Raw genomic sequence first — 228,029 nt, 5'->3', positions numbered from 1 at the left:
CTTCGCTCTCTGCCAGCAGAATTTGTACGCGCTGCTCGGCCTGCTGCAGCCTGGCCTGTCCCTGACGCGCCAGCTGCACGCCGCGTTCAAACTCGCCGAGCGCTTCTTCTAACGGCAGCGCGCCGCTTTCCAGACGATTGACGATCTGCTCCAGCTCGCTGAGGGCAGTTTCAAAGCTGGCCGGGGCCTCATTTTTCTTTGGCATAGTGAATATAGACTCTTGTTATGTCGCGACAGCAGTATGGTAACGAAGTCACGTGGTTAAGCAAATATGCGCCTTGTCCGGCAAGCAGCCCCGGCCTAAGCCTGATGCGCTCCCGGCGAACGTCTCGCCCCGGCTGCGGCAGATGATTTAGCGTAAAACACGCAATGCCAGGTGAAAAGCGTCCATTAGTGGTATACTTCGCGCCCTGGATGCAGGCACCGCGGTGCGCTGCAGTACATCTTTTGCTTAAAGCCCTGTCGGGCTTGCCAACGAACTATTGTCGCCATGAAGTTTATCATTAAATTGTTCCCGGAAATCACCATCAAAAGCCAATCTGTGCGATTGCGCTTCATTAAAATCTTAACCGGGAACATTCGTAACGTTCTCAAAAACTATGATGAGACGCTCGCCGTTGTTCGTCATTGGGATCATATCGAAGTTCGCGCGAAAGACGAAAATCAGCGTCCGGCTATTCGCGATGCGCTGACCCGAATTCCCGGTATTCACCATATCCTCGAAGTTGAAGACGTCCCTTTCACTTCGCTGCACGATATTTTCGAGCAAACGCTGCCGCTGTGGCGTGAGACGCTGGAAGGCAAAACCTTCTGCGTGCGCGTCAAGCGTCGCGGTAAGCATGAGTTTACCTCTATCGAAGCGGAACGCTACGTCGGCGGCGGTCTGAACCAGCATATCGAAACGGCCCGCGTTAAGCTGACCAACCCGGATATCACCGTCAATCTGGAGATCGAAAACGATCGCCTGCTGCTGGTGAAAGGGCGCTATGAAGGCATCGGCGGTTTCCCCATCGGTACTCAGGAAGACGTGATGTCGCTGATCTCCGGCGGCTTCGATTCCGGTGTCTCCAGCTACATGCTGATGCGTCGCGGCTGCCGCGTACACTACTGCTTCTTTAACCTCGGCGGCGCGGCGCACGAAATCGGCGTTCGTCAGGTCGCGCACTACCTGTGGAACCGCTTCGGCAGCTCCCATCGCGTGCGTTTTGTGGCGATTAACTTCGAGCCGGTGGTCGGTGAGATCCTCGAAAAAGTTGACGATGGCCAGATGGGCGTCGTGCTTAAGCGCATGATGGTTCGCGCGGCCTCTCAGGTAGCCGAGCGCTACGGCGTGCAGGCGCTGGTGACCGGCGAAGCGCTGGGCCAGGTATCGAGCCAGACGCTGACCAACCTGCGGCTGATCGATAACGTCTCCGATACGCTGATCCTGCGTCCGCTGATCTCTCACGATAAAGAGCACATCATCAACCTGGCGCGCGAAATCGGTACCGAAGACTTTGCCCGCACCATGCCGGAATACTGCGGCGTGATCTCGAAGAGCCCGACCGTGAAGGCGGTGAAGGCGAAGATCGAAGCAGAAGAGCAGAACTTCGATTTCAGCATCCTCGATAAGGTGGTTGCGGAAGCCAGTAACGTCGATATTCGCGATATCGCCCAGCAGGCCCAGCAGGACGTGGTTGAGGTTGAAACCGTCAGCGGTTTTGGCCCGAACGACGTGATTCTGGATATTCGCTCGGTTGACGAGCAGGATGACAAACCGCTGAAGGTGGAAGGCGTCGACGTGGTTTCGCTGCCGTTCTACAAGCTGAGCACCCAGTTCGGCAACCTCGACCAGAGCAAAATCTGGCTGCTGTGGTGCGAGCGTGGCGTAATGAGCCGCCTGCAGGCGCTCTATCTCCGCGAGCAGGGCTTTACGAACGTGAAGGTCTATCGCCCGTAAGCGACTGAGAGTGAAAAGACGCCCGGATAGCGGCCCTATGCCGCCTTATCCGGGCGGCTGATTGCGGGTCAGGCTTCGTAGAAGTTATAGATTCCCGCCGCCATTACCAGCTGTGAAGCGACCTCATAGGCCTTCTCACGGCCGACCAGCAGATCGATCATCTTGAGCGCAAAATCAATCGATGTTCCCGGCCCCTGGCTGGTGAGCAGGTTAACCCGCGGATCCCAGACCACGCGCTTATCCTGCCACTGTTCGACGGGAATTTGATCCTTCAGCGCCGGAAAGCCGGTCATGTTGCCGATGGGAAACAGATTATGCGGCACCAGCACCGTGGCGGCAGCGGCGCAGATGGCGGCGACGATCCGTCCGGAGAGATGGAACTGCCGGACCGTTTCTACCAGCAGCGGGCTATCGCGGAAGCATTCCGCTCCCTTGATACCGCCGGGCAGGACGATAATGTCATAATCGCCGTCGGCCACTTCCACCAGCGGCGCATCGGCCAGCAGCTTCACGCCGCGCGAGCAGACAATCGTCAGGCTACCATCGCCGGCGACGCTGGCGGTGGTGACCTGCACCCCGCCGCGCACTAATAAATCGATAGCGGTGACCGCTTCCGTCTCTTCGCTACCAGGGGCGAGGCAAATCAGTGCCGACGCGCTCATATTCATTCTCCTTCCGCTTTACCAGTTCAAACATGCGGGCGTTTTCCGGTACGGCAAGGCCGTGGGCGCGGGCGCGCTTAAGCAGAAAACCGGTGATGTAGTCGATTTCCGTATGACGCTGAGCGCGGATATCCTGCAGCATCGAAGAGATATTTTCTGCCGTACTTTCAATTACCTGATGGACGTAAAATAGCAGGTTTTCCGGCGACGTATGTAATCCTTCGCGCTCCATCACCGCGGCGACCTCCCGGCAGATGGTCTCTACTTCCGCCGCCGCGTCACGTAAATCGCCGTTTTTGCAGTCTCTTAGCGCCGTCAGCGGGTTAATCACGCAGTTGACCGCCAGCTTGCTCCAGAGCGCCGGCTGGATATTATTGTGCCAGGCCACGTCCGGCAGGACGTTTTGCAGCGTATCGGCAAGCGCGCTGTAGTCCTGCGGATAGGCCTTTGCCGGGCCGATATGGGTGGTACCGTTCGCGACGTGGATGATGACGTTGCCGTCGCGCCGCGCGGCCTGGGTGGTTGACGCCAGCAGCAGGGGCTGCCTGACGCCTTTCAGCTCGTCGACGGTGCCCATTCCGTTATGGATAAGCAGTATCGGGGAAGAGGCGGGCAGGCGATCGGCGAGGTTTTTTACCGCCGTAGAGACCTGCCAGGCCTTCAGGGTGACCAGCAGCAGGTCGCTGCTGGCGAGAAAATCGGGATCGTTGGCGGTTAACGACTCGTTGAAAATGCTGCCGTCAGTCGCGATCAGATTGACGCTGCAGAAGGGTTGTGGGACGCGCAGCCACCCCTGGACTTCATGTCCCTGTTTACACAGCGCGGTCAGCCACAGCTGCCCAAGCGCACCGCATCCGAGTACGGTTACCTTCATTCATCCTCCTCACCTGCGACAACCCCAGGCACTCATAGCTAAAGTATATACTCGTTGTCCTTCCGGCTGCAGCCAATGCCGCCGCGGCGGGAAAAACCTGGAGCATAGCGCCGTCAGCTATGCTTGCGGGATAACCAGTTGAGTTATGCCGTGTTGCAGGTATTATGCAACGCAAAAGAAACGAAAGGAGAGAAAAAGATGCCATCTTTCGATATTGTCTCTGAAGTCGATCTTCAGGAAGTTCGAAACGCCGTAGAGAACGCAACCCGTGAAGTTGAATCGCGTTTTGATTTTCGCAACGTGGAAGCCAGCTTTGAGCTGAACGAAAAAAATGAGACCATCAAGGTTCTCAGCGAGTCTGATTTCCAGATTAACCAACTGCTGGATATTCTGCGCGCTAAGCTGCTGAAGCGCGGCATCGAGGGCAGCTCTCTCGAGGTGCCGGAAGAGTTCGTGCACAGCGGGAAAACCTGGTTTGTCGATGCCAAACTGAAGCAGGGCATTGAGAGCACGATGCAGAAAAAAATCGTTAAGCTCATCAAAGACAGCAAGCTGAAGGTGCAGGCGCAGATTCAGGGCGAAGAGATCCGCGTGACCGGCAAGGCGCGTGACGATCTGCAGGCGGTAATGGCGCTGGTGCGCGGCGGCGATTTGGGCCAGCCGTTCCAGTTCAAGAACTTCCGCGACTAATAAAAAAGCGGGTTATCCCCGCTTTTTTTAACTGCCTTTTATCGCCTGCTCAACCTCGAAGCGATTGGTCAGCTTGCTGTCGATTTTGACGTAGACCGAACGCTCTTCGGCCACCACCAGCGCCTGTTTTACCCCGTCGAGGGTTAGCAGACGCGTCTGCAGCGTATCATCCACGCCCACGTCGCCCGGGATTTCAATTCTCAGACTGCTGACGTACGGCGGTTCGCTCATCGTTCCGGCAACCAGCAGCCACAGCATCGCCAGCAGCGCGCCGAGCAGGAATACGGTCTGCGAATCGAAGAAGCCGTCAACCCAGCCGCCGAGCGCGCCGCCAATCGCCACGCCGAGAAACTGGCTGGTGGAGTAGATGCCCATCGCGGTGCCTTTGTATCCGGCCGGCGACTCCTTGCTAATCAACGACGGCAGCAGCGCTTCCAGCAGGTTAAAGGCAAGGAAGAACAGCTGAATCCCTGCCACCAGCTCCCAGAAGTATCCGCCCGCGCCCCACAGAACGATTTCGGCCACCAGCAGCAGCGCGACGCAGAACAGAAAGACGTGCTTCATCTTGCGCTTCACTTCCGCATAGATGATAAACGGCACGACCGAGACAAAAGAGATAAGCATGGTCACCAGATAAATCTTCCAGTGCTCGGCGGCGGGGAAACCCGCGGCCTCCAGCTGGCCGGGAAGGGCGACGAACGTCGACATCAGCATGATGTGCAGGCACATAATGCCGAAATTGAGCTTCAGCAGCTTTGGCTCGGCGAGGACTTTGCGAAAGCAGTCTTTTACCATGCCTGATTCGCGGTTCAGGACGTGATTATGGCTGTTGGGCACCACCCACAGGGTGAGCAGAATGCCGATTGACGCCAGTCCGGCGATCATCCAGAACAGAGCGTGCAGGCCCAGCTGGTGGGTGACTATCGGCCCCAGCACCATGGCGATAGCAAAGGTCACGCCGAAGCTGACGCCAATGAAAGCCATCGCTTTCGTGCGGTTCTGCTCGCGGGTTAAATCGGAAAGGAGCGCCATGACCGCGGCGGCAATCGCCCCGGAGCCCTGCAGCGCCCGGCCAAGAATAATGCCCCAGATGGAGTTGCTGAGCGCGGCGATAACGCTGCCGATAACGAAGATCAGCAGGCCGCCAACGATCAGCGGCTTACGGCCGATACGGTCGGAAAGCAGGCCGAAGGGGATCTGAAACAGGGCCTGGGCCAGTCCATAAATACCAATCGCCAGGCCAATAAGCGCCTCGCTGGCGCCCTGTAATGCCATACCATAGGTGGTTAGAACCGGCAGAACCATAAACATGCCGAGCATACGCAGCGAGAATACGGTCCCTAAACCCCAGGTCGCGCGCAGTTCACCTGGCGTCATTTTGTTATCGTTCATTACCACCTCAATCGAAAAACTGCGCCTAGTGTAGTGGGGGGAGCTGAAAGGGTAAATAAATGTTTGTTTAACAGATATTACCGGTGTGTAGCGCGGTGAGGTAAGTACGGCAGAAATAAAGAAACCGGTGGAGGAAACCCCACCGGGATACTGCATTTATTGTAAATTGAAGTCAACCCACTGGCCGCCGGCGTCGGCGGACTTCACGCACTGTTCAACCCAGTAGACGCCGTGCAGGCCGGCTTCGACGTTTGGGTACCAGAAGTCTGCCAGCAGCTCAGCGTCGCCGCGATCCGTCGCATCCATAGCGATAGCGAAGCGGCGGTAGAGGTTTGCCCAAGCTTCGAACAGCCCCTCCGGATGGCCGCCGCCGATGCGATCGTCCGCCAGCGCCTCGCGGCTGAGATAGGGCATTCCGCGCTCGAGGATCCGCGCCGGTTCGCCCTGCACCTCGTAGCTGAGCTGGTTGGGGCGCTCATCCCACCATTCGATACTCGCCTTTTCACCGACCACGCGCACCTTTTGCGAATGCATGGCGCCGCTGTTGATCGCGCTGGTCCACATCGAAGCGACGGCGCCGTTGTCGTACTCCATCAGCACGAAGGCGTTATCCTCCAGCGGCGCCCGCGACTTGACGAAGCTCTGGCGGGAGCACATCAGGCGCTTAATGTTGAGCTGCGGCACCATGGTTTCGGCGATAAACAGCGGGTGCGTGGCGAGGTCGCCCAGCACGTAGCTTGGGCCCGCGTACTCCGGCGTCACCCGCCAGCGGGTCGATTCCGCCTGCAGCTCGACCGCCTCGTTATGAAAGCCGTGGGCGAACTGCATGGTGATTACCCGGATCTCGCCGAGCAGCCCTTCGGCGATCATCTGCCGCGCCTGCTGGACCATCTGATATCCGGCATAGCCGTAGGTGACGCCGACGATTTTGTTCTGTCGGCGGCTCAGGGCCAGCAGCTCGTTGGCTTCGGCGGCGGTAAAGCACAGCGGCTTTTCGCAGATGACGTGCAGCCCGGCCTCCAGCGCGGCTTTGGCGATCGCGAAGTGGGTATTGTTTGGCGTGGTGACCGACACCGCCTCGACGCCATCCGGGCGCTGCGCCTCCTCGCGAAACAGGGTTTGATAATCGGCGTAGCAGCGCTCCGGCGCGATGCCGAGCTGCTGGCCAAACCGGCGTCCGCGTTCGGCATCGATATCGAGCGCCCCCGCCAGCAGGGTAAAGACGCCGTCGCGCAGCGCCGCAGAGCGGTGGCTGTAGCCAATCTGGCTGGTGCCGCCGCCGCCGATCATCCCCCAGCGCAGGGAACGGGGCAGGGGTTTCATGCCGTTTAACATGGAGCTCTCCTTTCAAAAAACACGGGGTCAGAGGGGACGTTGAGTGGTTCCTGCCGCTTATGCCGTCGACGGGGCATTTTTCGGCATCCACATTATGGAATGGTTTATTTCATTTTATTATTATTTTGAAATTTATTTTTCGTTTGTGCGAGGGCGATCGAAAAATGGCCATAGCCGGAGAGGGGCGGAGAGAAAGAAAAGCGCAGGGGAGGGGAGGTTATTCGCCGGGTAACAGGGCGGCATGCCCGGCGGGCCGGGGGAGCGCAGGCGATGTTGATTCGCTAAGCGAGACAAATAAAAAACCCCGCCGGAGCGGGGTTTGTCAGCGAGCGACAATCTTATCCGACGTAGGCCAGCAGATTGTGCGAATTCGGTACCATAAAGTCGACGGACATCATCACCGACAGCGCGGTAATGGCGACGATGGAAAAGACGAACAGCTTACGCGCCCAGACTTTATCATCGGCCACTTTGTAACCGCGCAGCGCCATACCCAACCACCAGACGCTCACCGCGGCCGCCACCACCAGGTATTTGTACCCGGCATAGCCGCCCAGAGAGAGCATCAGCGTCGCGACGGCGAAGGCAATGATGTAGACGGTGATATGGTTCTTGGCAACCGAGATACCTTTCACTACCGGCAGAACCGGAATGTTCGCCGCCTGATAATCCTTGAAGCGGAAAATCGCGATGGCATAGGAGTGAGGCATCTGCCACAGGCTAAAGATAGCCAGCAGAATGGCAGCACCGCTATCAAAATCACCGGTCACCGCACAGTAGCCAATCACCGGCGGCGCAGCGCCGGAGAGAGAGCCAATCAGCGTGCCGTAGACGGAGTGGCGTTTCATGTACAGGCTGTAGACGCCGACATAAACCACGAACCCCATCACCCCCAGCCAGCAGGCAAGGGGATTAGCGCCAAACCACAGGAGCATGAAGCCAGCAATACCCAGCAAGGTGGCGTATACCAGCGAAGCTCCTGGCGAGATCAGCCCTTTGACCAGCACCCGGTTTTTCGTCCGTTCCATCTTACGATCGATATCACGGTCGATGTAGTTGTTGAATACACAACCCGAGGCGACCACCAGGGACACGCCGAGGAGCGTCCAGGCGAACAGCGGATAGTCGATGTGGCCCTTAGAGGCCAGCAGGAAACCGCCGATCACCGAGATCAGGTTACCGAAAATGATGCCAGGTTTCGTTACTTGCAGGTATTGCTTAAACATACTCGCCGCTCTTAGTGCATCATCATGTTGTAGTTCAGGTTCCACATAATCCAGATGGAGCCGACAACAACGATAGCAATGATGATTACGGTGAAGATAAACGCGGTCAGGTTCCAACCTTCGTCAGATTTGCTGTTCATGTGCAGGAAGTACACCAGGTGTACCACGATCTGCACAACAGCAGTGACCAGGATCGTCCCCAGAATAGCCGCATGCGATGCGGAGCCACTCATAACCATCGCAAACGGAATGACCGTCAGAATGATCGACAGGATAAAACCTGTCATGTAGCTCTTAACGCTGCCGTGAGAAGCGCCGTTATGATCGGTAGAATGACTCATTACATTGCCCCCATCAGATAAACAACAGAGAACACGCAGATCCACACCACGTCCAGGAAGTGCCAGAACAGGCTCAGGCACATGATACGGGTACGGTTAGTTGGGGTCAGGCCGCGACGCGAAACCTGGAACATCAGCACCGCCATCCAGATAAGACCTGAGGTGACGTGCAGACCGTGCGTGCCGACCAGCGCGAAGAACGCTGACAGGAAGCCGCTGCGATCCGGGCCCATACCTTCAACAATCAGATGATGGAATTCATAGAGTTCCATCGCGATGAACCCTGCCCCGAAGAGGAAGGTCAGCGCCAGCCAGGAAACGACCTGACTCTTGTTGTTTTTGTACATGGCGATAGCCGCCATGCCGTAGGTGATGGAGCTGAACAGCAGCAGAGCAGTTTCAACCAGAACGAACGGCAGTTCGAAAATATCTTTACCGGTCGGGCCGCCCGCAGTGCCGTTCACCAGAACGGCATAGGTGGCGAACAGGCTAGCGAAGATAATGCAGTCGCTCATCAGGTAGATCCAGAAGCCGAATACCTTCATCGGCCCTGTATCGTGATGCCCGTGGTCGTGTCCGTGGGCGTTATGCGCAAGAGTATCAGTTGCCATTTTTCAGCCCCGTTTTGTTAATTTCATCGAAATGCTGACCTTCCAGTTTTTCGACTTCTGCAACCGGCACGTAGTAATCCACGTCTTCGTCAAAGCTCTTAATAATCCAGGTCGCAACGATGCCGACAAAGCTAACAATCGCCATCCACCAGATATGCCAGATCATCGCGAAACCAAACACCGTAGCGAAGGCAGCAATAACGATGCCGGCGCCGCTGTTTTTCGGCATATGAATCTCTTCATAGCCAGCAGGTTTCTTGTACGCTTCGCCTTTTTCTTTCATTTCCCAGAACGCATCGCGCTCGTGGATCTGCGGAACGATAGCAAAGTTATAGAACGGCGGAGGTGAAGAGGTTGCCCACTCCAGCGTACGGCCGCCCCACGGGTCACCGGTCAGGTCGCGGTTCTGCTCGCGATCGCGGATGGAGACGTAGAACTGAGTCAGCTGGCAGATGATGCCGCAAGCGATCAGCGCCGCGCCGCAGGCTGCAACAACCAGCATCGGGTGGAACTGCGGATCGATTTGCTGGCTCAGACGACGGGTCATCCCCATGAAGCCCAGCACGTACAGCGGCATAAACGCCACGAAGAAGCCGATGATCCAGAACCAGAACGCGCGTACGCCCCAGGTTTCGTTCAGCGTGAAGCCGAAGGCTTTTGGCCACCAGTAGGTCAGACCTGCGAAGCAGCCGAAGACCACGCCGCCGATAATCACGTTATGGAAGTGGGCAATCAGGAACAGGCTGTTGTGCAGAACGAAGTCCGCGCCCGGTACCGCCAGCAGTACACCGGTCATGCCGCCTACGGAGAAGGTGACGATGAAGCCGATAGTCCACAGCATGGCAGAGTTCAGGACGATACGGCCCTGGTACATGGTGAACAGCCAGTTGAAGATCTTCACCCCGGTCGGGATGGCGATAATCATGGTCGTAATACCGAAGAAGGCGTTGACGTTCGCGCCGGCACCCATAGTGAAGAAGTGGTGCAGCCAAACGATGAACGACAGAACGGTAATACAAATGGTTGCCCATACCAGCGAGGTATAGCCGAACAGACGCTTGCGTGAGAAGGTCGCTGCGATTTCGGAGAACACGCCGAATACCGGCAGAACCAGAATGTACACTTCCGGGTGACCCCAGGCCCAAATCAGGTTGATGTACATCATCATGTTGCCACCCATATCGTTGGTAAAGAAATGGGTGCCCAGGTAGCGGTCCAGGGTCAGCAGCGCGACGGTGACGGTCAGAATTGGGAATGAAGCAATAATCAGGATGTTGGCGCACAGAGATGCCCAGGAGAATACCGGCATCTTGAACATCGTCATGCCAGGGGCACGCATCTTGATTATGGTCACAAAGAAGTTAATACCGGTCAAGGTTGTCCCGATACCGGAGAGCTGAAGCGCCCAGATCCAGTAATCGACCCCAACGCCCGGACTGTATTCGATTCCCGATAGCGGCGGGTAGGCCAGCCAACCGGTCTGCGCGAACTCACCGACGCCCAGAGAGAGGTTAACCAGAATTACGCCCACAACGGTGAACCAGAAGCTCAGGTTGTTAAGGAACGGGAACGCCACGTCGCGCGCGCCGAGCTGCAGCGGAACAACGAGGTTCATCAGACCGATAACAAACGGCATTGCTACGAAGAAGATCATGATAACGCCGTGGGCGGTAAAGATCTGATCATAGTGGTGAGGCGGCAGGAAGCCCGCATCCCCGGCCGAGGCCAGCACCTGCTGGCTACGCATCATGACGGCATCAGCAAAGCCACGCAGCAGCATAACGATTGCTACGATGACGTACATGATACCGAGTCGTTTGTGGTCAACCGAAGTCAGCCACTCTTTCCAAAGGTAGGACCACTTACCGAAGTAAGTGATTGCCGCCAGAAGCGCCAGTCCCCCGATGATGATTGCAGCTACCGTAATCACGATAATAGGTTCGTGATAGGGCACTGCATCCAGTGTTAGTTTTCCGAACATCGTTTTCTTCCTCGGTCCCTTAGTGAGCGGTTTCCGCGTGGCTCATGTCCATGCCTTCCATTCCTTCGTGCGCAGCGTGCTCGCCTTCAGGTTGGGACATGTCCATGCTCTTGCCGTGAGACATGAATTTGCCGATAACGTCTTTAAACAAATCTGGCTTCACGTTAGAGAAGTATTCCACTTTGTTGTATTCGCTAGGCGCAGCCACTTTTTCGAAGGCAGCCATGGAATCCATGGTGTTCGAAGACTGTTTAACTTTCGCTACCCACTGATCGAAAGATGCGCGATCCGGCGTGGCGAAAGCTTTGAACTTCATTCCTGAGAAGCCCGGGCCGCTGTAGCTGGCGGAGATACCGTCATAAGTGCCAGTTTCGTTCGCGATGAGGTGCAGCTGAGTCTGCATCCCGGCCATTGCGTAGATCTGGCTGCCTAAACGTGGGATAAAGAACGAGTTCATCACGGAGTTAGAGGTCACTTTGAAGTGTACCGGTACGTTCGCCGGGAAGGCGATTTCGTTGACGGTAGCAATACCCTGTTCCGGATAGATAAAGAACCATTTCCAGTCCATCGATACAACTTCGATGACGATCGGGTTCTCTTCGTGAGCAAGCGGTTTGCTTGGCTCGAGTGCGTGAGTGGTTTTCCAGGTCAGAACGGCCAGGAACAGAATGATCAGGATAGGAACCGTCCAGACCACAGCTTCAACTTTGTTGGAGTGTGACCAGTTCGGGCTATACTTCGCATCTTTATTGCTCGCGCGATACTTCCAGGCAAATCCTACAGCCATTAAGACGGCGGGAATAACGACAATCATCATCAGGCCAAAGGCCGTCAGTATCAAAGAACGTTGCTCCAGTCCAATCTGTCCTTTTGGGTCAAGGAGCGCAGAATCACAGCCACTGAGTAATACAGTACCTGCGATTAATGACATCCATCCCAAACTTTTATTGTATTTCCTAAGTCTCATTGAACGACCTCAATTCCACGGAATCTGGTGGCGCTTAAAGTGTGCGGGCATTTTACGGGAAGGTTGCATTACTGTAAACATGATTGGAGCTGTGTCAGTTCCGTGTTAGTGGGTTCTGCTTGCTTTGTCACATATGTAACCGAGTGTGACTCTGTCCGCTTGCAAAGCCCGATTTACGCCGGATCTATAACGAAAGGGATAAGAATGAAGTTGCTTATGGAGTAATGGGTATAACCATCGAGAAAATAGCACAACTAATTAACATTTAATTATCAAATAAAAGACATCGCCAAAGTAGCAAAATAAATGGCCTTTGCTGAATCGTTTAAATTATTTAATGAATTGAATAAAAGTTGTCAATAATTTCCCAAAATGTAAAACGCACAAAACAACAAATGAAAAAAGGAAAATATAAAATCGTTAATAAACCGTTATAATTACGTTTGGTGATTAAAACGGTTTATTAACTTTCCGCGAAGACGCCGGACCGCTGGCGCTGCGCGGCTACCCTATACCAGCTCCGTTTTGCGCAGCGCCAGGTAGTCGAGAAGGCTGCCGAGCAAGATGCCGCCGATGGCAGTCAGCGCCGCAATCTCCAGCAGGCCGGATAAGAAAGAGAACGCGGTATAATCAAGGGCGTTCAGCACCAGCAGCAGCAGCCATACCGCCAGCATGAGGCAGCCGATGGTTAATATGAATAGCGCCAGCGAATAGGCCCGCGGATAGCGCGTGCGCGGCATAAACGCCTCCGTGCGCTGGGTATGTTCCAGCGTGCGCCGGCAGATAAGCAGCAGTACGATGCCGGGAACGGCCGCCGCCACCGAGAAGAGATAAAACGTCGGCCAGCCGTGGGCTTCAACAAACCAGCCGGCAATCGGCCCGACGTACACGCGCCCGACGGCGGAGAGCGCCGACAGCAGCGCAAACTGGGTGGCGGAGAATGATTTATTGCACAGCGTCATCAGCAGCGCGACAAACGCCGCGGTGCCCATCCCGCCGCACAGGTTTTCGAAAAATACCGCCGTGGCCATCGAGTAAATATGCTTATCGGTAATCGACAGCAGCCAGTAGCCGGCGTTGGAGACTCCCTGCAGCAGGCCGAAAATCAGCAGGGCGCGGAACAGGGTCAGGCGCTGCATTAACGCACCGCCGTACAGGGCGCCAATAATCGTGGCAAACAGCCCCAGCGTTTTATTCACCATTCCAACTTCACCGGCGTCAAAACCAACGCCGCGGATCAGAAAAGTGGTCGTCAGGCTCATCGCGAAAGCGTCGCCGAGCTTATAAAGGACGATTAACAGCAGGATTAGCCAGGCGTTGTTGCGGCCGAAGAAATCGCGGAGCGGTTCTGCGACGGCCTGCTCAAGGCTTTTCGGTACCGGGATCGCGTCGCTGGGCTCCGGCGCCAGCAGAGTGGCGATGATGCACGGGACCAGCAGCGCGGCCATCAGCCAGTACATGCCCTGCCAGCCCAGCCAGCGGTCGGCCAGCCACAGCGCCAGGCCGCCGGAAACCAGCATGCCCAGGCGGTAGCCCAGCACGCTAACCGCGGCGCCGGCTCCGCGCTCCTCGGCGGCCAGAATGTCGGTTTTCCACGCGTCGAAGACGATGTCCTGCGAGGCGGAACAGAAGGCGATAACTACCGCCAGCGCCGCCATCCAGCGCAGCTGCGTCGACGGCTCAAGGAAGCCCATAGCCGCGATGGCGATAAGCAGCAGAAACTGCGTCGTCAGCAGCCAGCCGCGGCGCCTGCCGAGAAACGGCGGCGTGTAGCGGTCCATCACCGGCGACCACAGGAACTTAAAGACGTAGGCCTGGCCGACGAGCGAAAAGAAACCGATGGTTTTCAGATCGATATTCTCGACGGTCATCCACGCCTGTAGCGTGCCGGAGGTGAGGGCGAGAGGCAAACCGGAAGCAAAGCCGAGGATCAGCAAAATAGCTGATTTAGGCTGCTGAAAAATACGTAAGTAGTGACTGGACATGGGCCTGTAGCACGGACCCGACCGCCGGCCGGGTCCGTGATTTTATTAACGCGCGTTTTGCTTGATGAAGTCGTGGATGCTGGTGTCCTGCGCCATATCGGCGATCGTGTCGGTCAGAACGCTGTTCACCGCATTAGCAATATTCTGGTTGGAGGCCTGGAATGCGCCTTCCACGGAGTAGCTGGCGCGGTAGTTTTTGGTCATCTTCGTGCCGTTCGCCGCGGTGGCGATGATGGCGATATCCGCTTTTGTGGCGATGTTGTAACGCACGTTGCCCTGGGAAACGTCGGCGTACAGCTTATTCACGATGATTTGCAGATCGACGGCGCCGTTCGGCCCAATCATATAGCCACGGGCGGTCATCTGTTTCTCCAGCACTTCCTGCAGCAGGAAGCGGAGATCGCGGGAAGCGGTCAGCGTCACCTGCTGATTATCGCGGGTCACTTTGGCCAGCGCCTGGTCCGGACGCTGATCGGCGCCGTTAATGCTAACGGTAACGCCCATCAGGCTCGGGTCCTGCTGCGGCAGGGACATTTTCGGCGATACGTCAATAGTGGTCGGCGGTGTGGCACATCCTGCCAGCATAAACATTGCGACCAGCGGGAAAAGAATTTTCTTAAACATGTTCAGGGGTCTCAAGGAATGGTGTTGTTATGAGGAAATTGCCGTCATCATAACATCGCCAACGGCGAGGGGAAGTGGCAACGTATGTAAATTCATCGCGCTGTGCGTTTTATGGCCTTCTTCCCATTTTTATGGCGATCCGGACGGACATTACGGCATACAGAGCCAGTAAACTTGATACTTTTGAATGAAAATATAAGAGAAATGCTAATTTTTTGTTGTTTTCCGGTAATGGAAACGGTAAAAGCGGCTAACATTTAAAAGGAATGGCGGCATCCCAGCGTTGTCGGAGGAGAAAATTCATGATGATACGTGAACAGATCGAAGCAAAACTTAGGGCAGCGTTCGACCCCGTGTATCTCGAAGTCGTGGATGAAAGTTATCGCCACAATGTTCCTGCGGGCTCCGAGAGTCATTTTAAAGTGGTGTTGGTGAGCGATCGTTTCTCCGGCGAGCGTTTTCTCAGCCGTCACCGTATGATCTACGGTACGTTGACCGAGGAGCTGTCAGGCCCCGTGCACGCGCTGGCGCTGCATACCTATACGATTAAAGAGTGGGAAGGACTCCAGGACACCGTCTTTGCTTCCCCTGCCTGTCGTGGCGCCGGAAGCATCGCGTAGAAATCCCATTTGCAACCGCTTGAGCTTTTCCAGTATGTTGCGTGAAGATTTATCAGAAAACGGCCTACGGGCCGTTTTATTTTGCCTGGAAAATGTGCGCTTTGGTCACTTTTCCAGATCAATTTGCGCGAGAAATGTGAAAAATGCCGCAGCAGTGGGCGACAACCGTTCTCGACTCACAAAAGTGATGCCGCTATAATGCCGCGTCTTATATGAATGTCTTCGGGATGATTCTGACGACAGGGAATGTGTTTCTGAAGTGAAGAGGGCATCCCGGTTCTGCGAAGCAACCTACACGCGCTTCCAGAGTTGACCGAGCACTGTGATTTTTTTGAGGTAACAAGATGCAAGTTTCAGTTGAAACCACTCAGGGCCTTGGGCGCCGTGTAACGATTACTATCGCTGCTGACAGCATCGAGAATGCTGTCAAAAGTGAGCTGGTCAGCGTAGCGAAAAAAGTTCGCATTGACGGCTTCCGCAAGGGTAAAGTGCCGATGAATGTTGTCGCTCAGCGTTATGGCGCATCCGTTCGCCAGGACGTGCTGGGTGACCTGATGAGCCGTCACTTCGTTGACGCGATCATCAAAGAGAAAATCAATCCGGCTGGCGCGCCGAACTACGTTCCGGGCGAATACAAGCTGGGTGAAGACTTCACCTACGCGGTAGAGTTCGAAGTTTATCCGGAAGTTGAGCTGCAGGGGCTGGACGCGATCGAAGTTGAAAAACCGGTTGTTGAAGTGACCGAAGCTGACGTCGACACCATGCTGGACACCCTGCGTAAGCAGCAGGCGAACTGGAAAGACAAAGACGGCGCTGTTGATGCAGAAGACCGCGTAACCATCGACTTCAGCGGTTCCGTTGACGGCGAAGAGTTCGAAGGCGGCAAAGCCTCTGACTTCGTACTGGCGATGGGCCAGGGTCGTATGATCCCGGGCTTTGAAGACGGTATCAAAGGTCACAAAGCTGGCGAAGAGTTCACTATCGACGTGACCTTCCCGGAAGAGTACCACGCGGAAACTCTGAAAGGTAAAGCGGCTAAGTTCGTTATTAACCTGAAGAAAGTGGAAGAGCGTGAGCTGCCGGAACTGACTGCAGAATTCATCAAACGTTTCGGCGTTGAAGATGGTTCCGTAGAAGGTCTGCGCGCTGAAGTGCGTAAAAACATGGATCGCGAGCTGAAAGGCGCGGTGCGTAACCGCGTGAAGACTCAGGCTATCGAAGGTCTGGTGAAGGCTAACGAAATCGACGTTCCTGCGGCACTGATCGACAGCGAAATCGACGTTCTGCGTCGTCAGGCAGCTCAGCGCTTTGGCGGTAACGAAAAACAGGCTCTGGAACTGCCGCGTGAGCTGTTCGAAGAGCAGGCTAAACGCCGCGTTGTTGTTGGCCTGCTGCTGGGCGAAGTGATTCGTACCAACGAGCTGAAAGCTGAAGAAGACCGCGTGAAGGGCCTGATTGAAGAGATGGCTTCCGCTTACGAAGATCCGAAAGAAGTTGTTGAGTTCTACAGCAAAAACAACGAACTGATGGACAACATGCGTAATGTCGCTCTGGAAGAGCAGGCTGTTGAAGCGGTACTGGCGAAAGCTAAAGTATCCGAGAAAGCCACCTCCTTCAGTGAACTGATGAACCAGCAGGCGTAATTTCGCCCGGCGGTTTAAGGTTCGAGCAAAACCCGTTGCCGAGAGGCTGCGGGTTTTTTTTTAGAACAATGATAGCGTTAGGCCGGATGCGAAAAGCCGATTTCAGTGATAGCGTTACGACAAAAGATTGTTATGCTTGAATTATGGCGACGTCGCCCCCATTACCGGGGAACGTAACTGCACGCGTGAAATCATGCATAATGACGAAGCGTGTCTGGCCGTCATCATTGAGGACGCAGGAATTCAGCTTTAGTAGCGGTAATTCGAACGATGACGGGCAGAAGACTCTGGCTGATAATCCGTCCATAAGGTTACAATCAGTGCAGCAGGTTTATTCAAAATTAATCCAGGAGACGGAAATGTCATACAGTGGCGAACGAGATAACTTTGCACCCCATATGGCCCTGGTGCCGATGGTCATTGAACAGACCTCGCGCGGTGAACGTTCTTTTGATATCTATTCCCGTCTGCTCAAGGAGCGCGTCATTTTTCTGACCGGCCAGGTGGAAGACCACATGGCGAACCTGATCGTGGCGCAGATGCTTTTTCTGGAAGCAGAAAACCCGGAAAAAGACATTTACCTGTACATTAACTCTCCGGGCGGGGTGATTACCGCCGGGATGTCGATTTACGACACCATGCAGTTTATCAAGCCTGACGTGAGCACCATCTGTATGGGTCAGGCGGCGTCAATGGGCGCGTTCCTGCTGACAGCAGGGGCGAAAGGCAAGCGTTTCTGCCTGCCGAACTCCCGCGTGATGATCCACCAGCCGCTGGGCGGCTATCAGGGTCAGGCAACGGATATCGAAATTCACGCCCGTGAAATCCTGAAGGTGAAGGGGCGCATGAATGAACTGATGGCGCACCATACGGGTCAATCCCTTGAGCAGATCGAGCGCGACACCGAGCGTGACCGCTTCCTGTCTGCAGCTGAAGCGGTGGAATACGGCCTGGTCGATTCCATTTTGACCCATCGTAATTGATGCCCGTGGCGCAAGGGTACCGCTATACTTGTCTGAAGTAGGGCGGCACAACGTTTACCAGCGGCTTGCGCCTGAGAATGGCATTTGCGTCGTCGTGTGCGGCACAAAGAACTTAATAAGAGGTTTGGACTCATGACAGATAAACGCAAAGATGGATCGGGCAAATTGTTGTACTGCTCTTTTTGCGGCAAAAGCCAGCATGAAGTGCGTAAGCTGATCGCCGGGCCATCCGTGTATATCTGCGACGAATGCGTTGATTTATGTAACGACATCATTCGCGAAGAGATTAAAGAAGTCGCGCCGCATCGCGAGCGCAGCGCGCTGCCGACTCCACACGAGATTCGCCACCATCTTGACGATTACGTTATCGGCCAGGAGCCGGCGAAAAAAGTGCTGGCAGTGGCGGTATACAACCACTACAAGCGCCTGCGCAATGGCGATACCAGCAACGGCGTGGAGCTGGGGAAAAGCAACATTCTGCTGATTGGGCCAACGGGCTCCGGTAAGACTCTGTTAGCGGAAACGCTGGCTCGCCTGCTGGATGTACCGTTCACCATGGCTGACGCCACCACCCTGACCGAAGCCGGCTACGTGGGTGAGGATGTCGAAAATATCATTCAGAAACTGCTGCAGAAATGCGATTACGACGTGCAGAAAGCGCAGCGCGGCATCGTGTATATCGATGAAATCGACAAAATTTCCCGTAAATCGGATAACCCGTCGATTACTCGTGACGTGTCCGGTGAAGGCGTGCAGCAGGCGCTGCTGAAGCTTATCGAAGGCACCGTAGCCGCCGTTCCGCCTCAGGGCGGGCGCAAGCATCCGCAGCAGGAGTTCTTGCAGGTTGATACCTCCAAGATTCTGTTTATCTGCGGCGGGGCGTTTGCCGGCCTGGATAAGGTGATTTCCCATCGTGTAGAAACCGGATCGGGTATTGGTTTCGGCGCGACGGTAAAAGCGAAATCGGACAAAGCGAGTGAAGGCGAGCTGCTGTCTCAGGTTGAGCCGGAAGATCTGATCAAGTTTGGTCTGATCCCCGAGTTTATCGGCCGTCTGCCGGTGGTCGCAACGCTGAACGAGCTGAGCGAAGAAGCGCTGATTCAGATCCTGAAAGAGCCGAAAAACGCCCTGACCAAGCAGTATCAGGCGCTGTTCAATCTTGAAGGTGCTGAGCTGGAGTTCCGCGACGAAGCGCTGGACGCTATCGCCAAAAAAGCGATGGCGCGTAAAACCGGCGCTCGCGGCCTGCGTTCTATCGTAGAAGCGGCGCTGCTCGATACAATGTACGATCTCCCGTCGATGGAAGATGTCGATAAAGTGGTCATCGACGCCTCGGTTATCGACGGACAAAGCAAGCCGCTGCTGATTTACGGGAAACCGGAAGCGCAGCAGGCATCTGGTGAATAATTAGCCAGCTCGCTCAAGTAGTTAACCAAAAAGGGGGGATTTTATCTCCCCTTTTGTTTTTCCTGCATTCCTGCCGTTGAATGTGTGGATTACATCCCCATATACTGGATTACATATTAACGGCGACGCGATCGAGAGTCGTGCCGCTGGCTACCTGGCGGACTTTAAACTAAGAGAGAGCTCTATGAATCCTGAGCGTTCTGAACGCATTGAAATCCCCGTATTGCCGTTGCGCGATGTGGTGGTTTATCCGCACATGGTCATACCCCTGTTTGTAGGGCGGGAAAAATCTATCCGTTGTCTTGAAGCGGCTATGGACCATGATAAAAAAATCATGCTGGTTGCGCAGAAAGAAGCTTCAACGGATGAGCCGGGTGTAAATGATCTTTTCACCGTCGGGACCGTGGCGTCAATTTTACAGATGCTGAAGCTGCCTGATGGCACGGTAAAAGTGCTGGTTGAAGGCCTGCAGCGGGCGCGTATTTCCGCATTATCCGATGACGGCGAGCATTTTTCAGCGAAAGCGGAGTACCTCGAATCGCCTGCTATTGAAGAGCGCGAGCAGGAAGTGCTGGTTCGCACGGCTATCGGTCAGTTTGAAGGCTACATCAAGCTGAACAAAAAAATCCCCCCGGAAGTGCTGACGTCGCTGAATAGCATCGACGATCCCGCGCGTCTGGCGGATACCATCGCGGCGCACATGCCGCTGAAGCTGGCGGACAAACAGTCCGTGCTGGAGATGTCCGACGTTAACGAACGTCTGGAGTATCTGATGGCGATGATGGAATCCGAAATCGATCTGCTGCAGGTTGAGAAACGCATTCGCAACCGCGTTAAAAAGCAGATGGAAAAGTCCCAGCGTGAGTACTATCTGAATGAGCAGATGAAGGCCATCCAGAAAGAGCTCGGCGAGATGGACGACGCCCCGGACGAAAACGAAGCGTTGAAGCGCAAAATCGACGCGGCGAAAATGCCGAAAGAGGCGAAAGAAAAAACCGAAGCGGAACTGCAAAAGCTGAAGATGATGTCGCCGATGTCGGCGGAAGCCACCGTCGTACGCGGCTACATCGACTGGATGGTGCAGGTGCCGTGGAACGCCCGCAGCAAGGTCAAAAAAGATCTGCGCCAGGCGCAGGAGATCCTCGATACCGACCACTACGGTCTGGAACGCGTGAAGGATCGTATTCTTGAGTATCTCGCGGTGCAGAGCCGCGTGAACAAGCTCAAAGGGCCGATTCTGTGCCTGGTTGGGCCGCCGGGGGTGGGGAAAACTTCTCTCGGTCAATCCATCGCCAAAGCTACCGGACGTAAATACGTGCGTATGGCGCTGGGCGGCGTGCGTGATGAAGCGGAAATCCGCGGTCACCGCCGGACCTACATCGGTTCAATGCCGGGTAAACTGATCCAGAAAATGGCGAAAGTGGGGGTGAAAAACCCGCTGTTCCTGCTCGATGAGATCGACAAAATGTCCTCCGACATGCGCGGCGATCCGGCATCGGCGCTGCTGGAAGTGCTGGATCCTGAACAGAACGTGGCCTTTAACGACCACTATCTGGAAGTGGACTACGATCTGAGCGACGTGATGTTTGTGGCGACCTCTAACTCCATGAATATTCCGGCGCCGCTGCTTGACCGTATGGAGGTGATTCGCCTCTCCGGCTATACCGAAGATGAAAAGCTGAACATCGCTAAACAGCATCTGCTGTCGAAGCAAATCGAGCGTAACGCGTTGAAAAAAGGCGAACTGACCGTTGAAGACAGCGCGATCGTCGGCATCATTCGCTATTACACCCGTGAAGCGGGCGTGCGTGCCCTGGAGCGTGAAATCTCCAAACTGTGCCGCAAGGCGGTTAAACAGCTGCTGCTGGATAAATCGCTCAAGCACATCACCATCAATGGCGATAACCTGCACGATTTCCTTGGCGTTCAGCGCTTTGACTACGGTCGTGCGGATAGCGAAAACCGCGTAGGTCAGGTTACCGGTCTGGCGTGGACGGAAGTGGGCGGCGATCTGCTGACCATCGAAACCGCCTGCGTTCCGGGTAAAGGCAAGCTTACCTATACCGGTTCGCTCGGCGAAGTGATGCAGGAGTCCATTCAGGCGGCGCTGACCGTGGTGCGTTCTCGTGCGGATAAGCTGGGTATTAACTCAGATTTCTACGAAAAACGTGATATCCACGTCCACGTTCCGGAAGGGGCAACGCCAAAAGATGGTCCAAGCGCCGGTATTGCGATGTGTACCGCTCTGGTCTCCTGTCTGACGGGCAATCCGGTTCGCGCCGATGTCGCGATGACCGGGGAAATTACCCTGCGTGGCCAGGTGCTGCCAATCGGTGGTCTAAAGGAAAAGCTGCTGGCGGCGCACCGCGGCGGCATTAAGACTGTTCTGATTCCTGACGAAAACAAACGTGACCTTGAAGAAATTCCAGATAACGTTATCGCCGATTTAGCTATCCATCCGGTGAAACGAATCGAAGAAGTTCTGGCACTTGCGCTGCAGAATGAGCCGTTTGGCATCGAGGTTGTCACGGCGAAATAGTGATGTTGCGCAAATTGCTCTAAGAAAAATAGGGCTGGTAAGCAAATTCGTGCTTGCCAGCCTTTTTTTGTGTAGCTAAGTTAGATCGCTGGCAGGGGGTCATCTACAACTCTGTTGTAAGGGCATGACAGTCCTGATATAACTGCTGCGCGGTCGTACCACGAAGGATTCTGGTGCGATATAAATTATAAAGAGAGGAAGAGAACAGTGAATAAATCTCAACTGATTGACAAAATTGCTGCGGGTGCGGACATTTCTAAAGCTGCAGCCGGACGTGCGTTAGATGCTTTAATTGCTTCTGTTACTGAATCTCTGCAGGCTGGGGATGACGTCGCGCTGGTAGGTTTTGGTACTTTTGCTGTTAAAGAGCGTGCTGCCCGTACCGGTCGCAACCCGCAAACAGGTAAAGAAATTACTATTGCCGCTGCTAAAGTTCCGGGTTTCCGTGCTGGTAAAGCGCTGAAAGACGCGGTCAACTGATCGGCTTCCCGTCAGGGAATTTGACGAAGTACAAGGGCGCATCGCGAGATGTGCCTTTTTTATTTGTCCATAACGCGACTTTATCTGTGTTTGCGGACACTTGTGGGCTGACAATCACCCCATTTTCTTGTCAAAATAGGTCCTCACGCGCGGCGGCCATCACGTGCTATGCTGCGCGAGCTAAAGTCATCTACAGCGGAGCGTTGTTACACCATGATGGACAACCTACGCACGGCCGCCAACAGCGTCGTGCTCAAGATTATTTTCGGTATCATCATTGTCTCGTTCATTTTGACCGGGGTGAGTGGTTACCTGATTGGCGGCAGCAGCAACTATGCCGCGAAAGTTAATGACCAGGAGATTGGTCGCTCACAGTTTGAAAATGCCGTTGCCAGCGAACGTAATCGCATGCAGCAGCAGCTCGGTGACCAGTTCTCTGAACTGGCGGCCAACGAAAACTACATGAAAACCATGCGTCAGCAGGTGCTGAACCGCCTGATCGACGAATCGCTGCTTGACCAATACGCGCGTGAACTCGGCCTGAGCGTCAGCGATGCTCAGGTGAAGCAGGCCATCTTCCAGACCCAGGCCTTCCAGTCTAACGGTAAATTTGATAACGAACGTTTTGGCGGCATCGTTAGTCAGATGGGCATGACCACCGACCAGTACGCCCAGGCCCTGCGCAACCAGCTGACGACTCAGCAGCTGATTAACGCCGTTGCCGGTACCGATTTCATGCTGCCGGGCGAATCCGATCAGCTGGCGGCGCTGGTTTCTCAGCAGCGCGTTGTGCGTGAAGCAACGATTGACGTGAACGCGCTGGCGGCGAAGCAGACGGTGACCGATGCGGAAGTTGAGGCCTACTATCAGCAGAACCAGGCGCGCTTCATGGCGCCGGAGCAGTTCCGCGTGAGCTACATCAAAATGGATGCCGCGAGCATGCAGGAGAACGCTTCTGACGCGGAAATTCAGTCCTGGTACGACCAGCATCAGGATCAGTTCACTCAGCCGCAGCGTAACCGCTACAGCGTCATTCAGACGAAGACCGAAGCGGATGCGCAGGCCGTGCTGGACGAACTGAAAAAAGGCGCCGATTTCGCGACGCTGGCGAAAGAAAAATCTACCGACATTATCTCTGCCCGCAACGGCGGCGATATGGGCTGGCTGGAAGATGCGGCAACGGTTCCCGAGCTGAAAGAGGCCGGGCTGAAAGAAAAAGGTCAGCTCTCCGGCGTGATCAAATCTTCCGTCGGTTTCCTGGTCGTGCGCCTGGTTGACGTTCAGCCTGCGCAGGTTAAACCGCTGGCCGACGTTCGTGCGGATATCGCAGCGAAAGTTAAGCAGGAAAAAGCGCTTGATGCGTACTACGCGCTGCAGCAGAAGGTGAGCGATGCCGCCAGCAACGATAACGAATCTCTGGCCGGCGCAGCGCAGGCCGCAGACGTTAAGGTTGCTGAAACGGGCTGGTTCGGACGTGACAATCTGCCGGAGGAGCTGAACTTTAAGCCGGTCTCCGACGCTATCTTTAACGGCGGTCTGGTGGGCGAAAACGGCGCGCCGGGCAGCAACTCCGATATCATCACCGTTGATGGCGACCGCGCCTTTGTGCTGCGCATCAGCGAGCATAAAGCGGAAGCCGTTAAACCGCTGGCGGATGTCAAAGCGCAGGTTACCGATATCGTTAAGCACACTAAAGCTGAGCAGCAGGCTAAGCTCGATGCGGACAAACTGCTGGCTGCCCTCAAAGACGGCAAAGGCGATGACGCGATGAAGGCGGCGGGCTTAAGCTTCGGCGCGGCGCAGACGCTGGCGCGTACCGGTCAGGATCCGCTGAGCCAGGCCGCGTTTGCTCTGCCGCTGCCGCAGGAAGGTAAAGCAAGCTACGGCGTGGGCAGCGATGCGAGCGGTAACGTGGTTCTGCTGGCTCTGGATGCCGTTAAAGCAGGCGACATGCCGGCTGAGCAGAAACAAGCTATGGTGCAGGGTATTACGCAAAACAATGCCCAGATTGCTTTCGAAGCGCTGATGAGCAGCCTGCGTAAATCAGCGAAAATTAAGCTCGGTGACATCGTCGACCAGCAGCAATAATTTCGCGAACACTCGCAAAAGCAAGTAACGTAATGCAATCCCCAAAGGCCGCTTTCGCGGCCTTTTCCATTTCTGCCATTCGCCTTTTGTGCTTATTTTCTCCGCTCGCTATCGTGGCTCCGCTGTCTACAAAAAAGGAGAACACAGCATGAAACCAAGAGTTAAAGCGTTCGTTGTTGCCGCCGCATTACTTTGCGCTGCGGGAAGTCCGGTAGCGCTGGCGGCGCCTGCCGACGGTAAGGCGTCGGTAGCGACAGGTAAGGAGAGCCTGCGGGCTAAAGCGCCCGACCCGGCCAAAGCGGGGGAGTCGGGGTCGGGAAAGGTCAGCATCAATAGCGCCAGCGCGCAGGACCTGATGGAGGCGCTGAATGGCGTCGGTCTGAAGAAAGCGCAGGGGATTGTGTGATCTGGTCAAGTTAAACAGGACACTTTTTTCTCAGCCATCTGTTCATATCGCACTGGCGATAAATACCCATTCGAAGCATGGTTTCTGTCAAGATTGTAATAACGCATATAGTCTGCAACATCACGTTTCATACCTGCCCGCGTCTGCTGCGGGATCAACAGCACCCATTCATGTTTCAAACTGCCCCAAAAACGCTCCATTACCGCGTTATCCCAGCAGGCGCCAACATCTCCCATGCTGCTTCTGAGTCCGTAACTGGTTAACTGCGTTTGGAAGCGCTTGCTGGTATACTGCGCTCCACGATCGGTATGGACGACCAGCCCTGTCGGTGGATTGCGCAGGTTGTAAGCCTGCATGAGAGCCCGGCAAACCAGCGACGATGTCATTCTCTTGTCAATGTGCCAACCGACGATCCGGCGGGAATATAAATCCATGATCGCAGCCAGGTACAACCAGCCTTCACCCGTTTTCAGATACGTAATATCACTCACCCATATCTGGTCCGGTCCGGGAGGATTGAAGTTCTGATTCAACAGATTTGGTGCAAAATCAGCCCCTTTCTTCGGTTTCGTTGTGACCTTCCAGGCACGGCGTTGCCGGCAGAGAAGTCCCTCTTCGCTCATGATTTTTCTAACGCGCCAACGACTTATGGTGACGCCTTCTTCACGGAGCTTTTTAACCAGCGTTCGGCTCCCGGCACTTTCCCGACTGGCAGAGAATAACGCCTTGAGCATCACCCTGACTGCGGTATCTTTCGACGGGCAGGCTATCGGCTTTTTTCGCCAGGCATACCATGCGGACGGGCTAATGCGCATCACGCGACAAAGCGTCCGTAGCCTGTAATTACCTGCGTTATCGAGGATAAACTGGTATCTCACGACATGTGCTTCGCAAAGAAGGCGCTCGCCTTTTTTAATATTTCCTTCTCAATGCGTAACTCTTTGTTTTCTAGACGTAGCCTTCGGAGTTCAGCTTGTTCATCTTCACTAAGCGGACTTTCATGGCGCTGGCGCGCGGCGGCGACCCAACTGCGCAATGTTTTGGCGCTGATCCCCAAAGAAGTTGCGGCACGCGCAATGGAGTAATTTTGCGTCAGCACCAGGGCCACCGTTTCCTTCTTAAATTCTGGCGTAAACTTTCGCTTCTGATTCACTAAACACCTCCATTTTGGATGTAAGTTTAGTGTCCTGATTATTCGACCACAGCAGTGAGCTATCGCGAAGAGTTCGGGCCGTTTAAGACTATCGACGATCTCAAGCAGGTTCCCGGAATGGGGCACGCGCTGGTAGAGCGTAACCTGGCACATCTCACCCTGTAATTTTGCATCGGGGGTTTGCAGCAGCGTAAATCTTTGCCAGACTAAAGAGGTCATACAAGTGGTGTGACCTCTTACCTCATTAACGATAATAAGACAAAGGCACTTGCGCTATGCAGACACAAATTAAAGTTCGCGGCTATCATCTGGACGTTTACCAGCACGTTAATAATGCCCGCTATCTCGAGTTCCTCGAGGAAGCGCGCTGGGATGGCCTGGAAAACAGCGCGGCGTTCCACTGGCTCACCGCGCGCAATATCGCGTTCGTGGTGGTGAATATCAATATTAACTACCGCCGTCCGGCGGTTCTCGGAGATGTGTTAACCGTCACCAGCCGCCTACAGCAGCTGAACGGCAAAAGCGGCACATTAAGCCAGACGGTAACCCTCAATCCGGAAGGCGAAGTGGTCGCCGATGCGATGATTACCTTTGTCTGTATCGATTTGAAAACTCAGAAGGCGCTGCCGCTGGAAGGTGAGCTGCGCGAGAAGCTCGAGCAGATGGAGCTGTAGCGGAAAGGGCTGACGGCCATATTTTCCGCCACGCCCCACCCATACCAGGACACTTTCCCCGCTACGCGAAGCGCGGACGGGGCAAGCGTCCGGCGATGCTTAGCGTAAGCCCGTTTTTTGCTTCATCTGCGCCATGACGCCGACCCTATCGGCCTGGTACTGATTCAGGCCGTTGGCGCGCAGGTTACAGGAGGCGCACTGCCCGCAGCCGTCACCCTTAATGCCGTTATAGCAGGTCAGGGTTTCGCTACGAATCAGCTCCAGCTGGCCCCAGTAGTCGGCCAGCGCCCAGGTCTCAGCCTTGTTGAGCCACATCAGCGGCGTTTCAAAACGGATATCTTTTGCCATGCCCAGATTAACGGCGTGGTTGAGCGCCTTCACGAACTCGTCCCGGCAGTCGGGATAGCCGGAGAAGTCGGTTTCGCAAACGCCGGTGATGATCGCCTCTGCTTTAACCTGATAGGCGTAGATCGCCGTCAGGGTTAAAAAGAGGATATTGCGCCCGGGAACGAAGGTGTTCGGAATCCCGCTGGCGTCCGGTTCGTAGTCCGGAACCGGGATACTATCGCGGGTCAGGCTGCTGACGGCAAGTTCATTGAGCAGGGTCACATCCAGCACCTTGTGGGCCACGGCGCCCAGCTTTAGCGCCAGCTCGCGAGCGACGTCGATTTCTGCGCGGTGGCGCTGCCCATAGTCAAAAGTGACGCAGTGCACTTCATCATACTGTTTCAGAGCCTGCACCAGACAGGTCGTTGAATCTTGTCCTCCGCTGAAGACAACTACGGCGCGTTTCATGGTCATTCCTGGCTATTAAAATGAAAGCGGTATGGTAGCGCTTGATGAGCGCGGCGACCAGCTTCATCGCGGCGATGAGGCCGGCAGCCAGGCGCTGGCGAAATCGAACCAGCCGCGCGCGTTAAGGCGCAGGCCGTTAACCCCCGGCGGTGCGCTAATGCGATAATTATAATTGAACAGCGGCGTCATGACGGCGTCGTCCATCAACCGGTTGAATACGTTACGCAGGGCATCGTTACGGCTGCCCTCATCCGGCTGCATCTGTACCGCATCAAGCGTTGCCTGCAGATGTGCATACTGCGCCCCGGTCAGCAGGTTGGGCCACATTCTGTCGCAGCGTAGCCACTGCTCAAGGGTATATTCCGGGGCTTCACCGATCAGGCGATCGCCCATGATCAAATCCGCCCGCGCCAGTTGCTGGCAGCCGTCCCAGTTTTTGGCATCGTGAAAAATAAGCGTCAGGTCGCAGCCGAGCTCGCTTAGCCGCCGCCGTAGCTGTTCGGCCATCGTATGCAGCTCAACCGGCAGATGGTAGAGCAGAGTCAGCCGTTCGGGCAGCGCGACCTGGCGGTTTTCAGGCTCCTGTGGAATTGACCATCCGGGCAGCACCTCGTTGCTGGGGGTTATCAGATCTTCGTCCAGCGGCAGCGTTTCCAGCAGCGAGGAGCGATGAATAAGCGCCACCAGCCGCTGGGCCTGGGCTTTGCTCAGACGAGGGCTTTGGCGCAGCGTCAGGTAGCAAAACCCCAGGCTAATGCTGTTGCTGACCTGACGAAGATGGGCCAGCTCATCGGCATCGCCAATCGTTATCTGCACCGGATGACGGCAGCTGGTGCCTAAATCCTGCTCAAAAAGCTGCGGGGTGATCCAGTATTCGACGGCCTGGATTAGCGGATGATTCAGATGATAACGGGGATGATTCTCCAGCCGCACCAGCTCGGGGCTCAACAGCTTGAGGATAAACGGGCCGCTGCCGATTGTCTGGTCGTCGGGATGCGCGAGGACGCTGCAATAGCTGGCAAGGCGAAACGGCAGCCAGTAGTCCGGACGGTACAGCGTAATTGTCAGACGCTGGGCGTGGGTAACATCAATCCGGCTGATGCTGGCGAAGAGCGTACGCAATGCCGGGATCGTGAGCAGCATCAGCAGACGCTGCCGCAGCTGGGGCGTCTCTATCGGGTCGCCGTTATGCCAGAACAGCGTCGAGCGGATGTAAAAATGCCAACGCAATCCGTCCGCCGAGACTTGCCAATGATGAGCCAGGTCCCCCATCGGGCAGGTGCTTTGCGCATCAAAACGCAGCAGGCCGGAAAATATCTGCCCGGCGAGGTGCTGCTCCGCCCGGCCGGGTAAAAAACCGGGCCGCAGCGGTTCGAGCGGCCGATAGTAGGGGATACGCAGGGTCGGCGTATTGTTCTGCCACTGGCCGCCGAGGAACGGCGATAGCAGCGCTTTAAGATCGACCGGCGCCAGCTGGGCCAGCTCCAGCGCGTTTTTCTGCTGCCCGCTATTGAGCGCCAGCTCCATCATCTCGTTACGCAGCATCTCCGGCGAGGTGTGAAAAAGAAGGGTGCCGCGTTTTCCACGCCCGGAGCTGGCCTGCCAGCTCAGCCAGCCGGCCTCCTGCGCCTGGCGCAACAGCGTGCGGATATGGCGTTCGCTGCAAAAACAGCGTTCCGCCAGCTCGCCCACGGTGACCTGCTGCGGGGCGCCGGAAGAGGGCAGCCAGAGGCGCTGGTACTGGTTCAGCCTGTTCAGTAATCTCATATACACTTCATCCTTCAACCTGCCTCTGCGTTGGCTACGCTTGCTCACCCCGGTCACTTACTGGAGTAAGCTCCCGGGGATTCGCGCGCTTGCCGCCTTGATGCAGGTCGAATGATTTTGTGTATATTCACCTCACCTGACAAGGCTACCTCTGTGTTGGTTGTGTTGGCTGTGTTGCTTGTGCTTGTGACTGCTTGTGTTGCTTGCGATTGTTCACTCCGGCCACTTACTGGAGCAAGCTCCCGGGGATTCACGCGCTTGCCGCCTTGATGCAGGTCGAATGATTTTGTGTATATTCACCTCACCTGACAAGGCTACCTCTGTGTTGGTTATGTTGCTTGTGCTTGTGTTGCTTGCTGTTGCTCACCCCGGCCACTTACTGGCGTAAGCTCCCGGGGATTCGCGCGCTTGCCGCCTTGATGCAGGGCGAATGATTTTGTGTATACCTACTTCACCTGACAAGACAATCACTGGCGCTTGTATTGGCTGCATTGCGTCTATTGGGGTCAGCGCAAACGGCGCTAATGATCTTGACCCGCCATCTCCGGACAGCTTTTGTATCTTAAGTTAACGATGCCCGCTGCCGCCGGTACTCTCTCGGAGAGTGATATCCCAGCGCACTGTGCGGGTGATTTTCATTGTAGTGATTGAACGCCGCTGCAAGGTTCTGTAGCGCTGTTCCCACATCTGGTTTTGGCATGAACGCGATGTAATCTTCCTTCATCGTTTTCACGAACCGTTCGGCCATGCCGTTACTTTGTGGGCTGCTCACCGCTGTTGTACACGGCTCCAGATTCAGTTCTCGCGCGAACTTCTTCGTTTCATGCGCGGTGTACGCTGAACCGTTATCTGTCAGCCACTGCACTGGTTTACCCGGCAGCGTGCTACCGAAGCGCCTTTCCACTGACCTCAGCATCACATCCTGTACCGTTGAACTGTCGTAGCCTCCCGTGCTCGCTGCCCAGTCTATGGCCTCCCGGTCGCAACAGTCCAGTGCGAACGTCACCCGAAGCTTCTCGCCGTTGTCACAACCGAACTCGAAGCCGTCTGAACACCAGCGCATATCGCTTTCCGCTACCGCGATTTTGCCTTTATGCTCCCGCTTCGGACGCTCTGGTTTATCACGCAACAACAGCAGGTTATGCTCGCTCATTATCCTGTAAAGCCGTTTGGCGTTCACCGGTGGAAGTCCCTCTACACGGCGTTGCTTACGCAGGATACCCCACACCCGCCGGTAACCGTAGCTGGGCATGTCGCTGATGATGCCGAGGATCTCCGACAGTATCTCTGCATCAGCTTCGTCATTACGCCGGTTGCTGCGCCTGTCCTGCCAGTCGGCAGAGCGGCTCACCCGCAGTGATAACTGCGCACGCGACACGCTCATGGTGCGACTAACCAGAGCTATTCCCCGTCCTTTGGCAACAAGGGCGCGTGCGCTATCCATTTTCGCGACTGGCCGTACTCCACCGCTTCTTTGAGGATCTCAACTTCCATCGTCTTCTTACCCAGGAGACGCTGTAGTTCCCGGACCTGTTTGAGTGCAGTCGCCAGCTCCGAAGCCGGAACCACTTCCTCTCCGGCCGCAACGGCGGTGAGGCTACCTTCCTGATATTGCTTCTTCCATTTAAACAGCAGACTGGGCTGAATACCGTGCAGACGAGCAACGTGGGAGACATTCATACCCGGCTCCATTGTTTGCTGGATGATGGCAATTTTCTCTTGCGGAGTCTTACGCTTACGGGCTTCTTGCCCTAACAGGATCCCGGTCATCTCAAAATTAACATGGTTGTTAGACATATATTTAAGCCTATCTCTTATCTGGAGATACAGCTACTGTCCGGTGTTTCAGGGGGCTACATCAGCGCAAACGGCGCTAATAAACCCGGAACAATAAAAAATATCTATTCACTATTACTTCCGTATATATCAGGCAATACTGGAGCACAAGCAAAACCACCTCACCTCCGGGAGCAAAACATGGCCAGACTCGCTGCATTTGATATGGACGGTACGCTGTTAATGCCGGACCATCGTCTGGGAGAGCGCACGCTTTCGGCCCTCAAACGTCTGCGCGAGCGCGATATAACCCTGACCTTTGCCACCGGGCGCCATGCTCTGGAAATGCGTCACGTAATCGGCGAGTTCGCGCTCGATGCGTTCCTGATTACCGGCAACGGCACGCGCGTTCACTCCCTGGAGGGGGAGGTGCTGCATCAGTGCGATCTTGATCCGGGGGTTGCCGAACTCGTCCTGCACGGCGCCTGGGATACGGCGGCCAGCATGCACGTATTTAACGACGGCGGCTGGTTTACCGGGCAGGCGATCCCCGAGCTGCTGCAGGCGCATATCTTTAGCGGCTTCCGCTACCACATCCGTGATTTAAAACGCATGTCGGCGCATGAGGTCACCAAAGTGTGCTTCTGCGGCGATCATCAGGATCTCCAGCGGCTGAAAATCCAGCTAACTGAAGCCCTGGGCGATCGCGCGCATATATGCTTCTCGGCCGTTGAGTGCCTGGAAGTGCTGCCGAACGGCTGTAATAAGGGCGCGGCGCTGGCTATGCTTAGCCAGCATCTTGGCCTGACGCTGCAGGATTGTATGGCGTTTGGTGACGCGATGAACGACCGCGAGATGCTGGGCAGCGTCGGGCGCGGGGTGATAATGGGCAACGCCATGGCGCAGCTCAAGGCTGAGCTGCCGCATTTACCGGTTATTGGAGACTGCCGTAACCAGGCCGTTTCCCACTTTTTAACGCATTGGCTGGATAATCCCGATCTTCCTTATTCCCCCGAATAATCAGACCATTCCAGCAAGCCAGGCCTGGGCATCGTGATGATGCATTAAGCCTGGCTTTTTTTATTGCGCTGCCACTCTTGCCGCAATTTTCGCCTGCCATGGCGCGATGTCGCCGATATTGGCCGCTACCCACTGCGGATTGTAATAGCTTTCGAGGTAGCGCTCGCCGCTATCGCAGAGCAGGGTCACAATCGAGCCGGTCCGTCCTTCGGCGCGCATGCGTACGGCAAGCTCCAGCACGCCCCACATATTGGTGCCGGTGGAGGCTCCGACCTTACGGCCCAGCAGCGTTTCCAGCCACAGGGCGGTTGCGACGCTGGCGGCGTCCGGCACGCGCAGCATTTCATCAACCACATCCGGGATAAACGACGGTTCGACGCGCGGGCGACCGATGCCTTCTATTTTGCTGCCGATCGGGCTGCGCAGGCTGGCGTCGCGGCTCTGCCAGTAGTCGAGAAACACCGAGTTTTGCGGGTCAACCACCATCAGCTGAGTGTCGTAGCCCTGGCTGCGGATATAGCGGCCGATGGTTGCCGAAGTTCCGCCGGTACCCGCGCTCATCACGATATACGACGGCTGCGGATGCGGCTCATGGGTCATCTGGCGGAAGATGCTGTCGGCAATGTTATTGTTTCCTCGCCAGTCGGTCGCCCGCTCGGCAAAGGTAAACTGGTCCATATAGTGGCCGTTCAGCTCGCGGGCCAGGGTTTCGGACGCGGCATAGATTTCGCAGGCGCTGTTCACGAAATGGCAGCGGCCGCCGTAAAACTCGATCTGTTCGATTTTGCGCTTCGCCGTACAGGAGGGCATCACGGCAATAAACGGCAGGCCCAGCAGGCGGGCGAAGTAGGCTTCGGACACCGCGGTTGAGCCGGAAGAGGACTCGATAATCGTCGTCCCCTCTTTGATCCAGCCGTTGCACAGACCATAAAGGAAGAGCGAGCGCGCGAGGCGGTGCTTCAGGCTGCCGGTGGGATGGGTACTTTCATCCTTCAGATAGATCTGGATCCCCGGGAAGCCGGGCAGCGCAAGGCGAATAAGGTGCGTGTCGGCGGATCGCTGATAGTCGGCGTTGATTTCGCTAATGGCGTGTTTTACCCAGGCGCTGTTCATCTTTATTTCCTGTTTGTCATTTTGTGCCCAGCTTAAAGGAAGTCGAAGGAAAAATTGTTGCTATTTAGCCTTTGAATTACAATGAAAGTAGTAAATTTTTCTCTCGTGGTGAGCTATGTTAGATAAAATTGACCGTAAGCTGCTTTCTTTACTGCAAACGGACTGCACCCTTTCTTTGCAGGCGCTGGCTGATGCCGTTAATCTGACCACCACGCCCTGCTGGAAACGGCTGAAGCGGCTGGAAGATGAAGGTATCCTGCGCGAGCGGGTCGCGCTGCTCGACGCAGAAAAACTCGGTCTCGGCCTGACGGCCTTCGTGCTGATTAAGACCCAGCACCACAGCAGCGACTGGTACTGCCGCTTCGTGAGCGAGGTGACGCAAATGGCGGAAGTTCTCGGCTTCTGGCGCATGGCGGGGGAGTATGATTACCTGCTGCGGGTGCAGGTCGCGGATATGAAACGCTACGACGATTTTTATAAACGACTGGTGAACAGCGTTCCGGGGCTCTCCGATGTGACTTCGAGTTTCGCCATGGAACAGATAAAATACACCACGGCCTTACCGATTGATTAACGGCGTTTGCCGCGACGATTTATACACTCAGGATTTAACTGCTTGCGATTATTTGCTCAACTTAGCTGGTACTTCCGCCGGGAGTGGCGCCGTTATCTCGGCGCTATTGCTCTACTGGCCATTATCGCCGTCCTACAGCTGATCCCGCCTAAGGTGGTGGGGGTTGTGGTTGATGGCGTCACCAAAGAACATTACACCGCGGAAAAGGTGTGGATGTGGATTGGCGTGCTGGTACTGATCGCGATAATGGTTTACCTGCTGCGCTACGTCTGGCGCGTGCTGTTGTTTGGCGCCTCCTATCAGCTGGCCGTCGAGCTGCGGGAAGATTTCTATCGCCAGCTGAGCCGCCAGCATCCGGCCTTCTACCTGCGCCATCGCACCGGCGACCTGATCGCCCGCGCCACCAACGACGTTGACCGGGTGGTCTTCGCGGCCGGGGAGGGCGTGCTGACGCTGGTGGATTCGCTGGTGATGGGCTGCGCGGTGCTGATCGTGATGTCGACGCAAATCAGCTGGCAGCTGACGCTGCTGGCGCTGCTGCCGATGCCGGTGATGGCGCTGGTGATTAAGCGCAACGGCGATGCCCTGCACGAGCGTTTTCGCGTGGCGCAGGCGGCGTTCTCAAGCCTCAACGATCGAACCCAGGAAAGCCTGACCAGCATCCGCATGATTAAAGCCTTTGGCCTGGAAGATCGGCAGTCGGCGCAGTTCGCGGCCGACGCGGAGGATACCGGTAAGAAAAATATGCGCGTGGCGCGTATCGATGCGCGCTTTGATCCGACGATCTATATCGCCATCGGGACCGCCAATCTGCTGGCGATCGGCGGCGGGAGCTGGATGGTGCTGCAGGGCAGCATGACGCTGGGTCAGCTCACCAGCTTTGTGATGTATCTGGGGCTGATGATTTGGCCGATGCTGGCGCTGGCGTGGATGTTTAATATCGTCGAGCGCGGCAGCGCGGCCTATAGCCGAATTCGCACGATGCTGGAGGAAGCGCCGGCAGTCAACGACGGTAGCGAAACGGCGCCGGAAGGGCGCGGAACGCTGAGCGTCGCCGTGCGTGAGTTTATCTATCCGCAGGCCAGCAAAGCGTCGCTGGAAAAGGTCAATTTTGTGCTGCAGCCGGGGCAAATGCTCGGCATCTGCGGGCCAACCGGCTCGGGGAAAAGCACGATTCTGGCGCTGATACAGCGCCACTTCGACGTCACCCAGGGGGATATTCGTTTCCATGATATTCCACTCACCCGGCTACAGCTGGACGGCTGGCGCGGTCGGCTGGCGGTGGTCAATCAGACGCCGTTCCTGTTTTCCGACACCGTGGCAAATAACATCGCGCTCGGCAGGCCCGAGGCGACGGCCGAACAAATTGAGCGAGTGGCGCGCCTTGCCAGCGTTCACGAGGATATTCTGCGCCTGCCTCAGGGCTACGAGACCGAGGTGGGCGAACGCGGCGTGATGCTCTCCGGTGGGCAGAAACAGCGCATTTCCATCGCCCGCGCGCTGCTGCTGGAGGCGGAAATCCTGATTCTTGACGATGCCCTGTCGGCGGTTGATGGCCGTACGGAGCACCAGATACTGTATAACCTGCGGCAGTGGGGAGAGGGCCGGACGGTGATTATCAGCGCCCACCGGCTATCGGCATTGACGGAAGCCAGCGAAATTCTGGTCCTGCAGCACGGCCATATTGCCCAGCGCGGCCGCCATGAGGTGCTGGCAGCGCAGCCGGGCTGGTATCGCGATATGTACCGCTATCAGCAGCTGGAGGCGGCGCTGGATGACGCCCCTCATGAACTTGAGGAGGCTGCCGATGCGTAGTTTTACCGAACTCTGGCCAACCTTAAAACGCCTGTTGACCTACGGCTCGCCGTGGCGCCGACCGCTGCTGATTGCGGTGGGAATGATGTGGGTTGCTGCGGCGGCTGAAGTCAGCGGCCCGCTGTTGATCAGCTATTTCATCGACAATATGGTGGCGAAGAATTCGCTGCCGCTGAAGCTGGTTAGCGGTCTCGCAGTGGCCTATATCGGCCTGCAGATCCTCGCGGCGACGCTGCACTACAACCAGTCGCTGCTGTTTAACCGCGCCGCCGTCGGCGTCGTTCAGCAGCTGCGTAGCGACGTGATGGACGCGGCGCTGCGCCAGCCGCTGAGCGAATTCGATACTCAGCCGGTTGGGCAGCTTATCTCCCGGGTGACTAACGACACCGAGGTGATCCGCGATCTCTACGTCACCGTGGTGGCGACGGTACTGCGCAGCGCGGCGCTGATTGGCGCAATGCTGGTGGCGATGTTCAGCCTCGACTGGCGCATGGCGCTGGTGGCGCTGGCGATTTTCCCGGCGGTGCTAATCGTCATGATGATCTATCAGCGCTACAGCACGCCTATCGTCCGGCGGGTGCGCGCCTGGCTGGCGGACATCAACGACGGCTTTAATGAAGTGATTAACGGCATGGGCGTTATCCAGCAGTTCCGCCAGCAGGCGCGGTTCGGCGAGCGGATGCGCGAGGCCAGCTATGCCCACTATCTGGCGCGCATGCAAACCCTGCGTCTCGACGGCTTCCTGCTGCGCCCGCTGCTCAGCCTCTTCTCGACGCTGGTGCTATGTGGGCTGCTGATGCTCTTTGGCTTCAGCGCCACGGAAACCATTGAGGTTGGGGTGCTGTACGCCTTTATCAGCTATCTCGGTCGGCTGAACGAGCCGCTGATTGAACTGACCACGCAGCAGTCGATGCTGCAGCAGGCGGTGGTGGCCGGCGAGCGGGTCTTCGAGCTGATGGATCGGCCGCGCCAGGCATGGGGACAGGACGATGCGCCGCTGCGCAGCGGGACGGTATCAATTGAGAATCTCTCATTTGCCTACCGCGGCGATCGGCTGGTGCTGCAGGATATCAATCTGGACATTCCGTCCCGCAGCTTTGTGGCGCTGGTGGGCCACACCGGCAGCGGTAAAAGTACGCTCGCCAGCCTGATGATGGGCTACTACCCGCTGAGCAAAGGCGAGATCCGTATTGACGGCCGCCCGCTCTCCTCTTTAAGCCACGGCGCATTACGCCAGGGCGTCGCGATGGTGCAGCAGGATCCGGTGGTGCTGGCCGATACCTTCTACGCCAACGTCACTCTCGGCCGTGATATCAGCGAGGCGCAGGTCTGGGACGCGCTGGAAGCCGTACAGCTGGCGGAGCTGGCGCGCGGCATGGAGGGAGGACTCTATACCCAGCTGGGCGAACAGGGCAACAATCTCTCGGTGGGGCAGAAACAGCTGCTGGCGCTGGCGAGGGTGCTGGTTGATACGCCGCAGATACTGATTCTTGACGAGGCTACGGCGAATATCGACTCCGGCACCGAACAGGCTATCCAGCAGGCGCTGGCGAGGGTTCGTCAGAACACCACGCTGATTGTGATTGCCCACCGCCTGTCGACGATAGTCGAAGCGGATACGATTCTGGTGCTCCATCGCGGCCAGGCCGTTGAGCGTGGAAACCATCAGCAGCTGCTGGCGGAAAAAGGGCGCTACTGGCAGATGTATCAGCTGCAGCTGGCCGGCGAAGAGCTGGCGGCCAGCTCACAGGAAGAGTCTCTTATTGCCTGATGCACTATAAGCAGGCAGCGATCCTGCGGCGATATCGCATGGTGCAAAAATGCAACCTTTTATGCACTGAAATGGTGCGCTTTTAGGCGCCGCCGGGCGCTTTCCTCCTCGCTCCCGGGTCGTTTCTCTCTTTTCCTTATCAAAAGGGCCGCTTTGCGGTCCTTTTTCATTTCTGGCATAGCCTTTGCTTTATTCCCTGAGTGTTAGCTGCTGCCATTACGAATTCTGATCGGAGGGGACTTATGAAGCTGGTTACCGTGGTAATCAAACCGTTTAAACTGGAAGACGTTCGCGAAGCGTTATCTTCCATCGGCATTCAGGGCCTTACGGTCACTGAAGTGAAAGGGTTTGGCCGCCAGAAAGGCCATGCTGAGCTGTACCGTGGCGCCGAATATAGCGTTAACTTTTTGCCGAAGGTAAAAATTGACGTCGCGATTGCCGACGATCAGCTTGATGAGGTCGTCGACGTCATCAGTAAAGCGGCATACACCGGAAAAATTGGCGATGGCAAAATTTTCGTCGCCGAGCTGCAGCGTGTTATTCGCATCCGCACCGGCGAAGCCGACGAAGCGGCACTGTAACGTCCAGACCACACAGTGATGGGGATTGAGAAGATGAAAATAGCAACAACAATGAAAACAGGTCTGGGTGCGCTGGCGCTTCTCCCGGGATTGGCCATGGCCGCACCGGCGGTGGCGGATAAGGCCGATAACGCCTTTATGATGATCTGCACCGCGCTGGTGCTGTTTATGACGATTCCGGGCATCGCGCTGTTTTACGGCGGCCTGATTCGCGGCAAAAACGTGCTCTCCATGCTGACTCAGGTGATTGTCACCTTTGCGCTGGTGTGCATTCTGTGGGTGGTTTACGGCTATACCCTGGCGTTCAGCACCGGCGGCAGCTTCTTCGGTGACTTCAACTGGGTAATGCTGAAAAATATTGAGCTGAAAGCGCTGATGGGCTCCTTCTATCAGTACATCCATGTCGCTTTCCAGGGCTCGTTCGCCTGTATCACCGTGGCGCTGATCGTCGGCGCGCTGGCGGAGCGTATTCGCTTCTCCGCGGTGCTGATTTTTGTGGTGGTATGGATGACGCTCTCCTATGTGCCGATTGCGCATATGGTGTGGGGCGGCGGTCTGCTGGCGACGCACGGCGCGCTGGATTTTGCCGGCGGCACCGTTGTGCACATCAACGCGGCCGTTGCCGGGCTGGTGGGCGCCTATATGATGGGCAAACGCGTCGGCTTTGGCAAAGAAGCGTTCAAACCGCATAACCTGCCGATGGTCTTCACCGGTACCGCGATTCTGTATGTAGGCTGGTTTGGCTTCAACGCCGGCTCTGCGAGCGCGGCAAACGAAATTTCTGCCCTGGCCTTCGTGAACACCGTTGTGGCGACCGCCGCCGCGATCCTGGCCTGGACCTTCGGCGAGTGGACTACCCGCGGTAAACCGTCGCTGTTAGGCGCTTGTTCCGGGGCGATTGCCGGCCTGGTTGGCATTACGCCGGCATGTGGCTACGTCGGGATTGGCGGCGCGCTGATTGTAGGTCTGGCGTCCGGCCTTGCGGGTCTGTGGGGCGTAACGGTACTGAAACGCTGGCTGCGCGTTGACGACCCGTGCGATGTGTTCGGCGTGCATGGCGTCTGCGGCATCATCGGCTGTATTCTGACCGGTATCTTTGCCGCCACCTCGCTGGGCGGCGTCGGTTACGCAGAAGGGGTGACTATGGGCCATCAGCTGCTGGTACAGCTGGAAAGCGTCGCCATCACCATCGTCTGGTCCGGCATCGTCGCCTGGATCGGCTATAAAGTTGCGGATATGACCGTCGGTCTGCGCGTACCGGAAGAGCAGGAGCGCGAAGGTCTGGACGTCAACAGCCACGGCGAAAACGCCTACAACGCCTGATCTTTGTGTTATCTCCAGTAGTAGCAAAGCCTCCCTCGGGAGGCTTTTTTTATGCCGTTACGCTCTATGCATTGCGGTTGCGCATAACGCCTTCCTGCACCGTCGAGGCCACCAGGATGCCGTCCTGGGTGTAGAACTCGCCGCGCACGAATCCCCTGGCGCTGGAGGCTGAGGTGCTCTCAACGCTATACAGCAGCCACTCATTAACGTTGAACGGGCGATGGAACCACATCGAGTGATCGATCGTGGCAACCTGCATTCCGGGCTCAAGGAAGCCCACGCCGTGCGGCTGCAGCGCGACCGGCAGGAAGTTAAAGTCCGAGGCGTAGCCCAGCAGGTATTGGTGGATGCGGATATCCTGCGGAACGGGGCCGTTGGCGCGGATCCATACCTGGCGGGTCGGTTCTGCCGCGTGGCCCTTTAGCGGGTTATGGAATTCAACCGGGCGGATCTCAAGGGGCTTATCGCAGAGGAACTTCTCTTTGACCTGCGGCGGCAGCAGGTGCGCCAGCTTACGAGCAATATCGGTCTCGGAAGGCAGAGAGTCCGGCGCCGGGGCCGCTGGCATCTTTTTTTGGTGCTCGTAGCCCGGCTCCGGGGCCTGGAAAGAGGCGGTCATATAGAAGATGGGCTTGCCGTTTTGAATCGCGGCCACCCGGCGCGCGCTGAAGCTGTTGCCGTCGCGCAGGACTTCGACATCATAAATAATCGGCTTTTGGCTATCGCCAGGGCGCAGGAAGTAGCTGTGGAAAGAGTGGACCAGACGCTCGGCAGGCACGGTTTCTTTCGCCGCGTACAGCGCCTGGCCGACGACCTGGCCGCCAAAAACCTGACGCAGTCCCAGATCTTCGCTCTGCCCGCGGAACAGCCCTTCTTCAATTTTTTCCAGATTTAACAATGCCAGCAGATTGGTTAGTGCCTGACTCATATTAACCCTCAATCGGTGATAGCCGCTTCTCGCGGCACGTATTGAGGCAAAGTATAACCTGGAATCGCAAGTGGTCCGATGGGTGTAATAATCTGAATAACGCTTCGCTTGCAGGAAGAGATCTGAGATCTGTGCCACACTTATGCACGAAACAAATGTTCATGCCAGCCTGTCGGTAGGGCATGCTCCTGCGTATATAGGGATGAAAAGGAGAACAACATGAAATTTGCCTATATGTTAACTGCTTTAGCCGTTGCCACCGCGCTGACCGCATGTGCCAATAATCACAGCGACAGTGCGAAAAATAACGCGGCTGCCGCCGATCCTTACGGCATCGCGTCACTGACGTCGTCGCAGCAACAGCCTAACGTTTCCGGGACAATCTCTATCCGGCAAAAAGTTGCCCTGCCGCCGGATGCGGTACTGACCGTGACCTTGTCTGATGCTTCACTGGCCGACGCGCCGTCGCGCGTGCTGGCGCAGAAAGCCGTACGTACCGAAGGTAAGCAGCCGCCGTATGACTTTGTTCTGCCGTACAACCAGGCGGATATTCAGCCTAACGCGCGTATCCTGCTGAGTTCGGCCATTACGGTAAATGGTCAGCTGATGTTTATCACCGATACGGTCCAGACGGCGGTGAACGGTGGCGGCAATCGTGCCGATCTGCTGCTGGTACCGGTACAGCGAACGGCGGTGCCTGTCTCCAGCGATGGCGGAGCGGCGAACAGCCCGGCCGCCGCGCAATAAGACCTCAGATGCCCCTGTTCAGGGGCATTTTTTTAATAAATCCATCGATAGCGCTGCAGGTCGATATGCCCGCCGCCGGAGACCTGTACTCCCTCCTCCAGCAGCGCCTGACGCTGACGCTGCAGATCCGGTCCGGTTAGAGAAATATCGCCGTGCCGATTAACCACCCGATGCCACGGCAGAGTAGAGCCCTCCGGCAGACGCTTGAGCACGCCGCCGACCTGGCGCGCGGCGCGCGGCGAGCCTGCCAGCAGCGCGACATCGCCGTAGGTGGCGACGCAGCCTTCCGGAATCGAGGCGATAATCTGCCATACCCGCTGAGGAAATGTGTCTTGAGGATCCATGAGGCGTCCTGTTACCGGAAAAGGTTCAGGATAAGCGCTGGATAACGGGCTGTACAGCCCGCCGCTCAGGCCGGGTGGGCGAGGGTAAATTCCAGCGCCAGGCCAAGGGTCTGCATCCCGTGTATGTTGTCATGCGGGGTGATAGCCATCAGGCTTTCGAGAAATTTCAGCCGCCGGGCCTGCGCGTTGATAATCAGCTTTGCGCGTAGGGGAGGGAGCTTTTGCGAGGTGATGGGGTAAACCACGCGCCCACAAACCGCGATGGGCAGCCTGCGTAACTCGACGCTCTGCAGCACGCCTACGGTGGAGTAGAGCAGCGCCACCGGCGTTACCGCCAGCATCGTGCCGCTGCTGATGGAGACAAAATCCAGCACCAGCTCCGGGCGCAGATAGTGCAAGCCCTTAAAGGACACGGTCACGCCGTCGATCGCCGGCATCGCCAGGGTTGACGTCAAACGCGGTGATTCACTCATTGCTGCCCCATCAGGATAAGATGTTGATTAGAAAGAGGGCTTCGATATTCGATAAAGTATGGATGAGCATCAGGCATCGCGCCGCGACGGCGCTCGCAATCCCCCGTATTGCTCTGAAAGGATTGTATCGAAATTTAACAGCCCGGCCCGCGACGGGTTGCAGCCAGCTTATTGGCGGCTTTGCGCAATAAACCAGCATCCGAGCGACGTCGGCTTGCAATTCAGCGCCGCAGTGGGGATAATGCGCCGGCGCGTTGGTTAACAACGCTCTCAATGGGGGCTCTGTTGGTTCTCCCGCAACGCTACTCTGTTTACCAGGTCAGATCCGGAAGGAAGCAGCCAGAGCAGACGACGTGTGTGCCGGGATGTAGCTGGCAGGGCCCCCACCCAATTCTGCGCCAGACAGCTGCAAGCTTATCTTCTCCGTACAAGACCTCTACCTAAGCTCTGGCAAGCCAGCCGTCGCCTGTTCCGCTGAGCCGCTATTTGTCTACGTTTCTGACCATGCAACGGTGGCTAAATGCTAGCAAAATGCTTCATTAGCAAATTCTCGCAGGTTGCCCATAGCGCGGGTGAGCCTCTTTTTATCGTCGGCCCATAACGGGTTAATACCTGTTCAAGCGATACGCCGTTTTCTTGCCAGGTTCCTCCATCGGTAAAGATATTCACCAGCAGGGGCTGAAAGCGGTCGAGGGTCTTAGCAAATTGCGCATCTGCGGTTTCTGCCCGCTCAAATTCCTGCCACAAATTAAGCAGCTCGCCGCTCTGCGGCTGCGGCAGTAAACCAAACAGCCGCGCTGCGGCGGCCGACTCCTCCTGAAACAGATCGCCGGAATAAGAGCCATGGATGGGGTGATCGCCGACGTCTATTTCGACAATGTCATGCAGCAGAAGCATTTTTATCACCCGACAGGGATTCATCGCACCATGGGCATATTCGCTCAGGATTAAGGCGTACATCGCCAGATGCCATGAGTGCTCGGCGGAGTTTTCCTTACGGCTTTTATCAAGCAGCGGTGATTGCCGTATAACCGTTTTAAGTTTGTCGATTTCTCGCAGAAACAGTAATTGTTTTTCCAACGCCGTCATTGCATTTTCCTTCATCTGGATTTCATTAAGAAGAATACGGTAAGACGCCCGCAGCCCCTGCTGGCAGGGCTGCGGGCGACAGGAGAGAGCTGAATCCGGCTCTTAGCCAATACCGATAAAGAAACCGGCGATAGTGGCGCTCATTAGATTCGATAATGTCGCTGCGAGCAGGGCCCGCATGCCCAGGCGGGCGATTTCCGAGGTGCGCTCCGGCGCCACGGCGGAGAAAGCCCCCACCACCACGCCGATGGAGCCGAAATTGGCGAATCCACACAGGGCGAACGACACAATGGCGATAGTTTTACTGTCCAATAGACCGGGATCGTGCAGGTAGGGTGAGAAGCTAAGATAGGCAACAAACTCATTAACCACCAGCTTCTGGCCGATCAGGCTGCCCGCCAGCGCAGCATCGCTCCAGTCAACGCCCATTAGCCATGCCAGCGGCGCCAGCGCTACGCCTAAAATAGCCTGTAGGCTTGCATGACCGTAACCAAACCAGCCGCCGATGCCGGCTAGAATCCCATTGATCAACGCGATGATGCCAACGAATGCCATTACCACCGTTGCCAGCCCGGCGGCGATCTTCAGGCCAATGATGGCGCCGGATGCCGCTGCTTCTATGAAGCTGCGCGCGGGCGTTTCATTGAATGACCGATTATCAAAATCAACCTTCGACTCTTCCGTCGCGGGGCTGAGTAAACGGGCAAACAGGATCCCACCGGGAATAGCCATCAGTGAGGCCGCCAACAGATACTCGATCGGCACGCCGAGCCCCGCGTATCCAATACGACAACTGCTGACAGTGAGTGAGGCTCGCGCCGCGCTAGCCGCCTGAAGGCGGAAGCAGCAAAAGGAGCCAGCCTGCGGGAGGGGAAGCAGGCCGCCCGCGACAGGTATGAAACCAAACTGGATAGCCTGAGAGTGGACCTCGCAGGGGGCGGCAGTCGCCTTCCATCGAGTGAAGCCGTTCCACGCAACGCGGTGGCTGATTATCGGTCAGGATTCGCTCTTTATCTGCTTCTACGCGACCCGAAAAGGCTCGCCGCCCGGCAGCGGAAAATAATTTATTTTGCAGAATAGCGACTCTTCTGCTACGCCGAAAAATGAGCTGTCATAATTTTGAAATAATAATGAAATATATCCGTCATTAAGATGTCATGAATAACTGGCAGATTAGCAATGGGAATTTGTTGCCAGATTACAAGCCGTAAATATATGTCTGGATCAACATGTTAACTTCGTGTATTAATTATGATGAATTTATTGCACGGGAAGCGTGACTATGACCACTGTGGTTTTGAACGTAAAAATTGATGCAGAATTAAAAGAGAAGCTGCGTCACTATGCCGAAGTAAACAACGAAAATCTGGGTACTGCGACGGAGAAACTGCTGCGACTCGCTTTTCAAATAGCGGATTCAGCGGACGAGGCGGGGGTTTCGGAAGAGGATATTGATAGCCAGCATACCGAAGAGGAAGCTACCCCATTAACCCCTAAAGAAATCAAAGCATTAAGAAAGATTCTGAAGAAGAGAAAATGAAACAACAACTCTCTACAGCCAGCAGCTACAGCGAAGCCTGCGACATGTTACGTTCAGGGTATGTGAAGCACGTGCGCCTGAACCGGAATATCGGCAGCGATGAGTTCTTTCGCATTGCTTCCGACTGGTGCGAAACCGGGGCAAAAATAAAAAAAGATGACGATGGCTTTATTATCTCACTAAAAAGTTTTCCCATTCCGCGCCAGCATTAATCAAATGCGGTGAACGTTGTCATTACGCTGACATATTGTGATGACAAGATGAACTGCAATTTTATAAAAACATCTCATATCGGTCATGGATGATGACTTTTGACGGGCTGAACACAGCCCGTCGATATTTTATTATATTATTTTACGCGTCCGCGTATTTTCACTCTGCTGTGCGAGACTGTGCCACAGCGGCTGTAGCGTCGTGAAGGCGCTGCGCAACGCCTCATCCTCCAGCGTAAACGGTAGCCGCAGATAGCGATCAAAAGCTCCTGCGAGGCCAAAGCGCGTCCCGGTACCGATATGAATGCCGCGGCTTTCCGCCCGCGCGGAAAGAAGTGTCGCCAGCATGCCAGGTAGTTCAACCCAAAAAGAGAGCCCGCCCTCCGGCGGTGTAAAATGCCAGTGGGGAAAATACTCAGCCATTAATTTACCGCACATGTCCCGGCGGGCGGTCAGCATCGCCCGGCGTGGCGGGAGCAGCTGCTTTTCATTTTCCAGCAGCCAGCAGCAGGCCAGCTGTTCGAGCAGAGGGGAGCCTAAGTCCAGGGAGTCGCGAGCCTGGACGAGAGAGGCGATGGTACGGGACGACGCGCGGATCCAGCCAATGCGCAGCCCGCCCCAGAAGCTTTTGCCGGCGGAGCCGATGGTGATCACCGGCGCCTCGGGATTGAAGGCCGCCAGCGGCGGCGGCGGCGGGGCGTTGTACCATAAATCAACCATGGTCTCATCGACCACCAGCGTGGTGCGCGTTTGGGCCGCAATATCGGCAACCCGCTGGCGGGTCGCGCTATCCATGCAGCGGCCGGTGGGATTGTGAAAGTCCGGCATCAGCCAGGCCAGGCGCGGGGCGGTTTGCGCAATGGTTGCCGCCAGCCCGTCGCAGTCCCAGCCCTGAGAGGGCAGCGCCACGCCAACCGGTCGACAGGAGGCTCCCTGAATCGCGCTGATGGCCATGGGATAGGTTGGGGCGTCGACCACCACGCGGTCGCCGGGCCCGGTCATTAAGCGCAGAACCAGCGCCAGGCCGCTAAGCGCGCCGTTAACAATCATCACTTCATCAGCCTGGGTCGGTAAACCGCGCTCGCAGTAGCGGCGGGCTATCGCCTCGCGCAGCGCCGGCAGTCCCTGCTGATCGTAGCCGGTGCTGGTCAGATGCTGGGGCATTACACTCAGCGCGTGATGATAGGCCTGATGGATTTCCGGCCCGGCGCTGAGGGCGGCGGTGGCCAGATTCACCGAGGCGGCGCTGATGACCTGTTCCGTGGCTCCGGCCTGGCGCTGGGGCAGGGCGATGCGCGATCCGCTGCCCTGGCGGCTATAAAGATACCCCTCTTCCCGCAGCTGGCCGAGCGCGCTGGCTATGGTCGTGCGGCTAACGCTTAGCGCTGCCGCCAGCTCGCGTTCGCCGGGCAGGCGCGTCTCCAGCGTCAGGCGGCCATCGAGAATCAATAGCCTCAGGGCTTCCGCCAGCTGGCGCCAGAGCGGCGTGCGGGAGGCGGACTCCTGCCAGTTTCCCAGCAGGCGAACCAACGATTGCGTACCAAAGCGACGAGCAGCCATAGCGATCCACTTTTGTAAAACTGGCCATTAATTATCAATCCATTTTTGCCGATGATGGCGAGGTCCGCAATCATCCAGGGGTAAAAAATGTTACGTCGTCTACTGCAGCTCTATATCGGTCTTGTCCTGTACGGCGTGTCGACCGCGCTCTTTGTGCATGCCAATCTTGGCGCCGACCCGTGGGATGTTTTTCATCTCGGCATGGGTAAACAGTTTGCTCTGGATTTTGGCACGGTGATGATCCTGACCGGCGCGGCGGTTCTGCTGCTGTGGATCCCGCTGCGCCAGATGCCCGGGCTGGGCACCATCAGTAATGTGATCGTGCTCGGCCTGGCGGCCAATGCGACCCTGGCGGTTTTGCCGCCGCTTGAATCGCTCGTGGCGCGCAGCCTGATGCTGGTCGGCGCGGTGGTCCTCAATGCCCTGGCGACAGGAATGTATATTGGCGCCGGATTTGGCCCCGGGCCGCGCGACGGACTGATGACCGGGCTTCACGCCCGTACCGGCTGGTCGCTGCGTGGGATCCGCACCGCCATCGAGGTATCGGTGCTGCTCATTGGCTGGATGGCTGGAGGCACCTTTGGCGTCGGCACCGTGCTGTATGCGCTGACCATCGGGCCGCTTATTCAGCTCTGTTTGCCCTGGTTCCGCCAGCCCGTCACGAAGCAGCCCGGGCCGCCGTTGCCAAAGCGTGTAGCTCAATAATTAGCGGATATAAAAATGCCCGAATCGGAAGGGACCGCCGATATCGGGCTAAAATGGACGATCCGCGGCGTTCAGGACGTTAAACGCGCGGAGAAAACGAGGGCTGAAATGCCGTCGGCGCTTGCGTTCAGCATTCAGTCGCAGCTTAACAGCCGATCGTGACAGCGAGATGTTGTCAATAGAGGCTGCTGCCTATCGGCGATATTCCCGGAGACGCAATACGATCCGCCGCCGCGGGTCGCTCCCCCGGTACCTAAATCCCCTTTCTGTTCATGGTTGATCTTTACTCTTAAGCGGCGTAACCTTATTGTTATGTTATAACATCTCTTATGGGGTCATCATGAAAGCGAATATTCATCCGCATTACCGCACCGTTGTGTTTCACGACACCAGCGTTAATGAATATTTTAAAGTGGGTTCGACGATAAAAACCGAGCGTGAGATCGATCTGGAAGGGGTAACCTATCCCTACGTGGCGATTGACGTCTCCTCCAAATCGCACCCGTACTACACCGGTAAGCAGAAAACCTTCTCCAATGAGGGGAGCACCGCTCGTTTCCGCAAGCGTTTCGGCGGCTTTATTGATGCGAAAAGGAGCGAATAATGCAGGTGCTTAATTCATTACGCAGCGCCAAACAGCGCCATCCGGATTGCCAGATAGTCAAACGCAAAGGGCGGCTGTACGTCATCTGCAAAAGCAACCCCCGCTTTAAGGCCGTGCAGGGGCGCAAAAAAAGGCGCTAGTCCGATTGCGGGCGAAGGCTCTCCAGGGTACGGAGCTGCTGGCCATCGGCGCTGAAATTGTCGCTGGCCAGCCATTTCTGCATAGCGCTATCAATCTGCGGCCACTCGCTATCGATAATCGAAAACCAGTCGGTATCCCGGTTGTGGCCCTTTATCACCAGCGCCTGACGAAAGCGTCCCTCATAATGAAAACCTAGCCGCCGCGCCGCCCGACGGGAAGGTTCGTTCAGACTGTTGCATTTCCATTCATAGCGGCGATAGCCAAGGGTATCAAACACGTAGCGCATCAGCAGCCAGTGGGCTTCAGTGGACATTGCCGTTCGGCTAAGCAGCGGCGAAAAATGCACGTGCCCGACCTCAACAACGCCATTATTGGCGTCAATTCTCATCAGCGCCAGCGAGCCGACGGGCCGTCGGGTCTGGCGGTCAATGACTGCAAAATGAAGCGGGTCGCTAAGCTCGGCCAGGCCATCTACCCATGCGCTAAACTCTTCGACGCTGCTATCAGGCTCGCGCAGCAGCCAGGTCCAGCTGCGCGTATCCGGGGCCAGCTGATGGGCCGCGAATAGCGCCTCCGCGTGCTGCCCGGCCAGCGGCTCCAGGTAACAGAGACGGCCTTGCAGGGTTTGCCGCTGCGGGTGGGGGCGCGGCTGCCAGTCGGGCAGGGCATCGCCAACGGGTTGGCCGAAGTGGTTATGCTGATTCATTTCGCTTTCCTTGTATGGATGGATACGGTGAGACTAAGGTCTTGCTGGTTCCATAAAAAGTGCCATTGAATTATATTTTCATGGTGCCACGAGGAGCCGCAATGAATATCCCTGACCACGCCTTTTTCACTTTACTGGAACATGCCCTGCGCGACAGGGGCGATGAGACGCTGCAGCGGACGCTGTACCACGCCCTGCGCGGCGCTATTTTGCAGGGGACTCTGGCAGGAGGCAGCCGTCTGCCGGGTTCACGCGCAATCGCTACGTGGCTCAATCTCTCGCGCAATACGATTAACGCGGCGCTGGAACAGCTGGCGATGGAAGGTTATTTGCTACGCAGCCGCCAGGGGACGCACGTCGCGGCGCTCAAGTCTTCGCCGGAGAGCGAGGTCGCGATACCCGCGATTGCTTTGCCGGAAGGTTTGCTGGCGCTTCCGGCGGGCACCCGGCGCGATTCGCCGGCGCTGGCCTTCACTCCCGGTACGCCGGCGATTAACTACTTCCCTCTCTCCATCTGGCGACGCCTGCTCGATCGCGTCCTGCGCGAGGAGGGCAGCGCGCTGCTGGGCTATGGCGATGCGGCGGGGGATCTGGCGCTGCGGCAGGCTATCGTTCGCCATCTGGCGCTGTCGCGCGGTATTCGCTGCGATGCCCGGCAGATTGTTATTACCGAAGGCGCGCTTGAGGGGGTCAATCTATGTACCCACCTGCTGAGCGTGGCCGGCGATACCGCCTGGGTGGAGGAGCCGGGATATTTAGGCGCAAAAAGCGTGTTTCTCAAGGCCGGGCTGCGGGTGAAGGGGATGGCGGTCGATAGCGAAGGAATGCGTCCGGAGGTTGACGAGGGCGAAACGCCGAGGCTGATTTTCACTTCGCCTTCGCACCAGTATCCGTGCGGAGCGGTGATGAGCGCCGGGCGACGCCTGGCGCTTCTGGAGTATGCGCGCCAGCATAATGCCTGGATCGTGGAAGATGATTACGATAGCGAGTTTCGCTACAGCGGTGAGCCGATCCCGGCGATGCTGGGAATGGTAAAAGACGCGCCGGTAGTCTATCTCGGTACGTTCAGTAAAACGCTGTTTCCGGCGCTGCGCATTGGTTTTGTCGTCATGCCGCCGGCGCTGGCCGCTGTGGCGCAGGGCGCGATTGGCGCGCTGCTGCGGGGCGGCCATCGCGCTGAACAGCGGGCGCTGGCGCTCTTTATCGAAGAGGGCCACTATGCCCGTCATCTGGGCGCAATGCGCCGTTTGTATCGAAAGCGCCGGCTGCAGTTGCGCGAAGCCCTGGCCAGGGAGCTGACTCTGCCTTGCGATATCCTCGGCGGCGAGGGTGGGCTGCATCTGACGGTTGCGATTGAGGGTATTGATGATGCGGCGGTGGTTGAGCAGGCCCGCCGCTATCAGCAGGCCCCGGCGGCATTAAGCCGCTTCTATCTCGATGCACGGCGCGCGCGAAGCGGGCTGGTGCTGGGATATGGCAATACGTCCGCCTCGCATTTTGTTCCTGCGCTGCGGACGTTAAATCGTCTTATCAGGCAGTGCCGACGCGGGTAAGGCTAAAGACATCGTAGAACGACAGCTCGCCTTTGGTCGCAATCATTTTTTGCAGCTGCGTTTTCTGCTCGCCCGCGACGCGCGGCGACTGCAGGATCTTCTCGATCAGTTGAGGCGGTACGAAGCGGGTGTTGTACCATTCACCGTTGTAGCAGACGCGAAAGTCGAGGACGTCGATATCTTCGTAGCGATAGCGTGGATAGACGTCAAAGAAAAAGAAGCCGTTCAGCAGGGCAAACAGCACCACCAGCAGCCATACCGAATCCACCAGCGTCTCTGAAGTGAACATGACGACGAAGGTCGCAGCAAAAGCGGCGTACATCGCGACGAACAGCCACGGATGATTGCGAATAAAACTTATGCTGAAGCGCGGGCGGTTGTCGCGCTTCTCTTTCACATTGAGCTCATCAATAGTGTTGGTCAGCAGTTGCTGTATTTCTGTCATTTTGTCCCCAAATTCTGCTAAGGCCCAGCCTGAAGGCTATTTTAGGTTGCGGGAATCAGATGGAAAAGTAACAGATCAGTTGCGGAAAAGCATAACAGTTACTCTTTTTTAGCTTCCAGCATCCGGATGATTTGCGCGGGATTGCCGCCAACGACCGCATTCGGCGGCACATCTTTTACCACCACGGCCCCGGAGGCAATAACGGCGTTGTCGCCGATCGTCACGCCGGGGTTAATCACCGCGCGGCCGCCAATCCAGACGTTATTACCGATAGTGACCGGCTTGCCGTACTCTCTACCGCTATTGCGCTCGGTCGCATCGAGAGGGTGAGTGGCGGTATAGATATGTACGCCGGGCGCCAACATGCAGTTATCGCCGATCCGTATCGGGCAGACGTCGAGCATGACGCAGTCAAAATTAGCGTAGAAATTACTGCCGAGAAAAATATTGTAACCATAATCACAGCGGAAGGTTGGCTCAATCCAGGCATCGCCCGCCTGACCAAATAATGCGGTCAGACAGTTTTTGCGTAGCTGACGTTCGTCCGGCGCCGAATGGTTGTAACGATGCAGCTCCTGCCTGGCATGCAGGCGGTCCGCGCGTAGCGTCGCGTCTCCGGGCTGATACAGCTCTCCGGCGATCATCTTAAGCTTCTCTTCACTCATGGGGCTTTCCTTAAATTACGGGGTGGGCCACAGTATAAAAAAGAAACCGGTTTCAGATGCGCCGCATGGCTATTTATGCGAGTAATATCACAAATGTAGCCATAGTGAGGGGAGAGGGCCGATTACCGCCTGGCAGTTACCTGAAGTGAATTAGCGAATGAATTTCCATACCGAGGTAGGGATTTTGTCGTACAGCTTATTCATGGTCAATTCAGCAAGACGATGATCGGCCGCTGAGTAAAATACAGCCAGTTCGTTGTCCGGAAGTTCGTATTTATTTTTTTCAATTACGCGTTCCAGCGTATCAATTGTCTGACAGCGGCGTAAGCGCATCAAATAGTCCGTTTTGGTTAATGGTTCACCAGACATAAATTCACCTTTAAATTGTAATAATACTAACAAGAAAGACTGGCCGGATTTTCCCGGCTGGCGTTAACAAAACAACGGAATAACCGATTTCCCGATTTACGCCATTTCTGCAGATCTACGCTGTTAATGCCGTAGCTGCTAAACAACATGAAAGTGTCATCCAGATATTCATCAAGCTGAGCAATCAGTTTATTATCCTCAGCGTACTTAATTTTATAATTAAGTGCGAAGGTCGCAATGTGATCGATCAATTCATTAAGCTGAAGATTGACAGCCGACGTTGGGTCATTAACCCACCCGTGGTTGCTTTCTTCCAGGTTTGCAAGGCAATCATGATACAGGGTTTCGCAGAGAAATCGAAGCTGTGCGATATCATGTCTTTTTGGCGAGTATTCGTCCATAACACATCCCCTTTTGCGTGGTTTAAACGACGACTAACAAGCACCGTTATGGGATGAACACGACTAACAGACCTGGCACATACATTGTAATCCTGTTGATTTAACTATAATCCACTCTTAAACAGATTTCACCGTGCTATTACGAAAAATTACAATTATCAGCCTTAATTTATCTTAAAGCAGCGGACTCTATTATACCGCAACAAATCAAGGTGATGACTATGGTAAAGCACACCTTATGGATCATTGGGTTAGCAGGATATTTTGTTATGCGCCCGCCAGCAGCCACGGGTAATGCTGATATTGAGAATATTCTGAGTGAGGCCGAAGGGTTAAACCGTGAAGAATAATCTGCTAAAAATAGGCTACCTTACTTCTTCGCTGATTATATAGCAGAACATCCGCTAAACAATCGCATTGTGTGCGTTTTCATCGATAAAAAAAGGGCCGCAAATGCGGCCCTGATCTCTGAGATTAATGATGCCCGGTCGGATGACTGTGCTCAATATCTTCCGTTTTTTTGCTGAAACGGCGACGCACGACCACGAAGAATACCGGCACAAAGAAGATTGCCAGAACCGTCGCGGTGACCATCCCGCCCATTACGCCGGTACCTACGGCGTTCTGCGCGCCGGAGCCTGCGCCGGAGCTGATAACCAGCGGCATAACCCCGAGGATAAAGGCCAGCGAGGTCATCAGGATGGGACGCAGACGCATACGTACCGCCTCCAGCGTCGCTTCAATCAGACCTTTGCCTTCTTTATCCATCAGGTCTTTGGCGAATTCGACGATAAGTATCGCGTTCTTCGCCGACAGGCCGATGGTGGTCAGAAGACCCACCTGGAAGTAAACGTCGTTAGTCAGCCCGCGGAAGGTGGCGGCCAGCAGCGCGCCGATAACCCCGAGTGGTACCACCAGCATAACCGAGAACGGAATCGACCAGCTTTCATACAGCGCAGCCAGACAGAGGAATACCACAATCAGCGAGATGGCGTAAAGCGCCGGAGCCTGGTTACCGGACAGACGTTCCTGATAGGACATGCCGGTCCAGTCATAGCCAACGCCAGCCGGCAGCTTGCCCGCCAGTTCTTCCATCAGGTTCATGGCTTCACCGGTACTTCTACCCGGCGTCGCCTGGCCGAGGATTTCCATCGACGGCAGACCGTTATAGCGTTCCAGACGCGGCGAGCCGTACTCCCAGTGCGACGTTGAGAAGGCCGAGAACGGCACCATCTGCCCGTCGCTGCCGCGAACGTACCAGTTGCCAATGTCTTCCGGCAGCATGCGGTATTTCGCTTCGGACATCACGTACACTTTCTTCACGCGACCGCGGTCGATAAAGTCGTTGACGTAGCTACCGCCCCAGGCTGCACCCAGCGTGGTATTGATGTCGCTGATGGATACGCCCAGCGCCTGCGCTTTCTCCTGATCGATATCAACCTTGAACTGCGGCGTATCTTCCAGGCCGTTCGGACGCACGCCGACCAGCAGGTCAGGGTGCTTCGCAATTTCACCAAACAGCTGGTTACGCGCCTGGGTCAGCTTTTCGTGACCTAAGCCGCCCTGGTCGATCAGCTGGAAGTCAAAGCCGGTTGCGGTACCCAGCTCGACGATGGCCGGCAGGTTAAAGGCGAAGACCATCGCATCTTTAATCTGCGAGAAACGCGCCATCGCACGGCCGGTAATCGCTTCAACCTTGTTCTCGCTGCCCGGACGTTCGCTCCAGTCTTTCAGAGAGACGAACGCAATACCGGTGTTCTGGCCACGACCCGCGAAGCCAAAGCCGTTAACCGCGAACACGGATTCAACGTTGGCTTTCTCTTTTGTGAGGTAGTAGTCCGTCATCTCATCCAGCACTTTCTGCGTACGTTCCTGGCTGGCGCCAGCGGGCAACTGAGCCATGCTGAGGAATACGCCCTGGTCTTCATCCGGCAGGAACGAGCTCGGCAGACGAACGAACAGGAATGCCATCCCGACGACGATGATCAGATACAGCACCAGATAACGACCGGTACTGCGCAGGATGTTGCCTACGCTATCGGTGTAGTGGTGGGTGCTCTTATCGAACATGCGGTTAAACCAGCCAAAGAAGCCTTTATGCTCGCCGTGACCGCCTTTAGCGATAGGTTTCAGCATCGTGGCGCACAGCGCCGGCGTCAGGATCAATGCAACCAGTACCGATAGCGCCATCGCCGAAACGATAGTGATGGAGAACTGACGATAAATTGCCCCGGTTGAGCCGCCGAAGAAGGCCATCGGGATGAATACCGCCGACAGCACCATCGCGATACCGACCAGCGCGCCCTGAATCTGGCCCATGGATTTACGGGTTGCTTCCTTCGGCGGAAGCCCCTCCTCGGCCATGACGCGCTCGACGTTTTCTACCACCACGATGGCGTCATCCACCAACAGGCCTATCGCCAGCACCATACCAAACATGGTTAAGGTGTTTATCGAGAAGCCAAAGACGGCGAGGATGGCGAATGTCCCTAAGAGGACCACCGGAACCGCGATGGTTGGAATCAGCGTGGCGCGGAAGTTCTGCAGGAACAGGTACATGACCAGGAAGACCAGAATAATAGCTTCAGCCAGCGTTTTAACCACTTCATGAATGGAGATTTTCACGAACGGCGTGGTGTCATACGGGTAAACAATCTTCAGGCCTGACGGGAAGTACGGCTCCATTTTCGCCAGCTCGGCGCGAATGGCGTTTGCGGTATCCAGCGCGTTAGCACCGGTCGCCAGCTTGATACCGAGGCCGGAAGCCGGCTGGTTGTTATACTTGGCGATGATGTCGTAGTTTTCGCCGCCGAGCTCCACTTTTGCCACATCGCGCAGGCGAACCTGCGAACCGTCCTGGTTCACTTTCAGCAGGATGTTGCTAAATTCGTCCGCGGATTTCAGACGCGTTTGCGCAATGATCGAGGCGTTCAGCTGCTGGCCTTTCACCGGCGGCGTACCGCCTAGCTGACCGGCCGCAACCTGGGCGTTCTGCGCTTTAATGGCGCTAATGACATCCACCGGCGTCAGCTGGAAGTTGTTCAGCTTGTTCGGATCCATCCAGATACGCATCGCGTACTGGGAGCCGAACAGCTGAACGTCGCCCACCCCTGACGTACGGCTGATCGCATCTTTCATGTTGGCGCCAACGTAGTCGGAAATATCCTCCTGCGTCATAGTGCCGTTGGTGTTGATAACGCCGACAACCATCAGGAAGCTGCTGGAGGATTTCTCCACGCTCACGCCCTGTTGCTGTACTTCCTGCGGCAGCAGCGGCATAGCGAGCTGCAGTTTGTTCTGCACCTGCACCTGCGCGATATCCGCGTCGGTACCGGACTGGAAGGTCAGCGTGATCTGAACCGTACCGGTTGAATCACTGTTGGAGGACATATACATCAGGTTATCGATACCGTTCATGTTCTGTTCGATAACCTGGGTGACGGTATCCTGCACCGTTTTCGCATCAGCACCGGGGTAGGTCGCGGAGATCGTCACTGCCGGCGGCGCAATCGTTGGGTATTGCGCGACGGGCAGCTTCAGGATCGCAAGTCCCCCAGCTAGCATGATTATTATGGCGATCACCCATGCGAATATGGGGCGATCGATAAAGAAATTAGGCATGTCTTAACGGCTCCTGTTTAAGTTAAGACCTGGTTTACTCTGACTGAGCTTTGCTTGCGGCTTGCTGCTTATCATCAGAGGCTACTTCCTGCGCTTTCACCTGCTCGCCTGGTTTTACTTTTTGCAGTCCGGCGACGATGACGCGATCGCCCGATTTCACCCCGCTGGTGACCAGCCATTTGTCGCCAATCGCCTGGGTGGCGGTAACCTGACGAACTTCGACCTTATCGCCTTCGCCCACTACCATGACGCTGGCATCACCGCGCGGAGTGCGAGTAACGCCCTGCTGCGGAACCAGCAGCGCGTCAGGATTGGTGCCTTCTTCCAGACGCGCGCGGACGAACATACCTGGCAGAAGGGAGCTGTCCGGGTTCGGGAATATAGCGCGCAAAGTGATAGAACCGGTGGTCTGATCGACGGTCACGTCGGAAAACTCCAGCGTGCCGCCCTGCGGATACTTCAGACCATCGCTGGTGACCAGTTCGACCTTGGCTTTGCCGTTTTCCTGTTTCAGCGTACCGTTTGCCAGCTCCTGTTTCAGACGCAGGAAATCGTTGCTTGACTGGGTAACGTCAACATAGATCGGATCCAGCTGCTGAACGGTTGCCAGCGCGGTGGTTTGCCCGTTCTGCACCAGCGCACCTTCCGTCACCGCCGATTTACCAATACGCCCGCTGATAGGCGAAGTCACTTTGGTGTAGGCCAGGTTAATACGCGCGGTTTCGACGGCAGCTTTTGCCGCTACGACGGCAGCATTGTTCTGCTGAGCGTCGGCAACCGCGGTGTCGTAGTCCTGCTGACTGATGTATTTGGTGCCTAACAGTTTCTGGTAGCGTTTGACCGTCAGCTGGGAGATGTTTGCCGCCGCCTGCGCTTTGGCTAAGTCGCCTTTCGCGCTTTCATAGCTGGCCTGATAGGTAGCTGGATCGATTTGATAAAGGGACACACCTGCCTGGATATCGCTACCTTCAGTGAAGTTACGTTTCAGAATAATGCCACTCACCTGAGGGCGAACTTCTGCAACGCGGTATGCGCTGGTGCGGCCAGGCAGCTCGGTGGTGATTTGTAGCGGTGCGGATTTGAGCGTCACAATGCCGACTTCCGGCATTTGCTGGGCCCCTTGTTGAGCCGGTTTGTCGTCACATCCTGTTAGCGCTAAGCTGCCTGAGAGCATCAGAACGACCGCCAGAGGCGTTAACCCTCTGTTTTTGTTCATATGTAAACCTCGAGTGTCCAATTTCAAATTGTTCAGTGGCTCAAACGACCACAAACCCACTACTGTGTTTCTATTATGGTCATGCTATGGTACATACATTCATAAATGTATGTAAACGCAACCTCTGTAAACTCATCGACCTATGGCACGAAAAACCAAACAACAGGCACTTGAAACCCGGCAACACATTCTGGACGTTGCTCTGCGTTTGTTTTCGCAGCAAGGCGTATCATCTACCTCGTTGGCAGCAATTGCAAAAGCTGCAGGGGTGACGAGGGGGGCTATCTACTGGCATTTCAAGAATAAATCAGATTTATTTAATGAAATATGGGTGCTCTCGGAGGCCAGTATTAGTGACCTCGAAGTTGAGTATCGGGCAAAATTCCCCAACGATCCACTGTCAGTTGTCCGTGAGATCTTAGTCTATATTCTTGAAGCCACGGTGACAGAAGAGCGTCGTCGGCTGATGATGGAAATCATCTTCCATAAATGCGAGTTTGTTGGCGAGATGACGGTGGTTCAGGAGGCGCAGCGCAGCCTGTGTCTCGAAAGCTACGATCGTATTGAACACACCCTTAACGAATGTATTGCGGCGAAGATGCTGCCGGCCAATTTACTAACCCGGCGGGCGGCGATTTTAATGCGCAGCTACCTTTCCGGCCTGATGGAAAACTGGCTATTTGCGCCGGATTCTTTCGATCTGCAAAAAGACGCGCGCGAATTTGTCGAGACGCTGCTGGAAATGTATCAGTTTTGCCCTTCGCTGCGGGCGCCAGCCGAGGCCGCGCTCTGACGCTGAGCCCACATTTCCGCCCTTAAGCAGCGCGAAAAAATGCCGCTATCCGCCGCTATTCGCGCGCGGGTAGAAGTGCTATTCTGCGCGCTGCGACGACCCCCGGTATTCTCCGGCTTTTGCAATCATTCATGTTAATACTATGCTGCATACTATCCGTTGGCGAAACGCCATTTCCGCTTTTGTAATTGTACTGATATTTTTCGTCGGCAGCCTCGGCGCGACCCGGGCCTTCGCGGCGGATTTGCCCGATCGCTCTGAAGTGCAGAGCCAGCTCAATACGCTGAATAAACAGAAAGATCTCTCTCCTCTGGATAAGCTTATTCAGCAGGACCTGACGCAAACTCTCGAAACGCTCGATAAAATTGAACGCATCAAGACGGAGGCAACCCAGCTGCGTCAGCAGGTCGATCAGGCTCCGGCGAAAATGCGCCAGGCGGTCGATGGCCTGAACGCGCTCGGCGATGCGCCTGACGACGAGGCCACGCGTAAAACGCTGGGTTCGCTGTCGCTTCGTCAGCTGGAAGCTCGCGTCACCCAAACCCTTGATGAATTGCAAAATGCCCAGAACGACCTGGCGACGTACAACAGCCAGCTGGTCTCTTTGCAAACCCAGCCGGAACGCGTGCAGAACGCGATGTATTCGGCGTCCCAGCAGCTGCAGCAGCTCCGTAACCGGCTGAACGGCACCTCGGTGGGAGACGAATCCCTGCGCCCAACCCAGCAGGGGCTGCTGCTGGCGCAACAGGCGCTGCTGAACGCGCAGATCGATCAGCAGCGTAAAAGTCTGGAAGGTAACACCGTCCTGCAGGACACCCTGCAGAAGCAGCGGGATTACGTCAGCGCTAACAGCAACCGCCTGGAGCATCAGCTGCAGCTGCTGCAGGAAGCCGTTAACAGCAAGCGGCTGACGCTGACGGAAAAAACCGCCCAGGAAGCGGTGACGCCCGATGAAACCGCACGCATTCAGGCCAATCCGCTGGTGCAGCAGGAGCTGGAGATTAACCACCAGCTTAGCCAGAGGCTGATCTCGGCGACTGAAAACGGCAACCAGCTGGTGCAGCGCAATATTAAAGTCAAAAACTGGCTCGATCGCGCGCTGCAGTCGGAACGCGATATCAAAGAACAGATTTCGGTCCTGAAGGGCAGCCTGCTGCTGTCGCGTATCCTTTACCAGCAGCAGCAGACGCTGCCGTCTGCCGACGAGCTGGAGGATATGACCAACCGCATCGCCGACCTGCGCCTCGAACAATTTGAGGTAAACCAGCAGCGCGACGCCCTGTTCCAGAGCGATGCCTACGTCGCAAAACTGGAAGAGGGGCACAGCAGCGACGTGAATCCGGAAGTGCACGACGCCCTGCTGGACGTCGTGGATATGCGCCGCGAGCTGCTCGATCAGTTCAACAAGCAGCTGGGTAATCAGCTGATGATGGCGATTAACCTGCAGATTAACCAGCAGCAGCTGATGAGCGTCTCCAGCGCCCTGAAGGCCATCCTGACGCAGCAAATTTTCTGGGTTAACAGCAACAAGCCCATGGACTGGGAGTGGATAAAAGCGTTCCCCGAAGCGCTGAAAGGGCAGTTTAAGGCGATGAAAATCACCGTAAACTGGGAGAAGGCCTGGCCCGCGGTGTTCGTGGCCTTCCTCGCCGGCCTGCCGCTGCTGCTGATCGCCGGCCTTATCCGCTGGCGCCTGCAGTGGCTGCGCAGCTACCAGGCAAAGCTGGCGTCGCAGGTCGGCCAGCTGCGCAATGATACCCAGCTGCATACGCCAAAAGCGATTTTCATCGATCTGATCCGAGCTCTGCCGGTGGTGCTGTTGATTCTCGCCGTCGGCCTGATTCTGCTGACCATGCAGCTCAATATCAGCGATCTGCTGTGGGCGTACAGCAAGAAGCTGGCGTTGTTCTGGCTGGTGTTTGGCCTGTGCTGGAAGGTTCTGGAAAAAGACGGCGTGGCGGTGAGCCACTTTAATATGCCGCCGCAGCTGACCAGCCACTGGCGGCGACAGATTGTCCGTGTCAGCCTGGCGCTGCTGCCGCTGAATCTGTGGTCGGTTATCTCCGAGCTCTCTCCGCTGCGTCTGATGGATGACGTGCTGGGGCAGTTCGTTATCTTTATCAACCTGCTGCTGATCGCCGTGCTGATGTGGCCGATGTGCCGCGAAAGCTGGCGCGATAAGGAGTCGCACGGCCTGCGCCTGGTGACCGTCACCGTGCTGTCGATTGTCCCCATCGCGCTGATGGCGCTGACGGCGACCGGCTACTTCTATACCACGCTGCGCCTGGCCGGCCGCTGGATTGAAACCGTCTATCTGGTGATGCTGTGGAACCTGCTCTACCAGACCGTGCTGCGCGGCCTGAGCGTGGCGGCCCGCCGTATCGCCTGGCGCCGCGCGCTGGCCCGTCGCCAGCACCTGGTGAAAGAGGGCGCCGAGGGCGCCGAGCCGCAGGAGGAGCCGACGATTGCCCTGGAGCAGGTCAACCAGCAAACGCTGCGTATCACCATGCTGGTGATGATCGCCCTGTTCGGCATCCTGTTCTGGGCCATTTGGTCGGATTTGATCACCGTATTCGCCTACCTCGATAGCATCACCCTGTGGCACTACAACGGCACCGAAGCGGGCGTCAGCGTGGTCAAAAGCGTCACCATGGGCAGCCTGCTGTTTGCGATAGTCGCCTCGATGGTGGCCTGGGCGCTCATCCGCAACCTGCCGGGTCTGCTGGAGGTGCTGATTCTTTCAAGGCTCAACATGCGCCAGGGGACGTCGTATGCGATAACCTCGATTCTGAACTACGCCATTATCGCCGTTGGCGCGATGACGGTGTTCGGCTCGCTGGGCGTGTCGTGGGACAAACTGCAGTGGCTGGCGGCCGCGCTGTCGGTGGGTCTCGGCTTTGGCCTGCAGGAAATTTTCGGTAACTTCGTCTCCGGCCTGATTATCCTCTTTGAACGTCCGGTACGCATCGGCGATACGGTCACCATCGGGACCTTCTCCGGCACCGTCAGCAAGATCCGCATCCGCGCTACCACGATCACCGATTTCGATCGCAAAGAGGTGATCATTCCGAACAAAGCGTTCGTGACGGAGCGTCTGATCAACTGGTCGCTGTCTGATACCGTTACCCGCGTCGTCATCCGCCTCGGCGTGGCGTACGGCTCGGATCTGGATAAGGTGAAGGAGGTCCTGCTGCAGGCCGCGCATGAGCATCCGAAGGTGATGCCTGAACCTGCGCCGTCGGTATTCTTCACCACCTTTGGCGCCAGCACGCTGGATCACGAACTGCGTCTCTACGTTCGCGAACTGCGCGATCGCAGCTACACGGTGGACGAGCTGAACCGCACCATCGATCGTCTGTGCCGCGAGAACAATATCAACATCGCCTTCAACCAGCTGGAAGTACATCTGCGTAATGAAAAGGGTGATGAAGTCACGGAGCTGAAGCGTGAAGTGAAAGGGGTCGATCCTTCCCCGATGCTCGGCTAACGGCACCTCGGGGCGGCGGATTTGCCGCCCCGTAGCCCGCTATTGTTCCTCGTCCTGCGCCGATTCCGAGGCGTTCTTTAGCTTGTTTTCATAATCACGGCGAATGATTTCCAGCGCGCCGAGTACCGTTTGCGCGGAGACCTGGTTTTCTTCGAGCAGCATGATTAAATCGACGGCCAGTTTGACTTCATCCGGGGCGTTTTCTAGCGACATTCTCATTCCTTCTGTTAGCGCGTCATACGTGCCAGCACGCTTTCTATTTTTTCCAGCGCATCGCGGCAGCGGGCCAGCCGTCCGGCACAGGCATCAACCTCTTTCGCCAGGCGCTGCTGTTCATCCAGCGTCGTTGCCTGCAGCCACTGCCGCTGGCGGTCGTTGCGCATAGCCAGCAGGCGGCGTTCATACTCCTGGTGCTTCAGCCGACGCCGCTGCCAGCGACCCAGCCCGGATGACGCGCTGTCCCAGCTGCGCAGCGGCCAGGTCGCCGTCTCGCGGCTGATTGCGGCAATTTGCGCGCTCAGGCGTTCTGCCAGCCAGACAACCTGCGGCAGCTGCTGGTGCGCAACGGTCTGCTGTAATTTGGCAAAATTGTCCCGGGCTTCATCCAGGTAGGCCTGCATTAGCGTGCTGCGAGTACGGAACAGCTGGCGATCGAAGCGGGCGCTCAGCGTCGCATGGTTGGCCAGCGGCGCAACCTCCGCGGCCAGCCGGGCAAGCTGCTCTTCCAGCGAGTGTAAAAGCCGGGTTGTTTTCAAATAACTCCTCCCTGGTCTGATAAGCAACTGTGCTACAGTAGCCACATCTGCTTGATAACGATTCGCATTATGCCACGTATTATTTTAATCATTATTGGCTGGCTGGCGGTAGTACTGGGAACGCTGGGCGTGTTCCTGCCTTTATTGCCGACAACGCCGTTTATTTTGCTGGCGGCCTGGTGCTTTGCCCGCTCGTCGCCGCGTTTTCATCACTGGCTGCTGTATCGCTCGTGGTTTGGCGGCTACCTGCGCCACTGGCAGCAGTATCGCGCCATGCCGCCCGGCGCCAAGCCGCGGGCGATAGCGATGATCGTACTGACCTTTGCCATTTCCCTGTGGCTGGTTAAGCTTACGTGGGTACGTATTATGCTGCTGGTGATTCTGGCCTGCCTGCTGCTATTTATGTGGCGTATTCCGGTGGTTGATGCAAAGCAACAAAAGCGCTGATGCGCCATAATGCCTGTTGCAATTGTCGCTGACAGCCAGTAAATTCGAGCGTTTTCGAGCGCGGATACGCCTGGTCAAAGGTTAAACAAATGTTTCCCTGGCCCGTTTGGCGCGTCCGTGAGTAACACCGTTTTGATCAGGCATAAACCTATGACCGCAACTGCACAGCAGCTTGAATATCTGAAGAACAGCATCCAAAGCATTCAGGACTATCCGAAACCGGGTATTCTTTTCCGTGATGTCACCAGCCTGCTGGAAGATCCGCAGGCCTATGCCCTGAGCATCGAGCTGCTGACCGAGCGTTACAAAAATGCCGGCATCACCAAGGTGGTGGGCACCGAAGCGCGCGGTTTCCTGTTCGGCGCACCGGTTGCGCTGGCGCTGGGGGTGGGCTTCGTTCCGGTACGTAAACCGGGCAAGCTGCCGCGCGAAACTATCTCCGAGAGCTATGAGCTCGAGTACGGCACCGACAGCCTGGAGATCCACGTTGACGCCATCAAAGCAGGCGATAAGGTGCTGGTGGTTGACGATCTGCTGGCGACCGGCGGCACTATCGATGCGACCGTCAAGCTGATCCGCCGTCTGGGCGGTGAGGTGCAGGATGCCGCTTTTGTCATCAATCTGTTCGATCTGGGCGGCGAGCAGCGTCTGGATAAGCTGGGCATCAGCAGCTATAGCCTGGTTCCGTTCCCGGGTCACTAAGCATTTCCCGATACATGGCCTCGCCGATCCGGCGGGGCTGTGATAGCATGGCCCCTTCGTGATTTCACCTTCCAGCGTTTCAGAGCCAGCCCATGAGTTATCAGGTCTTAGCCCGTAAATGGCGCCCACAAACCTTTGCTGACGTCGTCGGCCAGGAACATGTGCTGACCGCACTGGCGAACGGCTTGTCGTTAGGGCGCATCCATCACGCTTATCTCTTTTCCGGCACCCGCGGAGTAGGTAAAACCTCCATTGCGCGCCTGCTGGCAAAAGGATTGAACTGTGAAACCGGCATTACCGCCACGCCGTGCGGCGTGTGCGACAACTGCCGTGAAATAGAGCAGGGGCGCTTCGTCGATTTGATCGAGATCGATGCCGCCTCGCGGACGAAAGTCGAAGATACCCGCGATCTGCTGGACAACGTTCAGTACGCGCCGGCCCGCGGCCGCTTCAAAGTCTACCTGATCGATGAAGTCCACATGCTGTCGCGCCACAGCTTCAACGCGTTGTTAAAAACGCTGGAGGAGCCGCCCGCGCACGTCAAATTCCTGCTGGCCACCACCGATCCGCAAAAGCTGCCGGTGACGATCCTGTCGCGCTGCCTTCAGTTCCATCTCAAGGCGCTGGACGTCGAGCAGATTCGCCATCAGCTTGAGCATATCCTCGGCGAAGAGCAGATAGCCTTTGAACCCCGCGCGCTGCAGCTGCTGTCGCGTGCGGCGGACGGCAGCCTGCGTGATGCCCTGAGCCTCACCGATCAGGCCATTGCCAGCGGCGACGGTCGCCTGACTACGGAGTCGGTCAGCGCGATGCTCGGCACTCTGGATGATGATCAGGCGCTCTCTTTAATTGAGGCGCTGGTGGCGGCAGACGGCGAGCGGGTGATGGCCGGCGTTAACGAGGCCGCGTCGCGCGGCGTTGAGTGGGAGGCGCTGCTGGTCGAGATGCAGAGCCTGCTGCACCGCATCGCGATGGTACAGCTGTCGCCGTCGGCGCTCGGCGCCGAAATGGCCACGATAGAGCAGCGGATGCGCGAGCTTGCGCGCACCGTGCCGCCTGCCGATGTACAGCTATACTATCAGACGCTGCTGATTGGCCGTAAAGAGCTGCCCTATGCCCCCGACCGGCGCATGGGCGTCGAGATGACCCTGCTGCGCGCGCTCGCTTTCCATCCGCATAAGCCGCTGCCCGAGCCGGAGGTTCGGCCGGTGCCGGCGATAGCCGCCGCGCCGACGCAGGCCGCGGCGCCGGCGCCGGTTCAGCCGCCGCCGCCGAATTTGCCGCAGAACACCAGTCAGGTTCTGGCGGCGCGCAGCCAGCTGCAGCGTAATCAGGGAGCACCCAGCCCAAAAAAGAGTGAGCCGGCAGCCGCATCCCGCGCGCGGCCGGTGAATAACTCTGCGCTGGAGCGTCTGAGTTCGATTACCGAGCGCGTGCAGGCACGTCCTGCTGCAGCGGCGCTGGAGCAGGCCCCGGCCAGGAAAGAAGCCTATCGCTGGAAATCGACGACTATCGTCGAAACGGTGAAGGAAGAAGTCGCCACGCCGAAGGCGCTGAAGAAAGCGCTGGAGCATGAGAAAACCCCGGAGCTGGCGGCAAAACTCGCCGTTGAGGCGGTCGAGCGCGATAGCTGGGCGGCGGAAGTGAACCAGCTTGCGGTGCCGAAACTGGTTGAACAGGTGGCGCTCAACGCGTGGAAAGAGCAGGACGGCAGTCGTATCTGCCTACATCTGCGTCCGAGCCAGCGGCACCTCAACTCCGCGGGCGCGCAGCAAAAGCTGGCGGAGGCGCTCGGCGTTTTATACGGCGCAGCGGTTGAACTGACCATCGTGGAAGACGATAATCCCGCGATGCGCACGCCGCTGGAGTGGCGGCAGGCAATTTATGAAGAGAAGCTCACGCAGGCGCGTGAAGCGATTATTGCGGATAACAACATTCAGACGCTGCGCCGGTTCTTCGATGCAGACCTGGATGAAGAGAGTATTCGCCCCATTTGATGACAAGTTCGACTTGCCATCATCATCCTTAACGATGACCTACTGAGAGAGAAGCCTATGTTTGGTGGTAAAGGCGGCCTGGGTAACCTGATGAAGCAGGCCCAGCAGATGCAGGACAAAATGCAGAAAATGCAGGAAGAGATCGCGCAGCTGGAAGTGACCGGTGAATCCGGCGCGGGGCTGGTTAAGGTCACCATCAACGGCGCGCACAACTGCCGTCGCGTGGAGATCGATCCAAGCCTGCTGGAAGATGACAAAGAGATGCTGGAAGACCTCGTTGCTGCGGCCTTCAACGATGCGGCGCGCCGCATTGAAGAGACCCAGAAAGAGAAGATGGCCTCCGTCTCTTCCGGTATGCAGCTGCCGCCTGGCTTTAAGATGCCGTTCTGATGCAAACCAGCCCGCTGTTAACTCAGCTTATGGAAGCGCTGCGCTGCCTGCCGGGCGTTGGCCCGAAGTCGGCGCAGCGCATGGCGTTTACGCTACTTCAGCGCGATCGCAGCGGCGGGATGCGCCTGGCGCAGGCATTAACGCGCGCGATGTCGGAAATCGGCCACTGCGCCGATTGCCGCACCTTCACCGAGCAGGAGGTGTGCAATATTTGCAGCAATCCGCGCCGCCGGGAGAACGGGCAGATCTGCGTGGTGGAGAGTCCAGCGGACATCTACGCTATTGAGCAGACCGGGCAGTTTTCCGGCCGCTACTTCGTTCTGATGGGCCATCTGTCGCCGCTTGACGGCATCGGTCCGGATGACATCGGGCTTGACCGCCTGGAGCAGCGGCTGCGTGACGAATCGATGCAGGAAGTGATCCTCGCCACCAACCCCACGGTGGAAGGCGAAGCGACCGCCAACTACATTGCCGAACTCTGCGCGCAGTACGGCGTAGAGGCCAGCCGCATCGCCCACGGCGTGCCGGTCGGCGGCGAGCTGGAGATGGTTGACGGCACCACGCTGTCGCACTCCCTTGCCGGACGGCATAAGATTCGGCTGTAGCCCGACCTTCGGGCTGCGCGCGCAGCCCGAATTATTCAGCGTCCGCGCATTTTTCGCGGCCGTTGCTTGAAAAATTTTCCTCCCGTCCCCATCTCACACTCAACGGTTTTTTTACCATTAAACATGGCATTGTTGAGGTTAAGCTAGATGAAAGGACAAGAAACTCGCGGTTTTCAGTCAGAGGTAAAACAGCTTCTGCACCTGATGATCCACTCTCTCTATTCCAATAAAGAAATCTTCCTGCGCGAGCTTATTTCCAACGCCTCCGATGCGGCCGACAAGCTGCGCTTTCGCGCGCTGTCGCAGCCGGATCTCTACGAGGGCGACGGTGAGCTGCGCGTGCGGGTCTCTTTTAACAAAGACGACCGCACTCTGACCATCGCCGACAACGGCATCGGGATGAATCGTGAGGAGGTTATCGATCATCTTGGGACGATTGCCAAATCCGGCACCAAATCGTTCCTCGAATCGATGGGCTCCGATCAGGCCAAAGATAGCCAGCTAATTGGCCAGTTTGGCGTCGGCTTCTACTCCGCGTTTATCGTTGCCGACAAGGTGACGGTACGTACGCGCGCCGCGGGCGATAGCGCCGAAAACGGCGTGTTCTGGGAGTCCGCCGGCGAAGGCGACTACACCGTTGCCGATATCACCAAGGCCGATCGCGGAACCGAGATCACCCTGCATCTGCGCGAAGGCGAGGATGATTTCCTCAACGACTGGCGCGTACGCTCAATCATCGGCAAATACTCCGACCATATCGCGCTGCCGGTAGAGATTGAAAAACAGGAAGAAGTTGACGGCGAAACCGTTATCTCCTGGGAGAAAATCAACAAGGCGCAGGCGCTGTGGACCCGCAATAAGTCAGAAATTAAAGACGACGAATACCACGAGTTCTATAAGCATATTGCCCACGACTATAGCGATCCGCTGACCTGGAGCCACAACCGCGTCGAAGGCAAGCAGGAGTACACCAGCCTGCTATACATCCCGTCCCAGGCGCCGTGGGACATGTGGAACCGCGATCACAAACACGGCCTGAAGCTGTACGTTCAGCGCGTCTTCATCATGGACGACGCCGAGCAGTTCATGCCTAACTACCTGCGCTTCGTCCGCGGCCTCGTTGATTCCAACGACCTGCCGCTGAACGTCTCGCGCGAAATCCTCCAGGACAGCAGCGTCACCCGCAACCTGCGCAGCGCGCTGAGCAAGCGCGTGCTGCAGATGCTGGAAAAGCTGGCGAAAGACGATGGCGAAAAATATCAGACCTTCTGGCAGCAATTCGGCCTGGCGCTGAAAGAGGGCCCGGCGGAAGACGCCGCGAACCAGCAGACCATCGCTAAGCTGCTGCGCTTCGCCAGTACGCATACCGACTCCGCCGCGCAGACCGTGTCGCTGGAAGAGTATGTCTCGCGCATGAAAGAAGGGCAGGAGAAGATTTACTACATCACCGCCGACAGCTATGCCGCCGCGAAGAGCAGCCCGCACCTCGAGCTGCTGCGTAAGAAAGGTATCGAAGTGCTGCTGCTCTCTGACCGCATCGACGAGTGGATGATGAGCTATCTGACCGAGTTCGATGGCAAGGCGTTCCAGTCGGTGGCTAAAACCGACGAGTCGCTGGATAAGCTGGCGGACGAAGTTGATGAAAGCACCAAAGAGGCCGAAAAGGCGCTGGAGCCGTTCGTTGACCGCGTGAAAACTCTGCTGGGCGAGCGGGTGAAAGAGGTCCGTCTGACCCATCGTCTGACCGATACGCCGGCCATCGTCACCACCGATGCGGACGAAATGAGCACCCAGATGGCGAAGCTGTTTGCCGCTGCGGGCCAGTCGGCGCCGGAAGTGAAGTACATTTTTGAGCTGAACCCGGCTCATCAGCTGGTTAAGCGCGCTGCGGATACCCAAGATGATGCCCAGTTTGGCGAATGGGTTGAGCTGCTGCTCGATCAGGCGCTGCTGGCCGAGCGCGGTACGCTGGAAGATCCTAACCAGTTTATCCGTCGCATGAACCAGCTGCTGGCATCGTAATTCCCGCCCTCCATCCTCTCTCCCGAAACGGGGGAGGGGATTTACCCCAACCTTGTGAAATACCCTCTTCAGTCAAAATAAACTGCCCATTAACCGTTTCAGCCGTTCTGCCTTCCTTGAGCCATCTGCGTTCTGGTGGTATGGTTTAGCGTTTTTGAAAAATAGAATCGACTTTTGAGGGGATTTTCGTAATGCGTATTATTCTGCTTGGCGCTCCGGGCGCGGGTAAAGGAACTCAGGCTCAGTTCATCATGGAGAAATACGGTATTCCGCAAATCTCTACCGGTGATATGCTGCGCGCGGCTGTGAAATCTGGCTCTGAGCTGGGTAAGCAAGCTAAAGACATTATGGACGCCGGCAAGCTGGTGACCGATGAGCTGGTGATTGCGCTGGTGAAAGAGCGTATTACTCAGGAAGATTGCCGCAACGGTTTCCTGCTCGACGGCTTCCCGCGCACCATTCCCCAGGCTGATGCCATGAAAGAAGCGGGCATCGCCGTTGACTACGTTCTTGAGTTTGACGTGCCGGACGAACTGATCGTCGATCGCATCATCGGCCGCCGCGTCCACGCCGCTTCCGGCCGCGTTTACCACATCAAATTCAACCCGCCGAAGGTTGAAGGTAAAGACGACGTGACCGGCGAAGAGCTGACTACCCGTAAAGACGATCAGGAAGAGACCGTGCGTAAGCGCCTGGTGGAATACCATCAGATGACCGCGCCGCTGATCGGCTACTACCAGAAAGAAGCGCAGGCGGGCAACACCCAATACGCCAAAGTTGACGGCACCAAAGCCGTGGCTGAAGTTCGCGTTGAGCTGGAAAAAATCCTCGGTTAATTCCGTTCGTTCTCATCCCGTTTTGGCGGGATGAGAACACCTCTCATTCTACCTTTTTCTATGATTGGTTCCGTTTAGCGCCATTTCAGCTACAATTGGCTGCGATTCAAATGGTTAAGAGGCGGTAATGCATCAGACGAAAACAGGTATCTTGCTGGCCAATTTAGGCACTCCCGATGCGCCCACCCCCGACGCGGTGAAGCGCTATCTGCGACAATTTCTGAGCGATAAACGGGTCGTGGATACGCCTCGTCTGCTGTGGTGGCCGCTGCTGCGCGGCGTCATCCTCCCCCTGCGCTCACCAAGGGTGGCGAAGCTTTACCAGTCGGTATGGATGGAAGAGGGGTCGCCGCTGATGGTCTACAGCCGTCAGCAGCAGCAGGCGCTGGCCGCGCGTCTGCCTGAAACGCCGGTGGCGCTGGGGATGAGCTACGGCTCGCCGTCGCTTGAAAGCGCGGTGGATGAGCTGCTGAGCCAGGACGTTGACCATATCGTGGTGCTGTCGCTTTATCCGCAGTACTCCTGCTCCACCGTGGCGGCGGTCTGGGATGAGCTGGCGCGGATCCTCGGCAAAAAGCGTGCGATCCCCGGAATCTCCTTTATCCGCGATTACGCCGACGACGCGGGCTATATTGCCGCGCTCGCCGCCAGCGTTCGCGCGTCGTTTGCCGAACACGGCGAGCCGGACGTGCTGCTGCTCTCTTATCACGGCATTCCGCAGCGCTACGCCCGCGAAGGGGACGACTACCCGCAGCGCTGCCGCGACACCACCCGGGAGCTGGTCTCCGCGCTGGATCTCCCTCCCGAGCGGGTGATGATGACCTACCAGTCGCGCTTTGGCCGCGAGCCGTGGCTGACTCCGTACACCGACGAAACGCTGAAAATGCTGGGCGAGAAGGGCGTGAAGCACGTCCAGGTTCTCTGCCCCGGGTTTTCCGCCGATTGCCTGGAGACGCTGGAAGAAATCGCCGTGCAGAACCGCGAGTTCTTCCTCGAGGCCGGCGGGCAGAAGTATGAGTATATTCCTGCTCTCAACGCCGACGCGGCGCATATTGAGATGATGGTTAACCTGACGGCAGCGTATCGCTAATCGCGCGCGGCGCGGGGAGTATGCTACTATTCCCCGCCTGTTCACTGCCACTAAATCGCCACTATGAAATTTCCCGGTAAACGCAAATCTAAACACTACTTTCCCGTTAATGCCCGCGATCCGCTGCTGCAGCAAATACAGCCGGAAAATGAGTCCAATATTGCGTGGGTGGTCGGCATCGATCAGACGCTGGTGGATATCGAAGCGAAAGTGGATGAGGCGTTTATTGCGCGCTACGGCCTCAGCGCCGGCCATTCGCTGGTGATTGAAGATGATATCGCCGAGGCGCTTTATCAGGATCTGCTGAGTCACGATCTGATCACCCACCAGTTTGCCGGTGGCACTATCGGCAATACCATGCACAACTATTCGGTACTGGCGGACGATCGCTCGGTGCTGCTCGGCGTGATGTGCAGCAATATCGACATCGGCGGCTACGCCTATCGCTATCTTTGTAATACCTCCAGCCGTACCGATCTTAACTACCTTCAGGGCGTGGACGGGGCGATTGGCCGCTGCTTCACCCTGATCGGCGACTCCGGCGAGCGCACCTTCGCCATCAGCCCTGGGCACATGAATAAGCTGCGTCCGGAAAGTATTCCGGAAGAGGTGATTGCCGGCGCTTCAGCGCTGGTCCTGACCTCCTATCTGGTGCGCTGCAAGCCCGGCGAACCGATGCCGGACGCCACGATGAAAGCGATTGAATACGCCAAAAAACACGACGTGCCGGTGGTGCTGACGCTGGGTACCAAATACGTGATTGCCGACAACCCGCAGTGGTGGCAAACCTTCCTGAAGGACAATGTCTCGATCCTGGCGATGAACGAAGAAGAGGCCGAGGCGCTGACCGGGTTTGCCGATCCGCTGCTGGCCTCGGATAAGGCGCTGGAGTGGGTGGATCTGGTGCTATGTACCGCCGGGCCTGCGGGCCTGTATATGGCTGGCTTCACCGAAGACGAGGCGAAACGTAAAACCCAGCATCCGCTGCTGCCGGGGGCTATTGCCGAATTTAATCAGTATGAGTTCAGCCGCGCGATGCGCCATCAGGATTGTCAAAACCCGCTGCGTATCTACTCGCACATTGCCCCATACATGGGCGGGCCGGAGAAAATCATGAATACCAACGGCGCCGGCGACGGCGCGCTGGCGGCGCTGCTGCACGATATTACGGCGAATAACTACCATCGTAACAACGTCCCCAACTCCAGCAAGCACAGGTGTAGGTGGCTGACCTACTCCTCGCTGGCGCAGGTGTGCAAATACGCGAACCGCGTCAGCTATCAGGTGCTGAATCAGCACTCGCCGCGTTTAACCCGCGGGCTGCCGGAACGTGAAGACAGCCTCGAAGAGGCGTACTGGGACCGCTAGGCGCGCTTCCCTCGCCGCAGGGGGGAGGGAAACCGTTTGACAGGAGTCCGCCCTCCGCCGAGGCGAGAGGGCGGCGGAGCTTAGCCGGTGACCACTTCTCCCGCCGGCGGCGTTTCCAGCAGCAGCAGCATGGCGCGGGCGATTTCCCGCTCGCCCATCACCACCTGGTTCGCGCCGCGTTCGATAATATAGTCCACTTCGTCATCGTAGTGCGCGCGGGCGATAATCTCGATATTCGGGCATTTCTCACGCGCCGAGGCGACGATTTCTCCCGCCTCGTAGCCGTTGGGGATGGTCAGCAGCAGCCAGCGGGCGCAGTCCAGATGCGCCAGGTTCATAATCTCTTCGTTTGCCGCGTTGCCCAGCACCGCGCGGATGCCGCGCTCGCGCAGTTCGTCCACGCGGGTGCGCGAGGTTTCGATAACCACCAGCGGAATACCCTGGGCCATCAGCTTCTCGCCGAGCAGGCTGCCGACGCGGCCGAAGCCCACCAGCAGCGCGTGGTTGCAGATATCGACCGGAATTTGCTTCTCTTCTTCCAGCACCTCTTCGAGGGTTTGCTCGTCGAGAGTTTCGGTTTTATCGAGGTATTTTTCCAGCAGCGCGAACAGCACCGGGTTGAGCATAATGGAGATAATCGCCCCGGCCAGCACCAGGTTTTGCCCGGCCTGCGGCAGCAGATCCAGCGCCATGCCGAGCCCGGCGAGGATAAAGGCGAACTCACCGATTTGCGCCAGGCTGGCGGCGATGGTCAGCGCGGTGCGCGGGGAGTGGCCGAACATCCGCACGAGGAAGAAGGCCACCACCGACTTACCGAAGATGATAATCGCCAGCGTTGCCAGCACCGCCAGCGGCTGCTCCAGCAGGATCATCGGGTCGAACAGCATGCCGACGGAAACAAAGAACAGCACCGCGAACGCGTCGCGAAGCGGCAGCGTATCGTGAGCGGCGCGGTGGCTGAGCTCGGATTCGTTCAGCACCATGCCGGCGAAAAATGCGCCGAGGGCGAAGGAGACATCAAACAGCTCAACCGCGCCGAAGGCAATCCCCAGCGCCAGCGCCAGCACCGAAAGCGTGAACAGCTCCCGCGAACCGGTGGCGGCGCTGCGCGACATAATCCACGGCACCAGGCGGCGGCCAACCAGCATCATAATGGCGATAAAGGCGATAACTTTACCGATGGTGATGCCCATATCCACGGCCAGCGACGCCAGGCCGACGTCGCCTCTCTCCGTCATTCCGGCGACGGCGGGCAGCAGCACCAGCGTCAGCACCATCACTAAATCTTCGACGATTAGCCAGCCGATGGCGATTTGCCCTCGCTGACTATCAATAAGCTGGCGTTCCTCCAGCGCGCGCAGCAGCACCACTGTACTGGCGGTAGAGAGACACAGACCAAAAACGATACCGGTCATCAGCGACCAGCCGAGCATTGCGGAAAGCGCCATACCTAGCAGCGTCGCCACGCCTATCTGGGCAATCGCGCCGGGAATGGCGATCGACTTTACCGCCATTAAATCTTTTAAAGAGAAATGCAGACCGACGCCGAACATCAGCAAAATGACCCCAAGCTCGGCCAGCTCTGGCGCCAGTTTGGTATCCGCAACAAAACCCGGGGTAAAGGGGCCGGAGAGTACGCCCGCTAATAAATAGCCCACCAGTGGAGAAATACGTAGCTTATTGGCAATCATGCCAAAGATAAAAGCGAGGACCAGCCCGCCGACAATGGTGGTGATAAGCGGTGTTGCGTGGTGCATTCCGTCTCCTTGCGTGTGGTGAGCCCATCCATTTTCGGTATTTAACCAAAAACCGAGTAATAGTTTATGACAGTTTTAGCGGTTTTGTTTATGAATAATTGTTGAATTATGCAGAAAAACGGAATCAGGCAGCGAAAAAGCACAGATCGGAAAACAGCAGCAGGTAATCCGGGGGAGCACTGATAGAGTAAGGGGTTACGGCAGCCAAACTTTCACTTTGGCTGCCGTATAATCACGCTTTTTGGTGATTGTTAGGGAGGAATATCGTCAATATACCCAGCAGAGGCAGGAAAGCGCAGATTTTATAGACCAGCTCGATGTTGGTGTGATCCGCCAGCAGCCCCAGCACCGCGGCTCCCAGGCCGCCCATGCCAAATGCAAAGCCGAAGAACAGGCCGGAAACCATGCCAATTCGACCCGGTAACAGCTCCTGGGCGTAAACCAGAATGGCAGAAAACGCCGATGCGAGGATAAAACCAATAATCATGGTCAGAATCCCCGTCCATTCGAGGGTTGCGTAGGGTAAAATAAGGGTAAACGGCGCCACGCCGAGGATCGAGCCCCAAATCACGTATTTCCGCCCAATTTTATCACCGACAGGCCCGCCAATCACCGTTCCTGCGGCAACCGCGAACAGGAAGATAAACAGATGAATCTGCGCGTTTTGCACCGATAAGCCAAACTTATCCATCAGATAAAAGGTGTAGTAGCTGCTAATGCTCGCCATATAGAAGTATTTCGAGAAAATAAGCATCAGCAGGATGCTGACCGCCAGAATAACCTTGTTTTTGGGCAGCGGATTGGCAATGACGGCCTTCGGCTTACCCTTGTTCATCCGATGCTGCGCGGCGTACCAGCGGCTAATTTGCGACAGCACGACGATAGCCAGCAGTGCGGCGAGCACGAACCAGGCGACGTTGCCTTTGCCGTAAGGGGCAATGATAACCGCCGCCAGCAGCGGGCCCAGCGAGCTGCCAAAGTTTCCGCCCACCTGGAACAGCGACTGGGCCAGGCCGTGGCGTCCGCCGGAGGCCATGCGCGCCACGCGGGAGGATTCCGGATGGAAGACCGAGGAGCCGGTACCGACCAGCGCGGCGGCCAGCAGCACCGTACCGAAGCTTCCCGCCAGCGCCAGCAGCACCAGCCCGCAGAGGGTAAAGCACATGCCGACGGGCAGCGACCACGGCATCGGATGCTTATCGGTTAGATAGCCTACCACCGGCTGCAGGAGCGAAGAAGCGAGCTGGAAGGTGAGGGTGATCATGCCGATCTGCACGAAGGTGAGGGAAAACTCCGATTGCAGCAGCGGGTAGATCGCCAGGATCAGCGACTGGATCATATCGTTCAGCAGGTGGGAAAGGCTGATGGCTCCCAGAATGCCAAACGAGGTGCGCGCTTTTTGCGGCGGCGCAGCCGGGCCGGATAGGGGTTGAGCGGTCTGATTCATTGCCATAGATTCACTTAAAGGTTCTTATTAGAGGATGCAGGTAGAATTATTATCTGACTAACATACCTGCGCCTAAGGTTTGAAGGAAGCCGCAATTCTGAAAACATATTTGTCTAATCGCTTAACTCGCTATACTTTCGGCACTTGTTATTAAATCAGGGAGAGAAATATGCAATTTGTGAAACGCGGCGTGGCGCTGGCGCTATTGGCGGCGCTATCGCTGGGAAGCCTGTCTGCGCAGGCCTATGAGCAGGATAAAACCTACAAAATCACCATTCTGCATACCAACGATCATCACGGACATTTCTGGCGCAGCGATTACGGCGAATATGGTCTTTCGGCGCAAAAAACGCTGGTGGACGGTATTCGTAAAGAGGTGGCCGCCGAGGGCGGCAGCGTGCTGCTGTTATCCGGCGGGGATATTAATACCGGCGTTCCGGAGTCTGATTTACAGGATGCGGAACCCGATTTTCGCGGCATGAACCTGATTGGCTACGACGCGATGGCGGTAGGCAACCATGAGTTTGATAATCCGCTCAGCGTGCTGCGCCAGCAGGAGAAGTGGGCTAAATTCCCGTTCCTGTCGGCCAATATTTACCAGAAAAGCACCGGCGAGCGCCTGTTTAAGCCCTGGGCGCTATTTAAGCGCGGCGGGCTGAATATCGCGGTGATTGGCCTGACGACGGACGACACCGCCAAAATTGGCAACCCGGAGTACTTCACCGATATTGAATTCCGCAAGCCGGCGGAAGAGGCGAAGCTGGTTATTCAGGAGCTGCAGCAGAATGAAAAGCCGGACGTGATTCTGGCCACCACCCATATGGGCCACTACGACAACGGCGAGCACGGTTCGAATGCGCCGGGCGACGTGGAGATGGCGCGCAGTCTGCCCGCCGGCGCGCTGGCGATGATCGTCGGCGGCCATTCGCAGGACCCGGTATGCATGGCGGCGGAGAATAAAAAGCAGGTGGATTACGTTCCCGGTACGCCGTGCGCGCCGGACAAGCAAAACGGCATCTGGATCGTCCAGGTGCATGAGTGGGGCAAATACGTGGGCCGCGCGGATTTTGAATTCCGCAACGGCGAAATGAAGCTGGTGCACTATCAGCTGATCCCGGTCAACCTGAAGAAAAAGGTGACCTACGACAACGGCCAGAGCGAACGCGTGCTCTACACGCCGCAGATCCCGGAAAACGCGCAGATGCTATCGCTGCTGACGCCGTTCCAGAACAAGGGCAAAGCGCAGCTGCAGGTGAAAATCGGCAGCGTCAACGGCCATCTTGAGGGCGATCGCAGCAAGGTGCGCTTCGTGCAGACCAACATGGGGCAGCTGCTGCTGGCGGCGCAGATGGCGCGCAGCGGCGCCGACTTTGCGGTGATGAGCGGCGGCGGCATCCGCGACTCCATCGAAGCCGGAGATATTACCTATAAAGACGTGATGAAGGTGCAGCCCTTCGGCAACGTGCTGGTGTATATCGATATGAACGGCCAGGAGGTGACGGAGTATCTCACCGCCGTGGCGCAGATGAAGCCCGATTCCGGAGCCTATCCGCAGTTCGCCAACGTCAGCTTTGTGGCGAAAAACGGCAAGCTGAATGATTTGAAAATCAAAGGTCAGCCGGTCGATCCGACGAAAACCTACCGCATGGCGACCCTGAGCTTTAACGGCACCGGCGGCGACGGCTATCCGCATATCGACGCTAAGCCAGGCTACGTCAATACCGGCTTCATCGACGCCGAAGTGCTGAAAGAGTATATCCAGAAGAACTCCCCGCTGGACGCGGCGGCGTTTGAGCCGAAAGGCGAGGTGAGCTGGCAGTAACGGAGCCGCGCCGCTCGCCGGGTTGTGGCTTTGGCCCGGTCAGCGGCGCGAGGCGGCTGGAGAGATTAATCGCGGCGGGCGATATCGGCGAACGTCGCATCCAGGATTTTCGCCAGATCGCTGGCCGCCAGCTCGATATCCAGCCCGCGTCTGCCGCCTGAGATATACATGGTGGCAAACTCCTGCGCCGGGGCGTCAATCACCGTCGGCAGACGCTTTTTCTGCCCAAGCGGGCTGATGCCGCCGACCAGATAGCCGGTGACCCGCTGCGCCACCATCGGGTCGGCCATATCCACTTTCTTCGCGCCCAGCGCTTTGGCCACTTTTTTCAAATCCAGCTGGCCGGCAACCGGCGTCACCGCCACGGCCAGATGCTTCATATCCCCGTTTATCGCCACCAGCAGCGTCTTATAAACCTGATCCGCATTCAGTCCCAGTTTACGCACCACTTCGTCGCCGAAGTTGGTTTCGCTGGGATCGTGATCGTAGCTGTGGATCTTAAAAGGGATGTTGTTTTTTTCGAGTAATTTAACGGCGGGAGTCATCGTTATCCTTCTTACCAACCGATCTAATGTGCGTTAAGCATACGCCTGATGATTGTGTAAAAAATAGTACCATCTTGCGCAATAGTATTGGCAGTGATGGTCACTTTGAGCGACAATCGAACGATCCGAGGTGCAAATCTCGGGATAATAATAATGATGAAATTCCTCTTTGACGGGCCAATAGAAATATTGGCCATTTTTTTACGTCAGCATATCAGGCAGGTTCCCTTCACCGTATAAATGCAGCGCGCCGACGGCGACAACGTAGCGCCCCGGCGGCAGGGCCAGCAGCGTTTCGCGCCAGGCGAGGTTGCGCTGATGCATCAGCACATCGTACAGCGACTGGCTGAAGGTCGTGGGCAGCGAGGCGGCCCCAGTTGCCGGCGGCTGCTCCAGCCACCAGCCGATCATCACCTGCAGCAGACGGGCGTTGGTGCGCCAGTGGGTCAGGGTGTCCTCCAGCAGCGCCAGCCCGCCGTCGGGCAAATCGCGCAGCAGCGCTATCTGGCTATCGGTCCCCTCCAGCTCCATCACCCGTACGCGGTGCTCGCGCGCCGCCATCAGCAGCTGGTAATCGATCCCATAATCCGGACGCAGCCCCAGCTTTTGCGCCTGGGTCGCCTGCAGCGCCATAGCAACCTGCCATAGCGGCTGGCTGTCGAAAAGGGCGGTTGCCAGCCCCAGCTCCGCGGCGCGGGCCTCCAGCTCGGCTATTTGGTCGGCGCTCAGGCGCTCGGCCAGCGGCGGATAGGCGGGGAGGTTGCTGAAGGGCGTCTCGTTACCGGTAATGTCGGCTTCGACAATCAGCGCATCGGCCTGGCGGATTTTTTTCAGCAGCCTCGCCGGCGGCGGCGACATATCGCGGGTGCCCATATGAATGCTGCCGACGAGATGCAGATAGCGACCGCCGGGGAGGGTAACGTCCAGCGCCGGCCAGGAATAAGACGAGCCAAAGGCGGCTCGCCACAGCATTTTTATTCGGTTTAACAGGCCCATACGCGCTCCGCAATGTGAAGAACTCATGCTAGCGCGCGCGGCCAGAGGGCGCAAGCGTGGGCGGGAGGATAAGCGTGCGCTAGCCCGGACAGGGCGTGGTGCCGCTATCCGGGAAGGCTTCAGGTTCGGGTCCGCGTGAGAGTTTACTCTTTTGGTTTAAAGCGCAGCAGGCGGTTGGCGTTGCTCACCACGGTTATCGAGGAGAGCGCCATCGCCGCCCCGGCAACCACCGGGTTGAGCAGCGTACCGGTGAGCGGCCAGAGGATCCCGGCGGCAATCGGAATGCCCAGCGAGTTATAGACAAAGGCGCCCAGCAGGTTCTGCTTCATATTACGCAGCGTGGCTTTTGAGATGGCCAGCGCGTCGGCGACGCCGTTCAGGCTGTGGCGCATCAGGGTAATCGCCGCCGTTTCAATGGCGACGTCGCTGCCGCCGCCCATCGCAATGCCGACATCGGCCTGCGCCAGCGCCGGGGCGTCGTTAATGCCGTCGCCGACCATCGCGACCTGGTGCCCCTGGCTTTGCAGGCGCTTGATGGCATCAGCTTTACCGTCCGGAAGGACGCCGGCAATCACCTCGTCGATACCGGCTTCTTTGGCGATAGCGTTGGCCGTAACCGGGTTATCCCCGGTGAGCATCACCAGACGGTAGCCCTGGCGATGCAGGCGGGCCAGCGCCGCCACGCTGTCGCCGCGCAGCGGATCGCGAATGGCGATCAGCGCCGCAACCTCGCCGTCGACCGCCAGCAGCACCGGCGTGGCGCCCTGCGCGGCCTGAGCGTTGAGGTCGCTTTCCGCCGCGTCGGTGGCAATATTTTGCTCGTTGAGCAGCGCCTGATTGCCGAGCAGGAGACGATGGCCGTCGGCTTCGCCGCTTACCCCCAGTCCGCGCAGGGTGCGGAAGTTGCCGACCACCGGCAGCGCGCTTTCCGTCGCTTTGTCGAGGATCGCCCGCGCCAGAGGGTGGCTGGAGCCCTGTTCCAGCGCGGCGGCCAGGCGTAAAGCGCTCGCCTCATCGATAGCCGTAAAGGTTTTTACCGCCACAACCTGCGGTCTCCCTTCGGTCAGGGTACCGGTTTTATCGAACACGACGGTATCCAGCTGGCTGGCGCGCTGTAGCGCATCGGCGTCGCGCACCAGCACGCCGTACTCCGCCGCCCGGCCAACGCCGGAAATAATCGACATCGGCGTTGCCAGTCCCAGCGCGCACGGGCAGGCGATAATCAGCACCGTGGTGGCGATGATCAGGGTATAGACGATTTGCGGCGCCGGGCCGAAGAAGTACCAGATGGCCGCGCTGAACAGCGCGATGGCCACCACCGCCGGGACGAAGACCGCGGAGATTCTATCCGCCAGCTGGCCGATTTCCGGCTTACTGCTCTGCGCCTGGCGCACCATGCGGATAATTCGCGCCAGCGTGGTCTGACTGCCCACGGCGCTGGCGGTAAACAGCACGCTGCCGTCCTGTACTACCGTCCCGGCGTGCAGGGGATCTCCGCCGCTTTTCTGCTGCGGGATCGGTTCGCCGGTCAGCATGGCTTCATCAAGCCAGGCCTCGCCCTGGGCGATGGTGCCGTCAACCGGCACCCGGTCGCCGGTGGTCAGACGCAGGGTCATACCGGGATGAACCTCCGCCAGCGGTACGTTCTTTTCGCCCTCAGGCGTGACTACGCGCGCCGACAGCGGCGTCAGGTCGAGCAGTTTTTCCAGCGCCCGCGAAGAGCGCTGCCGGGCGCGGGCTTCCAGCATATGGCCGAGGTTAATCAGGCCGATAATCATGGCGCTGGCTTCATAATAGAGGTGGCGGGCTTCCATCGGGAACCACTGCGGCCACAGGTTGACGCTCATTGAGTAGAGCCAGGCGACCCCGGTACCCAGCGCCACCAGCGTATCCATGGTGGCGGTGCCGTTTCTCAGGCTTTTCCAGGCGCTACGGTAGAAGTGGCCGCCGGCAAAGACCATTACCGCCAGGGTGACAAGCCCGATAGCCAGCCACAGCGAACGGTTGTCGTCGGTGACCATCATGTTGTCACCGAACATTCCCCACACCATTACCGGCACGCCCACCAGCAGGGCGACGATCGCCTGCCAGCGGAAGCGTTTCATGGTGGCGATGGCGGTTTCCTGCTGGCGTTCGCGGCGCTCCAGATCGTCTTCAATAGCCTCTGCGCCGTAGCCTGCGTTCTCCACCGCCTGCACTAATTCTGCGGCGGACGCGCTGCCCATGACCAGCGCAGTGCGTTCCGCCAGATTTACCCGCGCCTGCGCGACGCCCGGTACCGCGGCAAGCGCCTTCTGTACCCGGGAAACGCAGCTGGCGCAGCTCATGCCGTTGATCAGTAGCTGTTGGCTGTCATCGCCGTCATGGGCTGTCGGAAGCTGAGGAAGGGCCGCTGTCAGTGCTTCCGACGGGAGTATTGAGTCCGCCAGCGGTTTAGCCTTTGGGTGGCTGAGCTCCGCACCGTATCCGGCTTTCTGAATCGTATCGATGAGCGCTTCGGCGCTGGCGCTGCCGGTGACGTGCGCTTCGGTGGTGGTGACGTCCGCCTGTTCAACGTCAGGACGCTGCTCCAGGCTCTCTTTTACCCGTTTGACGCAGTGGCCGCAGGTGAGGCCATCGAGCGTCAGGTCGATGGTTTGTGACATAACAAACTCCTTATTATGTGGATTAGCCAACTGTGGTAAAGGTTAAACCTTCCAGCAAGGGGAAGGTCAAGGCGTTTATTGTGTCGGGTCGGTTTCAGTACTCCAGCGCGATAGCGCCCGAATACTTGAACCCCGAAAAACGGCCGTAGACTTCAGTTCAGGTCATTCTGTTTTCGAGTTCAATGTTAAGATCGACGTCTATTTTTCTTTTTTAATCGTGAGTCGTTACGGCATTGATACTGTTTTTATGCTTAATATTGCTGGTATTACTTCGCTAAAACGGATGCTGGACTGACAGCCACAAAATGAGCCAGGGGAATTGGCCGGCACGTAAGGACATCTAAAGTGGAATTCCAGATATTCTGATTCAGCTGGCGTGATTAACCCTCCTCGCACGGGGAGTTATTTGCAGTGATGTCTTATTCAGTCGTACAGCCATTTACCCGCTTTGGCTGATTCGGCAAACATTCTTATGGTTAAAGGCTTGCGGGCTCTCTCAATATCCTCGCGCTTAGCCTTAAACCACCGCGTTAGTCGCGGCGTGTTTTCCCATGGAAAATAAGATGACCATTTGACAGCAGATAGATCGACATTAAACCGATCCTCAAATTTATGCAAAGCATCGTGGAGGTCGTCGCCGGGAGCATCAAACAAATCATCGTCGAGCTCCAAAGGAATCTCGTTCCAGCCGCCGTCTAAATATCCTGAGATCTCTTTCCTGAAAAGCGCCAGCACCTCTTCCGATATGGGATCCATCAAAAGGATGTCCACCGTATACGATGCTTCGGGCGGGCTATGAGGTTGTATTTTTCCTGAGTTTTTCTTGCTGTCTGGTAAATTGAATTTACAAGACCTATCCAACCTAACCAGGGAATATAGCGAGCGATAACCGCAGCAAGGTTATTCGTTTTACGCATTCTCACGCCGACGGGTGTAGGAACTCTGATGCCAAATGGCGTTCGGGCATTTCTCAAAATTATTCTCCCGTATCTGGAAACAACACTCGTGCCTTTTATCGCTTCTCCGGGTTTAGCCCTGGTTTTTAACCACGGTTGACCAGCAAGAATAGCGGCACCTGACTCAATGGCGATCCCCAGTTCATCACAAAATTGTTCGAGGAAAATAACATCGAAAAGTTCGCCTGGCGACAGGTTAGCTTGTCCGTGGTAGAAGTAGGTTCCGTTCAGTTCTTCTGTCGTATCCATTCTATCACCTATTATGCCGTCTGCCGTTCGTTCCAGGAATCCGTGAATATTATGTTTCCATCACAATGCTTCCTGGTAATCTTTTCATATCGTAACTCAATAGATTCCAGGTGGTTATTATTTTTATCTTCTGGAGATGCCATCGTCGGGGATATGGATACGATCCTTACGCCTTCGAGTAACATGTTGAAATATTCTACTTCCTGACCAGCATTGTCGATTTTATACCATTTTATCTCAGCAGATTTTAGGTTCTGACCTGTGGCAACTGCTTTATATAAGTATGGGCTTGAGTAGTCGAACTCTTTTACAATGATCATCGGTGAGTGTTGACGGGTGCCGGTAGGTTTTCCGGTGGCATTGTCGGTAGGAATTGAGAGGTTGTGGTGAAACCCTTTAAACTCGATGCTGGATTCCCTTTTCATGACATCACAACCGCCTTTGATTAATGCACCACCATCATCATAGAGCCACATATTACCTGGAATGGACATGTTCTTTCTCCCTTATGGTTTTGTAAAATCCTGCAGGAAGTATATATATTGAGTAGGGAGAGTAAATGGCTAATATGTAATTTTTTGGCTTTTTTTTAGTTGGAACTCTTAATCCCTGTTTAAAACTATCCGTAATGTTCTGTTTTTCTCGGAATTATCATCTATTAATAAATAGGGGTTATATTGGGTATTGGGTTATACACTGTATCGATGAATGAACTATTACAATGAGATACTAAATCATCATGACGGTGAAGAGCAATTTCAGCGCCGGGATACCCCATGAGCTTTCATTTGGAAACTTTTTGTTTTTTAATTTATTGTTATTCATTTGAGATTCCAGCAAGGGGAAACGCATTTTTATAAAAGGGACAAACTGAGGACAAGAAGGGGAGTTCCACCACCGTAATCCCCCTGTGCTTAATGGTCAAGAACGATAAGCGGCGTTTGATTTTCAGACTCTTTAATTACCGTGATATCCGCTCCGTAGAGGTCTTTCAGCGTCCGCTGCTGCATAACCGCCTGCGGGGTGCCGCTATCGACGACGCGCCCTTTATCCATCAGCACCACGCGATCGGCATAGCGGGCGGCGAGATTAAGATCGTGCAGCACGCAGCAGACGTTAAACTGCCGCTCGCGCACCAGACGGCACAGCAGACGGAAAAGATGCTGCTGGTGGTGAATATCGAGGGCGGAAGTGGGCTCATCCAGAAACAGCCATTTGGGCGACGGGACCGGCTCCCAGAGCTGCACCAGCAGGCGCGCCAGCTGTACCCGCTGCTGTTCGCCGCCGGAGAGCTGCCGATAGTCGCGGGCGGCCAGATCCCGGCAGTCGCACAGCGCCATGATGCGGTCCGTTTCATCGCGCGAGCTCTGCGTCCGCCAGGGATGTCTGCCCATGCGGATCACCTCCTGCACGCTGAACGGAAACGCCATATGGCCGTTCTGCCGCATCACGGCGCGGGTTTTCGCCAGCTCGGCTATCGACCACGCCTCCAGCGGCGTACCCAGCAGGGAGCACTGCCCGGCGTGCGGCCGCAGGTAGCCCGTGAGCTGGCGCAGCAGCGTGGACTTTCCGGCGCCGTTTGGGCCGAGAATAGCGACGATCTCCCCGCCGGGCAGCGTCAGGGAGACGTTATCGGTCAGGCGACGCCCCTGCAGGGTATAAACCAGATTTTCGGCCCGAATCATGACGCCCTCCGGCTGCGCAGGATCAGCCACAGAAAATAGGGTCCGCCGATCAGGCTGGTCAGCAGGCCGACGGGCATCTCCGCCGGCTGCACCAGCGTGCGGGCGAGGGTATCGGCCACCAGCAGCAGGCAGGCTCCGGCCAGGGTCGAGCAGGGGATAAGCCAGCGATGATCGGCCCCGATGGTCATGCGGATCAGGTGCGGGATCACCAGGCCAATAAAGCCGATCACGCCGCTCACCGAAACGGCCGCGCCCACCAGCAGCGAGCTGAGCAACAGCAGCTGCTGACGTTTACGCTTAACGTTAACGCCGAGGTAGTGCGCCTCTTCATCCCCCAGCTGCAGCAGGTTGAGCGTCCCGGCAAGAAACAGCGTGGCGACAACGGCCGGCAGGATAAACGAGCCGGCGACCAGCAGCGTAGGCCACTGCGCCTGGCCAAGGTTGCCCATCATCCATAGGGTGAGCTGGCGCAGCTGCTGCTCGTCGCCGATGTAGCTCAGCACGCCGATCGCCGCTCCGCACAGCGCGTTGATAGCGATGCCGGCTAACAGGAGCTGCATCATGCCGCCGTGCGCGTGGCGCCGGCTGATGAGGAAAATGACGGCGCAGACCGCCATGCTGCCGGCGACGGCAAAAATCATCTGCTCGTAGAGAGCCAGAACCACCGGAAATGAGAAGGGCAGAACAATCGCCACCCCCACCATCAGCGCGGAGCCGCTGCTGACGCCGAGCAGGCCGGGATCGGCCATCGGGTTACGAAACAGGCCCTGCATAATGACCCCAGCCGTCGCCAGCGCGCTGCCCACCAGCACCGCCAGCAGCACGCGAGGGAGGCGAATATTCAGCCAGATATCGCGATATTCTTCGTCAAACAGGGCGCTGAAGCTGATATTCAGCGCGCCCTGGCTGGCGCCAACCAGCACCAGTGCGGCCAGCAGCAGCGCAAGGCCCGTCAGTACGCTGGCGGAAGAGAGTGAATCCTTGAGCACGCAAAACTCCATAACGTCTTTGCGGCGCGGATCTGCCGCGCCGCGAGGGGATTACGCCGGCTTGAGGTCCGGCTCAATCAGGCTGTAGATCTGATTGTTGAGCGCCGGCGCGGCGGCCAGCTCGTGAATATGCGCGGCAACGTCCGCGCGCCGCACGAAACCGTGGCACTCCTGGTTCTGCAAGCGCTGCGCTTTACCGCTCGCCTCGCCGTTGAGCAGGCCGCCGGGGCGCAGGATGGCATAATCGAGGCCGCTGGTTTGCAGCCAGCTTTCCGCCAGCGTTTTTTCGCGCACCGCCTGGCCAAACGCGGCTTTGGCGCGTGGGGATAAAAAGGGCCAGCTATCGCCGCAGCCCAGCGAGGTCACCAGAATCATTCGCCCGATGCCCGCTTTTTCTGCGGCATCAATAACAGTCCGGTGCGCCAGGTAGTCCTCGGCGCCGCCCATAGAGGAGACGATTAGCGCATCCGGGCCGGCGGCGTGGCAGGCGCGAGCCACCACGGCGGCATCGCAGGCGTCGCCGGGGAAAACCCGCACGCCTTTAGCCTCAAGGGCGGCTGCGGACTGCGGGTTACGCACCACGGCCAGAACGGGGAGCCGCTCCGCCAGCGCCAGTTCAAGAGTCTTTGCGCCCGTGCCGCTGCCGCCGGCGCCAAAGATTAACCACGGCGTCATCAGGCGGTTTCCTTGAGGGAAGCGGCCAGGGCCCGGAAGGCGCTAACCTGCTCAGCGAGCAGCTGGCGATGCTCGTCGCGGCCGAGGAAAATCTTGAACATCGCGCTACCTGCCTGGTTAAAGAAGAGAATCGACGCGGTGTCCATACCCATAAATTTACGTTCAATCAGCGCGATATGGCGGCAGTTTTCCGCTTTGATATGGCCCGTCATGCCCTTTTTGCCGCGCAGGTTGAAATAGCCGTGACGGTGGAATCCGGAAGGCAGCTCGCCGGTAAACTCGAGGATGACGTCGGCGGTATGAACCAGCGTCGTGACCTTGCCCCATTCGCTGACGGTTTCCCAGACGGCGTCAAAGTTCTCACCCGACACGAGCGTCGGGGAGGGGAGGTTTTGCACCACCTCCAGCAGGGAGGTGTGGTAGCGATCGGCGATCGCCTCCAGGGTGCCGTCCGGCTCGGTTAGCAAAAATTCCGCTAAAGAAACATGGCTCATAAATCACTCCTCTTAGGGTTGCTCTACCGCAATGTGCGGCGCGTTAAGTTGTTGAATCAGTTCATCAAGAGACTGCAAAATGTTGCTGGCCCAGAGGCGTCCTTCGTTGGTCAGGCGCAGGCAGGTTGAGGCGTCGCGGGTGAGCCCCGCCCGATGCCATTGGGCCAGCAAAGGCGCCAGCTCCCCGGCGCGCGGCGTGAGTTCATCCAGTGGGACGCGGGCGGTTTCCACGCCCGCCTGTAGCGTATGCCGCCACTGAAAACCGCGCTCGGCGGTGCGCATCATCATCATCAGCGGCTTTTTCCCGGCGGCGATCGCTTCGTGCCAGGCCGTCAGGTTACGTTCCACCATCCACGAATAGCCGTTGACCGAGCCGCCGGCGCCGGAGCCGAGGGCCAGGCAGTCGGCCCCTTGTTTAATCAGCAGGTTGTAGAGATTGCGTTCGCGGGTCGTGCGGGCCCAGTGGCTGTTGCTGATACAGCGCCAGCCCGCGCTCTCCATGAAGTCGCAGCCCTGCAGATAGAGATCGCGCCGCTCTGCCGGCGTGGGGACGGCGGTGCGACCGTTTTCCACGGCTTTGCCCAGCGGCGTGTTGGGGAGCAGATTAAGGGCGTAGAGATCGACGCCGTCGAGCCCGATGTCGCGGGCGATTTTGAGATCTTCCTCCCACAGCGTTGCGTCCTGGCCGGGAAGGCCGAAAAGCAGATCGCACACCACGGCCGCGCGATCCCGCCGCACCAGCCCCCGCATAAAGGCGGCGGCGGTGGGGCCGTCAGAGGTGCGGGCCATTTTCTTACGCACCTTGCTGTTGAAGGACTGAATGCCGATGGAGAAGCGATTGGCTCCGGCATCCAGGCAGGCGTCGATGCGATTGTCATCAAAGTTAAGTACTCGTCCTTCGATAGTGATTTCGCAGTCCGGCGCGAGGGGCAGCTTTTCCCGCAGGGTGGTGATAATTATCGCCAGATCCTGCGCCGCCAGCGCGGAGGGCGTGCCGCCGCCAAAATAGACCGCGTGGATCGGCGCCGACTGGTGCAGGACGCTATCGGCCTCCATTTCGATTTCGCGCAGCAGCGCGTCGGTATAGCGGGCGCAGTGGTCATCCTCATAGCGATTTTGATAAAAGCCGCAAAAAGTGCAGTGGGTTGCGCAAAAAGGAATATGTAAGTACAGCAGACGTTTACGCGGCGGCGCGCGGTGGTCGAGCACCTCCTGCCAGGTTTGCGCCAGCTGCTCTTTCGCCACCGGGATTGCGCCGCGCCACGGCATGGTGGCCCGTCGATCTTTAAAGGGCTGGCCGCCCTCCAGCGCGAAATGCGCGGAGAGGTCCAGATCGTTGTTAGTCTTCATAGCATCAACATCAAATCCAGTTATTGGGGCCAGAACTGCTGGTTAAGGGATTCAACCGCGTCGGCAACCCGGGGGCCCATACCGAGGATCAGCGACTGATCTATCGTGATAATGCGCCGGTTTTTCCATGCGGCGGTGTGGGTGATGCCGGCGACGGCGCGCAGCCGGTCAATATCGCCGCCAACCATTTGCGAGGTCACGACGATCACCTCCGGGTTTGCCGCAATCAGCGATTCCGCGCTGTAGCTTTTATACTGCTCGTGCGAAGCCACGTTCCGCGCGCCCGCGAGGGTCAGAATAGCGTCGGCAACGCTGCCCCTGCCGGCGACCTGCGGCGCGCTGCCGCCCGCGGAGAGAATAAACATCGCCCTGAGCGGCGCGTTCTGCGCCGCTACGCTGCGCTGAACGCGTTCCAGTCGCTGTTGAATCCCCTTCACCAGCGTATCGCCTCGTTCAGGAACCTGCAGCGTTTTTGCCAGCTGGCGAATATTGGCGTACATCTGTTCAACCGTGGCCGGTATGCGCGGCAGGGTGACGACCTGAACTTTTTGCGTCCGCAGCTGATCCAGTACGATCTGCGGCCCGGCATCCTGCCAGGTGATAAAAACGTCCGGCCTGAGGGATAAAATGCCTTCGCTGCTGAGCTGCTTCCAGTAGCCGATATGCGGCAGCCCGGCCGTTTCCGGCGGCCAGGAGGTGGTCTCATCGACGCCGACAACCTGATTACCGGCGTCAAGCGCGTAGATCAGTTCGCTGAGCGAGCCGCCGGCCACGACGATACGTTCGCTGGCATAGGTTGCGCAGGCGGCACAGAGCGTCAGCAGGGCGAACAACAGTTTTTTCATCATCAGAAGTTCCACGCGAAGCCAACCGCCGCGTTAAATCCGGCCGCCGGAATGGTTTCATGGGCGGTTTGATAGCGCTTGTTGGTCAGGTTGTTGAGCGCCAGGTTGACCTGATACTGCTCCTGCGGGCCGAACTCGGTATTAAACGCGAGGTTAAGCGTTGCCCAGCCCGGATAGCGAATCTCCCTGGCGCCGGTTTTATCGTTAGCGCTGGAGGCGGCGCGCACGAAGAGATCGGAGGTCACGTTGGCGCTATTCAGCAGCAGCGTGTGCTTCAGACCCGCTCGTCCCGTCAGCGCGGGCTCGCCGGTATCCCAGGTTTTAACGGTTTCGCCTTCGTACTGCCGGCGAATAAGGTTGCCGCTCAGATAGGGTGAAACGGCCCAGCCGTTGTACTCCGCCGTCAGCTCCATCCCCCAGGTTTTGGCGCGATCGATATTGTCGTAATAGAAATATTCGCCGCGCGAAGAGGTGCTGTTGCCGCTGCAAATCGCCTGGCCCGAACAGGGGAGGCTGGCGATATAGTCTTTGGCTTCGGAGTAGTAAATCGCGCCGTCAACCAGCCACATATTGCCTTTGTAACGGGCGCCCAGCTCATAGTTGTTGGAGTGTTCCGCCTTCAGGCCGGCGTTGCCATAGGTGATGCCGCCCCCGGCCGAGGTCTGCATAAACAGCTGGGTCAGCGTTGGGAAGACGTAGCCCTGGGCGTACGCCGCGCGCAGCTCAACGTCTTTAAAGCCGGAATAGCGCAGGCTGGTCGAGGTCACCAGCTTATCGTCGTGGGCCGATTTTCCGCCCATTGACTGGCTGACCGCGCCGCTCCGGCTGTCGCTGCGGTTAAGCTCGGAGGAGAGCCAGTACTGACGCGCGCCAACGGTCCAGGTCCAGTCATCGGCGAAGCGCCAGTCGTTTTGGGCAAACACCGAGGCGTTGCTTTGCTGCGCCTCAATATGCGACAGCGTGAGGGTCTGGATGTCGAAGGCGCCGGTGGCCGCCGTCTGGCGCGTGCTGCTGCGGGTGTCCTGCTTCACTTTGTCATGCTGATACTGGGTGCCGATAACCAGCTCGTTGTTCGCCGGCAGGGAGAAATTGCCCTGCAGCGTTACGCCCTGGGTATATTGCTTATCGTTGGTGTTGGTCTGGTTGCTGACCGTCAGCGCCTGGATAATCGGGCTGGGGATCGGCTGGGTGGTCTTAATCCGGTTTTCAAACTCACGCGCAATGGTCTGGCTGTAGGCGTCGAGGTGGATTTTTTTCAGGTAATCGCCGCCGGCGTCGAAGTCATAGAATGCGCCGATCTTTTCGCGCTCCAGCTTGGGGATACGGACGCTGAAGTCTTCATATTCGCCATCCGGATCGTCAAACCAGGTCTGCGTGGAGGTCCTGTAGCGGTCGAGCGACAGGCCGAACTTATGCTGGTCGAGAGTGTAGCCAAGCCAGACGCCCTGGCTGTTGTTGCGAAAGTTGGTGTTTTGCAATCTGCCGTCCGGCGTATCGCGGTTGCCCTGATCGGAGTAGCTGCCGTTGATGCGATAGTCGAACTGGCCGATGCTGCCCCAGGCCGCCGCGGACTCATCCCAGCCCGCGGTCGCCGAGTTATATACCGCCTTTACCGTGCCGGCGAGGGGCTTATCCCCGCCTTTTTTAGTGATAAAGTTGATCACGCCGCCGATGGCCTGCGAGCCGTAAAGCACCGAGTAGGGGCCTTTTACCACCTCGATCCGCTCCAGCGCCGACTCATCAATCAGCAGCCCGACGCCGTAGTTCTGCCCGGCGCGCTGGTAGCTGACCACCTGGCCGTCAATCAAAATCAGCACCCGCGAAGAGGCCTCGCCGCGGATGCGGATTTGCTTACGTCCGGCCAGAGAGTTATCGGTCACTTCAACGCCGGGGATATCCCGCAGATCGTCGGCGATAGAGACGCTGGTGGAGTTGTTGAGCGTTTCCCGGTCGATAACCTGAACGGTCGCCGGGCTTTCCCAGAGGCTTGATTCTGTTCGATTGGCCGTGACGATCAGCGTCTCGTCGCCGGTCGTTTTAGCCGTGCTGGTTGGGGTTGTCGCAGAAACGTTAGCGGCAACAAACAGCGACAGGCTGGAGAGTAGCATGCTCCCCCGTTTTATCCTTTCCACCATTAGATTAACCTTTATTATAATGATAACCAATATCATTCGCATTTATATTGGTTTGTGGAGGACACGTCCAGAAGCGAAGAGGTAAATGGAATGCACCTTTGATATGGGTCAATTTCTACCGGTGAGTAAATAGTTTTTTGCGAGCTTTATCACGTTATGCAATACCGTGGGCGCGGTTAACCTGATAAAAAATATGGCTTATATTTTTTCCTTCCCGTGCAGGGTTGGTTATTGCGCGAATGATCCTACAATAGGGGCAGGGCGACAAGCAGCGAGGTGCAGAGGCGATGAATATCAGCGATGTGGCAAAAAGGACTGGCTTAACCAGTAAAGCGATTCGCTTCTACGAAGAGAAGGGGCTGGTGACGCCGCCGCTGCGGAGCGACAACGGCTACCGCAGCTACAGCCAGCGGCACCTGGACGAGCTGACCCTGCTGCGCCAGGCGCGGCAGGTTGGGTTTAACCTCGAGGAGTGCCGCGAGCTGGTCGACCTGTTTAACGATCCGTCGCGGCATAGCGCCGACGTCAAGCGCAGAACCCTGGATAAAGTCGCTGATATTGAGCGTCATATCAGCGAGCTACAGAGCATGCGTAGCCACCTGCTGGCGCTGGCGGAGTCCTGCCCCGGCGATGACGGCGCTGACTGCCCGATTATCGACAATCTCTCCGGCTGCTGCCATCGCAAGACGCAGAGTTAGCGGTGGGGAGGGGCGAGCCTGATCCGCAGCGTGATGCCCTCAACCGCCAGCACCTCCACCTTACTGCCGGCGGCGAGGTCCTCGTCGGCGACCACCGGCCATGAGCTATCGCCAACGCGCACGTGGCCGCGGCCGTTAACCAGCGCCGTCTCCAGCGAGAAGACGCGGCCAATCAGCTGATTCCCGCGCTGGTTAAGCCGGGCGTCGGCCGGCTTCTGCCGCTTCTCCTGGCCGCGCAGCCAGCGCGACCACAGCCAGGCCGCCAGCAGGGTCAGCGCGGCAAACAGCGTGCCCTGCCACTCCCAGCCCAGCGTCAGCATCCAGGTCAGCGCCCCGGTGATCACCCCGGCAACGCCGCTCCACAGCAGATAGCCGTTGCCGCCGAGCATCTCCGCCGCCAGCAGCAGCCCGCCGAGGCTCAGCCAGAAGATATGCGGATGAACCAGTATCATCGCGATCATAGTTTTTTCCGTTCGCCGGCGCCTTCTTTGAGCAGTTCGCTAATTCCGGCGATAGATCCCATCAGGCTGGTCGCGTCGAGCGGCATCAGCACGACCTTGCTGTTATTTGCTGCGCCGATCTGCTGCAGGGCGTCGGTATATTTCTGCGCAACGAAGTAGTTAATCGCCTGAATATCCCCGGAGGCGATGGCGGAAGAGACCATCTGGGTGGCGCGGGCCTCCGCTTCCGCCGAACGCTCGCGCGCTTCCGCCTGCAGGAACGCCGACTGGCGCTCGCCTTCGGCTTTGAGAATTTGCGACTGCTTTTCGCCTTCGGCTTTCAGGATCTCCGCCTGACGTACCCCTTCGGCTTCGAGAATATAGGCGCGCTTGGTACGTTCGGCTTTCATCTGGGCGTTCATCGAGGCGATAAGCTCCGCCGGCGGGCGCACGTCGCGAATCTCCACGCGGGTGATTTTGATCCCCCACGGGTTGGTGGCCTCATCGACGATATGCAGCAGGCGGGTGTTGATGCTGTCGCGCTGGGAGAGCATTTCGTCGAGCTCCATCGAGCCGAGAACGGTACGGATGTTGGTCATCGTCAGGTTGATAATCGCCAGCTCGAGGTTGCTGACCTCATAGGCCGCTTTCGGCGCGTCAATCACCTGAATAAAGCACACCGCATCGATGGTGACGTTAGCGTTATCGCGCGAAATGACCTCCTGGGAGGGAATATCCAGCACCTGCTCCATCATATTGATTTTTCTGCCGATGCGGTCCATAAACGGCACCACCAGGCTCAGGCCCGGCTGCAGGGTCATGGTATAGCGGCCGAAGCGCTCGACGGTCCACTGGTAGCCCTGCGGGACAATTTTCACCCCGGCAATAACGATCACCAGGGCGACAAAAATAAGAACGGGGATAAAAATTAGCATCAAAAAACCTCCTGTTTAATTGCCTGCCAGACGTCAGCAAAATGACGCATGTTTAAATCGAGTATATCTTTCTCCCCATCCTGGCGAAAGAAAAGTGGAGTAAACTAGTCGGGTTTTGGGAAATATATGGAACGATAATGAAGGAAAATAAAGCTATCTTGCGCCTTGAGGACGTTGGCTTTCAGATCGATAAGTCGGTCATTCTGCATAATATTAATCTCGAGCTGGGCGCCGGAGAATTTAAGCTAATTACCGGGCCCTCCGGCTGCGGTAAAAGCACGTTGCTTAAAATTATCGCCTCGCTGCTCAGCCCGACCAGCGGGCAGATTTTTTACTCCGGCAAGGATATCAATACGCTATCGCCGGAAGCCTACCGCCAGCAGGTCTCATATTGCGCGCAAACTCCGGCGCTATTCGGCGACTCGGTCTATGACAACCTTATTTTTCCCTGGCAAATTCGCCGTCAGCAGCCGGACCCGCAGGCGCTGATTGCCGATTTACGCCGCTTTGGGCTGGCGGAAAGTACGCTGGGCAAATCGATTAACGAACTCTCCGGGGGAGAAAAGCAGCGCGTTTCGCTTATTCGCAACCTGCAGTTTTTGCCGCAGGTGCTGCTGCTCGATGAAATTACCAGCGCCCTGGATGAGAGCAATAAGCGCAACGTGAACGATATTATTCATCGCTATGTGACGGAAAAGAATATTGCGGTGCTGTGGGTGACGCATGACCGGAATGAAATCGACCACGCCGATGAAGTGGTTACGCTGCAGCCGGCGAGCGTAGAGGGGCGGGAGGTTAGCAATGAACGGACATAATATCACCAACGAATCGCTGGCCCTGTCGATGGTGCTGGTGCTGGTGGCCATCGTGGTGAGCTATCGCGAAAAGCTGGCGCTGGAGAAAGATATCATCTGGAGCATTTGCCGGGCGGTGGCGCAGCTGATTATCGTCGGCTACGTGCTGAAATATATCTTCAACGTCAATCACGTTCTGCTGACGCTGCTTATGGTGCTGTTTATCTGTTTTAACGCCGCGTGGAATGCGAAAAAGCGCAGCAAATATATCGATAAGGCCTTCATCTCATCGTTTATCGCCATTACCACCGGCGCCGGGCTGACCCTGGCGGTGCTGGTCTTCTCCGGCTCGATCTCTTTCGTGCCGATGCAGGTGATCCCGATCGCCGGCATGATCGCCGGCAACGCGATGGTGGCGGTGGGGCTGTGCTACAACAATATGGGTCAGCGTTTCAGCAGCGAACAGCAGCAAATTCAGGAGAAGCTGAGCCTCGGCGCGACGCCAAAGATGGCCTCTGCCGGGCTAATTCGCGACAGTATTCGCGCCGCGCTGATTCCGACCATCGATTCAGCGAAAACGGTGGGGCTGGTGAGCCTGCCGGGAATGATGTCGGGGCTGATTTTTGCCGGGATAGATCCGGTTAAAGCAATTAAGTATCAGATAATGGTCACATTTATGCTGCTATCGACCGCCAGCCTGTCAACCATCATCGCCGGCTATCTGACCTACCGAAAATTCTTTAACCCGCGCCACCAGCTGGTGGTGACGCACCTGAAAAAGAGCGCCTGACCGCGTTCCCCGGTCGGCGAGGCGCCGCCGGGGAGGTTTAACGATCAGTACAGCAGGGAGTAGAGCTGGCGGCGATATTTGGCGGCCAGCGCGTCGCCGGTGCCGAGGGCGGCCAGAATTTCCTGCAGCATCTTGCGCACCTGGCCGTCGCCGGCGTCTAAATTTTCCTGCAGATGGCTGAACAGCAGGGCCAGCGCCTCTTCGTTGCGGCCAACCTGATGCAGCTGCAGGGCCAGCTGCGCCGCCAGCGCCGCGTCCTGCGGGTTTTGCTCAACCTGCTGCTGGAGCTGCTGAATTTCCGGGGTATCGGCCGCCTGCTTAAGCAGCTCAATCTGCGCCACCAGCCCCTGGAAACGGGTGTCCTGATCCTGCAGCGGAACCTTTTTCAGCACCGCCTCGGCCTCGTCGGAGCGCTGCAGGGCGATCAGTGTTTCCGCCAGCAGCAGGCCAATCTGGCTCTCCTGCGCGGAGAGCTGCCACGCCTCTTTCAGCAGCGGCAGGGCTTCGGCGTACTTCTCTTCCTGCATCAGCGCCAGCGCCTGCTGGGCCTTTAGCTCCTCTTCGCGCGGCAGCACTTTATCAAGCAGCGCGCGTACGGCGGACTCCGGCTGCGGGCCTTCAAAGCCGTCAACCGGCTGGCCGTTCTGGAACAGGTAAACCGTCGGGATCGAGCGCAGGCCGAACTGCGAAGCCAGCATCTGCTCGGCATCGCAGTCCACCTTCGCCAGGATAAACTGACCGTTGTACTGCGCCGCCAGGCTCTCCAGAACCGGCGTCAGCTGCTCGCAGTGCTGGCTGCGCGCGGACCAGAAATAGAACAGCACCGGCGCGGTAACGGATTGCTCCAGCGTCTGATGCAGGTTAGCTTCGGTAATATTGATAATATTCTGTACTGACATAAGCGCATCTCTTTAATCGATTTTTTGTATACATGGGGGCGGCGGCCGGCGCTTCAACTCAGCCCTGGATAATTTTGTCCATCATCCGCGCCGGCAGCAGGCGTTTGAGCAGGGCGACCGCGTGCGTGACGAAGGTCACCGGATAGCGCAGCCGGGGTTTATCGCTAACGAAAGCATGGCGCACTTTTTCCACCACCGCCTCCGGCCCGAGGGTAAAGCGCGCGGCGATGCCGGGATTTTCCACCGGCTTGTCGCGCTGGGTTTGGTTAACGTTGGTCGTAAAGCGGGTGCGAATCGGCCCCGGCTCAATCAGGCTGACCTTAATGCCGCTGTAGCGCAGCTCCATGCGCAGGGCGTCGGACCAGGCCTCCAGCGCATATTTGCTGGCGGCATAGGCGCCGCGGCCGGGGCTGGAGATGATCCCCATCACCGAGGAGGTCATCACGATACGCCCCTCGCCGTGCGGCTCCATCGCCGGAAGCAGCAGCATGGTGAGCTGATGGGCGCCAAAAAAGTTGGCGGCAAACTGCTGCTCCATCTGCCGGCGGCTAATGGTGATCAGCGGGCCATACACGCCGTAGCCGGCGTTATTAAACAGGCCGTACAACCGATTATCGGTCAGGGCGATCACCTCCGCCGCCGCGCGCTCCACGCTCTGCGGATCGTCAAGATCCAGCAAAATACCGGTCAGTCCGAGTTCCCGCATCCGCGCCACGTCCTCGGCCTTGCGGCAGGCGGCCAGAACCTTAAAGCCCTGACGTTGCAGATCGAGCGCGCTTTCAAGGCCAATACCGCTGGAACATCCTGTAACTAAAACCGTTTTTTGCATAACTTTACCTGCAAACAACCCCTGCGGATCAGGAGTCATGATTAACTAAGGGAGCCAGCCGCGTCGCCATCCAGTCGGCAATAAACGGCTGGGCGTCGCGGTTGGGGTGGATGCCATCATCCTGCATCCACTGTGGTTTCAGATAGACCTCTTCCATAAAAAAGGGTAACAGAGGAATATCAAACTCTTTGGCCAGTGCGGGATACATTGCGCTAAAGGCTTCATTATAACGACGGCCATAGTTGGCGGGCAGGCGAATTTGCATCAGCAGCGGCTGGGCATTCGCCGCTTTGATATCCTGCAAAACGGTGCGCAGCGTCTGCTCCGTTTGCTGCGGCGGGAAGCCGCGCAGCCCGTCGTTGCCGCCCAGTTCGACCAGTACCCAGCGTGGCTGATGCTGCTTAAGCAGCGCCGGCAGACGCGCCAGCCCCTGCTGCGACGTGTCGCCGCTGATGCTGGCGTTAACCACCGGCGTTTTGGCCTGCCACTTATCGTTAAGTAGCACAGGCCACGCGGCGTTGGCCGCCATGCGATAGCCGGCGCTCAGGCTGTCGCCGAGAACTAACAGCGTATCCGCCGCCATCGCGCGGCAGGTAAACAGGACCAGAAACAGGAAAGGCAAATGCCAGCGGAAAACATACTTGAAGTTCATCATCTTAAGAAGTCCGTCGGTCAGGGAGAGCATCAGCTTTCCATCCTCACCGGAGTTGAGCTGGTTGTCAAACCGGCGCAGACCATCGCCCTGATCGGCGAGTCGGGTTCCGGTAAATCCACGCTGCTGGCCATTCTTGCCGGGCTGGACGACGGCAGCGGCGGTGAAGTCTCTCTGCTCGGGCAGCCGCTGCACCACATGGACGAAGAGGCGAGGGCGCAGCTGCGCGCGAAGCACATCGGCTTCGTCTTTCAGTCCTTTATGCTGATCCCGACCCTCAACGCGCTGGAAAACGTTGAGCTTCCGGCGCTGCTGCGCGGCGAGAGCGACAGCCAGAGCCGGGGCAGCGCCAGGGCGCTGCTTGAGCAGCTGGGGCTGGGCAAACGCCTGAACCACCTGCCGGCGCAGCTCTCCGGCGGCGAGCAGCAGCGGGTGGCGCTGGCCCGCGCCTTCAACGGACGTCCGGAGCTGCTGTTTGCCGATGAACCGACCGGCAACCTCGATCGGCAGACCGGGGACAAAATTGCCGACCTGCTGTTTTCGCTCAATCGCGAACACGGGACGACGCTGATCCTGGTGACGCACGATCCGCTGCTGGCGGCTCGCTGCGACCGGCGGCTGCGGCTGGTTGATGGTCAGCTGCGGGAGGAAGCATGATTGCCCGCTGGTTCTGGCGCGAATGGCGATCGCCGTCGCTGCTGATCGTCTGGCTGGCGCTGAGCCTGGCGGTGGCCTGCGTGCTGGCGCTGGGGTCGATAAGCGATCGTATGGAAAAGGGGCTCAGCCAGCAGAGCCGTGAGTTCATGGCCGGAGACCGGACGCTGCGCAGCTCGCGCGAGGTGCCCGCCGACTGGCTGGCGCAGGCGCGTCGGCTGGGATTAACGGTTGGCGAGCAGCTTAGCTTCGCCACCATGACCTTTGCTGGCGATACGCCGCAGCTGGCCGACGTTAAGGCGGTTGACGATACCTATCCCCTTTACGGTCAGCTGGAAACCCAGCCGCCGGGCTTAAAGCCGCAGGCGGGCAGCGTGCTGCTGGCCCCGCGCTTAATGGCGCTGCTGAATTTAAAAACCGGCGATACCATCGACGTCGGCGACGCCACGCTGCGCATTGCCGGGGAGGTGATTCAGGAGCCGGACGCCGGGTTCAATCCTTTCCAGATGGCGCCGCGACTGATGATGAATACCACCGACGTGGCGAAGACCGGGGCGGTGCAGCCCGGCAGCCGCGTCTCCTGGCGCTATAAGTTCGCCGGCGCCGCGCCGCAGCTGGCGGAGTACGAGCGGTGGCTGCTGCCAAAGCTGGGGGCGGAACACCGCTGGATTGGCCTCGAGCAGGATGACAGCGCGCTGGGTAAATCGCTCGAACGCTCGCAGCAGTTCTTGCTGCTCTCAGCGCTGCTCACGCTTCTGCTGGCGGTGGCGGCGGTGGCGGTGGCCATGAGCCACTACTGCCGCAGCCGCTACGATCTGGTGGCGATCCTTAAAACCTTAGGCGCCGGGCGGGCGCAGCTGCGCAAGCTGATCGTTGGGCAGTGGCTGCTGCTGCTGGCGCTGGCGGCGATTGCCGGCGGCGCGATGGGGATGGGGCTGGAGAAGATCCTGCTGGTGATGCTGAAACCGGTTCTCCCGGGCGCGCTGCCGGCCGCCAGCCTCTGGCCGTGGCTGTGGGCGATTGGCGCGATGGTGGTGATTTCGCTGCTGGTGGGGCTGCGGCCCTACCGGCTGCTGCTGGCGACGCTGCCGCTGCGGGTGCTGCGCCAGGACGTGGTGGCTAACGTCTGGCCGCTGAAGGTCTATATTCCGCTGGTCTGCGCGGTGGTGATTATCCTGCTGGCCTGGCTGATGGGCGGCAGCCCGCTGCTGTGGGCGGTGCTGGCCGGCGCGGTGGTGCTGGCGCTGCTGTGCGGCCTGCTGGGCTGGGGGCTGCTGTGGTTGCTGAAGCGCGTGACGCTGAAGGCGCTGCCGCTGCGCCTGGCGGTTAACCGCCTGCTGCGCCAGCCGTGGTCGACGCTAAGCCAACTGGCGGCGTTCTCGCTGTCGTTTATGCTGCTCGCCCTGCTGCTGGTACTGCGCGGCGATCTGCTGGATCGCTGGCAGCAGCAGCTGCCGCCGGAAAGCCCCAACTACTTCCTGATTAATATTGCCCCGGATCAGGTTGAGCCGGTCAAAGCCTTCCTTGCCGGGCACCAGACGGCGGCGACGGAGTTTTACCCCATCGTCCGCGCGCGCCTGACGCAGATTAACGGCCAGGCGACGGAGGGCAATAAGGACGAGGCGCTGAATCGCGAGCTCAATCTGACCTGGAGCGACGACCTGCCGGATCATAATCCGCTGGTGGCCGGCAGCTGGCCGCCAAAAGCGGGGGAGGTGTCGATCGAAGAGGGGCTGGCGCAGCGCCTGGGGATTAAGCCTGGCGATAGCGTCACCTTTACCGGCGATACCCAGGAGTTCGGCGCGAAGGTGACCAGCGTGCGCAAAGTGGACTGGGAGAGCCTGCGGCCCAACTTCTTCTTTATCTTCCCGAAAAACGCGCTCGACGGGCAGCCGCAGAGCTGGCTGACCAGCTTCCGCTGGGACAACGGCAGCGGCATGCTGACGCAGCTGAACCGCGAATTCCCGACCGTCAGCCTGCTCGATATCGGCGCCATCCTCCGCCAGGTAGGCCAGGTCCTGACCCAGGTCAGCCGCGCGCTGGAGGTGATGGTAGTGCTGGTCACCGCCTGCGGTATTTTACTGCTGCTGGCGCAGGTACAGGTCGGGATGCGCCAGCGCTATCAGGAGCTGGTGGTCTGGCGTACGCTGGGGGCCGGAAAGTCGCTGCTGCGTACCACGCTGTGGGCGGAGTTTGCCCTGCTGGGCGTGGTGTCCGGGATTGTGGCGGCGATAGGGGCCGAGGTGGCGCTGGCGATGCTGCAAACCAAAGTCTTTGATTTTCCCTGGTCTCCGGACTGGCGGCTGTGGGTGATGCTGCCCCTCTGCGGGGCGCTGCTGCTCTCCCTGTGCGGCGGCTGGCTGGGGCTGCGTTTATTAAAGGGCAAGGCGCTGTTCCGCCAGTTTAGCCAGTAATTCAGCGCGCTTCGCATCTGCGGGCCCGGGGTTGAGTCTCAACGCCCCGGGCTTTTTACTGCGTTGCGTTTAAGCCCGCCGCGCTGCAGGTAGGGCATTTTAATGACGGTTTGATGAAATCCGCGGCGGATTTCCTTTAACGGCACAAAATGATAAGTAACTGATTTATAAGCGCACAAAAGCTTAAAAACGCGACAACACGGCGTTAGTAATCACGGGTAATATTCACCTTGCAAATATAAGGTTGCTTATTACTTAAGGAAAAAGCATGGCACATAAAATAAAAGCGCTGGCGATGACGATCGGCGCAGCTCTGGCAGTGACTTCTTTTGCTTCCCAGGCTGAAATTACGTTGCTGAAACAAGATCCGCAGGCCGGCGACCCGTTAAGCCGCCTGAACTTTACCGTCGGCGGGAGTATCCGTCCGCAGTTCAATATGATGTCCGGCGATGGCGATAAAGGCTCCTATAAGCGTAACGGCTTCGACGGCGGGACCCGTTTCCGCTTCGCCGCTGATTATTACCTGTTCGACGATATTAGCTGGATCAGCTATTACGAGCTGGGGGTTAATATTCCGGCGCTGTTTGACTGGGATAATCACTATGCGGAAGGCGCCAATAACACCTCCCGCCGTATGCTCTATACCGGGCTGAAGAGCGACACCTGGGGGACGTTAACCTACGGTCAGCAAAACAGTATTTATTACGACGTGGTGGGGGTCAAAACCGATATCTGGGATTACGACATGATAGCCCAGGCGCCGGGCAACGGGATCAACGGCGATTACGACGGTTCTTATCGCTCGCGCAATATGCTCAAGTATAAGAAATCCGCCGGCGACGTCGATCTGTATGCTTCTTATCTGTTTGAAGATAATGAGTATCTGCCGGGGAACGGCCTGCGCTATAAGCGTAAAGGCGGGGGCTCCGTGGGCGTGGATTACCACATCATGAAGGACCTGACCTGGGGGACGGCGTGGAACTATACGCGTGCCGAAATGCGCGATCCGTCCAGCTCGGAGAATAAAACCTACGACCAGAATATTCTCGGTACCGCCCTAAGCTGGACGCCGGATAACTGGACCTTCTCCTTCGGCGGCGGCTGGTATCAGAACTTCCTGACCAGCAAAAAAGTCGATGTGAATAACTACTTCGCCGGCGACGCCTGGGGTATTGAGTACTTCGCGGGTTATAAAATCCCGGTTGGCCAGTACGCGCTTAAATCCGTTCAGCCGTACTTTATGGGCGACCGCCTGGAATACGTGAACGGACGTAACTACCAGCGCATTGATAACGGTCTCGGGGTTAGCTTCCAGCTGGATTACGGCTTCCGCGTTGACTACGAACACGTCTTTACGTCCAGCACCGACAACCTGGGCGATATGAACATGGTGCGTCTGCGCTACGATTTCTAAACCGCCGCCTCCCGCGCAGCGCGATGCCGCAAACCCCGGCTTGCGCTGCGTTTACGCGACCTATCGCGCCAGCCAGCAGGCGACGTCCTGCCAGGCACCACGAAAGATAATCTTCTCCGCTTTTTTACCCAGCTGATAGCGGTACATCGGGTCGTAGTACTCTTTCAATAGCGGAACAAGCCACGCAAAATGCGCGTCGGTGCTCGCCGTACGCAGCTGCTCCGCCAGCGCCTCATCAAGCAGGGCGGTGAGCTGAGCAAAACGCTGGAGCCCCAGGCGACGGCGGATCGCAAACAGGCCGTGGTGCAGATACGCGCTGTACTCCTGCCAGCCCTGTTCTTCACCGTACGCGGCGATAAATTCGCGGTGCATCCGGTCAAAATACTCCTCCCGCAGGCGCGCCAGGCGGACATCAAACGGATCTTCCACCACCGCCAGCGGCGCTTGCGCCATGCGCTCGCGCAGGCATTCCGGCAGGTGGTTGGCGCCTATCATATGTCCTTCATCCTCCAGCACCCAGCGGCGCTGGCTGGGGGCCTTTTTCAGCATAGACACCGCGAGGTAGTTTTCAAAGGTCGCCTGAGGATGCTGGTCGCGCAGCGTTCGCCCGAACGAGGAGCCGCGGTGGTGGGCGAGCCCTTCGAGGTCGATTCCGTCAGGATGCGCGCCGACCAGCTGGGTTTTACCGTTGCCGGTGCAGCCGCCGATCAGCACCATCGGGCGCTGGACCAGCTCCTGCGTCAGCCGGATGGCGGCCTGGCGCAGCGCCTTATAGCCGCCGACGATCAGCGGGTAGTCGATGCCCGATTCACGCAGCCACTGCTGAACAATGTGCGAGCGCTGGCCGCCGCGGGCGCAGCAAAGATAGCCCTGAGGATTGCGCTGGCAGGCTTCACGCCACGCCCGCATACGTTGGGCGCGAAGGTCGTCGTTAACCAGGCGATGCCCGAGCGCCAGGGCGGCTTCTGCCCCCTGACGTTTGTAGCAGGTGCCGACGGCGGCGCGTTCTTCATCGTTCATCAGCGGCAGGTTGAGCGCTGCGGGGAGCGAGCTTTGGCTAAACTCAACCGGGGCGCGCACGTCAATAAGCGGGGTATCCGCGGCGAGAATGGCGCGATAATCCGTCCCATTATTCATGGGTCTTCCTTTTGCAGTGAAACCGAGATTTTGTGTCAAGCGAAGGAGGGATTCTACGCGCCTGAAGGCGTGCCGGGGAAGGGGGAACGCGCTTCCCCCGGCACGAAAGGCTTAGCTGAGCTGCGACTGGGCCCAGAAAATACCGCTGGCGTACTCCGGCGGCAGCAGCGGCTTCAACGCTTCGAGCGTGGCGCTCAGGCGGTCGGTATCGCTGTCGGTGAGGTTCAGGTGACCCACCTTGCGGCCCGGACGAACCTCTTTGTCGTACCAGTGTAGGTGCACCAGCGGCAGCTTCAGCCAGTCGTAGTTAAGATCGGTGCCGATCAGGTTGATCATCACCGAGGGGCTGTTGACCACCGGCGGCGGCAGCGGCAGGTCGGTAATGGCCCGCAGATGCAGCTCAAACTGGCTGATGGAGGCGCCGTTCTGCGTCCAGTGGCCGCTGTTGTGCACGCGCGGGGCCAGCTCGTTGATCAGCAGACCGTCGGCGGTGACGAAGCACTCCATCGCCATCACGCCGACATATTGCAGCTCGTCCATAATGGCGGAGAGCATGTCTTCGGCCTGATCCTGCTGGCGGGCGTTGGCCTGCGGGAAGGCCACGCTGGTGCGCAGAATGCCGTCCTGATGCAGGTTGCGGGTCAGCGGATAGAATACTGTGCTGCCGTCCTGAGCGCGGGCGCCAACCAGCGACACTTCGCCGGAGAAGTTAATCCCCTGCTCGACGATACATTCGCCGTAGTTATCGTCGGGCAGCTGAGCGGTTTCATTTTCCCGCAAACGCCACTGGCCGCGGCCGTCGTAGCCGCCAACGCGGCGCTTAACGATAGCCAGCTCGCCGAGGGTCGCGAAAACCGCCGGCCACTGGTTTTTATCCGCCAGCAGCTGCCATGGCGCGGTGGCGAGGCCCAGCCTGTCGAACAGCTGCTTTTGCGTTAGGCGATCGGCAATAATGGGAAACACATCGCGGTTAACAAACGCCGGATGACGCGCCAGTTCGCGGGTGAGGGCCGTTTCCGGCCAGCGTTCGATTTCCGCGGTGATGACGCTTTGCTGAAACGGCACCGCTTCGGGGTCGGCCTCAAGGCCAACCGGCCACACCGCGATACCCAGCGGTTCTCCGGCCTGGCGCAGCATGCGGCCGAGCTGGCCGTTGCCGAGGATACAAACCTGCTTCATGCCGCACCCCGAGGGTCCGGATTATCCAGCACTTCATCAGTTTGCGCCTGGCGCCATGCGCCCAGGCGCTGGTGCAGTTCCGCGTCGTGCTGCGCCAGAATCTGCGCCGCCAGCAGCGCGGCGTTGGCGGCTCCGGCTTTGCCGATAGCCAGGGTGCCGACCGGGATCCCGCGCGGCATCTGGACGATAGAGTAGAGGCTGTCAACGCCGCTCAGCGCCGCGCTCTGTACCGGCACGCCTAAGACCGGGACCAGCGTTTTCGCCGCAATCATGCCCGGCAGATGCGCCGCGCCGCCCGCACCGGCAATAATCACCTGATAGCCGTTGCTTTCCGCGCCTTCGGCGAAGCTGAACAGCTTATCGGGAGTACGGTGCGCGGAGACCACTTCAACGTGGTGCGGAACGTTCAGGGCATCAAGGATTTCTGCGGCAAACTGCATGGTAGCCCAGTCGCTTTTGGACCCCATCACGATGGCGATACGCGCCGAATTATTGCGGGAAGACATGCGTCTTAAAACTCCTGTGGGTGTGCTTCACACTGCTTTAGAGGCCACAGAGAATAACACGATATACGGGCGAGGAAAACGGTTGCGTAGGCCGGCGCTGGCGGAAAATAGCGCGATAATTAAAACGGGAAAGGGAGCAGCTCAACGTCGTCTTTGGTGACTTTGACCATCGAACCTTCGCTGTGCCACGCGCCGAGGACTACGCGAAACGCCGGCAGGCCGTTAGCTTCCATTTGGTGGATGGCCGGGCGATGGGTATGGCCGTGGATTAGCCACTGAACGCGGTGCTTTTCGAGGACCGCCGTTACCGCCTGCGGGTTAACGTCCATTATCTCCATTGACTTACTGCTGTTGGCCGCGCTGCTGTTGGCGCGCATTTTTGCGGCGATGCGGCGGCGTATAAACAGCGGCAGAGCGAGGAAAAGGCGCTGGATCCACGGCGTATGCACCTTGGCGCGAAACGCCAGGTAGCCGGCATCGTCGGTGCAGAGGGTGTCGCCATGCATAATTAAAACGCGGTGGCCGTAGAGATCGAGCACGTTTTCTTCCGTCAGCAGCGTCATACCGCAGGCGCGGGCAAAGCGCTGGCCGATAAGAAAATCGCGGTTGCCGTGGACGAAAAAGCAGGGGACGCCGGAGCGGGTCAACGCGCTGAGCGCGGCGGCGATTTCCTGATGCAGCGGGTTAGGATCGTCATCGCCGATCCAGGCTTCGAACAGGTCGCCAAGGATATAGAGCGCGTCCGCCTCGCGGGCCTGGCCGCGTAAAAAGCGGAGAAAACCGGCGGTAATCGCCGGTTCTTCGGTTTGCAGATGCAGGTCTGCAATAAAAAGTGTCGCCACGAATTATTCGCTGACGGTGACGCTTTTGATCACCACATCTTCTTTCGGCACATCCTGATGCATGCCGCTGCGGCCGGTAGAAACCGCTTTGATTTTGTCGACTACGTCCATGCCTTCAACGACTTCAGCAAATACGCAGTAGCCCCAGCCCTGCAGGTTTTCACCGGAGAAGTTCAGGAAGTCGTTATCGGCCACGTTGATGAAGAACTGCGCGGTGGCGGAGTGCGGCGCCTGGGTACGGGCCATCGCCAGCGTACCGCGGGTGTTTTTCAGACCGTTGTTGGCTTCGTTCTGGATCGGAGATTTAGTTGTTTTCTGCTCCATGCCCGGTTCAAAACCGCCGCCCTGGATCATAAAGCCGTTGATAACACGGTGGAAAATGGTGTTGTTGTAGAAACCTTCGCGGCAGTAGTCCAGGAAGTTTTTAACTGTTTCCGGCGCTTTTTCGTCAAAGGTTTTGATTACGATATCGCCATGATTAGTGTGGAAAGTAACCATTTTTGCATCCTGTTCCGATGATTGTGGTGCTTGAACCCGAGGTTGGGCGTGACATAGGGGGCTGTTATAGCATAACCGCGGGGTTGGATCACCTTGCATTGTGTGCTGCTTCGGGGTTGAATTCAGGTTAGAATACGCGGCTTATCACTACACACGTTTACACGGAATCTTCGATGTTAAAAATTTTTAATACACTGACGCGCCAAAAAGAAGAGTTTAAACCTATTCATGCCGGGGAAGTTGGCATGTACGTGTGTGGTATCACCGTTTACGATCTCTGTCACATCGGTCACGGCCGTACTTTTGTCTCTTTTGACGTAGTGGCGCGCTACCTGCGCTTTCTCGGCTATAAGCTGAAGTACGTGCGCAACATTACCGATATTGACGACAAAATCATTAAGCGTGCGAATGAGAACGGCGAAAGCTTCGTGGCGCTGGTCGATCGCATGATCGGCGAAATGCACAAAGATTTTGATGCGCTGAATATTCTGCGCCCGGACCTTGAGCCGCGCGCGACGCACCATATTCCGGAGATTATTGAAATCACCGGGCAGCTGATCGCCCGCGAGCACGCCTACGTGGCGGACAACGGCGACGTGATGTTCTCGGTTCCGACCGATCCGAACTACGGTCAGCTGTCGCGCCAGGATCTGGAGCAACTGCAGGCGGGCGCCCGCGTTGATGTGGTTGACGTCAAACGCAACCCGATGGATTTCGTGCTGTGGAAGATGTCGAAAGAGGGCGAGCCGAGCTGGCCGTCGCCGTGGGGCGCCGGGCGTCCGGGCTGGCACATCGAATGTTCGGCGATGAACTGCAAGCAGCTGGGCAACCACTTCGATATTCACGGCGGCGGTTCGGATCTGATGTTCCCGCATCACGAAAACGAGATCGCCCAGTCCACCTGCGCGCACGACGGCGAATACGTGAACTACTGGATGCACTCCGGCATGGTGATGATTGACCGCGAAAAGATGTCGAAATCGCTGGGCAACTTCTTTACCGTGCGCGACGTGCTGAAGTTTTACGATGCCGAAACCATCCGCTACTTCCTGATGTCCGGCCACTATCGCAGCCAGCTGAACTACAGCGAAGAGAACCTCAAGCAGGCGCGTTCCGCGCTGGAGCGGCTGTACACCGCGCTGCGCGGGACCGACAAAGCGGCGGCGCCGGCCGGCGGCGAAGCGTTTGAGGCGCGCTTTGTGGAAGCGATGGACGACGATTTCAACACCCCGGAAGCCTATTCGGTGCTGTTCGATATGGCGCGCGAAGTGAACCGTCTGAAAACCGAGGATGCGCAGGCGGCGAACGCGCTGGCGGCGCATATGCGCAAGCTCTCCGGCGTGCTGGGGCTGCTGGAGCAGGAGCCGGACGCGTTCCTGCAGAGCGGGGCGCAGGCCGATGATGGCGAAGTGGCCGAGATTGAAGCGCTGATTCAGCAGCGTCTTGATGCGCGTCAGGCGAAGGACTGGGCCGCCGCGGACGCCGCGCGTGACCGTCTCAACGAGATGGGCATCGTGCTGGAAGATGGCGCTCAGGGCACCACCTGGCGGCGCAAGTAGTCCCGAAGCCAGTAGCGAAATAAAAATGCCGGACCTTAAGGGCCCGGCATTTTTTTATTCAGCGACGGCAATCAGGCGGTAACGGTAACGCTCTGGCCTTCAAAGCTGACGGTCTGGCCGGCAACGATCTTGCAGCGCTTGCGGGTTTCTACCGCGCCGTCGACTTTCACCAGGCCGTCGGCAATCACGATTTTGGCCTGCGCGCCGCTTTCGCTCCAGCCTTCCAGCTTCAGCAGATCGCACAGCTCAACGTGCGGGTGTTTACCCAGAGAAAAAGTCGCCATCTTAGGCCTCCTTAATGTCGTGATACTCTTCGCACGCCTGCAGCGTGTTCTGAATGAGGGTGGCAACGGTCATCGGCCCGACGCCGCCGGGCACCGGCGTGATGTATGACGCGCGCGCGGCGGCATCTTCATAGACCACGTCGCCAACCACTTTGCCGCTTTCCAGGCGGTTAATGCCGACATCGACCACAATTGCCCCTTCTTTAATCCATTCTCCCGGAATAAAGCCCGGCTTACCGACCGCGACGATCAGCAGATCGGCATTTTCGACGTGCTGGCGCAGGTTTTTGGTAAAGCGGTGGGTCACGGTGGTGGTGCAGCCTGCCAGCAGCAGCTCCATGCTCATCGGGCGGCCGACGATGTTAGAGGCGCCAATGACCACGGCGTTCAGGCCGTAGGTGTCGATGTTGTAGCGCTCAAGCAGCGTCACGATACCGCGCGGCGTGCACGGGCGCAGGCGCGGAGCGCGCTGGCACAGGCGGCCGACGTTGTAGGGATGGAAACCATCGACGTCTTTGTCCGGCGCAATGCGTTCCAGCACTTTCACATTATCGATCCCGGCAGGCAGCGGCAGCTGTACCAGGATACCGTCGATTGTCGAATCGGCATTCAGCGTATCGATAAGTTCCAGCAGCTCCGCTTCGCTGGTGGTTTCCGGGAGATCGTATGAGCGGGAGATGAACCCTACCTCTTCACACGCCTTGCGCTTGCTGCCGACATAAATCTGCGATGCCGGGTTGCTGCCAACCAGCACGACGGCTAACCCTGGGGCGCGTTTTCCGGCCGCAGTGCGCGCCTTCACTTTTTCCGCGACTTCAGAGCGCACCTGCTGCGCAATCGTTTTACCGTCAATAATTTTTGCTGCCATCAGAGAGAGGATTCCATCTGTATCTTAACGAAAGGGGGATGCGGATATTTTGTCAGAAGCCAGCCTCTCTGTCAGTCCTCGTTTGATTTTTTATCGCTTTTCGGCGCGCGGGCAGACCATAAACCATATCGTTGAGGCGGGTTTAAGATCAATAAATGGCGGCGCGGCGCATAATTAAGCTGATGTTATGTTGGGAAATGACCACGAGGATTGAATAATCCTTATGCGTCGCTTGATGCATAAATAGCCAGCTAGCCGACAGAAAACAGTTTGATGGCAAAATGCATTGACTCATCAGGCGTGCACCGTATAATTCCCGGCGATTGCACATCATGAAGCTCCCGCTTCTCAGTGCGCCCTTAGCTCAGTTGGATAGAGCAACGGCCTTCTAAGCCGTAGGTCACAGGTTCGAGCCCTGTAGGGCGTACCATTTAAAATCAACCATTTACAAACCTCCTCCAGTCGCTGATTTTCCTTCGTGGGACATATTTGGGGACATCTTCTGCAAAAATCGAGTCAATTTGTCGTGCATGCTCCGTCAAATGGTTCGGCGTCATGTGAGCATATCGACGAACCATTTCAATGCTCTCCCAGCCGCCCATTTCCTGCAGTACGGAAAGCGGAACGCCAGACTGAATTAACCAACTTGCCCACGCATGTCTCAGGTCATGAAAACGGAAGTCTTCAATTCCTGCGCGTTTGCACGCCGAGTTCCACGCCCGGTTATCATCAACCCGCATTTTCCTTACCGCGGGCGTTAATGAGTGATCTGGTCGATGCCATGCTTTCGTGTGAACAAATACCCATTTATTATGGTTGCCTATCTGAGCTCGAATCGTCTTACATGCAGTCTCATTCAGCGCTACGCCAATAGCGCGGTTTGATTTGCTATCTTCCGGGTTAACCCATGCAACCCGGCGCAGTGGCCGGGCTGTTGTTTGCGCGCATACTTGCAACTTACGGCTGACCTGTGCAGGTAGTCGTGCAGCAGAGTCGAAATGACCGATGGAAATCTTGCTAACCTTATACGCTAAGGTGCCTGGAATAGAACTTCGCCAGTCGATCAGTGGCCTGCGCGACATACTCGGGTTTGTAGTACATATCGTAGTGGCCGGCACCCTCAACCACGAAGAGATCCTTCTCGGCTGCTGGCGATAGTTCGAACAGTTGATGTCCCGCCTCATATTGACCCGTGTTACCGCGCTTCCCACCAACAATGACTTGAAGTGGCTGTGTTAGCAGTTCAGTTACGAGATGGAAAGCATCAAAGTTGAGTAGTTCGGCATAGCTCGAAAAGAGAATCCGGTTGCTGGAGTTCGGATGACGATATTGCGACTCACGATAAAATTTGACGGCCTCTAACAACTCCGAGTCCATGATCCCGGCCGCCTCTGCCTCTTTCAAACTATCTGGAATCCAGGGATCGCGCCGAGGCTCGGCACCCCGTGCCTCGGCCGTGCGCTGCGCGCCCACCTCCTTGAGCTTCTTCAGCAGGTCTTCCTTCGACTGCATCTTGCGGAAGGCGCTGCCGATATTGTTGCCAACCACCGTTCCGACTGCCTTGAAGCGATGCTCAGTGAGCGCAGCATTGACTGCATAGCCGCCGCCGGCACAAATGCCGAGTAGGCCAACTCGGGTCTCGTCTACGAAGCTCTGCGTCATCAAATAATCGACGGCGCATCGAATGTCCTCGACACGGGCTGCCGGATCCTCGAGATCGCGCGGCTCGCCACCACTTTTGCCCTGATATGACGGGTCAAAGGTCAGCACCACGAAGCCACGTTCCGCCAGTTTACTCGAGTAGATCGCACCGATTTGCTCTTTTACACTGCTGCCAGGTGTGGACAGAACAATCGCAGCATATGTTTTGCTCGGATCAAAGTCATTTGGAAAATAGATATTTCCCGCCATGTCAATGCTTCGATTCTTGAATGAAATGTTCTTGAAGTTTTCCATCGCTCTATTCTCCTCTGGCCGCCCTGCTGTGTTGGTCAGGGGGGCAGCTGTAGCTATGCCTGATTCAATTAAGACGTCTCGCCTCGAAGCCGTCATGAACTGCCCCGGGTATCGCGAGGCTGTTTGGTTAAAGCAAAACGGCCTCGCTGGACTGCTGCCCGAGTTGGCTGTAGTAGTTTACCTTGGCTTCGGCAGGCGGGATTGCCACATCATGGCACGCGGAGCAAGTGGCTTGGCGGCGAAACATTTGTGTCCTTCGACAAGAAGGCGGTCACACTGCATGATTACGGTGTGGAGACAAAACGGATAGTGATAGCTGACGCGCTCAGAATGACGCTGGCGCACAAGGACGATGAAAGGTCAGAGCTGATTAGCCTCCATCTGGCAACTGTCCAGCCATACAATGCATTAACCCAGTTAAACCGGCAGCAACCACATCATCAGGTAGGCCATAAACACGCATATCAGCGCCATATAAGATGAAACGCATCCCCCTAAGCCCCCGGATTCGCATAACCCCCCAGAATAAACCAAGTCAGAAACGCGACGGCAACGATAAACACGATCACCGGGAAGGCAATGCCTATCCTCATAGATCCTCCTTGAATCAATTAGTTTAAAGCAGTGTTCCAGCACCACAACTCGCAAAGCGAACACCACATAGCAATGCAGAGAACCACGATTTTGAGCGTAAACCTCATAGCTTTTGCCCGGGGATTGAACTTAGCCGCTGACACCGCGGTATCCAGCGTTATGCTCTGAGAAGCACAACGATGAACTAAATGAAAAACAGTGCAGCCATCATGATGAAGATAACGGTCAGTGCAAATTTCTTCGCATTCTTCACGTGACCCCCAGGCGCAGAGCAATATACAGTTCCACAGACTGGCGCCAGTAAAATTTTCGTAAGCGTAAACCCAGTGCCGTATGTAGCCATTAAACCAGTACTGGTAACTTAGACGCCCACTTGTTACAGACGGACATCTAAGTATGGAATCCCAATACTGGCGAAAAGAACCCCGCAAGAATTATTCGAATGACTTCAAGCTCCGTATGGTTGAACTGGCTTCCCGTCCCGGCGCCTGCGTTGCTCAGATTGCCCGTGAAAACGGCGTTAATGATAACGTCATCTTCAAATGGCTGCGGCTCTGGCAGAATGAAGGCCGCATATCGCGCCGCCTTCCGGCTACCGTAGTGACTTCATCACTACCAACGATACTACCTGTTGAGGTTGTACCTGATCCGACTCCATCTGGCAGGATGAACACTGAGCCAGCTCAGTTCTCAGCGCTGAACGCCTCCTCCTGTTGCGTCGAGTTCCGCCACGGCAAAATGACGCTTGAGAACCCGTCACCGGAGTTGCTGGCCGTGCTGCTCCGCGAGCTGACCGGGAGAAGCCAATGATATCCCTCCCGTCAGGCACCCGTATCTGGCTGGTTGCTGGCGTCACGGATATGCGTAAATCGTTCAATGGACTGGGCGAGCTGGTACAGCATGCACTTGATGAAAATCCGTTCTCCGGGCACCTGTTTATCTTCCGTGGCCGCAAAGGTGACACCGTGAAGATCCTCTGGGCTGATGCTGACGGTCTGTGCCTGTTTACCAAACGGCTGGAGGAAGGCCAGTTCATCTGGCCTGCTGTACGCGAGGGTAAAATCGCCATCACCCGCTCACAACTCGCCATGCTCCTCGATAAGCTGGACTGGCGTCAGCCAAAAACAGCCCGACTTAACTCACTGACAATGTTGTAAAAAGAGCATGACCGCATTATAAATGAGGTCATGAGTCAGGACTATATCGCCCGTATCGCCGCGCTGGAAGACGCGCTTCGCCAGAAAGACAGTCGGCTCAGCCTCGTTGCAGAGACTGAGTCGTTCCTGCGTTCTGCGCTGGCCCGCGCAGAAGAGAAAATAGAGAACGAAGAGCGCGAAATAGAGCATCTGCGGGCACAGATAGAAAAACTACGGCGGATGCTGTTCGGTACCCGCTCCGAAAAACTTCGCCGACAGGTTGAAGACGCCGAAGCCCTGCTGAAACAGCAGGAGCAGCAAAGCGATCGTTACAACGGCCGGGATAACGATCAGCAGGTTCCGCGTCAGCTTCGACAGTCGCGCCATCGCCGTCCTCTGCCTGACCATCTTCCACGCGAAATAAACAGGCTGGAGCCCGCCGAAACCTGCTGTCCGGACTGCGGCAGCGATATGGCATACCTCAGAGAAGTCAGCGCAGAGCAACTGGAGCTGGTCTCCAGCGCTCTGAAAGTGATCCGCACGGTCAGGGTGAAAAAGGCCTGCACCCGATGCGACTGCATCGTTGAAGCGCCTGCGCCATCACGCCCTATCGATCGGGGTATCGCCGGTCCGGGTCTGCTGGCCCGGGTGTTAACGGCCAAATACTGTGAACACCTGCCGCTATATCGCCAGTGCGAAATCTTTGCCCGTCAGGGCGTGGATCTGAGCCGGGCTCTGCTCTCCAACTGGGTGGATGCCTGTTGCCGGTTGATGATCCCGCTGGATGAGGCTCTTTACCGCTACGTGATGGACTGCCGCAAACTGCATACGGATGACACTCCGGTGCCGGTACTGGCACCGGGCAGAAAGAAGACGAAAACCGGGCGCATCTGGACGTACGTTCGCAATGACCGGAACGCGGGGTCGTCAGACCCGCCCGCAGCGTGGTTCGCCTTCTCGCCGGATCGGCAGGGGAAACATCCTCAACAACATCTTCGCCATTACCATGGCGTTCTGCAGGCCGATGCCTTCGCTGGTTACGACAGGTTGTTCAGTGCAGAGCGTGACGGCGGCCCGCTAACAGAAGCAGCCTGCTGGGCCCACGCGCGCCGAAAAATCCACGACGTCTATATAAGTACTCAGACGGTCACAGCAGAGGAAGCCCTGAAACGTATCGGTGAACTGTACGCGGTAGAAGAGGAAATACGCGGCCTCCCGGCAACTGAGCGGCTGGCAGCCAGGCAGTCCCGGAGTAAGCCGCTGCTGGCATCCCTGCATGTGTGGTTGGAGGAGAAAAGCGCAACGCTGTCGAAAAAATCCCGGCTGGGGGAGGCGTTCGCATATGCCCTGAACCAGTGGGATGCGCTGTGCTACTACTGCGATGATGGCCTGGCAGAGCCTGATAACAACGTGGCAGAACGCGCGCTGCGAGCTGTCTGCCTTGGCAAGAAAAATTATATCTTCTTCGGGAGCGATCACGGTGGTGAGCGTGGAGCCCTGCTGTACGGTCTGATCGGTACGTGCAGGCTGAATGGCATCGACCCGGAGGCTTACCTACGCCATATCCTGAGCGTTCTGCCGGAGTGGCCCAGCAACAAAGTGGCTGAACTTCTGCCCTGGAACGTGGATCTCACCAATAAATAGCCGTCAATACGGCACTCGCTGAACGCTTACAAATTTTCAGAGTTATGCGTATAGAGTATGCAGACGAACCTGGACGATATTAGAACGGAATGAGTCAGGGCGATACCTGTTTATTTATCAGGGGCTAATGTATTCGATGATTATTCATGTGACTGAAAGAGGGAGGTGACATTGAATGATAAAGGACTATAAAGCGGAGTCTCTTGAAGCGCGGGGATTATACCGCCGGGCTGCCGTTAGGTGGGCTGAAGTCATGTATTTAAGTACGGATAACCTCATCAGGGTAAAGGCTGCTCGCCGGCGTGATAAATGTCTGGAGAAAGCAAAGCGTCCGCCAGCCAGAGAAACGAATTTTAGCGGCCTGCAGAAAGCAGCGAGGGAAACACAACAGCTTATGGGGATCGCCAGGCCAAACGGAGAGGCATTCAGGTTGCCAGTTAGCACGAAGAAAACTGAGCCCAAAAAAGGCTCATGATAAAAGATTATCTGATAGTTGCGTACCTGACCGCGATTGGCTGCTAGCCAGTCACGCTGACGTTAATTGGTCTGGCTGCTGGGTATTGTTAGTATAGCTCTGTTCATACTGGTGGTCATCGCAGCGTGTCAGTTTGGGCGTTGCATAAAGCCTGTCGATCGCTCAACGGGTAAAGCAGAAAATAGTTCCCACGGTGGTTCGCATCGAAATTGATGGTATCCACATATTTCTATGCGGATATCACCGGATGAAGCTGGTCACCAGAATGGCGGTGATCAGGAATACGAGCCTGGATCCGCCGCAGGCGCGGAGGGAAATTTAACCCGCATCTCTCCCAGGTTAACGGCAATACGGCGCAGGGCGGAAAGCAAGGCCGATTGCTCATCAGGAGTGAATCCCCGAACTGCCGCTTCGGCGATCTCTGTCAGTACCTGCTTTGCCTCCGGCACGCGCTCTCTGGTAGTAACCGATAATTCAAAACGACTGGATCGCCGATCGTGCGGGTGAGGAGTTCTGACGACCACGCCGTCTCGCTCCATCCTGGAGAGCAGCGCAGCCATCGTCGGTTGCTCGACGTCGATGATCTCGACGAGCTGCTTTTGCTGAAGCGGTCCATTTTCTTCCAGTGCGGTGATAACGGGAAGGTAGGCCATCCCAAAGCCAAGTGGGCGAAGACGAGCCTCAAAATCCCGCATCAGTAACCGGGACGCATGATTGATCCAGAATGTCGGCTGTTCGCCAGGGTTCCAGGCATCATCATAATTTTTCATAGCATGCTATCTTCCATCTGAGTTTATTTATAGTATGCTATATAAAAAATTCACTGGCTCCAAGAACCATGTAACAGGAGAATTTGATGAAAGCCCCGACGACATCCCATGAGTTTGATAAAGCCTACGCGGCCCTTTTTACAGTATGGGGCGACTGGCGCATTCCCGGTGAGGTGAAGGAGCTCATTGCCAGGCTCACCCCGGCCCGTGCCCTGGAGCTCGGTTGCGGCGTTGGCCGAATTTCGCGCTATATGGCTGGTCTGGGGCTTGAGGTGACCGGAGTCGACTTTTCGGCGCTGGCCATAAAAAAGGCAAAAGAGCGAGTGGCCAATGACCAGGTACAACCTCAATTCCTTGTTGATGATGTGCGGACGCTGACGTCCGTGACCGGGCCGTTCGACCTGTCGGTGGATATCGGCTGCTTTCATTGTCTGGACCGCGACGGGCAGGCGCATTACGTGGCCACGTTGGGGAGGCTACTCAGCGAAAGGGCTACCCACCTCATGTGGGTGATGGACAATGCCCCTGGTGAGCAGTCGATGTCTCCGGCGGATATTGCATCGACGTTCGCTCCAATGTTCAGCGTCGCGAGGGTCGAAAACCGCCGGCGACGGCTGGTTTCGTCGCACTGGTATTGGTTAACCCGTATCTAAAAATGTCTCACCCCGGGGCCGGGTGGGAGTGGATCAACTGTAAGTGGGGGCTCAATAAGGGGGCAGACCCGCTCCAATTGTAATTGTTGCCAGAACGAGTATTAGACATCAACTGCCCTGGCGGCGTCAGACCAAACTACCATTTTGAACCAACACTGAATCAGGTACAGAGCATCAGAAGGGAGGATTACAGAGACGACAGCTCAAATTTCAGCATATGGCCGGCTGGTGGGGTAAGTCCAAATCCCTTCGCTCATCGCTCATTCATTGACGCCCTACGTTTCCAATAAAATAGGGGGGAACCCTCAGCTTCAAAAAAATTAAACATCATATTCATATATTTCGAACAGTTACGATCTTTTGCTAAATCGCTTGCTCTTCACTCTCCTGCATCCCTCATCCCCTATTGCTTGCCGCAATATCAGTGACTATATGCAAAGTGCTATTAACCCAGGAAAACGGCGAATTTAATTTCTTGACATTGATTTACGTTCAACCGGGGAATATTAAGTCTTTTTTGATAATGATAATGTTTATCAGAATCATTGCGAATTTCTTATGCACGTATTCAAGGCAGAAGATGAGACGCACAAAGATAGCCGCAGCAATGGCCATGGTTCTGGCCGGCAAGTTCAGTTATGCAGCAGAACAGACAATGACCGTTTCAGGGAATATTCTGGGCGATTCCCGCGCCGAAGAGGTTAAAACCTGGGCAGGCAGTCGTACGGTGATAAGCAACGATCAATTAGAAAAAGGCGCTAACCGAACCCTTGATGATGCGCTACAGCGCGTGCCTGGTGTCAAAATTCAGGATGAAACCGGCACCGGCGTGTTGCCACAGATTGCGGTGCGTGGTTTATATGACAGCCGAAGCGGGCGCGCACAGATTCTTGAGGATGGCATTCCGCTGGTGTTAGCCCCTTACGGCCAGGAAGGCATGTCCCTGTTCCCGGTGACCTTCGCAACCATCGACCGCATTGACGTGGTTCGCGGCGGCGCGGCGGTGCAATATGGCCCAAACAACGTAGGCGGCGTCATCAACCTCATCAGCAAACCTATCCCGTTGAAATGGGAGAATGAAATTGCAGAGCGCGCCACGTTTTACGGCAAAGGGCGCAATCTGTGGGATACCTATCTGCGTACCGGAGGCATGCTGAATGATGATTTTGGATTGCAGGTCGAAGCGAATCAGGTAAAAGGCAGCTCATTCCGCGAGCACAGCGACAGCAAAGTCCAGAACTTCCGCGTGCGTGGCCTGTGGAACATCAATGAAGACACCACGTTAAACCTCTCCTATCAGTACTATGATGCACACGCAGATCTCGCGGGCGCCCTCTCAACCGCCGATTACAATCGCGATCGCCATCAGAGCACGCGTCCATGGGATGACTACGACGGTCACACTAAGCGCTATAGTGCAGTCTATAACCAGCTGTTAGGCTCGCTGGGCTTTATTGATAACGCCGAATTTAACTGGATGTTCTTCGGCCACGAGTCGGATCGTGATTTCCACGTTGGCATGAGCAAAGTGCCCGGTCAGAACTTCAATCCCGCCTTATCCGCCGATATCGTGCAGAACTCCCCCCGCAGCTTTAAAGTGTGGGGGACTGAGCCGCGCATCAGCATGGATATCAACGGCGACAGCGTTAATCAGCAGTGGATTATAGGGGGGCGCTTTGTCAGCGAGAAGGTTGATTACCAGGTGCGCCAGCGTACTCTGGCAACGGGCGTAACCGCGGTGACGCGCGATTGGAGCTTTGATGATAAAGCCTGGGCAGGTTACATCAGTAACGCCGTCAAACTCTTCAATGACACCCTGACCATTACGCCCGGCATGCGTTATGAGTACGTGAGTGAAAAATATACCGACAAAACCACCGGACAGCGTACCTCTGCACCCGACACGCAGTGGTTGCCGGGCCTGACGGTTGGCTATCAGCTGTCACCACAGTGGTTCCTGTATGCGGATATGCAGAAAAGCCTGCGTCCGGCGCAGGTGACGCAGATCGTTAAAGGCGGCGACGTCAGCTCAGAGTTAGCCTGGAACTATGAAAGCGGCGTGCGTTATACACCCACGGAGAATGTTAGCCTGCATGCCGGCTTGTATCGTATCGACTACAAAGATCAGATCTCTTATGACAGTGTGTCAGACAGCTACCTGAATATTGGCCGCACCCGCCATCAGGGCGTTGAACTTGAAGGTTTCTGGAGCCCGGAAGCGGTAGAGGGGCTCAAACTGCATGCGGGCTATGCCTATCTGCAGGCGGAGCAGCGTAATGGCGTAAACCGCGGCAAAGATGTTCCCTATGCTTCACGCACACAGTTAACGCTGGATGGCAGCTACGACTGGCGCGATACCACCTTCTCGTTGTCGAGCTACTACTTCAGCAAATCCTATGCGGATGCCGCCAACACCGCTGAGGAGAACAGCACCGGCTCAGTGGGCCAGATGCCATCCTATTGGGTATGGAATGCGCAGGTAAGCCGCGATCTGTATAAATCAGGCCGCACCGTGCTAAACGGCTATGTGGGGATCAATAATATCTTCAACCGTGATTACTGGTTCCGCGGTGTTGATACCAGCCCATGGGGGCGCCAGCCCGCACCGGGACGTTCCGTCACGGCCGGAGTTAGCCTGAAGTTCTGATGCGTCACTAAAGCCCGTTCAGATGAACGGGCTTTCTTCATGATGAGCCTCAATTGGTTGCATTTTAACCAGATAACTCTATTCCGCGATAAGACTAAATTCAGGAGGGGCTACAGATGGAAGATGTTCAGAATATAAATTAAGAATATGAAATAAAAAGAAAAAATATCTCCCCCCAGCAGCTGCCAGGGCAAGTGCTGGGGGGAGAGCGGGGGAAAGTGATTACTTACGCGCGTCCAGCAACTGCTGTGCGTTGTCGGCGGTCACCACGGTCCACGGAATATAATAGTGCTTCTGCGTACCGCCATCCCATTTCAGGTCTTTGGCGTACTGTTTCCAGATCTCGGACTGCGGCTGGTAGCTCTCGCCCTTCACCGCCCGCAGCGCCACGTCGATAGAACCCTGCATCTGGCCCTTCGCATCCTGGAGGATGGAGACCATCTCTCCGGCCTGTACTGCGTGGATGGCATCGGAGACGCCGTCAACGCCCGCAATGGCAAAGTCTTTGACGTTCAGGCCTGCGCCCTTAATCGCTTCAATCGCCCCCAGCGCCATCTCATCGTTCTGACCAATCACGCCGTTGATTTTGCCGCGATGTTTTTGCAGCCAGTTCTCCATCAGCGGCTGGGCTTCGGCGCGCGACCAGTTAGCGGTCTTGCGCTCCAGCACCGTCACCTGGCCCGCGCCGCACTCCGCGATGGCCTTATCGTTGCCTTTACCGCGCTGAATCTCGCCGCTGCCGCCTTTCGGCCCTTCGATAATCACCACGTTCACTTTATGGTTCTTACAGTCGAGCTTATCCAGCACCGCTTTGGCTTCCAGATAGCCGCCGAGCTCATCGTTAGAGACCACTTCCGAGGTCATATCGTCGGTGTGCAGGCGCGCGTTGGTGACCACCACCGGGATTTTCGCCTCATTGGCGTTGGTGACGATATCGATGTTGGCTTCATAATCCATCGGGTTAACGATAATCGCGTCGGCGCGGGTCTGAATCGCCGTGGCCGCCTGGTCGTTCTGCACCGAGGCGTCGTAACGTCCGTCATAGAATGTCAGCACCGCTTCGCCGCTTTTCACCGCCGGATGCTCCTTCGCGTAGCGCTCCATCAGCTGCACGAACTCGGCTTTGTTGCCGTACATCAGCACCGCAATTTTCACTGGCGCCGCCTGAGCCGCCGCCAGACTTCCCATCATCATTGCTGAAGCAAACAACGCAATTTTGGTCTTATTCATTATTCTTCTCCTGTAGGGGGGTTGCAGTTTAATTAATCGCGCTGTTGCTTACGCGATGGGTCGAGCAAGACGGCGACTACGATCAGCGCGCCTTTGATAATCTGTTGGTAGTACGATTGCACGCCGAGCAGGTCGAGGCCGTTATTCATCACCCCGATAATCAGCACGCCAAAAAAGGTCCCCACCAGGGTGCCGACGCCGCCGGCCATGCTGGTGCCGCCAATAACTACCGCGGCGATGGCGTCGAGCTCATAGCCCGTGCCGGCGTTGGTCTGCGCCGAACCGGTGCGGGCGGTGAGGATCAGCCCCGCGATGCCTGCCAGGGCGCCGCATAGGGTATACACCAGCACCTTGATGCTGATAACGCTAATTCCGGAGGTGCGGGCGCTTTTCGGGTTGCCGCCGACGGCATAAACGTAGCGGCCAAAAATGGTTTTATTCAGCAGCAGCCAGGCGAGGGCGAACAGCAAAATAAAGATGATCACCGGTACCGGGATGCCGCCGACATAGCCGTTGCCCAGCCAGCGGAAATCGCTGTTGAGCTGCGAAACCGGGTTGCCGTTGGTGGTCAGCATGGTCAAACCGCGGGCGGCAGACAGCATCCCCATGGTGACGATGAACGGCTGCAGGCGATAGCGGGATAAGACGGTGCCGTTGATCAGCCCGCAGACGATGCCGATAGCCAGCGCGACGATCAGCGGCATCATCACCGCGGTGGCGGTATCGCCGATCGCCAGTCCGCTGTTATTGGTGGCGAAACGGGCGGCGACAATGCCGCTGAGCGCCAGCACCGACCCGACCGACAGATCCACCCCGGCGGTGATAATGACGAAGGTCATGCCGATCGCCAGGATGCCGTTGATCGACACCTGACGCAGGACGATCAGCATGTTTTCATCGCTGAGAAAATAGTTGCTGCTCCAGGCTCCCTGGGCGACCTGATATTCGCCAATCAGCGCCACGATCAGGCACAGAACGAAGAAGGCGATGATAATGCCGTACTTGTGCATACGGCGCTTATTACGGGTAAAAAACGAAATCCCGGGTGTTAAGGAGTGGGTACTGTTCATGTTTTATCTCTCTGTTAAACCGCGAGTTTCATCAATTCGGTCTGGGTTGCATCGGCGGCGGTAAGCTCGCCGGCCAGCTGGCCGTCGCGAAACACTAAAATGCGATCGCTCATGCCGATAATTTCCGATAGCTCAGACGAGACCATGATGATCCCCTTATTTTTCAGGGCGAATTCCGACATAAAGCGGTAGATCTCTTTTTTGGCGCCAACGTCGATCCCGCGCGTCGGCTCATCCAGCAGCAGCACTTCCGGGTCGAGCAGCGCCCAGCGTCCCAGCACCACCTTCTGCTGGTTACCGCCGCTGAGGTTGCCTACCGGCTGCTCGCCGTCATGGGTTTTGACGTTGAAGCGTTTAATCATTTCTTCGGTACGCGCCTGCTCCTGTTTTTCGTTAACAAAGCCGGCGCGACTGATGGCGGCGAAGGATGAAATATTGATGTTCTCGCTGACCGAACGGCACAGCACCAGGCCGGTCTCCTTGCGATCCTCGGTAACGTAGGCGATACCGCAGCCGATCGCCTCTTTCGGCGAGTGGCGGGCCAGGGTTTTCTCTCCCAGCCGGATGGTGCCGCTGTCGGCGTGCTGAATGCCGAACACCAGGTCGAGAAACTCGCTGCGTCCCGAGCCGACCAGACCGTAGATGCCGAGGATCTCTCCGCGCTTAAGCTGCAGGCTGATGTCCTTGATCTTGTTGCGCCAGCGCAGGTTCTTCACCTCCATCATCACTTCATCGCCAGGCTGGTTGAACTTGGCGAATTCGCTGTCGTACTCGCCGCCGATGATGTGCTCAATCAGCTGCTCGCGGGTAATGTCCGCGATATAGCCCTCATGGATGTAGGCGCCGTCGCGGAAGATGGTGTAGCTGTCGGCGATCTGAAAAATCTCCGACAGGCGATGAGAGACGTAAATGATCCCTTTCCCTTTGGCGGCCAGACGCTTAATGGTCTGGAAGATTTTCTGCGCGTCCTCTTCGCCAATCGCCGAGGTTGGCTCATCCATGATGATGATGTCGGCATTGGCATGGGACAGCGCCTTGGCGATCTCCACCAGCTGCTGCTCGGCGACGCTCAGGTTGCGCATCTTCTCCGTGGCGCTGATGTTGAATTCCAGCTCCTTCAGCAGGGCGGTGGTGCGCTGATTGAGGGTCGTGAAATCGACAAAGCCAAAGCGCTTCGGCTCGCGGCCCAGCCAGATGTTCTCCGCCACCGTCAGGTCCGGAATGGCGCTCAGCTCCTGCTGAACGATGGCCACCCCGGCTTCCAGCGCTTCGCGAGGATGATGAAACTCGCGCCGCTGGCCGTTAATAAAGATGTCGCCGCCGTCGGGCTGAATAAAGCCCATCAGAATGCTGAGAAACGTCGATTTGCCCGCGCCGTTGCCGCCGCACAGCGCGTGAATGGAACCGCGGCGCAGGCAGAATTCGGCATTCTTTAACGCCACTACCGGGCCAAAAGCTTTCCTGACCCCGGTGACTTCCAGCAGATAAGCGGGCTGTTGGGTATGCGGATCGCGCGTCACAATTGTACCTCCGGATAAGTCCGCTGCAGGCGTTGTAGATACCGTTGATAAAGTGCTTCGTACCGTTCCTGACGGCTGGCGTCAGGTCGGGTGTAGGTTGCCGCGTCCAGCGCGACAAAACGCTGGCACAGTTCGGCCAGCAGGGCGCGGGCATCCTGCCCGGGACAATCCGCCAGGCTGGTGGCCCAGATTGCCTGAATCGCTCCGCCGAGAGCCGCGGCCTCTTTGACGCTTAAACAGACCACCGGGCAACCCATTACATCGGCAACAATCTGCCGCCAGCCGGCGCTGCGCGCGCCGCCGCCGGTGAGACGGATTTCGCGCGGGTCAATGCCCTGACGGCGGAACAGTTCGATGCCGTAGCGCAGGCCGTAGGTGGCGCTCTCTACCACCGCCATGCAAAGGTTGGCGCGGGTAAAGTTATCGCTATCGAGGTTATGCAGGCTGGCGCGCGCGTGCGGCAGCTGCGGAACCCGTTCGCCGTTGAAGAACGGCAGCATCTCGACGCCGCCCGCGCCCGGCGTGGCCTGGGCAAGCAGGGCGTTGAAACCGGCGATATCCTCGTTCAGCAACGTCTGGATGGCGGTAGTGGCCGAAGTGACGTTCATAGTACAAATCAGCGGCAGCCAGCCGTTGGTGCTGGAGCAGAAGCCGGCAATCATTTCGGATTCCGCGCTGGCCGGTTCGCCAGACCACGCGAACAGCGTACCGGAGGTGCCGAGGCTCATGGTGACCGTGCCCGCAGCGATATTGCCGCAGCCGATGGCCGCCATCATATTATCGCCGCCGCCGGTAGAGACACGGGCTGTCGGGCTAAGGCCGAGCTTCGCTGCGGCTTCCGGACGCAGGGTGCCGATGCAGCTCTCTGCGCTTTTCAGCGGCGGCAGCGCTTGCCACAAACGGCCGCTATCATCGATAAGATCGACCGTGGCTTTGTCCCATTGGCGGGTGCGAACGTTAAGCAGGCCAGTACCGGAGGCATCGCCATACTCGGCAACCCGCTCGCCGGTAAGCCAGAAGTTCAGATAGTCATGGGGTAGCAGCACGGTATGCAGCCGCGCCCACAGCGCCGGATGGTGGCTCTTAAACCAGAGAATTTTTGAGGCGGTGTAGCCGGTGGCGACCATCAGGCCGAGCTTTGCCAGCGACCCCTCAACGCCGCCGAGCTGTTGCAGCAGCAGGGCGTTCTCTTCCGCCGTTTCGGTGTCGCACCACAGCTTGACGCTGTGCAATACGTTGCCCTGTTCGTCCAGCGGCACGAAACCATGCTGCTGGCCGGAAACGCCCAGCGCCTGAATATCCAGAGGATCGACCTGCGACTGAACAACCGCCTGGCGGAAGGCCACGACTAGCGCCTCGATCCACCAGTCGGCTTCCTGCTCGCGACGTCCGTTAGAGTCGCTGATAAGGCGGTGAGGCGCGCTGCCCTCACCGAGGATCGCGCCCTGTTGGCTATCGACAATCACCACTTTTGTCCCCTGCGTACCGCAGTCTATGCCAGCATAGAGCGCCATGGGATCACTCCATTTCCAGCATGATTTTGATGTCAGACGCATGGCCGGCGGCGGCGCGTTCGAAGGCGGCAACGCTGTCGACAAACTTATAGGTCTGGCTAATCAGCGGCTGTACCTGCAGCTTGCCGCTGCTCAGCAGACGCAGGGTGCGCGGGTACATGTTGGCGTAGCGGAAAATGGTTTTGAAGGTGATCTCTTTGGCCTGAGCGGCGACGATATCCATCGGCGCAGCATCGATCGGCATCCCCACCAGAACGGCGGTCGCGCCCGGCGCGGCGTGCTCAGCCAGGGTGGCAATTGCCGGTTTTGCGCCACTGCACTCGAAGACGATATCCGCGCCGTTACCGCTGGTCAGCGCCGCCACTTTGCCTGCCAGATCGCCGGTTTTGATATTCACCGCGTGCAGCCCTTCGTAGTTGGCGGCTACCGCCAGCTTCTCATCGAACAGATCGCAGATGATCACATCGGAACAGCCCCCTGCGAGCGCTGCCAGCGCGGTGACAACGCCAATCGGTCCTGCGCCGATCACCAGCGCGATATCGCCGGGCTTGATTCCTGCTTTGGTGGCGGCATGCATCCCGATCGCCAGCGGTTCTACCATTGCGCCTTCGGCAAAGCTGACGTTATCCGGCAGTTTAAAGGTGAATGCGCCCGGGTGAATCACGGTTTCACGCAGGCAGCCGTGGATCGGCGGGGTAGCCCAGAAGCGAACCGCCGGGTCGAGGTTGTAGATCCCGGCGCGGGTTTGCGCAGAGTTAAAATCCGGGATCCCCGGCTCCATGCAAACGCGATCGCCCGTTTTAACGTGGGTGACGTTTTTACCCGTCGCCAGCACCACGCCTGCCGCTTCGTGACCGAGTACCATCGGCGCTTCAACCACAAAGGGACCAATACGGCCATGCTGGTAGTAATGCACGTCGCTACCGCAAATGCCGACGGAGTGAATTTTGATTTGCACATCGTTGTCGCCGAGCACTTCGTCAAAGCTGCGATCTTCGATAGCGATTTTACCGGCTTCTGCCAACACTAATGCTTTCATGTGACCTCTCTTTGCAATCATTTCAATGGTATCGATATCATTTAATTGCGACGATCCTGGAGTAAATATGAAGTGAAAACTGTGACTGAGGTTAAAAATACTCAAAATATGTTAATCATAATGAGTGCATGTAACGCACTGAAGCGATTCACATCACGGAAATGAAACCTTAATGACGGGTTTAATGCTGACGACAATGTTACCGATACCGTTTTTAATGTAGAGGATACGATGAATACACCGACTGATGCCGTCCAACGCACGCTTCATTTCCTGCAACTAGCTGAGATCGTTTTGACGGAGGAGGAAAAGCAACGTATTGAAATTGCGACATTTGGCTTGCCGGATTACCCGCTTTCCGGCCTGCAGCTGCTAACCTACATCAACTCCTCGCGCTACTGTACGAAGGAGCTGGTGCTGTTTCCACGCCAGACCTGCCCGGAGCACCTGCATCCGCAGTTTGCCGGTACGCCCGGAAAGCAGGAGACCTTCCGCTGCCGCTGGGGGGAGGTATACCTGTTTGTCGATGACGAGAATTTGACACCGAATGATGCCAGCGGCGAGCCGGTATGCCGGGTGCCGGAGGGTAGCGAGGCCTGGTATACCTGCAATCGCTACATTCTGCTGCGTCCGGGCGAGCAGTATACGATCGCCCCCAACACCCGCCACTGGTTCCAGGCCGGAGAGCAGGGGGCGGTGGTGTCGGAGTTTTCTTCTGAAAGCCGCGATGAGCTGGATATCTTTACCGATCCGCGGGTAAATCGTCTGGCCGGCGTAAAGTGTTAGCATCCGCATGAGAGTTCTGTCATGATGACGTAATGATACAAAATGATATGTTTTAACTAAGGAGCTGCATTTGGCAGTCGGTCGTGGACGGAAGGCGACGCTGGCTAGCGTCGCCGCGCAGGCAAACGTCAGTAAAATTACTGCCTCGCGGGCATTTTCTCAGCCGGACAAAGTGCATCCGGAAACGCTGCAGCGCATTCGCGAAACGGCGGCCAGCCTTGGCTATGTGGTCAATGCTGCCGCGCGTAATCTGCGGGCGAAAACCAGCAAAACCATCGGGATCGTCAACCCGGATATGGCTAATCCGTTCTTTGGCGGCCTGACGCGGCTTATCACCCTCGAAGCGCAAAAGATGGGCTACGACACGCTGGTGTTTGACTCCTATGAGTCTCAGGAGAGCGAAGATCGGATTATCGAAAAGCTGATCGGCTATAACGTCGATGCCATCATTTTGTCGGTGATCTCCAACGATCATCAGTATCGACCGTCCTATCTCAAGCGGCTGGAAATGCTCAATATACCGGTTGTGCTGGTGGACAGGGAGCTGGACGATCGCCACTGTAGCGGGGTCTATATTGATAACCTCGACTGCGGGTTGCAGGCCGGGCGCTGGCTGTTGGAGCAGAAAGCGCGGCGCGTGGTGGTGGTCTCCGGGCCGGAAAATTCCAATGTCGCCCGGGAGAGGGTGACGGGTCTACAGGCGGCGCTGCTGGGGAAAGTCGAATATTTCGAAGTTCTGTATGCGGATTTCTTTATGGATATCGCGTGGCAGGAGACCAGCCGTTGGCTGGCTAACAACCCGGCGCCGGATTTTTTCGTCGGCTGTAATAACCAGATTTCGCTGGGGATTATCAAAGCCTGTCTTGAGCATCAATTAGATCTTAAGCAACAGCTCTCTCTGTTCAGCATTGATGAAGTCTCCCACGCCGGGATCTACGGCTTCCATTTCCCCTGCGTTTCTCACGATCTGCAGGAGATCGCCTGGCAGGCTCTGAATCTGGCGATTCGCCGGGTGAGTGACCCGGAGAGCAAACCGGGTAAAGTGGTTGTGCGCGGTAAAATGCTGCCGTAATTTGCCTGAACGGGCCGCCAAAAAACGTGGCTTAAGTGCCCTGAGTTCGGCGACATCGCCTGCGGCAAGGTAGTTTATCGCTACGTTTCTACCGATTCGACATCGCTTAAGTTTTCAGCGCAATGCGTTTGGGGGCCTGATTGGGGGCTCCGACGCTTTTCGAACCAGGGAAAAACCAGCAATAACAAAGGGGAAAAGGTACCTGTTCGAATCCTGTAGTAATTAAAATCAATGATTTACGCTAGTTTTAACCCCCTCCTGGTTTTCCCCTTGTGTCATGACTGCCAAAAAATGACGTCAATCTTTCACGCATGCTCCGTTAAATGATTCGGCGCAAGGTGAGCATATCGACATACTTCTCAATGCCTTTCCAGCCACCCATTTCCTGCAGTAATGAAAGCGGGACGCCGGACTGAATTAACCCCGTGGCTCATGCGTGTCTCAGGTCATAAAAACGGCAATCGTCAATACCTGCTTCATGAGCGTTGGGCGATTTACGCTAACCATTGCGTTAGGTTATGACCATTCAGTCAAAAATCATATGACGCCTGTTCTTTTATTTTTTAATGAATAATTTCAATAAATTAAAAATAATTAAATCTTGATTAACCCAAAAAATCAACATCAAGATCACTGTTTCGCTACATTTAAATTGACTGTTCGGTTGTTGGTGAATTACCTTTCGGTCGTTAGCTGTGTTTTTTATCGCCACTCATTACCCGTGACAAGGTATGAGTTTTTCATTTCAGTGATGTCGTAATTTCAAGCAAGGGGTAAACATGTTTGTGAAGAAAACAGGTATTGCCGACGCTGTAATGTTGGCCTTATTAGCATCAACACCGGCCTTCGCGGCGGAGAAAGAACCCGTTGTCGGTGTGGTTGCCATTGATCTGCAAAACTCATTTTTTGTCCGTATGAGGCAAGCAGGTGATGAAGCGGCGAAAGATTATGGCGTTAAAGTCATTTGGCAAGGCTCCGAAGGTAGCCTTGAAAAAGAAATCTCCAATATTGAAAACTTTGTCAACCAGGGCGTTGATATTATTTTGGTCGATCCACTGGACCGCGCCGCTATCGCCACCGCGGTGCAAAAGGCAAAAGCAAAAAATATTCCGGTTATTGCGATGGGCAATAAAGTCGACGGTAACTGGAATTACAATACGCTATATCCCGATTATTCAAATATGAGTACCGTTGCCCGCGCATTAGGTCAAAAACTTGGCGGCCAGGGTGAAGTCGCATTACTGATTGGCGGCAAAGGTAACTATGTCTCCGATACGCGGGAGAAAGCCTTTCGCGATGTGATGAGTAAAGAATTTCCTGGCGTCAAACTGGTCGGCGTCGAAGCCACAAACTGGGACAGCTCGCGTTCCGCGGACGCTATGCAAACCTGGCTCTCAACCTATCCGAACTTGAAAGGCGTTGGCTGTTTTGCTGATTCAATTTGCGTCGCGGCAAAAACGATTGCTGATTCAAATGGTCGCCAGATCTCCTTTGTCAGCTATGAAGGCGACCCCGAAATGTTCCCTTATGTCAGCGATGGTTCCAACGTCGTTGATGTATTAAACGGGGCATCTCGTGTCGGGTACTGGAATATTGCCGTGGCGGCGCGTCTCGTCAAAGGCGCGAAGTATCCGGTTGATTTATACATGCCAACCTATTTTGTCACCACGGATAAAACGGCCGGAAAGTTAAAAGCTAAAGGTTTGACTTTCCCTTATATCACGCCAGAAAAAGCCGCAATAGTCGCGAAAGATTATCGTGCTGAAATGGCGCCGTCGAAGCCTGATTCTGCCATGACGGTCTCTGAAAAATAAAATAAACCGTAGCTCGGTGCATAGCCGAGCTTTGGAGTATTCCGTTATGTTGCAAAATCGTAAGTCGCTGCCTTTTTTTTCTGGATTAAATGGTAAAAAGTTAAACCAGGAAATTATTTTATTTATGCTGATTGTTATGGCTATTGCTATCTTTGGCATAGTGACGCCGGGTTATTTATCGCCGGGTAATCTGCTAAATATTGGCCAACAAACTTCCGTTATCGCGATCGTCGCCTATGCGATGACGGCGGTGATTATTTGTAAGGGTATTGATATTTCCGTCGGCAGCGTCCTGGCTGCGAGCGGCATTTTGACGGCCTTAATTATGCAGTCGAGCGGTATTCCTGGCTGGTTAGGTATTATTGCGGTGATTGCCATCGGCGCGGGATTTGGTCTGCTAAACGGCACGCTGATTAGCCTGATTGGTATCAGCCCTTTTGTGACCACGCTGGCGGTTTACGCGTTTGCCAGAGGCGTCGCCCTCAGTTTCTCAGGCTCACAATCTATTGCCGTCGACTCGGCGCTGTATCTCTGGTTTGGCCAGACAACTATCGCCGGTATCCCGGTCAGTTTATTAATCGCCGCGCTCTTCGCCTTACTTTGGATGTTTTTACTCAGCCGCACCATATTTGGCCGTTGGATCTATGCAACCGGCGGCAATACAGAAGCCGCCCATGCTTCATTAATTCCGGTGCGCGTGACCACCACGCTGATTTACGTCTTTGCGGGCGCCAGCGCGGGCGTTGGTGCGCTATTAACGACCGGCCGGGTGGGATCGGCGCAGCCTCTGGCAGGATTAGGACTGGAATTCGCCGCGATTACCGCCGCGATTATTGGCGGCGCGAGATTGGCCGGCGGGCAGGGGTCAATATTAGGAACCGCCTTAGGCGCCTTATTACTCGGGGTGATCAACACCGGCTTATCCTTTCTACAGGTCTCACAGCAGGTCAATTACTTTGTCACCGGCGGTTTCGTGCTGATTGCGGTGTTACTTAGTCAGCGTAGCCTTTTGAAAAATATCAATATTAAATCTTTACTGTCGGCTAAACGTTCAGTCCATCCGGATGCAGCGGCGAGCGTCCAGTCGGCACACAGTTTTGAATTAAAAGGCATCTCAAAGATTTTCCCCGGCGTTAAAGCGCTGTCCAATGTGTCACTGCGGCTCAATCGCGGGGAGGTTGTGGCCTTGATGGGGGAAAATGGGGCCGGTAAATCAACGTTGGTTAAAATACTCTCCGGGATTTACCACCCGGAAGAGGGGGAAATATGGCTGGATAACGTCCGGATCAATTTAACCTCACCTGCCGATAGCCGTCAGGCGGGTATTTCGGTCATCCACCAACATTTCAGTCTGATTCCTGAATTAACCGTGGCAGAAAACTTAGCCCTCGCGCAATCGACGCTGCCGCGCTATTTCGGCATTTCGCTTAATCGTCGCGCAATGCGGCAACAGGCCCGCGCCTTGCTCGCTGAGCTGCAGCTGGAAATCAATCCTGATGCCAAAATTGCCGATCTCACCATCGGGCAATGCCAGATGGTTGAAGTGGCAAAAGCCATGATGGCCGATGCCTGGCTGATTGTGATGGACGAACCGACCAGTGCGTTAACGAATCCCGAACGCGATCAGCTCTATTTGTTAATTGAACGCCTGTTGAAAAGACGCTGCTGTGTTCTCTACATCTCACACAAAATGCAGGAAATCTATACCCTCGCCAGTCGTGCGGTGGTGCTGCGGGATGGACAAAAAGTGGGCGAGGCCGCGCTACCTGAAACAACAGAAGCCGCGTTGATCAATATGATGGTGGGCCGTGATATCGGCAACGTTTTCCCCTGGCGTCAGGCAGAACCTGGCGACACCTTGCTCAGTATTGAAGATCTCTCAATGGGCAGTTTGCTACAGAATATCAATATCACCGTCAAACGAGGCGAGCTGGTGGCGTTGACAGGGCTGATGGGTAGCGGCCGAACGGAGTTAATGCGCTGCATCGCGGGCTTAGACCATTTTCATCACGGGACGATACGCGTTGATCAATCTCAAATCACTTCAGGACATGCCCGCAGAGCCAGCCAATTAGGGGTCGCCTATGTTCCTGAAGATCGCCATAAAGAAGGCTTCATCGGCTGTATGTCTCTGAAGGATAACCTTTCTCTTCGCTGGATTTTGCATAACAGCTTCGTTGGCATTCTGCGCCGGTCAGCCATCGATAAATTAGCGAAGCAGCTGATTGCCCAGCTCGGCGTCCGCCCGGCGGATCCGGAAAATACTGTGGGCAGTCTGTCAGGCGGTAATCAGCAAAAAATCGTCATTGGTAAATGGCTGGCGACCAACTCACGTTTGTTGTTGCTGGATGAACCTACTAACGGGGTTGATGTCGGCGCTAAATTTGAAATTCACAATCTCATTGCGCAATTAAAACAGCAGGGAATGGGCATTTTGATGGTTTCCAGCGAGCTTCCCGAAGCGCTTGGCGTGGCTGACAGAATCATTGTCCTTAGTAAAGGACGAATTGCGGGGGAACTTCCCCGGGGCGCCACGGAAGAGCAGGTGATGAGCCTGGCCTTTAAATACGTTTAAACAGGAAGAAATCATCATGAAATCATCGCATTCATGGATAAACATGGTGTTGAACCTGGCACCGGTACTGCTGGCGGTCGTTTTGCTGCTGGTCTTTGCGGCAGTAGATAACAGGATCGTTTCACCCAACAATCTCGTCATCGTTATGTTACAGGCAACCACCGTTGCGCTGATGGGGTTAGGCCTGTTTTGGATCCTGCTTACTGGCGAAATTGATTTATCTGCCGGTCACCTGGTCTCATTTTGCGCGGTGACCATGGGAACGTTGCTGTCATCGGGGACGGAATTAATTCCCACCCTGCTGATTGGGCTGCTGGCGTGCCTGGCATTTGGGGTCTTCAACGGGATAATGGTCGCTGTTTTAAAGTTACCCTCCTTTATCGCCACTTTAGCCACGATGCTGATTCTGCAGGGGGCCACCTTAATGGTCGCTAAAACCGGCACAATCCTGGTGATGAATCCCGTGCTACGTCGTTTCGGCGCCTTTACCTCCTCATGGGGGCTGCCGCCCACCGTCATATTTGTTGGCGTCATCGCCTTGCTATGCGCCTGGATTTCCCGCCGCACGGCATTTGGTCTGAAAACCTATGCGGTCGGATCGTCGCTGGAACGAGCGGAACTCGCCGGCATCTCCGTCGTAAAACAGAAAATTGGGGTATTTACGCTTTCATCGGCGTTTGTTTTTATGACGGCCGTCGTGTTTATCTCCCGCGTCCCGGTGGTGAACCCTAACGTTGGCGGCGTAAACCTCCTGCTGGATGCCATCGCGGCGGCGGTGATTGGGGGAACCAGCCTGTTTGGCGGTCGCGGCTACGTCAGCGGGGTGGTTTGCGGTGCGTTGATCATCAGCTTACTCACCGGCGCGCTGCGTATCCTCGGCGTCGACCCCTCAAGTCTCGATCTCTATAAAGGGGCAATCATCATTGGCATTCTTCTTCTCGATCGGTGCATCAACTATTTCCGCTTGCAGCGTAAGCAGGTAACTCAATGAAAGGGATAAACTTTGATGTCGTGGTTATCGGCGCCGGCGTGGTCGGCTGCGCGGTCGCGCGCCGCTTTGTCCTCGAAGGCGCCACCGTTCTCCTGATTGAAAAGGGCAGCGATATTCTCTCCGGCGCCAGCAAAGCCAACAGCGCCATCTTACATACGGGATTCGATGCCCCGGTTAACAGCGACGAACTCGCCTGTATGCAAAGGGGATATCGCGAGTATCAGGCTATTCGGGAACGGCTTAACCTGCCGATATTACATACCGGAGCCGTAGTTGCCGCCTGGGATGAAGATGAATTTCACCGCCTGCCTGACATCATGGCGCAAGCAAAGCAAAACGGTGTCAACGACGTAGAAATGCTCGATCGCAAGCAGCTACTGGAACGCGAGCCTCAGCTTTCGCCGCATGTGTTAGGAGGGCTCTTAGTCCCCAGGGAGCATGTGATCGATCCCTGGAGCGCACCCCTTGCCTATCTACGCCTGGCGGTTGATAACGGCGCCGTGGTGATGTGTGATACGGAATTGCTATCGGCAGTACGCGAGGAAAACTGCTGGCTGCTAACCACGAATAAGGGTGAGTTTCGCGCAGCGACCGCGATCAACTGTGCCGGGGTGTGGGGCGATAAAGTAGAAACCCTGCTGCTGGGCCAGTCGCGCTTTACCATCAAACCCCGCAAGGGGCAGTTCGTGGTCTTTGATAAAGTAGCTTCACGCCTGCTAAGCACCATACTGCTGCCGGTACCGAATGAACGCACGAAAGGGATTGTGCTGGTCAGAACCATTTTTGGCAATCTGTTGGTGGGCCCGACCGCGGAAGAGCAGGATGACCGGCAGCACGCGACGGTTGAAAAAGATACGTTGGAACAGCTGATCGCGAAAGCGGTTTCGCTTATCCCCGCCTTGTCAGATGTGCCCGTCACCGCAGTTTATGCCGGGCTTCGTCCGGCCACAGAGCGTAAAGAATATCGTCTCTATCATGATGCGGAAAAGGGGTACCTTGCCGCGGGAGGGATCCGCTCGACCGGGCTGACCGCCGCGCTGGGCCTGGCCGCACACTTATTTGATCTCTACCGCGATCGTCCAGGAAAGAGCCTGACGCCTTTAGTCGAGCCCGTTTGTCATCCCGTTCCCAATCTCGCCGAACATTTACCACGCGACTGGCAGCGACCCGGCAACGACGAGATGGTTTGTCACTGCGAACGGGTCACGCGTCGTGAAATCGAGGCGGCATTAAGCGGCCAGATCCCGGCAAGAGATTTTGGCGGATTGAAAAGAAGAACGCGGGCCTGTATGGGGCGCTGCCAGGGTTTTTACTGCAGTAGCCGCGTCGCTGAATTGAGTCGCGAAAAGTGGGGCGATTTATTGATAACAGGGGACGTCGATGAAGAATAATATAGTTGCCGATGTATTCGTTATTGGCGGGGGGCCAGCCGGTATTGCCGCTGCGGTTGCGCTAAAACGTCAGAACGTCGGCCGGGTCATTGTTCTTGAGCGGGAACCTGAGGTCGGCGGCATACCCCGCCATTGCGGCCACTCGCCCTTCGGTATGCGCGAGTTCGGCCGCGTGTTGCAAGGGAGTGAATATGCGCGACGTTTAGCCCAACTGGCAAAAGCTCACAACGTCGAGGTGATGGCCAATACCACGGTTGTCAGTATTGAACCCAACGCGACGCTGGTGGTCAGTACCGCGGAGGGGATACAGCAACTCCAGGCCCGGCGCATTATCATGGCTACCGGCGTACGTGAATCGCCGCGTTCCGCGTTACTGGTCTCCGGCGACCGCCCAACGGGAATAATGAATACCGGAGCATTACAATCCTGGGTCTATCTGCGGGGGCTACAGCCGTTTAAGCGGCCGCTAATTGTCGGGACGGAGCTGGTTTCGCTCTCAGCGCTGCTGACCTGTCGCCACGCGGGAATTAAACCGGTCGCGATGGTTGAGAGCCACAGCCGTCCCACCACCCGGCGCCCCTTTATGCTGCTACCCCGCCTGCTGGGAGTACCGGTAAATTATCAATGCGAGATTGTGCATATCGATGGGGTAAAACGGGTTGAGTCAGTCCGTATACGCCAGCAAGGCGTTGAGCGCGATATCCCCTGCGACGGCGTGTTATTTACCGGACAGTTTATTCCTGATTCGGCCCTAATTCGCGCCAGCCATCTGCGTCTGGATCCCGCGACCGGCGGTCCGGAAATCGATCAGTTCGGCCGCTGCAGCGACCCTACCTACTATGCGACAGGCAATATGTTAAGAGCCCTGGAAACCGCAGGCTGGTCTTTCCGTGAAGGAAAACTGGTCGGCGAGATGGTCGCCTGCGATCTCGCCGCGGAAAAAACGGCTCCCCCCGCGGATATCGTACTGCAGAGCGGCGATGAGGCGATCAAATGGCTGGTACCACAGCGTATCGTCAGCAGTGATGTTGGCCTGGGTATCGACAGGCTCCAGCTTCGCGTTCTGAAGCCTGTACAGGGTGAGCTGCAGCTGATTCAGCGGGGGCAGATTCTTTGGCAGAAAAAAAAGAGCCTGTTGCCGGAGAGACGGATCCTTATTCCATTATCGCAGCTGAAAAATTTGCACTCTGCGGAACCGATTACGATTGCCCTAAAAAACAAAGAGTAACCGGCTTAGCTCATGAAAATAATGGCCATGCTTATTAAGCTAACGCAAATATGATATTAAACACCGTGACCCAGAGTTCTGCTCTGCACATACGCGCGGCCATCGCGAAAATGGATGGCAGGCGCGATGGGACTTGCTCATTTTTATTGCACTATTTTCCAGGAGTTATTGATTATGCGGCCTGAGCAGCGACGCACCGAAATCCTCGCGCTGGTGAATGAAAAGCGAAAAGTCACCGTAGATTTCCTGTCGGAAAAATTCAGCACTTCGCGAGAAACGATCCGCCGGGATTTAACGGATTTAGCCATTAGCGGACAACTGCGTAAATTTCATGGCGGCGCCACCTCTCTCGATACCCTGCACGAGGGCAAATTTAGCACCCGACTGACGGAAAGCGCCCATGAAAAAAAGATGATTGCTCAGCTGGCGGCAACCTTATTTCACCAGGGAGAGTCGCTCTTTATTGATACGGGTACCACAACCCTGGCATTTGCCCGCGAGCTCGCCATCAGCACAACTGAACTCACCATTCTGACCAATTCGGTATCGATTACCCAGATATTTGCCGGCAGCGATCGCAATCACCGCGTTTTCCTGATTGGCGGTCAGTACCGCGAGGAAGAAGCTGAAAACATCGGGCCCATCGCCGTGGAGCAAATTAAGCAGTTCCAGGCCATGCACGCCGTCATAACCGTTGGTGCCCTGGATACTCATGGCGTAATGGACTATGACCTGGAGGAGACTGAAATCGCCAGGGCCATGGTTTCCAAAGCCGATCAGGTCACGGTTCTGGCGGATAGCAATAAGCTTGGACGCACGGCGCTGTTCACCGTGTGCCCGCTGGATAAGGTCGATCGCATTATCACCAGCGGGGAGCCTGAGCCCGGTTTACAGGCCGCTCTGAGCGACGCGGGCGTTGAAATATTCAACGCCGCGGTGCAGGGAGCAAAAGAGGCATGAGGCGTATTTAGCGTAGAAATACTCGCCGGCCGGGAAGGTGAGGTAAGAGAAGCGTGTATCCAAAACAGCCCATTGATTAGCGGAGGCCTGATGCATAAACACATCATGACATTTGATATTGGAACGACCTCCCTGAAAGCCGCCTTGATGAATCGGGCGGGTGACATCGTGGCAGAAGGCAGCGCGAGCTATCGCGTTTCGCATCCGCAGCCGGGATGGGCTGAACAGGATCCCGATGAAATCTGGCAACAAATTTGCGTTGCCAGCCGGCAGGTGATCGAGCGTAGCGGAGTGAGCCGCAGTGAAATCAGCGCGCTGATTTTTGTTGCTCCGTGGAAAAACATTATTGCGCTCGATTCCCAGGGCTGCCTGCTGCATAACAGCATTATCTGGATGGATGCTCGTGCCCATGAGCAGTCTGAGCGGCTGAATCATACTCTCGGTCAAGTTGTCGGTAGCGGCCAGGAGTACTGGCCGCGGTTGATGTGGCTAAAAGAGCGGCACCCCGCGCTATGGCGGCGTACCGCGCATATCGTCGGCTTAAATACCTACTTTAAATTTCGCGCGACCGGCAAACTGTATACCGAACCCTCGGATGACTTTATTCGTTCAGAGAATCCGGAATTACACGCCTGGTACCAATCGATTCTTGAGGCGGCGGACCTGGCAGGGGATATCGATAAATTTCCTCCGGCCCGCGCGGCAACCGACGCCGTTGGCTCTCTGACCCCCCGCGCCGCGCAGCAGCTGGGTATTACCGGCGGTATACCGGTTATCAGCGGTTTTGGCGATCTGGTGGCCATCACCTGGGGAGCGGACAAATCACAGCTTAATGACGCCCATATCTATTTTGGCACATCATCATGGCTGGTAAACGTCATCCGGCAGCGTTCGCAGCTCGCCGCGCCGCTCTATTTTTCGATCGATGCGCAGCAGGAAGGCGCCGTCTATGCGCTACAAACCGGCTGCTTAGCGCTGGAGTGGATAATTGAACAGGTTTACCGCGCCGAACGCGAGCAAATGGGGCATGACATCTATCGGTTTATTCAGGAAGAGGTGAGCCAAATCCCTCCGGGCTGTGAAGGGCTTATCGCGGCCCATTGGCTCACCGGAGAGCTGGCCCCTTTCGCTAAAAATGCCAAAGGCTTAGAGCCTATCCCAATAGGATTTTGTTCCAGACAATGATGCCGCAGGCAAAATGCAACATGGCCTCGTAATTTTCGGCCTTCTTTTCCCATCGGGTCAGAACCCGGCGAAAGCGATTCATCCAGCTATGAGTCCTCTCGACAACCCAGCGATGGGCTTTGAAGTCGGTGTTTTTACCTGCATCAGACTCCTCTTTACGGGACTGGATATGCGGCTCGTAGCGGCGGCTCTGTAGATACGTTTTCAGCCAGCCAGCTTCGTAACCTTTGTCCAGGCAGAGTCTGAGTTTTTGCCCCGGACGCCCCGTCTGAAGTGCATCGAGCGTATCTGCAACCAGTTTGATATCGTGCGTGTTCGCTGCTGCAACAACCAGCGACAGAGGAAGCCCGTTGGCGTCTGTCAGCAGGCTACGCTTTACGCCTTGTTTCCCTCTGTCCGTGGGATTACGGCCTGTTTTTTTGTTCCTGACAATGGCGATTTGGTCATACAGCCGTCCATCGACAGCCAGGACCAGTCAATGCCGTCCAGATGTTCGCAGGCAAGCAAACCGTTCTGCCAGAAGCGTTCGAAGACTCCCGCATCGCGCCATTCCTGGAAGCGTCGGTGTGCAGAACTCGATGAACATATCCCGGTGGCGTTCAGGGCGTTCCACTGGCAACCGGTCCTGAGGACGAAGAATATGGCATCCATGGCAGCACGGTTATCAACGCGTCTACGATGAGTCCCCAGTGGGTGGCTGGTTTTATGCTCCGGGATGAGTGGAGCCATTTTTTCCCATAGTTCGTCGCTGATCTGCCACTTGCTACCCGCCATACATTCCCCCTCAGAAATTACCGTAACGTATTATACGATAATTCCTTTTGGGATAGGCTCTTATTTCTCAATCTTACGACGCGCCACGATCGCCGTCATATGGTCCGGGCGATGATGGAAAGCGTCTGCTTCACCCACCGCCATAATATGGCGACATTAGAAAAGCTGACCGGTCAATTTCGCGAAAGTATTCGCGTTGTCGGCGGCGGGGCAATGAGCGCGGTCTGGATGCAAATGCTTGCCGATATCCTGCAAATTCGCGTAGAAGTCCCGGCCTCTCCTCGCTATAGCGGCACCCTGGGCGCCTATTATTGCGCAGCTCGAGCGTTGGGCTGGCACGATGAGGTCGCGACGCTCGCCCAACGGGTCTCTTCCCGGCAAATATTTACGCCCAATCCTGCCTCGCGGGATGTTTATCAAAAAAACTACGCTATCTATATGCAGCTGTATCCGGCGTTGAAAGATATTTATAATCAACTGAATGGTGAACACTAATGAAAGTGCTGATTACTGAATTTAGGCAGGAAAGTAACTCATTCAACCCGCAACAATCGACACTGGCGTTTTGGCAACAAAACGGTATCTACCAGGGGGCCGAAGTAAGACAGCACTTTGCCGGACAGCCCTGCGCGGTGGGCGGTTTTTTACAGGTGCTGGATCGGTCTGAACATCGGCCAGAGGTGGTTTGCGGCACGGTAATGTCATGCCAAAGCGGCGGGGTCGCTGAACAAGCGGTTATGGATCACTATCTGGCACAGCTGCTCCCGCAAATCAGCGAAAATCTGCCCCTTGACGGGGTGTTTATCTCTTATCATGGCGCCTTGGTCACGACCGGCTATGACGATCCGGAAGGCGAAATTACGCGACGAGTCCGTGAGCTGGTCGGCGATGACGCGGTCATTGCCATTGCCAGCGATCTCCATGCCTATATCTCAGAAACCCTGATTGATAACAGTGACGTGGTTCTGGCTTATCTCACATATCCGCACGTTGACTACTTCGAAACTGGCGTTCGCGTCGCCACTCTGGGGATGGAGTGTATCACCGCGCTGCATAAACCCGTCACCGCCTGGGTACCGGTACCGATGATCGTGCCCGCGGCCTCTTACAGTACGTTAAAAGGGCCATTTAAAGCGATTATTGATTTCGGTAACGCTCTTAAAAGTGAGCAAAAAATCATTGATTTTTCTGTTTATCAGATGCAGCCCTGGCTGGATATTCCTCACCCCAACTCAGCCGTCGTGGTGGCCGCCGGTTCGCCCGCTGACGCGGCAAAATATGCCCGCCAGCTGGCGCAAATGCTCTATGACCAGCGCCATGAATTTAGCGTAAAACTGATGCCCATCAGCGAAGTTATCGCCCGCGCCAGCGATCCCGATGAAAAAAAACCGGTGATCCTGGTGGATTCCGCCGACTCTTGTAATGCAGGGGCCGCCGGCGACAATATGGCCGCGGCGGCCGAGATCCTGCGCTCAGGTAGCGAATTACGTGCCGCGACCGTCGTCAATGATGAAAAAGCCGCACGCCAGGCGCACCGTCTGGGCGTTGGGGCGACGGCTGAATTTACCTTAGGCGCATCACGCGACAAACGTTCGCAAGCGATTAAGGTACAGGCCTATGTCAAATCCCTTCATGACGGTGTTTTTAGACAAGAGGGGCCTACCGGACGCGGAATGATTCAACGAATAGGCGCGACGGCGGTGCTCAGCGTGGGAAATCTCGATATCGTCGTCTGTGAATGGATGGCCGGTAATGGCGATCCGCAGCTCTATCGCGCTCACGGTATCGAACCAACGCTGTACGATCTGCTGGTGGTGAAAGCGTCAACATCATTCCGCGTGGCATATGAAAAACTGGCCGGCGTGATTTATGAAGCCAATACTCCCGGCTCAGCAAGTTCCGATCTCACCGCTCTGCCTTTTGAAAAGCTCCCGCAAACGCTCTATCCGTGGACAGATAGCGAACTGACGGAGTGGCCAGTGAGATTTGCCCATCAGGTGTCTCAGTAGGGAAAGCGATTCCTCACGATGAGGCCTTTGCTAAGGCCTCCACTGAGCATGAAGGAGCGCCGGGCTGTGCCGCGAATGGTTATAAAAAACGGCCCCTGGAACGAGCGGGCCGGGGAACAAAGTCAGCCTAATACCATCTTGCCAATCATCAGGCCCATCGCCACCGAGACAATCACGTTCACCAGTCCCGGACGCATAAAGCTGTGGTTAAGCACGTATTTGCCGATGCGGGTGGTGCCGGTATCGTCGAAGGCCAGCGCCGCGAGGCACTGTCCCGCCACGGGGATAAAGAAGTAGCCGTTTACCGCAGGCCAGGAGCCAATCAGCGCATACGCCGGGAGCCCAAGCGCCAGCCCCAGCGGCAGCAGGATTAGGGTGGTCGCCGCCTGACTGCTGACCATCGCCGAGACAAAGAACATCATGATGGCGATAAGCCAGGTATGCTCCTGCAGCACCACCTGCACTTCCGATTTGATCAGGTCGATATGGCTGCTGACGAAGGTTTCACTCATCCACGCCAGGCCAAAGGCGCAGACAATGGCCAGCGCTCCGGCGCGGAACACGCTGCCGCTGAGGATCTGATCCACCGGCGGGCGGCACAGCAACACAATCAGGCAGGCGAAGGAGAGCATCACAATCTGGATCGCCGCCGACATTGATAGCAGCTGCAGTCCCTTCGCGGTTTCAACCATCGGACGCAGCCCCGGGACCAGCCCCAGCAGGACAATCACCACCGCGCCGCTCAGGAACAGCAGCACCGAGAGTTTGGCGTGCGGCGCGATTTCCGTGCTGAGCTCCGCTTTACCGATCGGCTTGAGCAGGCCTTCCGCCAGGCGACGCTGGTATTCCGGATCGTCCTTCAGCTCTTTGCCTTTATTAAAGGTGGCGAGCGCCCCCGCCGCCACGCCAATCAGCGTTGCCGGAACGCAAATCATCATGATGGTGGAAATGGAGATGCCGAACGGCGCCATCAGGCCAATCATCGCCGCCATCGCCGCAGAAATTGGGCTGGCGGTAATCGCCTGCTGAGAAGCGATGACGGAAATCGACAGCGGACGCTCGGGACGAATGCCGGAATCCCGAGCCACTTCGGAGATCACCGGCAGCAGGCTATATACCACGTGGCCGGTGCCGGACATAAAGGTGAAGATATAGCAGATAAACGGCGCCAGCAGCGTAATATAGCGCGGATGGCGACGCAGCATTTTTTCCGCCAGCCGGACTAATAGCGCCAGTCCGCCGGAGGCCTGTAATGACGATGCCGCTAATACTACTGAGAGAATAATTAAAATAACGTCGATGGGCGGCGATGAGGGCGTCAGGCCAAAACCAAATACCAGGACGCCGACGCCAAGACCGCCCACCATACCTAAAAATACGCCGCCGATACGAGCGCCAAACATCAGGGCGACAAGGATAAAACACAATTCTGTCCAGAACATACTTACCCCCGGATAATGGAGTGAATTCCAGTTATGTTTTTATGTAATCAGTGATATGTGGTTAGCCGGAATAGGGTTTACCAAAACCAAACGCACCGTAGTGATGTAAAACCTGGCCCGCCGATTTTCCTCCCGCCGACATGGCGCGAATAATATCGGCGCGTTCCGCTGGTGCTTTACCGCCTGCCAGAATGGAGAGCATAAAGCCGGTTAAAAAGGCATCGCCCGCGCCGAGCGTATCGACGGGCTGAATATAAACAGGTTGCCATTCAATAAGTTCTTTTCCGGCATAGTAATAGACTTTTTCATGTCCGCGCGTGGCGATAACATGCTTACAGCCGTAATCGTAAACTTTATGAATTTTAGTAATAGCCTCTTCGACCGATAGCGCACCGCAGGAAATAAATCCGTAATCCACCCACGGACAAACCTGTTTAAAATAGTCATCGGTACCGCGCCCGGAAAAATCAAACGACAGCGTGACGTTATGTTGTTTTATTTTTGCTAATTCCGTTTCCAGGAAACCATTAATACTGGAGTGCACTGCATCGAACCGGGAAATATAATCGAGATCGTCATCTGATAATTGCAGCGGATTTTCCCGTAATACGCCGTTTTTATTGCTGGTAACAAATTCCCTGTCGCCCTCTACCAGACGGATACAGGCATAACCGTTTTCACCGTCGTAATGCCGACATCGCTGAATATCAACCCGCAGCTCCTGCAGGGCATCCTGCACGTGTCGGGCAGCGGCGTCATTACCGAATGCCCCGAGAAATGCGCTTTTGTAGCCCGCCAGCCGGGCGTACACCGCGAAATTCAGCGCGTTGCCGCCGGGGTACATCACGCCGGAATGAAGATATTTATCAACGACATTATCACCAATGCCAATCACCTTAATGTCCATCATTAATCCTTGTCGATAGCGATAAACCGGGCGTCCCTGCCCATGCTTCAAATCCTGGCGTGATTAATATTCGACCTTCCACATATAGCGACGGGTCGTTAACGGATGCTGGCGGATCTCAGCCAGCGCACGGTTATAAACCGGGTAAACGTTGTTGAACAGCGAATGGTTGAAGTAGTCGATTACCGTCGGCCTGATGGTGGAAAGTCCCAGCTCTTTCGCGTCCACCACCTCGATGCGGCGGCCATATTTTTTCAGGAAGTTCAGGGCGCGTTCATCCACCGCGCGGGTGCTGCCTTCGGAGAACTGAAAGAAGAACGGCGTGTTGGCATCGGTGATTTCAAACGGACCGTGGAAGAACTCGCCGCTGTGGATGCAGGCGGAGTGGATCCACTGCATTTCCATGAAGATGCAGACGCTCTGCAAATAGGCCGCACCGTAGCCTGCGCCGCTCGCCATGGTGTAGATGACTTTGTCGTCTTTATACTCCCTGGCGAACGCCTGCGCTCGATTCTGCAAATGATCCCAGGCGCGGTAAACGATGCGGTTAATTTTGCTCAGACCATCCTGGAAATCCTCATAGTGGGCGTACCCTTCGGTCTGGTTAAGGATCTCTACGGCGGTTATCAGGCCCTTGAGGGTTTTCTCTTCGGCGATGTCTTTACCGTCGCCAAAGCTGTAGGTCTCTACAAAGTCGCAGTGCGCCACCAGCGGGGAATCCGTCACCCAGGTCAGGCCGATGACCGGTACGCCACGGCTTTGGGCCAGCTCCGCCGCTTTGATGGTTTCCGGGGTGTTGCCTTTGTGGGAGGCCACCACCACCACGGCGTTGTCGCCCAGCGCCACGGGCGGGTTACTAATAAATTCGCCGCTGTTGTACAACCCGACGGTGACTTTGGCGGCTTCTTTTTCCAGGAAGGCTTTGGCCGGGTAGAACGCCGCATACGAGCCGCCGCAGGCGACGTAGTACACGTGCGTGATCCCACCCCTCTCCGTTTTGTTCTCCACAATGCCGCTAATGATTTCTTTAATACTCATCACATTTCCCCTTGGGTCGTTTCTGACGCGAACTGCGTGATGGTTGCACGTCATTTAATGTATCTAAATGTATTGTTTAAACTGTATAGCATTTGAATACATTTAGATCAACGAGAGCCGATGCAAAAAAAAGGATCCGCGATGCAGATCCCGATTTACGCTGTAACGGGGTGATGATCAATGGCTAAAAGCGTGGTCAGACAGTAAAACGCAGCTTGTCACCGACGATCAGTTGATGAGACATGCAGGACATTTCGCCTTTGTTATCAATCATCTCGCTTTTAATCGAGATCAGCGGATAGCGGTTGGCGATGCCAAGATAGTGGGCGACTTCAAAACTGGCGTACACCAGCTCAATGGTTTTGCTGGAGTGGGTAAACCACAGCCCGTGCTTGTCGCGCAGGGTGTCATACAGGGAGTTGCTGTTGAGATCTTCATTTAGCAGCGCGGCAAACTGCGGCGGGAACCACACGGTTTCCAGCGACACCGGTACGTCGTCGGCATAGCGAATACGCTCAATGACCACCGCTTTTTCACCGACCGGGATGTTCAGCCTGGCGCGGGTGTCCTCATCGCACGCTTCAAACACGGATTTAATAGTGCGTGAACCGGGGCGTCGGCCCTGGGAGCGGCAAAGCTCGCTGAAGCTCATAATGCCGGTCATGCTGCGCTGGAACTTCTCGCCGGAGACGAAGGTTCCTTTGCCCGAAACGCGGGTCAGGAAGTTCTCCCGCGTCAGCGCGTCCAGCGCTTTGCGCACCGTCACGCGGCTCACCTGCCAGCTGGCGCTGAGGTCGTTCTCGGTGGGGATCTGTTGCCCCGGCTGATACTCGCCGCTTAAGATCGCCTCTTTCAGGGCGTCTTCAAGCTGCTTATACAGCGGTTTGGCACTTGAGGTATCCGGCAGATTCACGATATGTATCCTTTTGTATTGTCATAAGGCAGACGGCACATGGTTTACAATATACAACAATTTGCTTATGGCTACACTTGAGCAGAGGGCAGGGCTGCCAGTAAAAATAAACCTGGCAGATATGAGCGCTGCCTTGCCTGGCGGACTATGGCGAAGAATAAATCGCTGCTGGCGCCGGGCGAAGCTCAGCTTCTGCCCCGCGCTGGCTGCCCGCTGGCGGCGGACGGAAACACGCGCGCGCAGAGAAAATCGACCAGCGCCCGGACCTTCGGCGCAGGGTGCCTGCTGGCGGGCCAGAGCACGTGGAAGACGCCGGCGCGTTCAACCCGATCGGCCAAAATGCTGCACAGCCGCCCATCCGCTAGCTGTTCGGCGATCGCGAATTCCGGCAGATAGGCGATACCCAGACCTTGCAGAGCAAAGCACACCCGCGTCTCAATGTTATTGCAGATCATTGAGGTGGGGATCTGTAGCTCAGGGGCGCCGGGCGTCTGCCGGAGCGCCCACGGCTCCAGCTTGCCGCTGTGGGGAAAGCGGTAGTGCATACAGGTATGTTCCAGCAGATCGGCAGGCACTTTGGGGAACCCCCGCCGCGCCAGGTACTCGGGCGAGGCGACCAGCATCGAGTTGAAGTTGCCCAGCTTCCGCGCTGAGAGGCGGGAGTCCGTGGGATTTCCCGTTCTGACCACCACGTCGAATCCTTCCTCAATCACATCGACCAGCCGGTCGGTGAAGTCCAGATCCAGCTCGATGTCCGGGTATTCGCGCATAAACTCGCCGAGTACCGGCAGCACCAGCGAGCACACCACGGGCAGACTGACCCGCAGCCGGCCGCGCGGCGCGGCCGTCGCCTGCGACAGCTCCAGCTCTGCGGCCTCGATCTCGGCAAGAATACGCCGGCAGCGCTCCAGGAACAGCGCCCCCTCGGCGGTTAGCGTAATGCTGCGCGTGCTGCGGTGAAACAGGCGCACGCCAAGCTTCTCCTCCAGCCTCGCCACGCTTTTGCCGATGGCCGATGCCGAGACGCCCAGCAGCCGGCTGGCCGCGACGTAGCTGCGCGTCTCGGCGACCCGTACGAACACCACGAAGCCGTTAAGGTTATCCACTTCACTCCTCCATTACGGACATAAAGTTCCGCTAAGAAAGGAACTGTACCCTACTTTTTCTTTAATAGCCGCGTTTCTATGATGGCGGGAACGTTCACTGATGAAAGGAATTTCCCATGTCGGCTCCCGCATTTTCTCTGCCCGCAGGCGTCCCGCTTGCGCAGCTCTCCTCCCGCATTCAGGCCGTCGTTCAGGGGGCGCTGGACGAACGGCGCCTGGTCGGCGCCGTGGTTCTGGTGGCCCGCGACGGCGCGCTTATTCACCGCCAGGCCGCCGGCCTGGCCGATCGCGAAAGCCGTCGGATGATGACCGAGGATACGATTTTCCGCCTGGCATCGGTCAGCAAGCCTGTGGTCTCCACGGCGGCGCTGGCGCTGGTGGCGCAGGGCCGGCTCGCTCTGGACGATAGCCTCGATCGCTGGCTCCCCGAGTTCAGGCCGCTGCTGCCCGACGGCCGGCCCGCGCGGATCGCCGTATGGCAGCTGCTCAGTCATACGGCGGGGCTGGGCTATCGCTTCCTCGAGGCTGACGCCAGCGGTCCCTATGCGCGGGCCGGCGTATCGGACGGCATGGATGCGTCCGGCATTAGCCTGGCGGAGAACCTGCGCCGTATCGCCAGCGTGCCGCTGCTGTACGAGCCGGGGGCGGGCTGGGGCTACTCGCTGGCGACCGATGTGCTGGGCGCTCTGATCGAGCGGGTGCAGGGCGAACCGCTTGACGTGGCCGTGCGCCAGCTGGTGACCGGCCCGCTGGGCATGGCCGATACCGGCTTTGTCGCGCGGGATGCGCAGCGCGTCGCGACCGCCTACGTGAGCGATGAGCCACAGCCGCATCCGCTGGCGGAGGGGGAAACCGTTTCGTCCATCGAGGGGGCGGTTGGCATCTCCTACAGCCCCTCGCGCGTCTTCGATCCGCAGGCGTTTCCTGCGGGCGGCGCGGGCATGGCGGGAACCGCCGAAGACTTCCTGCGCCTGCTGGAGGCCCTGCGTCAGGGCGGGGGCGCGATTCTGCCCGATGAATTGATTGCGGAAATGGCGCGCGATCGGGCGGAGGGCCTGGAGCTGCCCAACGCGCCGGGCTTCGGCTTCGGGCTGGGATTTTCGCTCCTGCGCGATCGGACGCTGGCCGCGTCGCCCGAATCGGAAGGCACCTGGCGCTGGGGAGGCGCCTACGGCCACTCCTGGTTCGTGGATCGGACGCGGGGGCTGAGCGTCGTCGCCTTCACCAACACCCTATACGAAGGGATGTCGGGCCGCTTCGTCAGCGATCTGCGCGATGCGGTCTATGATGGCCTGGAGGCCGAGTGATGGGTTCAACCGCTGCTGGCGCTCGCGATGGCGGCGTGGTCAGCCAGAGAGTGCGGCTTTCCCGCCCGGGTGGAATGAGCGGTCGGGCGCTATCCCGGCCGTTATAGCCTGTCTGCCCACGGGTGGTTCGGGTGCAGGCGATCGAGAGACTCCCGCAGCCATACGCGCTCGGGGAGAGGTAATCCCGGCGCGGCTCTGGCGAAATCCTCCTCGTCCTTCGGCCGGCGGTGCTTTGCCTTGAACAACAGCACGGCTGAGGGGCTGAGGTAAGGGATGCCGCCCGCGCTTAGCGCGACCATTTCACCGCGCGGTCGCGTGAGCTGACGATCTCGCTTATAGACCCAGCGATCGTCCGTTCCCGGCTCAAGCATCATATCCGCCCGCCAGCGGCCAGCGGCCAGCGGCGCGATCGAAGCACCAGATCTGGGAAATCTCCATCGTCGGTTGCCGATCGGCCGCCAGCCGCGCGATCGCGCCGTCGCTGACGGTGTAAAACTCCATGTCGCGCAGCTCGCGGCGGAAAAGGTCCAGATCCGCGCGCAGGATGGTGAACTCGATGTCCTCATGCTCGCGGGTCTTCTTCCCGTGCCACAGATCGAGCGCCCAGCCGCCAACGACGCACCAGGGTCTTGAGACGCGGCTCAGGCGGCGCGAGAGCTCCTCAGGACTCCAGGATTCCCAGCCGTTCTCGTCTGGCACAATCGGTCGATCGTTCATGCTATCGCTCCCCATGTTTGCGGTTGTTATCGGACGGCCCCGTCGCTGCCGACGCCTAAGCAATTAGCGCGGTACGATACATTGCCAGATTTCAGCCAGAGAAAACGATATAATTACAGCAAACGGCGGGCCGGGAGCCGCTGATCTTAGCGAACAGAAACCGGCTTGCTTGCTTATTTATGCAGGAGACGAGCTATGACCGATGCGCCGCGCGGGCGGGGAAGGCCCCGGAAAACGGAGAGTACATATTCAGATACGCGGAATGATTTGATCCGCAGCGGGCTTGAACTTCTGACGCAAAATGGCTTTCTTTCTACCGGCGTCGATGCCATCGTCAAGAACGCAAATGTCCCTAAAGGCTCATTTTATTACTACTTTCAAAGTAAAGAAGAGTACGTGCAAACCGTGCTGGGCGCATATGACAGCTTTTTTGAACACAAACTAAAAAAGCATCTGCATAATAAATCCGACGCCCCAATGGAGCGCATGGAAAACTTCATCAACGACGCCTGCGAGGGGATGAAAAAATACGAATTTACCAGAGGATGCCTTGTTGGCAACCTGATGCAGGAGAGTCCGGGGCTTCCCCCCTCGTTCATAAAGCAGCTTCAGGATATTTTAGATAGCTGGCAAAATATCGTTTCCTCCTGTCTCTACGATGCGTTATTCGCCGGTGATATCAGCTCCGATGTTGATGAAAAACAGCTGGCGGCTATTTTCTGGAGCGGTTGGGAAGGGGCCGTGATGCGGGCGAAGCTTTATTGTTCAACGCAACCCATTCACGACTTCTGGGACTATTTTAAAATCTCCGTCAGATATCGCCATGAGCAGAGCGTTTAAGGGCCCGGAAGTGGGCCCCGGTAAAGATTTGATATTCAGCTATGCATCTGTTTTTCTCGCGGGATATATTGGCCGCAGCCTCAGCGACACTGAATAACCGCGCGCCCGCGAATTTCGCCGTTAAGCAGCTTTTCAGCGACAGTGATTGCTTCCCTGAGAGGGTAAACGGTGGTCATGCTCTCCAGCTTAGCGAGCGGTAAATGGTGCAAAGCTTTCAGCCAGATGTCCGCTCTTTTCGTTTTAGCGAACATAACGCTGTCAATGCCTTTTAAGGTGATGCCGCGGAGGATAAACGGCGCCACGTTGCCCATCAGCTCCATCCCCTGAGCCATTCCGCAGGCCGCAACGATTCCGCCATATCGTACTCCGGCACAGGCGTTGCAGAGGGTATGGCTACCAACGGTATCAATGGCTGCCGCCCAGCGCTCTTTCTGCAGCGGCTTGCCTGGGTTTGAGAGTTCCGCACGATTTATAATGTCGTTTACGCCTACCGTCTTATAGAGCCAGGAGGCCTCTTCTGGACGGCCGGTAGAGGCGGTAACGTGGTAGCCCATAGACGACAGGATCATCGCCGCAATGCTTCCCACTCCTCCGCTGGCGCCGGTAACCAGTATCGGGCCATCTTCAGGCTTAACGCCGTGATTGAGAAGCGCGTCCACGCACAGCATCGCGGTGAAGCCGGCGGTCCCAATGGCCATAACGTGTTTGCTGCTGACTCCGGCCGGAACAGGGGTCAGCCAGTCGCCATTAACCCGGGCCTTCTCTGCAAGTCCGCCCCACTGTTTTTCGCCAACCCCCCAGCCGGTCAGGAGGACCTTATCGCCAGCCTGATAGTCAGGATGAGCGCTGGCGGAAACCGTACCGGCGAAGTCGATGCCCGGCACCATCGGGAAATGGCGGACGATAGGGCCGCGTCCGGTGATGGCCAGGGCATCTTTGTAGTTGATGGATGAGTATTCGACGTTGACGGTTACATCCCCCTCGGGTAGCTCGCTTTCCGCTACTTCAGCAAATAGCGCGGCGTAGCGATCTTCTACTTTATTGATTAATAATGCTTTAAACATTTTCACCTCGGGCGTCTGGTTGTATGACTGTCAGGTATTCAGGAGTATATAAATAATATTGACCGATCGTCTAATAATCATTATTACCCTTGTGCCTGGCGATATTCAAGGATTGTTCGACTTGTCATCGTCCTGGTGAAGGTGTTCTTGATAAATATCAACCCTGAGGTCAGGTTTGTCGCGGCTGAAAGGGGAGGTGTTCGGGGCTAAGCCGGCGCCTGATGCCGCCGAACGGTAATGGGCTATCTCCACCCCGCTCGCCGTCACGCCCGTTGCGGCGGCAATACCTTTATGCTAATGCTCTTAGGAAAATCAGCATCAATTCGAGGCCCGCTAACGGTGGCAGAAGAAGACAGCATTTTTGATACGATTATTAACCGGGCCGATTCCCCATCAAGCAAATGGGGACGATTCAGCCAGGCCGACGTCATGTCGTTTAGCATCGCTGATATGGATTTCCAGTCCCCGTCCTGCATTCGCAACGCATTAATAAACAAAGCGCAAAGCGGTCTCTACGCGTACGAGTATAAAACGGATGATTACTACCAGACGATTAGCGGCTGGTTCAAAGATCGTCACCGCTGGACAATTGAAAAAGAGTGGCTGACCGACGGCCCCGGAAGCTGGGCGATGCTCGCGCTGTGCCTGCAGGCATATACGATGCCGGGAGATAATATCCTCATCCACGCTCCGCATTTTCATCCTGCCGTTAGCGTCATTGAAAGCGCAGGGCGAAGGATTGTCGCGCAGGCGCTCTCTTACGATGGCGTCAGATACATTTTTGACCCGCATATCTTTGAGGAAACCATCGCCACAAAAAACGTTAAACTGTTTTTCCTCATTAATCCTCACAACCCAACCGGCCTGATGTTCACCAGAGCAGAGTTATCCGCTATCGCCGGGATCTGTGAAAAGTACGGCGTGCTGGTGGTTGCGGATGAAATAAACGGCTATCTGACCTACGATGATGCCGTATTTGTTCCCTACGCCAGCATATCCTCGGTCAGCCACCTTCATTCGGTCACGCTGACCTCCCCGTCCAAGGCCTTCAATCTGCAGGGGCTGACCTACGCGATCGGCATCATCCCTAACGAAATTACGCGGCAGAAACTGCAACAGGTTCGGGTCGGCATGGGCGTTGATTTTGCGACCAACGTTTTTAGCATTGCGGCAGCGGAGGCCGCTTATCGTTACGGAGGCGAATGGCTTATTTGCCTTAACCGCTACCTGCAGGGAAATCTGGATTTTATGGATCGCTATTTGAAGGCCAACCTGCCGCGGGTAAAACTGATCAGACCGCACGGCGGCTATATCGCCTGGCTGGATTTCACCGCGTTTCGCCTCACGCCGCAGGCGCTCAGAAACATCCTCCTCGAAAAAGCCAGGGTAAACCTGACATGGGGAGAGTCGTTCGGTCACGCAGGTGAGGGGTTCGAGCGTATCAATTTTGCCTGCCCCAGAGGAACGCTGGAGGCAGGGCTGGTGCGCATCAAAAACGCATTTTCCTGACGCAGAGCGGGCCCTGCATTAAACGGTGCCGGGTTTCGCCTCAGGAGCGTTCATTTGCCAGTCGGCGGGCCTGTTCCACCTGAGGCATATTCGCAATTGCCCACTCCCTTATCGGTTCGAGCAGATGAACCAGCGATTCGCCGAGGGACGTGATGCCGTATTCTACCTTCACGGGTAGCGTAGGAAACACCGTTCGCGTGACCAGGCCGTTGCATTCCAGCTTCCGCAACGTCTGCGTCAGCACCTTCTGACTAATTCCCTCTATCGCTCGTTTTAGCGCGTTGAAGCGCACCGGGTGCTCTTTCACTGCCATCAGAACAAGCATTGACCACTTATCGGCGAGCTGATCCAGCAGTTCGCGGGTCGGACAGGTGATCGAGAATGGGCCTCGTAAATCCATAGTTACCTCCAGGTTCTCTGGTAACGTTTTGGTATCTAATTGATACCTAAATATAATTTAGGCATGCTATCGCTTCAGGTTATCATCATCCACGGGGTGGACTATGAACATGCGTGCCAATGATTTTCTGCTTCGGCGCATTAGCGTCAATAATACAACAATCAACGTGGCCACCGGCGGATCGGGTCCGGCTATCCTGTTCTTACACGGCTGGCCCCATACCTGGGAGATCTGGCGCGAGGTCATGGAGGCGATGAAAGCGAGCCATACCGTCATTGCTCCCGACCTGCGCGGTCTTGGCGCCAGCGCAAAAGAGGAAAGGGGCTACGACCTGCATACGCTTACCGATGATGCCGCCGGGCTTATGGATGCTTTGGGTCTGGAAACCGCAGACGTTGTGGGGATTGATTTGGGCGTTGCTGTCTGCTGGATGTTCGCTGCACGCTATCCGGCGAGGGCCAGCAGGCTTGTGGTTATGGAAGGGCTGTTGGGCGCGCTCCCCGGAGCCGAGGCCTTCGTGAAAAATGGCCCACCGTGGTGGTTCGGCTTCCATCAGGTGCCCGGCTTCGCCGAGAAGGTTCTGGAGAATAATGAGGCCGCCTACATTGATGAGTTCTTGCTGTCAGGCACTCAGGGGCGCAAAGGCATCGCGGCTGAGATTCGTCGGGCGTTCATTGATGCCTATAGCGATCGTAACGCTATGCGCTGCGGCTTCGAACATTACCGGGCTTTCCCGGAAAATGCGCGTCAGATTAAGGAGATGCTGACGGAACAAAAAAGCGAACACCCGGTTATGGCCATCGCTGGCGGCATTGTTGGCGATGCTCTGGCGGGCCAGCTGCGCGGCATCGCCGCTGACCTGACGGAAATCACCATGCCCGACTGCGCGCATCTCATCCCCCTGGAGCAGCCGGCGGCTCTGGTCGCTCAGCTGCGCACGTTTCTGCGATAAGCGCCGCGTACCGGTGCTCCTGGCGGGGCTTTAAAAACGCGGGCATGCTTAAACAGCCTGCCCGGCGCGCGGCTACGGCGTAAATAGCAGGAAAATGGCGAACTGCGGGGCCGGGCTGATCCACCGTCGGGCCACCGTCCAGCCCTCGCGTTCGACCAGGGTTGTAAAGGCCGCGGGGGTGAATTTATACGAGTTTTCCGTGTGTAAGGCTTCTCCCTCCGCGAAGCGGAAAACCCGGTCGAGAACGCGTACCTCCTGCTCGCGCCAGCTGATCAGCCACATTTCCATCCGGCTCGCCGCGGCGTTCCACACCGCGCGATGTTCGAAGGCCTCAGGGTTGAAGTTGCCGCCCAGTTCGCGATTGATCCGCGCCAGCAGGTTCCGGTTGAACGCCGCGGTGACGCCACCGGCGTCGTCGTAAGCGGAAAGCAAAGTCGCTTCATCTTTCACCAGGTCGATGCCGACCAGGAACTGCGATCCGGCACCGAGCAGGCGCCGCACGCGGCCCAGAAACGCAGCCGTGTCGCCGGGCGAGAAGTTGCCGATGGTCGAACCGGGGAAGAAACCGACGAGTGGACGACCGTGAGCGTCCGGCGGCAGGGACAGCGCGGAGGTGAAGTCTTCCGCCAGCGGGCGAACCGCCAGGCCGGGATAGTCGTTGCGGATCGCCGCTGCGGCCCGCTCCAGCGCATCTACGCTGATGTCCACCGGCACGTAGGCCGTGAGGCGCGGCGCGGCATCGAGCAGCACGCGGGTCTTCATGCTCGCGCCGCTGCCGAACTCGACCAGCACGGCGTCATCGGCAATGCCCCCGGCGATTTCGGCCGCGGCCGCGCGCAGCAGCGCAAGCTCGGTTCGCGTTGGGTAGTACTCGGCAGTCTGGCAGATGGCTTCGAACAGGCGCGAACCCGCATCGTCATAGAAATATTTCGCCGGGAGGGACTTGTCCGGTCGCGCAAGCCCGGCGAGCACGTCCTCGGCAAAGGCCGACGGTAGTCGCGTGCTCTCCCCGGCGACGTCCCTGGCAAGCCGAACGCCGCTGAACATCCAGCGCGCCTCTGGCGGGAAAAAATTGCGATAGGTCGCGCGCGTATGGCCGGGGGGGGTGATCGACGAGCCGCCGCGCAGGCTCATCTGCCCGACCATGAACTTGCCGTTGTACTCACCTACGGCCCCGGGCTGTGGATGAAAGCCCGGGTAGGCGTCGTAAGCGCTGCGGGTCCATTGCCAGGCTTCGGTATACAGATCGCGCAGGCCCGCGGCGGTCACCGCCGCATGCTCCCATTCCGCTTCGGTCGGCAGGCGTGCGCCCGCCCATTCGGCGTAGGCGACCGCTTCATAGTAGCTGACGTGCAGGACCGGCGCGTCGGGATCGACGGGGGTACGTCCTTGCAGGCCAAACTCAGACCAGCCCTCGGGTTCGCGACACCAGTATAGCGGCGCCTGCCAGCCCTCGGCCTGTACCGTAGCCCAGCCGCTGGCCAGCCAGAGCTCCGGCCGGCGGTATCCGCCATCGGCGATGAACGCCATCCACTCTCCGTTCGTCACCAGGCGGTCGGCCAGCGCGTAGGGCTGCAGATAGACCCTATGCCGTGGCGTCTCATTGTCGAAGGCAAAGCCGTTCCCGACGGTGCCAATCTCGACGATCCCTCCTTCGACCCGACGCCATTCCAGCGAGGCGGCTGGCGGATACGCCCGCGCCGGTCCTGGCCGATAGGCCGGAGAGAGCGGCGAACGGGAGAACAGGTGCAGCACATCCATCAGGATCAGCTCCTGGTGCTGCTCCTCGTGCGCCAGGCCCAGCTCAATTAGCGGTACCAGGTCCGGGGAAAGCGAATGCAGCAGGCGCGCCATACCCGCATCGACGTGGGCCCGGTAGTCCAGCACATCGCGGGCAGAAGGGCGGGTAATGAGGCCCCGTTCGGGGCGGGGCTGGCGCGGCCCCACGGCCTCGTAGTAGGAGTTGAACAGATAGCCGAAGGACGGGTCGAATGCGACATAGTCCGCCAGGTGCGGCAGCAGCAGAAAGGTCTCGAAGAACCAGCTGGTGTGGCCCAGATGCCATTTGGTCGGGCTGGCATCGGGCATCGATTGTACCGCCTGATCCTCGGGGCTCAGCGGCGCGGCCAAAGCCTCGCTCCCGGCACGCACCCGGCAATATAACTGATAAAGATGGTCCCCGTTGTCGACAGGGACGGGTGCATTACAAAGTTGTCTCATTTGGGTCATTCCAGAATGTCCAAAGACAAGGCGTCATGTCGCCCAGGCATCAGGCGATGCCGCGAATCGATCAGTCGGCGAGCACGGCGCGCTGGCGGACGTTCTTAACGGTCAGCCAGATAGCAGAGACGAGGAAGTAGAACGCGCCGAAGGCCGCATAGGGCGCAACCGTGGTTACGTCCAGCGCCATGCCGCTATGCGCCTGCTTGAACATGAAGGCGCCGGCAAGCGCGGATTGGGCGCCGCTGAGGATCATCGGCCACTGGCCGCTCGTCGTTTTCCAGCGCCGTACGCCCGTAGCCAGCTGCAGCAGGCCGGAGAAGATAGCCCAGGCGCCGAACACCGTGATCACCATAGGCATGCCGACGGTAAGCGCGCCGCAGACGGCGAGAGCGATGATGATGCTGACCACGAAGTTGAACTTTTGCGACGGATTCGCGCCCAGTCCGCCGCTTCTGCGCGCGTCCAGATAATTAGCCAACGCGTCCCAGGCCGGATACAGGATCAGCAGGGCCGCGCCGATGGCGGGATTGTGCTTGCCGACGAAAACGGCAAGGGCGATCCAGACAATTGAGACCCCGGTACGCAGGAAGTAGTAGGTCTGAAGCCATTGGTTCAGCGAACGATTAGAGGTTGCAGTGGCGTTTTGCATGTCAGTTCTCCAGGTCGTCAGTCAATAAATATCGCTAACAACCTATTAGTAGGTAGAATATGTGGATGGCACTCTCCCTGCCATACGCGCGGGGACTAACCTGAGTGCAGAGCAGCATAGTGACGAGCTGCATGAGCGGTTCGGCACACGTGTTCCTGCTCAATGAACGAACATTAACCTACTAGTAGGTAGATAGTCAATGTGTTATCTTGCCTATTCCTGGTGCTGGCGCGACGGAGCGATCGCCATGGCGGGATTTACGCGAATTCAGGGAAGCCAGAATCGCTTTGACTTGCTGGCGCAGGCGCGAAGGAAAGAGAGGGCTGGTGAACATAGTATCGGCTGCCGGCCTCAGAGAGAGAGCGGCCATCGCGGATCGACGATAGCCAGCGTTATTTTAAGCCGTTACTGACCTATTGATCGAGTCGGTGCGGGATAAATCTGGAAGGTATTGCCATGTACGCAGAGCTTTCTCCGAAAGCCGCAGAAATCATGATGCTCACCCAATCGCTGCTGGAGACTGGCGGATACAACGGCTTCAGCTATGCCGACATTTCTGCCCGCGTGAAGATCAGCAAGGCGAGCATTCACTACTATTTCCCCACCAAGGCCAGGCTGGTGCGCGAAGTCGTGGCGCGCTACCGGGCGCAGGCTCGTGAAGGCCTGGCGACGCTCGATCGACAGCTGGCTAACCCTGCGGCTGAACTGAACGCTTATGCCGACTACTGGTCCACATGTTTCAAAAACGGCACCTCATCATTCTGTATCTGCGCCATGCTGGCGGCCGATATTCCGACCCTGCCTGCCGAGGTTGCCGCCGAGGTTCAGGGACATTTCGCAGACCTCACGGTTTGGCTTGTGTCGATACTGGAACGTGGGGAGGCCATGGGGCAGTTCCGTTTAGAGGATAGTCCTTTGATCGAGGCGAAATTCTTTATGTCTTCGGCGCATGGGGCAATGCTGGCCGCGCGAGGTTTTGGCGATCCGCGGGTGTTCGAATCGCTGGTGCAGGTCGCTATCCGTCGTCTGACGCTGAATTCCCGACCGCCGGATGATGCTCGTCAGGAAGGGTGATACCGGCGTCGGCATCTTCATTTAACAAATAATCTGGCTGGCCATTTTGCATGAGGTGGCACGGAGCCTTCTTAAGCAACCGGCGATTCAGATCTCTTTTTTCAGCAGCTGGAAAAACTCCGCGATTTTCTCGTTATCACGCTTGTAGTATGTCCAGGGGCCGATGCGCCGCGATGTGACAAGCTGCGCTCGCTGCAGGGCGGCAAGATAAAGCGAGACGGTAGACTGCGACAATCCCACCTTTTCCTGGATAATGCTTACGCATACGCCAACCTCATCAGCATCCGCATCTGGCTGATGAAAATGCTTTTTAGGCTCTTTAAGCCACTGGAGAATTTCTTTTCGCACGGGATTGCTAAGCGCTTTCAGAACCTCATTGAGTTTGATTTCAGACATTTCCGCCTGGCTCCTGTAGATAAGTTGTCATATCCCAATATTACAATACTTAGATATGATATGCACCCTCTCTGCCTGAGCGGCAGAGAGGGTGTTTTACCAACTCATCATTTGTACAGCGGATAGTCGGTATAACCTTTTGCTGCGCCGCCGTACATAGTGGAAGGATCGACCTCATTGAGCGCCCAGCTATTTGCCAGACGCGCGGGTAAATCAGGATTGGCGATAAAGGGGCGGCCAAAACCAAAAATATCTCCCCAGCCGGCGTTCAGGATCCGTTCAGCGCGTTCTTTTGTGTAGCGACCGGCATACATGATGGTGCCGCTGAAAATGCTGCGCACCTGCTGGTAGAACGATTCCGGCAGTTCAGGCGCGTTATTCCAGTCTGCCTCAGCGAGAGAAAGATAGGCGATGCCGATTTCCTGAAGAATTTTAATCGCTTCAGTGTAGGTTTCGTGCGGATTGTCCTCCACAAGCCCGAGATATACGCGCTCTTCATTGGTGCTGGCAAACAGGGGAGCAAAACGCACTCCTACGCGATCCTTACCGACCACATTCGCCACCGCTTCAACCACTTCACGCAGAAATCGCAGGCGATTCTGCAGCGAGCCGCCGTACTCATCATCGCGTTTGTTGCTATGAATGGACATGAACTGGTTAACCAGATAGCCATTCGCGCAGTGGATTTCTACCCCATCAAAACCGGCGTTCAGCGCGTTTTGCGCGGCGCGGGCATACATGCTGACAATCTCCTTTACTTCATCGGTTTCGAGAGCGCGCGGCATCGACGCGACGGCCAGGGTGCCGGTTCCAGGCCCGGTTTCGATGAAAACCTTAACGTTATTACCGGCGGGAATCGCGGAAGGTGCGACGGGGGCGGCCCCTCCTGGCTGCAGGGACGTATGGGATATCCGCCCGACATGCCACAGCTGGGCAAAAATAATCCCTCCTCTGGCGTGTACGGCGCCGGTGATTTTCCGCCAGCCCTCAACCTGCGCGGCGTTGTAGATCCCCGGCGTCCACGCATAGCCCTGTCCGCGGGGCTCAATCTGCGTCCCTTCGGTCACCATAAAGCCCGCTCCGCTTCGCTGAGCATAGTATTCAGCCATCAGCTCATTGGGGATATCGCCCGGCTGCGAGCTGCGCGAGCGGGTCAACGGCGGCAGGACGACGCGGTTTTTCAGCGTAAAATGGCCAATCCTGGCGCTGGTAAAAAGGTTATTCGGTTTCATTAAATACCTCGATATATATAAATTTAGATGTTGCGATTTAAATAAGCTCAGAACAGATTAAAAGGCTGCTCAGCCAGGCTGATGTAAATGTTTTTCTTCTGCGTATACGCATCCAGAATCGATTTATGGGTTTCACGACCTAAACCGGATCTCTTATAGCCGCCAAACGGGGCGTGAGCAGGGATCTCATGGTACGTATTTACCCAGATACGACCGGTCTCAATCGCCCGGGATACGCGTAGCGCCCGGTTGATATCCTGCGTCCATACCCCTCCGGCCAGCCCGTATTCGGAATCATTTGCCAGCCTGATAACTTCCGCTTCGTCGTCAAACGGAATGACGCACAATACCGGACCAAAGATCTCTTCGTATGCAACCCGCATGTCGTTGCGCACGTCCACCAGGATGGTGGGTTCGATGAAATACCCGTTGTCGTATTTCTCGCCCTGGAGACGTTTACCGCCGGTCAGGATGGTAGCTCCTTCCTCTTTCGCGATCTCAATGTAGCCGAGGATGCGATTCATCTGGGTTTCGCTGATCTGCGCGCCCATCTGAGTCTGCTCGTCAAGCGGGTTACCGACGCGGACGTGGGCGAAATGCTTCAGGAGTCGTGCCAGGAAATCCTGGTACACCGAACGGTGCACAAACAGGCGGGCTCCTGATTCACATACCTGACCCTGGTTCCAGAGAATGGCCAGCGCGGCCCCTTCGACGGCACGATCCATGTTGGCATCAGGGAAGATAATGTTGGCGGATTTGCCGCCCAGCTCCAGCGTGGCCGGAATGATTTTCTTCGCTGCCGCCGCGGCGACAATTTCACCGACGCGGGTCGAACCGGTAAAGGCCAGTTTACGAACGTCCGGATGATCGAGCAGGGCCTGACCGGCAGTCGCTCCCAGTCCGGTCACGATGTTGACCACCCCGGCAGGAAGAACCCGGGCAAAGATTTTTGCCAGTTCCATAATGGTGACGGGGGTCATCTCTGACGGTTTGATTACTACGGTATTGCCGGCGGCAATCGCCGGGGCAATTTTCCACGCGGCCATCAGCAAGGGGAAATTCCACGGGATAACCTGACCAACCACCCCCAGCGGTTCGCTGAGAACGATGCTAAGGGTATTTTCATCAAGCATCGTTGCTTCATCGGACTGGCTGCGGAGAACGCCGGCAAAATAGCGGAAATGGTCAATGGCGCCGGGGATATCAATCATCCTCGATTCCCGAATCGGTTTGCCAACGTCGAGGGCTTCCAGGATGGCAAAACGTTCCGCCTGTTCTTCGAGCTGGTCTGCAATTTTTAGCAGGGCGAGGGATCTCTGCGCGACCGTTGTTTTTTTCCAGGCTTCAAATGCCTGTGCCGCAGCCTGAACTGCGCGATCGATATCGCCAGCAGTCGCATCCGGGATGCGGGTAATGAACTCGCCGTTAGCAGGATTACGGCTTTCAATAGTTCGCCCGCTCTCTGAATTAACCCACTGATTATTGATGAATAAACCATATTGCTGGTCTGGTTTGAACGATGTTTTGATGGTGTTCATCTATAGCTCCATATGACGTTGTTTTGCGATGTGATGAATACACTAATATACATATTTATATTTATCAATATGTATATGTGAGAAATTTAAGCACAACGATCGGTAATTTTAAAAAAGACATTAAAAACAATTAATTAATTTTCTGTGCCGGGCCGTCTGCGCGTCACGTATAAAAAGGGCCCGGTTTCGGTCAGGAAAAGCAACGCCATTGAGGGCGGGGAGGAGGAAAGCGCAGGCCCCTCGAAGCCAGAGGGGCGTTTAACCGATGCTTTACTTGGTGGTATAGCCGCCGTTGACCAGAATCGTCTGCCCGGTCATCCACCAGCCGTCGCTGACTAAAAAGCGAATCCAGGGAACGATGTCGCCGATATCCGTCAGGCCGGTTGGGCTAAAGGGAGAGAGGGCGGCGGCGGTTTTATGATAGGCGACGGCCTCGGCGCCTTCGGCGGGGTAGAAGAAGGGCGTATCCATCGGGCCCGGGCCGATGGCCGTGACGGAAATGCCGCGTTCCCCCAGCTCCTTAGATGCCGCTCGCGTGAAGTGTTCCACCGGCGCTTTCATACCGGCATAGGCCGAATAGAATGGCGTGTAAGCCCCAAGAAGCGAGGTCACTAACGTACAGATTTTGCCGTTATCTTTAACGTTTTTACCCGCTTCTTTCAGGAAAAAGAAGGCCGATTTGGCGTTAACGGCGCTCATTTCATCGAACTCGGCCTCGGTGATCTCCGCCATCGGTTTCTTGAGGACTTTACCGACGGTATTGATGGCAATATCGGGTTGTCCCACCGCCGCTGCGGCATCCGCGAAGAGTTTTTCCATCGCCGCCGCCGAGGTCAGATCGGCCTGCAGTGCAACGGCTTCGACGCCGACGGATTTGATCCAGGCTACGGTCGCTTCGGCCTCTTCGCGCGTCGCATGGCTGTTGTAGTGGATAGCGATAGCGCGGGCGCCCTGTTGGGCGAAATCCCGGGCAATGAGTCCGCCGAGATTCTTTGCCCCACCGGCGATGAGAACGGTTTTACCTTTGATAGCGTGATCTACCATGGCTTAGCTCCTGTTTCGGTTATTGTCCGGGCGAATCCGGTCAATAACAGCTTAATACCTGACAGATATGTATAAAGAGGCTGATTCTGCATACACTATGCAGAATTAACGAATAGTGGGACGAGAATGGATACGATCGATCTTTTCCGGATATTTATCCGAGTGGCGGAAAACGGCAGCTTTATTCGCACCGCGGAGACGCTGAACCGACCGGCTTCGACTATCTCCGCCGCTATCCGCGAGCTGGAGTCGCGCCTGGGAACGCGTCTTCTACACCGCACCACGCGCAGCGTCTCCCTGACCTCTGATGGCAGCGCGTTGTACGCGCGCTGTCTGGTTGTGGTGCAGGACGTCGAGGAGACGGAAAATCTGTTCCGCCAGGACAGCGGCCAGGTGAAGGGGAGAATTAAGGTTGACGTGCCGGGCCGGGTGGGAAGCCGCATCGTTATTCCCGCGCTGCCGGACTTTTTTGCCCGCCATCCGTTGATTCAGGTGGATCTTGGCATCACCGATCGCAGCGTCAATCTGCCGGTGGAAGGGGTGGACTGCGCCGTTCGCGTCGGGGTGCTGAATGATTCAGGAATGGTGGCGCGTCGGGTGGGCAACCTGAAGCTGATTAACGTCGCTTCTCAAGGCTATCTCTCCTCCTTTGGCACGCCGGCATCGCCGGAACGGCTCGCTGGCCATATTGCCGTCGGCTACGTCTCGCCAACCACCGGGCGCCAGGAGCGCTGGGAGTGGGCGCGGGATGGGGAGGTTTTCAGCGCCGACGTCAGCAGCCACCTGACCGTAAACAGCGCCGAGGCCTATATTGCGGCCTGCATATCGGGCATGGGCATGATTCAGATCCCCGAATATGATGTGAGCGAATGGCTGGAGGCGGGGATCCTGTGCGAAGTGATGCCGTCCTGCTTAGCGCAGCCGCTGCCGGTAAGCATTGTGTATCCCAGCCGACGGCATCTTTCGCGGCCGCTGCAGCTATTTATTGCCTGGCTTGAGCCGCTGTTGCGGGAAAAAATGCGCCTCAGCGCCGGGGCGTAATCGATGCGCCGGGCACCCGCTCGCGCGGTGACGGCAGGATATCGGCGGCGAACAGCGCCACCGCGGAAAGTACCGTAATCGATCCCTTTCTGGCAGCCGATGCTGCCTGCCGATGTCATATAAAATATGCCAAAATGGTATTTGAATGCCATTTCTTATTCCAATAAGTTTAGCTGATTGTTTATCCCAGGCCGCCGGGTCTACGGTCGCCAACAATCGGAACCCGCTTCTATGAATCGCGTGAAAAAGCCGCTGGTGCTTTCGCTGCTGCAGTACCCGAGCGGCCATCATGTCGCCGCGTGGCGCCATCCGGATACGGATCCAAAGGCCAATATCTCCGTTGATAGCTATATTGCCAGCGCGCGCGCCGCCGAGGCCGCGGGATTTGATATCACCTTTATTGCGGACCGCCTCGGCATTCCCGCCGGGCCCCTCGAGGCGACGCGGCGGGTGGATGAGTGGTCGCATGGCTTCGAGGCGCTGACCCTGGCCGCGGCGGTTGCGGCCACCACGCGACGCATCGGCATCGTCGTCACCGCCAGCACCACCTTCAATGAGCCCTACACCCTGGCGCGCCAGCTGGCCTCGCTCGATCTTATCAGCGGCGGGCGCCTGGGCTGGAATATCGTAACGTCGGGCCTGTCGAGTGAGGCCACGAACTTTAACCCGACGGAGTTTCGCCACGATAAGCGCTACGCGCGGGCAGAGGAGTTTATTGCGGCGGTGCGGGCGCTGTGGGGCTCCTGGGATACGACAAAATTTCCGCGCGATAAGCAAAGCGGCGTTTTTTTTGCAGCCGATGCGCTGCGCGAGCCCGGCTTTCAGGGGCGCTGGTTCCGCGCGCTGGGCGGGCTGAATGTCTTTCCTTCCGCGCAGGGGCAGCCGGTGCTGGTGCAGGCCGGGGCTTCGCCCGCCGGACGGGATCTGGCGGCCCGCCATGCGGAAGTGATTTTCGTCGCCGCGCCCACCCTGGAAGAGGCGGTTGCCTATCGTCAGGATCTGCACGCCCGCCGTGCAGCGGCCGGCCGCAGCAGCGACGACCTGTATATTCTGCCCGGTATTTTTCCGGTGATTGGCAAAACCGAGGCCGAGGCCCGGGCGAAGTTTGACCAGCTACAGGGGCTGATCGCCGAAGAGGTCGCGCTGGCGCTGCTGGGGAGCTATCTCGGTGATATTGATTTAACGGATGTCGATCCCAACGGCCCTCTGCCGCCGCTGCCCGCGTCCAATTCCATTGCCAGCCGCCAGCAGCTGCTGCGGGAGCTGGCGGAGCGCGAAAACCTTACCGTGCTGCAGCTGGCGCGGCGCATTGCCGGAGCGCGCGGCCACCTGCAGATCGTCGGCACCCCGCAGCAGGTGGCGGCGGAGATGATCCGCTGGCACGAAGCGGGCGGGGCGGACGGCTTTATGCTGCTGCCTCCCACCTTCCCGGAAGGGCTGGATCTCTTTATTTCCGATGTGGTTCCCCTGCTTCGCGAACGCGGCCTGCTGACGCCGCTGGAATTTAGCGGCACGCTGCGCGAGAGGCTCAGCCTGCCCGTGCCGCAACCTCTTCTCACCCACCTTAACGACCCGGAAGGATGATAGCCCGATGAAACTTTCAGCGAAAAAAATAGTTGTCGCCCTTCTGCTGGCGACGCCCGCGGCCCACGCCGTCAGCATCGTGGATGCCGGCTATGCCACCGCTCAGGGCACGGCGTACGTCGTCAAGCTGCTGCTCGAAGATCAGGCGGGGGAGGAGACCAAAATTGTGCCCGTCTCCTCTGTGCCGGTTATCTGGGAAGGGCTGAACCGCAACAACGGCGAGATCGATATCTGGACTGACGTTTGGCTACCCAATCAGCAGGCGCTGGTGGCGAAATACGCCGGGGCCGGCAAGAACGTCACCCTGGCGAAAAACGCCTATGCCGGAACCCAGGGCTACTGCACCCTGACGGCGACCGCCGAGGCGCACAATATTCATTCCGTCTACGATCTGACCGATCCTGACAAGGCCAAAGTTTTTGCAGCGAAAGGTTCGGATCGCGGTCAGATCTGGCTGGGCGCGGCGGGCTGGCTGTCGACGAATTATGAAGAGATCCGCGCGCGGACCTACGGCTTCGCGCCGTTCTTCGACCTGACCCGTTCCGATGAGGCGGTGGCGACGGCGGCGCTGGATAACGCCGCGAAAACGGGCGGCGCCTGGATCGGCTACTGCTATGCGCCGCATCAGAACTACGTCCGCTACAAGCTCACCAATCTGCAGGAGCCTAAATATAATCCGCAGACCTGGCAGGTTGCGGATCAGTCGGACCCGGAGTGGTTAACGAAATCGCGCATCAGCACCGGCTATGGCGACGCGGCGATCCACATCGCCTACAGCAATCACTTTGCCCAAACGAACCCTGAAGGGGCAAAAATCGTCGAAGCGGTCCATTTCAATACCCAGGACGTCAGCGCCCTGGCCTATGCGATCGCCGTCGAAGGGAAGACGCCGGAGCAGGCGGCGCGCGGCTGGCTGGATGCGAATAAGGCGCGCGTTGCCGACTGGCTGAGCGCGAAATGATCCAGCTGGAAAACGTCTGGAAGGTCTTCGGCTGCGATCCGCAGCACGCCGTCGCGGCGCTGCGGCGCGACCCTGACGCCCGCCTGCCCGCGGGCGGCCTGGCGGCGGTGCGCGGTATCGATATGCACGTCGAGCGCGGCGAACTGCTATGCATTTTAGGCCTCTCCGGGTGCGGCAAGTCCACGCTGCTGCGCATGGTGAACCACCTGATCGCGCCCAGCGCCGGCCGAGTACGCATCGCCGGGGAGGCGATTGCCGAGCTGTCGCCCGCCAGGCTGCGCGAGCTGCGCGCCCGCCGTATCGGCATGGTGTTCCAGAGCCATGCTCTCATTGAGCATATGAGCATTCAGGAAAACGTGGCATTGCCGCTGGAAATCCTCGGCGTCGCCCGCGCCCGGCGCGAAACGCGCGCGGAAGCGCTTCTGGAACGACTGGGGCTTGCCGGGATGGGGCAGCGCGGGATCGACACGCTCTCCGGCGGGATGAAGCAGCGGGTTGGGCTGGCGCGCGCGCTGGCCTCCGACCCGGACGTTTTGCTGATGGACGAGCCCTTCAGCGCCCTGGACCCGCTAATCCGCGACGACCTGCAGGCCGAGTTTCGCAGCCTGTCGCGCGACCTCAATAAAACCACGCTGTTTATTACCCATGATGTCGGCGAAGCGCTGCGCATCGCGGATCGTATCGCCGTTATGCGGCAGGGCCGCTTTGAGCAGCTGGCCACGCCGGCGGAGCTGCTGGCCCGTCCGGCCAATGACTATGTCGCCCGATTTATCCGCATTGGCATGGCGAGAGCGGAGGAGACCACATGATGCACCAGCCGGATGTCGTGACGCCGTTTTACCAGCGCGCGTTTAGCCAACTGCAGGATGAATCGCGCAGGCTGCCGCCTTTTCATAGCAAAGCGGCGCTATTCGGCAGCCTCTGGCTAGGCGCGCACCGCTTTCGTGGGCTGTTCTGGCTATTTTTAAGCGCCGAGCTGATTGGGGCGGCGCTGATCGTGCTTGCCCTGAGCCACGGCCTGTCGCGCGACCAGCAGGCGCGCGTGACCACCCTGGTTGAGCTTGCGAGCCAGCGGGCGCAGGAGGCCGCCGCGGCCCACAGGCAGGATCCGCAGAGCGCGATGACGCAATCTCTGGAACGCTCCGCCGCGTCGCTGAGCAAAGCCGCCAGCGACGCGCGGGCGGCGCTTGAGGCCGAGCGGGGAGGGCGCGGTCTTATTCTCGGCGGGCTGGCCGCGCTGCTGGGAACGCGCGTTATTTTAGGATTCGCCGCCGTGCCGCTGATGGCGGGGCGGCTGCGCAGAGCGCGCCTGACGGAGGATTTTAGCGGTATGACCTGTTCGACCGGCTCCGCCCTCTTCGCGGCGCTGATTTGGCTGGCGATCGTGCCGATGGCGCTCTTAAACTACGCCGGGACGATCCCCGCGCAGATTTTCAACCCCGCCGGGTTACCCGAGCTGGCGGCGAACGCATCGCGGTGGATTGATGGGGGGATGGGGTCGCTGGCCGCGGCCCTTGCTCCCGCCGCGCAGCATATATCCCGGGTCATCGATGCGCTGCTGAGCGGCCTGGAATATGCGCTGATCGCCACGCCGTGGCCGGTGGTGTTTATCGTACTCCTCGCCTTTGCCGCACAGCGCGGCGGCTGGCGCCTGGCGTTTGGCGTCGGGGTGGGGCTGGCCTATATCCTCGCCTTTGGCTACTGGACCAAAGCGATGCAGACGGTAGCGCTGCTGGGGACGGCGTCGTTCATCGCCGTCGCCGTTGGCATCCCGCTCGGCATCTGGAGCGGCTATCGCCGGCGCGTGGCGTCCGTTATTCGGCCGGTCCTTGATTTTATGCAAACCACGCCCGCTTTCGTCTACCTGATCCCGATCATCGCCCTGTTCGGTATCGGTAAGACCGCCGGGATTATTGCCACCATCATCTTCGGCATCGCCCCGGTGATTCGTCAGACGGCTTTTGGTATTGCCAACGTTCCGCCCGCCGTGCGGGAGGCGGCCCTGGCTTTTGGCGCCGGACGAGGGTTTATGCTATTTAAAGTCGATTTGCCGATCGCCCGCCCGGCGATCCTGGCGGGCGTCAGCCAGACGGTGCTGATGAGCCTGTCGATGGTGGTGATTGCCGCGCTGATCGGCGCAAAGGGCTTAGGCGAGGATGTCCTTTCCGCGCTGCAGTACGCTGCCCAGGGTAAAGGCATTCTGGCGGGGCTGGCGATCCTTATCTGCGCGATCGTCATTGACCGGATGGTGCAGTTCCGGCGGCGATCCTGATCCAGGGCCGCGGGCGCGTTTACGCATAGCGGGCCCGCTAATCATCGGTTAAATAGTTCTGCCGCATCTCAATTTTAAGACCGCTGGCCCCTTGATAAACTGGCTTGTGGCATAAGCGTAAAATAGCGGTGGTGCTCACGCCATTTACCTTAACCAGCATCTGAATACTCATACTTTTCAAGGACTGTTTGTTTTCAATGATATAATTGGCGACATTCCGTTCTTTGGCAGATAGTTCTTGACTAACTTCACGGATTTTTACGTCGAACATTTAACAGCCTTTATCATATTAAGAATATTATTGCGATAGTCATACAATTGAAAAAAGAAAACATCAAGTTATAAACATTTCCGCTTAATTCCTTGCGCGGCGGCAATTAAATAATATGCCGGGCGCCTTGGTCCGTTAATTACAATTAAGCCGGGGCAGCGGCAGGCCGCTTTATTCCAGGCCAAAACGCTGCCGGTACTGTCCCGGCGTTACGCCGGTGATTTTGCGAAAAATTTTGCGGAAGGCTGAGGGATCGGTATATCCCACTTCCCAGGCAATACGGTCGGCCGAACGCCCGGTTAACTCGAGGGCATCACGCGCTTTCATGATGCGAACCTGTTGCAGATACTCCGTTGGCCGCACGCCCGTCGCTTTCTGAAAGCGGCGCAGAAAGGTCCGCGGGGTCATCCCCGCCAGCTCTGCCATTTCATCGATGCTTTGCTGTTCAGAATATGTCGCATGGAGGTGGTGCTGGACGCGCAGAATGACGGGGTCGCCGTGGTCGAAATGCGGAATAAATGCCGAATAGGTGTTTTGCTTGCGGCGGGGAGGATCGATAAGTAAAAAACGCGCCGTGGCCAGCATGGTACCGTTTCCCAGCAGCTTCTCTATCAGCGTCAGGCCGAGATCTGTCCAGGCAAGAATGCCGCCGGCGGTGATAATATCGCCGTCGTCGATAACCATATTTTCCGCCGCGACGTCAATCTCCGGGAAACGCTCCGCCAGGGCCTGAGCAAACGCCCAGTGCGTCGTTGCGCGACGATGATCGATAAGCCCGGTCTCCGCCAGCACGAACGCTCCGGCGCAGACCGAACAGAGCGTCACGCCGTCATGATACAGGGCGCTCATCCAGGCGGCAGGGGCCGCCATCGGCTTCATCTGCGCGGGCATGACTAGGCTGGGCGGGGCTATCACATGGCTCAGGCGATGCGGCTCATCCGGATGGCTGTCCCAGACGCACGCCACCGTATCGCCGTCGGGCATGACCTGCCAGTGCGACACCCGGATTGCGCGAACGCGCTCCTCGCCGGAAATGCTCACCGCCCAGTCCGCCGCAATCCTGAACATATCCGTCAATCCATACACCGCCGCCAGCTGGCACTCGGGATAAATCAGCAGACCCACTTCCGCCACGATGCTCTTTTCAACAGAAGGCTTCATTTGTCATTTTTGCCTCTTATAGTGTCATTTTTGACAATTCTATCTCCCGACGTATTGCATAACAATAGCTCCATCGGCCAACAACAGCGATGACCTGAACGATAAAGGAGCAGGTATGCCAGACGAACGGTTTGCAATTTCACGGCGGCGTCTGCTGATCCTCAGCGGCACGTTGTCCGCCGGTATCGGGCTGTCACTTTCGCCCTTAGCCCGGGGTATGACATCATTCTCATCACAGACAGGAGATATTCCTATGAGCAACGGCATTATTACTACCAAAGACGGTACCCGCATTTTCTATAAAGACTGGGGCCCTAAAAACGCGCAGCCCGTCGTTTTCCATCACGGCTGGCCGTTAAGCGCCGACGACTGGGATAATCAGATGCTGTTCTTTTTATCGCAGGGGTATCGGGTGATTGCCCACGATCGTCGCGGTCATGGGCGTTCCGACCAGACCGATACCGGCAACGAGATGGATACTTATGCCGCCGACGTCGCTGAACTTGCCCGCGCGCTGGATCTGAAAAATGCTATCCATATCGGCCACTCTACCGGCGGCGGAGAAGTGGCGCGCTATGTCGCCAGGGCCGAAAAAGGGCGCGTGGCGAAGGCGGTGCTGATGGGCGCGGTTCCGCCGATTATGCTAAAAACGGCCGCTAACCCGGAAGGGCTCCCGCTATCCGTATTTGATGGCTTCCGCTCCGCGCTTGCCGCCAACCGCGCGCAATTCTTCATTGACGTGCCGTCGGGTCCGTTCTACGGCTTTAACCGCCCGGGGGCCAAAATCAGCCAGGGCCTGATCGATAACTGGTGGCGTCAGGGCATGGCAGGCGGCGCTAAAGCGCAATATGACTGTATCAAAGCGTTCTCTGAAACCGACTTTACGCAGGATTTACTGGCGATTGATGTTCCGGTACTGGTAATGCACGGCGAAGACGATCAGGTGGTGCCTGTCGATGACGCCGCGCGCAAATCAATCAAGCTGCTGAAGCACGGGACGCTGAAAACCTACCCGGGGCTGTCGCACGGCATGTTTGCCACCCATCCTGAGGTAATTAACCCGGACCTGCTGGCGTTCGCTAAATCCTGAGCCTGAGGCTATACGCCGGACCCGCCAACGTTGCGGGTCCGGCTTTTATCCGTGAGCGGGCGGGTAGCACGCGCGCAGGGAGCGGGGCCGCTCGGGCAAAGTAATTAGCGGTAGCCGCGCCGCGGTCTGAAACTAACTGCCAGGCGACGCTGTCTTTAATTCATTGACGCAATGCTTTTTGTCTGGAAGATAAAGATGACCTCCGTTTTGTTGATTGAGGATGATAGCCGACTGGCCGGCATGCTGATGCCCTACCTTACCCAGTATGAATTTAGCGTGGTACATAGCGCCAGCGCGCAGGACGCGCAAAATAAGATGAAGCAGCGCAAGTTCGATGTCGTACTGCTGGATTTGATGCTGGGCGATGCCGACGGCCTGGCGCTGTGTCGGCAGATTCGCACCCGGCTCCAGTATGACCCGGCGATTATTATGGTGACGGGACGCGGAGACCCGGCGGATCGCATGATCGGTCTCGAAGTGGGAGCCGACGACTATCTGGCAAAACCCTTTGAGCCGCGCGAGCTGCTGGCGCGTATGCGCGCGGTACTGCGGCGCATGAAGCCCGGAGCGGCGTCGGGCGGCGACGGCGTTATTCGTTCCGGCGCGCTGGAGATTGATACCGCAGCGCGCAGCGTCACGCTTAACCAGCGCCCCTGCAGCCTGACCTCCCTACAGTTTGACCTGCTGGTCTCGCTGGCGCGCAACGCCGGCCGCGTGCTTAACCGCGAACAGATCTGGCAGTTAGTGCGCGGCGAAAGCTATGACAGCTTCGATCGCGCCATCGATGTCCATATCGGGCGTATTCGCCAGGCTATCGAGGACGACCCGCAGGTGCCGAAGCGCATTATTACCGTGCGCGGCGTCGGCTACGTCTTCTCGGCATTACCCTACGCATGAAGCGGCTCGCCTGTTTTCCCATGCATCTGCAGATTTTTTTCGCCTTTAGCTGCGCCCTGGCGCTGGTGGTGATCTGCACTATCGCCCTGTGGCTATGGAACAACGATAACAACCGTCATTTGAAAGCCTTCGCCACCTTCTCCGAGCTGGTGGAACAAAACCTTCCGCCGGCTTCCGCCTCGCGCGGCGCGCAGTCCCAGGCCATCGATAGTTGGATCCAGCGCACCCATACGCGCTTCTCCCTGTACGCCGCCGACGGCGCTCCGCTCAGCCGCCCGCTCGATCCGCCGCTTCCTTTCCCGCAGCGCGTGGCGCCCGGAGGAGGATTTGATGACTGGTACGGGACGCGTTTTGTCTGGCAGCTTAAAGACGGGCGCGTGCTGGTTATTCAGCTAAGCAACGACCGACAAAAGCGTCCGTGGCTGTTTATCCTGATGCTGCTGGCCATGACCACCAGCGTGGTGCTGGTGTCTTTTCCGGTGATCCGTCGCTTAACCGCTCGCCTGGAGTCGCTGCAGCAGAGCGTCGAGTCGCTCGGCAAAGGCAACCTCGGGGCGCGCGTGCAGGTTAGCGGACGCGATGAAGTGGCGCAGCTTGCGGCCAGCTTTAACCGCGCCGCCGGGCAAATTGAGCAGCTGGTTCAATCGCAAAAAACGATGCTGGCTAACGCCTCGCACGAGCTGCGTTCGCCGCTGATGCGTATTCAAATGGCGGCGACGCTATTGGTGCAGAAGGAGTCGCCCGCCTCCCGCGAACTGCGGCGCAGCGTCGGCGAGCTCGATGAGCTGGTGGAGGATATTTTGACGCTGAGCCGCCTGACGATGACCACCGGCGTGATAACCGGCGATTTCCGACCGGCGGATATAACCGCTATCGCGGCGGAGGAGTGCGCCAGCGCGCAGGTTGAGCTGCGCGCTGGCCACGTGCTCGCCGAGGTGGATGCGCGGTTAATACGGCGCCTGCTGCGCAACCTGATTGAAAACGCGCAGCGCTATGCCGGTAACGATATCTCGGTTGTCCTCAGCCTTAGCGACCGGGAGTACTTTATCCTCGAGGTGAAAGACCGCGGCCCCGGCATTCCGGAGGTGGAAAAAGAGCGGGTTTTTGAGCCGTTTTATCGCCTCAGCAGCGGCACAAAGGGCTGCGGGCTCGGCCTGGCGCTGGTCCGTTCAATCACCGAATACCACCGGGGCAGCCTTTCGGTGCGCAACCGTCGCGGCGGGGGAGCCTGTTTTCAGGTGCGTATACTTGTGGCAGTTACATAACTTTACCTGAGGTAAAAAGAGGGGTTACTGGAGCCTGTTTTAATAAGCCAACCTGATTGTCGGCTTCCTGTAACGGTAAGGATCATCTGCATGCTATCCACCCTGGCTAAACCCTTTACGCTCCTGTGCCTGCTCTCTGCGGCAACCTTTCCCGCCGTGGCCGAGCCTTCTGCAAACGGCTTTTCCGGCTTTATCGGCGGCGGCGTTGGCGTCAAGCCGAAATATTCCGGCGCTAAAGAGTCCAAAACGACGTTCGTACCCGCGGTAAAGCTGGCTTACGGGCCGTTTTTTGTCGGCGGAGTGGACGATCTTACGGCGCTGGGCTGGGAGTTTGCCCGCACCGAACGCTGGACCTTTTCGCTCGGCGTGGGCGCGGATATCTCCCCCCGCCAGCAGTCGGATGATGAGCACCTCAGAGGGCTGGGCGATATTCGCTTCTCGCCGCGGGCCTTTAGCTCGGCGGTTTATGAAAATCAGCTCTTCAGCGGCGGCGTGATTTTGACCCAGGATATCGGCGGCAATCAGCAGGGCTTTAAGCTCATCTCCTGGGCGCATCTGCAGTGGCGGCCGCTGGAGAGCCTGCGCTTTTATACCGGACCCAGCCTGAGCTGGGGGGACGGAGATTATATGCGGACGCAGTACGGCGTCACCGCCGCCCAGTCGGCGCGCAGCGGCCTGGCACGCTACGACAGCGGGGACGGGCTGGAGAAAGTGGGCTGGCAGCTGGGAATGGACTACTCGATGACGCCGGCGTGGCTGATCGGCGCCCGGGTGAGCGCACAGCGTCTGCAGAACGATGCCGCCGACAGCCCCGTTACGCAAAAGTCAGGGCAGGTTAACGGCGTCTTATTCGCCGCCTGGCGGTTCTGACAGGCGCCAGGCATTTCCGTTCAGACGGGAGCGCGCGCATCACATACCGGGCGGCGCGCTCGTTTTAGCCGCTGGCCGGGGTGTTTTTCCGGCAACCCGCTAAAGCGACATTCCAATTACCGCGTTGACAACGGCGGAGGACATCAGCACGCCGCCAACGATAAAGCACGCCCGGTTCTTCCTGGTCGCACCCAAGGTTAAGAGAATAACGGCAAGAGTGAAAAAAGGTATGGCAATAATGCTGAACGTGTTCAGAGTAACCTCCACGAAGAGTAGAAAAAGCCGGACGTGATTAAGGCGCGGCTGATTATTAAGTCGCTGAGTGCGATCGGCTGACGGCTTATTTTATTCACCGTCAGCCGATCAGCAGAGCGGCCAGCGCCGCTAAGGCCGGGAGAGCCTGAATATAGAGTATTTTCCTGTTTGCCGTCACCGAACCGTATATCCCGGCAAGCACAACGCAGCACAGGAAAAAGATTTTAAACTGCAAGCCGCTCTCTCCCGCCCACAATCCCCACAGCAGGCCCGCCGCTAAAAAGCCGTTGTACAGTCCCTGGTTAGCGGCCAGCACCCGGCTGTCGCGAGCAAAATCAGCGCTCAGGTTAAATGCCTTGTGGCCCGTTTTGGTATCCCATAGAAACATTTCGAGGATCAGGATATAGAGGTGGATGGCGGCCACCAGGGCGATAAGGATATTGGCTAACACGGCAGGCCTCGCTGAAAATGTGGGAGCCGGATGATTATAGTTAAAACTCGTTTGCGCCGCCGCCCGTTATTTCTTAGGGGGCGCAGCGCCTTTACGCAGCCCTCGGCGGCCGCGGCGCATGCGCCGGAATGAAAAGCGGCCACCATCGAGCGGTGGTGAATAATCTCACGCTGCCTTTATGCGGCTATCTGCTTGACATATTAAGCGTGCTTGCTATTGCTTAATCAGGCAAAGATGATGAGCCTTAAATAATTATCTCCTTGTAAAATACCGTATTTATAATTTATGGCGAGGCGGCGAGGGGGGAATGGCAGGTCATAAGGTGAAGTTGCCCGGTATCAAAGAGAGCCGGCGCCTGCTGAATTTTGAGGCCGCCGTAAGGAAGGTGGGCCTGGCTATTCTGTTGGCTATTATCTGCGCCGCGCTGGCCGGCGGATTTTCTGTCGGCTATTTTAGCGAGGCTGAAAAAGCCAATCCGCCGCAGACCCTAAAGATCGCCTATGACCATTTTGGCCGACTGCAAAAAGAGTTTCGCCTCAAAATCACGGCGCATCTGCTCCGTGGCGATAAATATGTCTTCAGCCTCGGCGGTGATTTTAATGAAAACTATGAGCCAGGCGGCATCTGGCCGCAGCCGGACGGTATGTACAGCCAGGGAAATACGCTTTATCTGATCTATAACAACGTGAAAAATAAAGGCGATTTCTCTCTCTGGCTGTACGTCACGCCGGCGAAGCCGGGGCGGTCTGAGAATATCATCCGGGTGAACGCCGAGCCTGAGATCCGCTATTGGCAGTTTATTTATCCTTAGGGGGCTGGTATGGAGATGGTTTTCCGGGCGTTAGCCATTTATTTAATCCTGCTGGTGGTATTTAAAATTGCCGGACGCCGCGCATTATTACAAATGACCAGCTTCGACCTGATCCTGCTGCTGATTATCAGCGAGGCGACGCAGCAGGCGCTGCTGGGCAACGATTTTTCGGTTACCGGGGCGATGCTGACGATTATTACCCTGGTGGTGGTCGATATCCTGTTTGGGCTAATGAAAAAGTATATTTCTGGCGCGGAGTCGGCGCTTGACGGCTCCCCCGTTGTGCTGGTGGCCGACGGGGTGCCGTTAACCGATAACCTGAAAAAGGTCGATGTCTCCTGCGACGATATCCTGGTCGCCGCTCGTCAAAATCAGGGCATCACGGAATTTCGCAAAATAAAATATGCCATTCTGGAGCGTAACAGCCATATATCGGTTATCCCTACCGAAGAGTAGGGAGCGCATCGTCATGACGGATCCAGACCGTCGGGCTATTCAACCGTCCAGGCCTGGCTGAAGCTATCATCGATAAAAATCTCCGCCAGCCCGCTAATCTGCTTCAGGCGCAAAACTTCGTCCTGATCCATTCCCAGCTCCTGGCCGATGCGCCGATCGTCCCACCCCAGGCGGTAAAGGTCGCGAACAATATCCGACATGGCGGCGATCTGGTGTTTGCCTCTGGCGCGGTTGTGGCGAATGGTGGCGGCGATACGCTCTTTCTTCCCCTGACGCGATGAGTTAATCAGCGTAACCGGCAGATAGCCGCGCAGGCGCTGGTGAATCTGCGGGTTGGCGGCGCTTATCAGATGGCGATGAAAGCCATCGACAACCAGATACTGCTCCTGCTGGCGAGCGACCACCACCGGCTGGGTGAAGCCGTCCATTTCTACCGAGCGCTCCAGCAGCCTTTTTTCCGTTGCGCTCATGCTGTTGGGATTATAATCATTTGCCGTGACTGACCCGGCGTCAACCCATAATACGCAATCCACGGGCTCGTCGCAGAAGGGGCTGTGCCGGTGGATGAGCATCTTAAGCTGGTTAATGGCGTCAATCTTACTTTTTATATCTGAGAAAGATTCAAGGTAGTTGGCCACGACCTTGCTGATATCCGTTGACATTACAGAGTTCCCCACGTCTTTCGTTTGTTGCTGATATTGTCGCAATATCTCTTATAGTTCTGGGATTAGGTCGGGCTGAATGAGAGCGTCCGGCACCAGTAATCATTCTTGAGGAGCGTTTTGCAGATCCTGCGCCAGGAGGGGATATCGCGAAAGCCAAGATCCTTATCCTGGGCATCGGGAATATCCTGCGGAAAGCCGCGCGTCTGGTACCAGTGCAGGTAGATGGCGATCTTGTTGCGGTAATGTTCCGCGGTTTGCTGCGGCATGCTTTCAAGCAGGAACAGCGCGTAGCTGCGCCAGGTATGCTGCTCCGGCTTGCGCATTTGCGTTCTGAGGGCAAAATAATCGCCGCTTTCGTTAGCATATTTCGCCGCGCCGTGCGCGCCGCACACCCGGCGACACATCTTCTCCCATGTGTCAGGTTCGAGCGTGTGGTAAAGCCACAATCCGCGGCGCTGCTCCGGGCCAAAGGGTTCGCAAACGCGCATGTTTCTTAGCGTCACGCCGGCACGGTACATCAAATCATACAGCGGGTTGTAGGGGAGCTTTGATTTAGCGTTGAAGATCCAGATATCCTGCGTACGCCAGTCGTACAGAGGGTAGCAGGTGTAGCTTTTGCCCCCCGGCAGCGCGGTCCCAGGGCTTTTCCTTATCAAAGCGCGATTTTGTCTGCGAGGTCAGCGCCATGTAGCGGTGTAGCGACTCATCGGTACGAATGCCGATCAGCGAGGCGAGGCTGCGTCCGGCGGCCAGCCATTGAATAAATGCCGGCACAAAGGATTCAAAGGTCATCGGATAGTGATAGAAGGGGAGATCGGCGCCGCAGGTGACGGCCCCCTCCAGCGGCTGGCGCACCCATTCAGCGCCGGGTTCCCAGCAGATCCATTCCGGCTGGTGCTGCGATACGCCGCTTACCGTGGTCAGCGGCAGGGCGATCCAGAAAAAACGGCTGATGACGTCCTGATAGCGCGTCCGCATTTTTTCGACATGCTCAATCGTTAATAAATACTGCGCCTCCCAGTCAATAAACAGCACCACGAACTTTTTGCGCTTCACGCGCGCAACGGTTGCCGCCAGATGCAATAAGACGGTTGAGTCCTTGCCCCCGGAGAACGACAGGCAAACCTGCTCAAATGATTCAAACACCCAGTCCAGGCGGAGCAGCGCCGCGTCAAAAACGTCCATGTCGAGATTTATTTTCTTCATCCGCTCTCCCGGCTTTAAACTCATGTTTATAAATTCAGGCCTCGCGTAGGCTAAGGAAATAGCCAGCCAATATAATTGAGCATCGCGAGTTTATTATTTACACCAAGCTTATCTTTGATCTTCAGGTAGTAATGGGATACCTGTTTATTACTCATGGAGAGCATGCGTTCGACGCCGCCGCGGGTCGGTGAAGTATATGCGGCGCGAAGAACGTCATACTCTCTTTTGGTTAAATGACCGCCGCTGCGTAATTCAGCATAATATCTCAGCAGCTTACCGATGCTGGCGACGTTGTTGCTCTTGAGCTTTCTGCGCCACTCGCGTAATCCGGCCTGCTTAGAGATGAAGAAATCGCCCATACCGTCTTTTATTTTGCGGTCGCTGATAATTAAAACCGAAGCGTTACCGCGAATGATCAGTACCTGAATAACCGCGAGGAGCGCGCAGATATTAGGGAAGTAGCTTTCTTCAAGAACAAAGAGATCCCCGGCGCCGCTGGGCCTGATCGCGGCTTTTAGCGTCTCGAGGCCGTCGCTTAGGTACTGGTTAGCCATATAGGAATATGAAGAGACTGCGGTTGCCGGCGGGATATCCGTAAGGCCGCCGCCGCTATAACTTTTTAACAATAGCTCAAGATCTAAGTAAGCGTAGTGTTCCGTATCGGCTTTGATTATTTTACTCCGCTGACCGGGTGCAATTATTTGTTCATGCATAGAGAATGCCCGCAATTTTAATTGTTATCAGAGCGCGTCTGAACTCATGGATAAAAATGATAAGGCGGGTGATATTATTTCGGGTAGTTAATTTATCTTAAGTAATCTTTAGTGAGGGTGGCGGTTATTTTAATCATTGAAACTAATATCTTTTTATTTCTTATTTTTCTTTAGATGCTGATTTACATCATTGACATTTTTAATTGTATTTAATGCAGGTTATGTTTGTAGGCGATCTTAAGGGCTGACGCCCTCCGTTTCGACCTATGATGCAGCGGAATAAACCGTTCACTTTCGCCGGCGCCGTAAAGATAGCTTGTAATTAGGGGATCCTCTATGAGGCCAGAGATGAAGTCAACTCTATTTACGCCTTATTGCGCGGTTATTTAAAACGGTCCGTCGCTATTAATTAAAATAACGCGCCGTGATTAGTGATGGCGATAAATTATCAAGGGCTGCGGGGGCGTTCACTCGCCGCTTTCTCCCCGCGTTGTCCCGGTTTTGTTCCCTCATGGGCCCTCATGAGAGGATTTCCCGCCGCGCAAAGCCAGCGGGCCGCGGCGGTTCAGGCGTGCGATAGCGTCGGGAACATCAGCCTGTTGTCCTTAAAAATGTTCTCTTTGGCCGTATAGATAAATAAAAAGTCGTCGCCCTCGATTTTTTCATACTCGCCGATACGACCTTCAACGGGGGTGAAGCCTAAAATCGCCAGCTGGGTTCGCTGGTCGGCGAGTTCATTGATGATGGCTGACATCGAACCGCCGGCGTCGCAGAAAATATCAAAGCAGATCAGCGCGCGGTCGTTTTGCATCGCGATGGCCACGGCGCGATTTTTTTCCGAATAGTAGACGAAGTGCTTCATAAACGCCGAGCAGTAGAACATCAGCAGGCCGAAGTTATTATGTGCCGAGAGCTGAGAGAAGGGATTGGATTTCTCATAATAGTGCTTGAGGATCGCCACATCGCTCTCTTTATCCATATCAAGCCGGCGGAAGTCGCCCGGGCTCGGCGTCACCGGCAGGGTATATTGATATTCATCGTACTGCGCGAAACCAAATCGCGGATAGAAATCGACGGTTGTGGAGTTAGCAAACAGAAAAATCGCATCGGCTTTCTCTTTCCAGTCATCGAGAATATGGTTAATCAGCTGCGTCGCGAGGCCTTTATCGCGATGGTCGGTATCGGTCATTACGGTGCCGATCTGGATATAGTGAAGCGTCTTCCCTTGCCACTTGAGGTCGATGATGTTGGCGGAGGCGTTAGCAATCACTTTATTATTATCAACGAAAGCATAGGGAATGTATGACCCGGTCCAGTAGCCTTTTTTGTACCACTCCTTAAATGATAGATCAAAGGTCTTAATAGCCAGGTCAATGAAGCTATTTCTTAAGGCATCATTATCCATAACCTGTTTGACTAATTTGTATTTCATTGGCCGGTGTTCCTTTTTATTTATTGTGCTACACGACAGTGCTGATGCTAATTTAATATTAAAATCAATGACTCATCTATGCAGTTAAGTATGAACGGTTCACGATATTTGTACACCCCGCGGTCCGCAGTCATTTCTCAGGACGTTGGCTCGGTCACAGTAAATAAAGGGCTTTGCCGATTCTGTGGAGGTCGTTGCGCGAGGGACCGACGATTTAGGCGATGCACCGGCATTCGTCAGCGTGCGCTGAACCGCAATGTTTGCCGCAAGAGGCTGCCGTTCGGGGAGGATATTGCGGCGCTGGAGCCGGCGCCGGGTCCCTGCCGCTAACCCGTCATCTGCCCGTTCGCCGCCGGCGCGTAAACCATCGCGCCTCGCGGAACGGACGCGAAATCAATGGTGGACGCAGAATAGTTCGCGCCTATTTTTAATGAAATGACAAAAGTGTTAATGAGCTATTGCTGACTTTGTCTAAAAACAAAAAATGGCTAAATTTAATAAACGCAGAGCGATATAACGTGTTCAAGGTCATGACCCCTATCATAAATTGCCTGGGTAAATGTGGTATCATCGCGCCTTTCCCTTTTCGTTTGGGCCCTTTTTATGCAACAACCCGCTGTTCGCGTAGGAGAATGGCTGGTTGCCCCCTCTGTTAACCAAATTAGCCGGAAGGGACGCCAGCTCACTCTTGAACCGCGCTTGATCGATCTTCTGGTTTTCTTTGCCCGCCATCCTGGCGAAGTGCTCAGCAGAGACGAGCTTATCGATAACGTCTGGACGCGCAACGTTGTAACCAGCCACGTTGTCACTCAGAGCATTTCGGAACTGCGCAAGTCGTTGAAGGACGGCGACGACGGCAGCCTCGAATATATCGCAACGGTACCGAAGCGCGGCTATAAGCTAACGGTGCCGGTCATCTGGTGTACGGAGGAGGAGGAGGAGCTGACGCCGCTTCTGTCTCCTCTCGCGCCGCCGGAAGCCGCGGCGCCATCTTCGCCTGCCGCGCCCGACGTTCCGCCTCCAACCAGAACCGAGAAACGTAAGCGGATCAGCACCTTTATCGTCTGGGGACTGTTCCTGCTGGCGCTGGCAACCTGCGTAGCGCTGGTGGCGCTGTCGAGCATCGAATCGCGCCCGCCGGTCAATAAAGCCCGTCTGCTGCTAAACCCGCGCGATATCGATATCCACCTGCTTAACGGCAACTCCTGCACCAACTGGGCCTCCCAGCACTCCTACGCGGTGGGGCTTGGCAGCCTGGTCACCACCTCGCTGAATACTTTTTCCACCTTTATGGTGCATGACAAAACCAACTACAACATCAACGAGCCGAGCAGCTCGGGTAAAACCCTGACCATTGAGTTCGTCAACCAGCGGCACTATCGCGCCCAGCAGTGCTTTATGTCGGTGCAGATGGTGGATAACGCCGACGGTTCCACCATGATGGACAAGCGCTACTTCATCACCAGCGACAACCAGCTGTCGATTCAAAACGATCTGCTGAACAGCCTGTCGGAAGCGCTGAAGCAGCCGTGGCCGGAGCGCATGCAGGCCATGCTTAAGCAGTACCAGCCGTCGCAGAGCGTCGCGCTGACCCACTTCTACCAGGCGCATCAGCTATTAATGAACGGAGATGTCGACTCATTAGGCAAAGCCAGCGCGCTGCTCGATGACGTGATTAGCCAGGCGCCTGACTTTTCCTATGCGTATGCGGAAAAGGCGCTGGTGGATGTATTACGCCATTCGCAACAGCCGCTGGATGAACGGCAGCTCGCGGCGCTGTATGCGGAAATAAACCGGGTTGGCGATATGCCGGGTATTAAAGATCTGGCGGTGTTTTATCAAATTAAAACGGTTGATATGCTGGGACAGGGAAAAATCGACGAAGCGTATCACGCGATTAATACCGGCATCGACCTGGAAATGTCGTGGATGAATTACGTGCTGCTGGGTAAAGTCTACGAAATGAAGGGCGAGAACCGGGAAGCCGCCGATTCCTACCTGACGGCCTTTAATTTACGGCCGGGCGAAAACACCTTTTACTGGATTGAAAATGCGGTATTCCAGACCTCGGTTACCCGCGTTGTGCCATATCTCGATAACTTCCTCTCTTCAGAATAAGTAAACCCTCATCACGGGCATGGTTTCAGGTTCGCTGAGGTTAAACTTATGTTTCTCATGAGTCCGGTGATTGTTATATCTATGCGGCAGCTTAGCTGCCGTGTGCAACATATTTCCAATACCGATATCTGGCCCTAACTTACTGTAATTTAATGATGTTTATCTTTTTGTGATATCAACCTGTCATCCTGATATGTTAATCCAAAAAGGTCAAAATATCATTTGTCTGACGTTTGCCGTTATTTCACTTTATCTTTAGGACTTATCTCCTTTGAGTCAGTAATCTGGCTGGCAGTTGGTCGGGTCAATAAAAGGTTCACGATCATGATCTGTACCTCCAAAATAAACTTAGGAGAAAAGCAAACATGAGTTCTGCCAAAAAGATCGGGCTATTTGCCTGTACCGGCGTGGTTGCCGGGAATATGATGGGGAGCGGTATTGCACTATTACCCGCGAACCTCGCCAGTATTGGTTCAATTGCTATCTGGGGGTGGGTGATTTCTATTATTGGCGCAATGTCTCTGGCTTATGTTTATGCCCGACTGGCGACCAAAAATCCGCAGCAGGGCGGCCCTATTGCGTACGCTGGTGAAATATCTCCGGCGTTCGGCTTCCAGACCGGGGTGCTTTATTACCATGCTAACTGGATCGGTAACCTGGCGATCGGGATTACCGCCGTCTCTTATCTGTCGACATTCTTCCCTATATTAAATAACCCGGTTCCGGCCGGTATAGCCTGTATTGCGATCGTCTGGGTATTTACCTTCGTTAATATGCTCGGGGGAACCTGGGTCAGCCGCCTGACGACCATTGGGCTGGTGCTGGTATTAATTCCGGTGGTGATGACGGCGGTGGTCGGCTGGCACTGGTTTGACGCCGCCACCTATCAGGCCAACTGGAACACTTCCGCCACCACCGACAGCCACGCGGTCATCAAAAGTATCCTGCTGTGCCTGTGGGCCTTCGTCGGCGTCGAATCCGCCGCCGTCAGCACCGGGATGGTGAACAACCCGAAACGTACCGTGCCGCTGGCCACCATGCTGGGGACCGCGCTGGCAGGTATCGTTTATATCGCCGCGACTCAGGTGATTGCCGGGATGTACCCCGCAGCCCAGATGGCCGCATCCGGCGCGCCGTTCGCCATTAGCGCTTCAACTATGCTCGGTGGCTGGGCCGCTCCGATGGTTTCCGCCTTCACCGCCTTTGCCTGCCTGACCTCTCTTGGTTCCTGGATGATGCTGGTTGGCCAGGCCGGCGTGCGCGCCGCCAACGACGGCAACTTCCCGAAAATCTACGGCGAGCTTGATAGCAACGGTAATCCGAAAAAAGGCCTGCTGCTGGCGGCGGTGAAAATGACCGTGCTGATGGTGCTGATTACCCTGATGAACTCCAGCGGCGGTAAAGCCTCTGACCTGTTCGGCGAGCTGACCGGTATCGCGGTACTGCTGACCATGCTGCCTTACTTCTACTCCTGCGTGGACCTGATTCGCTTCGAAGGCATCAACATTCGCAACCTGGTGAGCCTGATCTGTTCAGTTCTGGGCTGCGGCTTCTGCTTCATCGCCCTGATGGGGGCAAGCTCCTTCGAACTGGCCGGTACCTTTATCGTCAGCCTGATTATCCTGATGTTCTACGGCCGCAAAATGCACCAGCGCCAGCATGCCAATGACGCCGCTGAAAGCTCTACCGCCGGCGCGCATTAATCAGCAACCCCTTTTCCTGGAGCTCCTTCCTGCACCTGTCACCACGTGACGGGAGGGGCTTTCTTTATCCGGAGATTTGACTATGAACGTTATCGCAATCATGAATCACATGGGCGTCTACTTTAAAGAAGAGCCTATCCGTGAACTGCACCGCGCCCTTGAACGCCTGGACTTCCGCATTGTCTATCCGAACGACCGCGAAGATTTACTGAAACTTATCGAAAACAACTCCCGCCTGTGCGGCGTTATCTTCGACTGGGATAAATACAATCTCGAACTGTGCGAAGAGATCAGCAAACTCAACGAATATATGCCGCTGTACGCTTTCGCCAACACCTACTCCACGCTGGACGTCAGCCTCAACGATCTGCGCATGCAGGTTCGCTTCTTCGAATATGCGCTGGGCGCGGCTGACGACATCGCCGACAAAATCAAACAGAACACCGATGAATATATCGATGCGATTCTGCCGCCGCTGACCAAGGCGCTGTTCAAATACGTGCGTGAAGGCAAATACACCTTCTGTACCCCGGGCCACATGGGCGGTACCGCCTTCCAGAAAAGCCCGGTCGGCAGCATCTTCTACGACTTCTTTGGCCCGAACACCATGAAATCAGATATCTCGATTTCGGTTTCCGAGCTTGGCTCTCTGCTGGATCACAGCGGCCCGCATAAGGAAGCGGAAGAGTATATCGCCCGCGTATTTAACGCCGAGCGCAGCTACATGGTGACCAACGGGACTTCGACCGCCAACAAAATCGTCGGCATGTACTCCGCACCGGCCGGCAGCACCGTGCTGATTGACCGTAACTGCCACAAATCGCTGACCCATCTGATGATGATGAGCGACATTACGCCAATCTACTTCCGCCCGACCCGTAACGCCTACGGTATTCTCGGCGGGATCCCGCAGAGCGAATTCCAGCACGCGACCATCGCAAAACGCGTTAAAGAGACCCCGAACGCCACCTGGCCGGTGCACGCGGTGATCACCAACTCCACCTACGACGGCCTGCTGTACAACACCGACTTCATCAAGAAAAACCTCGACGTCAAATCCATCCACTTTGACTCGGCGTGGGTGCCTTACACCAACTTCTCGCCGATCTATGCCGGCAAATGCGGGATGAGCGGCGGCCGCGTGGAGGGGAAAATCATCTACGAAACCCAGTCCACCCACAAGCTGCTGGCGGCGTTCTCCCAGGCCTCAATGATCCACGTGAAAGGCGATATCAATGAAGAGACCTTCAACGAAGCCTATATGATGCACACCACCACCTCCCCGCACTACGGGATCGTGGCCTCCACCGAAACCGCCGCGGCGATGATGAAAGGCAACGCCGGCAAGCGCCTGATCGACGGCTCTATCGAACGTTCCATCAAGTTCAGAAAAGAGATCAAGCGTCTGAAAAGCGAGTCCGAAGGCTGGTTCTTCGACGTATGGCAGCCGGAGCATATCGACGGGGCTGAATGTTGGCCGCTGCGCTCAGACAGCGCGTGGCACGGTTTTAAAAACATTGATAACGAGCACATGTACCTCGACCCGATTAAGGTCACTCTGCTGACGCCGGGGATGAAAAAAGACGGCACCATGGATGAGTTCGGTATTCCGGCCAGCATCGTGGCGAAATACCTCGACCAACACGGCATCGTGGTGGAGAAAACCGGTCCGTACAACCTGCTGTTCCTCTTCAGCATCGGTATCGACAAAACCAAGGCCCTGAGCCTGCTGCGCGCGCTCACCGACTTCAAACGCGCGTTCGACCTCAACCTGCGCGTGAAAAATATGCTGCCGTCTCTGTACCGCGAAGATCCTGAATTCTATGAAAACATGCGCGTTCAGGAGCTGGCGCAGAACATTCACAAACTGGTTGAGCATCACAACCTGCCGGACCTGATGTTCCGCGCGTTCGAAGTGCTGCCAAAAATGGTGGTCACGCCGTACGCCGCGTTCCAGAAAGAGCTGCACGGTCAGACGGAAGAGGTCTATCTCGACGAGATGGTCGGTCGCGTTAATGCCAACATGATCCTGCCGTATCCTCCGGGAGTGCCGCTGGTTATGCCGGGGGAAATGATCGCCGAAGAGAGCCGTCCGGTGCTGGAATTCCTGCAGATGCTGTGCGAAATCGGCGCCCACTACCCGGGCTTCGAAACCGATATCCACGGCGCATATCGTCAGGCGGATGGTCGCTACACCGTTAAGGTGCTGAAAGACGAAAACACCAAGTAACTGAAGCTCCGAGGGAAGTGGCCTGCCGCTTCCCTTTTTCACGCTGCAAGGAGACCTCATGAAAACACCCTCACAGCCGCGCGCGATCTATTACATCGTGGCGATTCAAATCTGGGAATACTTCAGCTTTTACGGCATGCGTGCCTTACTTATCCTCTATCTCACCCATCAGCTTGGCTTTGATGACGGCCGCGCCATCAGTCTATTTAGCGCCTACGCCTCTTTGGTTTACGTTACCCCTATTCTCGGCGGCTGGCTTGCCGACCGCCTGCTCGGCAACCGCACGGCGGTCATTGCCGGCGCGCTGCTGATGACGCTCGGCCACGTGGTGCTCGGCGTCGAATCCGACGCAACCTGGAGCCTGTACCTCGCGCTGGCGATCATTATCTGCGGCTATGGCCTGTTCAAATCCAACATCAGCTGCCTGCTTGGCGAACTGTACGCCGTTGACGACCGTCGCCGCGATGGCGGCTTCTCGCTGCTCTATGCGGCGGGGAACGTGGGCTCCATCGCCGCGCCGATTGCCTGCGGGCTGACCGCCCAGCGGTACGGCTGGCATTTCGGCTTTGCGCTGGCGGGGATCGGCATGTTTATCGGCCTGCTGATTTTCTTAAGCGGCAGCCGCTACTTCCGTCATACCCGCGGCGTCGACAGGCAGGCGCTGCGGGCGGTGACGTTCGTGCTGCCGGCCTGGGGCTGGCTGGCGGTGATGCTGTGCGTGGCGCCGGTGTTCTTTACCCTGCTGCTGGAAAATGACTGGTCCGGCTATCTGCTGGCGTTCGTCTGCGCCTTTGCCGCCCAGATGGTGGCGCGGATCATGATCGCCTCCCCGCAGCACCGCCGCGCGCTGGGGCAAATCGTGCTGCTGATGCTGACCGGCATGCTGTTCTGGGTGCTGGCGCAGCAGGGCGGCAGTTCGATTAGCCTGTTTATCGACCACTTCGTTAACCGGCGACTGCTGAATATTGAAGTGCCGACGGCGCTGTTCCAGTCGGTCAACGCGGTGGCGGTGATGGCGGCGGGCGTCTTGCTGGCGTGGCTGATGCGCCCGGAGGGCGCTACCCGCTCCTCGCTGCGGGTGTGGCTGAAATTCGCCTTTGGCCTGCTGCTGATGGGTTGCGGATTTATGCTGCTGGCGCTTAACGCGCGCCACGCCACCGTCGACGGGCAGGCCTCAATGGGGCTGATGGTCGGCGGGCTGGCGCTGATGGGCTTTGCCGAGCTGTTTATCGACCCGGTGGCGATGGCGCAGATCACCCGCCTCAACATGCCTAGGGTGACCGGGATGCTGACCGGGATTTACATGCTGGCTACCGGCGCGGTCGCCAACTGGCTGGCGGGGATGGTGGCGCAGCGGACCACCGAATCACAAATCAGCGAAACGGCCATTGCCCCCTGGCAGCACTTTTTCTCGCAAATGGGCGAATGGACGCTCGGCTGCGTGGCGGCGATCGTGCTGCTGGCGTTTGCCGCCACCTTCAGCCTGGGCCGACGTCGTGCCGCCGGTGAAGTTCCCGGCGGCGGCGCCTGAGGGGGAGGTTAACGCAAATGCGCTCCTTGCACCGTTCAATAATCAGGAGGAGGATATTCTGACTGGAGCGTAAGCCTGAGACAAAAAATCGTTAGTTAAGCGATGGCTGAGTGAGATCGGCCGGAAGTTAGGCCAGGTTGTTTAATATTGTTCTCCGGCGATGTCGCCCGGGACGAAGAGTGACCTGGCTCAATTATCGAAGCAAGTTTGAAAGCAGGGTTATGAGGAACCAACATGTCTGAACAACAAGCACAAAGTGCCGATGAGGCAATTGACCTTAATAATGAACTGAAAACGCGTCGTGAAAAGCTGGCTGCGCTGCGTGAGCAGGGTATTCCGTTCCCGAACGATTTTCGCCGCGACCATACCTCTGACCAGCTGCACGCGGAATTCGACGGCAAGGAGAACGAAGCGCTCGCCTCCCTGAACGTTGAGGTCTCCGTGGCTGGCCGCATGATGACCCGCCGTATCATGGGGAAAGCCTCTTTCGTTACCCTGCAGGACGTGGGCGGCCGCATCCAGCTGTACGTGGCGCGTGACGATCTGCCGGAAGGCGTCTACAACGAGCAGTTTAAAAAGTGGGATCTCGGCGATATCGTCGCCGCCCGCGGCAGGCTGTTCAAAACCCAGACCGGGGAGCTGTCGATCCACTGCAGCGAGCTGCGCCTGCTGACCAAGGCTCTGCGCCCGCTGCCGGACAAATTCCACGGCCTGCAGGATCAGGAGGTGCGCTATCGCCAGCGCTACCTGGATCTGATCGCCAACGACGCCTCGCGCCACACCTTTAAAGTGCGCTCGCAGATCCTCGCGACCATGCGCCAGTTCATGGTTGATCGCGGCTTTATGGAAGTTGAAACCCCGATGATGCAGGCGATCCCCGGCGGCGCGTCGGCTCGTCCGTTTATCACCCACCACAACGCGCTGGACATGGACATGTACCTGCGCATCGCGCCGGAGCTGTACCTGAAACGGCTGGTCGTTGGCGGCTTTGAGCGCGTCTTCGAGATCAACCGCAACTTCCGTAACGAAGGTATCTCCGTGCGCCACAACCCCGAGTTCACCATGATGGAACTCTATATGGCGTACGCGGATTATAAAGACCTGATCGAACTCACCGAGTCGCTGTTCCGCACCCTGGCGCAGACCGTGCTGGGTAAAACCGCAGTGCCGTACGACGACCAGGTTTTCGACTTCGGCAAGCCGTTTGAAAAACTCACCATGCGCGAGGCGATCAAGAAATACCGTCCGCAAACCGAGATGACGGATCTCGATAGCTTCGACACGGCGAAAGCGATCGCCGAATCCATCGGCATCAGCGTGGAGAAGAGCTGGGGTCTGGGCCGCATCGTCACCGAAATTTTTGACGAAGTGGCGGAAGCGCACCTGATTCAGCCGACCTTCATCACCGAGTATCCGGCGGAAGTCTCGCCCCTGGCGCGGCGCAACGACGTCAACCCGGAAATCACCGACCGCTTTGAGTTCTTCATCGGCGGACGTGAAATCGGCAACGGCTTCAGCGAGCTGAACGATGCCGAAGACCAGGCGCAGCGTTTCCTCGATCAGGTAAACGCCAAGGCCGCCGGCGACGACGAAGCGATGTTCTACGACGAAGACTACGTGACCGCGCTGGAGTATGGCCTGCCGCCGACCGCCGGCCTCGGCATCGGTATCGACCGGATGGTGATGCTGTTTACCAACAGCCACACCATTCGCGACGTGATCCTGTTCCCGGCGATGCGTCCGCAGAAATAACCGGCCGCAAAAAGCAAAGCCCCGGGGCGTGTTGGCGTCCCGGGGCTTTTTTGTGTGTCCGGCGCCGCATCTTTCCAGTGTCTATCCATGAATGATTCCCCAATGAAAATCATCTCCTGCTGAATGCCAGTCCCGTCCCTCCGGCAGGTGAGTAAACTGCCGGTTGCCTCTCATTTTTCGCTCGTTTATGTAGCAATGTTAGATATCTGTCAAAGTTCTGTAACTGCGTGGTTTTAAAATTTTCATTTCAGTTATTTAATTATAAAAGTTTCAAATGTGTTGTTAATGAAAAAAACTGACTGAAATGTTGTGGCCACAGGCATAGATGGTTAATGAACTACTGTTTTAATAATTCATTATAAATCAACCGATTTCGGCAGTTTTTGGCGAAAGGTGAGCCGACGGCGCTGGCGGAGACGCGTTCTCCGGCCGAAGGACAGACAGGTGTTTGACCCGTTTTTTATGAAATGAATTTTTCATTTATCTCAATAAACTGGCGTATCAACGACGCTCAAGGATCAACTGTGAATATCAAGAAAACAATTGTTGCCTCTTTGTTAGCCTGTATGTTGCCTGCGGTTGTAATGGCAAAAGATATCTCCGTCGGCGTGTCGATGGCGCTTTTTGACGATAACTTTCTGACGATCCTGCGCACCGCTATGCAAAAAGAGATGCAAAAAGATGGCGTTAAGTCGCAGGTTGAAGACGCCAAGGGCGACGTGGCGCAGCAGCTGCAGCAGGTCCAGAACTTCATCGGCCAGGGCGTGGATGCCATCATTGTTGCCCCGGTCGACACCAACGCGGTGAAACCGATTATAGATCAGGCAACCAAAGCCGGTATCCCGCTGGTGTTCGTTAACCGCCGCCCGCAGCTGCCGCTGACGGACAAAATGGCCTACGTCGGCTCGGATTCCGTCCTCGCCGGGCGCCTGCAGATGGAAGCGCTGGCGAAGGCGATGAACGGTAAGGGCAACGTCGCGATCCTGCTGGGCGATCTGGCGAATGAATCGACCCGCGACCGGACGAAGGGCGTGGAAGAGGTGGTGGCAAAATACCCGAATATCAAAATCGTGCAGAAGCAGACCGCCAAATTTATGCGTAACGATGCGGTGGACGTGGTGAGCAACTGGATGACCAGCGGGGAAGATATCCAGGCCATCGCCTCAAACAATGATGAAATGGCCATCGGCGCGCTGCAGGCGCTGGGCAGCAACCCGAACCATATTCTGATCGCCGGCGTGGACGGCACCCCCGACGCGCTGCAGATGCTCAAAAACGGCAAGATGATCGCCACGATCTTCCAGGACGCCAAAGGGCAGGGTGAAGGCGCTGTCAACGCCGCTATCAAGCTGGCCAACGGCGAGAAGGTCGAAAAATTCATCGACGTCCCCTACCAGCTGATTACCAAAGAAAACATGTCTGATTTCGTCAGCCGCAACCAAAAATAACCATTCCAGGCCCAGCGGTACGGAGGTTGATCTATGAACGCTTTTGCCCTAGAAGCCGAAGGTATCAGCAAGTTCTTTCCCGGCGTGAAGGCGCTCGATAATGTCTCATTGCGCGTGCGTCCGGGAACGGTGCACGCGCTGATGGGCGAAAACGGGGCCGGTAAATCGACGCTAATGAAGTGCCTTATCGGGATTTATCGTCCCGATAAGGGCGCGATAAAAGTGAAAGGCCAACCGGTGCAGTTTCAGGACACGATGGACGCGCTGCGATCGGGGATCTCAATGATCCACCAGGAGCTTAATCTGGTGCCGCATATGACGGTGGCGGAAAATATCTGGCTCGGCCGCGAGCCGATGAAGTACGGCTTTGTCGACCATCGCCAGCTAATGAGCCAGACCCAGGCGCTGCTGAATAAGCTCAATATCCGCCTCGCCGCCGATCGGCTGGTGGGCGATCTTAGCATCGCCGCCCAGCAGATGGTGGAAATTGCCAAGGCGGTCTCGTGGAACGCCGATATCGTGATTATGGATGAGCCGACCTCGGCATTAACCGAGGGGGAGGTGACGCACCTGTTTACGATTATTCGCGACCTCCGCGCCCAGGGCAAAGCGATCATCTATATCAGCCACAAGATGGATGAGATCTTTGCAATTACCGATGAAATCAGCGTCTTTCGCGACGGCAGCTGGGTGGCCAGCCAGCAGACGGCGGAGTACACCCGCCAGTCGCTGATTACCCAGATGGTCGGGCGAGAATTAACCCAGCTGTTCCCAAAATTCAATAATACGATCGGCGAGGATGTGCTGAGCGTGCGCAATCTGTCGCGCAGGGGCTACTTCGATGACGTCAGCTTCAGCGTGCGCCGCGGCGAAATCCTCGGCGTTGCCGGGCTGGTCGGCGCCGGGCGCAGCGAGGTGATGGAGTGTCTGTTCGGCATGGAGAGCTTTGACGCCGGAGAGGTGCTGATTGATGGCGTCCCGGTGAAGATCGACTCGCCTTCCGTGGCCATCGAAAAGGGGATGGCGCTGCTGACCGAGGATCGCAAAAAGTCCGGCCTGTTCCTCGTCCTGTCGGTGCTGGAGAATATGAGCATCGTCAATATGCCGGAATATGTCGGCAAAAGCGGGTTTGTTAAGCATATGAAGATGGCGGAAGACTGCATGGAGCAGATCCGCCGTCTGAATATTAAAACTCCGACGATGGATCAAATTATTAATAACCTCAGCGGCGGTAATCAGCAAAAAGTATTGATTGCCCGCTGGCTCTTAGCCCAGCCCAAAATATTAATTCTCGATGAGCCGACCCGCGGTATTGACGTGGGGGCGAAGGCTGAAATTTACCATCTGATTAGCGAACTGGCGAACCGTGGCGTCGCGGTGATTATGGTTTCTTCTGAACTACCGGAAATCCTCGGGATGAGCGACCGCGTGATGGTCATGCACGAAGGGCGGATTACCGGCATCCTTGAAAAAGACGAGGCCGATCAGGAAACCATTTTGTCGTTGGCATCCAATTGAGGCGTAGAGAATGAGCAATATGAAACTGACCGCAGCTCCCGTAAATGAGAAATCCTCTTTCTTGAGTCAGCTACGGCATAAGTTGCCGAAAGATACCGGAATATTTATCGTCATGGTGGTGATTGCTCTGACGTTTGAAATTGCCGGCTGGTTCGTTCGCGACCAATCATTTTTAATGAATAGCAACCGCCTGGTGCTGATCGTTTTACAGGTGGCGATCATCGGTATTATCGCCGTGGGGGTGACCCAGGTGATTATTACCACCGGGATTGACCTCTCCTCCGGTTCGGTTATCGCTCTCGCTGCGGTGGTGGCGGCGAGCCTGGCGCAGACCTCGGACAGCCTGACGCCGATGTTTCCGGCGCTGGTCAACCTGCCGGCGGCGATCCCCGTTTTGGCCGGGATCGGCGTCGGCCTGCTCTGCGGATTGACCAACGGTTTTCTGGTGACCCGCACCGGTATCCCGCCGTTTATCGCCACCCTCGGGATGATGGTCTCCGCCCGCGGACTCGCCCAGTATTACACCCAGGGCAACCCGATTAGCTTCTTGTCCGACAGCTTTACCGCCGTGGGGCAGGGGGCGATGCCGGTCATTATTTTCTTTATCATCGCCGCGCTGTTTCACGTCGCGCTAAAGCATACCCGCTACGGTAAATACGTCTATGCCATCGGCGGCAACATGACCTCGGCGAAAGTCTCCGGCATCAACGTCAACAAGTACCTGGTCATCGTTTATACCATTGCCGGCGCGCTCTCCGGCCTCGCCGGCGTGGTGCTGGCGGCGCGCGTCAGCAGCGGCCAGTCGAGCATGGGGATGTCCTACGAGCTGGACGCCATCGCCGCCGCGGTGATCGGCGGCAGCAGCCTGATGGGCGGCGTCGGGCGGATTACCGGAACGCTGATTGGCGCGGTGATTCTGGGGCTGATTAAAAGCGGCTTCACCTTCGTCGGCGTCGATGCCTACGTGCAGGATATTATTAAAGGCATCATTATCGTCGCCGCGGTGACCATCGATATGCGCCGCAACCGTAAAAAACACTAGCTTGTAAAAATGGCCCGCCGCGGGCCATTGGTTTTTATGCACGCGGGGCTACGCCTCGTTTGCCGCCAGCAGCAGGCTGTGCAGCAGGACGTTGGCCCCTTTTTCGGCCCAGGCGGGCAGAATATTCTCCGTCTCATTATGGCTAATCCCCTTCTCGCAGGGGATAAAGATCATGCTGGCGGGCGCCACCTTGCTGACGTAGCAGGTATCGTGCCCGGCGCCGGAAACCATCCGTTTAGCGCTATAGCCGAGCGCCAGGGCGGCCCGCTCGCTGCGCGCCAGGCAGTCGGGATCGAAGGCGATGGGCGCGTAGTCAAAAATGCGCTCGACCTCTGCCGTCACGCCGCGTTGGCCCAGCGCCGCGGCGGCGCGACGCAGCGCGAGCTCCATCGCTTCGAGGGCGTCGCTCTGCGGGTGGCGAAACTCAACGCTGCATTCAATGCGGCCGGGCACCACGTTGCGCGACCCCGGCGTCACCTGTACGGTGCCGACCGTCGCGCGGCCGTCGGGCTGGTGGGCGACGCCAATCCCTTCTACCGCCAGCGCCAGCTCGGCAAAAGCGGTCAGCGCGTCGCGGCGGCTGCCCATCGGCGTGGTGCCAGCGTGGGCGGCGAAGCCGGTCAGCGTGATATTGAACCAGCGCTGGCCCATCGCCGCGTGCACCAGGCCGATATCAATCCCTTCGTCTTCCAGAATCGGCCCCTGTTCGATATGCACCTCGTAGCAGGCGTGCAGGGGAAACGCCGCCGTCGGGTGCGGGCCGCGATAGCCGATCGCCTCCAGCGCCGCGCCGACGCTGACGCCGACGCGATCTTCCCGCGCGAGCGCCCAGGCTTCGCTGAACTGCCCGGCCCACACGCCGGAGGCGAGCATCGCCGGGGCAAAGCGCGCGCCCTCTTCGTTGGTCCAGTTCACCAGCACGATATCGCGCTCGGTCTCGATGCCGCGTTCGTTAAGCACCCGCAGCGCCTCCAGACCCGCCAGCACGCCGTAAATACCGTCATAGCGGCCGCCCAGCGGCTGGGAGTCGACGTGCGAACCGGTCAGTACCGGCGCCAGCGCCGGGTTTTTCCCCGCCCGGCGAATAAACATATTGCCCATGCTGTCGACCCGGCAGTCAAACCCCGCCGCCAGCGCCCGGTCGCGCAGCAGATCGCGGGCCCTGCGGTCCTCTTCGCTCAGCGCCAGCCGGGTGACGCCGCCGGCGGGCGTCGCGCCGATGGTCGCCATTTCGTTAAGCGTTGCCCACAGGCGCTGGCCGTTGACGGTTATCATGATGGGTCCTTTTTTACGCGGTAGCGGAAATCGCAGCATGGTGCGCCCTGCATAATGGTCGTCGTGCGGGTTAGCTCAACCTCCGGCGCGTAGCCGACGATAAACTTGTCGTCGCGGGCGCAGGAGAGCAGGTGGCCAATCTCGCCGAGGCCCATTTCGTGATACATCTCGGCGTAGCGGCAGCGGTTAACGTTGTAGTTGTACTGTCGGTCGTCGGCGTCCAGCACGGTGACCTCCAGCGCGTTGTCCTTCTCCCACAGATACTGCAGGGCGACAAAGCTCTGAATATCCGCGCCGTTGGGCTCTTTGGCGGCGAAGGCTTTCCCCGCCTCAATGGCGGCGTTTTCAATCGCCTCGCCGATGACCGCCTGGGCGCGAGCTTTGCCTATCTCGCGCACCAGGATGTCGTAAATCGGCTTAATAATCTCGGCTTCAATTTTGCGGCGGGCGAGAATGCCCAGCTCGTTATTTTCACTCATCACATTGCCTCACTGCGTTACTTCGCGGCGCCGCCACCGAGCACGGTTTGCGGCTGCCATTTACCGTCGACCACTTTGTAGACGGTAAAGGTTGGCGACTTCAGGTTGCCCTCTTTATCAAAGGCGATCTGCCCGGTGACGCCGGCGTAGCTGATGGCGCGCAGGGCGGGCAGGTAGACCGCCGGATCGACGGAGTCGGCTTTTTCCATCGCCGCGACCAGTACCCGGGTAGCGTCGTAGGCGAACGGCGCGTGCAGCTCGATATGGGTGTGATAGCGCGACTGATAGGCCTGCTCAAAGGCCTTGCCGCCCGGCATCTGCTCCACCGGCAGCCCCGGTTCCAGCGCCACCACGCCGTTGCCCTCTTTCTGCGCCAGCTGCAGGAAGGTCTGGCTGACGAAGCCGCCGGCGCCCATCAGGGTGGCGCTGAGCCCCAGCTGCTTAATGCGGCGCGCCAGCGGCGCGGCCTGGCTATCGACGCCGCCGAAGAAGATCAGATCGGCGTTTTTGCTGCGGATCGCCGTCAGCACGGCGCTGAAGTCCACCGTTTTGTCATCGACGTACTGGCGATCGACGATATCGATCCCCTGGGCCTTCAGCGACTTAATAAACTCATCCGCCAGGCCCTGGCCGAAGGCGGTGCGATCGTCGATCACCGCGATGCGTTTGGCCTTCAGGGTCTGCACCGCGTACTGGCCGGCGAACTGGCCGCCGTCATCGTCGTGGCCCATCACCCGGAAGCTGGTATCGAAGCCCTGTTTGGTATACGCATGACCGGTCGCCACCGGCGCGACCTGGGCGATCCCGGCGTCGTGATAGACCCGCGCCGCCGGAATGCTGGTGCCGGTATTCCAGTGGCCGACTACTCCCGCCACGCCGTTATCCACCAGGCGCTGGGCCACGGCCACCGCGGTGCGCGGGTCGGACTGGTCGTCCTCCGACTGCAGCTTAAAGGTCACCGCCTTGCCGCCGATCGTCGGGTGCTGCTTGTTGATATCGTCGATGGCCAGCTGAGCGCCGTTTTCCAGATCCTTACCGATACGCGCGGAAGGGCCGGTTAGCGGGCCGGCAAGGCCGATAGTGACGGTTTCGTCGGCGGCGGACCACGCGGCGGATGAGGCAAAACCGCTGAGCACAATAGCGGCGGCAAGGGCGCTGATTTTTGCTGTTTTCATTGCTTTTCCCTGATGTTGGTTGGTGTGTTAAACGGGCATTTCGCCCAAATAAATCTGCGCTATGCGGTCGTCGGCCAGCAGCGCCCGCGATGGGCCGCGCTCAACGATGCTGCCGCTGTCCATCACCCACGCGCTGTCGGTGGCCTCCAGCGCCAGGCGCGCGTTCTGCTCGATCAGCAGCAGCGCCACGCCGCGCTGGCGCAGGGTGGCAATCACGCGAAAAACGTTCTCTACCATCAGCGGCGCCAGCCCCATCGACGGCTCGTCGAGGATCAGCAGCCGCGGCCGGCTGAGCAGGGCGCGGTTCAGCGCCAGCAGCTGCTGTTCGCCGCCGGAGAGCAGCCCGGCCAGCTGATGCTGGCGTTCGCCGAGGCGGGGAAACTGGCTGAAAATATCGTCCATCTCCCGCTTAACCGCCGCGCCGTCGCGGCGCAGCCAGGCGCCCATATGCAGGTTTTCCAGCACCGTCATGCGGGCGAAAATGCCGCGGCCTTCCGGCACCATCACCAGCCCTTCGCGCAGCAGCGCTTCGGCCCGGCGTTGGCGTACCGGCCTGCCGTTGAAGAAGATGTCGCCGCTAAACGACTCCAGCCCGGTTACCGCGCGGACGGTGGAGCTTTTGCCCGCGCCGTTGGCGCCGATAAGCGTGGTCTGCTCGCCCTCTTTAACGCTAAACGACACCTCGCGTACCGCCTGAATGCCGCCGTAGCGCACCCCCAGACCGCTGACGGTTAATAGATCAGACATGCGCGCTTCCTCCCAGCCAGGCGGCGATCACCGCCGGATCGCGGCGTACGGTTTCAGGAGTGCCGCTGGCCAGCGTTTTGCCATAGTCCAGTACCATCAGGCGATCGCAGATCCCCATCACCAGCTTGACGTCGTGCTCAATCATCAGCAGCGTTTTGCCGTCGTTGCGGATGCGCAGCAGCAGCTCGCCGAGCGCCACCTTTTCGGCGGCGTTCATCCCAGCGGCGGGCTCGTCCAGCGCCAGCAGGCGCGGGTCGGTGGCGAGGGCGCGGGCAATCTCCAGCCGCCGCTGGTGGCCGTAGGCGAGGTCGCAGGCGCGATAGTGGGCGAACTGGGCGATGCCGGTATACTCCAGCCAGTGCCACGCCAGCTCGCGGGTTTGCGCCTCTTCGGCGCGGGCGCGGCGGTGGCGGCTCAGCGCCGCCCACAGGCCGTTGCGGGTGCGCACGTGGCGGCCGACCATCACGTTTTCCAGCACCGACATTTCGTTAAACAGCCGCACGTTCTGGAAGGTGCGGGCGATGCCGGCGGCGGTGACCTTCTCAATGTTCTTCGGGAAGTAGGGCTCACCGGCAATGGCGAACTCGCCGCTGTCCGCCGGATAGAGCCCGGTTATCAGGTTAAAGCAGGTGGTTTTACCCGCGCCGTTGGGGCCGATCAGGCCGTAGATTTCGCCCTCGTTAATGGCGAGCGAGACGTTATCGACCGCCGTCAGGCCGCCGAAGCGCTTCGACATATGGCTGACGCTGAGCAGGCTCATGCCTTACCTCCTTTATGCCCGGCGGGCCAGATGCCCTGCGGACGCAGCAGCATCACCAGCACCAGCGCCAGGCCGTAAAAGAGCTGGCGCAGAATTTCCGGATCAATCAATACTTCGCCGAACAGCGCCTGCTGCAGCGGGGCGGCCTGGCTGCGCAGCAGCTCGGGCAGGGCGGTCAGCAGCACGGCGCCGAGGATAACGCCCGGGATATGCCCCATCCCGCCGAACACCACCATCGCCAGCACCGCAATCGACTCCTGCAGGGTGAAGGATTCGGGGGAGACGAACCCCTGGAAGGCGCCGAACAGCGCCCCGGCGACACCGCCGAACGAGGCGCCGATGGCGAAGGCCAGCAGCTTATAGTTACGCAGATTAATGCCCATCGCCCGGGCAACGTCCTCATCCTCGCGGATGGCGTGCCAGGCGCGGCCGATCCGCGAGTGCTGCAGGCGCAGGCAGACAAAGATAATCGCCACGATCGCCAGCATCAGCAGGTAGTACCATAGCCACAGCGCCGGAACCTTAACGCCGAACCAGTGGTAGACGCCGCTGAATTTCAGCCCGAACAGGCTGAGCGTATCGACGCCGGAGATGCCCTTTGCGCCGTTGGTAATATTCACCGGGCGATCGAGGTTGCGCATCAGGATGCGGATAATCTCGCCGAAGCCGAGGGTGACGATAGCCAGGTAGTCGCCGCGCAGCTTGAGGGTCGGCGCGCCCAGCACGATGCCGCAGCCCGCCGCCACCAGCGCGGCGAGCGGAATAATCAGCAGCCAGGAGGCGTGCAGGCCGTCCGGGAACCAGGCCAGCAGCTGCGGGAACGCCTCCAGCAGATGCGGGGAGGCCAGCAGCGCAGCGAGGTAGGCGCCGACGGCGTAAAAGGCGATAAAGCCCATATCCAACAGGCCGGTGTAGCCGACCACGATGTTGAGCCCCAGCGCCAGCATGATGTACAGCAGGGCGAAGTCGATGACCCGCACCCAGTAGTTGCCGCCGAGCTGGCTGGCGACCATCGGCGCCACCAGCAGCGCGCAGATAAACAGGGCCATGCCGGACCAGAAGCGGCGGGAGGCGGCGGGGGCCGCAACGAGTTGTGCCGTTGTCATATTTTTTCCTATGCCCGATGCGCGACGCGCTCGCCGAGTAAACCGGCGGGACGGAACACCAGCACCACAATCAGCACCATAAAGGCGAAAATATCCTGATAGTTGCTGCCGAAGACGCCGTGGGTCAGGTCGCCGAGATAGCCGGCGCCCAGCGATTCGATGATCCCCAGCAGCAGGCCGCCGAGCATCGCGCCGCGAATATTGCCGATGCCGCCGAGCACTGCCGCGGTGAAGGCCTTAATGCCGGGGAGAAAGCCCATTGAGAAGCTGGCGCTGCCGTAGTTGCTGGCCATCATGACCCCCGCCAGCGCCGCAAACGCGCCGCCGATGGCGAAGGTGAGGGTGATAATGGCGTTGGGGTTCACCCCCATCAGCGTGGCGATGCGCGGGTTCTCCGCCACCGCGCGCATGCCGCGGCCCAGGCGGGTAAACTCCACCAGCAGCCACAGGCCGAGCATGACCGCAAAGGCCAGCGCAACGGTGACGATGCCGGTCACGGTGACGATCGCTGGCGGATGCGCCGCGCTGCCGTGGGTAACGGCGATCGGATCCATCGGCAGGATCTGCGGGAACATCTGCGGGTTGCGGGTCCAGATAATCATCGCCGCGGTTTGCAGCAGCACCGACACGCCGATCCCCGAGATCAGCGGCGCCAGGCGAGGGGCGTGGCGCAGGCGGCGGTAGGCGAAGCGCTCAACCGCCATCGCCAGCAGCGCGCACACGATCGTGGCCAGCATCAGCGCCAGGATCAGCTGGGCCAGCGGCGGCAGACCGGGAAAATGGGCGTGCAGCGCGTTCATGGCCGACAGGGTTGTCAGCGCGCCGACCATCAGAATATCGCCGTGGGCAAAGTTAATGATGCGCAGGATGCCGTACACCATGGTGTAGCCGAGCGCGATAAGGGCATAGATGCTTCCCAGCATGATGCCATTGATGAGTTGTTGTATGAGAGTGTCCAACCGAATTACCCGACAATGTGCTCAAATTACGGCTACCATCCAATAAATGAATTAAATTGTAAAATACGGATATATTCTTTCTTATTATGATCGCGAATTTATCTATCTTTATGATATTTAATATAATTAAATAAGGTATCGGATCTCATTTAGCGCTAAGAAAATCAATATATGAAAAAAACAGAGCAGTCAGCGGGGCGAGAAGAGTGGACGGAAAGCGGCCTGGTCAACGATCCGCCGCTGCGGGCGGTGCGCGCCTTTGAGGCCATCGCCCGCCTCGGCAGCATCACCCTCGCCGCCCGGGAGCTGGCGATATCGCCGTCGGCGGTCAGCCACCAGCTGAAAGTGCTGGAGGGATACCTGCAGATCCCGCTTACCGAGCGGCAGGGGCGACGGCTGACCCTCAGCCTGCAGGGGCGGGAATACTACCGCTCCATCCGCGCGGCGTTTAACGTGCTGCGCCAGGCCACCGAGCATCTGGTCGATCAGGTCCAGAGCCAGCAGGTAACGATCAGCCTGATCCCGCTGTTTGGCATGGGCTGGTTTATTCCTCGCCTGCCGTCGTTCGTCCACGCCAACCCGCAGACCGAAATCAACGTGGTTTACGCCAACCACCGCAACTACCTCAGCGACGCCTCGGATATGTCGATTCGCTTCGGCAACGGGCGGTGGGCGGGGTATCAGAGCGAAAAGCTGATTTCCGGCCGAATGGTGGCGGTGTGCAGCCGGGCGTTTATCCGCCTGCACGGGCATATTGATACCCCGGAGCAGCTGCTGCAGATGCCGCTGCTGCATGACGAGGAGCGCAGCACCTGGAACCAGTGGTTTGTGCAGCAGGGGGTGAAGCGCCCGCCGCGATCGACGGGAACGCTGTTTGAGGACGGGCTGTTAACCCTCGCCGGCGTGCAGGCCGGGCTGGGCTGCGCGCTGATGCGCGAGCCGCTGATCGCGCCGTACCTCAACAGCGGCGAGCTGGTGAAAATCTTCGACGCGGCGATCGATGACGGCCGGGATTACTACCTGTGCGTGCGCCAGGACAGCGAAATGACCCCCAACGGCAGGCTGCTGCAGAGCTGGCTGCGCAGCGAAGCGCTGGGATAGCCGACTAGTCATCGACCGTTGACGTTTGCGCATACAGGACCACGATGCCCAGCGCGTTGCTGCGTTTAATAATCGTAATCCGGTTGTCAGCGGGATAGTAGCCAAAGGGATAGCAGATGCGGATTTCTTTTTGTAGCCCTGGATCTTCAACGTACGCCCCGGAACAGCTGCGCGAGCTGCCGGAGGTATACCGGTAGGGGGCGGTGTAGGTAGATACTTCTCCAGGCAGCAGCCAGGTCAGGGTGATGAGGATCACATGCTGAATCAACATGGCGAGGGCGAACGCCATCACAAAACTGCCGCCAATGGCACTGAACAGCTGGCGGGGAGGCGTGTTGCCGGCGGTGCCTTTGCGGATGATAAACCAGACAAACAGGACCATGATAAGCAGGGCCAGCGCTAAGGCGACATACAGCATGTCGCGAATCACGACCGGATTGAGAAATGTTTCCCGGTCTATTTCAACGCGCCACGCCACGCCACGGCAAAAAAAATCACCAGCAGGGTGGAAACGGTGACCGATATTAACCACGGATATGAATATTTCTTCACTGATTAGCCTCCCTGCAGCAATCAGTATGCGCTTAAGAATTTACCCGATCCCGCTCACATTTTTGCCTGGTGACGAATTTGCAGCGTCGCCGGCAGATAGCGCTGCAGCGGCTCCGGGGTGGCGCCGTCGATAAGCTGGCTGATGAGGTCATAGCAGTGCCAGGCCAGCTGGCGATTATCCTGCTGGACGGTATCAATGCGCAGTGACAGGGAGTCATACAGATAGTGATCGTCAAAGCTGGCGAGGTGGATGCCGGAATCCAGCAGGTTATGCTGGCTTATATAGCGCAGCACCCCTTCCAGCAGGCCGCAGGCGGCGGTGAACAGCGCCTGAGGCGGCCGCCCCAGCCGCGCGCAGAGCGCGGCAAACATCTCGTAGCCGGAGCTGGGATGGTAGTTGCCGTTGATCACCCACTCAGGGCGGAGCTCAACCCCCGCCTGCGCCAGCCCCTGGGTAAAGCCGGCCAGCCGGTCCCGCGAAGGCGAGAGCCGCGGCTGGCCGCCGAGAAACCAGAATTCCTCTGCGTGCCGGGGGGCGATCCGTGAGATCAGTTCGGCGGTGGGGGCGATGGAGTCGGTCATCACCAGCGGCAGGCTGCTGCCGCTGGGGCTGCGGTCAAACAGGACCACCGGCAGCTGCTCGCTGAGCTTGAGGTAATCCGCGTCGTTGTGCATGCAGGAGGCGACGATCAGGCCGTCAACCTGGCGGGCAATCATATTATTGACCACCATGCTTTCCTGAGCCGGGTTTTCGTCGGTGCAGGAGATCAGCAGCTGAACGCCCGCCTCGCGGCACAGCATTTCCAGCTCGTGGGAGAAGACCGCGAAGCCATAGTTGGTGATTTCCGGCACCACCAGCCCGATGGTGTGGCTGCGGTTATCGCGCAGCGAGCGGGCGTGAATGCTTGGCTGATAGTGCTGCTCGCGGGCGATGGCCTGGACGCGTTCGCGGGTCTCCTGCGCTACGCGCAGCTCTTTGCCACGGCCGTTCAGCACGAGGCTGGCGGTCGCCTTCGAGACGCCCGCCAGCTCGGCGATATCTTTAATGGTAACGCGTTTGGTTTTCATTACGACAGCATGCGCCAGAAATTAAAACGCTGATTCTACCATGCATGGCCGCAGCGGCCAGTAGCAGAATGCGGCCGGCGTCGCACCGCTGAAAATCAGTTCTCCAGGATACTGTGGGAAGTAGCGGCTGCTCATCACGCCTTCGCCGTCGTTGATGAACACTTCAATGCTTGAGCTATCGCTTAAAATCCGCAGCGTGCGCACCTCTCCCCGCCAGTAGCGGTAGAGCGCTTCGTTGGAGGTCAGGCTGCGGCGTTCGAGGCGAATGCCGTCGGCGTCGAGGTTGAGCCCGAGGGCGCCGCCGAAATCCATCGCCAGCTCGTCGCCTGGCGCTACCTCAAAGACCATGTCCATTGGCGCCAGCGGCAGGACTGGCCCCTGCCAGTCGCGGGTCTCGCCGCGTAGATCCGCCAGTTCGCGCAGCGGATGCTGATAGAGCTTACCGTCGCGCAGCTCCAGCTCCCGCAGGCAGGTCATCTGGTGGATCCAGCCCTGGGCGAGGGTCGGCTGGCGCATCTCTTCGCCGTCCGGAACTCCCATCCAGCCGACAAGCAGCCGCCGTCCGTCGGCGGCCAGCATGGTCTGCGGGGCGTAAAATTCGAACCCGGCATCGAGCTCATAAAGCGCGTCGTGGTCAAAGCCGGCGCTGGCGTAATCGAAGCGGCCCGCCGTCCACACCGCGGGGTAGGTGTTGAGGTAGCGGTCGGCCTCGCGGGCGATGCCCTGGGGGCAGCAGATCAGGATATGCCGGTCGGCGAGCGGGAACAGATCCGGACACTCCCACATATAGCCGGCGTCGTGCAGGCCGTTGAGGCCGCTGCCGGCAATTTCGCCTTCCGCCTCCCACTGGTGCAGATCCGCGGAGCTGAACAGCAGCACCTTACCGCGCTTTTGCAGATCCTGGGCGCCGAGGACCATGTACCAGCGGCCCTCATGCTGCCAGACCTTCGGGTCGCGGACGTGGCCGGTATAGCCCTTCGGCAGCGCCAGCACCGGGCCGATTTTGCTAAAGGTGCCATCGTCGTTTTCCGTCGCCAGGCACTGCCACGCGGTTCTGCTGCCGTCGTCAAACTTCACGTTGCCGGTATAGCACAGGGTCAATTTGCCGGCGTTATCGACGGCGCTTCCCGAGTAGCAGCCGCTGCGGTCGTACTCTTCATCCGGCATCAGCGCGATCGGCTCATGCCGCCAGCGCAGCAGGTCGGCTGAGCTCCAGTGCCCCCAGCACTTGAAGGTATGATCGCAGGCCAGCGGGTTCCACTGATAAAACAGATGATAGCGCCCGGCAAATTCGATAAAGCCGTTAGGATCGTTCATCAGGCCGGTGGTGGGGGCCAGGTGCCACTGCGGGTAGTGGCTATCGCGCAGCGCGCGCGGCTGGCCCTGCATCACGGCGCGTAAAATTGCCGGCAAACGTGAAGGAAGTGACATTATTCAGCGTCCGTTTTGTATTTCAGCAGCAGGGAAACGGTGAAGGCCACGCCGAAGGCGATAACCATCCCGATAATATAGTTCAGCAGCGAGCTGGCCTGCACGATAGCCATGCCCGGGATCGCCGTCAGCCCGACCGCGGTCATGTAGACGTGCATCGACACCACCCACGCGCCGCCCGCCGCGCCGCCGATAAGGGCCGCGATAAACGGCTTCACGAAGCGCAGGTTAATACCGAATATTGCCGCTTCGGTGATGCCGAGCATCGCGGAAAAGGCCGAAGGCAGGGTGATGGCTTTGATTTTGGCATCTTTGGTTTTAAACCATACCGCCAGACAGGCGCCGCCCTGGGCGACGTTGGCCATCGCCCAAATCGGCAGCAGAAAATTGACGCCGATCGACGGGTTGCCCAGCAGCCCCGCCTCAACGGCGTGGAAGCTGTGGTGAATGCCGGTGATGACGATAACCGAGTAGAGGCCGCCGAACAGCAGACCGGCCAGCCAGCCGGCGTGGGCGATCAGGGTGCTAAGAATAAACGAGATGCCGTCGCCCAGCGCGCGGCCGGCGGGGCCGATAATCAGCAGGGCGATAAAGCCGGAAATAATAACCGTCAGGAACGGCGTCAGGATCAGATCGAGGGCGTCAGGAATAACCCGGCGCAGCTGCTTCTCGACGATGCTCATGAACCACACCGCCAGCAGTACCGGGAATACCGTGCCCTGGTAGCCGATCATGGCGATCTCCAGACCGAAAAAGTTCATCGAATGGAAGCCGGCGGCCACGCCCCAGGCGTTGGTCAGCGCCGGGTGGGTTAAGATGCCGCCGAGGGTCGCGCCGAGATAGGGGTTGCCGCCGAATTCGCGCGCGGCGGTGAAGCCAATCAGGATCGGCAGAATAATAAAGGCCGCCGAGCTGCACATATCGAGAATGATATAGATGGCGTTACCCGGATCGACCCAGCCGTAGGTTTTTACCATCCCCAGCAGGCCCATCAGCAGGCCGGAGGCGACGATAGCCGGAATAATAGGGACGAAGATGTTCGACAGCAGGCGCGCAATGCGCTGGAACGGGTTGAGCTTTCTCGCCGCGATATTGGCGGCCTCCGACCTGCTGGACTCGCCGATCCCGGCAACCTGGATAAAGGCGGCGTAGACCTTGTTGACGATGCCGGTGCCAAAGATAATCTGCATCTGACCGGCGTTATTAAAGCAGCCCTTAACCCCTTCGACTTCGCCGATGGCCTTCTTGTCGGCCAGCGAATCATCGACCAGCACCAGGCGCAGGCGCGTGGCGCAGTGCGCGGCGCTGGCGATATTTTCCTTACCTCCCAACAGCGGAAGCAGCGAGTGGGAAATGTGTTCGAAATCCATAGTACCCTCTGAATTCATTATTATTTGTTGGTTTTATTTCCGCGGCAGCAGAGGACTGATGCCGCGGTTTTAAGCTGGTTTCAGGTCCCTGCCGTCAGAACCAGGTCTCCATTTGCATACCGAACGACCATTCGCCGCCCGATTTAAAACCGCTGCTGCCTAAAGCGTCATCGCTGGCGTAATTATCCAACTTTTTGCTCCAGTCCATCCACGAGGTGTAGAGACGGATCTCCGGACGACTGAAGAAATCGCCGATGCTGCCGACCTTAAAGGTCGGTGCGAAGGTGAGTTTATAGAAGCTGCCGTTCACTGCATGACGGTCGTTATAGCCCTCGGGTTTGAGATCCATGTATTGGTAGCTGCCTTCGTAAGCGAGGGCGAAGTTCTGGCCGATCTCCTGAATCAGACGCATGTTGAGGGTCGCCCACTGGTAGCTGTCGCCATCGACATAGCGGTCTTTACTACTCTGCGCCAGTACCGCCGGGGCGATAAACCAGTTCTTGCTGAGCGGCGTGGTGCCGTAGCTGGCGAAGCGCCAGGTATTGGCTCCCGGACGCAGCGCGCCGTCGGAACCGACGCCTTTCACCTCTGCGCCCAGACCGTGGCCGTAGAGCAGAGCCGTTTTGCTGCTCCCTTCCCGCAGGCCGTAAAAACTGTCGTTGTGCAAACCGAGTAGCGTATGTACCCCGGTATTTGCCGCATCGCCTTTGACCAGATTGCCGTTGGTATCTTTCCGCTGATCGTTATCTTTCGCCCGCATCCCGCTGACCATCACCTGCACCGGGCCGATGAAGTGGTTCATGCTGAGGATGTAGTTCTGCACGCTATTGCTTGAATCATCAATATCGCCGAAGTTGCGTCCGTAAAGAGAGAAGTTACTTCGCAGGCTGTCGTTCCACTTCACGTCGTAAATACCGCCGCCGGTACCCGCGAGGAATACCACGTCGGAATCGACCCAGTGAATGTCGAAGTTGTCGCGGTCGAAGCGTTTGCCGGCCCACAGGGTTGAACCTTTGAACGGTCCTTCGAAGGTCGGCAGGTTGCCCAGCTCGACGAAGGCCTGACGAACGTTCAAATCGCTGGTGCTTGCCGTCCAGTCGTTGTAGGTGGTTTGTCCGTCGGCCACCATCACTTTGAAGCGGGTCGTCGCGCCGTTATCCAGGGTCTGCTTATGTTCAAGATTCATTTCAACATAGGTGTCGGCCTGGTTCCCCAGGCGGCCGATAGCCCCGCCGGTTTCCCCCGCCGGCGTCATATATGCGCCGGATTTAGTACTGGAGGCTGAGTCGTTCATGATTACGCCGGAGCGGGCGTAGCCGTGGAACTCAAAGCCGCTTTTTTCATCGGCCTTCTTCTCCAGCCGGGCGGTGCGCTGGGCCACCTGCTGGGTGTTGTCCTGGGTTTTCTGCTGCTGCGTAGTGAGCTGCTCAACCTTCTTCTCGGCCGAGTCGGCGCGGTTTTCCGCGGTCTGCGCCCGATTTTCCGCCTCCTGCAGGCGTTTTTCCAGGGCGATCAGACGGGCTTCGATGGTGCTTAAATCCGTTTGCGCATGGGCCGAACCGGCTCCGCTTAGCAAAGCGATAAGGACGGCAAGTGTGCGTTTTCTGTACATGCTGTTCGCATCCCAAAGGTGAAATTGAGTGGTGTGTTTTTTTGCTAAACCGGTTTAAGTAATATGTTAAACACGACAACAGGCATCATGAAATGAATTTTGCTAAACCGATTTAATAATTGTGACGGAGGCGACAAAGCGGGCCGTCGGCAACGGCCCGCGGGGGATCAAAACGGGCGATCGAGATCGTGCAGCCGGGGCAGGGCGGTCATGGCACCTTTGGCGGTGGTTGCCAGCGCGCCGCAGGTCTGCGCCAGCAGCAGCGCCGCCTCCAGCGACGCCAGGTCGGTGGGTATGCCGCGGGCGGCGAGGCTGGCGAGCAGTCCGGCGACGAAGGCGTCCCCCGCGCCGGTGGTATCGACGCTGACCACCGGCTGCGCCGCAAAGTGGAGCGTCTGCTGCTGAAAAGCCGCCAGCACGCCGGCTTTGCCCTGGGTGACCAGCAGCAGATCCGGCCGGTAGCGCCGGGTTAAGATGGCGATACCCTGCGCCAGATCGCTGCTGCCGCTGATAAAGACCAGCTCCTCCTCAGAGAGCTTCACCACGTTGGCAAGCGACAGCGCCCGGTCGAGACAGGCCTGCAGCAGCGCCGGATCCTGCCACAGCTCCTCGCGAATGTTGGGGTCGAAGCTCACCCGGCCGCCGACGCTTTTGATCTGCTCCATCGCCGTGAAGGTGGTGCTCCGGCTTGGCTCAGCGCTGAGGGCAATAGAGCAGACGTGGAGCCACTGGCGGGGCGCAAAGGTCGGTAAGTCCTCCGGCTGCAGGAAAAGATCGGCGCTGGGGCGCACCATGAAGGTAAAGGTTCGCTCGCCGTGGCTGTCGAGGTCGACCACCACGGTCGAGGTTCTCTGCTGCGGGTCGAGGCGCATATGGTTGACGTCGACCCGTTCCTGCTCCAGCGTCTGGCGCATAAAGCGGCCGAAGGGATCGTCGCCGACGCGGCCGATAAATCCGCTCTCTCCGCCGAGGCGGGCAACGCCCACCGCGACGTTGGCCGGCGCGCCGCCGGGACACTGCAGCAGCCGTCCTCCGCTCTCCGGCAGCAGATCCACCACCGCATCTCCGACCAGCCAAACTTTTGCGTTCATGCTCTTTTTACCTCTCTTGCTAAACTAAATTAAACCGGTTTAGCTTTTATTAAAACATAGCCCTGCGCAGATCGAAACGCCGGGATGCCTAAAGTGGGAGACAGGGCAAAAAATCGCGGCGCCGGGATGGACGCCGCAAAACGGCCGCCGGGCGCGTCCCGGCCGGGCGGGAATATGCTCGTTTGGCGGGCGGTCATGACCTTTGTGCCGGTTGCGGGGAATCGGTTCCGCGAATACGTCGCGGCGTTTTGCCTGAACGCTTTGCCATGCCTGCCGTCAGGGGAGAAGGCGGCGCTGATCGCGTCACCGCCGCCTACGCCGCGCTACCGACCAGGCCGTCAATAATCACCTGCATAACCCCCTGGGAGCAGGGCTCAATGCGGCCGCGCACGCCGTATACCTCGGCTAAGATCTGCGGCGTGATAACCTGCGACGGCGGCCCCTCGGCCAGCAGGCGCCCCTCTTTTAACATCAGCACGCGGTCGGCATGGCGCAGGGCGATATTAATGTCATGCACCACCACCAGGGTGACGATGTTGCGCCTTTGGGTTTCCCTGCGCACCAGATCCATCACGTGAAACTGATAGTTCAAATCCAGCGCGCTGAGCGGCTCGTCGAGCAGCAGCAGCGCCGGCTGGCGGATAAGCGACTGGGCCAGGCCGACCAGCTGCTTCTGTCCGCCGGAAAGCCGGTCGAGATAGCTGAGCGCCAGATGCTCAATGCCGAGCTGGCGCAGCAGGGACATTACCTGCTGCTGGCTTTGGGCGTCGTGCACGCCGCCGGCGGCGCGCTGGGCGACGATAATCGACTCCAGCACGTGCAGATGGACCCCCGCCGGCAGCGTTTGCGGCAGATAGACCACCTTTTCCGCCCGCCGGGCAAACGGCAGGGTCAGCAGATTCTCCCCGTCGAGCGACAGCTCGCCGGTCGAAGGACCGAGGCCGGCCATCGCCCGCATCAGGGTCGATTTACCGCTGCCGTTGGGGCCCAGCAGGGCGGTAATTTCACCGCGCGGCAGCTGCGGCACCGTCAGGTCGTGGATGACCTGGCGCTTCGGATAGCCGGCGCTAAAGCGCGACAGCGCAAGCCCCGCAGAGATGCGTGAACTCATACGTTCCCCCGATGGCGCAAAATGATGCTCAGAAAGAACGGGACGCCCACCAGCGAGGTGACGATCCCGACCGGAATAATGGCGCCGGGGATCAGATTCTTCGACGCCACGGAGGCCAGCGACAGGACCAGAGCGCCGATCAGGGCTCTGGCGGGGAGGTAAAAGCGGTGATCTTCGCCGAAAATCAGGCGCGCGATGTGCGGAGCCACCAGGCCGATAAAGCCAATCGGGCCGACGAAGGCCACCGAAATCGCCGACAAAATGCTGATCCGCAGCAGGGTGGTTAAGCGCAGGCGACGGACGTTGATCCCGAAACTCATGGCCCGATCTTCACCGAGACGCAGCGCCGTCAGCTTCCACGAGCTCAGCATCGATAGCGGCATCACCACCGCCAGCACCGCGAGTAAAATGCCGACCTTCTGCCACGAGGCGCGGTCAATACTGCCCATGGTCCAGAACACCAGCCCCTGCAGCGTATCTTCGTTGGCGACAAACTGCAGCATTGAGACCAGCGCGTTGAAGGTAAAGACCAGCGCGATGCCGAACAGGATCACCCCGGAGGAGGCCACCTGGGTCCAGCGGGTAATGCCGTCCAGCAGCAGCGCGGCCAGCAGCGCGAAGATAAAGGCGTTGGCCGAGATAAACCACTGGCTGGGGATCCCAGGTATGCCGATCCCCAGCACGATGGCCAGCGCGGCGCCGAAGGCCGCCGCCGAGGAGACGCCAAGGGTAAAGGGGCTGGCCAGCGGATTGTTGAGGATGGTCTGCATCTCCGCGCCGGCGAGGCCGAGCGCGAGGCCGACTATAATCGCCATCAGGGCGTACGGCATGCGGATATCCCAGACGATGACCCGCGTTCCGGCGCTGGCGCCGGCAGGATCGATCAGGGTTTGCCACAGGGTATGCAGGGGCATCCCGGACGGACCCATCGTAAAATCGAGCAGCAGAGAGGCGATAATCAGCGCCGCCAGCAGCAGCATAAAACCGATGCGGCGGCGCACGATCCGGCGGTAGCTGGCCGTCACCTCCTCCCCGGTTCCGGGAGCGCCGAGGGCGGATTCCGTCGTCGAACTCATGGGCGCTTACTCACCTTGTTTCCAGGAAAAGACGAAGGGCAGATCGGGCAGAGAGGTGAAGTGGCGCACGATATAGCGGTAGCTATCGTCCGGGTTGAGGCTGCTAAACGCCTGCGGATAGATATCTTTCGCCAGATACTCCATGCCGACGATGTTCCACGGATGGTTGTAGAAGTGGTGGTAAACCCCGTAGGCCCGCCCGGCCTTCACCGGCGGGATGTCGCTGACCCCGGTCCGCGACAGCAGAACCTGAGCCTGGGCGTTCACCTCCTGCGGGTTAACCCGGTAGCCGAGCGGCAGAACCTGGCTGTTGCCGCGTTTTGAGCCGGTCATGATGTAGGCGTCGGGCTTCATGCTAATCACCTTCTCCAGCGCCACAAAGCCGGAGGCGCCTGGCAGCACCTGCGCGCCGATGTTATTGGCCCCGACCGCTTCAACCAGCCCGCCCCAGCCGCTGTGTCCGTGGGTAAAGCAGCAGGCGTCGCTATTGCCCGCCAGCGCCTCGACGAAGACGTTCGCCTTCGGCGCGATGGCCGCGGTTTTCTGGCGAATGGTCTGCAGCTGCTGACGATAGTAGTCGGTATAGGCTTTGGCGTTGTCTTCGCGGTTGAGCACCTTGCCCAGCAGGTCGATGCTCGGGGCGGTATCCTTCGCCGGGTTCACTTCGTAATCGACAAACAGCACCGGAATATTGAGCGCCCCGAGCTTGTCGATCATGCCGCTCTCCTCCAGCGCCGGCTTCGCGCGCAGCTGGGCAATCATCAGGTCCGGCTGGCGGGAAATCACGCTTTCAAGGTCGATATTGCCCTTGTCGCTAAAGCCCATATCAAGAATGTTCGCCGCCTGCGGCCACTTTTGCTGCAGCATCTTCCAGGTTTCAACATCCTGTTTTTTCGCCAGATTATTCCAGGCGACCAGCCGCTTGAAGGGATTGTCCCGGTCGAGAAGCGCCAGCGCCATAATATCCCGGCCGTCCTGCAGGATAATGTGCTGCGGCTCGTGCTGGAGGGTAATGCTGCGGCCGTCGAGGTCGGTCACGGTGAGCGGGTACTGAGTGGCATAGCCGTACAGCGGGGCGGAAATTAGCGCAGTGAAAATAAGCGAACTTACTGATTTTATTGCCATAATATGAGTTCCGTTTGCTAATTATAAATATAATGATTTTGATAATTATTCTCGGGTGAAAATAAACGGCAGCTATATGAATCGCTGATTTCATAAAATGTAACAACTTAGCGGAATGGATGAGCGCGGCCGGGGAGGCCACTGCCAGCTGCCTAAAAAATAGGCAATCGGCGGCAGATTAAGTTTTAAGAACTATCCCTAAAGCCAAACGGCAGAATCTTGTGCCATGCTGAATGCGACTCATAACATTAAGCACGTTAGAGAGGATATTATGAAAAAGGCAATGATTGCGTTATCTGCGATTCTGGTAGCAGCCCCCGTTTTTGCTGCAACCACCACACACGCAACTGATGAAACCGTCGCGGCGGCTCATGAAGGAGCGAACACGGCGAAGGAAAAACTGCACAAGGCCCAGAACGAAGGCGATGAGCTGAAGCTTAAGTCCAAACACGCGGCGGAAGGCAAAAGCGATAGCTTCGGCAGCAAGGTCAGCGAAGGCACGCAGAAAACCTGGAACAAGACCAAAGAGGGTACTGAGAAGGGTTGGGATAAGACCAAAGAAGGAACTGAAAAAGGCTGGAATAAAACCAAAGCCGCCACCGAAAAAGGCTGGGATAAAACCAAGCAGGGTGCTGAAGATTTAAAAAAGAAAGTCACTGAGTAATTTCTGACTGTTCCGCATAAAAGGGCCGCGCAAGCGGCCTTTTTTTATTGCGCGATTGCAGCTGCAAAACTCACTGGGTCATTAAGGTTAGCTCCCCTGGATAATATGCCAGGAATACTCCTGGTTATACTAATACTCACCGTTTCTCCACATTCTGGCGGTAAAAAGGAAATACATCAGGAGGTGGACAATGAAAAAGATTATTACTTTGGCGGTTATATTATCCTGCACGTTAACGTCGCTGGCCTACGCCGACGGCCCGAACGGCAACAAAGGTCCCGGCCAGCAGCAGGTGTGGCAAAATGAGTCCGGGCACGGAAGAAACGACGGCAATCGTCAGCAGGGTCCCGGCGGCGGGCCGCAGGGAATCCAGGCGAACGGCCGTCAGGATAGTGGCAATCATCGCGGGCCGAATAGCGGCGAGCAGTCGCAGCACCGTCAGGAGCGCCACGAGCAGGAGCATTTTGCGTGGAACGGTCATGACTTCCGTAAAGGCCAGCCCGCGCCTGAGCGCTTTCGCGGCGACGCGTACCGGATTAATAACTGGAACGATCGCGGCCTGCCGCCGCCTCCTCAGGGGCAGCACTGGTCGTATATTGACGGTAACTACGTCCTGATTGCGGCGGCGACCGGGATCATCACCTCAATTCTGGTTAATGGTCTTCTCAGCAACTAACGGCCGATATCCCGGAGCGCTATGCCTTAGCGTCTCCGGGCGTGCCCATTGCGCGCCGCGATCGGCGCGCTCCCCATCCCCGATCCGCACGATCTCAGGCACGTTTACTTAGCTTATCACCCGGCCAGCGCCCGTCGCCGTTAATCCTCGCCCTGCGCTGATAAAATTTTTGCGCGCCGTTTTGTCATCGAAGGTCACGATGGCGGCGGCTGCTTGCTGCGCGTGGAAATAGCCTGCCTGGCGGCGCGCTTTTTAATGCGCCGGGGACCGCGGCACTGTTTGCGGGGCGTTTGTTAAGGTGCTGAATAATTATTAGTAAATAAGATGATGACGCCCTCAGGAATTAGAAATGCTGCTTGCATTAAACGCTTATCCAGATAAGTTATTTACTCTGCGTATATTCTTCGTCCTTCAGGTTTCAGCGCCGCTGGATCGTGAATTATGTCGATACTTTTACCCCATAGATTTTACGCGGCATCAAGGCGGCAGCGCGACGAGTCCCCGGAGCTTAGGTCAGGTAAGCGGGGATTAGCCGGCTGTTGCCAGCGCGGATGCGGCCTGAAAGAGAGCGGGCATATCTTATTTCCCGGAGACCGGCATGACAGATTTTGTAATTCCAGAAATTAAAGCAGCTGAAGATGAAATGATTGCGATCCGTCATTATTTACATGCCAACCCGGAATTAAGCCTCGAGGAGTTTAATACCAGCGAGCTGGTGGCCGGAAAGCTGGCGGAGTGGGGCTATCAGGTGACCCGCGAACTGGGAAAAACCGGGCTGGTCGGCTCGTTGAGCAAGGGCGACTCGCTGCGCACCATCGGCCTGCGCGCCGACATGGACGCGCTGCCGATTTTTGAAACCACCGATCTGCCCTGGGCCAGCACCGCGGCGGGAAAAATGCACGCCTGCGGCCATGACGGCCACACCACTATCCTGCTGGCGGCGGCGAAATATATCGCCTCCCCGGCCTGCGAATTTAACGGCACCGTGCATCTTATTTTCCAGCCCGCGGAAGAGGCTATCGGCGGGGCGGATTTAATGATTAAAGACGGGCTGTTCGAGCGCTTCCCCTGCGAGCGCATCTTTGCGCTGCACAATATGCCGGGGCTGCCGGTCGGCAAGCTCGGCTTTTATGCCGGCAATTTTATGGCCTCGGCGGATACGGTCAAAATCACCGTGCACGGCTACGGCGGCCACGGCGCCCACCCGGACCGCACGGTTGACCCGATCCTCGCCGGCGCGGCGCTGGTGATGGCCCTGCAAAGCATCGTCGCCCGCAACGTGCCGCCGGGCGAAACCGCCGTGGTGACCGTCGGCACCTTCCAGTCGGGCATCGCCTCCAACGTCATTCCGGAAAGCGCGGTGATGGAGCTGACCGTGCGGGCGATGAAGCCCGAGATCCGCGATCTGCTGATTAAACGCATCCGCGAAATCACCGAGTTCACCGCCAAAAGCTACGGCGCAACCAGCGAGGTCGAGGTTTATGACTCCTATCCGGTGCTGACGAACAGCGCGGAGGAGACGGCGTTTGCCAGGGAGCTGGCGCTGGAGGTCTTCGGCAGCGAGAAGGTGCTGCCGTCGATCTCGCCGATGAACGCCAGCGAAGATTTTGCCTTTATGCTGCAGGCGCGTCCGGGCTGCTACTTCCTGCTGGGCAACGGCGAGAAGGGCGGCAAGGGCGGCTGCATGGTGCATAACCCGGGCTACGACTTTAACGATGACATTATTAGCACCGGCGCGACGCTTTTCGCCCGGTTAGTTGAAACGCACTGCCGCTGATCTCTGGAGCTCGTAAATAATGAAAAAATCACTACTGCTGTGGGTTGCGCTGATGGCCTCAACGTCGGCGCTGGCCGCGGAGAATAAGGAAATTCGCTTTGGCGTCGATCCGACCTTTGCGCCGTTTGAATGGAAGGACCCTCAGGGCAAGCTGGCGGGCTTCGATATTGATTTAGGCAACGCCATCTGCCAGCAGCTACAGGCCAAATGCGTCTGGGTTGAGAGCAACTTCGACGGTATTATTCCGGCGCTGAAGGCGCGTAAATTTGACGCCATTCTCTCCGGTATGTATATGACCGAGAAGCGCAAAGAGCAGATTGGCTTTAGCGACAAGCTCTACAACGGCCCGGTGTTCCTCGTGGCGCGCAAAAATACGCTGAGCGGCAATACGCCGGAGCAGCTGAAGGGCAAAACCATCGGCGTGGAGCAGGGCTCGGCGCAGGAAACCTACGTTAATCAGCACTGGCGTCCGGCGGGAATTAATATCGTGGCCTATCAGGGCGCCGACAGCGTGGTGCGGGACCTCGAGTCCGGGCGCATCGACGGCGCGGTGCTCTCCGGGATGATGGCGGACTATAGCTTCCTGCAGCAGCCTCAAGGCAAAGATTTCGCCTTCGTTGGCGGTCATCTACAGGATGATAAGCTGTTTGGCGCCGGGGCGGCCATTGGCCTGCGCAAGGACGACGAAGCCCTACGTCAGGAGATTAACGGCGCGATTGCCACAATTCTTGCCGATGGAACCTATAAAAAACTGGCCGGGAAATATTTTAGCTTTGACGTCTATTCCGGGACATAATGCGGTTATGCAGGCGGCGGGCACGGAACGCCCGCCTCAGGCTTCCTTTCTCTACTATCATTTCTGGCCCTGGCACGATTTCTCAGGACGCAGAACATAAACGAGACCCTAACTCATTCGAGTTGAACCAGGCCGGGTGCGGGCAACCGGAAGGATGACGGGTCGATAAGGAGTGAACGGCATGATGACACGTCCATTAGGCAAGACCGGATTTTCCATTGCGCCGCTGGTCTTTGGCGGCAACGTTTTCGGCTGGACCTGCGATGAAAAAACCAGTTTTGCCATTCTTGATGCTTTTATTGACCACGGCTTTGACGCTATCGATACGGCGGACGTTTACTCCCGCTGGGTGGAGGGCAATCAGGGCGGCGAGTCGGAAACGATTATCGGCCGCTGGCTGCAGGCGCGTCCGGGAATGCGCGCGAGGGTCAAAATCTTCAGCAAGGTCGGCTCAGATATGGGGCCCGCCGGGCACAATGGGCTGAGTAAAGCCTGGATCCAGCAGGCGGTAGAACAGTCGCTGCGCCGCCTGAATAGCGATTATATCGATCTCTATTTTGCCCACTGGCCGGATCCGCAAACCCCGCTGGCGGAAACGCTGGAAGCGTTCCAGGCCCTGCAGCAGGCGGGAAAAATCCGCGCGACCGGCGCGTCGAACCTCGATGCGCAGCAGCTGTCGGCGGCGCTGGAGGTGGCGCGCAAGGGCGGCCTGCCGGCCTGGCAGGTACTGCAGCCGGAGTATAATCTTTATCACCGCACCGCTTTCGAAGGCGCGCTCTGCGATCTTTGCATTAGCCGCGAAATTGGCGTAGTGACCTACTACAGCCTCGCCTCCGGTTTTTTAACCGGCAAATACCGCCAGCAGGCCGATCTGGCGCAGAGCCAGCGCGGCGGCGGCATCGCTAAATACCTTAATCCGCGCGGTATGCGCATTATCGATACCCTGGAAGAGGTTGCCGGGCAGCACAACGCTAAGCCGGCGGAGGTGGCCCTCGCCTGGCTGATGAGCCGGGAAGGGGTGACCGCGCCGATCGCCAGCGCCACCAGCGTCGCCCAGGTTGAGAGCTTTGCCCGCGCCGCCGCGCTGACGCTTAACGCCGCGCAGCTGGCGCGGCTCGAAATTGCCAGCGCCTGACGGCCGCCTGCCGGAGCCGTCGGGCTCCGGCTTTTCCCCGGCGGGTAAAATAATACTTTTGGCTAATATTTAAATCCTCCTCCCTCCGTCCGCCATATAACAATTTGGTGGCTTTTTTATTTACCTCATATATGCCTGCCGGCTAATTCACCGAAACTTGTACAATAACCGGCGGATTAAACGCGGGGCTTATTCATTCTGCCGTTATTACGCCAGGCTGCGGCGTTATTTCTTTTACTTATTCGCCTTTCGGCGAACTGTTGTTAATTAAACATTAATTAATAATTTTTAATTAACATTTGTTTTTTTATTTTCAGGAGGTCGCAGTGACTGCGCCATTAAAAAAAATTGTCATTGTCGGCGGCGGCGCCGGCGGGCTGGAGCTGGCCACGCAGCTGGGGCAAAGGCTTGGCCGACGTAATAAAGCCCGGATTATCCTCGTCGATCGCAGCCAGAGCCACCTGTGGAAGCCGCTGCTGCATGAGGTGGCGACCGGATCACTGGATGCCGGCGTGGACGCTCTGAGCTTTATGGCGCATGCCAGTAAAAACTATTTTGAGTTCCAGCACGGCTCGGTTATCGATATTAATCGCGATGCGAAAACCATCGTGCTGGCGGAGCTGCGCGATGAAAGCGGCAAGCTGCTGGTTGCCGAACGCCCCCTCGGCTGGGACACCTTAGTGATGGCGCTGGGCAGCACCTCTAACGACTTTAATACCCCCGGGGTGAAGGAGAACTGTATTTTCCTCGACAGCGCCGAGCAGGCAAAGCGCTTCCATCAGCAGATGCTTAATCTGTTCCTTCGTCATTCGGCTAATCCGCAGAATCCCGGCAAGGTGAACATTGCGATTGTCGGCGGCGGGGCGACCGGCGTCGAACTGTCGGCGGAGCTGCACAATGCGGTGAAAGAGCTGCGGCGCTACGGCTATAAGCACCTGAGCAACGAGGCGCTCAACGTCAGCCTGGTTGAAGCCGGGGAGCGTATTCTGCCGGCGCTGCCGGAGCGCATCTCCTCGGCGGCGCGCGATGAGCTGACGAAGCTGGGCGTCAAGGTACTGACCCAAACCCTGATTACCCGCGCCGACGCGCAGGGCCTGCATACCAAAGAGGGCAACCTGATTAACGCGGACCTGATGGTGTGGGCGGCCGGCATCAAGGCGCCGGACTTTATGCGCGAGATTGCCGGCCTGGAGACCAACCGCATCAATCAGCTGGTCGTTGAGCCGACGCTGCAGACCACGCGCGATGGCCATATTTTTGCCTTTGGCGACTGCGCCGCCTGCCCGCGTCCGGAAGGCGGATTTATTCCCCCGCGCGGCCAGGCGGCGCACCAGATGGCTCTCTTCACGGCAAATAATATTATTGCGCAGATGAAAGGCCGGCCGCTGAAATCCTTCGTCTACCGCGACCGCGGCTCGCTGGTCTCGCTCTCCGGCTATACCACCCTCGGGAGCATTATGGGCCATCTGCTGCCGGGGCCGATGATGGTGGAGGGGCGTCTGGCGCGCTTTGTTTACGATTCGCTGTACCGTATGCACCAGGTGACGCTGCACGGCTATGTGAAAACCGGCTTGCTGATGCTCTCCGGCGGGATCAACCGCATCACCCGTCCGCGCCTCAAGCTGCACTAACGATGAGATAACCTCCCGGACGGCGACGGTCCGGGAGGCGTTAAATCCGGCAACAAAACCCTCCACGTATCGTGCTCTAAAATCAGCAGATTATTATTTTTCCCCGCAACAGGGGCGATTACGCTTGCCTGAATTTCGATAATGAGTATAGTTCTCATTCTTCTTTTTGTTTGCAGGCTAAGTAGGGAATGACCTGCGTTAGTGAGTCGCTCACAGGGAAACAGCGAAGGCGTAGGGTGGGGCTCAGTACGATAAGGCTGAAGAAAACAATATCGGCCAGGAGCTACCATCAGGTCATTGATTTTGTAAAGGATACCTCCTGTGAAATACGCTATCCCGGCCCTCGCGCTGGCTATCTCCGCGGTCTTAAGCGGCTGCGCCGCTACCCATACCCCTCCCGTTACCCAACCGGTTGCCGAAAGCGCCCCTGCCGCCGCCGTGGCGCAGCCGCTGAAGCGCGAGCTGGCCGAAGGTCTCTACGAAATGGCGTTGAGCCCGAAAGGCGATGCGCTGTACGTTGCCAGCGCGGAAGGTTTTAAAGACGTGCAGGGCGGAGCGGTCTATAAGCTCGACCCGAAAACGCTGAAAACCATCGGCCTGAGCTACACCGACCTGAAAAACTTTGCCGTCCAGATAACCCCGGATGGCGAAACGCTGTTCGTCACCAACTCGCTTGACGGCGGCATCAGCGCTATTGATACCACCACCGGCAAGGTCAAAAAGCGCCTGCTGTTTAGCGAGCGCAACGATAAAGGCCTGCCGTACGGCGCGCGCCAGATCCTGCTGCTGAACAATACCCTCTACGTCGGCGCCGTTGCCGATCCGGCGCAAATCTGGGTGGTTGATGCCAACACCCTGAAGCTGAAAACGCGGATTAAAAACACCGGCAAATGGATGACCGGCCTGCACTATTCCGCGCAAACCGGGCGCCTGTACGCGGCCAACGGCGGCGGAGAAATCCTGGTGATAAACCCGCGCAATAACCGCGTTGAACAGCGCTGGAAGCCGCTGGGCGACAAGCCGGCGCTGCTGTTGAATATCGCCGAAGATAGCGAGACCGGCCGCCTGTTCGTCACCGATAACTCAAAAGCGAAAACCACCCTGGTGCTGGATATTCACAGCGGCAAGGTGATTAAGCAGCTCGACGTGGGCGATTCGCTGTCGGTGCTGTTCAACCCGAAACGCAACGAGATTTATATCTCCCAGCGCGAATCCGGCAAGGTCATCAGCCTCGACGGCACCAGCTACGCGCAGAAGCGCGAGTGGGATATTCCGGCCAACCCCAACAGCCTGCTGCTCTCAGCCGACGGTCAAACGCTGTTTGTTACCGTCAAGCAGCCGTTTAATAAAGACCATTCGACCAAAGGTCCGGACAGCGTTGTCCGTATCGACCTGACGAATCAATAAATAAAATTGGCCCGCCAGCGGGCCTTTTGTTTCACTTCTTATTCTCCTCCAGGGACAAATTATGCACGTCACTCATTCTTCATCCTTCCCGCTGCGTAAAACGCTGTTGGCTCTAACGATTGGCGCCGTCGCCCAGGGCGCGGCGGCGGACGACGCGGCCGGCAGCAAAAAAAGCGAAGAGGTTATGGTCGTCCAGGCGAGCGAAGGCGGCGACTTTAAAGCCGGCGGCGATCTGGTGGTTCCGGCCTTCCTCGATGGGCAGATTGCCCACGGCGGCCGCCTCGGCATGCTCGGCGAACAAAAGGCGATGGATGTCCCCTTTAACATCATCGGCTACACCGCCAGGCTGATTCAGGACCAGCAGGCGCACACCATCGCCGACGTGGTCAGCAACGATGCGGGGATCCAGACGGTCCAGGGCTACGGCAACTTTGCCGAAACCTACCGCATTCGCGGCTTTAAACTCGACGGCGACGATATGACCATGGGCGGCCTCGCCGGGGTGGTGCCGCGTCAGGTGATGGATACCCAGATGCTGGAGCGCGTGGAGATCTTTAAGGGCGCCAACGGCTTGCTCAACGGCGCCGCCAGCAGCGGCGTCGGCGGGATGATTAACCTTGAACCGAAGCGGGCTGAGGATATTCCCACCGCCCGGGTGGGCGTCGACTACACCTCTGACTCTCAGGTCGGCGGCAGCCTCGACCTCGGCCGGCGTTTTGGCGATGATAACCAGTTCGGCGCGCGCGTAAACCTGGTGCATCGCGAAGGCGAGGCGGCGGTGGAAAACGACCGCCGCCGCACGACGCTGGCCTCCCTGGGGCTGGACTATCGCAGCGACCGCTTCCGTTCATCGCTCGATTTTGGCTATCAGAAAAAGACCTTCCACGGCGGGGAGATGGGGGTTAACGTTAGCGGCGTCGACTTCGTGCCCGCGGTGCCGGATAACCGCAAAAACTACGGCCAGAAGTGGGGCTATAGCGATATCGAAAACGAATTCGGGATGGCGAAGGCGGAGTACGACCTCAGCAACAGCTGGACGCTGTACGGCGCCCTCGGCGGCCAGCACGCGCACGAGACCGGTACCTACAGCACGGCGAAGCTGCTGAACAAAAACGGCGATGCCACCGCCGGGCGTCTGGATACCAACCGGATTATCGACGCCTTCAGCGGCATGGGCGGCGTGCGCGGCAATTTCAACACTGGCGCAATCTCCCATCAGATCAACGTCGGCTACTCGGCGCAGATCAAGCGCGATAAAACCGCATGGCGGATGTCGACGAAAACCCCGGCGATCAATATTTATGACGGCCATGACGTGCCGATGCCGGATAACACCGCTTTCGGCGGCAACTACTTTGACCCGCTGACCACCTCGCGCAGCCGCACCCAGGGCTGGCTGCTGAGCGATACGCTGGGCTTCTTTAACGATAAGGTGCTGCTGACCGCCGCCGCCCGTCATCAGAAGGTGGTGGTGCGCAACTACAGCAATAAAACCGGCGTGGAAGACCCCACTTCGCTTTACACCCAAAGCCGCTGGACGCCGACCGTTGGCCTCGTCTACAAGCCGTGGGACGAGATTTCGCTCTACGCCAACCACACCGAAGCGCTGCAGCCGGGGAGCGTGGCGCCGAATACCGCCGCCAACGCCGGACAGAGTACCGGGATTGCGCACTCGAAGCAGAATGAGGTGGGGGTAAAAATTGATTACGGCACCGTCGGCGGCTCGCTGGCGTTGTTTGAAATCAAAAAGCCGAACGCAATTTCCGATGCTAACCGCTACTACAGGCTGGACGGCGAGCAGCGCAACCGCGGCGCCGAGCTGAACGTCTTCGGCGAGCCGATGCTGGGGCTGCGCCTCAACGGCAGCATGCAGTGGCTCGATCCTGAGCAGACCAAAACGGCTCAGGGCGCCAACGACGGTAAAGACGCGGTGGGCGTTTCGCGCTTCTACGCGGTGCTGGGGCCGAATACGACATCAAGCCGGTCGAGGGCCTGACGGCGACCGCCCGGGTGAACCACACCGGTTCGCAGTACGCCGATGCGGCGAATACGAAAAAGCTCGACAGCTACACCACTCTCGACCTGGGCGTTCGCTACCGCATGCGCCTCAACGCCGATCGTAACGAGATGGTCCTGCGCGCGGGCGTCACCAACGTCACCAACGAGAAATATTGGTCCGGCGTCGATGATTCCGGCACCTATCTGTCGGTCGGCGATCCGCGCACCCTCCGCGTATCGATGAGCTACGATTTCTAAGCCCAAACCGCGGGGCGGGCCCGGACGGTTCGCCCCGCGTCGCCGGCAACAAACGCATCTGCGGCTTGAAGTCGGACGAGCATAAGTGTAAAAGGTGCCCCTTCACTAAAACTGACAGGGGATCGACGTGAAAGACGCGTCAACGCAGTCGGATACCGCAGAACAGAGCGGCCCGATGCTTCATCGCGGTTTACAGAACCGACATATCCAGCTCATCGCCCTCGGCGGCGCTATCGGCACCGGCCTGTTTCTCGGCATTGGTCCGGCGATTCAAATGGCGGGCCCGGCGGTTCTTATCGGCTACGCCGTCGCCGGGATCATCGCCTTTCTGATCATGCGCCAGCTTGGCGAAATGGTCGTGGAAGAGCCCGTCTCCGGCTCGTTTGCCCACTTTGCCTATAAATACTGGGGCCCGTTTGCCGGCTTTCTTTCCGGCTGGAACTACTGGGTGATGTTCGTGCTGGTGGGCATGGCGGAGCTGACCGCCGCCGGCATCTACATGCAGTACTGGCTGCCGGACGTTCCCACCTGGGTGTGGGCCGCGGCCTTCTTTATTATCATCAACGCCGTTAACCTCGTGAACGTGCGCCTGTACGGCGAGGCGGAGTTCTGGTTCGCGTTGATTAAGGTGCTGGCGATTGTCGGGATGATCGGCTTTGGCCTGTGGATGCTGTTTGGCGGCCACGGCGGCAGCAAGGCGGGATTCGATAACCTGTGGCGTCACGGCGGCTTTCTGGCCACCGGCTGGCACGGCCTGGTGATGTCGCTGGCGGTGATTATGTTCTCCTTTGGCGGCCTCGAGCTTATCGGCATCACCGCCGCGGAAGCGCAGAACCCGGAAAAGAGCATCCCCAAGGCGGTGAACCAGGTGGTCTACCGTATCCTGCTGTTCTATATCGGTTCGCTGGTGGTGCTGCTGGCGCTCTATCCGTGGGTGGATATCAAATCTGACAGCAGCCCGTTCGTGATGATTTTTCATAATCTCGACAGCAACGTGGTGGCTTCTGCGCTCAATTTCGTCATCCTCGTGGCCTCGCTGTCGGTCTATAACAGCGGTGTCTATTCCAACAGCCGGATGCTGTTCGGCCTGTCGGTGCAGGGCAACGCGCCGAAGTTTCTTGCCCGGGTCAGCAGGCGCGGCGTGCCGGTCAACTCCCTGATCCTCTCCGGGGCGATCACCTCCCTGGTGGTGGTGCTTAACTACCTGCTGCCGCAAAAGGCGCTGGGCCTGCTGATGGCGCTGGTGGTGGCGACGCTGCTGCTGAACTGGATCATGATCTGCATGGCGCATCTGAAATTCCGCGCCGCGCAGCGCCGCAAGGGGCGGGAGCCGAAGTTCAAAGCGCTGCTGGCGCCGGGCGGAAACTACCTCTGCATCGCCTTCCTGGGGCTGATTCTGGTGCTGATGTGCACGATCGACGGGATGCGGCTGTCGGCCATTCTGCTGCCGGCGTGGATCCTGTTGCTGTTTATCGTCTTCAAGGTGCTGCGCCGCCCGGCGTAACGCCCGCGGCTCCGTCGTCCGGCGGAGCCGTTACCCTTTATTGTGATCTTCTTCGCGCTTAGCGTATTTGCTTAAGGATCTTCTTTTTGTAATCGATTACTTTGTTTGTCGGGGTGTTTTGTAATCGATTACTTTTTGAGGGCGGTCAAAATGGTAGCAACAGCTGAAGGTCGTGAAAGGGCCCGCGTACAGCACCGGTTTCTGGTGCCGCGCCTGTCGTTAATGATGTTTATGCAGTTCTTCATCTGGGGGAGCTGGTCGGTGACCCTCGGCCTGGTGATGACGCGCTACGATATGGCGCTGCTGATCGGCGATGCGTTCTCCGCCGGGCCGATTGCCTCCATTTTATCGCCGTTTGTGCTGGGGATGCTGGTCGATCGCTTCTTCCCGTCGCAGAAGGTGATGGCGGTGATGCACCTGGCGGGAGCGGCAATTCTGTGGTTTGTGCCGCAGGCGCTGGTCGTGCAAAACGGCGCGCTGCTGATCGGCCTGCTGTTTGGCTATACGCTGTGCTATATGCCGACGCTGGCACTGACCAACAATATCGCTTTCCACAGCCTGGCGAACGTCGATAAAACCTTTCCGGTGGTGCGCGTCTTCGGCACCATCGGCTGGATTATCGCCGGGATCTGCATCGGGGTGACCGGTATTTCCGATACCACGGCGATCTTCACGCTGGCGGCGCTGTGCTCGGTGGCGCTGGCGATCTACAGCCTGACCCTGCCGCATACCCCGGCGCCGGCGAAAGGGCTCCCGGTGAAGCTGCGCGATCTGCTGTGCGCCGACGCCTTTGCGCTGCTGAAAACGCGCCACTTCTTTATCTTCTCCTTGTGCGCGACGCTGATCTCCATTCCGCTGGGCACCTATTATGCCTACACCGCTTCCTACCTGGCGGACGCGGGGGTGGCCGACGTCAGCACCGCGATGTCGTTCGGCCAGATGTCGGAAATTTTCTTTATGCTGGTGATCCCGCTGCTGTTCCGCCGCCTCGGGGTAAAATATATGCTGCTGGTGGGGATGATCGCGTGGTTCGTTCGCTACGCCTTCTTTGCCCTCGGCGTCAGCGAAGAGGGGCGCTTCCTGCTCTATCTCGGCATCCTGCTGCACGGCGTGTGCTACGACTTTTTCTTCGTCGTCGGCTTTATCTACACCGACCGGGTGGCGGGGGAGAAGGTAAAAGGTCAGGCCCAGAGCATGATCGTGATGTTCACCTACGGCATCGGCATGCTGCTCGGTTCACAAATTTCCGGCGCCCTGTATAACCGGCTGGTTGCCGGGCAGGCCGTACCGCAGGCGTGGGTCACCTTCTGATGGATCCCGGCGGTTGCGGCGGCCGTTATCGCGCTTGTTTTCCTTTTCTCTTTCCAGTATCGCGAGCAAGAGCAGCGCTAATTTTTCGGAGGTGGTGATGAGAACTATCAAGGGGCCGGGCATTTTTCTGGCGCAGTTTATCGGCGCGCAGCCGCCGTTTAACACCCTCGACGGGCTGGCGGAGTGGGCCGCGGGTCTGGGCTATCGCGCGCTGCAGATCCCGTGCAATCATCCGGCGATCTTTGACCTTGAGCAGGCGGCCGCCAGCCAGACCTACTGCGACGACGTTAAGGGGCGGCTGGCGGATCGCGGGCTAGTGATTAGCGAGCTCTCCACGCATCTGGAAGGGCAGCTGGTGGCGGTGCATCCGGCCTACGACGCGGCGTTTGATGGCTTTGCGCCCGCCGCGCTGCGCGGAAATCCGCAGGCGCGGCAGCGCTGGGCCTGCGAAAAGCTGCAGCAGGCGGCGATCGCCTCCGGGCGATTAGGCCTGGCGGCGCACGCCACCTTTTCCGGGGCGCTGGCGTGGCCCTATTTTTACCCCTGGCCGCCGCACAACCCGCAGCTGCTTGAGGACGCGTTTAGCGAACTGGCCCGCCGCTGGCGGCCGATCCTCGATTGCTTTGACCAGCAGGGGGTCGATCTGTGTTACGAAATTCATCCCGGCGAAGATCTACACGATGGCGTGACCTTTGAGCGTTTTCTGCAACTGGTGGATAATCACCCGCGCTGCAATATGCTCTATGACCCCAGCCATCTGCACTTGCAGCAGATGGACTACCTGGCCTATATCGACATCTATCATCAGCGGATAAAAGCCTTCCACGTCAAGGACGCGGAGTTCCGCCGCGACGGCCGCTGCGGCGTTTACGGCGGCTACCAGAACTGGCTCCAGCGGGCGGGGCGCTTCCGTTCGCCGGGGGACGGGGAGATCGATTTTCAGCGTATTTTTAGCAAGCTCGCCGAGTATGACTATGCGGGCTGGGCGGTGCTGGAGTGGGAGTGCTGCCTGAAAGAGGCGGAGGCCGGCGCCCGCGAGGGCAGCGAATTTATCCGCCGCCACATCATTCCGGTCTCCGGGCGGGCGTTTGACGACTTTGCCGCCGGAAGCGAGGTGCGGGGATGATTCAGGTCGGCATTATCGGCAGCGGGTTTATCGGCCCGGCGCATATTGAGGCGCTGCGCCGGGTGGGCGATATTGAGGTGGTGGCGCTGGGCGACCACAGCCTGGCGCAGGCGGAGGAAAAAGCGCGGCAGCTGAACGTCGCCCATGCCTACGGCAGCGTCGAAAGCCTGCTGGCTCATCCGGGCCTGCAGGTGGTGCACAACTGCACGCCGAACCATCTGCATGCCGGGATTAATCGCCAGATCCTGCGCGCCGGGCTGCACGTCTTCTCGGAAAAGCCGCTGTGCATGCGCCCGGACGAGGCGCGCGAGCTGGTGGCGCTGGCGGAAAAGGCCGGGGTGGTGCACGGCGTAAGCTTTGTCTACCGCCAGTTCGCGATGGTGCAGCAGGCGGCGAGCATGATCCGTGAGGGCCTGATCGGGCGGCTGTTTTCGGCGCACGGCGGCTATTTGCAGGACTGGATGCTGCTGCAAACGGACTACAACTGGCGGGTGGAGTCGGCGCTGGGCGGGGCCTCGCGGGCGATGGCGGATATCGGCTCGCACTGGTGCGATACGGTGCAGTTTATGACCGGACGCCGCATCACCGAGGTGATGGCCGACCTCTCGACGGTGTGGCCCACCCGCCGGGCGGCTTCGCAGGGCGCTGCTACCTTCGGCCAGCAGCACGACGGCCGGGGCGACGAGGAGCGGGCGGTGGATACCGAAGACCGGGGCTCGGTGCTGGTGCGCTTTGATGACGGCAGCAGGGGCTGCTTCAGTGTCTCGCAGGTGAGCGCCGGCAGGAAGAATCAGCTGACGGTTGAAATCAGCGGCAGCGCCGGCGCCCTGGCGTGGGATCAGGAGATTCCCCAGCGGCTGTGGGTCGGCCAGCGCGGCCGGCCAAACCAGATCCTAAGCGACGATCCTTCCCTGATGCAGCGGGACGTTGCCGGCAGCGCGCACTTCCCCGCCGGCCATATCGAGGGCTGGCCGGACGCCTTCAAAAACATGATGCTGAGCTTCTACCAGGCGGTGCGCGCCGGAGCAATGCCGGATGCGCGCTCCCGGCAGTTCGCATCGTTTTATGAAGGGGCGGACGTAATGTATATCGTGGAGGCTATTTTGCGCAGCCATCGGCAGCAGCGCTGGGTCAGCGTCGAGCGGTAGGGAGGGGGATTATGCGCCGCCTGAGGCGGCGCACTGGCGGACTATTTCACGCCGAGATAGCCATCAAGATAGGCGGCGGAAAGCTCGCGACCAAACAGCTGGGCGTCTTTATCCTCCATCGATGAGGTCCACTTATCGTCAGACTTACGGTCAAAAGAGTGCTCGGTCTTTGTCCCCTGGCTGGCCTGCTGCTTAATCTGCCCGGCCTTGCTTCTGGCGTCGCTTTCACTCATTCCCGCCGCGCGATCCTCTTTGCCGAGCTGATAGATTTTGCTGAACGTCGGCAGATTTAAGCGGTAATTATCCTGGACATTGACGGCAAAATTACCGCCGACAAAATCGGAGCGATGGGAGACAAAATAGTAGGCGTGGCGCTCTGGGGAAGGCTTTGAGGCGCTGCAGCCGGAAAGAACGGCCGCCGCGCAGGCGATGGCGATAATCGTTGATTTTAATTTCATGGTAACATCATCCCTAATCATTGATATTTAAATAATTGAAATTTAATTATTATTTATTAATAAGCGGCGCAAGCAACGCTCCGTTTGCGTCTTCCTCCAGGCCTATTTTGCATAAAAAAAGACAGCGTAAACGGCAGAAGAGAATAGCCCTGATAATTGATAGTTTTTGCCGCCGCTATATTCGCGAACCATTTTACGCCCCGAGCGGTCCTTGCGCCGCAGCCGACGGATGCTGGATGCCTGCGGCACGCTCATTTATGATAGCCTGCGTCATATTACGCTTATCGCAGGAAATGCAGCCCCTATGTCAATTCAGAAAATTGCTCGTCTGGCGGGCGTCTCGGTGGCGACGGTATCGCGCGTGCTCAACAACAGCGAGACCGTTAAAGAGAAAAACCGCGAGCGCGTGCTGCAGGCAATTGCGGAAAGTAACTATCAGCCCAATCTGCTGGCCCGCCAGCTGCGCACCGCCCGCAGCTACATGATCCTGGTGATGGTCTCAAATATCGCCAATCCCTTTTGCGCCGAGGTGGTGAAGGGGATCGAAAAGGAGGCGGAAAAGCACGGTTATCGTATTTTACTCTGCCACTCCGGCTCCGATTTGGCGCGCTCGACCTCCGGGCTGCGGCTGCTCTCCGGGAAAATGGTCGATGGCGTGATTACGATGAACGCGCTCGCCAGCCTGCCGGAGCTGACCACGCTTATCGGCGACGCGCCCTGGGTGCAGTGCGCCGAATACGCCGATGCCGGCAACGTCTCCTGCGTGGGGATTAACGATCTTGACGCCTCGCAGGGGGCGGTGCTGCGCCTGGCGCAGAGCGGCCGTCAGCGTATCGCCCTGATTAACCACGACCTGAGCTATCGCTACGCCCGCCTGCGCGAGCGCGGCTACAAAAGCGTGCTGCACGTGCAGGATCTCAGCTACCAGCAGGTGGCCTACGCCAGCGATCTCAGCGCGGCGGCCGGCAAAGCGGCGATGGAAACCCTACTGGCGGCGAAAGAGCGGCCCGACGCGGTTTTCGCGGTGGCGGATTCACTGGCCGCCGGCGCGCTGCGGGCTATTGCTCAGGCCGGGCTGCGGGTGCCGGAAGATATTGCGGTGATTGGTTTTGATGGCACCGAGCTTGCGGAGATGGTCTCGCCGCAGCTGACCACCGTTGAGCAGCCGTCGCGCGATATTGGCCGCACGGCGGTGACTCTGCTGCTGAAGAAAATCGATAACCCGACGGCGCAGGCCGAGCGGGTGATGATGGACTGGCGCGTGATTACCCGCGCCAGTACCTGAGGTCAGGCGCCGATGCTCCCGGCCAGCGAGCGAATGTCGTTGCCGGTGGGCGACTGGTGAATGCGCAGGCCAAACTCGTCGACCACGGCGAAGATATGGTCGAAAATATCGGCCTGAATGCTCTCATACTCCGCCCACACCACGGTGCTGGTGAAGCAGTAGATCTCTATCGGCAGGCCATTGGCGTCCGGGGCCAGCTGGCGCACCATCATCGTCATATCCTTACGCAGCCGCGGATGATTGCGTAGATACTCCTGCAAATAGGCGCGGAAGGTGCCGATATTGGTCATCTTGCGCAGGTTGAGCACCGAGAGGTCGGCGGCATTTTGCTGATTCCACAGGCTGATCTCCTCGTGCCGCGAGTTCATATAGGGTTTCAGCAGCTTCGCCTGAATTAATCGCTGCTGCTCCTGCTCATCGAGAAAATGGATGCTGGTGGTGTCAATATTCAGGCTGCGCTTAATTCGGCGGCCGCCGGAAGCCGACATGCCGCTCCAGTTCTTAAAGGAGTCAGAAACCAGCGACCAGGTCGGCACGGTGGTGATGGTGTTATCCCAGTTGCGGACTTTTACCGTCGTCAGGCCGATATCGATAACCGCGCCGTCGGCGCCATATTTCGGCATCTCCAGCCAGTCGCCGAGCTTGAGCATATCGTTGGCGGAGAGCTGGATACCGGCAACCAGGCCGAGAATCGGGTCCTTAAACACCAGCATCAGCACCGCGGCCATGGCGCCAAGGCCGCTAATCAGAATAGCCGGCGACTGGCCAATCAGCAGCGAAATCACCAGAATCCCGATAATAATGGCGCTGACCAGCTTAATGCCCTGGAATATACCCTTCAGCGGCAGCTGCGACGCGGTGGCGAATTTCTGCGAGAGGTTGAAGACCACGTCCAGCAGCGAAAAGAAGGACAGCAGGGCATATATCATCACCCACAGCTGAGCGCCGGTGGTTAATATCCCGGCGGCTTCGCTGCCTTTTTGCAGCCACAGCACCGCCTGCACGTTGACGATAATCCCCTGCAGGGTAAAGGCCAGCCGGTGAAACAGCTTGTTCTGGGTAATGATCTGCAGCCACAGATGGCTACTGGCCTGCGCGCGCTTTTCGAAGGTCCGCAGTACCACCTTGTGCAATATTAAATGGACAACAATGGCGGTCAGAAAAATAATGCCGAAGATAATAATGAGCGAGGTCGTAGGGGTAATTTTGATGCCTGCTGCGGCGATTTGCGATATTAATTCCTGCATAACGTCTCCTTTACATCCAGCGGTTATGATGACCGCTGGATGTCTATTATGCAAATCTCCACCGCGCGCCGGTGAATTATGAGGCGGCGGCCAGCGAGCGAATATTCAGATGATGGCGCAGGCGCAGGGCGATGGCGCCGAGTAGCAGCATCATCACCACCTCAACCGCCAGAAAGTCGATCAGCGCCAGCGCGTAGTCGCCGCCGCTGCGCCGGGCGAGGGCTAAAAACAGCGAACCGAGCAGCGCCGGGCCTAATCCCAGCGAGGCCTGCTGCAGGGTGCTGAGGATCGCGCTGCCGGCCCCGGCGTCGCTGGCGCTAATGTCGCGCATCCCGATACGGTAAAAGCTGTTGACGATCAGCGCCTGGCCGTAGCCGACCAGCGCGGTAGCGGGCACCAGCGCCAGGGTCGAGGTGCGGATGCCGAAGTGATAAAAGGTCGCCATCAGCAGCAGCAGGCCGATAATCTGCACCGTCAGGCCGATCAGCAAAATGCGGCCCATGCTGTAGCGGGCAATCAGCTTTGGCGCGTACAGCGCGGAGACGAAATAGGCCACCCCAAGGGCGATAAAGCTGTTACCCGACTGCCACGGGGCCATGCCCATTCCGGCCTGCATGGTCAGCGCCATGCAGAACATAAACCCGGACCAGGCGCTGAAAAACAGCAGGGCGGTGGCCATGCCGAAGCGAATGCTGGTGAGCCTGAGCAGGCGCGGAGGCAGCAGCGGCTGCTCGCCGCGGCGCTGTTTGCGCAGCGCGCTTACGCGCATCCATGCCAGCAGCGGCAGCACCGCCGCCAGCATCAGCTGCAGCGTCCACGGCCAGTGCAGCTCCGGTCCCAGCGCCATCGGGAACAGCAGGCAGCAGAGGATCAGCGCCAGGCTGAAGGTGCCCTGCCAGTCAATTGTCGAGTGGCCTTCGCGGCGAGTTTCCGGTACGTAACGCTGGCTAAAGGCCAGCACCAGCAGGCAGATCGGCACGTTGATAAAGAAGGCGTTGCGCCAGCCCAGCCCGGCAATATCCGCCGACACCAGCCAGCCGCCGCCCATCTGGCCGACGATAAACGCAATGCCGCCGATGCCGCCGTAGAGGCTGATGGCGCGCGCGTGGGCGCTGCCTTTCAGGGTGACGTGCAGGGTGGCGAGGATCTGCGGGACGATCAGCGCCGCCCCGGCGCCCTGCAGCGTGCGGGCCGCCAGCAGTTCGCCGATGGAGCTGGCCATCCCGCAAAGCAGAGAAGCGACGCCAAATAGTGTCACGCCCCACATAAACAGGCGCCGGCGGCCGTAGTTATCGCCGAGCTTGCTGCCCATCGCCAGGCACACGGCAAAGGCGACGCCGTAGAGCGCGACGATCAGCTCCAACTGGGTGGCGCTGGCGTCCAGCGAGCGGGTAATTGAATCCAGCGCGACGTTGGTGATTGAGGTATCGATCAGCGGCAGCATCTGACCGGTTAACAGCAGGAATAAACCGGCGCGGCCGGGTGAAACAGCAGACGAATTCATTGGATCTCTCCATTGCGTCATTCAGCGGATGGACGTAGCATCAACGATAAATTAAACGGGTACCAGTTCCTGCTTATACTGGTATTAGCACTACCATGCTGGAGGTCATATGACCGTAATGCCGCAACGCGCGCCGCTGCCGGTCGCGCCCGACGATAGCCGCAAGCAGCTGGGCGCCTTTCTGCGCGCCCGCCGTGAGAGCCTCGATCCGCAGCGTCTCGGCCTGCCGCGCGTCGGGCGGCGGCGAACGCCCGGCCTGCGCCGCGAAGAGGTGGCGATGCTCGCCGACGTTGGCGTCACCTGGTACACCTGGCTGGAGCAGGGGCGGGACGTAAATCCCTCGGAGTCGGTGCTGGCCGCGGTGGCCAACGCGCTGCAGTGCAGCCCGCTGGAGACCCGACACCTGTTTGTGCTGGCGGGAGTGACGCCTCCGGAAGCCGCCCAGGTGCCGGTATGCGAAGGGATCGGCCCCGGCACCCGGCGGATGCTCGATAGCCTGATGCCGCAGCCGGCCAGCATCCAGAAGCCGAACTTTGATATCGTGGCGTGGAACGAGAGCTTTTGCCGGCTGATGGGCCTCGATTTTGCCACCCTCCCCGAGGAGGATCGCAACTGTATCTACCTCTATCTGACCAACGAAACCTGGCGCAGCCGAATTGAAAACCGCGACGTGCTGCCGACCTTTGTCTCCTATTTTCGCGCGGCAATGGCCGAGCACCGGGGCGATCCGCTGTGGGAAAATAAGCTGGCGCGCTTTTTCGCCGCCTCGGCGGAGTTTGAGGCGCTGTGGCACCAGCGCTACGAGGTGCGCGGCGTGGAAAACCAGGTGAAAAACTTCAACCACCCGCAGCTGGGGCGCTTCAGCCTGCAGCAGATGTACTGGTACTCGGCGCCGCGTAACGGTTCGCGGCTGCTGGTCTATCTGCCGACAGACGAGGCCGGCGAGCGGGCGCTGGCGTGGCTCGATAACCAGGGCTAAGAGGGCGTCGAT

General features: G+C 57.7%; 209 protein-coding genes, 1 tRNA gene, 1 other RNA gene, 7 pseudogenes and 1 other annotated feature (1 of these 219 running past the window's edge). Of the genes and pseudogenes, 106 read left to right on the top strand and 112 right to left on the bottom strand.

Translation table 11 applies throughout. The features are described 5' to 3' along the window. A protein-coding gene (gene xseB, locus AC1M2H_RS21510; RefSeq protein WP_331834141.1) for an exodeoxyribonuclease VII small subunit crosses the window boundary here: on the bottom strand, positions 1–205 show its 5' portion. It extends 38 nt beyond the left edge of the window; 205 of the gene's 243 nt are visible here — the first part of the coding sequence; the start codon lies at positions 203–205; the stop codon falls past the left edge of the window. Positions 206–490: 285 nt separating this feature from the next. Here xseB and thiI point away from each other — a divergent pair, with 285 nt between their 5' ends. Then, positions 491–1,939, top strand: coding sequence for a tRNA uracil 4-sulfurtransferase ThiI (gene thiI, locus AC1M2H_RS21505; RefSeq protein ID WP_480148981.1), 1,449 nt, complete (start codon positions 491–493; stop codon positions 1,937–1,939). A gap of 68 nt (positions 1,940–2,007) precedes the next feature. On the opposite strand, the gene yajL is transcribed toward thiI, so the two are convergent. Beyond that, complete coding sequence (gene yajL / locus AC1M2H_RS21500) at positions 2,008–2,601, bottom strand: protein deglycase YajL (protein WP_480148980.1); 594 nt, start codon at positions 2,599–2,601, stop codon at positions 2,008–2,010. Then, entirely contained in the window at positions 2,564–3,475 is a 912-nt protein-coding gene (gene panE, locus AC1M2H_RS21495; protein WP_480148979.1) for a 2-dehydropantoate 2-reductase, read from the bottom strand. Before panE ends, yajL begins: the two co-directional genes overlap by 38 nt. 198 nt (positions 3,476–3,673) lie before the next feature. On the opposite strand from panE, the gene AC1M2H_RS21490 reads away from it, so the two are divergent. Further along, a complete protein-coding gene (locus AC1M2H_RS21490) occupies positions 3,674–4,165 on the top strand; it encodes a YajQ family cyclic di-GMP-binding protein (RefSeq protein WP_041144301.1) in 492 nt (163 codons plus the stop codon). A 27-nt stretch (positions 4,166–4,192) separates the two neighbouring features. Here AC1M2H_RS21490 and AC1M2H_RS21485 read toward each other — a convergent pair whose 3' ends face one another. From AC1M2H_RS21485 to AC1M2H_RS21445, 9 genes are all read right to left on the bottom strand, one after another. Next, the gene (locus AC1M2H_RS21485; protein ID WP_480148978.1) at positions 4,193–5,557 is read right to left on the bottom strand and encodes an MFS transporter; all 1,365 of its coding nucleotides are present in this window, start codon (positions 5,555–5,557) and stop codon (positions 4,193–4,195) included. 156 nt (positions 5,558–5,713) lie between these two features. Then, positions 5,714–6,892, bottom strand: coding sequence for a Gfo/Idh/MocA family protein (locus AC1M2H_RS21480; RefSeq protein WP_480148977.1), 1,179 nt, complete (start codon positions 6,890–6,892; stop codon positions 5,714–5,716). A gap of 338 nt (positions 6,893–7,230) precedes the next feature. After that, positions 7,231–8,118, bottom strand: a complete 888-nt coding sequence (gene cyoE / locus AC1M2H_RS21475; protein WP_095094392.1) for a heme o synthase — start codon at positions 8,116–8,118, stop codon at positions 7,231–7,233. Between the two features lie 11 nt (positions 8,119–8,129). After that, positions 8,130–8,459 carry a cytochrome o ubiquinol oxidase subunit IV gene (locus AC1M2H_RS21470; protein WP_426812874.1) on the bottom strand — a complete coding sequence of 110 codons (330 nt, stop codon included), beginning with the start codon at positions 8,457–8,459 and terminating at the stop codon, positions 8,130–8,132. Continuing rightward, positions 8,459–9,070 (bottom strand): cytochrome o ubiquinol oxidase subunit III, encoded by a 612-nt coding sequence (locus tag AC1M2H_RS21465; RefSeq protein WP_095094394.1) that lies wholly within the window; start codon positions 9,068–9,070, stop codon positions 8,459–8,461. Before AC1M2H_RS21465 ends, AC1M2H_RS21470 begins: the two co-directional genes overlap by 1 nt. Continuing rightward, positions 9,060–11,051 carry a cytochrome o ubiquinol oxidase subunit I gene (gene cyoB / locus AC1M2H_RS21460; RefSeq protein WP_480148976.1) on the bottom strand — a complete coding sequence of 664 codons (1,992 nt, stop codon included), beginning with the start codon at positions 11,049–11,051 and terminating at the stop codon, positions 9,060–9,062. The genes AC1M2H_RS21465 and cyoB overlap by 11 nt, the downstream gene beginning before the upstream one ends. Before the next feature lie 19 nt (positions 11,052–11,070). Next, a complete protein-coding gene (gene cyoA / locus AC1M2H_RS21455; protein ID WP_045854215.1) occupies positions 11,071–12,018 on the bottom strand; it encodes a cytochrome o ubiquinol oxidase subunit II in 948 nt (315 codons plus the stop codon). A gap of 509 nt (positions 12,019–12,527) precedes the next feature. Further along, the gene (gene ampG / locus AC1M2H_RS21450; RefSeq protein WP_480148975.1) at positions 12,528–14,003 is read right to left on the bottom strand and encodes a muropeptide MFS transporter AmpG; all 1,476 of its coding nucleotides are present in this window, start codon (positions 14,001–14,003) and stop codon (positions 12,528–12,530) included. Between the two features lie 45 nt (positions 14,004–14,048). Beyond that, entirely contained in the window at positions 14,049–14,627 is a 579-nt protein-coding gene (locus AC1M2H_RS21445) for a lipoprotein (RefSeq protein WP_004858708.1), read from the bottom strand. A gap of 302 nt (positions 14,628–14,929) precedes the next feature. Here AC1M2H_RS21445 and bolA point away from each other — a divergent pair, with 302 nt between their 5' ends. The 8 genes from bolA to AC1M2H_RS21405 all read left to right on the top strand — a co-directional run bounded on the left by bolA (position 14,930) and on the right by AC1M2H_RS21405 (position 24,793). Further along, positions 14,930–15,247: a transcriptional regulator BolA gene (gene bolA, locus AC1M2H_RS21440; protein ID WP_480148974.1), complete on the top strand. Its 318-nt coding sequence runs from the start codon at positions 14,930–14,932 to the stop codon at positions 15,245–15,247. A 344-nt stretch (positions 15,248–15,591) separates the two neighbouring features. Next, positions 15,592–16,890, top strand: coding sequence for a trigger factor (tig, locus tag AC1M2H_RS21435; RefSeq protein WP_480148973.1), 1,299 nt, complete (start codon positions 15,592–15,594; stop codon positions 16,888–16,890). A gap of 359 nt (positions 16,891–17,249) precedes the next feature. Then, entirely contained in the window at positions 17,250–17,873 is a 624-nt protein-coding gene (gene clpP / locus AC1M2H_RS21430; RefSeq protein ID WP_002891804.1) for an ATP-dependent Clp endopeptidase proteolytic subunit ClpP, read from the top strand. Between the two features lie 132 nt (positions 17,874–18,005). Beyond that, the gene (gene clpX / locus AC1M2H_RS21425) at positions 18,006–19,280 is read left to right on the top strand and encodes an ATP-dependent protease ATP-binding subunit ClpX (RefSeq protein WP_426812871.1); all 1,275 of its coding nucleotides are present in this window, start codon (positions 18,006–18,008) and stop codon (positions 19,278–19,280) included. A 184-nt stretch (positions 19,281–19,464) separates the two neighbouring features. Next, positions 19,465–21,819 carry an endopeptidase La gene (lon, locus tag AC1M2H_RS21420; RefSeq protein ID WP_464414874.1) on the top strand — a complete coding sequence of 785 codons (2,355 nt, stop codon included), beginning with the start codon at positions 19,465–19,467 and terminating at the stop codon, positions 21,817–21,819. Positions 21,820–22,026: 207 nt separating this feature from the next. Continuing rightward, entirely contained in the window at positions 22,027–22,299 is a 273-nt protein-coding gene (gene hupB / locus AC1M2H_RS21415) for a nucleoid-associated protein HU-beta (RefSeq protein WP_002444653.1), read from the top strand. A 213-nt stretch (positions 22,300–22,512) separates the two neighbouring features. Continuing rightward, positions 22,513–24,387 (top strand): peptidylprolyl isomerase, encoded by a 1,875-nt coding sequence (gene ppiD / locus AC1M2H_RS21410; protein ID WP_480148972.1) that lies wholly within the window; start codon positions 22,513–22,515, stop codon positions 24,385–24,387. 148 nt (positions 24,388–24,535) lie between these two features. Beyond that, positions 24,536–24,793, top strand: a complete 258-nt coding sequence (locus AC1M2H_RS21405; protein WP_480148971.1) for a ComEA family DNA-binding protein — start codon at positions 24,536–24,538, stop codon at positions 24,791–24,793. 5 nt (positions 24,794–24,798) lie between these two features. Here AC1M2H_RS21405 and AC1M2H_RS21400 read toward each other — a convergent pair. Next, positions 24,799–25,985 (bottom strand): IS3 family transposase gene (locus AC1M2H_RS21400; protein ID WP_480151852.1). Its coding sequence is split into 2 segments (ribosomal slippage): positions 24,799–25,709 and positions 25,709–25,985, totalling 1,188 coding nucleotides; the frame shifts between segments, so codons are not numbered across the junction. Between the two features lie 15 nt (positions 25,986–26,000). Between AC1M2H_RS21400 and AC1M2H_RS21395 the strand changes: the two are divergent. Beyond that, positions 26,001–26,111 (top strand): annotated as a pseudogene (locus tag AC1M2H_RS21395) (helix-hairpin-helix domain-containing protein); the annotation flags it as partial. A 110-nt stretch (positions 26,112–26,221) separates the two neighbouring features. After that, the gene (locus AC1M2H_RS21390) at positions 26,222–26,620 is read left to right on the top strand and encodes a YbgC/FadM family acyl-CoA thioesterase (protein WP_480148970.1); all 399 of its coding nucleotides are present in this window, start codon (positions 26,222–26,224) and stop codon (positions 26,618–26,620) included. A gap of 99 nt (positions 26,621–26,719) precedes the next feature. Here AC1M2H_RS21390 and queC read toward each other — a convergent pair whose 3' ends face one another. The 3 genes from queC to AC1M2H_RS21375 all read right to left on the bottom strand — a co-directional run bounded on the left by queC (position 26,720) and on the right by AC1M2H_RS21375 (position 30,952). Then, positions 26,720–27,415, bottom strand: a complete 696-nt coding sequence (queC, locus tag AC1M2H_RS21385) for a 7-cyano-7-deazaguanine synthase QueC (protein WP_480148969.1) — start codon at positions 27,413–27,415, stop codon at positions 26,720–26,722. Positions 27,416–27,478: 63 nt separating this feature from the next. After that, on the bottom strand, positions 27,479–29,182 hold the full coding sequence (locus AC1M2H_RS21380; RefSeq protein WP_480148968.1) for an SgrR family transcriptional regulator: 1,704 nt from the start codon (positions 29,180–29,182) through the stop codon (positions 27,479–27,481). 562 nt (positions 29,183–29,744) lie between these two features. Next, positions 29,745–30,952 (bottom strand): IS3 family transposase gene (locus AC1M2H_RS21375; protein ID WP_480151850.1). Its coding sequence is split into 2 segments (ribosomal slippage): positions 29,745–30,631 and positions 30,631–30,952, totalling 1,209 coding nucleotides; the frame shifts between segments, so codons are not numbered across the junction. A gap of 207 nt (positions 30,953–31,159) precedes the next feature. On the opposite strand from AC1M2H_RS21375, the gene cof reads away from it, so the two are divergent. Continuing rightward, positions 31,160–31,978: an HMP-PP phosphatase gene (gene cof / locus AC1M2H_RS21370; protein ID WP_480148967.1), complete on the top strand. Its 819-nt coding sequence runs from the start codon at positions 31,160–31,162 to the stop codon at positions 31,976–31,978. 60 nt (positions 31,979–32,038) lie between these two features. On the opposite strand, the gene AC1M2H_RS21365 is transcribed toward cof, so the two are convergent. Then, on the bottom strand, positions 32,039–33,091 hold the full coding sequence (locus tag AC1M2H_RS21365; RefSeq protein ID WP_480148966.1) for a PLP-dependent cysteine synthase family protein: 1,053 nt from the start codon (positions 33,089–33,091) through the stop codon (positions 32,039–32,041). 115 nt (positions 33,092–33,206) lie between these two features. Between AC1M2H_RS21365 and AC1M2H_RS21360 the strand changes: the two genes are divergently transcribed. The 5 genes from AC1M2H_RS21360 (at position 33,207) to amtB (ending at position 39,155) form a co-directional block, all read left to right on the top strand. Then, complete coding sequence (locus AC1M2H_RS21360) at positions 33,207–33,665, top strand: Lrp/AsnC family transcriptional regulator (protein WP_426812864.1); 459 nt, start codon at positions 33,207–33,209, stop codon at positions 33,663–33,665. A 42-nt stretch (positions 33,666–33,707) separates the two neighbouring features. Then, a complete protein-coding gene (locus AC1M2H_RS21355) occupies positions 33,708–35,480 on the top strand; it encodes a SmdA family multidrug ABC transporter permease/ATP-binding protein (RefSeq protein WP_464414873.1) in 1,773 nt (590 codons plus the stop codon). Further along, the gene (locus AC1M2H_RS21350; protein ID WP_480148965.1) at positions 35,473–37,251 is read left to right on the top strand and encodes a SmdB family multidrug efflux ABC transporter permease/ATP-binding protein; all 1,779 of its coding nucleotides are present in this window, start codon (positions 35,473–35,475) and stop codon (positions 37,249–37,251) included. Before AC1M2H_RS21355 ends, AC1M2H_RS21350 begins: the two co-directional genes overlap by 8 nt. Positions 37,252–37,493: 242 nt before the next feature. Next, entirely contained in the window at positions 37,494–37,832 is a 339-nt protein-coding gene (glnK, locus tag AC1M2H_RS21345) for a P-II family nitrogen regulator (protein ID WP_004858743.1), read from the top strand. 33 nt (positions 37,833–37,865) lie between these two features. Then, positions 37,866–39,155 (top strand): ammonium transporter AmtB, encoded by a 1,290-nt coding sequence (gene amtB, locus AC1M2H_RS21340; protein ID WP_480148964.1) that lies wholly within the window; start codon positions 37,866–37,868, stop codon positions 39,153–39,155. A gap of 64 nt (positions 39,156–39,219) precedes the next feature. Here amtB and tesB read toward each other — a convergent pair whose 3' ends face one another. Further along, positions 39,220–40,083 carry an acyl-CoA thioesterase II gene (tesB, locus tag AC1M2H_RS21335; RefSeq protein WP_480148963.1) on the bottom strand — a complete coding sequence of 288 codons (864 nt, stop codon included), beginning with the start codon at positions 40,081–40,083 and terminating at the stop codon, positions 39,220–39,222. Positions 40,084–40,302: 219 nt separating this feature from the next. On the opposite strand from tesB, the gene AC1M2H_RS21330 reads away from it, so the two are divergent. Then, positions 40,303–40,830 carry a YbaY family lipoprotein gene (locus tag AC1M2H_RS21330; RefSeq protein WP_480148962.1) on the top strand — a complete coding sequence of 176 codons (528 nt, stop codon included), beginning with the start codon at positions 40,303–40,305 and terminating at the stop codon, positions 40,828–40,830. 32 nt (positions 40,831–40,862) lie between these two features. On the opposite strand, the gene AC1M2H_RS21325 is transcribed toward AC1M2H_RS21330, so the two are convergent. Together AC1M2H_RS21325 and AC1M2H_RS21320 are read right to left on the bottom strand one after the other, a co-directional pair. Beyond that, complete coding sequence (locus tag AC1M2H_RS21325) at positions 40,863–41,174, bottom strand: MGMT family protein (protein WP_480148961.1); 312 nt, start codon at positions 41,172–41,174, stop codon at positions 40,863–40,865. Between the two features lie 65 nt (positions 41,175–41,239). Beyond that, the gene (locus AC1M2H_RS21320; RefSeq protein ID WP_480148960.1) at positions 41,240–41,647 is read right to left on the bottom strand and encodes a dTDP-glucose pyrophosphorylase; all 408 of its coding nucleotides are present in this window, start codon (positions 41,645–41,647) and stop codon (positions 41,240–41,242) included. A gap of 283 nt (positions 41,648–41,930) precedes the next feature. Between AC1M2H_RS21320 and ffs the strand changes: the two genes are divergently transcribed. Next, an RNA gene (gene ffs / locus AC1M2H_RS21315) (signal recognition particle sRNA small type) lies at positions 41,931–42,027 on the top strand. Positions 42,028–42,163: 136 nt separating this feature from the next. On the opposite strand, the gene AC1M2H_RS21310 is transcribed toward ffs, so the two are convergent. Together AC1M2H_RS21310 and AC1M2H_RS21305 are read right to left on the bottom strand one after the other, a co-directional pair. Then, the gene (locus AC1M2H_RS21310) at positions 42,164–42,736 is read right to left on the bottom strand and encodes an HD domain-containing protein (RefSeq protein WP_480152303.1); all 573 of its coding nucleotides are present in this window, start codon (positions 42,734–42,736) and stop codon (positions 42,164–42,166) included. Positions 42,737–42,838: 102 nt separating this feature from the next. Further along, positions 42,839–43,531, bottom strand: a pseudogene (locus AC1M2H_RS21305) (nucleoside transporter C-terminal domain-containing protein); the annotation flags it as partial. A 487-nt stretch (positions 43,532–44,018) separates the two neighbouring features. Here AC1M2H_RS21305 and AC1M2H_RS21300 point away from each other — a divergent pair. Both AC1M2H_RS21300 and AC1M2H_RS21295 read left to right on the top strand, forming a co-directional pair. Continuing rightward, positions 44,019–44,276 (top strand): hypothetical protein, encoded by a 258-nt coding sequence (locus AC1M2H_RS21300; protein ID WP_426812855.1) that lies wholly within the window; start codon positions 44,019–44,021, stop codon positions 44,274–44,276. Continuing rightward, positions 44,273–44,488 (top strand): hypothetical protein, encoded by a 216-nt coding sequence (locus tag AC1M2H_RS21295; RefSeq protein ID WP_480148958.1) that lies wholly within the window; start codon positions 44,273–44,275, stop codon positions 44,486–44,488. The genes AC1M2H_RS21300 and AC1M2H_RS21295 overlap by 4 nt, the downstream gene beginning before the upstream one ends. 132 nt (positions 44,489–44,620) lie before the next feature. Here the strand turns inward: AC1M2H_RS21295 and yczR are convergent, their stop codons facing one another. Beyond that, on the bottom strand, positions 44,621–46,048 hold the full coding sequence (yczR, locus tag AC1M2H_RS21290; protein WP_480148957.1) for a MocR-like transcription factor YczR: 1,428 nt from the start codon (positions 46,046–46,048) through the stop codon (positions 44,621–44,623). Between the two features lie 87 nt (positions 46,049–46,135). Between yczR and yczE the strand changes: the two genes are divergently transcribed. The 4 genes from yczE (at position 46,136) to ykgO (ending at position 47,497) form a co-directional block, all read left to right on the top strand. Next, positions 46,136–46,753: a membrane protein YczE gene (yczE, locus tag AC1M2H_RS21285; protein WP_480148956.1), complete on the top strand. Its 618-nt coding sequence runs from the start codon at positions 46,136–46,138 to the stop codon at positions 46,751–46,753. Between the two features lie 15 nt (positions 46,754–46,768). Beyond that, positions 46,769–46,915, top strand: a complete 147-nt coding sequence (locus AC1M2H_RS21280; RefSeq protein WP_480148955.1) for a hypothetical protein — start codon at positions 46,769–46,771, stop codon at positions 46,913–46,915. A gap of 178 nt (positions 46,916–47,093) precedes the next feature. Next, complete coding sequence (locus AC1M2H_RS21275; RefSeq protein WP_480148954.1) at positions 47,094–47,357, top strand: type B 50S ribosomal protein L31; 264 nt, start codon at positions 47,094–47,096, stop codon at positions 47,355–47,357. Continuing rightward, on the top strand, positions 47,357–47,497 hold the full coding sequence (gene ykgO, locus AC1M2H_RS21270; protein ID WP_003859006.1) for a type B 50S ribosomal protein L36: 141 nt from the start codon (positions 47,357–47,359) through the stop codon (positions 47,495–47,497). The genes AC1M2H_RS21275 and ykgO overlap by 1 nt, the downstream gene beginning before the upstream one ends. Here the strand turns inward: ykgO and AC1M2H_RS21265 are convergent. Continuing rightward, entirely contained in the window at positions 47,494–48,204 is a 711-nt protein-coding gene (locus AC1M2H_RS21265; RefSeq protein ID WP_480148953.1) for a GNAT family N-acetyltransferase, read from the bottom strand. The genes ykgO and AC1M2H_RS21265 overlap by 4 nt on opposite strands. Before the next feature lie 101 nt (positions 48,205–48,305). Between AC1M2H_RS21265 and pdxR the strand changes: the two genes are divergently transcribed. Next, on the top strand, positions 48,306–49,757 hold the full coding sequence (gene pdxR, locus AC1M2H_RS21260; protein ID WP_480148952.1) for a MocR-like pyridoxine biosynthesis transcription factor PdxR: 1,452 nt from the start codon (positions 48,306–48,308) through the stop codon (positions 49,755–49,757). On the opposite strand, the gene AC1M2H_RS21255 is transcribed toward pdxR, so the two are convergent. Beyond that, entirely contained in the window at positions 49,735–50,202 is a 468-nt protein-coding gene (locus AC1M2H_RS21255; RefSeq protein WP_426812848.1) for a YlaC family protein, read from the bottom strand. The genes pdxR and AC1M2H_RS21255 overlap by 23 nt on opposite strands. On the opposite strand from AC1M2H_RS21255, the gene AC1M2H_RS21250 reads away from it, so the two are divergent. Beyond that, complete coding sequence (locus AC1M2H_RS21250; RefSeq protein WP_426815533.1) at positions 50,192–50,314, top strand: hypothetical protein; 123 nt, start codon at positions 50,192–50,194, stop codon at positions 50,312–50,314. The two genes, AC1M2H_RS21255 and AC1M2H_RS21250, sit on opposite strands and share 11 nt — an antisense overlap. On the opposite strand, the gene maa is transcribed toward AC1M2H_RS21250, so the two are convergent. From maa to tomB, 3 genes are all read right to left on the bottom strand, one after another. Next, complete coding sequence (gene maa, locus AC1M2H_RS21245; protein ID WP_480148951.1) at positions 50,301–50,867, bottom strand: maltose O-acetyltransferase; 567 nt, start codon at positions 50,865–50,867, stop codon at positions 50,301–50,303. The genes AC1M2H_RS21250 and maa overlap by 14 nt on opposite strands. Before the next feature lie 150 nt (positions 50,868–51,017). Next, positions 51,018–51,236: an HHA domain-containing protein gene (locus AC1M2H_RS21240; protein ID WP_041144355.1), complete on the bottom strand. Its 219-nt coding sequence runs from the start codon at positions 51,234–51,236 to the stop codon at positions 51,018–51,020. Between the two features lie 26 nt (positions 51,237–51,262). Next, complete coding sequence (gene tomB / locus AC1M2H_RS21235; protein WP_041144356.1) at positions 51,263–51,637, bottom strand: Hha toxicity modulator TomB; 375 nt, start codon at positions 51,635–51,637, stop codon at positions 51,263–51,265. 221 nt (positions 51,638–51,858) lie between these two features. Between tomB and AC1M2H_RS21230 the strand changes: the two genes are divergently transcribed. After that, positions 51,859–51,987, top strand: a complete 129-nt coding sequence (locus AC1M2H_RS21230) for a hypothetical protein (protein ID WP_480148950.1) — start codon at positions 51,859–51,861, stop codon at positions 51,985–51,987. A gap of 124 nt (positions 51,988–52,111) precedes the next feature. Here AC1M2H_RS21230 and acrB read toward each other — a convergent pair whose 3' ends face one another. Next, positions 52,112–55,258, bottom strand: coding sequence for a multidrug efflux RND transporter permease subunit AcrB (gene acrB, locus AC1M2H_RS21225; protein WP_480148949.1), 3,147 nt, complete (start codon positions 55,256–55,258; stop codon positions 52,112–52,114). Positions 55,259–55,292: 34 nt separating this feature from the next. Then, positions 55,293–56,474: a multidrug efflux RND transporter periplasmic adaptor subunit AcrA gene (gene acrA, locus AC1M2H_RS21220; RefSeq protein ID WP_480148948.1), complete on the bottom strand. Its 1,182-nt coding sequence runs from the start codon at positions 56,472–56,474 to the stop codon at positions 55,293–55,295. A 142-nt stretch (positions 56,475–56,616) separates the two neighbouring features. On the opposite strand from acrA, the gene acrR reads away from it, so the two are divergent. Beyond that, the gene (gene acrR, locus AC1M2H_RS21215; protein WP_480148947.1) at positions 56,617–57,267 is read left to right on the top strand and encodes a multidrug efflux transporter transcriptional repressor AcrR; all 651 of its coding nucleotides are present in this window, start codon (positions 56,617–56,619) and stop codon (positions 57,265–57,267) included. Positions 57,268–57,409: 142 nt separating this feature from the next. Further along, positions 57,410–60,754 carry a mechanosensitive channel MscK gene (mscK, locus tag AC1M2H_RS21210; RefSeq protein WP_480148946.1) on the top strand — a complete coding sequence of 1,115 codons (3,345 nt, stop codon included), beginning with the start codon at positions 57,410–57,412 and terminating at the stop codon, positions 60,752–60,754. 39 nt (positions 60,755–60,793) lie between these two features. Here mscK and rsmS read toward each other — a convergent pair whose 3' ends face one another. Continuing rightward, complete coding sequence (gene rsmS / locus AC1M2H_RS21205; protein WP_480148945.1) at positions 60,794–60,967, bottom strand: pleiotropic regulatory protein RsmS; 174 nt, start codon at positions 60,965–60,967, stop codon at positions 60,794–60,796. A 14-nt stretch (positions 60,968–60,981) separates the two neighbouring features. Next, on the bottom strand, positions 60,982–61,509 hold the full coding sequence (priC, locus tag AC1M2H_RS21200) for a primosomal replication protein N'' (RefSeq protein WP_480148944.1): 528 nt from the start codon (positions 61,507–61,509) through the stop codon (positions 60,982–60,984). 69 nt (positions 61,510–61,578) lie between these two features. Between priC and AC1M2H_RS21195 the strand changes: the two genes are divergently transcribed. The 9 genes from AC1M2H_RS21195 (at position 61,579) to AC1M2H_RS21155 (ending at position 70,966) form a co-directional block, all read left to right on the top strand. Further along, positions 61,579–61,956, top strand: coding sequence for a DUF454 family protein (locus AC1M2H_RS21195; protein ID WP_480148943.1), 378 nt, complete (start codon positions 61,579–61,581; stop codon positions 61,954–61,956). Between the two features lie 150 nt (positions 61,957–62,106). Continuing rightward, a complete protein-coding gene (apt, locus tag AC1M2H_RS21190; protein WP_480148942.1) occupies positions 62,107–62,658 on the top strand; it encodes an adenine phosphoribosyltransferase in 552 nt (183 codons plus the stop codon). 92 nt (positions 62,659–62,750) lie between these two features. Beyond that, entirely contained in the window at positions 62,751–64,655 is a 1,905-nt protein-coding gene (gene dnaX, locus AC1M2H_RS21185) for a DNA polymerase III subunit gamma/tau (RefSeq protein ID WP_480148941.1), read from the top strand. Then, positions 63,988–64,052 (top strand) — a sequence feature (DnaX frameshifting element). (Overlaps the previous gene by 65 nt.) A 57-nt stretch (positions 64,656–64,712) precedes the next feature. Beyond that, positions 64,713–65,045, top strand: coding sequence for a YbaB/EbfC family nucleoid-associated protein (locus AC1M2H_RS21180; RefSeq protein WP_176917575.1), 333 nt, complete (start codon positions 64,713–64,715; stop codon positions 65,043–65,045). After that, entirely contained in the window at positions 65,045–65,650 is a 606-nt protein-coding gene (gene recR, locus AC1M2H_RS21175; RefSeq protein WP_480148940.1) for a recombination mediator RecR, read from the top strand. The genes AC1M2H_RS21180 and recR overlap by 1 nt, the downstream gene beginning before the upstream one ends. A gap of 147 nt (positions 65,651–65,797) precedes the next feature. After that, positions 65,798–67,672, top strand: coding sequence for a molecular chaperone HtpG (htpG, locus tag AC1M2H_RS21170; RefSeq protein ID WP_480148939.1), 1,875 nt, complete (start codon positions 65,798–65,800; stop codon positions 67,670–67,672). A 191-nt stretch (positions 67,673–67,863) separates the two neighbouring features. After that, on the top strand, positions 67,864–68,508 hold the full coding sequence (adk, locus tag AC1M2H_RS21165) for an adenylate kinase (protein ID WP_480148938.1): 645 nt from the start codon (positions 67,864–67,866) through the stop codon (positions 68,506–68,508). Between the two features lie 127 nt (positions 68,509–68,635). After that, entirely contained in the window at positions 68,636–69,598 is a 963-nt protein-coding gene (hemH, locus tag AC1M2H_RS21160) for a ferrochelatase (RefSeq protein ID WP_480148937.1), read from the top strand. A gap of 63 nt (positions 69,599–69,661) precedes the next feature. Further along, a complete protein-coding gene (locus AC1M2H_RS21155; RefSeq protein WP_480148936.1) occupies positions 69,662–70,966 on the top strand; it encodes an inosine/guanosine kinase in 1,305 nt (434 codons plus the stop codon). Positions 70,967–71,046: 80 nt separating this feature from the next. On the opposite strand, the gene ybaL is transcribed toward AC1M2H_RS21155, so the two are convergent. Both ybaL and AC1M2H_RS21145 read right to left on the bottom strand, forming a co-directional pair. Continuing rightward, positions 71,047–72,723: a YbaL family putative K(+) efflux transporter gene (ybaL, locus tag AC1M2H_RS21150; RefSeq protein WP_480148935.1), complete on the bottom strand. Its 1,677-nt coding sequence runs from the start codon at positions 72,721–72,723 to the stop codon at positions 71,047–71,049. Positions 72,724–72,955: 232 nt separating this feature from the next. After that, positions 72,956–74,176, bottom strand: a complete 1,221-nt coding sequence (locus AC1M2H_RS21145) for an MFS transporter (RefSeq protein WP_480148934.1) — start codon at positions 74,174–74,176, stop codon at positions 72,956–72,958. Between the two features lie 163 nt (positions 74,177–74,339). On the opposite strand from AC1M2H_RS21145, the gene ushA reads away from it, so the two are divergent. Continuing rightward, entirely contained in the window at positions 74,340–75,992 is a 1,653-nt protein-coding gene (gene ushA / locus AC1M2H_RS21140) for a bifunctional UDP-sugar hydrolase/5'-nucleotidase UshA (RefSeq protein ID WP_480148933.1), read from the top strand. Positions 75,993–76,057: 65 nt separating this feature from the next. Here the strand turns inward: ushA and ybaK are convergent, their stop codons facing one another. The 13 genes from ybaK to AC1M2H_RS21075 all read right to left on the bottom strand — a co-directional run bounded on the left by ybaK (position 76,058) and on the right by AC1M2H_RS21075 (position 89,556). Then, the gene (ybaK, locus tag AC1M2H_RS21135) at positions 76,058–76,537 is read right to left on the bottom strand and encodes a Cys-tRNA(Pro)/Cys-tRNA(Cys) deacylase YbaK (RefSeq protein ID WP_480148932.1); all 480 of its coding nucleotides are present in this window, start codon (positions 76,535–76,537) and stop codon (positions 76,058–76,060) included. 201 nt (positions 76,538–76,738) lie between these two features. After that, positions 76,739–77,533, bottom strand: coding sequence for a TraB/GumN family protein (locus AC1M2H_RS21130; RefSeq protein WP_480148931.1), 795 nt, complete (start codon positions 77,531–77,533; stop codon positions 76,739–76,741). Between the two features lie 143 nt (positions 77,534–77,676). Continuing rightward, positions 77,677–80,178 (bottom strand): copper-exporting P-type ATPase CopA, encoded by a 2,502-nt coding sequence (copA, locus tag AC1M2H_RS21125; protein WP_480148930.1) that lies wholly within the window; start codon positions 80,176–80,178, stop codon positions 77,677–77,679. 423 nt (positions 80,179–80,601) lie between these two features. Then, positions 80,602–80,949: a DUF1493 family protein gene (locus AC1M2H_RS21120; protein ID WP_480148929.1), complete on the bottom strand. Its 348-nt coding sequence runs from the start codon at positions 80,947–80,949 to the stop codon at positions 80,602–80,604. Continuing rightward, positions 80,934–81,383, bottom strand: coding sequence for an STM2901 family protein (locus AC1M2H_RS21115; RefSeq protein ID WP_480148928.1), 450 nt, complete (start codon positions 81,381–81,383; stop codon positions 80,934–80,936). Before AC1M2H_RS21115 ends, AC1M2H_RS21120 begins: the two co-directional genes overlap by 16 nt. An 11-nt stretch (positions 81,384–81,394) precedes the next feature. Next, positions 81,395–81,877, bottom strand: coding sequence for an Hcp family type VI secretion system effector (locus tag AC1M2H_RS21110; protein WP_480148927.1), 483 nt, complete (start codon positions 81,875–81,877; stop codon positions 81,395–81,397). 420 nt (positions 81,878–82,297) lie between these two features. Beyond that, positions 82,298–83,068, bottom strand: coding sequence for a heme ABC transporter ATP-binding protein (locus AC1M2H_RS21105; RefSeq protein ID WP_480148926.1), 771 nt, complete (start codon positions 83,066–83,068; stop codon positions 82,298–82,300). Continuing rightward, entirely contained in the window at positions 83,065–84,057 is a 993-nt protein-coding gene (locus tag AC1M2H_RS21100; protein ID WP_480148925.1) for a FecCD family ABC transporter permease, read from the bottom strand. The genes AC1M2H_RS21105 and AC1M2H_RS21100 overlap by 4 nt, the downstream gene beginning before the upstream one ends. A 51-nt stretch (positions 84,058–84,108) precedes the next feature. Continuing rightward, the gene (gene chuY, locus AC1M2H_RS21095; protein ID WP_480148924.1) at positions 84,109–84,732 is read right to left on the bottom strand and encodes an anaerobilin reductase; all 624 of its coding nucleotides are present in this window, start codon (positions 84,730–84,732) and stop codon (positions 84,109–84,111) included. After that, positions 84,732–85,226 carry a heme utilization cystosolic carrier protein HutX gene (hutX, locus tag AC1M2H_RS21090; protein WP_480148923.1) on the bottom strand — a complete coding sequence of 165 codons (495 nt, stop codon included), beginning with the start codon at positions 85,224–85,226 and terminating at the stop codon, positions 84,732–84,734. The genes chuY and hutX overlap by 1 nt, the downstream gene beginning before the upstream one ends. 12 nt (positions 85,227–85,238) lie before the next feature. Next, the gene (gene hutW, locus AC1M2H_RS21085) at positions 85,239–86,576 is read right to left on the bottom strand and encodes a heme anaerobic degradation radical SAM methyltransferase ChuW/HutW (RefSeq protein WP_480148922.1); all 1,338 of its coding nucleotides are present in this window, start codon (positions 86,574–86,576) and stop codon (positions 85,239–85,241) included. A 20-nt stretch (positions 86,577–86,596) separates the two neighbouring features. Next, positions 86,597–87,421, bottom strand: a complete 825-nt coding sequence (locus AC1M2H_RS21080) for a heme/hemin ABC transporter substrate-binding protein (RefSeq protein WP_480152004.1) — start codon at positions 87,419–87,421, stop codon at positions 86,597–86,599. 2 nt (positions 87,422–87,423) lie between these two features. Further along, positions 87,424–89,556 (bottom strand): TonB-dependent receptor plug domain-containing protein, encoded by a 2,133-nt coding sequence (locus AC1M2H_RS21075; RefSeq protein ID WP_480148921.1) that lies wholly within the window; start codon positions 89,554–89,556, stop codon positions 87,424–87,426. Positions 89,557–89,843: 287 nt separating this feature from the next. Between AC1M2H_RS21075 and cueR the strand changes: the two genes are divergently transcribed. Further along, positions 89,844–90,254, top strand: coding sequence for a Cu(I)-responsive transcriptional regulator (gene cueR / locus AC1M2H_RS21070; RefSeq protein WP_480148920.1), 411 nt, complete (start codon positions 89,844–89,846; stop codon positions 90,252–90,254). On the opposite strand, the gene AC1M2H_RS21065 is transcribed toward cueR, so the two are convergent. Together AC1M2H_RS21065 and AC1M2H_RS21060 are read right to left on the bottom strand one after the other, a co-directional pair. Next, positions 90,251–90,715, bottom strand: a complete 465-nt coding sequence (locus AC1M2H_RS21065) for an NfeD family protein (protein WP_480148919.1) — start codon at positions 90,713–90,715, stop codon at positions 90,251–90,253. The two genes, cueR and AC1M2H_RS21065, sit on opposite strands and share 4 nt — an antisense overlap. Then, positions 90,712–91,629, bottom strand: coding sequence for an SPFH domain-containing protein (locus AC1M2H_RS21060; RefSeq protein ID WP_480148918.1), 918 nt, complete (start codon positions 91,627–91,629; stop codon positions 90,712–90,714). The genes AC1M2H_RS21065 and AC1M2H_RS21060 overlap by 4 nt, the downstream gene beginning before the upstream one ends. Before the next feature lie 137 nt (positions 91,630–91,766). Here AC1M2H_RS21060 and fetA point away from each other — a divergent pair, with 137 nt between their 5' ends. Both fetA and fetB read left to right on the top strand, forming a co-directional pair. Then, positions 91,767–92,444, top strand: coding sequence for an iron efflux ABC transporter ATP-binding subunit FetA (gene fetA / locus AC1M2H_RS21055; RefSeq protein ID WP_480148917.1), 678 nt, complete (start codon positions 91,767–91,769; stop codon positions 92,442–92,444). Further along, complete coding sequence (gene fetB, locus AC1M2H_RS21050; protein ID WP_480148916.1) at positions 92,431–93,213, top strand: iron efflux ABC transporter permease subunit FetB; 783 nt, start codon at positions 92,431–92,433, stop codon at positions 93,211–93,213. The genes fetA and fetB overlap by 14 nt, the downstream gene beginning before the upstream one ends. Positions 93,214–93,257: 44 nt before the next feature. Here the strand turns inward: fetB and AC1M2H_RS21045 are convergent, their stop codons facing one another. From AC1M2H_RS21045 to tesA, 3 genes are read right to left on the bottom strand one after another with little or no spacing between them, the layout of a single operon-like run. After that, positions 93,258–94,112 carry a co-chaperone YbbN gene (locus tag AC1M2H_RS21045; RefSeq protein ID WP_480148915.1) on the bottom strand — a complete coding sequence of 285 codons (855 nt, stop codon included), beginning with the start codon at positions 94,110–94,112 and terminating at the stop codon, positions 93,258–93,260. A gap of 58 nt (positions 94,113–94,170) precedes the next feature. After that, positions 94,171–94,980, bottom strand: coding sequence for an SDR family oxidoreductase (locus AC1M2H_RS21040; RefSeq protein WP_480148914.1), 810 nt, complete (start codon positions 94,978–94,980; stop codon positions 94,171–94,173). Continuing rightward, positions 94,970–95,596 carry a multifunctional acyl-CoA thioesterase I/protease I/lysophospholipase L1 gene (gene tesA, locus AC1M2H_RS21035; RefSeq protein WP_480148913.1) on the bottom strand — a complete coding sequence of 209 codons (627 nt, stop codon included), beginning with the start codon at positions 95,594–95,596 and terminating at the stop codon, positions 94,970–94,972. The genes AC1M2H_RS21040 and tesA overlap by 11 nt, the downstream gene beginning before the upstream one ends. Here tesA and ybbA point away from each other — a divergent pair. The 3 genes from ybbA to AC1M2H_RS21020 all read left to right on the top strand — a co-directional run bounded on the left by ybbA (position 95,564) and on the right by AC1M2H_RS21020 (position 100,075). Further along, complete coding sequence (gene ybbA, locus AC1M2H_RS21030; RefSeq protein WP_480148912.1) at positions 95,564–96,250, top strand: putative ABC transporter ATP-binding protein YbbA; 687 nt, start codon at positions 95,564–95,566, stop codon at positions 96,248–96,250. The two genes, tesA and ybbA, sit on opposite strands and share 33 nt — an antisense overlap. Next, a complete protein-coding gene (gene ybbP / locus AC1M2H_RS21025) occupies positions 96,247–98,661 on the top strand; it encodes a putative ABC transporter permease subunit YbbP (RefSeq protein WP_480148911.1) in 2,415 nt (804 codons plus the stop codon). Before ybbA ends, ybbP begins: the two co-directional genes overlap by 4 nt. A gap of 268 nt (positions 98,662–98,929) precedes the next feature. Beyond that, positions 98,930–100,075: a porin gene (locus tag AC1M2H_RS21020; RefSeq protein ID WP_480148910.1), complete on the top strand. Its 1,146-nt coding sequence runs from the start codon at positions 98,930–98,932 to the stop codon at positions 100,073–100,075. Between the two features lie 60 nt (positions 100,076–100,135). Here the strand turns inward: AC1M2H_RS21020 and mnmH are convergent, their stop codons facing one another. The 5 genes from mnmH to ppiB all read right to left on the bottom strand — a co-directional run bounded on the left by mnmH (position 100,136) and on the right by ppiB (position 104,237). Then, positions 100,136–101,212, bottom strand: coding sequence for a tRNA 2-selenouridine(34) synthase MnmH (gene mnmH / locus AC1M2H_RS21015; protein WP_480148909.1), 1,077 nt, complete (start codon positions 101,210–101,212; stop codon positions 100,136–100,138). 111 nt (positions 101,213–101,323) lie between these two features. Next, positions 101,324–102,391, bottom strand: coding sequence for a 5-(carboxyamino)imidazole ribonucleotide synthase (gene purK / locus AC1M2H_RS21010; RefSeq protein ID WP_480148908.1), 1,068 nt, complete (start codon positions 102,389–102,391; stop codon positions 101,324–101,326). Next, entirely contained in the window at positions 102,388–102,897 is a 510-nt protein-coding gene (purE, locus tag AC1M2H_RS21005; RefSeq protein ID WP_480148907.1) for a 5-(carboxyamino)imidazole ribonucleotide mutase, read from the bottom strand. The genes purK and purE overlap by 4 nt, the downstream gene beginning before the upstream one ends. A 119-nt stretch (positions 102,898–103,016) precedes the next feature. Beyond that, positions 103,017–103,739: a UDP-2,3-diacylglucosamine diphosphatase gene (gene lpxH, locus AC1M2H_RS21000; RefSeq protein ID WP_480148906.1), complete on the bottom strand. Its 723-nt coding sequence runs from the start codon at positions 103,737–103,739 to the stop codon at positions 103,017–103,019. A 3-nt stretch (positions 103,740–103,742) separates the two neighbouring features. Beyond that, positions 103,743–104,237, bottom strand: a complete 495-nt coding sequence (gene ppiB / locus AC1M2H_RS20995) for a peptidylprolyl isomerase B (RefSeq protein ID WP_480148905.1) — start codon at positions 104,235–104,237, stop codon at positions 103,743–103,745. Between the two features lie 173 nt (positions 104,238–104,410). Between ppiB and cysS the strand changes: the two genes are divergently transcribed. Beyond that, positions 104,411–105,796 carry a cysteine--tRNA ligase gene (cysS, locus tag AC1M2H_RS20990; RefSeq protein WP_480148904.1) on the top strand — a complete coding sequence of 462 codons (1,386 nt, stop codon included), beginning with the start codon at positions 104,411–104,413 and terminating at the stop codon, positions 105,794–105,796. 71 nt (positions 105,797–105,867) lie between these two features. Here cysS and ybcJ read toward each other — a convergent pair whose 3' ends face one another. Together ybcJ and folD are read right to left on the bottom strand one after the other, a co-directional pair. Continuing rightward, positions 105,868–106,080, bottom strand: coding sequence for a ribosome-associated protein YbcJ (ybcJ, locus tag AC1M2H_RS20985; protein ID WP_023279775.1), 213 nt, complete (start codon positions 106,078–106,080; stop codon positions 105,868–105,870). 1 nt (position 106,081) lies between these two features. After that, positions 106,082–106,948, bottom strand: a complete 867-nt coding sequence (folD, locus tag AC1M2H_RS20980; RefSeq protein ID WP_480148903.1) for a bifunctional methylenetetrahydrofolate dehydrogenase/methenyltetrahydrofolate cyclohydrolase FolD — start codon at positions 106,946–106,948, stop codon at positions 106,082–106,084. A gap of 353 nt (positions 106,949–107,301) precedes the next feature. Here folD and AC1M2H_RS20975 point away from each other — a divergent pair. Next, a tRNA-Arg gene (locus AC1M2H_RS20975) sits at positions 107,302–107,378 on the top strand. Between the two features lie 7 nt (positions 107,379–107,385). On the opposite strand, the pseudogene AC1M2H_RS20970 reads toward AC1M2H_RS20975, so the two are convergent. Beyond that, positions 107,386–107,868 (bottom strand): annotated as a pseudogene (locus AC1M2H_RS20970) (tyrosine-type recombinase/integrase); the annotation flags it as partial. 103 nt (positions 107,869–107,971) lie between these two features. Further along, entirely contained in the window at positions 107,972–108,904 is a 933-nt protein-coding gene (locus tag AC1M2H_RS20965) for an alpha/beta hydrolase (protein WP_480148902.1), read from the bottom strand. Between the two features lie 249 nt (positions 108,905–109,153). Between AC1M2H_RS20965 and AC1M2H_RS20960 the strand changes: the two genes are divergently transcribed. Next, complete coding sequence (locus AC1M2H_RS20960; RefSeq protein WP_480152003.1) at positions 109,154–109,387, top strand: DUF2767 family protein; 234 nt, start codon at positions 109,154–109,156, stop codon at positions 109,385–109,387. A gap of 11 nt (positions 109,388–109,398) precedes the next feature. Here the strand turns inward: AC1M2H_RS20960 and AC1M2H_RS20955 are convergent, their stop codons facing one another. Further along, a complete protein-coding gene (locus AC1M2H_RS20955; RefSeq protein WP_480148901.1) occupies positions 109,399–109,497 on the bottom strand; it encodes a YoaK family small membrane protein in 99 nt (32 codons plus the stop codon). Positions 109,498–109,894: 397 nt separating this feature from the next. Here AC1M2H_RS20955 and tnpA point away from each other — a divergent pair, with 397 nt between their 5' ends. From tnpA to AC1M2H_RS20935, 4 genes are all read left to right on the top strand, one after another. Beyond that, positions 109,895–110,308: an IS66-like element accessory protein TnpA gene (tnpA, locus tag AC1M2H_RS20950; protein WP_480148419.1), complete on the top strand. Its 414-nt coding sequence runs from the start codon at positions 109,895–109,897 to the stop codon at positions 110,306–110,308. Continuing rightward, positions 110,305–110,655, top strand: a complete 351-nt coding sequence (gene tnpB, locus AC1M2H_RS20945; protein WP_191939720.1) for an IS66 family insertion sequence element accessory protein TnpB — start codon at positions 110,305–110,307, stop codon at positions 110,653–110,655. The genes tnpA and tnpB overlap by 4 nt, the downstream gene beginning before the upstream one ends. A 30-nt stretch (positions 110,656–110,685) precedes the next feature. Beyond that, the gene (tnpC, locus tag AC1M2H_RS20940) at positions 110,686–112,278 is read left to right on the top strand and encodes an IS66 family transposase (protein ID WP_480148900.1); all 1,593 of its coding nucleotides are present in this window, start codon (positions 110,686–110,688) and stop codon (positions 112,276–112,278) included. 175 nt (positions 112,279–112,453) lie between these two features. Beyond that, complete coding sequence (locus tag AC1M2H_RS20935) at positions 112,454–112,753, top strand: PerC family transcriptional regulator (RefSeq protein WP_480148899.1); 300 nt, start codon at positions 112,454–112,456, stop codon at positions 112,751–112,753. A 275-nt stretch (positions 112,754–113,028) separates the two neighbouring features. Here AC1M2H_RS20935 and AC1M2H_RS20930 read toward each other — a convergent pair whose 3' ends face one another. Next, positions 113,029–113,523: a MarR family winged helix-turn-helix transcriptional regulator gene (locus AC1M2H_RS20930; RefSeq protein ID WP_480148898.1), complete on the bottom strand. Its 495-nt coding sequence runs from the start codon at positions 113,521–113,523 to the stop codon at positions 113,029–113,031. A gap of 86 nt (positions 113,524–113,609) precedes the next feature. On the opposite strand from AC1M2H_RS20930, the gene AC1M2H_RS20925 reads away from it, so the two are divergent. Both AC1M2H_RS20925 and AC1M2H_RS20920 read left to right on the top strand, forming a co-directional pair. Next, positions 113,610–114,176: a class I SAM-dependent methyltransferase gene (locus AC1M2H_RS20925; protein ID WP_480148897.1), complete on the top strand. Its 567-nt coding sequence runs from the start codon at positions 113,610–113,612 to the stop codon at positions 114,174–114,176. A gap of 607 nt (positions 114,177–114,783) precedes the next feature. After that, a complete protein-coding gene (locus AC1M2H_RS20920) occupies positions 114,784–116,823 on the top strand; it encodes a TonB-dependent receptor family protein (RefSeq protein WP_480148896.1) in 2,040 nt (679 codons plus the stop codon). Between the two features lie 222 nt (positions 116,824–117,045). Here the strand turns inward: AC1M2H_RS20920 and AC1M2H_RS20915 are convergent, their stop codons facing one another. The 5 genes from AC1M2H_RS20915 to AC1M2H_RS20895 form a co-directional block, all read right to left on the bottom strand. Then, positions 117,046–118,053: a substrate-binding domain-containing protein gene (locus AC1M2H_RS20915; protein ID WP_426812817.1), complete on the bottom strand. Its 1,008-nt coding sequence runs from the start codon at positions 118,051–118,053 to the stop codon at positions 117,046–117,048. A 32-nt stretch (positions 118,054–118,085) separates the two neighbouring features. After that, positions 118,086–119,063 carry an ABC transporter permease gene (locus tag AC1M2H_RS20910; RefSeq protein ID WP_480148895.1) on the bottom strand — a complete coding sequence of 326 codons (978 nt, stop codon included), beginning with the start codon at positions 119,061–119,063 and terminating at the stop codon, positions 118,086–118,088. A gap of 74 nt (positions 119,064–119,137) precedes the next feature. After that, positions 119,138–120,646 carry a sugar ABC transporter ATP-binding protein gene (locus AC1M2H_RS20905; RefSeq protein ID WP_480152002.1) on the bottom strand — a complete coding sequence of 503 codons (1,509 nt, stop codon included), beginning with the start codon at positions 120,644–120,646 and terminating at the stop codon, positions 119,138–119,140. Further along, positions 120,640–122,157: a xylulokinase gene (gene xylB / locus AC1M2H_RS20900; protein ID WP_480148894.1), complete on the bottom strand. Its 1,518-nt coding sequence runs from the start codon at positions 122,155–122,157 to the stop codon at positions 120,640–120,642. The genes AC1M2H_RS20905 and xylB overlap by 7 nt, the downstream gene beginning before the upstream one ends. A 4-nt stretch (positions 122,158–122,161) precedes the next feature. Then, complete coding sequence (locus AC1M2H_RS20895; protein WP_480148893.1) at positions 122,162–123,196, bottom strand: NAD(P)-dependent alcohol dehydrogenase; 1,035 nt, start codon at positions 123,194–123,196, stop codon at positions 122,162–122,164. Between the two features lie 231 nt (positions 123,197–123,427). On the opposite strand from AC1M2H_RS20895, the gene AC1M2H_RS20890 reads away from it, so the two are divergent. Both AC1M2H_RS20890 and AC1M2H_RS20885 read left to right on the top strand, forming a co-directional pair. Then, a complete protein-coding gene (locus tag AC1M2H_RS20890; RefSeq protein ID WP_480148892.1) occupies positions 123,428–123,982 on the top strand; it encodes a D-lyxose/D-mannose family sugar isomerase in 555 nt (184 codons plus the stop codon). 70 nt (positions 123,983–124,052) lie between these two features. Then, positions 124,053–125,054 (top strand): LacI family DNA-binding transcriptional regulator, encoded by a 1,002-nt coding sequence (locus AC1M2H_RS20885; RefSeq protein ID WP_480148891.1) that lies wholly within the window; start codon positions 124,053–124,055, stop codon positions 125,052–125,054. A gap of 247 nt (positions 125,055–125,301) precedes the next feature. Here AC1M2H_RS20885 and AC1M2H_RS20880 read toward each other — a convergent pair. Then, a pseudogene (locus AC1M2H_RS20880) lies at positions 125,302–125,529 on the bottom strand (tyrosine-type recombinase/integrase); the annotation flags it as partial. 304 nt (positions 125,530–125,833) lie between these two features. Here AC1M2H_RS20880 and AC1M2H_RS20875 point away from each other — a divergent pair. From AC1M2H_RS20875 to AC1M2H_RS20845, 7 genes are all read left to right on the top strand, one after another. Further along, positions 125,834–126,868 (top strand): sugar ABC transporter substrate-binding protein, encoded by a 1,035-nt coding sequence (locus AC1M2H_RS20875; RefSeq protein ID WP_480148890.1) that lies wholly within the window; start codon positions 125,834–125,836, stop codon positions 126,866–126,868. Between the two features lie 46 nt (positions 126,869–126,914). After that, complete coding sequence (locus tag AC1M2H_RS20870; RefSeq protein WP_480148889.1) at positions 126,915–129,443, top strand: ATP-binding cassette domain-containing protein; 2,529 nt, start codon at positions 126,915–126,917, stop codon at positions 129,441–129,443. Positions 129,444–129,459: 16 nt separating this feature from the next. Further along, positions 129,460–130,434, top strand: coding sequence for an ABC transporter permease (locus AC1M2H_RS20865; RefSeq protein WP_480148888.1), 975 nt, complete (start codon positions 129,460–129,462; stop codon positions 130,432–130,434). Further along, positions 130,431–131,825: an FAD-dependent oxidoreductase gene (locus AC1M2H_RS20860; RefSeq protein ID WP_480148887.1), complete on the top strand. Its 1,395-nt coding sequence runs from the start codon at positions 130,431–130,433 to the stop codon at positions 131,823–131,825. Before AC1M2H_RS20865 ends, AC1M2H_RS20860 begins: the two co-directional genes overlap by 4 nt. After that, positions 131,815–133,053, top strand: a complete 1,239-nt coding sequence (locus tag AC1M2H_RS20855) for an NAD(P)/FAD-dependent oxidoreductase (protein WP_480148886.1) — start codon at positions 131,815–131,817, stop codon at positions 133,051–133,053. The genes AC1M2H_RS20860 and AC1M2H_RS20855 overlap by 11 nt, the downstream gene beginning before the upstream one ends. Before the next feature lie 174 nt (positions 133,054–133,227). Next, positions 133,228–134,013 (top strand): DeoR/GlpR family DNA-binding transcription regulator, encoded by a 786-nt coding sequence (locus AC1M2H_RS20850; protein WP_480148885.1) that lies wholly within the window; start codon positions 133,228–133,230, stop codon positions 134,011–134,013. Between the two features lie 105 nt (positions 134,014–134,118). Then, the gene (locus tag AC1M2H_RS20845) at positions 134,119–135,198 is read left to right on the top strand and encodes an FGGY family carbohydrate kinase (RefSeq protein ID WP_480148884.1); all 1,080 of its coding nucleotides are present in this window, start codon (positions 134,119–134,121) and stop codon (positions 135,196–135,198) included. On the opposite strand, the gene AC1M2H_RS20840 is transcribed toward AC1M2H_RS20845, so the two are convergent. Continuing rightward, a protein-coding gene (locus tag AC1M2H_RS20840; protein WP_480147878.1) for an IS5 family transposase occupies positions 135,167–135,972 on the bottom strand; the annotation gives its coding sequence in 2 pieces (ribosomal slippage) (positions 135,167–135,619 and positions 135,622–135,972; 804 coding nt in all). The genes AC1M2H_RS20845 and AC1M2H_RS20840 overlap by 32 nt on opposite strands. A gap of 111 nt (positions 135,973–136,083) precedes the next feature. Between AC1M2H_RS20840 and AC1M2H_RS20835 the strand changes: the two genes are divergently transcribed. Further along, complete coding sequence (locus AC1M2H_RS20835) at positions 136,084–136,467, top strand: FGGY-family carbohydrate kinase (RefSeq protein ID WP_480148883.1); 384 nt, start codon at positions 136,084–136,086, stop codon at positions 136,465–136,467. Continuing rightward, positions 136,467–137,981: a M81 family metallopeptidase gene (locus AC1M2H_RS20830; protein WP_480148882.1), complete on the top strand. Its 1,515-nt coding sequence runs from the start codon at positions 136,467–136,469 to the stop codon at positions 137,979–137,981. Before AC1M2H_RS20835 ends, AC1M2H_RS20830 begins: the two co-directional genes overlap by 1 nt. 122 nt (positions 137,982–138,103) lie before the next feature. On the opposite strand, the gene AC1M2H_RS20825 is transcribed toward AC1M2H_RS20830, so the two are convergent. From AC1M2H_RS20825 to AC1M2H_RS20805, 5 genes are all read right to left on the bottom strand, one after another. Next, entirely contained in the window at positions 138,104–139,423 is a 1,320-nt protein-coding gene (locus AC1M2H_RS20825) for an anaerobic C4-dicarboxylate transporter family protein (RefSeq protein ID WP_480148881.1), read from the bottom strand. Positions 139,424–139,484: 61 nt separating this feature from the next. Then, positions 139,485–140,330, bottom strand: coding sequence for a fructoselysine 6-kinase (locus AC1M2H_RS20820; protein WP_480152001.1), 846 nt, complete (start codon positions 140,328–140,330; stop codon positions 139,485–139,487). 63 nt (positions 140,331–140,393) lie between these two features. Further along, positions 140,394–141,371 carry a 6-phosphofructose-aspartate deglycase gene (gene fraB / locus AC1M2H_RS20815; RefSeq protein ID WP_480148880.1) on the bottom strand — a complete coding sequence of 326 codons (978 nt, stop codon included), beginning with the start codon at positions 141,369–141,371 and terminating at the stop codon, positions 140,394–140,396. Positions 141,372–141,564: 193 nt separating this feature from the next. Further along, a complete protein-coding gene (locus tag AC1M2H_RS20810) occupies positions 141,565–142,281 on the bottom strand; it encodes a GntR family transcriptional regulator (protein WP_480148879.1) in 717 nt (238 codons plus the stop codon). A gap of 185 nt (positions 142,282–142,466) precedes the next feature. Continuing rightward, a complete protein-coding gene (locus AC1M2H_RS20805; RefSeq protein ID WP_480148878.1) occupies positions 142,467–143,387 on the bottom strand; it encodes a LysR family transcriptional regulator in 921 nt (306 codons plus the stop codon). Positions 143,388–143,503: 116 nt separating this feature from the next. Between AC1M2H_RS20805 and AC1M2H_RS20800 the strand changes: the two genes are divergently transcribed. Then, positions 143,504–144,694, top strand: coding sequence for a serine hydrolase domain-containing protein (locus tag AC1M2H_RS20800; protein ID WP_480148877.1), 1,191 nt, complete (start codon positions 143,504–143,506; stop codon positions 144,692–144,694). Between the two features lie 101 nt (positions 144,695–144,795). Here AC1M2H_RS20800 and AC1M2H_RS20795 read toward each other — a convergent pair whose 3' ends face one another. Together AC1M2H_RS20795 and AC1M2H_RS20790 are read right to left on the bottom strand one after the other, a co-directional pair. Beyond that, on the bottom strand, positions 144,796–145,068 hold the full coding sequence (locus AC1M2H_RS20795; protein ID WP_480148876.1) for a hypothetical protein: 273 nt from the start codon (positions 145,066–145,068) through the stop codon (positions 144,796–144,798). After that, entirely contained in the window at positions 145,058–145,426 is a 369-nt protein-coding gene (locus tag AC1M2H_RS20790; RefSeq protein ID WP_480148875.1) for a nucleotidyltransferase domain-containing protein, read from the bottom strand. The genes AC1M2H_RS20795 and AC1M2H_RS20790 overlap by 11 nt, the downstream gene beginning before the upstream one ends. Positions 145,427–145,606: 180 nt before the next feature. On the opposite strand from AC1M2H_RS20790, the gene acuR reads away from it, so the two are divergent. Next, positions 145,607–146,251, top strand: a complete 645-nt coding sequence (gene acuR, locus AC1M2H_RS20785; RefSeq protein WP_480148874.1) for an acrylate utilization transcriptional regulator AcuR — start codon at positions 145,607–145,609, stop codon at positions 146,249–146,251. Between the two features lie 80 nt (positions 146,252–146,331). Here acuR and acuI read toward each other — a convergent pair whose 3' ends face one another. Beyond that, positions 146,332–147,315, bottom strand: a complete 984-nt coding sequence (acuI, locus tag AC1M2H_RS20780; RefSeq protein ID WP_480148873.1) for an acrylyl-CoA reductase (NADPH) — start codon at positions 147,313–147,315, stop codon at positions 146,332–146,334. Positions 147,316–147,552: 237 nt separating this feature from the next. On the opposite strand from acuI, the gene AC1M2H_RS20775 reads away from it, so the two are divergent. After that, on the top strand, positions 147,553–148,824 hold the full coding sequence (locus AC1M2H_RS20775) for a MalY/PatB family protein (RefSeq protein WP_480148872.1): 1,272 nt from the start codon (positions 147,553–147,555) through the stop codon (positions 148,822–148,824). 40 nt (positions 148,825–148,864) lie between these two features. On the opposite strand, the gene AC1M2H_RS20770 is transcribed toward AC1M2H_RS20775, so the two are convergent. Beyond that, entirely contained in the window at positions 148,865–149,224 is a 360-nt protein-coding gene (locus AC1M2H_RS20770) for a winged helix-turn-helix transcriptional regulator (protein ID WP_480148871.1), read from the bottom strand. A 103-nt stretch (positions 149,225–149,327) separates the two neighbouring features. Between AC1M2H_RS20770 and AC1M2H_RS20765 the strand changes: the two genes are divergently transcribed. After that, positions 149,328–150,176: an alpha/beta fold hydrolase gene (locus AC1M2H_RS20765; protein WP_480148870.1), complete on the top strand. Its 849-nt coding sequence runs from the start codon at positions 149,328–149,330 to the stop codon at positions 150,174–150,176. A 72-nt stretch (positions 150,177–150,248) separates the two neighbouring features. On the opposite strand, the gene egtB is transcribed toward AC1M2H_RS20765, so the two are convergent. Next, positions 150,249–152,396, bottom strand: coding sequence for an ergothioneine biosynthesis protein EgtB (gene egtB / locus AC1M2H_RS20760; RefSeq protein WP_480152302.1), 2,148 nt, complete (start codon positions 152,394–152,396; stop codon positions 150,249–150,251). A 70-nt stretch (positions 152,397–152,466) separates the two neighbouring features. Further along, the gene (locus AC1M2H_RS20755) at positions 152,467–153,048 is read right to left on the bottom strand and encodes a DUF308 domain-containing protein (RefSeq protein ID WP_480148868.1); all 582 of its coding nucleotides are present in this window, start codon (positions 153,046–153,048) and stop codon (positions 152,467–152,469) included. A gap of 456 nt (positions 153,049–153,504) precedes the next feature. Between AC1M2H_RS20755 and AC1M2H_RS20750 the strand changes: the two genes are divergently transcribed. Beyond that, on the top strand, positions 153,505–154,122 hold the full coding sequence (locus AC1M2H_RS20750) for a TetR/AcrR family transcriptional regulator (RefSeq protein ID WP_480148867.1): 618 nt from the start codon (positions 153,505–153,507) through the stop codon (positions 154,120–154,122). Between the two features lie 87 nt (positions 154,123–154,209). Here the strand turns inward: AC1M2H_RS20750 and AC1M2H_RS20745 are convergent, their stop codons facing one another. The 4 genes from AC1M2H_RS20745 to AC1M2H_RS20730 form a co-directional block, all read right to left on the bottom strand. Then, positions 154,210–154,518, bottom strand: coding sequence for an ArsR/SmtB family transcription factor (locus AC1M2H_RS20745; RefSeq protein ID WP_095094637.1), 309 nt, complete (start codon positions 154,516–154,518; stop codon positions 154,210–154,212). A gap of 107 nt (positions 154,519–154,625) precedes the next feature. Further along, positions 154,626–155,750, bottom strand: coding sequence for an alkene reductase (locus AC1M2H_RS20740; protein ID WP_480148866.1), 1,125 nt, complete (start codon positions 155,748–155,750; stop codon positions 154,626–154,628). Positions 155,751–155,797: 47 nt separating this feature from the next. Beyond that, on the bottom strand, positions 155,798–157,288 hold the full coding sequence (locus tag AC1M2H_RS20735; RefSeq protein ID WP_480148865.1) for an aldehyde dehydrogenase family protein: 1,491 nt from the start codon (positions 157,286–157,288) through the stop codon (positions 155,798–155,800). 270 nt (positions 157,289–157,558) lie between these two features. Further along, positions 157,559–158,332: an SDR family oxidoreductase gene (locus tag AC1M2H_RS20730; protein WP_480148864.1), complete on the bottom strand. Its 774-nt coding sequence runs from the start codon at positions 158,330–158,332 to the stop codon at positions 157,559–157,561. 126 nt (positions 158,333–158,458) lie between these two features. Between AC1M2H_RS20730 and AC1M2H_RS20725 the strand changes: the two genes are divergently transcribed. The 5 genes from AC1M2H_RS20725 (at position 158,459) to AC1M2H_RS20705 (ending at position 164,190) form a co-directional block, all read left to right on the top strand. Next, entirely contained in the window at positions 158,459–159,373 is a 915-nt protein-coding gene (locus tag AC1M2H_RS20725) for a LysR family transcriptional regulator (RefSeq protein ID WP_480148863.1), read from the top strand. A gap of 231 nt (positions 159,374–159,604) precedes the next feature. Then, the gene (locus AC1M2H_RS20720) at positions 159,605–160,957 is read left to right on the top strand and encodes an NtaA/DmoA family FMN-dependent monooxygenase (RefSeq protein ID WP_480148862.1); all 1,353 of its coding nucleotides are present in this window, start codon (positions 159,605–159,607) and stop codon (positions 160,955–160,957) included. Positions 160,958–160,964: 7 nt separating this feature from the next. Continuing rightward, the gene (locus tag AC1M2H_RS20715) at positions 160,965–161,918 is read left to right on the top strand and encodes a glycine betaine ABC transporter substrate-binding protein (RefSeq protein ID WP_480148861.1); all 954 of its coding nucleotides are present in this window, start codon (positions 160,965–160,967) and stop codon (positions 161,916–161,918) included. Beyond that, positions 161,915–162,727, top strand: coding sequence for an ATP-binding cassette domain-containing protein (locus AC1M2H_RS20710; RefSeq protein WP_480148860.1), 813 nt, complete (start codon positions 161,915–161,917; stop codon positions 162,725–162,727). The genes AC1M2H_RS20715 and AC1M2H_RS20710 overlap by 4 nt, the downstream gene beginning before the upstream one ends. Then, positions 162,724–164,190: an ABC transporter permease gene (locus AC1M2H_RS20705; protein WP_480148859.1), complete on the top strand. Its 1,467-nt coding sequence runs from the start codon at positions 162,724–162,726 to the stop codon at positions 164,188–164,190. The genes AC1M2H_RS20710 and AC1M2H_RS20705 overlap by 4 nt, the downstream gene beginning before the upstream one ends. A gap of 37 nt (positions 164,191–164,227) precedes the next feature. On the opposite strand, the gene AC1M2H_RS20700 is transcribed toward AC1M2H_RS20705, so the two are convergent. After that, positions 164,228–164,461, bottom strand: coding sequence for a hypothetical protein (locus AC1M2H_RS20700; protein WP_480148858.1), 234 nt, complete (start codon positions 164,459–164,461; stop codon positions 164,228–164,230). A gap of 171 nt (positions 164,462–164,632) precedes the next feature. After that, on the bottom strand, positions 164,633–165,622 hold the full coding sequence (locus AC1M2H_RS20695) for a GlxA family transcriptional regulator (protein ID WP_480148857.1): 990 nt from the start codon (positions 165,620–165,622) through the stop codon (positions 164,633–164,635). Between the two features lie 253 nt (positions 165,623–165,875). Between AC1M2H_RS20695 and AC1M2H_RS20690 the strand changes: the two genes are divergently transcribed. From AC1M2H_RS20690 to AC1M2H_RS20675, 4 genes are all read left to right on the top strand, one after another. Continuing rightward, entirely contained in the window at positions 165,876–166,712 is an 837-nt protein-coding gene (locus AC1M2H_RS20690; protein WP_480148856.1) for an alpha/beta fold hydrolase, read from the top strand. A 195-nt stretch (positions 166,713–166,907) separates the two neighbouring features. After that, entirely contained in the window at positions 166,908–167,609 is a 702-nt protein-coding gene (locus AC1M2H_RS20685; protein ID WP_480148855.1) for a response regulator, read from the top strand. A gap of 20 nt (positions 167,610–167,629) precedes the next feature. Then, positions 167,630–168,874: a sensor histidine kinase gene (locus AC1M2H_RS20680; RefSeq protein ID WP_480148854.1), complete on the top strand. Its 1,245-nt coding sequence runs from the start codon at positions 167,630–167,632 to the stop codon at positions 168,872–168,874. 90 nt (positions 168,875–168,964) lie between these two features. Beyond that, positions 168,965–169,744 (top strand): MipA/OmpV family protein, encoded by a 780-nt coding sequence (locus AC1M2H_RS20675; protein ID WP_480148853.1) that lies wholly within the window; start codon positions 168,965–168,967, stop codon positions 169,742–169,744. Positions 169,745–170,099: 355 nt separating this feature from the next. Here the strand turns inward: AC1M2H_RS20675 and AC1M2H_RS20670 are convergent, their stop codons facing one another. After that, positions 170,100–170,450: a DUF1304 domain-containing protein gene (locus AC1M2H_RS20670; RefSeq protein WP_480148852.1), complete on the bottom strand. Its 351-nt coding sequence runs from the start codon at positions 170,448–170,450 to the stop codon at positions 170,100–170,102. 307 nt (positions 170,451–170,757) lie between these two features. Between AC1M2H_RS20670 and AC1M2H_RS20665 the strand changes: the two genes are divergently transcribed. Continuing rightward, entirely contained in the window at positions 170,758–171,261 is a 504-nt protein-coding gene (locus AC1M2H_RS20665; protein ID WP_480148851.1) for a hypothetical protein, read from the top strand. 9 nt (positions 171,262–171,270) lie between these two features. Further along, positions 171,271–171,717, top strand: a complete 447-nt coding sequence (locus AC1M2H_RS20660; protein ID WP_480148850.1) for a DUF421 domain-containing protein — start codon at positions 171,271–171,273, stop codon at positions 171,715–171,717. Between the two features lie 35 nt (positions 171,718–171,752). On the opposite strand, the gene AC1M2H_RS20655 is transcribed toward AC1M2H_RS20660, so the two are convergent. The 4 genes and pseudogenes from AC1M2H_RS20655 to AC1M2H_RS20640 form a co-directional block, all read right to left on the bottom strand. Then, the gene (locus AC1M2H_RS20655; RefSeq protein WP_480148849.1) at positions 171,753–172,379 is read right to left on the bottom strand and encodes an IbrB-like domain-containing protein; all 627 of its coding nucleotides are present in this window, start codon (positions 172,377–172,379) and stop codon (positions 171,753–171,755) included. Then, a pseudogene (locus AC1M2H_RS20650) lies at positions 172,379–173,588 on the bottom strand (phosphoadenosine phosphosulfate reductase). Before AC1M2H_RS20650 ends, AC1M2H_RS20655 begins: the two are co-directional and overlap by 1 nt. Positions 173,589–173,638: 50 nt before the next feature. Next, the gene (locus AC1M2H_RS20645) at positions 173,639–174,301 is read right to left on the bottom strand and encodes a hypothetical protein (protein ID WP_480148848.1); all 663 of its coding nucleotides are present in this window, start codon (positions 174,299–174,301) and stop codon (positions 173,639–173,641) included. A 565-nt stretch (positions 174,302–174,866) separates the two neighbouring features. Further along, a complete protein-coding gene (locus AC1M2H_RS20640) occupies positions 174,867–175,733 on the bottom strand; it encodes a GNAT family N-acetyltransferase (RefSeq protein ID WP_480148847.1) in 867 nt (288 codons plus the stop codon). Positions 175,734–176,336: 603 nt separating this feature from the next. Between AC1M2H_RS20640 and cadC the strand changes: the two genes are divergently transcribed. From cadC to AC1M2H_RS20600, 8 genes are all read left to right on the top strand, one after another. Further along, the gene (gene cadC, locus AC1M2H_RS20635; protein WP_480148846.1) at positions 176,337–177,851 is read left to right on the top strand and encodes a lysine decarboxylation/transport transcriptional activator CadC; all 1,515 of its coding nucleotides are present in this window, start codon (positions 176,337–176,339) and stop codon (positions 177,849–177,851) included. Positions 177,852–178,216: 365 nt separating this feature from the next. Beyond that, on the top strand, positions 178,217–179,554 hold the full coding sequence (gene cadB / locus AC1M2H_RS20630; RefSeq protein ID WP_480148845.1) for a cadaverine/lysine antiporter: 1,338 nt from the start codon (positions 178,217–178,219) through the stop codon (positions 179,552–179,554). 82 nt (positions 179,555–179,636) lie between these two features. Further along, entirely contained in the window at positions 179,637–181,784 is a 2,148-nt protein-coding gene (gene cadA, locus AC1M2H_RS20625; protein ID WP_480148844.1) for a lysine decarboxylase CadA, read from the top strand. Between the two features lie 58 nt (positions 181,785–181,842). After that, on the top strand, positions 181,843–183,315 hold the full coding sequence (locus tag AC1M2H_RS20620; protein WP_480148843.1) for a POT-type proton-dependent oligopeptide transporter: 1,473 nt from the start codon (positions 181,843–181,845) through the stop codon (positions 183,313–183,315). A 234-nt stretch (positions 183,316–183,549) separates the two neighbouring features. Then, positions 183,550–185,067 (top strand): lysine--tRNA ligase, encoded by a 1,518-nt coding sequence (gene lysS, locus AC1M2H_RS20615; RefSeq protein ID WP_480148842.1) that lies wholly within the window; start codon positions 183,550–183,552, stop codon positions 185,065–185,067. 524 nt (positions 185,068–185,591) lie between these two features. After that, positions 185,592–186,515 (top strand): sugar ABC transporter substrate-binding protein, encoded by a 924-nt coding sequence (locus tag AC1M2H_RS20610; RefSeq protein ID WP_426812787.1) that lies wholly within the window; start codon positions 185,592–185,594, stop codon positions 186,513–186,515. A 33-nt stretch (positions 186,516–186,548) separates the two neighbouring features. Then, a complete protein-coding gene (locus AC1M2H_RS20605) occupies positions 186,549–188,033 on the top strand; it encodes a sugar ABC transporter ATP-binding protein (RefSeq protein ID WP_480148841.1) in 1,485 nt (494 codons plus the stop codon). Positions 188,034–188,052: 19 nt separating this feature from the next. Continuing rightward, entirely contained in the window at positions 188,053–189,075 is a 1,023-nt protein-coding gene (locus AC1M2H_RS20600) for an ABC transporter permease (RefSeq protein ID WP_480152000.1), read from the top strand. Between the two features lie 48 nt (positions 189,076–189,123). Here the strand turns inward: AC1M2H_RS20600 and AC1M2H_RS20595 are convergent, their stop codons facing one another. From AC1M2H_RS20595 to AC1M2H_RS20565, 7 genes are read right to left on the bottom strand one after another with little or no spacing between them, the layout of a single operon-like run. Next, complete coding sequence (locus AC1M2H_RS20595) at positions 189,124–190,350, bottom strand: Zn-dependent hydrolase (protein WP_480148840.1); 1,227 nt, start codon at positions 190,348–190,350, stop codon at positions 189,124–189,126. Further along, complete coding sequence (locus AC1M2H_RS20590) at positions 190,347–190,829, bottom strand: L-2-amino-thiazoline-4-carboxylic acid hydrolase (RefSeq protein WP_480148839.1); 483 nt, start codon at positions 190,827–190,829, stop codon at positions 190,347–190,349. The genes AC1M2H_RS20595 and AC1M2H_RS20590 overlap by 4 nt, the downstream gene beginning before the upstream one ends. Positions 190,830–190,846: 17 nt before the next feature. Then, positions 190,847–192,004 (bottom strand): branched-chain amino acid ABC transporter substrate-binding protein, encoded by a 1,158-nt coding sequence (locus AC1M2H_RS20585; RefSeq protein ID WP_480148838.1) that lies wholly within the window; start codon positions 192,002–192,004, stop codon positions 190,847–190,849. 27 nt (positions 192,005–192,031) lie between these two features. Further along, positions 192,032–192,751, bottom strand: a complete 720-nt coding sequence (locus AC1M2H_RS20580) for an ABC transporter ATP-binding protein (protein WP_480148837.1) — start codon at positions 192,749–192,751, stop codon at positions 192,032–192,034. Next, on the bottom strand, positions 192,744–193,511 hold the full coding sequence (locus AC1M2H_RS20575; protein ID WP_480148836.1) for an ABC transporter ATP-binding protein: 768 nt from the start codon (positions 193,509–193,511) through the stop codon (positions 192,744–192,746). The genes AC1M2H_RS20580 and AC1M2H_RS20575 overlap by 8 nt, the downstream gene beginning before the upstream one ends. After that, on the bottom strand, positions 193,508–194,617 hold the full coding sequence (locus tag AC1M2H_RS20570; RefSeq protein WP_480148835.1) for a branched-chain amino acid ABC transporter permease: 1,110 nt from the start codon (positions 194,615–194,617) through the stop codon (positions 193,508–193,510). Before AC1M2H_RS20570 ends, AC1M2H_RS20575 begins: the two co-directional genes overlap by 4 nt. 8 nt (positions 194,618–194,625) lie before the next feature. Then, on the bottom strand, positions 194,626–195,540 hold the full coding sequence (locus AC1M2H_RS20565; RefSeq protein ID WP_480148834.1) for a branched-chain amino acid ABC transporter permease: 915 nt from the start codon (positions 195,538–195,540) through the stop codon (positions 194,626–194,628). A 207-nt stretch (positions 195,541–195,747) separates the two neighbouring features. Between AC1M2H_RS20565 and AC1M2H_RS20560 the strand changes: the two genes are divergently transcribed. Continuing rightward, on the top strand, positions 195,748–196,677 hold the full coding sequence (locus tag AC1M2H_RS20560) for a LysR substrate-binding domain-containing protein (RefSeq protein ID WP_480148833.1): 930 nt from the start codon (positions 195,748–195,750) through the stop codon (positions 196,675–196,677). Positions 196,678–196,681: 4 nt separating this feature from the next. Here AC1M2H_RS20560 and AC1M2H_RS20555 read toward each other — a convergent pair whose 3' ends face one another. The 9 genes from AC1M2H_RS20555 to AC1M2H_RS20515 all read right to left on the bottom strand — a co-directional run bounded on the left by AC1M2H_RS20555 (position 196,682) and on the right by AC1M2H_RS20515 (position 207,113). Continuing rightward, entirely contained in the window at positions 196,682–197,209 is a 528-nt protein-coding gene (locus tag AC1M2H_RS20555) for a hypothetical protein (protein ID WP_480152301.1), read from the bottom strand. 74 nt (positions 197,210–197,283) lie between these two features. Next, entirely contained in the window at positions 197,284–198,297 is a 1,014-nt protein-coding gene (locus AC1M2H_RS20550) for a LacI family DNA-binding transcriptional regulator (protein WP_480148831.1), read from the bottom strand. Between the two features lie 21 nt (positions 198,298–198,318). After that, a complete protein-coding gene (locus AC1M2H_RS20545; protein WP_480148830.1) occupies positions 198,319–199,728 on the bottom strand; it encodes a sucrose-6-phosphate hydrolase in 1,410 nt (469 codons plus the stop codon). After that, positions 199,728–201,098: a sucrose-specific PTS transporter subunit IIBC gene (locus AC1M2H_RS20540; RefSeq protein WP_480148829.1), complete on the bottom strand. Its 1,371-nt coding sequence runs from the start codon at positions 201,096–201,098 to the stop codon at positions 199,728–199,730. The genes AC1M2H_RS20545 and AC1M2H_RS20540 overlap by 1 nt, the downstream gene beginning before the upstream one ends. A gap of 94 nt (positions 201,099–201,192) precedes the next feature. Continuing rightward, entirely contained in the window at positions 201,193–202,710 is a 1,518-nt protein-coding gene (locus AC1M2H_RS20535) for a carbohydrate porin (protein ID WP_480148828.1), read from the bottom strand. Between the two features lie 167 nt (positions 202,711–202,877). Continuing rightward, positions 202,878–203,801, bottom strand: coding sequence for an aminoimidazole riboside kinase (locus AC1M2H_RS20530; protein WP_480148827.1), 924 nt, complete (start codon positions 203,799–203,801; stop codon positions 202,878–202,880). Positions 203,802–204,114: 313 nt separating this feature from the next. Beyond that, positions 204,115–204,912: an ABC transporter ATP-binding protein gene (locus AC1M2H_RS20525; protein ID WP_480148826.1), complete on the bottom strand. Its 798-nt coding sequence runs from the start codon at positions 204,910–204,912 to the stop codon at positions 204,115–204,117. Continuing rightward, the gene (locus AC1M2H_RS20520) at positions 204,909–205,937 is read right to left on the bottom strand and encodes a FecCD family ABC transporter permease (protein ID WP_480151999.1); all 1,029 of its coding nucleotides are present in this window, start codon (positions 205,935–205,937) and stop codon (positions 204,909–204,911) included. The genes AC1M2H_RS20525 and AC1M2H_RS20520 overlap by 4 nt, the downstream gene beginning before the upstream one ends. A gap of 57 nt (positions 205,938–205,994) precedes the next feature. Then, entirely contained in the window at positions 205,995–207,113 is a 1,119-nt protein-coding gene (locus AC1M2H_RS20515) for an ABC transporter substrate-binding protein (RefSeq protein ID WP_480148825.1), read from the bottom strand. Between the two features lie 271 nt (positions 207,114–207,384). On the opposite strand from AC1M2H_RS20515, the gene AC1M2H_RS20510 reads away from it, so the two are divergent. The 12 genes and pseudogenes from AC1M2H_RS20510 (at position 207,385) to AC1M2H_RS20455 (ending at position 222,544) form a co-directional block, all read left to right on the top strand. Continuing rightward, positions 207,385–207,777 carry a hypothetical protein gene (locus AC1M2H_RS20510; RefSeq protein ID WP_480148824.1) on the top strand — a complete coding sequence of 131 codons (393 nt, stop codon included), beginning with the start codon at positions 207,385–207,387 and terminating at the stop codon, positions 207,775–207,777. A gap of 190 nt (positions 207,778–207,967) precedes the next feature. Then, positions 207,968–208,453 (top strand): RcnB family protein, encoded by a 486-nt coding sequence (locus AC1M2H_RS20505; protein ID WP_480148823.1) that lies wholly within the window; start codon positions 207,968–207,970, stop codon positions 208,451–208,453. Between the two features lie 598 nt (positions 208,454–209,051). Then, positions 209,052–210,230, top strand: coding sequence for a M20 aminoacylase family protein (locus AC1M2H_RS20500; RefSeq protein ID WP_480148822.1), 1,179 nt, complete (start codon positions 209,052–209,054; stop codon positions 210,228–210,230). A gap of 19 nt (positions 210,231–210,249) precedes the next feature. Then, positions 210,250–211,026 carry an ABC transporter substrate-binding protein gene (locus AC1M2H_RS20495; protein ID WP_480148821.1) on the top strand — a complete coding sequence of 259 codons (777 nt, stop codon included), beginning with the start codon at positions 210,250–210,252 and terminating at the stop codon, positions 211,024–211,026. A gap of 181 nt (positions 211,027–211,207) precedes the next feature. Continuing rightward, the gene (locus AC1M2H_RS20490; RefSeq protein WP_480148820.1) at positions 211,208–212,161 is read left to right on the top strand and encodes an aldo/keto reductase; all 954 of its coding nucleotides are present in this window, start codon (positions 211,208–211,210) and stop codon (positions 212,159–212,161) included. Between the two features lie 326 nt (positions 212,162–212,487). Beyond that, complete coding sequence (locus tag AC1M2H_RS20485; protein WP_480148819.1) at positions 212,488–213,792, top strand: NAD(P)/FAD-dependent oxidoreductase; 1,305 nt, start codon at positions 212,488–212,490, stop codon at positions 213,790–213,792. A 321-nt stretch (positions 213,793–214,113) separates the two neighbouring features. After that, positions 214,114–215,199, top strand: a complete 1,086-nt coding sequence (locus tag AC1M2H_RS20480; protein WP_480148818.1) for a YncE family protein — start codon at positions 214,114–214,116, stop codon at positions 215,197–215,199. A 61-nt stretch (positions 215,200–215,260) separates the two neighbouring features. After that, positions 215,261–217,455, top strand: a pseudogene (locus AC1M2H_RS20475) (TonB-dependent receptor). Between the two features lie 127 nt (positions 217,456–217,582). Then, complete coding sequence (gene pheP, locus AC1M2H_RS20470) at positions 217,583–218,959, top strand: phenylalanine transporter (RefSeq protein WP_480148817.1); 1,377 nt, start codon at positions 217,583–217,585, stop codon at positions 218,957–218,959. A 150-nt stretch (positions 218,960–219,109) separates the two neighbouring features. Then, positions 219,110–220,351, top strand: a pseudogene (locus AC1M2H_RS20465) (MFS transporter). 16 nt (positions 220,352–220,367) lie between these two features. Further along, a complete protein-coding gene (locus AC1M2H_RS20460) occupies positions 220,368–221,396 on the top strand; it encodes a sugar phosphate isomerase/epimerase family protein (protein ID WP_480148816.1) in 1,029 nt (342 codons plus the stop codon). Next, positions 221,393–222,544 carry a Gfo/Idh/MocA family protein gene (locus AC1M2H_RS20455; protein ID WP_480148815.1) on the top strand — a complete coding sequence of 384 codons (1,152 nt, stop codon included), beginning with the start codon at positions 221,393–221,395 and terminating at the stop codon, positions 222,542–222,544. The genes AC1M2H_RS20460 and AC1M2H_RS20455 overlap by 4 nt, the downstream gene beginning before the upstream one ends. 41 nt (positions 222,545–222,585) lie before the next feature. Here the strand turns inward: AC1M2H_RS20455 and AC1M2H_RS20450 are convergent, their stop codons facing one another. Then, positions 222,586–223,002, bottom strand: coding sequence for an Exc2 family lipoprotein (locus tag AC1M2H_RS20450; RefSeq protein ID WP_480148814.1), 417 nt, complete (start codon positions 223,000–223,002; stop codon positions 222,586–222,588). A 102-nt stretch (positions 223,003–223,104) separates the two neighbouring features. After that, complete coding sequence (locus tag AC1M2H_RS20445; RefSeq protein ID WP_480148813.1) at positions 223,105–223,257, bottom strand: hypothetical protein; 153 nt, start codon at positions 223,255–223,257, stop codon at positions 223,105–223,107. A gap of 49 nt (positions 223,258–223,306) precedes the next feature. Here AC1M2H_RS20445 and AC1M2H_RS20440 point away from each other — a divergent pair, with 49 nt between their 5' ends. Then, positions 223,307–224,287 carry a LacI family DNA-binding transcriptional regulator gene (locus AC1M2H_RS20440; RefSeq protein ID WP_480148812.1) on the top strand — a complete coding sequence of 327 codons (981 nt, stop codon included), beginning with the start codon at positions 223,307–223,309 and terminating at the stop codon, positions 224,285–224,287. A gap of 2 nt (positions 224,288–224,289) precedes the next feature. Here the strand turns inward: AC1M2H_RS20440 and AC1M2H_RS20435 are convergent, their stop codons facing one another. Together AC1M2H_RS20435 and AC1M2H_RS20430 are read right to left on the bottom strand one after the other, a co-directional pair. Continuing rightward, entirely contained in the window at positions 224,290–225,534 is a 1,245-nt protein-coding gene (locus AC1M2H_RS20435) for a mechanosensitive ion channel family protein (RefSeq protein WP_426812765.1), read from the bottom strand. A 76-nt stretch (positions 225,535–225,610) separates the two neighbouring features. Then, on the bottom strand, positions 225,611–227,038 hold the full coding sequence (locus AC1M2H_RS20430) for an MFS transporter (RefSeq protein ID WP_480148811.1): 1,428 nt from the start codon (positions 227,036–227,038) through the stop codon (positions 225,611–225,613). 109 nt (positions 227,039–227,147) lie between these two features. On the opposite strand from AC1M2H_RS20430, the gene AC1M2H_RS20425 reads away from it, so the two are divergent. Next, positions 227,148–228,017 (top strand): helix-turn-helix transcriptional regulator, encoded by an 870-nt coding sequence (locus tag AC1M2H_RS20425; protein WP_480148810.1) that lies wholly within the window; start codon positions 227,148–227,150, stop codon positions 228,015–228,017. Positions 228,018–228,029: the final 12 nt, after the last annotated feature.

The organism is Klebsiella sp. F11 (assembly GCF_056712265.1).
The sequence above is the reverse complement of the archived record's forward strand: the minus strand, read 5'-3'. Positions and strand labels throughout refer to the sequence as shown.

Coding starts and splice junctions, on each gene's coding strand:
- thiI (WP_480148981.1), top strand. CDS start 491: ATGAAGTTTATCATTAAATTGTTCCCGGAAATCACCATCAAAAGCCAA.
- yajL (WP_480148980.1), bottom strand. CDS start 2,601: ATGAGCGCGTCGGCACTGATTTGCCTCGCCCCTGGTAGCGAAGAGACG.
- panE (WP_480148979.1), bottom strand. CDS start 3,475: ATGAAGGTAACCGTACTCGGATGCGGTGCGCTTGGGCAGCTGTGGCTG.
- AC1M2H_RS21490 (WP_041144301.1), top strand. CDS start 3,674: ATGCCATCTTTCGATATTGTCTCTGAAGTCGATCTTCAGGAAGTTCGA.
- AC1M2H_RS21485 (WP_480148978.1), bottom strand. CDS start 5,557: ATGAACGATAACAAAATGACGCCAGGTGAACTGCGCGCGACCTGGGGT.
- AC1M2H_RS21480 (WP_480148977.1), bottom strand. CDS start 6,892: ATGTTAAACGGCATGAAACCCCTGCCCCGTTCCCTGCGCTGGGGGATG.
- cyoE (WP_095094392.1), bottom strand. CDS start 8,118: ATGTTTAAGCAATACCTGCAAGTAACGAAACCTGGCATCATTTTCGGT.
- AC1M2H_RS21470 (WP_426812874.1), bottom strand. CDS start 8,459: ATGAGTCATTCTACCGATCATAACGGCGCTTCTCACGGCAGCGTTAAG.
- AC1M2H_RS21465 (WP_095094394.1), bottom strand. CDS start 9,070: ATGGCAACTGATACTCTTGCGCATAACGCCCACGGACACGACCACGGG.
- cyoB (WP_480148976.1), bottom strand. CDS start 11,051: ATGTTCGGAAAACTAACACTGGATGCAGTGCCCTATCACGAACCTATT.
- cyoA (WP_045854215.1), bottom strand. CDS start 12,018: ATGAGACTTAGGAAATACAATAAAAGTTTGGGATGGATGTCATTAATC.
- ampG (WP_480148975.1), bottom strand. CDS start 14,003: ATGTCCAGTCACTACTTACGTATTTTTCAGCAGCCTAAATCAGCTATT.
- AC1M2H_RS21445 (WP_004858708.1), bottom strand. CDS start 14,627: ATGTTTAAGAAAATTCTTTTCCCGCTGGTCGCAATGTTTATGCTGGCA.
- bolA (WP_480148974.1), top strand. CDS start 14,930: ATGATGATACGTGAACAGATCGAAGCAAAACTTAGGGCAGCGTTCGAC.
- tig (WP_480148973.1), top strand. CDS start 15,592: ATGCAAGTTTCAGTTGAAACCACTCAGGGCCTTGGGCGCCGTGTAACG.
- clpP (WP_002891804.1), top strand. CDS start 17,250: ATGTCATACAGTGGCGAACGAGATAACTTTGCACCCCATATGGCCCTG.
- clpX (WP_426812871.1), top strand. CDS start 18,006: ATGACAGATAAACGCAAAGATGGATCGGGCAAATTGTTGTACTGCTCT.
- lon (WP_464414874.1), top strand. CDS start 19,465: ATGAATCCTGAGCGTTCTGAACGCATTGAAATCCCCGTATTGCCGTTG.
- ppiD (WP_480148972.1), top strand. CDS start 22,513: ATGATGGACAACCTACGCACGGCCGCCAACAGCGTCGTGCTCAAGATT.
- AC1M2H_RS21405 (WP_480148971.1), top strand. CDS start 24,536: ATGAAACCAAGAGTTAAAGCGTTCGTTGTTGCCGCCGCATTACTTTGC.
- AC1M2H_RS21390 (WP_480148970.1), top strand. CDS start 26,222: ATGCAGACACAAATTAAAGTTCGCGGCTATCATCTGGACGTTTACCAG.
- queC (WP_480148969.1), bottom strand. CDS start 27,415: ATGAAACGCGCCGTAGTTGTCTTCAGCGGAGGACAAGATTCAACGACC.
- AC1M2H_RS21380 (WP_480148968.1), bottom strand. CDS start 29,182: ATGAGATTACTGAACAGGCTGAACCAGTACCAGCGCCTCTGGCTGCCC.
- cof (WP_480148967.1), top strand. CDS start 31,160: ATGGCCAGACTCGCTGCATTTGATATGGACGGTACGCTGTTAATGCCG.
- AC1M2H_RS21365 (WP_480148966.1), bottom strand. CDS start 33,091: ATGAACAGCGCCTGGGTAAAACACGCCATTAGCGAAATCAACGCCGAC.
- AC1M2H_RS21360 (WP_426812864.1), top strand. CDS start 33,207: ATGTTAGATAAAATTGACCGTAAGCTGCTTTCTTTACTGCAAACGGAC.
- AC1M2H_RS21350 (WP_480148965.1), top strand. CDS start 35,473: ATGCGTAGTTTTACCGAACTCTGGCCAACCTTAAAACGCCTGTTGACC.
- glnK (WP_004858743.1), top strand. CDS start 37,494: ATGAAGCTGGTTACCGTGGTAATCAAACCGTTTAAACTGGAAGACGTT.
- amtB (WP_480148964.1), top strand. CDS start 37,866: ATGAAAATAGCAACAACAATGAAAACAGGTCTGGGTGCGCTGGCGCTT.
- tesB (WP_480148963.1), bottom strand. CDS start 40,083: ATGAGTCAGGCACTAACCAATCTGCTGGCATTGTTAAATCTGGAAAAA.
- AC1M2H_RS21330 (WP_480148962.1), top strand. CDS start 40,303: ATGAAATTTGCCTATATGTTAACTGCTTTAGCCGTTGCCACCGCGCTG.
- AC1M2H_RS21325 (WP_480148961.1), bottom strand. CDS start 41,174: ATGGATCCTCAAGACACATTTCCTCAGCGGGTATGGCAGATTATCGCC.
- AC1M2H_RS21320 (WP_480148960.1), bottom strand. CDS start 41,647: ATGAGTGAATCACCGCGTTTGACGTCAACCCTGGCGATGCCGGCGATC.
- AC1M2H_RS21310 (WP_480152303.1), bottom strand. CDS start 42,736: ATGACGGCGTTGGAAAAACAATTACTGTTTCTGCGAGAAATCGACAAA.
- AC1M2H_RS21300 (WP_426812855.1), top strand. CDS start 44,019: ATGACCACTGTGGTTTTGAACGTAAAAATTGATGCAGAATTAAAAGAG.
- AC1M2H_RS21295 (WP_480148958.1), top strand. CDS start 44,273: ATGAAACAACAACTCTCTACAGCCAGCAGCTACAGCGAAGCCTGCGAC.
- yczR (WP_480148957.1), bottom strand. CDS start 46,048: ATGGCTGCTCGTCGCTTTGGTACGCAATCGTTGGTTCGCCTGCTGGGA.
- yczE (WP_480148956.1), top strand. CDS start 46,136: ATGTTACGTCGTCTACTGCAGCTCTATATCGGTCTTGTCCTGTACGGC.
- AC1M2H_RS21280 (WP_480148955.1), top strand. CDS start 46,769: ATGCCCGAATCGGAAGGGACCGCCGATATCGGGCTAAAATGGACGATC.
- AC1M2H_RS21275 (WP_480148954.1), top strand. CDS start 47,094: ATGAAAGCGAATATTCATCCGCATTACCGCACCGTTGTGTTTCACGAC.
- ykgO (WP_003859006.1), top strand. CDS start 47,357: ATGCAGGTGCTTAATTCATTACGCAGCGCCAAACAGCGCCATCCGGAT.
- AC1M2H_RS21265 (WP_480148953.1), bottom strand. CDS start 48,204: ATGAATCAGCATAACCACTTCGGCCAACCCGTTGGCGATGCCCTGCCC.
- pdxR (WP_480148952.1), top strand. CDS start 48,306: ATGAATATCCCTGACCACGCCTTTTTCACTTTACTGGAACATGCCCTG.
- AC1M2H_RS21255 (WP_426812848.1), bottom strand. CDS start 50,202: ATGACAGAAATACAGCAACTGCTGACCAACACTATTGATGAGCTCAAT.
- maa (WP_480148951.1), bottom strand. CDS start 50,867: ATGAGTGAAGAGAAGCTTAAGATGATCGCCGGAGAGCTGTATCAGCCC.
- AC1M2H_RS21240 (WP_041144355.1), bottom strand. CDS start 51,236: ATGTCTGGTGAACCATTAACCAAAACGGACTATTTGATGCGCTTACGC.
- tomB (WP_041144356.1), bottom strand. CDS start 51,637: ATGGACGAATACTCGCCAAAAAGACATGATATCGCACAGCTTCGATTT.
- AC1M2H_RS21230 (WP_480148950.1), top strand. CDS start 51,859: ATGGTAAAGCACACCTTATGGATCATTGGGTTAGCAGGATATTTTGTT.
- acrB (WP_480148949.1), bottom strand. CDS start 55,258: ATGCCTAATTTCTTTATCGATCGCCCCATATTCGCATGGGTGATCGCC.
- acrA (WP_480148948.1), bottom strand. CDS start 56,474: ATGAACAAAAACAGAGGGTTAACGCCTCTGGCGGTCGTTCTGATGCTC.
- acrR (WP_480148947.1), top strand. CDS start 56,617: ATGGCACGAAAAACCAAACAACAGGCACTTGAAACCCGGCAACACATT.
- mscK (WP_480148946.1), top strand. CDS start 57,410: ATGCTGCATACTATCCGTTGGCGAAACGCCATTTCCGCTTTTGTAATT.
- rsmS (WP_480148945.1), bottom strand. CDS start 60,967: ATGTCGCTAGAAAACGCCCCGGATGAAGTCAAACTGGCCGTCGATTTA.
- AC1M2H_RS21195 (WP_480148943.1), top strand. CDS start 61,579: ATGCCACGTATTATTTTAATCATTATTGGCTGGCTGGCGGTAGTACTG.
- apt (WP_480148942.1), top strand. CDS start 62,107: ATGACCGCAACTGCACAGCAGCTTGAATATCTGAAGAACAGCATCCAA.
- dnaX (WP_480148941.1), top strand. CDS start 62,751: ATGAGTTATCAGGTCTTAGCCCGTAAATGGCGCCCACAAACCTTTGCT.
- AC1M2H_RS21180 (WP_176917575.1), top strand. CDS start 64,713: ATGTTTGGTGGTAAAGGCGGCCTGGGTAACCTGATGAAGCAGGCCCAG.
- recR (WP_480148940.1), top strand. CDS start 65,045: ATGCAAACCAGCCCGCTGTTAACTCAGCTTATGGAAGCGCTGCGCTGC.
- htpG (WP_480148939.1), top strand. CDS start 65,798: ATGAAAGGACAAGAAACTCGCGGTTTTCAGTCAGAGGTAAAACAGCTT.
- adk (WP_480148938.1), top strand. CDS start 67,864: ATGCGTATTATTCTGCTTGGCGCTCCGGGCGCGGGTAAAGGAACTCAG.
- hemH (WP_480148937.1), top strand. CDS start 68,636: ATGCATCAGACGAAAACAGGTATCTTGCTGGCCAATTTAGGCACTCCC.
- AC1M2H_RS21155 (WP_480148936.1), top strand. CDS start 69,662: ATGAAATTTCCCGGTAAACGCAAATCTAAACACTACTTTCCCGTTAAT.
- ybaL (WP_480148935.1), bottom strand. CDS start 72,723: ATGCACCACGCAACACCGCTTATCACCACCATTGTCGGCGGGCTGGTC.
- AC1M2H_RS21145 (WP_480148934.1), bottom strand. CDS start 74,176: ATGGCAATGAATCAGACCGCTCAACCCCTATCCGGCCCGGCTGCGCCG.
- ushA (WP_480148933.1), top strand. CDS start 74,340: ATGCAATTTGTGAAACGCGGCGTGGCGCTGGCGCTATTGGCGGCGCTA.
- ybaK (WP_480148932.1), bottom strand. CDS start 76,537: ATGACTCCCGCCGTTAAATTACTCGAAAAAAACAACATCCCTTTTAAG.
- AC1M2H_RS21130 (WP_480148931.1), bottom strand. CDS start 77,533: ATGGGCCTGTTAAACCGAATAAAAATGCTGTGGCGAGCCGCCTTTGGC.
- copA (WP_480148930.1), bottom strand. CDS start 80,178: ATGTCACAAACCATCGACCTGACGCTCGATGGCCTCACCTGCGGCCAC.
- AC1M2H_RS21115 (WP_480148928.1), bottom strand. CDS start 81,383: ATGGATACGACAGAAGAACTGAACGGAACCTACTTCTACCACGGACAA.
- AC1M2H_RS21110 (WP_480148927.1), bottom strand. CDS start 81,877: ATGTCCATTCCAGGTAATATGTGGCTCTATGATGATGGTGGTGCATTA.
- AC1M2H_RS21105 (WP_480148926.1), bottom strand. CDS start 83,068: ATGATTCGGGCCGAAAATCTGGTTTATACCCTGCAGGGGCGTCGCCTG.
- chuY (WP_480148924.1), bottom strand. CDS start 84,732: ATGACGCCGTGGTTAATCTTTGGCGCCGGCGGCAGCGGCACGGGCGCA.
- hutX (WP_480148923.1), bottom strand. CDS start 85,226: ATGAGCCATGTTTCTTTAGCGGAATTTTTGCTAACCGAGCCGGACGGC.
- hutW (WP_480148922.1), bottom strand. CDS start 86,576: ATGAAGACTAACAACGATCTGGACCTCTCCGCGCATTTCGCGCTGGAG.
- AC1M2H_RS21080 (WP_480152004.1), bottom strand. CDS start 87,421: ATGAAAAAACTGTTGTTCGCCCTGCTGACGCTCTGTGCCGCCTGCGCA.
- AC1M2H_RS21075 (WP_480148921.1), bottom strand. CDS start 89,556: ATGGTGGAAAGGATAAAACGGGGGAGCATGCTACTCTCCAGCCTGTCG.
- cueR (WP_480148920.1), top strand. CDS start 89,844: ATGAATATCAGCGATGTGGCAAAAAGGACTGGCTTAACCAGTAAAGCG.
- AC1M2H_RS21065 (WP_480148919.1), bottom strand. CDS start 90,715: ATGATCGCGATGATACTGGTTCATCCGCATATCTTCTGGCTGAGCCTC.
- AC1M2H_RS21060 (WP_480148918.1), bottom strand. CDS start 91,629: ATGCTAATTTTTATCCCCGTTCTTATTTTTGTCGCCCTGGTGATCGTT.
- fetA (WP_480148917.1), top strand. CDS start 91,767: ATGAAGGAAAATAAAGCTATCTTGCGCCTTGAGGACGTTGGCTTTCAG.
- fetB (WP_480148916.1), top strand. CDS start 92,431: ATGAACGGACATAATATCACCAACGAATCGCTGGCCCTGTCGATGGTG.
- AC1M2H_RS21045 (WP_480148915.1), bottom strand. CDS start 94,112: ATGTCAGTACAGAATATTATCAATATTACCGAAGCTAACCTGCATCAG.
- AC1M2H_RS21040 (WP_480148914.1), bottom strand. CDS start 94,980: ATGACTCCTGATCCGCAGGGGTTGTTTGCAGGTAAAGTTATGCAAAAA.
- ybbA (WP_480148912.1), top strand. CDS start 95,564: ATGCCAGCGGAAAACATACTTGAAGTTCATCATCTTAAGAAGTCCGTC.
- tesA (WP_480148913.1), bottom strand. CDS start 95,596: ATGATGAACTTCAAGTATGTTTTCCGCTGGCATTTGCCTTTCCTGTTT.
- ybbP (WP_480148911.1), top strand. CDS start 96,247: ATGATTGCCCGCTGGTTCTGGCGCGAATGGCGATCGCCGTCGCTGCTG.
- AC1M2H_RS21020 (WP_480148910.1), top strand. CDS start 98,930: ATGGCACATAAAATAAAAGCGCTGGCGATGACGATCGGCGCAGCTCTG.
- mnmH (WP_480148909.1), bottom strand. CDS start 101,212: ATGAATAATGGGACGGATTATCGCGCCATTCTCGCCGCGGATACCCCG.
- purK (WP_480148908.1), bottom strand. CDS start 102,391: ATGAAGCAGGTTTGTATCCTCGGCAACGGCCAGCTCGGCCGCATGCTG.
- purE (WP_480148907.1), bottom strand. CDS start 102,897: ATGTCTTCCCGCAATAATTCGGCGCGTATCGCCATCGTGATGGGGTCC.
- ppiB (WP_480148905.1), bottom strand. CDS start 104,237: ATGGTTACTTTCCACACTAATCATGGCGATATCGTAATCAAAACCTTT.
- cysS (WP_480148904.1), top strand. CDS start 104,411: ATGTTAAAAATTTTTAATACACTGACGCGCCAAAAAGAAGAGTTTAAA.
- ybcJ (WP_023279775.1), bottom strand. CDS start 106,080: ATGGCGACTTTTTCTCTGGGTAAACACCCGCACGTTGAGCTGTGCGAT.
- folD (WP_480148903.1), bottom strand. CDS start 106,948: ATGGCAGCAAAAATTATTGACGGTAAAACGATTGCGCAGCAGGTGCGC.
- AC1M2H_RS20965 (WP_480148902.1), bottom strand. CDS start 108,904: ATGGAAAACTTCAAGAACATTTCATTCAAGAATCGAAGCATTGACATG.
- AC1M2H_RS20955 (WP_480148901.1), bottom strand. CDS start 109,497: ATGAGGATAGGCATTGCCTTCCCGGTGATCGTGTTTATCGTTGCCGTC.
- tnpA (WP_480148419.1), top strand. CDS start 109,895: ATGGAATCCCAATACTGGCGAAAAGAACCCCGCAAGAATTATTCGAAT.
- tnpB (WP_191939720.1), top strand. CDS start 110,305: ATGATATCCCTCCCGTCAGGCACCCGTATCTGGCTGGTTGCTGGCGTC.
- tnpC (WP_480148900.1), top strand. CDS start 110,686: ATGAGTCAGGACTATATCGCCCGTATCGCCGCGCTGGAAGACGCGCTT.
- AC1M2H_RS20935 (WP_480148899.1), top strand. CDS start 112,454: ATGATAAAGGACTATAAAGCGGAGTCTCTTGAAGCGCGGGGATTATAC.
- AC1M2H_RS20930 (WP_480148898.1), bottom strand. CDS start 113,523: ATGAAAAATTATGATGATGCCTGGAACCCTGGCGAACAGCCGACATTC.
- AC1M2H_RS20925 (WP_480148897.1), top strand. CDS start 113,610: ATGAAAGCCCCGACGACATCCCATGAGTTTGATAAAGCCTACGCGGCC.
- AC1M2H_RS20920 (WP_480148896.1), top strand. CDS start 114,784: ATGGCCATGGTTCTGGCCGGCAAGTTCAGTTATGCAGCAGAACAGACA.
- AC1M2H_RS20915 (WP_426812817.1), bottom strand. CDS start 118,053: ATGAATAAGACCAAAATTGCGTTGTTTGCTTCAGCAATGATGATGGGA.
- AC1M2H_RS20910 (WP_480148895.1), bottom strand. CDS start 119,063: ATGCACAAGTACGGCATTATCATCGCCTTCTTCGTTCTGTGCCTGATC.
- xylB (WP_480148894.1), bottom strand. CDS start 122,157: ATGGCGCTCTATGCTGGCATAGACTGCGGTACGCAGGGGACAAAAGTG.
- AC1M2H_RS20895 (WP_480148893.1), bottom strand. CDS start 123,196: ATGAAAGCATTAGTGTTGGCAGAAGCCGGTAAAATCGCTATCGAAGAT.
- AC1M2H_RS20890 (WP_480148892.1), top strand. CDS start 123,428: ATGAATACACCGACTGATGCCGTCCAACGCACGCTTCATTTCCTGCAA.
- AC1M2H_RS20875 (WP_480148890.1), top strand. CDS start 125,834: ATGTTTGTGAAGAAAACAGGTATTGCCGACGCTGTAATGTTGGCCTTA.
- AC1M2H_RS20870 (WP_480148889.1), top strand. CDS start 126,915: ATGTTGCAAAATCGTAAGTCGCTGCCTTTTTTTTCTGGATTAAATGGT.
- AC1M2H_RS20865 (WP_480148888.1), top strand. CDS start 129,460: ATGAAATCATCGCATTCATGGATAAACATGGTGTTGAACCTGGCACCG.
- AC1M2H_RS20860 (WP_480148887.1), top strand. CDS start 130,431: ATGAAAGGGATAAACTTTGATGTCGTGGTTATCGGCGCCGGCGTGGTC.
- AC1M2H_RS20855 (WP_480148886.1), top strand. CDS start 131,815: ATGAAGAATAATATAGTTGCCGATGTATTCGTTATTGGCGGGGGGCCA.
- AC1M2H_RS20850 (WP_480148885.1), top strand. CDS start 133,228: ATGCGGCCTGAGCAGCGACGCACCGAAATCCTCGCGCTGGTGAATGAA.
- AC1M2H_RS20845 (WP_480148884.1), top strand. CDS start 134,119: ATGACATTTGATATTGGAACGACCTCCCTGAAAGCCGCCTTGATGAAT.
- AC1M2H_RS20835 (WP_480148883.1), top strand. CDS start 136,084: ATGATGGAAAGCGTCTGCTTCACCCACCGCCATAATATGGCGACATTA.
- AC1M2H_RS20830 (WP_480148882.1), top strand. CDS start 136,467: ATGAAAGTGCTGATTACTGAATTTAGGCAGGAAAGTAACTCATTCAAC.
- AC1M2H_RS20825 (WP_480148881.1), bottom strand. CDS start 139,423: ATGTTCTGGACAGAATTGTGTTTTATCCTTGTCGCCCTGATGTTTGGC.
- AC1M2H_RS20820 (WP_480152001.1), bottom strand. CDS start 140,330: ATGGACATTAAGGTGATTGGCATTGGTGATAATGTCGTTGATAAATAT.
- AC1M2H_RS20800 (WP_480148877.1), top strand. CDS start 143,504: ATGTCGGCTCCCGCATTTTCTCTGCCCGCAGGCGTCCCGCTTGCGCAG.
- AC1M2H_RS20795 (WP_480148876.1), bottom strand. CDS start 145,068: ATGATGCTTGAGCCGGGAACGGACGATCGCTGGGTCTATAAGCGAGAT.
- AC1M2H_RS20790 (WP_480148875.1), bottom strand. CDS start 145,426: ATGGGGAGCGATAGCATGAACGATCGACCGATTGTGCCAGACGAGAAC.
- acuR (WP_480148874.1), top strand. CDS start 145,607: ATGACCGATGCGCCGCGCGGGCGGGGAAGGCCCCGGAAAACGGAGAGT.
- acuI (WP_480148873.1), bottom strand. CDS start 147,315: ATGTTTAAAGCATTATTAATCAATAAAGTAGAAGATCGCTACGCCGCG.
- AC1M2H_RS20775 (WP_480148872.1), top strand. CDS start 147,553: ATGGGCTATCTCCACCCCGCTCGCCGTCACGCCCGTTGCGGCGGCAAT.
- AC1M2H_RS20770 (WP_480148871.1), bottom strand. CDS start 149,224: ATGGATTTACGAGGCCCATTCTCGATCACCTGTCCGACCCGCGAACTG.
- AC1M2H_RS20765 (WP_480148870.1), top strand. CDS start 149,328: ATGAACATGCGTGCCAATGATTTTCTGCTTCGGCGCATTAGCGTCAAT.
- egtB (WP_480152302.1), bottom strand. CDS start 152,396: ATGAGACAACTTTGTAATGCACCCGTCCCTGTCGACAACGGGGACCAT.
- AC1M2H_RS20755 (WP_480148868.1), bottom strand. CDS start 153,048: ATGCAAAACGCCACTGCAACCTCTAATCGTTCGCTGAACCAATGGCTT.
- AC1M2H_RS20750 (WP_480148867.1), top strand. CDS start 153,505: ATGTACGCAGAGCTTTCTCCGAAAGCCGCAGAAATCATGATGCTCACC.
- AC1M2H_RS20745 (WP_095094637.1), bottom strand. CDS start 154,518: ATGTCTGAAATCAAACTCAATGAGGTTCTGAAAGCGCTTAGCAATCCC.
- AC1M2H_RS20740 (WP_480148866.1), bottom strand. CDS start 155,750: ATGAAACCGAATAACCTTTTTACCAGCGCCAGGATTGGCCATTTTACG.
- AC1M2H_RS20735 (WP_480148865.1), bottom strand. CDS start 157,288: ATGAACACCATCAAAACATCGTTCAAACCAGACCAGCAATATGGTTTA.
- AC1M2H_RS20730 (WP_480148864.1), bottom strand. CDS start 158,332: ATGGTAGATCACGCTATCAAAGGTAAAACCGTTCTCATCGCCGGTGGG.
- AC1M2H_RS20725 (WP_480148863.1), top strand. CDS start 158,459: ATGGATACGATCGATCTTTTCCGGATATTTATCCGAGTGGCGGAAAAC.
- AC1M2H_RS20720 (WP_480148862.1), top strand. CDS start 159,605: ATGAATCGCGTGAAAAAGCCGCTGGTGCTTTCGCTGCTGCAGTACCCG.
- AC1M2H_RS20715 (WP_480148861.1), top strand. CDS start 160,965: ATGAAACTTTCAGCGAAAAAAATAGTTGTCGCCCTTCTGCTGGCGACG.
- AC1M2H_RS20710 (WP_480148860.1), top strand. CDS start 161,915: ATGATCCAGCTGGAAAACGTCTGGAAGGTCTTCGGCTGCGATCCGCAG.
- AC1M2H_RS20705 (WP_480148859.1), top strand. CDS start 162,724: ATGATGCACCAGCCGGATGTCGTGACGCCGTTTTACCAGCGCGCGTTT.
- AC1M2H_RS20700 (WP_480148858.1), bottom strand. CDS start 164,461: ATGTTCGACGTAAAAATCCGTGAAGTTAGTCAAGAACTATCTGCCAAA.
- AC1M2H_RS20695 (WP_480148857.1), bottom strand. CDS start 165,622: ATGAAGCCTTCTGTTGAAAAGAGCATCGTGGCGGAAGTGGGTCTGCTG.
- AC1M2H_RS20690 (WP_480148856.1), top strand. CDS start 165,876: ATGAGCAACGGCATTATTACTACCAAAGACGGTACCCGCATTTTCTAT.
- AC1M2H_RS20685 (WP_480148855.1), top strand. CDS start 166,908: ATGACCTCCGTTTTGTTGATTGAGGATGATAGCCGACTGGCCGGCATG.
- AC1M2H_RS20680 (WP_480148854.1), top strand. CDS start 167,630: ATGCATCTGCAGATTTTTTTCGCCTTTAGCTGCGCCCTGGCGCTGGTG.
- AC1M2H_RS20675 (WP_480148853.1), top strand. CDS start 168,965: ATGCTATCCACCCTGGCTAAACCCTTTACGCTCCTGTGCCTGCTCTCT.
- AC1M2H_RS20665 (WP_480148851.1), top strand. CDS start 170,758: ATGGCAGGTCATAAGGTGAAGTTGCCCGGTATCAAAGAGAGCCGGCGC.
- AC1M2H_RS20660 (WP_480148850.1), top strand. CDS start 171,271: ATGGAGATGGTTTTCCGGGCGTTAGCCATTTATTTAATCCTGCTGGTG.
- AC1M2H_RS20655 (WP_480148849.1), bottom strand. CDS start 172,379: ATGTCAACGGATATCAGCAAGGTCGTGGCCAACTACCTTGAATCTTTC.
- AC1M2H_RS20645 (WP_480148848.1), bottom strand. CDS start 174,301: ATGCATGAACAAATAATTGCACCCGGTCAGCGGAGTAAAATAATCAAA.
- AC1M2H_RS20640 (WP_480148847.1), bottom strand. CDS start 175,733: ATGAAATACAAATTAGTCAAACAGGTTATGGATAATGATGCCTTAAGA.
- cadC (WP_480148846.1), top strand. CDS start 176,337: ATGCAACAACCCGCTGTTCGCGTAGGAGAATGGCTGGTTGCCCCCTCT.
- cadB (WP_480148845.1), top strand. CDS start 178,217: ATGAGTTCTGCCAAAAAGATCGGGCTATTTGCCTGTACCGGCGTGGTT.
- cadA (WP_480148844.1), top strand. CDS start 179,637: ATGAACGTTATCGCAATCATGAATCACATGGGCGTCTACTTTAAAGAA.
- AC1M2H_RS20620 (WP_480148843.1), top strand. CDS start 181,843: ATGAAAACACCCTCACAGCCGCGCGCGATCTATTACATCGTGGCGATT.
- lysS (WP_480148842.1), top strand. CDS start 183,550: ATGTCTGAACAACAAGCACAAAGTGCCGATGAGGCAATTGACCTTAAT.
- AC1M2H_RS20605 (WP_480148841.1), top strand. CDS start 186,549: ATGAACGCTTTTGCCCTAGAAGCCGAAGGTATCAGCAAGTTCTTTCCC.
- AC1M2H_RS20600 (WP_480152000.1), top strand. CDS start 188,053: ATGAAACTGACCGCAGCTCCCGTAAATGAGAAATCCTCTTTCTTGAGT.
- AC1M2H_RS20595 (WP_480148840.1), bottom strand. CDS start 190,350: ATGATAACCGTCAACGGCCAGCGCCTGTGGGCAACGCTTAACGAAATG.
- AC1M2H_RS20590 (WP_480148839.1), bottom strand. CDS start 190,829: ATGAGTGAAAATAACGAGCTGGGCATTCTCGCCCGCCGCAAAATTGAA.
- AC1M2H_RS20585 (WP_480148838.1), bottom strand. CDS start 192,004: ATGAAAACAGCAAAAATCAGCGCCCTTGCCGCCGCTATTGTGCTCAGC.
- AC1M2H_RS20580 (WP_480148837.1), bottom strand. CDS start 192,751: ATGTCTGATCTATTAACCGTCAGCGGTCTGGGGGTGCGCTACGGCGGC.
- AC1M2H_RS20575 (WP_480148836.1), bottom strand. CDS start 193,511: ATGAGCCTGCTCAGCGTCAGCCATATGTCGAAGCGCTTCGGCGGCCTG.
- AC1M2H_RS20570 (WP_480148835.1), bottom strand. CDS start 194,617: ATGACAACGGCACAACTCGTTGCGGCCCCCGCCGCCTCCCGCCGCTTC.
- AC1M2H_RS20565 (WP_480148834.1), bottom strand. CDS start 195,540: ATGCTGGGAAGCATCTATGCCCTTATCGCGCTCGGCTACACCATGGTG.
- AC1M2H_RS20560 (WP_480148833.1), top strand. CDS start 195,748: ATGAAAAAAACAGAGCAGTCAGCGGGGCGAGAAGAGTGGACGGAAAGC.
- AC1M2H_RS20550 (WP_480148831.1), bottom strand. CDS start 198,297: ATGAAAACCAAACGCGTTACCATTAAAGATATCGCCGAGCTGGCGGGC.
- AC1M2H_RS20545 (WP_480148830.1), bottom strand. CDS start 199,728: ATGTCACTTCCTTCACGTTTGCCGGCAATTTTACGCGCCGTGATGCAG.
- AC1M2H_RS20540 (WP_480148829.1), bottom strand. CDS start 201,098: ATGGATTTCGAACACATTTCCCACTCGCTGCTTCCGCTGTTGGGAGGT.
- AC1M2H_RS20535 (WP_480148828.1), bottom strand. CDS start 202,710: ATGTACAGAAAACGCACACTTGCCGTCCTTATCGCTTTGCTAAGCGGA.
- AC1M2H_RS20530 (WP_480148827.1), bottom strand. CDS start 203,801: ATGAACGCAAAAGTTTGGCTGGTCGGAGATGCGGTGGTGGATCTGCTG.
- AC1M2H_RS20525 (WP_480148826.1), bottom strand. CDS start 204,912: ATGAGTTCACGCATCTCTGCGGGGCTTGCGCTGTCGCGCTTTAGCGCC.
- AC1M2H_RS20515 (WP_480148825.1), bottom strand. CDS start 207,113: ATGGCAATAAAATCAGTAAGTTCGCTTATTTTCACTGCGCTAATTTCC.
- AC1M2H_RS20510 (WP_480148824.1), top strand. CDS start 207,385: ATGAAAAAGGCAATGATTGCGTTATCTGCGATTCTGGTAGCAGCCCCC.
- AC1M2H_RS20505 (WP_480148823.1), top strand. CDS start 207,968: ATGAAAAAGATTATTACTTTGGCGGTTATATTATCCTGCACGTTAACG.
- AC1M2H_RS20500 (WP_480148822.1), top strand. CDS start 209,052: ATGACAGATTTTGTAATTCCAGAAATTAAAGCAGCTGAAGATGAAATG.
- AC1M2H_RS20495 (WP_480148821.1), top strand. CDS start 210,250: ATGAAAAAATCACTACTGCTGTGGGTTGCGCTGATGGCCTCAACGTCG.
- AC1M2H_RS20490 (WP_480148820.1), top strand. CDS start 211,208: ATGATGACACGTCCATTAGGCAAGACCGGATTTTCCATTGCGCCGCTG.
- AC1M2H_RS20460 (WP_480148816.1), top strand. CDS start 220,368: ATGAGAACTATCAAGGGGCCGGGCATTTTTCTGGCGCAGTTTATCGGC.
- AC1M2H_RS20455 (WP_480148815.1), top strand. CDS start 221,393: ATGATTCAGGTCGGCATTATCGGCAGCGGGTTTATCGGCCCGGCGCAT.
- AC1M2H_RS20450 (WP_480148814.1), bottom strand. CDS start 223,002: ATGAAATTAAAATCAACGATTATCGCCATCGCCTGCGCGGCGGCCGTT.
- AC1M2H_RS20445 (WP_480148813.1), bottom strand. CDS start 223,257: ATGAGCGTGCCGCAGGCATCCAGCATCCGTCGGCTGCGGCGCAAGGAC.
- AC1M2H_RS20440 (WP_480148812.1), top strand. CDS start 223,307: ATGTCAATTCAGAAAATTGCTCGTCTGGCGGGCGTCTCGGTGGCGACG.
- AC1M2H_RS20435 (WP_426812765.1), bottom strand. CDS start 225,534: ATGCAGGAATTAATATCGCAAATCGCCGCAGCAGGCATCAAAATTACC.
- AC1M2H_RS20430 (WP_480148811.1), bottom strand. CDS start 227,038: ATGAATTCGTCTGCTGTTTCACCCGGCCGCGCCGGTTTATTCCTGCTG.
- AC1M2H_RS20425 (WP_480148810.1), top strand. CDS start 227,148: ATGACCGTAATGCCGCAACGCGCGCCGCTGCCGGTCGCGCCCGACGAT.